Below are 223913 nucleotides of genomic sequence, written 5' to 3'. Positions count from 1 at the left end.
GCCACGAAGGCGCCCATCATGTACTGGGCCCCGTGGGTGAAGTTGATGATGTTGAGGAGCCCGAAGATGATCGCGAGCCCGAGGCTCAGGATCGCATAGAACGAGCCGTTGATGAGGCCGAGCAGCAGCTGGCCGAAAAGCGCCTGAGGCGGAATTCCCAGAAGTTCGAACATCTCTCGACCGGCCCGTACACGCGCGGCAGGGAGGCCGGGGCGGCACGGCCGCCCCGGCGCTTCAGGTCAGCCCTTGACCAGGGGGCATTCACCCTGATCGAGCGGCCGGAAGGCCTCGGCCGCGGGAATGGTGGCGACGAGCTTGTAATAGTCCCACGGTCCCTTCGATTCCTCGGGCTTCTTCACCTCGAAGAGATACATGTCGTGGATCTTGCGGCCGTCGGCCCGCACTTGGCCCTTGCCGAAGAGCGGATCGTCGGTCGGCATCTCCTTCATCTTCGCCATCACCTTGGCGCTGTCCTTGTCCTTCAGCGCCTCGACGGCCTTGAGATAGTGCAGCGTGCCTGCATACACACCAGCCTGGACCATGGTGGGCATCTTGCCTCCGCTCTTCTCGGCGAAGCGCTTGGCAAAGGCGCGCGTCTCGTCGTTGAGGTCCCAATAGAAGGACTCGGTCAGCACCAGGCCCTGCGCCGTCTGCAGGCCGAGAGCATTGACGTCGGTGATGAAGACCAGCAGCCCGGCCAGGTTCTGCCCCGCCTGGGTGATGCCGAACTCTGCCGCCTGCTTGATCGAATTGATCGTGTCGCCGCCAGCATTGGCAAGACCAATCACCTTGGCGCCGGACGACTGGGCCTGCAGCAGGAACGACGAGAAGTCGCTGCCCGGGAAGGGATGGCGCACGGTGCCGAGCACCTTGCCGCCCGACTTCTCGACGACGGCGATGGTGTCGCGCTCGAGCGCATGGCCGAAGGCATAGTCCGCCGTCAGGAAAAACCAGGTGTCGCCGCCGGCCTTGACCATGGCGCTACCGGTACCGTTGGCGAGCGCCCATGTGTCATAGGTCCAGTGCACCGTGTTGGGCGAGCATTGCTTGCCGGTAAGGTCGGACGCCGCCGCACCGGAGTTGATGAAGATCTTGTTCTTCTCGCGCGTGATCTGGTTGATGGCAAGCGCGACCGACGAGGTTGGCACGTCGAGGATCACGTCGACGCCATCCTGGTCGTACCACTGGCGCGCGATATTGGAGCCGATGTCGGGCTTGTTCTGGTGATCGGCCGAGACGATCTCGACGTTGATGCCTTTGTCCTTGGCCTTGAAATCCTCTACCGCCATGCGCGCGGCGATCACCGAGCCCTCTCCGGAAAGGTCGGCATAGGTGCCCGAGCGGTCGTTGAGCACGCCGAGCTTCACCGAAACCTGGGCCTCAGCCCCGCCGGCGAACAGGGCGACGAGCGCCGTGGCCAGCAACATGCGTCCGGTCTTCATGGACTTGTTCCTCCTCGTCTCTTCCCCACTGCGGCCAAGCCGCAGGCGCTAGACGCCCAGATAGGCGTGCAGCTTGTCGATATTGGCGTCGAGTTCCGCGTTGGGGATCATATCGACCACCCGCCCCTGCTCGACGACGTAGTGCCGGTCCGCCACACGGGAGGCGAACCGGAAGTTCTGCTCCACGAGGACGATGGTGAAGCCCTCGCTCTTGAGCCGCGCAATGGTGCGCCCGATGTCGTCGACGATGACGGGCGCAAGCCCCTCCGTCGGCTCGTCGAGCAAAAGGAGCCGCGCCCCCGTGCGCAGGATGCGGCCGATGGCGAGCATCTGCTGCTCCCCTCCCGAGAGCTTGGTGCCCTGGCTCGCGAGCCGCTCCCTCAGATTGGGGAACAATTCGAAGATCTGCTCCACGGAGAGGCCGCCGGGCCGCACCTGCGGCGGCAGGAGCAGGTTTTCCTCCACCGACAGCGAGGAGAAGATGCCGCGTTCCTCCGGGCAATAGCCGATGCCGAGCCGCGCGATGGTGCGCGACGGCATGCGCACGGTCTCAACCCCGTCGAAGACGACGGAGCCGGTGCGTTTCCTCATGATGCCGATGATCGACTTCAGCGTGGTCGTCTTGCCGGCGCCGTTGCGTCCGAGCAGCGTCACCACCTCGCCCGGCGCCACGTCGAAATCGATGCCGTGCAGCACGTGGCCCTCACCATACCAGGCGTTGAGGCCACGCACGGAAAGGAGCGGCGCCGTCGCCGCCTTCGTCGCGATGTCGCGTGCCGCCTCAGGCATGACCGGCTCCTATATAGGCCTCGATCACGGCGGGATTGCTGGAGACGGTGGCGTAGTTGCCCTCCGCCAGCACCTTGCCGCGGGCCAGCACCGTGATGTGGTCCGACAGCGAGGCGACGACCGACAGGTTGTGCTCCACCATCAGGATCGTGCGGTTGGCCGAGACGCGCCGGATCAGCGCGGCGATGCGCTCGACGTCCTCGTGCCCCATGCCCGCCATCGGCTCGTCGAGCAGGAGCATCTCGGGATCGAGCGCCAGCGTCGTCGCGATCTCCAGAGCGCGCTTGCGGCCGTAGGACAATTCGACCGCCGGCAGCGCCGCGAAATCGGTGAGCCCAACCGCGTCGAGCAAATTGAGCGCCTCGTCGTTCAGCGCGCGCAGAACGCGCTCTGAACGCCAGAAGTCGAACGAACCGCCGCGCTTGCGCTGCAGGGCGACGCGCACGTTCTCGAGCGCCGTCAGATGCGGAAAGACGGCGGAGATCTGGAAGGAGCGCACCAGGCCAAGCCGGGCGACGGTCGCCGGCCTGAGCGCGGTGATGTCGTTCCCCTTGAAGGTAATCGTCCCCTTCGTCGGAGTGAGGAATTTGGTCAGAAGATTGAAACAGGTCGTCTTGCCGGCCCCATTGGGACCGATGAGCGCATGGATCGTGCCCCGGCGGATGTCCAGACTGACCCCGTCGACCGCTACGAACCCCTTGAATTCAATCGTCAGATCCCTCGTCGATAGAATGATATCGGCGGTCACGATGCCGTTCTGTCCTCTGGGCTTTTTTATTTTGAGCCTTGTGCTTGGACTGTGCACCGCCTCGCGCTTCAAAATCAACCGGCTTTTGCGCCGAAAGGATGCGCATGATTGGGAATGGACCGCCGCAGACCCGCCGGGGCAGCCGGTTGGCGCCGAATCCGGCCGATTCCCTCCGTCACGCGAAGCGCTTCGCCCCGGCGACGCACAGGACGACGCCGGCGGTGACGGCCATCATCGCCGTATCGACACTCTCGCCGAGCAGCGCCGCGGCGATGGTGAGGCCGAAGAAGGGCTGCAGCAGCTGCAGCTGGCCGACGGCCGCGATGCCGCCCTGGGCAAGGCCGCGATACCAGAAGACGAAGCCGATGAGCATGCTGAACAACGACACATAGGCAAGACCCAGCCAGGCCTCCTGCGAGGTGCCGGCGAAGGAGGCGGGCATGGTGAGGAAGGCGAGCAGCACCATCACCGGCAGGGCAAGTACGAGCGCCCAGGAGATGACCTGCCAGCCACCGAGGCGGCGCGACAGCACCGCCCCCTCCGCATAGCCGAGGCCGCAGGCGACGATGGCGCCGAGCATCAGGAGGTCGCCGGTCAGCGAGGCGGAGAAGCCGCGGGAGGCGGCAAAGCCGGCGACGAGCGCGCTGCCGAGGCAGGAGAACAGCCAGAAGACGGGGCGCGGCCGCTCGCCGCCGCGCAGCGTGGCGAAGATCGCCGTCATGAGCGGCAGGAGCCCGACGAAGACGATGGAATGGGCGGCCGTGACGTGGCGGAGCGCCAGCGCCGTCAGGAGCGGAAAGCCGACGACCACGCCGAGGGCCACGACGACGAGCGGGCGCAGGTCCTCGCGCCGCGGCATCCTCTGCCGGAAGAGGACGAGGAGCGCGCCGCCGCACAGGCCGGCGATCACCGCCCGCGCCAGCGTGAGGAAGACGGGGTCGAATCCCGCCACAGCCACGCGCGTCGCCGGCAGCGACCCGCTGAAGATCAGCACGCCGAGGAAACCGTTGATCCAGCCGCTCACCGACCTGTCCATCGCATCCGCTCCCGATGCCGTGGTATCGCGCGGTGGTGCTGGCGGCGCCAGAGACAGCTCAGTACAATCTGCGATTACTGTTCTGGTTCATGGAGCAATACAGTTGCAATGAACGCCCCATTGCCCCGGGAGGCCGGCAGCCGCGTTGCGCAGGTCGCAGCCGCCATCCGCGCCCGCATCGCGGAGCGCTCGCTGGCGCCCGGCGCGCGACTGCCCTCCATCCGCAAGCTCGCCGCCGCGATGCAGGTGTCACCGTCGACGGTGGTCGAAGCCTACGAGCGTCTCGTCGCCGCCGGTGCCATCCGGGCGCGCCGCGGCTCCGGTTTCTACGTTTGCGGTCCGTCGGCACCGCTGACCCTGAGCGCACTCGCTCCCCGGCTGGAGCGCGCCATCGATCCGCTCTGGGTGTCGCGGCAGGCCCTCGAGACGGACCAGGGCGTGCTGAAGCCCGGCTGCGGCTGGCTCCCGTCCGACTGGATGCCGCAGGAGGCGCTGCGACGCGCGCTGCGCACGCTCGCCCGCTCGGGGGCGGATGCGGCCCTCGCCGACTATGGCACGCCGCTCGGCCTGCCCGCGCTCCGCCAGCTCATCGCCCGGCGCATGGCGGAGCGCGGCATCGCCGCTTCACCCGACCAGATCATCCTGACCGAATCGGGCACCCACGCGCTCGATCTTCTCTGCCGCTTCCTCCTCAGCCCCGGCGATACGGTGCTGGTCGACGATCCCTGCTACTTCAACTTCCTCGCACTCCTGCGTGCCCACAGGGCGAAGGTCGTCGGCGTGCCCATGACACCGGCAGGGCCGGACGTGGAACGCTTCGCCGCCATCCTCGCGGCCGAGCGGCCCCGGCTCTACGTCACCAATGCCGGCCTGCACAACCCGACGGGCGCCGTCGCCTCGCCGGCCGTCGCGCATCGCCTGCTGCGCCTCGCCGAGGCGCACGACCTCACCATCGTCGAGGACGACATCTTCGCGGATTTCGAGGAGGAGCCGGCCCCGCGGCTCGCCGCGCTCGACGGGCTCGAACGCGTCATCGAGGTCGGCAGCTTCGCCAAGACGCTCTCGGCCTCGGCGCGATGCGGCTTCATCGCGATGCGGCCGGACTGGATAGAGCCGCTGAGCGATCTGAAGACGGCCACGAGCTTCGGCGGCGCGCATCTTGCCAGCCACATCGCCTTCGCCATTCTCGCCGACGGGGGCTACCGCCGACATATGGAGAGCGTGCGGACGCGCCTTACCCGCGCACGCCAGCGCACGCTGGCGCGGCTCGGCGCGCTCGGCATCGCGCCGTGGGTGGAGCCGCGCGCCGGCATGTTCCTGTGGTGCCGCCTGCCCGAGGGGCGCGATGCCGCCGCAGTCGCGCGTCATGCGCTCGACCGGGGCGTGGTGCTGGCGCCCGGCGATGCCTTCAGCGCCTCGCGCAGCGCGGCGGCCTTCCTGCGCTTCAACGTTGCCCAGTCCACGGACCCGCGCATCTACACCGTTCTCGCCGAAGCGATGGCGACGTGAAGCGGGGGGTCGGCATCACGCTGCCCCACCCCGCTCTGCCGGTGCCCGCGATCAGACGCGGGCGAAGGTCGCCGTCGCCCGGCCCTTGAGAAAATGGCCCTGGCCCATGGTAGCGAAATCGAGGGCGAGGCCGGCGGCACCGTCGATCAGGTCCGTGATACTGCCGTGGCGCAGACCGTCGACGAGTTGAAGAGCGGGACCGACGAAGGGCACCAGGCCCGACAGGGATCTCAGCGCCGTCCCGAACTGGCCGGAGAAAAGCCCCTTCGCCGCGTCATAGACATTGCCGATGATCGGGATCGACCGCACCGCCTGCTCCAGGCTGCCCATGGCCAGGCCGTTGAGGACACCGAAGGGAATGCCGACGAGCGGCAGCTTGCCGAGGATGTTGCCGGCGAGGCCGAGAACGCCCTTGGCCAGGCCCTTGAACCATCCGAACAGACCGCCGGAGCTGGGCCTGAAGTCGCCGGCAACCGATATCCGGGCCTGCGCGCCGGACCGGGGCGTGAAATCCCCGTTGATGGAAAACTGCGCCGGTCGGCCCATGGCCTGCCCACCGCGCACGGAACCGGCACCCGGCTGGGCCGCAGCCCGAGTCGCGCTGGACCAGTTGCCCGTGAGGACAGCATCGCCTCCGGGGCTGCGCAGGCTGAGATTGACGGCTATACTCATAATGTATCTCCCAATGAAGCACCTCCCGCGCCACGATCACGGGACGAATATTGCCTTGCTCAGAAGAGCCCATATGAGTGGCGAGATCGACATCGAAGGATAGAAATTGTGTTTTCGCAGCAAGATCGCCGGAGATGCGTCACACATGGCCGATCTACGATCCACGCGCGCAAGGAATGACCGGTGCTCGATAACTGGACAACCGGCGTGGTTGATCTGTGGGCCGTCCGAATAGCCTGGAACGGGACCGTCCGCGCGGCAAAAAGGCCCGCTCAGGCCGGCCAGCTGCGCATCGCCAGGCGTCCGACCATCTGCAGCTCTGCACGCGAGACCCCGTCGCGGGCCTGAACCGTCAGGCCCTGCAGCACCGTTTCAAGGAAACGGGCGAGCGCCGCCGCATCAGTGTCGGCCGGCAGTTCGCCGGCCGCGATGCCCTTGCGGATCCGCGCCTCAAACTGATCGACGTGACTGGCCCGCATCTCGGCGAGGGCCGTGCGAACGGAGGTCGCAGCGGGAGAGCAGTGCGTCGCCGCCGTCGCGACCATGCAGCCGGCCGGCTGACCTTCGCGGGTCAATTCATGCGCTGCAGCCTCGAAAAGCCGCTCGAAGGCCGTGCGCACCGGGATATCCTCGGCGAGGATGCGCGCGGTATAGCTGCCGGGCCCCTCCAGGTAGCGGTCCAGCGCGGCCTCGTAGAGCTTCTCCTTGTTGCCGAAACAGGCGTAAAGGCTGGAGGGACTGAGACGCATCGCCTCGGCGAGGTCGTCCATCGAGGTCGCCTCGTAGCCCCGGTCCCAGAACAGGACCATGGCCGCATCCAGCGCCGCCTCACGGTCGAAGCAGCGCGGACGCCCGCGCGGGCGCTTCTCCGCTGTCACGTCATTTTCTGGAACCATCGTTCTATAAATTCTTGACGGACCCTGTTCGGCTGCCTAACTGTGTGTGCATTGTGGAGCAATCGCTCCATTAATAATATGCGGCACCGGCGCGGCAAGGCGCAAGTGGCCGCAGCATCGAAGAGGTCCCGCACCGCTGCAGCCGGCGCCCCTCGCGCCTTCCATCAAAGTCCCCTTTCATTCCGGAGCTGGATTCATGTCCACTGCCCCAACGGGAACCGCTTGCCTCGATTCAGTCCTTGCGCCAACCGTACGCCACTGGCTCGCCGCCGGCTCGGTTGGCACCGCCGCCTTCGCGCTCGTGACCGCCGAGTTCCTGCCCGTTGGCCTGTTGCCGGCCATGGCCGCCGATATCGGCATCAGCGAGGGCCAGGCCGGCCTCATGGTCACCATGGCGGGCGTGCTCGGCGCCCTTGCCGCTCCCACGGTAACGGTGGGCGCCGGACGGCTCGACCGACGCAACGTCCTCATGGTCCTCGTCGGCCTCCTCGTTGCCTCCAACCTGATCGTCGCGCTGTCCACCTCCTACCCCCTCGTTCTCCTCGGCCGGCTGCTGCTCGGCATCGGCGTCGGCGGCTTCTGGTGCATCGGCGTCGCCATCGGCCCGCGGGTCATGCCTGAGCCCACAGGCACGCGCGGCACCGCCATCATCTTCGCCGGGATTTCGCTCGGCACGGTCGCGGGCGTGCCGGCAGGGACCTTCATCGGTGATGTCCTGGGCTGGCGCGCGGCCTTCGCAGCCGCGGCGGGGATCGGGGTCGCGGTGCTCGTCGCGCAGGCGCTGCTGCTGCCGGCGCTGCCGCCCCAGCGCGCCATCCGCTGGCGCGACCTGCCGGCGCTGCTCCACGTGCCGAAGGCGCGCATCGGGCTTCTGGCCGCTTTCTTCATGTTCGGCGGCCAGTTCTTCGCCTATACCTACATCGCGCCTTATCTCGTCCAGATCACAGGGCTCGGCTCGGGCATGGTCACGGGCCTGCTGCTCGCCTATGGCACAGCCGGCTTCTTCGGCAATGTCGCGGGCAGCTGGGTGGCCGGGAAGGATGCGCGCACCGCCGTCGCCGCCACGGCCCTCGTCCTCGGCGCCTCGGCGCTGGCACTTGCCGCCTTCGGCGCGATCCCCATGGCCGCCATCGCCATCATCGTCGTCTGGGGGCTGGCCTTCGGCGCATTGCCCATCGCGACCCAGACCTTCATGTTCCGCGCCGCTTCCGAAGCATTGGAGACCGGCGCCGCCCTTCTCGTGTCGCTGATCCAGGTTGCGATCGCCCTCGGCGCCACCGTCGGCGGCCTGACCGTCGACAGCTTCGGCCTCGTCAGCGCCATGGTGGCCGGCGGTATCGTCATGATGCTCGGAGCGCCTGTGATCGCGATGCTCGGGCGCGAGCGCAGCGCCGCGGCCGCCGTGTCGCATTAAGAGCCCGACGCTGCACCGGTCCGGCCCCTGGTGCCGGACTTTGTGGCCTGTCACTTCCACCCCAGGTGCCGCTCGACCTGGTAGAGGAGATGCAGGACAACTGTGCCGACGAGGGTTGCGAAGATGGCGATGATCCAGAAGCCGAGGCCGACCGACAGGCCAATGGCGGCGGCGAGCCACACGCCCGCGCCGGTTGTCAGCCCATGCACCTCGCCCTTGGCGAAGACGATCAGCCCTGCGGCGAGGAAGGCGACGCCGGCCGTCACGGCCTCCACCACGCGCAGGGGGTCGGATCTCACCTGGTCGATGTCATAGATCGGCGCGCGAACGACCTCGCCAGCGAGCAGTCCGAAGACTGCGGCGGCAAGGCCGACAAGAAGATGCGTGCGCAGCCCCGCCGGCCGGCCACGCATCTCGCGCTCGATGCCGATGACGGTGACGCACAGAAGCGCCCCGCAAATGCGCGCGAGGATAACGTGATATGGCACCGCTGTGCGCGGCAGAATATCGGCCAGGATGTCAGCGAGCGCCTGCTCCAAGTCGCCCTCCGTTCCCGTTCGCTTGTCCCCGGCCGTCAGGACTTTGAGGCGTGCTCGGGCTTGCCCCTGCGGGAGGTGGACGCCATCTCGCGCAGCTCGCGCTCCGACATGGACTCGACCATGCTCTTCGCAGCGCCCTTGAGCTCGCTCTTCTTCTTCTCGCCGCGCTTGGCGGCGAGCGCCGCGCCCGCGGCCTTCTGCTGGGCTTTCGATTTCGCCGGCATGACGATCTCCTTTCGTGGCCGCTCACTGAGCCCCGCTGCTCCAACCCGCAGGGCATACCGCCGGTTCCGACCGGCGCAGGTGAGAAGCCGTGACAAAGGGCGGCTGAAGCCGCCCTTTGTCGGGCCGGTGCAGAGAAGCCGTCAGGCAGCCCGCTGGGCCCTGCTGTTCGCGTCCTTCTCGGCGAGCTTCGTGAGCATCTCGTCGGTCTGCGCTTCTTCCTTCAGCGTCTCGTCGAGGAGCTTCGCCGCATCGTTCATGCCGAGTTCCTGGGCCCAGCGCCGGAGCGTGCCGTAACGCGTGATCTCGTAATGCTCGGCGGCCTGGGCCGCGGCGATCAGGCCGGCGTCGAGAGCGGGCGTGTCCTTGTACTCGGAGAGCACCTCCTCTCCTTCCTCGATGATACCGTCGATCGCAGGGCAGGTCTTGCCACGTGCCGTCTTGCCGCAGATCTCGAACACCTGCTGCAGGCGCGCGACATGGCCCTCGGTTTCTTCGCGATGCTGCTGGAACGCCGCCTTGAGCTCCTCGGCGCTGGCCCCGCGCGCGAGCTTCGGCAAGGCCTTTAAGAGCTGCCGCTCGGCATAGTAGATGTCCCTGAGGCCTTCATAGAAAAGATCGTCCAGCGTCTTGTTCTTCATGGGTCTGCTCCTTCCATCGGCCGCCGAACGGCGGATGCGGGCCGAACCGCATCGCAGACGGTTTGTTCCGCGCCCGGTGAAAGGCCGCGGCGCGCGCCGGCACCTATGGCTCGGCCATTTCCGCGAGCAGGCCGGCAGCCCGCGCGGCATTCTCCACCGCGCGGCGAGCACCTTCCGGCGCACGGAAACCATCGACGGCGTCCCGGCAGGCGGCGCAGGCGCGCAGGTAGGCGTTGTCGCGCTCGCCCGGCCAGTCGCGCTCGAGGAACTCGAGGGCTTCCCAGGCACTGCAGGCCACGAAGATGCCGGTTTCACCAGCGCGCAGCTTGACGGGAACGCGAAACGGACGATGGCCCACGTCTCTTCTCCTTCTTCTCTAGGCCCAGGGGTCCGAACCGCATCGGTCGACGCGGCCCATCGAAACGCATACGCGTGAGGTTTGTTCCCGTCCGGCCAAGCCTGAAGGCCCGCGAACTGATGCAAGATGAATGCCAGTTTGCTGGAATCGCCCGGCGACCGCTCCGGTCGATGCGCACCGGCCTGATCGGCTTGGCCCGGCTGGGGTCTTGTGCACCGGGACGGGACTACCGTCGTGGCCGTGCCGGCCGGCATGCTGGCCCATCGTGCACCTGCAGGCAGGCGACACGCGCGATCAGCAGGCTTTGAACCGCGCGCGCGGGCGGCTACTAAGGCCAGGCCTCCACCATGCGGGAGCGGCTTTTGGCTCGCCTCACCGGAATTCTCGCACGCGTCGCCATCGGCGCAGCCGTCCTCCTGGTCTCCGTCTGGGCGGCGCTCGCCCTGTGGTACCGCCTGTCTCTGCCCGAGGAGGCGCGGCTCCTCGCCGCCGGCGCTTTCGGCCTCCTCGGCCTTGCGACGATCGTCGCCCTCGTGCGACGGCGCGCCGCCGCCGCGAGCCTCTTCGCGCTCGCCGTCGCCGGCGTCTTCGTCTGGTGGACGAGCATCGTGCCGCCCGCGGATGCGGACTGGTCGCCGGATGTCGCCCGCCAGGTCACGGGAACCGTCGACGGCTCGGTGCTGAGCCTGACGGGCGTGCGCAATTTCGACTGGCGCGGCGAAGACGACTTCACGCCCGCTTGGGAGACGCGGCGCTATGACCTCGACCAGTTGCGCACGCTCGACATGTTCATGTCCTACTGGGCCGGGCCGAGCATGGCGCACATGATCCTGAGCTTCGGCTTTGCCGACGGCCGGTACCTCGCCTGGTCGGTCGAGGTGCGTCGGCGCAGGGGCGGCGGCTTCTCGCCCATCGCCGATCTCTTCAAGAGCAACACCCTCGTGCTCGTCGCCGCCGAGGAGCGCGACGTCATCGGCGTGCGCACTAACATCCGCGGCGAGGACGTGCAGCGCTACCGCCTCGACATCCCGCAGGAGATGATCCGGGCGCTCCTGCTGCAATATGTTGCCGACGCCAATGCGCTCGCCACGCGACCGACCTTCTACAATTCCCTGACCAGCAACTGCACGACGACCGTGGTGCGCATGGCGCGCGCCCTGGGCGACGTGCTGCCGGCCGACTGGCGGCTCATCGTCAACGGTTACCTGCCCGAATATGCCTATGACATGGGTGCCCTCGACAGCAGCCGGCCGATGGCGGAACTGCGCGCGGAGGCGCGCATCAGCCCCAGGGCCCTCGCGGCGGGACTGACGTCCTCCTTCTCGCAGGACATCCGTCAGCCGTGAACGGCGCCGTCCGCCCCCCTCGCGGTCCGGGCGATCGATGCTATAGCTGCCGCACGAACGCTCGAGAGAGGCCGGAATGGCGCGCGAAATCACGATCTACGGCATCAAGAACTGCGACACGATGAAGAAGGCGCGCGCCTGGCTCGAGGCCCGGGACGTCGCCCACGCCTTCCACGACTACAGGAGTGCCGGCATCGATCGCGAGCGGCTCACGGACTGGGTCCGGCAGGCCGGCTGGGAGAAGCTCCTCAACCGCGCCGGCACCACATTCCGCAAGCTGCCCGGCGCCGACAAGGAAGGGCTGGACGAGGCGAAGGCCGTCGGCCTGATGCTGGCCAATCCGTCATTGATCAAGCGGCCGGTACTGGACATCGACGGCAGGATCGTAGTGGGCTTCAGCCCGGCCGGCTACGAATCCGCGCTCGCATAGGCCGGCCGGGCCGGGGCGCCCTCCGCCGGCGCCTCCACCGGTGGCCGCCAACCACATCCACGGCCGGCAGCGCGCCGGACTACCCGGCAGGGCGACCGATGGTCGCCCTGTTTGTCCGCACCGCCCAGTGGCGTCACTTGGCAGCAGTCGAGGTGTTGAGCTTGTCGAACAGCACGGTCATGCGCTTGCCGCCGAGCCCCGGCAGCTTGACTGCCTTGGCGGCATCAAGGTTCGGCACCTCGTCACCGACCTGGATCAGCCCGACCATGCCCATGCCGACATGCGGCAGACACTTGTAGCCATAGAGGCCCGGCTTGTCGAAGGTGACGACGACCTCCTGCGAGAGCTTGCCCTTGAACGGCTCCACGCCCTCCGGGATCATGCCTGGGATGGTCTCGGCGTTGTGGCTCTTGTCCGTCGGCACGAACTTCACGGTATCGCCCGGCGCGATCTTCAGGAAGGCCGGCTCGAACACCATGGCCTGATTGTCCGAACCCTTGTTGAGCATCTTCACCTCATGTTCGGCCGCCACGGCCGGCAGCGCCAGCATCAGGGCGCCGAAGGTCAGAAGCATGCGGGTCTTGCAGCGGTTCATCATATCGTCCTCAATCGTTTAGCCCGCCCCGGCGGGCGCGGCGGGGAGCCGCAGTCTCGCGATCTCCATTCACGACCGTCAGTCTAAGCACTTGATGCGGTGCACACTTTGCGCCGTATCAAACCGGAAGGTTCCGTCAGACCTGCCAGCCCTCGCGCTCGGGCAGCGGGCGCCCGGCCGCAAGCGCATCGGCGAAGGCGTGGTTGATGTCGCGGTGGATCGCCTCGTCCTCGCGCATGGCGACGAGCATGTCGGACAGGCGCGCGTCGTGCGGCAGGTTCCAGTAGCCCACGGCAAAGGCGGGGGCCGGCACGTTCTCCTCCTGCCCGGCTTCGAGGCGCCCGATCCGCCGTGAATAGTCGCGCACCGCCGCCTCGGCGAGATAGCCGGTCAGGCGATGGCCGGTGCGCGGCGAAACGAGGTGCAGCAGGAAGAAGGCGTTGTAGAAGAGCATCTGGGCCACGGCAATGAACAGTCGCTCGCCCGGTCCGGGCTGCTGCAGTGCGACGAAGGCCATGAGGTGGGCACGCTGGCTCTCCGCCTCGTCCATGAAGGCCCGCACCCAGCCGCGATCGTCGATCATGCGCCGCAGGCATTTGAGGTGAAGAAGCGTCGCCGCCACCATGGCCGGCACGGCGGCGACCGTCTCCAGCACGACCGCGCCGTCGCCGTAGCGGCGGCCGAAGAAGAGCGAGGCTGCCCCTTCCATGAGGCGGACGATGCCGGCCGCGATGCGATCGGCCACGCTCGCCGGCGTATGGTGGCGGGCAAAATCGCCCTTGTCGATCATCAGCATGCTCAGCCTGTCTCGTTCTGCGACCCGGTCGCGGCGGCGCGGCGGAAGGCCGCGCGGCACCTGCGCCACTGGCAGGATAGATGTCAAGCGCGGCGAATCTTTGCGGCGGATCAAAGCGCTGCCGGCGCGGTGGTGGCTGGATGCGCCCGGCCGCCGCCGGCGTCGGGGCGGCGCGAGGCGCTTAGGGACATGCACGGTACTGCGGAACAAGACATCCTGTGCCGGACCGACCTGTTCCGCGGCCTGTCCCCGGATTCGCTGCGGGCACTGCGCCGCAGCGCCACCCGCCGCCGGCTCGCGACGCAGGACCCCGTCTTCCACCAGGGCGATCGGGCGGAGACCTTCTATGTCGTCGCGGAGGGCCGCCTCCGGGTGACACAGACGACCGCCGACGGCCAGCAGGTCATCATCCGTTATGTCGGCCCGGCCGAGCTCGCCGGCCTAGCCGTCCTTGCCGGCGACGATCTTCATCCAAGCACGGCGACCGCCGTGGCGGACAGCGAGGTCATCGGCATCTCCCGCGCCGTCATCCGCGAGATCATGGCACGTCACCCGGAGGTGGCGATGAATGCCGTGTCCGTCATCGCGGCACGCTATCGCGAGATGCAACAGCGCCTGCGCGAGATGTCGACGCAGAATGTCGAGCGCCGCATCGCCCACACCATCCTGCGCCTAGCCCGGGAGGCCGGCCGGCGCACCGCACGTGGCATCGAGATCGCCTTCCCGCTCTCGCGCCAGGATCTCGCCGAGATGACGGGGACGACGCTGCACACCGTGAGCCGCACCCTGAGCGCCTGGGAAGGCCGCGGCCTCGTCGACAGCGGTCGCCGGCGCGTCGTCGTGCGCCGGCCCCATGAACTCGCCATGCTGGCGGATGCAGCGGGCTGAACCCGCTCACCACCGCTCCGACGCGAGGACCAGCGCACGGCTCGCGTCCTCCTTGTCGACAAGGCGGCGCAGGCGCGCCGCCACGCGCCGCCAGGCGCTCTGCTCGTCGAGCACCAGACGGATGCCGAGATTGGCCGGCGGACGGCCGACGGAGCAGCCCCCCGCCTTGGCGTCGCCGATGAAGTCCGACACATAGCCGCGATGGGCGCCGGCCACCGTCCGCACGCCGCAGTTGACGGTGGGCTTGCCGGCGAGCGCACCCTCCTCGTCGAGCCGGTAGCGGGCAAAGCAGGTGCTCGTCCAGTCCCAGACATTGCCGCCGATGTCGAGCACGCCGTGCTCGTTCGCGCCGAAGCTGCCGAAGGGTTGGGGCTCAGCCTCGGCCACGATCTCGCGGCGCGATTCCTCGTCGTAGCGGGCGAGCCAGCGATTGGCGACGTCGCCGCCCGGATCGTCGCTCACGGCATCGTCCACGAGGCGCGAACCGGCAGCATAGGACCATTCCTCGTCGCTCGGCAGGCGCCAGTTGCGGCCGGTCTTTTCCGACAGCCAGGCGGCATAATCGCTGGCGTCGTGCCAGGTGACGCCGACGACCGGCAGGTCGTCGCGCCCGACCGCCCCGCCGGGAGCCGGACGGCAGGCGCCGTCTGCAACGCAGCGCCCGTACTCGGCGGCGCTCACCTGCCGCTTCATGATCATCACGGGCTGCTCGACAGGCATCTCGATACGCGGGCCGTTGACCGGCCGCTTGCCGCGCATGAACTCCCCGGGCACGCGATAGTCGAAGCGCCCCGGCGCGATGTGCACGACGTCGGGCATGGCCAGTTCCGTTTCCGCCGCATCGGCCCGGACAGCGAGGCCGACGAGGGCAAGAGCGGTGCCGAGAAGAAGGGTGCGAAGAACGCAGCGCATGGCGGAATGATCCGGAAAGGGCGGGCCATCCCCAATGGAGGATGGCCCGCAGGGGTCAGTGAACCGCGGGAGCTGCCGCCCCATCGACGGCGCCGAGCTTATCGCCCGCGCCGATCGGCTCCGGCGGACGTACCTGCTTCATGAGGTCGTCGTCCCAGGTGCCGTCGACCTTGAAGTGCGCGGTCGCACCGAGTTCGAAGGCCTCGATGAGATTGTGGTTCACGTAGGCATAGACGCCGGGCTGCAGGAACTTGTAGAGCGCAGCCCCGGCCGAGCCGCCCCGAATGAACCATGTCTCGAGGTCCTTCTCGGGCGGGTTGGCGAACTTGCCGGTCTCCCAGACATAGTCGCCGTGGCCGCCGATGAGGTGGGGACGGGTGTCGCGATTGGCCTGCGAGTGCACGATGAGCACCTTCTCGCCTACCTTGGCCCTGAGCGCCTTCTCGCCAGTCAGGGCACCGACGGCGCCGTTGAAGACCACGTGCGTGGGGGTGAGCTTGCGCATCACCTCGATGGTGTCAGCATAGGAGTCGCCGACGGTCTCGTAGGTCTTGAACTTGCCGTTCTCGTCCCGCGGCACGTAGAAGTCGTTCTCGCCGACGTAATAGACCCGGTCGTAGGTCAGCGAATTGCCCTTCTCGTCCTTGAGACCATCGCGCGGCAGCACCATCACCGTGCCGCTCATGCCAGACACCACATGCCAGGGCACCATACCCTCGGGTGCGCAGTGGTAGACGAAGACGCCGGGGCGGGTTGCCTTCCAGCGCAGCACCACCTGCTCGCCGGGATGGATGAGGGTCAGCCCGCCGCCACCGAGCGCGCCGGTCGCGGAATGGAAGTCGATGTTGTGCGGCATGGTGTTGGTTTCGGGGTTGATCAGCGTCAGCTCGACGTAGTCACCCTCGTGCACCACCATCATCGGACCCGGCACCGAGCCGTTGAAGGTCATCGCCTGCAGCTTGGTGCCCTCGTTGTCGATGACGAGTTCCTTCTCCTCGACCTTCATCGTGAACTGGACGACCTTGGGCCCGTCCTTGGCCGCCTGCTCGTGCGGGTGGACGAAGGGCGGAGCGACCAGCTCCACCTTCTGGCGCGGCATGTTGGACAGGTCGTCCGCCATGGCCGGCACCGCGACGGCGATGGCCGACATCGCCACACATGCCAGGATATTGCGCCGGGTGAACATGGTTTTCTCCGTTGCGTGTTGCCTTGTTCGATGAGGCAAGCCTCGCATGCAGGCCCCGCCGGAATTTGCGTATTCGCAACTTCCCCGGGGCCCGCGATCCGGATGTTTGTGCTGGCACAAAGAGCCCGGCGGGGAGCTCAGACCGCCGCCGCTGGAGGCGGGTTCTCGCCCGTCCATTCCACCCCGCCGCCCGGCAGGCCGAGGAGCGAGACGGCCCGCCGCGCCGTTGCGTCGACGACGTCGGAAACCGTCTGCGGCTTCATGTAGAAGGCGGGCACCGGCGGGGCGACGACGGCGCCAGCCTCGCTCACCGCTGCCATGGCCCGGATATGGCCGATGTGCAGCGGGCTCTCGCGCACAAGGAGCACGAGCCGGCGCCGCTCCTTCAGGTGCACGTCGGCGGCGCGCACCAGGAGGTTGTCGAGGATGCACCCGGCGAGCGCGCCCAGGGTGCGGATGGAGCAGGGCGCCACCACCATGCCGGCGGTGCGGAACGAGCCGCTGGCGATCGACGCGCCGATGTCCTCGCACGGATGACGGATGGACAGGCGCTCGATGCGTCCGAGGGCGTGGGGTCCGACCTCGTGGGCGAGCGTGCGCTCGCCGGAGCGGGTAACGACGCTGTGCACCTCGATGCCGCCGAGCCCGGCCAGCAGTTCGACGGCGCGCAGGCCGAGCGCCGCGCCCGAAGCGCCCGAGATGCCGACGACGATGCGCGTGCGCCCGTTCATGCGCCTCCCTCCTCGATGCCGAGACGCCGCCAGAGCGCGTCGACACGCGCCGCGACCGTCGGGTCCTGCCGGATGACGCGGCCCCATTCGCGCGCCGTCTCCGGCCCGATCTTGCCGGTGGCGTCGATGCCGAGCTTGCCGCCGAGGCCCGGCTTCGGCGAGGCGAAGTCGAGATAGTCGATGGGCGTGTCCGCGAGCTGCACGAGATCGCGCGAGGGGTCGGAGCGGGTCGAGACCGCCCACATCACCGCCGCCCAGTCGCGCACGTCGATGTCCTCATCGACGACGATGAGCATCTTCGTATAGGTGAACTGCGGCAGCATGGACCACAACCCCAGCATGAGCCGGCGCGCCTGGCCGGGATAGCGCTTGGCGATCGCCGCGACCGCGATGCGGTAGGAGCAGGCCTCGGGCGGCAGCCACAGGTCGACGATCTCGGGGAACTGGCGGCGCACCAGCGGCAGGAAAATCTCGTTGAGCGCCTCGCCGATGCGCGAGGGCTCGTCCGGCGGCCGGCCGGTATAGGTGGACAGGTAGATCGGCGCGCGCCGCATGGTGACCGCGGTGACATTGAGCACCGGGAAGTCCTCGACCGAATTGTAATAGCCGGTGTGGTCGCCGTAGGGCCCCTCGGGCGCCGTCTCCTCGGCCGAGACGAAGCCCTCGATCACGATCTCGGCTTCAGCCGGCACCATCAACGGGATGCTGACGCAAGGCGTAAGCCGTGGCCGCTCGCCGGCGATAAGGCCTGCAAAGCCCACCTCCGACACCGTCTCGGGCAGCGGCAGGACGGCGGACAGGATAAAGGCGGGATCGGCTCCGATGACCACGGCGACGGGCATGTCGCGCCCGCGGGAGCGCCACTGGTGGTGGTGCTTGGCCCCGCCGCGGTGGGCCAGCCAGCGCATGATGGCCCGGTCGCGGCCGATGACCTGCATGCGGTAGACCCCGACATTGACCGTGTCCTCCCCGGCATCCTCCGGCGGACGCGTGATGACGAGCGGCCAGGTAATGAGCGGCGCCGGCTCCCCCGGCCAGTGGGTCTGCACCGGCAGGAGGCCGAGGTCGATCGCCTCGCCGGTCAGCACCCGCTCCTGGACGGGAGCGCTCGCGACACGCCGCGGGCGCATGGCCATCACGGCGCGGGCGAGCGGCAGCTTGCCCATAGCCTCGCCGAGGCCACGCGGCGGGCGCGGCTCGCGCAGCTCCGCCAGCATCTCGCCGAGGCCGGCAAGGCCATTTCCGGGCGAACCGTCGTTGCGCCGCCCGAAGCCGAGGGCAACGCGCTCGACGGTGCCGAAGAGATTGACGAGCACGGGGATGTCCGACACCGCGCCGTCGGCCCGCACCGGCCGCTCGAAGAAGAGGGCCGGCCCGCCGGCCTCGAGCACGCGGCGATGGATCTCGGTCATGTCGTGGCAGATGGAGACGGGCTCGGCGATACGTCTGAGCTCGCCGCGCCCATCGAGATGGGCGAGGAAGGCGCGCAGGTCGCGGAAGGGGGGCTGTCGGCGCAGCGTCAAGGGCTGTCCTTCGGGCAAGCGTTGCGGATCCGCGGACAGCACAGCCCCGGCGCCCCGCCGTCTTTGTCCTGGCGCAAGAAGGGGCGCGGCGCCCGGGTGTATAGGGCGGCTGGAGGAGACCGACATGCCATCGGAACAACCTGCCCGGCGTGCCGCCGGGCACGAGGAAGCCGCCGCCGACACGCCCGGCCGGGTGCCGCTCGTCGTGCAGCTCGCGCTGCGGCCCTTGCCGCTCCTGCCGCTGCAGCCCATCCTCGCGGCGACGCTCAGGGCGGTCCTTGCCAATCATCCCGGCATCTTCGAGCGGCTCGGCCCGCACGCGGGCAAGCGCTTCGGCCTCGCGCCGACGGACCTGCCGCTCGCCTTCCTGCTCGAGACCCTGCCGCGCCGCCCGCGCATCACGGCGGTGCGGGCGCTGCCGGCCCGCCTCGACGTCACCATCCGCGGCTCGATCGCGGCCCTCATCGGGCTGGTCGACGGTGGCTATGACGGGGATGCGCTCTTCTTTTCGCGCGACCTCGTCGTCGAAGGCGACATGGAAGCGGTCGTCGCCCTGCGCAACGCGGTCGACGATGCGCAGATCGATCTTGTGCGCGAGGGCTGCGGCAGCCTCGGCCCCCTCGCCGCGCCCGCCGAGCGGCTGCTGCGCAGCCTACTGCCGCGCCCCGTCACCGACCCCGGAGCCATGCCATGGAACTGATCTGCCCGGCGGGAACGCCGGCCGCCCTGCGCGCCGCCGTCGATGCCGGCGCGGACGCCGTCTATTGCGGCTTTCGCGACGAGACCAACGCCCGCAACTTCCCCGGCCTCAACTTCTCCCGCGCCGAGATGGCCGAGGGCATCGCCTATGCCCATGCGCGGGGCGCCAAGGTGCTCGTCGCCATCAACACCTTTCCCCGTGCCGGCCAGCTCGGCCTCTGGCAAGGCGCGGTCGACGACGCCGTGGCGGCGGGGGCCGATGCGCTGATCCTCGCCGATGTCGGTCTCATCGCCTATGCCGCCGCGCGCCACCCGGCGCAGCGCCTGCACGTCTCGGTGCAGGCCGCAGCGGCGAACCCCGATGCCATCGCCTTCTATGTCGAGGCCTTCGGCGTGAAGCGGGTGGTACTGCCGCGCGTGTTGAGCGTGCCCGAAATCGCCGCCATTACCCGTGCGACAGCCTGCGAGACAGAAGTCTTCGTCTTCGGCGGTCTTTGCGTGATGGCCGAGGGGCGCTGCTCGCTCTCCTCGCATGCCACGGGCCAGTCGCCCAACATGCACGGCGTCTGCTCGCCGGCGAGCCACGTGAGTTACCGGGACGACGGCAATACGCTCGTCTCGCGCCTCAGCGACTTCACCATCAACAAGTTCGCCAAGGGCGAGCCGGCCGCCTACCCCACCCTGTGCAAGGGCCGCTTCCGCACCGGGATCGGCGCGGGCTACATCTTCGAGGAGCCGGTGAGCCTCGACGCGGTGGAAATGCTGCCGGGCCTGAAGAAGGCCGGCGTCACGGCGCTCAAGATCGAAGGTCGCCAGCGCGGCCGCGCCTATATCGCGAGCGTTGTCGCCTCCTTCCGTGCCGCACTTGCCGCCCTCGAGGCTGGCCGGCCGATCACCGGAGCCGGCCTCACGACCATGACCGAGGGCCAGACGACGACCGTCGGCGCCTATCGCAAGACTTGGCGCTAGACCAGGCGGCGCTGGATCGGCGCCGCGCTTTCGCAGCGAGGACTTCATGGAACTGACGCTCGGGCCCGTGCTCTTCAACTGGCAGGCGGACGACTGGCGCGACTTCTATTTCCGCATCGCGGACGAGGCTCCGGTCGAGACCGTCGTCGTCGGCGAGGTGGTCTGCTCGAAGCGCATGCCTTTCTTTGCGCGCCACCTGCCGACCGTGGCCGAGCGGCTGACCGCGGCGGGCAAAGAGGTGATCTTCGGCTCCCTGGCGCTCGTCGCCCTCGAGCGCGAGCGGCGGCAGATGGAGGAATTGGCGAAGAGCGAGGACCTGACGGTCGAGGCCAACGACGTCTCCGTGCTGCGCCATCTCGCCGGCCGGCCCCACGCCATCGGGCCCTTCGTGAACATCTACAACGAGGCGACCGCCGCCTTCTTCGCGTCACGCGGGGCACGGCGCATGTGCCTGCCGCCCGAACTGCCGGCGGCCTCCGTCGCCGCCATCGCGGCCGGGGTGCCGGAGGTGATGGTGGAGGTCTTCGCCTTCGGGCGCGTGCCACTCGCCATCTCGGCGCGCTGCTATCACGCCCGCCTCCACAAGCTGACCAAGGACAACTGCCGCTTCGTCTGCGAGAAGGATCCGGACGGCCTCGCCGTGGAGACGCTCGACAACGAGCCCTTCCTCACCGTCAACGGCGTGCAGACGCTGTCGCAAACGGTGACGAATCTCGTCGGCGACATCGACCTGCTGCGCTCGGCCGGCGTCGGCGCGCTGCGCCTGTCGCCCCAGTGCTGCGACATGGTCGCCGTCGCCAGACTGTTCCGCGAGGTCATCGACGGCCGGCGCGAAGCGCGTGAGGCCGAGGCCGCGCTCGCCGAGGTCTATCCCGGCGCGGTCTTCGCCAATGGCTTCGTGCATGCTGAGCCGGGCGTGCGGCGCGTGGGGGCATAGGGCTGAGGGAGACGGACCAATGGCCGAGGCGAAGCGCCGCGACGAGACCGAGGTACTGCTGAGCCGACTCTCGGCCATCCTCACCCGGCTCGACATCGACTGCACATGCCGCGAGACGCTGAACGGTGCCATCGACCGCTTTGCCCGCCTCGAGGTGCGGCGCCTCGCCCGCCGACGGCTGGCCGAGGCGCGCGACTGCAAGGACCGCATCGGCGCCATCCTTCATCTCCTCTCGGAGCTCGACCAGATTACCGAGGGCGAGAGCGACCGCTCGGTCTTCGCCGAGATGGCGCTGCTCTTCGACGAGATTGCCGCCTCCGCCGCGGGAGGCGCCGCCGCATTGCGCCGCATCGAAGCGTAAGGCCTCAGCCGCCGAGGCGCGGACGCGTCAGCACGGGCCAGTAGACCAGCCCGAAGCCGAGGAAGGCGAGCGCCCATGAAAGCCCCGCCGTATGGATCAGCGGCGTATAGAAAGCCGGCAAATAAGCCGCGCCGATGCGGGCCAGAGTGGCGAGGACTACAAGGCAATATATGGCCTGCGTCGCAGCGGACGCGACAAGCGCCCGGCCGGTGTGGCCGAGGCTGGCGCGCGTCATGACCGCGAGCGTCATGGCGCCCACCGCCCCGCCCGTCCAGGCGTGGATGCCGGCCTCGGCGGGCACACCCGTCAGCGCCGCGATGCCGACGAGGAGGAAGCCGAGCGGCACGAACAGATAAGCGACGTGCAGGATGAGCACGAGCCGGTCGCGCGCCGTCCTTTCCCCCGCCCAGCGCGCCAGCCGCACGGCCTGCAGGAGACCGCCGAGGACCAGGAGCGTGCCCGGTACGGGCCCCTCCGGCACGGCCACCCACAGCGCGAGCGCTAGGACGCTCGCAATCATAGACACGACGTCGTAGCGGTTGAAGGCGACGGGCAGGCGGCCCGGATTTTCTCGCGCCAGCCAGTTGCGTGTGAAGCTCGGCACGATGCGCCCGCCGATGAGCATGATGAGCGCGATCGACACCGCCGTGCCCATGCGCGCACCATACTGCGCGATACCGAAGAGAGCCGCCTCCACATGGAAGACGACATTGCCGGCGAAGAGGAGGCCGACCGCGATGAGGACCTTCAGGTTGCGCCAGTTGCTGCCGGCGATGATCTCGCGCGCCGTAGCGAGCGCGACGAGGAGGAGGAAGCTGCAGTCGACGATCGCGGCCGGCCACGCGCCCCATAGCGCCGATCCGGTCACGGCGATGCGCCCGGCGATCCAGGCGGCCACAAGCACCGCGAGGGGCTTTCCCTGGATGGGCAAGCGCCCCGTCCAGTTCGGCACGGCCGTGAGCAGGAAGCCGGTGACGATGGCCGCGACATAGCCGAAGAGCATCTCGTGCACGTGCCAGTCGCGCGGGGAGAAGGCGGTCGCGAGCTCCAGCTGGCCGTGGAACATCGGCACCCAGGCGAGGATGGCGAGGCCGGCGTAGATCGCCCCGAGGAGGAAGAAGGGCCGGAAGCCGTAGGAAAGGAGAGCCGGGCCGGTGTAGCGGCGCAGGCGCGGGATGGCGTTCATCGCTCGCTCGTTCGTCAGGAGGAAGGGCGCGGGGGGCAGATCGGCGGCCGTGACGCTGCCGGGTGCTGCCGCGAGTTGCAGCGATGATATCCGCCAAGCCGCCCGGCCCGATTTGATCCATGACAAAGACTCTGCCTGTCCAGGGCGCTTTAGCCTGACGATGACGGAGCCGCGCCTCCTCCGCGGCGGCCCCGGAATGGAGCATGCTATGACGAGCGTCGACCCATCAGTGATTGCGGACGTGCCGCTCTTTGCCGGTCTCTCGCGGGCCGAGCATGAGGACATGCTGCGCGACGCGAAGGCAATCCGCGTCGCCAAGGGGCGCCCGGTCTTCGCCCAGGGCGAGGCGGCACATTCCTTTTTCGTCCTCGTCCACGGCCACCTGCGTGTCATGAAGCTGACACCGGACGGGCAGCAGGTCGTCGTACGCTTCGTGGTGCCGGGCGAGATCTTCGGCGTCGCATGCGCCATCGGCTGCAAGACCTATCCGGCAACCGCATCAGCCGTCATCGACAGCGTCGTGCTGGTCTGGCCCTCGGCCGTCTGGCCCGAACTGATCGCCCGCTGGCCGGCGCTGGCGAGCCGCGCCATGCACGCCATCGGCGGCCGCCTGCAGGAAGCACACACCCGTGTCGTCGAGATGTCGACCCGTCAGGTGGAGCAGCGCGTCGCCCATGCCCTGCTGCGCCTCGTGCAGCAAGCCGGCCGCAAGCTCGACAAGGGCGTGGAGATCGCCTTTCCCATCACCCGGCAGGACGTGGCCGAGATGACCGGCACGACCCTGCACACGGTGAGCCGCATCCTCAGCGCCTGGGAGGAGCGCGGCCTCGTCGAGGGCGGACGCCAGCGCATCGTGGTGCGCGAGCCGCACCAGCTCTTCATCCTCGCCGAAAGCAGCCCCGGCGCCTCCGCCTGAACGCTTAGGACGCGCAGCCGCAGCTCTCTCTGCACGGCTCGGCCGCGAGCGCACGCAGTGCGGCGAGGAAGACCGGCAGCTCGACGCCATGCTCGCGGCAGGCCTCCTCGACCGTGTGGAAGCAGCCGATCGGGCAGCCGACGCAATGCATGCGCTGTTCGAGAAAGGCCCGGATGGTCGCCGGCCAGCGGCGCATCACCTCGTCCACATAGTCGCTCGCCTCGATGGTCATGGCGTCGTTCCCGGATGCATGCCGCATCATTGCGTTACGAAGAGCATCACGGCGATGGCGACCGAGGCCGCCACAGCCGCGAGCGTCGCGCCGCCGCGCAGGGCGCCCATGCGATGGAGCGCGAGGGCGAAGATGACGATGAGGGGAGCGGCCACCGTCAGGCCGATCTGCGCCTCGCTCATGCGATGTTCACCCCGTTTGCTCGATGCGACGGCACCATCATGCCCCGGCGCGCACGGCCGGTTTTTGTCCCAGCGCAACGAGCCGGCGCGCAGCGAGCGTCTACCAACCATCCGGACGGAGGAACCGGAGCAATGACGCAGCTGGACGTCGAGGAGCATGCCGCGACAGCCTTGCCGGAAGCGGGCTGGGGGCCTCTTGCGGGCCTGCCTGGCCATCCCATGATGTGGGTTCTGATCGCGAGCGAACTCGCCGTCTTCGGCGCCCTCATCGTCGCCTTCGGCATCGCGGGCGCGCTCGAACCGGACCTGTTCGCCGCCGGCCGCGCTCGCCTCGATCCCCTCCTCGGCGGTATCAACACGCTCGTCCTCGTCACGAGCGGCTTCCTCGCCGCGATGGCCGTCGACGCAGCCGATGCGGGGCGCCGGCGTACCGCGCGCCTTCATGTCGCCGGCGCGATTATCCTCGGCGGTCTCTTCGTCATCGTGAAGCTAATCGAGTATCAGGCGAAATTGGCGGCCGGCATCGGCATCGAGACCGACCGCTTCTTCACGCTCTATTTCCTCGTCACCGGCTTCCATCTGCTGCACGTTTTGCTCGGCATGGTCATCCTCGCCGCGGTCGCGGTGACCGATGCGGACCTGCGCACCGGCACCGCCTTCTGGCACATGGTCGACCTCGTCTGGGTCGTCCTCTACCCTCTCGTCTATCTCGCCGGATGACAGTGATGCGCTCCTCGCCCGTCCGCATCTGGCTCGTCCTCGTCGTCCTGACGCTCGCAACGATCGCAGTAGGCCTGCCAGCCACCGCCGCGCCCTGGCTCGCGGGCCTCGTCGTACTCGGCCTCGCTCTCGCCAAGGGTCGGCTCATCGTGCTTGACTTCCTCGAACTGCAGCGCGCGCCACGGCTCTGGCGCGGCCTCGTCATGGCCTGGCTCTGGGGCGTGACGGGCCTTGCCGTCCTCGCCGGCCTCATCCCGCTTCTCCTTGCCGCCTGAGAAGCGGCTGAGGTGCTCGTCCTCCGGCGGACAAGCGCCGGCCGCGATCAGTTCCCTCGGGCCGAGAGTCGGATGACATTCCAGGACGCCGGCGCCAGTCGCACCCGCACGCGATCCCCCGTGATCTCGACGCCTTCGAGAGATGCGGGCTTGATCTCGTCCGGACGGTCCTTCGTGTTCGTCGCCTTGAGATCGCCGTGGTGCAGCTCGTGGGCCTCGCCCAGTGAGAGCGCGCCGAACCCGCGAACCTGTGTTTCGACTGTAAGCGTTTCCGTGAGATTCCGGTTGAGGGCGAAGAGAGTCACGGTGCCCTCGTCGAGGTTGTCGACGACAGCGAGCTTTAGATAGGGGACATCCGGCATCGGAAAGCTCAGCTCGGACGTGCCGCGCGGATCGTAGTAGACGGTGGTATAGACCGGCGATGACACGCGGGTCTGAAGCACGCGCCCGCGCCCGAACCTGCTCATGTCACGGAAGGGATAGAAGATCGACTGTCGCCACGCTGGCCCGCCCGTCTCGGTCATGATCGGGGCGATGGCATTGACGAGTTGCGCGAGGCAAGCGCTCTTCACGCGGTCGGCGTGGTTGAGCAGCGACAGGCAGGCGCCGCCGAAGGCGAGCGCATCCTGCATGTCATACACCTCCTCGAGGATCGGCGGGGCCACCGGCCAGCCGAGCTTGGTGCGCCCCTCGTTCTTGCGGCGGGTGCGGTACCAGACGTTCCACTCGTCGAAGCTCAGCATGATGCGCTTGGCGGAACGGCGTCGGGCGGCCACCGCATCGGCGATGGCGACCACCTCCTCGATGAAGCTGTCCATCAGGTCCGCACTCGCGAGGAAGGACGGCGTGTCGTCGGCGTAGTTGTTGAGATAGGTGTGGAGCGAGATGAATTCGACATGGTCGAAGCAATGCTCCAGCACCGTGTCCTCCCAGCTGCCGAAGGTTGGCATGTTGCGCGAGGAGGAGCCGCAGGCGGCAAGCTCGATCGTGGGGTCGATCCACTTCATCAGCTTGGCTGCCTCGGTGGCGATGCGGCCGTATTCCGTCGCCGTCTTCATCTCCATCTGCCAGGGGCCGTCCATCTCGTTGCCGAGACACCAGAACTTCACACCGTGCGGCTTCTCCCAGCCATGGGCACGCCTGAGGTCCGATAGTTCCGTTCCACCGGGGAAGTTGCAGTATTCGAGGAGTCGACGGGCATCGTCCGGGCCGCGGGTGCCGAGATTGACGGCGAGCATCGGCTCGACGTCCGCAGCCCGGCACCAGTCCATGAACTCGTTGGTGCCGAAGGTATTGGGCTCGGTCGACATCCAGGCGAGGTCGAGCCGGCGCGGCCGCTTCTCGACGGGCCCGACCCCGTCCTCCCAATTGTAGCCCGAGACGAAATTGCCGCCCGGATAGCGGATGATCGTCGGCGCGAGCTCCCGCACGAGGGCGAGCACGTCGCCGCGGAAGCCACGCTCGTCCGCCGTGGGGTGGCCTGGTTCGTAGATGCCGCCGTAGACGCAGCGCCCGAGGTGCTCGACGAAAGCACCGAACAGGCGGGGATCGGTGTCCCCGATGACGAAGTCGCGATCGACGATGACGTGAGCTTCTTTCATGATGGCTCCAGGGATCGGCAGGAGTGAATGTTCAGCGCAAGGAAGGCTGGATGGCCTCGGCGTCGAGCCCCGTTCCGCGCCATGCGCCGTCGACGGACAGGACGGCCTCGCGCAGCCGGATCGAATACGGATGTCGGGGGGCGGCGAGGACCTGTCGCGCATCGCCGGCTTCCACCACCTCGCCGGTCTGCATGATGATGAGGCGGTCGCTGATGTAATAGGCGGTGGCGAGGTCGTGGGTGATGTAGATGATCGACACCCCGAGATCGTCCCTCAGCATGCGGAAGAGGTTGATCACGGTCATGCGCAGCGAGGCGTCGATCATCGAAACCGGCTCGTCCGCCACGATCAGCGAGGGGCTGGACACGAGCGCACGGGCGATGGCGATGCGCTGCAGCTGCCCGCCCGACATCTCGTGCGGAAAGCGGCCGCTGACCTCCGCGAGCGACAGGCCCACCTTGTGCAGCGCGTCGTCCACACGCGTCTCGCGCGCCTCCTTCGTGCGGCAGCCGGAGAAGACCTCGGCGGCGGTGTAGAGATAGCGGTCGACGGGCTTCAGCGGGTTGAAGGCGTCGAACGGGTTCTGGAAGATTGCCTGGACGCGGCTCATGAAGGCCACCCGGTCGCGCCGGCTGCGGATGTGGGCAAGGTCGCGCCCCTCGAAGCGGATGCTCCCGCCGGTGGGCCGGGCCGTGTTCAGGATCATGCTGGCGAGCGTCGACTTGCCGCTGCCGGATTCGCCGATGATGGTGAAGACTTCGGGCCGGTCGGCATCCAGCGAGAAGCTGACGTTGCGCACCGCGCGCTTCATGCGGCGCGAGAACAGCCCGCGGCCGGCGAAGGTCTTGCTGACATTGTCGACATCGAGAAGGTTCGGCTTCACGGGCGTACCTCCTCCATCGCGGGTGCCACGGCATCGGGCGATGCCGTGACGACGTGGCAGGCCACCCGGCGGCCCGGGGCGACGGCAACCATGGGCGGCGCCTCCCGGCGGCAGATGTCGATCGCCAGTGGGCAGCGCGGGTGGAACCGGCAACCGCTCGGCGGCGCGGCGAGATTGGGCGGCGAGCCTTCCAGTCCCTTCTTCGGCGTGTCGTCGCCGATCTGCGGCAGGCTCGAAATGAGGTGACGGGTATAAGGATGCAGCGGCTGGCGGAAGAGATCGCGCGTGCGCCCCTCCTCCACTAGCCGGCCAGCATACATGATGCCGAGCCGATCCGTCAGGTTGGCGTGCACGGCCATGTCGTGTGTGACGAACAGGACCGAGGAGCCGAGCTCGCGCTGGATGCCCCGAAGCATTGCAAGGACGCCCTTCTGCACGATGACGTCGAGCGCCGTGGTCGGCTCGTCGGCGATGATGAACTCCGGCCCGCAGACCGTGGCCAGTGCGATCGCAACCCGCTGGCGCATGCCTCCCGACAGCTCGTGCGGATAGGCGTCGAGCACCGATCTTTCGAGATGCAGGCGCTCGAGGTGACGCCCGATGCGCTCGGCAAAGGCTGCCCCCTTCTCGGGCACGTGCGGCAAGGCGAAATCGGTGAAGGAGTGCCGGATCCGCCGTACCGGGTTCAGCACGCTCATCGAGCCCTGCATGATGTAGGATAGGCGCTTCCAGCGGATCTCGCCCAGTTCGCGCGGGGTGAGGCGATAGATGTCGCGCGTTCCGTCGGAAAAATTGAAGCACACCGACCCCGTCTCGACCGCCAGCGGCGGGCGGATGGCGCCGGCGATGGTCTTGATCAGCGTGCTCTTGCCGGAGCTTGACTCGCCAGCGAGCCCATAGATCTCATTGCGGCCGATGGCGAAGGTGACATCATCGACGGCCCGCACCTCGCGGTCGATGCCGAAGAGCTTGAGTCGGTAATAGGCCTTGAGGCGGTCGACCGACAGGAGCGGGATTGCCGCGTCGTCCTCGGCAGCGGCGGATGCGGCCGCAGGGTGCAGCAGGGTCATGCCTGGCCTCCCAGGCGGCTGAGGCGGCTGCGCGGATCGATGTATTCGTTCATCGAGATGGCCAGCAGGAACAGCCCGATGAAGAGCAGCACCACGAAGGCGATGGGAAAAGCCACCCACCACCAGATGCCGGACACGAGCGCCGTGTGCTGGTTGGCCCAGTAGATCATACCGCCGATGGTCGGGGTGTTGATGTCGGTGAAGCCGAGCACCGACAGCGTCACCTCGATGCCGATCGACCAGTTGATGTTGTTGAGCGTGGTCGAGAAGACGATCGGCAGCACGAACGGCAGATGCTCCTGCCAGACGATCCGGCCGGTGCCCATGCCCGAGAACACCGCCTGGCGCGTGAATTCGCGCGTGCGCAGGCTCATGGCGATAGAGCGGGTGAGGCGCGCGTCATATGCCCAGCCAAGCAGGGCGACGATCAGCGCGAGCAGGCCCCAGGTCATCTGGTCGCGCATGATGAAGTAGAAGAGGACAAGGATCGGGAAGAGCGGGATGACGACGAATGTGTCGTTGAGCGACATGAGCACCCGGTCGACCCAGCCGCCGCGATAGCCGGAGACGAGGCCGACGCATAGCGAGATGACGCGGCTGATGACGGCCACCACGATGCCGAACAGCAGCGTGTTGCGGATGGCGAAGGTCAACTGCCAGAAGACGTCTTGGCCGCGTGAGGTGGTGCCGAACGGATGTTGCCATGATGGCGGCAGGTCCGGCGGCACAACATAGACGTCGAGCGGCGGATAGGGCGAGAAGAAGGAACTCGCGGCGACCGCCACGACGATGAGGATGAGCAGCAGCCCGGTAGCGAATTCCTTGTTGTAGTAGAACAGGTCGCGCAGGACCTTCAGCGTGTTCATCAGGCTGCCTCCACGCGCGGATCGATCAGGGGATAGAGGAGGTCGATCAGGAGGACCATGGTTGACACGCCAAGGATCGAGATGGTCGTGATGCCGAGAACGAGGCTGTAGTCGCCGGCATGGACCGCGCTGATGAGGAGCGAGCCGATGCCGGGATAGCCGAAGACCTGCTCCGTGATGATCGCGCCGTTGAAGATGGCGCCGAGCTGGAGGGCAAGGCCGGTGACTTGGGGGCCGATGGCATTGCGCATCACGTAGTGCCGCAGGATCTTGCCGCGCCGGACGCCGGCAAGTTCCGCATAGGTGACGTAATCTTCCGTAACGATGTTGGAGACCAGCGAGCGCATGCCCATGAACCATCCGCCGATGCCGGCTGCCATGAGCGAGAGCACGGGCAGGATGGAATGAATGACGACGTCGAGCGCGAAGCCGACGACGTCGGTGCGGTCGGCCGCCATCGAGGCCCCGCCGCTGATCGGGAGGATCGGCCACAGATAGCCGAAGACGAGCAGCATCACGAAGGCCACGACGTAGTAGGGAACAGGGTGCAGCCCCGCGGTGACGACGCCGAAGGCCCTCAGGACGCGGTTCTCGCGATAGTAGCCGGCAAGACCGCCAAGCAGGTTGCCGAGGAACCAGGTGAGCAAGGTCGATACGAGCAGCAGCCCGACCGTCCAGGGCAGCGCCCGCAGGATGAGTTCCGAGACCGGCGTGGGAAAGGCCGAGAGGGATGGCCCGAAATCACCCACCAGCACCCGCTGCCAGAACGACAGATACTGCTGCCACGGCGAGCCCTCGAGCCCGTAGAGCTCGCTGAGCGAGCGGCGCATCATCTCGATGGCTTCAGGGCTCGTGCTGCCGTAAGCGGTCGCCGCCGAGATTGTCTGCTCGACCGGGTTGATCGGCGTGCTGTGGGTCACGACGTAGGCGATGTTGATGCCCACGAAGACCACGACGGCGAACTGCAGCAGACGTTTCGACAGATAGGTCAGGTAAGGCTTCATGGACCATCCCTCGGCGCTGTCCGGGACGGGCGCTGGCCCGTCCCGCTTGCCGTCACTTGCCGGTCGGCTTCAGCCTGACCATCATGGCGCGTGAGTTGCCCCAGTTGGGGACGGGATTGGCGTATGGGTCCTCCGCCGTCGGGTAGCCGGTCCAGTAGGTCTCGTCCATGGCCGTGAAGACGTTGTAGGCCATGAGCGGGATGATCGGCATCTCGCGCACCATGAGCTTCACGTACTCACGGCCAAGCTCGACGGTGCGGGGATCGTCGAAATCAATCCGGCGCACCGCCTCGATGATCCTGTCAAGTTCGGGACTCGCCCAGCGCTGCCAGTTGCGCGGCGACTGGGTCTTGCCGGCCGGCGCGACGAACTGGGAATGCCAGCTGTCCAGGAAAAACGACAAATCGGGGTGGCCTCCGTAGGTTTCGACACTCCAAGAGATCAGGATCTCGAAGTCGCCCGTGTTGCGGCGGTCGAGCATGGTGCCCTGCGCAACCTCGGTCTTGGCATCGATGCCGAACTGGCGCCATTGCTGGACGATCATGGTGCCGGCCCGCGTCAGGATGGGGCGCGTCTCACCCTCGACCATCACCTTGACGGAGAAGGGCTTGCCGTCGGGCATGTACCAGCTGTTGCCCCGCTTGGTGAAACCCGCCTTCTGTAGGAGTTCCGCTGCCGCCTGCGGATCGGCCTTCCACCAGCCGTAGCCGAAGGCCCTGTCGATCTCGGCCGGATCCGTGGGGATCTGGTCCCCCATGCTCGGCCGAAGCATATCGGCGATCTGCGCGCCGATGGTCGGATCATAGGGGCGGATCTTGCGCTTGCCGGTATCGAGCTCGAACGACGCCAGCCAGTCCCGCAGGGGAACGTGATAATCCTCGGGATGGGTGCCCGTCGGCGGGATGGCGATCGGCGACAGCGTCGCCGCACCCCGGTAGGCCGCCATGGAAACCGCCTTGATGTCGATGAGCATCGCCAGCGCCCAGCGCACGTCACGGTTCTGGAAGGCGGGATTCTGCATATTGAAGATCACTGACGGCAGCGTCGGATCGGGATGCGCGAAGGGGAAATTCTTGAACCAGGTCTTCAGGCTGTCCGACTGCTTGGTGAGCGTGAACATGCCTTCAGGCGCGATGTCGTGCACCACGTCGAGGTTGTGGTTGAGCTGGGCGATGACGCGCTTGTCCGGCGGGCCGGGATCGACATAGGCGGCATAGGTGGGGCCGGGCTCGCCGTAGCGGCCAAGCGTCGTGCGCTGCCAGTCATCGCGCTTCTGCCAGATGTACCATTTGCCGTTCGGGTCGAAGCTGTGCAGCTTGTAGGCGCCCAGCGAAACCGGCGGGTTGAAGTCGAACTTCAGCGGGTCGCCCGCCTTTTCGAAGACATGCTTGGGCATGATCCAGATGGCATTGAAGCGTACCGTGAACAGCGCATGGAAGCGCGAGTTCGGCTTCTTCAGCTTGAAATGCACGGTGTGCGCGTCGGGCGCCGAGACGCTCTCGACATTGAGCGAAAGCAGCGCGCTCCAGCGCATGCCGGGATTCTTGATCTGCGACTCGACGGTGTAGACGACATCGTCGGCGGTGAAGGCGACGCCGTCGCTCCAGTAGATGTCGGACTTCAGCTTCACCGTCATTTCGGTGAAGTCACTGTTGTAGATCGGCTTCTCGGAGGCGAGCGAGTTCTCCCACGGCCCATCGAGACCCCGCTCGGGATCAATGTACCAGAGGGTGTCGAGGGCGAGCTGGTGCAGGCCCGTGAACTGGCCGCCGGCGTTCAGCGTCCAGATGTTGAACCAGCCCGGATTCTTGATGGTACCTTCGGGGTTCTCGAGGATGATGGTCTGGGATCGCGGCACGCCGGGTACGGTAACCTGGGCGAACGCCGTTTCGGCCTGCAAGGTCAAGCCACTCGCGCCGAGGAGCAGCCCGGACGCGAGCGAAAGCATGCGCAGCATGTGCATGGGTGTTTCCTCCACTGCCGTATTTGGCTTTTTCTTTGAGTTAACACCGCAGGAATTGCATTGGTCAACGAGAACCTGATATATATCCGAACTTACGATTAAAATAGCGCCCATCCATCGGGGCGAGAGAACGGCACGATGAGCGATTTCAAGAGGAAGTTCCTGACCCTGTTCGCGTCGGAAAGCGGCGAGACGATCCGCGCGCTCGCTTCCCCGGCCAGGGTGCGCGCTCTCAAGCTCCTGCGCGAGCACGGCGCGCTCAATGTGAACGAGATCAGCGAGGCACTCGACCTGCCACAGTCCACCGTTGCGACCCATATCCAGGTGCTCGAGCGGGCTGGCCTCCTGGAGACGGAGACGAGGAAGGCCTCCAAGGGGCAGCAAAAGGTCTGCTCCGTTCGCTACGACGAGATCATCATCCGCCTCGACGACCAGGATGCGCTCGCCGGCAAGGATTACGTCGAGGTCGCGATGCCGATCGGGCTCTACACCGGCTGCCAGGTGACCGCGCCCTGCGGACTGTGCTCGACGGACAGCGTCCTCGGCGTGCTCGACGTGCCCGACTTCTTCCTCGACCCGCAGCGGATGAACGCCTCGCTCGTGTGGTTCAGCCGCGGCTATCTCGAATACAAGTTCCCGAACAACGGCAAGGTCCTGGGAGCGGAGATCGACCGCCTCGAATTCATCATGGAGCTGTCGTCGGAAGTGCCGGGCACCAGCCTTGACTGGCCGTCCGAAATCAGCCTCTGGGTCAACGACGTCAAGGTCGGCAGCTGGATCTCGCCGGGCGATTTCGGCGACAAGAGGGGCGTCTATACCCCCCAATGGTGGAAGCTCGAAGGCTCGCAGTACGGCAAGCTCGTCACCTGGCAAATCAACCGCAACGGCACGTCGGTCAACGACGTGCAGATCTCCTCCGTCTCACTCGACCAGCTCGGGCTGGACATGCACCATGGCATCCGCATGCGCATCGGCATCGATGACAACGCGCGCCACCCCGGCGGGCTGAACATCTTCGGGCGCGGCTTCGGCAATCATGACCAGGACATCATCATGCGCCTGCGCCTGAAGCCGCCGGCAGAAGCCGGGGCATAACCCCTCATCACACCGAAGCCTCTGGACGAGAACCCGCACCGGGCGGTCGGATCCACCTTGCAGGCGCCACGCCGCAGAGTTCGCCGTCGACATCACGCCCGCCGGCCAAGGCTCCAGGTGCTTGTGCCAGCACAAAGAGCCTGCCGTCCCGCAAGCTAGTTTCCAAACGATCGTGCGCGGTCCCCGCTACAAGCGACGCCGCGCGCCTGATCTCCCGATCTAGCGAGAGAGGACACGTGATGGCTGACAGCCTCACCAAATCGGCGGCGAGGAACGTCTTCTATGGCGGCTCGCTGTTCTTCTTTGTCATCTTCGTCGGCCTGACTGCCCACAGCCATTACTTCATGGTCAATACATCGACCGACAAGGCGGGGCTGACGGATGCCGTAGCGCGCGGCAAGCACGTGTGGGAGAAGCACTCCTGCATCAACTGCCACACCCTGCTCGGCGAGGGCGCCTATTTCGCCCCCGAGCTCGGGAACCTCTGGGACCGCTGGGGCGGCACGGAGGATCCCGAAACGGCGCGCGAGATGCTGAAGGCGTGGATGCAGTCGCAGCCCACGGGCATCGAGGGCCGGCGCCAGATGCCGCAGTTCAACCTGAGCGACCAGGAACTCAACGACCTTGCCGATTTCCTCGAATGGACGGGCCGGATCAAGACGCAGAACTGGCCGCCCAACAAGGCCGGCTGAGGAGTGCCGACAATGCGATACGAATCCCAGAAGGTGGCCCTCATCTATTTCTACGGCGCCCTCGTGCTCTTTCTCGCCCAGGTCAGCTTCGGCGTCGTCGCCGGAACGATCTACGTGCTGCCCAACACGCTCTCCGAGCTGCTGCCCTTCAACATCGTGCGCATGATTCACACCAACGCGCTCGTGGTGTGGCTGCTGATGGGCTTCATGGGCGCGACCTATTACCTCCTGCCGGAGGAGACGGAGACCGAACTCTACAGCACCGGCCTCGCCAAGCTGCAGTTCTGGCTCTTCTTCGTCGCCGCCGGTATCGCCGTCGTCGGCTATCTCTTCCGCATCCACGAGGGGCGCGAGTTCCTCGAGCAGCCCTTCGCCATCAAGGTCGGCATCGTCGTCGTCGCCCTCATCTTCCTCTTCAACGTCACCATGACGGCGCTGAAGGGCCGCAAGACGGTGGTGACGAACATCCTGCTCTTCGGCCTGTGGGGTATGGCGCTGTTCTTCCTGTTCGCCTTCTACAACCCGGCGAACCTCGCGCTCGACAAGATGTACTGGTGGTACGTCATCCACCTGTGGGTCGAGGGCGTGTGGGAGCTGATCATGGCCTCGGTGCTGGCCTTCCTCATGATCAAGCTCAACGGCATCGACCGCGAGGTGGTGGAGAAGTGGCTCTACGTCATCGTCGGCCTCGCCCTCTTCTCCGGCATCCTCGGCACCGGCCACCACTATTACTGGATCGGCGCGCCCGGCTACTGGCAGTGGATCGGCTCGCTGTTCTCGACGCTGGAGGTCGCGCCCTTCTTCACCATGGTCGCCTTCACCGTGACCATGACCTGGAAGGCCGGGCGCCGGCACCCCAACCGAGCCGCGCTGCTATGGTCCGTCGGCTGCTCGATCATGGCCTTCCTCGGCGCGGGCGTGTGGGGCTTCCTGCACACGCTCTCCTCGGTCAACTACTACACCCACGGCACCCAGGTGACGGCGGCGCACGGGCACCTCGCCTTCTACGGCGCCTATGTGATGCTCAACCTCGCCGTCATGGCCTATGCCTGGCCGCAGCTGACCGGCCGGACCCCCTACAACCAGTGGCTCTCCATGGCGAGCTGCTGGCTGATGAGCACGGCGATGATGGTGATGACCTTCGCCCTCACCTTCGCCGGCGTCATCCAGGTGCACCTGCAACGGGTGCTCGGCGAAGGCTACATGGACGTGCAGGACCAGCTGGCGCTGTTCTACTGGATCCGCCTCGGCTCCGGCGTGGTCGTCGTCGTCGCCGCGCTGATGTTCGTCTGGGCCGTGCTGGTGCCGGGCCGCGAGCGCACCGCACCTTCCGGCGGCACGCTGCAGCCCGCCGAATGACCGGACGGGGCGGCACGAGCCGCCCCTTCCCTTCGCTTTCCCGAACAAAGGGCCCTCCCATGCTCCGCGCACTGGACACCGCGCCCGTCCCGGCCGTTCCCTACTACGTGCCGGCGGGCAACGAATGCACGCTCTTCGCCCACGCCCACCGCAACCGCCTGCCGGTGCTGCTGAAGGGGCCGACCGGCTGCGGCAAGACACGTTTCGTCGCCCACATGGCGGCGGAGCTCGGCCTGCCGCTCTTCACCGTCTCCTGCCATGACGACCTCGCGGCGGCCGATCTCACCGGCCGCTATCTCCTCAAGGCAGGCGAGACGGTCTGGGTCGACGGCCCTCTGACCCGAGCCGTGCGCGAGGGCGGCATTTGCTACCTCGACGAGGTGGTGGAGGCGCGCAAGGACGTCACCGTGGTGCTGCATCCCCTCTCCGACGACCGGCGCATCCTGCCGCTGGAGCGCACGGGCGAGGAGCTCGCCGCGCCCGACGGCTTCATGCTCGTCGTCTCCTACAATCCCGGCTATCAGAACCTTCTGAAGGCACTGAAGCCGAGCACACGCCAGCGCTTCGTCGCCATCAGCTTCGACTTCCTGCCACCGGAGCGCGAAACGGCCGTCGTCGCGGCCGAGAGCGGCCTTGCGGAAGGCAAGGTACGGCCGCTCGTCAGCCTCGCCGGCCGGCTGCGCGCCCTCAAGGGCCAGGATCTCGAGGAAGGTATCTCGACGCGTCTCCTCGTCTATTGCGCGACGCTGATTGCCGCCGGCATGCCGGCCGAGGAGGCCGTGACCGCCACGATGATCGAGCCGCTGACCGACGAGCCCGACGTGCGCACCGCGCTCGCCGAAATCGCCCGCGCGACACTGGGCTGACCGCCATGCTGGACTTCCTCGAGCTCGAAGAGACCGTCGGCCGTGCCTGGCACCGCCTCGTCGGCGACGCGGCGAGCTACCGGCGCCACCCGGAGGCGGGCGTCGGCCTCGAGGAGGTGCGCGGCGCGCTCGCGGTCTTCTTCCGCGGCCTCGGCGGCGAGGCGGGCGTGCAGCTCGCCGCCAGCGCCGGCCGCACTTTCCATCACCGCCTGACGCTGCGCCAGCGCGTCGGCATGGCGGACGAACGGCTCGAGCAGCCGCGGCGCGATACGGGCTCGCTCGTCCTGCCCGCGCGCATCGACCTGCTGCCGGAAGCGCGCCTCAACCGCGCGCTCTATTTCTGGCTGGCGGCCTATGGCGTGCACATGTCGCTCGCGCCGATCACCGAGGCCGATCCCCTGCGCCGCGATCTCGCCGTCCTCCTGCGGGCGCGCGATACGGTCGGCCGCGTGCTTTCCGCCCAGCCCGGCCTCGTGACGACTTATCGCGACCTCTGCGAGGCGCTTCTCGCCGTGCGGCCCAGCCGCCCCCTGCCGGCGGTGGAGCGGGAGGTCGAGCGTCTCGTCCACGCCCTGTTGACCGGCGAGACGCCGGAGGCGCTCGACGAGGTGGCGCACAGCCTGGCCCAAGGCAGCGTCCATGCGCCGGCAAACTATCAGCCTTTCCTGCCCGTTCCGCTCTGGGTCGATGCCGCCGCGCGGCCGGCCGAGGCGACACCGAGCGCCGACGAGCCGGCCCGCAACGGCCTGCTCGCGCCGGTGGTCGACCTACGCAAGCGCCTTGCCCGGCGGCGCGAGGCGGATGCCGCGCAGCGGCGCGATCCCTTCGTGCTCAACCGCTTCGAGAAGATGCTCGCCATCGCCGAGATGGTGAACGTCTCGCGCCCGTCGGACGGCGACGAGGACGAGGAGGCCGAGAAGGCCGCCGACGATGTGGAGGAGCTGACGGTCTCGCGGCGCCAGCCGGGCCGGCCGGCCGCGCGCTTCAAGTTCGACCTCGACCTGCCGCCCGAGGCGGTGGACACGGCGGCCCTGGCTGGCCTCAACACCTATCCGGAATGGGACTACACGCGCCGCGCCTATCTTCCCGGCCATTGCCGGGTGCTGGCCGGCACCGCGCGCGAGGAGGGCGAGCGGTGGACACCGGACGAAGCCGCCCGCCGGCGCATCCGGCGCGTACGCCGCCAGTTCGAGGCACTCAGGCCCCGGCGCGAGACGCTGCGCGCCCAGCTCGACGGCGAGGACGTCGACATCGATGCGCTCGTGCGCTCGATCAGCGAGATCCGCGCCGGCGGCGAGGGCTCGGACCGGCTACACCTCATGAACCGGCCGCTCGGCCACGATCTCGCGGTGACGCTGCTCGTCGACGTGTCGCTGTCAACCGATGCCTGGGTCGATGGCCACCGCGTCCTCGACGTCGAGAAGGAGGCGCTGCTGACGCTCGCCCACGGCCTCGCCGCCTGCGGCGACAATGCCGAGATCCTCACCTTCACCTCGCGGCGACGCTCCTGGGTGCGGGTCGAGACCGTCAAGGGTTTCGACGAGCCCATGGGCTCGATCGTCGAGCGCCGCATCGCGGCCCTGAGGCCTGGTTATTACACGCGCATCGGCGCCGCGTTGCGGCACGCCAGCGCGCAGCTCGCCAAGCGCCCGAATCGCAAGCGCCTCCTCATCGTTCTGACCGACGGCAAGCCGAACGACGTCGACCACTATGAAGGCCGCTTCGGCCTCGAAGACACGCGCCGTGCCGTGCGCGAGGCGCGGCGGGGCGGCGTCGCCGTCTTCGGCGTAACCGTGGACCGCGAGGCGCAGTCGTATTTCCCGGCCATCTTCGGCCGGGGCGGCTATGCCATTGTCGGCCGGATCGCCCGCCTCCCGGCAGCCCTGCCGGCCATCTACCGTCAGTTGATGCGTTAGGCCTTGGCCGCCACCAACGGACATGAGCAGGAGAAAGGAGGACACGGGCAAGGAATCGCGACCGGTCCGTCCGACCGCCTCACCGGCCATGACATGGATCAAAGGCGTGGTCCGGCTGTTACGGCACGCTGCCGAGGCTGGAAATCATTCCCGCTGGGGACCGCCTTGACAGGCACATGCAGCAATGTTGTCATCATTACATTGTAAAAAAGAAAAAATGCCTCGGCCTTTCGCAAGGCCGTGCAGTTGTGCCGGAGGAGACAATCGTCATGCCTGATCGGCAGGAGCCGGCCACGACGGAAACAGTGCCAACCCCCTCGCGGCGGGAAGAATTCTCCGCCTTCATCATCCTTGCCATCCTGATCTGGCCGGTTCTGGCCGTCGGCATTGTCGGCGGCTACGGCTTCCTCGTATGGATGTGGCAGATCGTCTTCGGCCCGCCGGGCCCTCCGCATTGAGGAGGCCAATCGTGAGCGAGGCACCGAGGCTCGACAGACGCAGCTTCCTCAGGGGGCGGATCGCCCCCCGGCCCGAAGCCGTCCGGCCGCCCTGGTCGCGCGAGGCCACGATCACCGCCGCCTGCACGGCCTGCGGCGCCTGCGCCACGGCCTGCCCGCAACACATCATCACGCCGGACGCCGACGGCCGCCCCGCGATCGCCTTCTCCAGCGAATGCACCTTCTGCGGCGCTTGCGCCGAAGCCTGCCCAGAGCCGGTGTTCGACGTCGCCGCACCGGCCTTTCCCCACGCGGCGGCCATCGGAGCGCAATGTTTCGCGGCGCGCGGCATCATCTGCCAGAGCTGTGGCGACGCCTGCCCGGAAGCGGCGATCCGCTTCCGGCCGCGCCTCGGCGGCCCGGCCCTGCCGGAGATCGCGAGCGACCGCTGCACCGGCTGTGGCGCCTGCATCGCCGCCTGCCCGGCCGCGGCGATCACCACCCACGTTCCGGCGGAGGCGGCCCATGCCTGAGCCCGCCGTGCCCGATCCCGTTACGCGTGAGCCCGACACGACCCTTCATATCTCGAGCGCCGTGGTGCGCACCCTGCCGGACCGCTGCGCCGAGGTGGTGAAGTGCGTAGGCGCCCTTCCCGACACGGAGATCCATCACGTCGCGGACGGCAGGATCGTCGTGGTGATGGAAGGGCCGGACAGCGCCACCCTCGGCGGGCGCCTGGCGACGATCGCCACCTTCGACGGCGTCCTGTCCGCCAATCTCGTGTTCGAGCAGATCACAACCCTTGCAGACCTTGGAGAATCGCCATGACGCTCTCGCGGCGAGACATGTTGAAGGCGCAGGCCGCCAGCGTCGCGGCCATGGCAGCCGGCATCCACACGGCCGCCGCCCAGCCGGTCATGGGTGGCGTCGAGACGCTGGAGATCCAGTGGTCGAAAGCGCCCTGCCGCTTCTGCGGCACGGGCTGCGGCGTCATGGTGGGCGTCAAGGAAGGCAAGGTCATCGCCACCCACGGCGACGTCAAGGCCGAGGTCAACCGCGGCCTCAACTGCATCAAAGGCTACTTTCTTTCTAAGATCATGTACGGCGCCGACCGGCTGACCCAGCCGCTGCTGCGCAAGAAGGGCGGCGTCTACGCCAAGGACGGTGATTTCACGCCCGTGACCTGGGACGAGGCCTTCGACGTCATGGCCGCCAAGGCCAAGGACGTCCTGAAGGCCAAGGGGCCGGAAGCGGTCGGCATGTTCGGCTCCGGCCAGTGGACGATCTGGGAGGGCTATGCGGCGACCAAGCTGATGCGCGCCGGCTTCCGATCCAACAATCTCGACCCCAACGCCCGCCACTGCATGGCCTCAGCGGCCTATGCCTTCATGCGCACCTTCGGCATGGACGAGCCGATGGGCTGCTACGACGACATCGAAGCCACGGACGCCTTCGTGCTGTGGGGCTCGAACATGGCGGAGATGCACCCGATCCTGTGGACGCGCATCGCCGACCGGCGTCTTGGCCATCCGCATGTGAAGGTGGCCGTCCTCTCCACCTTCACCAACCGCAGCGCCGACCTCGCCGACATTCCCATCGTCTTCAAGCCGGGCACGGACCTCGCCATCCTCAACTACATCGCCAACCACATCATCACGACCGGGCGGGTGAACGAGGATTTCGTCGGCAAGCACACCACCTTCGTCAAGGCCGCCACCGACATCGGCTACGGCCTGCGCGACGACGACCCGCGCGAGGTCGAGGCGCGCAAGGCGAAGGACGTCACGGCGATGGAGCCGACCGACTTCGAGACCTTCAAGCGCTTCGTCGCCGACTACACGCTCGAGAAGGTGTCGGAGCTCTCCGGTGTCGAGCCCGGCTTCCTCCGCGAGCTCGCCGAGCTCTATGCCGACCCCGCCCGCAAGGTCGTCTCGCTGTGGACCATGGGCTTCAACCAGCACGTGCGCGGCGTGTGGGCGAACCAACTCGTCTATAATCTGCACCTGCTGACGGGCAAAATCTCCGAGCCGGGCAACAGCCCCTTCTCGCTGACCGGCCAGCCTTCAGCCTGCGGCACGGCCCGTGAGGTCGGCACCTTCGCGCACCGCCTGCCGGCCGACATGACGGTGGTCAACCCCGAGCACCGCAAGAAGGCCGAGGAGATCTGGCGCATCCCACACGGCATCATCCCGGAGAAACCCGGCTACCACGCCGTGCAGCAGGACAGGATGCTGCACGATGGCAAGCTCAACTTCTACTGGATTCAGGTCAACAACAACCTGCAGGCGGCGCCGAACAGCTCGAACGAGACCTATCCCGGCTATCGCAATCCCGAGAACTTCATCGTCGTCTCCGACGCCTATCCGACGGTGACGGCGCTTGCCGCCGACCTCATCCTGCCCGCGGCCATGTGGGTCGAGAAGGAAGGCGCTTACGGCAACGCCGAGCGGCGCACGCATTTCTGGCACCAGCTCGTCAATGCGCCCGGCGAGGCGCGCTCCGACCTCTGGCAGATGATGGAATTCTCCAGGCGCTTCACGACCGACGAGGTATGGCCGGCGGAGATCCTCGAGCAGAACCCCAATTACAAGGGCCTGACGCTGTTCGACGTGCTGTTCCGCAACGGCAACGTCGACCGGTTCCCTCTCGCCGAGCTCGATCCGAACTACGAGAACGTGGAGGCCAGGCACTTCGGCTTCTACGTGCAGAAGGGCTTGTTCGAGGAATATGCGGAGTTCGGGGGTGGTCACGGGCACGACCTCGCGCCCTTCGACACCTACCATAAGGAGCGCGGCCTGCGCTGGCCGGTGGTCGACGGCAAGGAAACCCTGTGGCGCTACCGCGAGGGCTACGACCCCTATGTCGAGAAGGGCAAGGGTGTCGCCTTCTACGGCAATCCGGACGGGCGCGCGAAGATCGTCGCCGCGCCCTACGAGCCGCCCGCCGAAGTGCCGGACACGGAGTTCGACCTGTGGCTCGTCACCGGCCGCGTCCTGGAGCACTGGCATTCCGGCTCCATGACCATGCGGGTGCCCGAGCTCTACAAGGCCTTCCCTGGCGCGCGCTGCTTCATGCATCCCGACGACGCGCGCCAGCGCGGCCTCAACCAGGGGGCCGAGATCCGGCTGATCTCGCGCCGCGGCGAAATCCGTACGCGCGTCGAGACGCGCGGGCGCAACCGCATGCCGCCCGGCGTGGTCTTCGTGCCCTGGTTCGACGCGAGCCAGCTTATCAACAAGGCGACGCTCGACGCCACCGATCCCATCTCCAAACAGACGGACTTCAAGAAATGTGCGGTCAAGGTCGTTCCCGTCTGAACCCGCCGGCCAGCGCCTTCCGCGCCGGGCTCGCCGCAGCCTGCCTCGTGCTCTTCGCGGGCGCCCTCTCGGCCGCGGGCGAGGCACCGCAGATCGTGCCGCGCCTGACCGGCGAGGCCGCGCCGATGAGCGAGGTGAAGGCCCCGCCGCTGGCGCGTCCGATCGTCGATGACGTCAAGCGCATGCGCAACTATCCCGAGCAACCGCCGGTGATCCCCCATTCCATTGAGGGTTACCAGCTGACGCTGAACACCAACCGCTGCCTGTCCTGCCACAAGCGGGAGTTCACCGAGGGCTCCGGCGCGCCCATGATCAGCATCACGCATTTCATGGACCGGGACGGGCAGGTGCTGTCCGACGTCACGCCGCGGCGCTACTTCTGCACCCAGTGCCACGTGCCGCAGACCGATGCGTCGCCGCTCGTGCCCAATCTTTTCCAGGACGCCAGCAAGCTCGGCGGACAACGATAAGGGGCTGCCATGCAGGGGCTGAGAAACCTCTTCGGACGGCTGTGGCAGGTCTGCTTGCGCTTCTGGCACGTCATCACGCGGCCGAGCGCCTATCTCAGTCTGGGCTTCCTGACGCTTGGCGGCTTCATCTGCGGCGTCATCTTCTGGGGCGGCTTCAACACCGCGCTCGAGATCACCAACACCGAGAAATTCTGCATCTCCTGCCACGAGATGCACGACAATGTCTATCAGGAGCTCACCCAGACGGTGCACTTCTCGAACCGCTCGGGCGTGCGTGCGAGCTGCCCCGACTGCCACGTGCCGCACAACTGGACGGACAAGATCGCCCGCAAGATGCAGGCTTCGAAGGAAGTGTGGGGCAAGATCTTCGGCACCATCAACACGCGCCAGAAGTTTCTCGACGCCCGGCTCGAGCTCGCCAAGCACGAATGGGCGCGCCTCAAGGCGAACGACTCGCTCGAATGCCGCAACTGCCACTCGTCCATCGCCATGGACTTCACGAAGCAGACGCGGCGCGCGGCGGAGATCCACAGCCGCTATCTCGTCACCGGCGAGCGCACCTGCATCGACTGCCACAAGGGCATCGCCCATCTCCTGCCGGACATGACGGGCATCGAACCGGGCTGGACGGTCGACCCCGAGCTCGAAGCCTCCGGCCGCCAGTCCTGGCACGGCGGCAGCGAAGGCCTCGACGCCGTCCGCGCCTATCTCGCCGGTATCGAGGCGCAATAGTCGCTTAGCCGAAGAACAAACGCTCCCTCTCCCGCGTGATGGCCGGGCTCGTCCCGGCCATCCACGCCTCCGACGTTGGACGTCGTTCCAAGGCATGGATGCCCGCGACGAGCGCGGGCATGACGGTGGGGCTTGTTGCGTCTCGCCGCAGCACGGGCGCTCCATGGCACTTCGTCGACGCCAGGAACAGGAACGCGCGGGCGACATTTCCGCCGCTGATCCGGCCCTCGCCACCGTCATGGCCGGGCTTGTCCCGGCCATCCACGCGTCCGACGTTGGACGTCTTTCCAAGGCGTGGATGCCCGCGACAGGCGCGGGCCTGACGGCGCGGCTACGCGAGGACGAGACTCGCGCAGGCTGCCGGCATTCAAAGCCGGAAAGCCGCCAGCCGCTCCGGCAGGCGGGCGATCTCCTCCGCCTCCACATTGGCGAAGGCGACGCGCACATGGGCGTCAGCGCTCTCACCGAAATAGCTGCCTGGCAGCGCGAGCACGCCGCGCTCGGCGGCGAGCCGCTCGGCCACGCTCCGCCCCTTGCGGCCGGGGAAGGGATGGCGCAGATAGGCGAAATAGGCGCCGATCGAGGTGACGCCCCACTCCGGCAGATCGGCGAGCGCAGCACGGAAGGCGGCAAGCCGGCGGTTGATGTCCTCGGCATTGGCGGCGCGCCACCCGGCAAGCGCCGGGATCGCCCAGGCGAGCGCCGCTTGGCCGGTGCGCGGGGCGCAGATCTGCAAGCAGTCGAGCACCTTGGTGATCTCGGCGATGACGGGCGTGCCGGCGATGAGGGCGCCGAGCCGGTGCCCGGGAATGCCGTAGGCCTTCGAGAAGCTGTAGAGCTGGATGACGTTGTCGCGCCACGTCTCCCCCGCCAGCAGATCATGCGGCCGGCCCGCCTCCGGCGGCAGGAAGTCGCGGTAGGTCTCGTCGATGACGAGCCACAGGTTGCGCCGCCGGCACAGCTCGGCAAAGCGCGCGATGACGTCAGGCGGATAGACGGCACCGGTCGGGTTGTTGGGCGTGACGAGGACGATGGCGCGCAGGCGCTCGTCGACGAGCGCTTCCGCAGCTTCCGGATCCGGGACGAAACCGGCCTCCTGATCACAGGGCAGCGGCCGCGCCTCGATGCCCAGCATTGCGAGCGTCATCTGGTGGTTGAAGTACCACGGCGTCGGCAGTAGCACCGCCTCCCCGGCCTGCGCGAGTGCAAGCATGACGACGAAGAAGGCCTGGTTGCAGCCGGCCGTGACGGCAATCTCCTCCGGCATCACCGGTCCGCCGTAGAGCCCGGACACATGCTGCGCATATGTTTCGCGCAGGGATCTGTCGCCCGTGATGGCGCCGTAGCGGGCGGCTTCCGCACTGGCGGCTGCCTCCGCCAGCTTCTTCAACATGTCGGCATGGGGCGGGCGCCCCGGCACGGCCTGCGACAGGTCGATGAACGGGCCGAAGGCGCCGTCATAGGCGGCGCGCCAGGCTTGCGCCTCGGGGACGGGCGGGCTCGCCGTGGCGGCGAGAAGGGGATTGACCGGCATCGGATGTGTCTCGGATGGGAAAGCGGCGCGCGTGACGCCGCGGGTTAGCCTGTCAGGAGGCGCGTTGCAACTCGCGCCGGCGGGTCCGCGCCCGTCGCGGCGTCCGCTCCGGCCGCGCCTCGTCCCGGACGCGCTCGGCAAAGAGCCAGTCGATGAAGGCGCGCACCATCGGCGTGTTGCGCAATTCGCTCCGGGTGACGATGAAGAAGGCGTCGGGCGCTGGCACGGCGAGGTCGAACGGCACGATCAGCCGCCCGTCCGCCAGGAGCCGGCTCACCGTCACCGTGTCGCCGAGCGCCACCCCCAAGCCGTTGATCGCCGCCTCGAGCGCGAGATGGGCGTTCGACATGAAATGCCGGCGGCCATAGGCCAGCGTCGGCGCCTTGGCCGCAGCGAGCCAGCTGTTCCATTCGCGCCCGTCGTCGCCGTGCAGGAGAACGTGGCTGGCGAGATCCGCCACCTCGCGCAGCGGCCGGCTGTTGGCGAGCGTTGGGCTGCAGACGGGAAAGAGCGAGATGTCCGTCCAGGGCTCGACGACGCGGTCCGGCCAATGGCCGTCGCCGTAGACGAGGGCGAGATCCACCCGGTCGGAATAGATCTCGCGCGGGTCGTTGGAAGCGATGAGCTTGAGGCGGACGCCGGGATGACGCTCCGTGAAGCTGCCGAGCCGCGGCACCAGCCAGAAAGACGCCACCGCCTGCACGCAGCTCACCACCAGCTCGCCCTCCGTCGTCGGCCGTGTGAGCAGGGCGACCGCCTCGGCGATGGAACCGAAGGCGCCGGCAACGACCGGGAGCAGCGCCGCCCCGTGCGGCGACAGCGCGAGCCGTCCGCCCCGCCGCTCGAACAGTTGCACCTTGAGTGCCATCTCGAGTGCCCTGATCTGATGGCTCACCGCCCCGTGCGTCACGTGCAGCTCGGCCGCCGCGCGCGAGACCGAGAGGTGACGCGCCGTCACCTCGAAGGCGCGCAGGGGATTGAGGGGCGGCAGGCGTTTGGACACGGCGCCATCGTCCGGGCTGTGAAAATTCCTCACAGATTAGCCTCTAATAATCTCGCTTGCCAGCAGCCGGGCGAGTCTGCAGCATCGTCATATCAAGAGGGTGCGTACGTGCGGAGCGCATTGGCATCAGCATATATTTCAACAGAACCCATCTTACAACAATCCATATACGTTGTCTGAAAATCATATAGGAAATTATCATAGCATAGTCATATCGTAGTTTCTCCACCGCGGGAGAAATTGAGCAACTATACAAGGATTGGACGCTTGCCATGACGATCAATGAGAAGAACCTCGCGCGGCTCAGGGAGAAATACGGTGCAGGGCATGGCGGCTCCGTCTTCGATCCGCGCTTTCGCAAGGTGGCCGAGCGGATCTTCAGCGCCAAGGGCACACGCGCCCTGCCCTATGGCGGCGTGCCGACCTTCCTGTCGGCGCCATACCGCCCGGTCGGCCCCGAGGAGACGACCTTCGGCGACCTTCAGGTGGCGCTCGTCGGCGTGCCCATGGACCTCGGCGTCACCAACCGCTCCGGCTCGCGCTTCGGCCCGCGGGCACTGCGCACCATCGAGCGCATCGGCCCCTACAACCATGTGCTCGACTGCATGCCCGTCGGCGAACTCACCGCCGCCGACGTCGGCGACGTGCCTTTCCGCAGCCGCTACGATCTCGAGGGCTGCCATGCCGACATCGAGTCCCATTTCCGCCGCTTCCTCGAACAGGGCGTGGCGACGCTCGCGGTGGGCGGCGACCATTCGATCACCCATCCCATTCTGCGCGCGGTCGGCCGCGAGGCACCGGTCGGCCTCATCCACATCGATGCCCATTGCGACACGGGCGGCGCCTTCGACGGCACCAAGTTCCACCACGGCGGCCCGTTCCGCAACGCCGTGCTCGACGGCGTGCTCGACCCGACGCGCACCATCCAGATCGGCATCCGCGGCGCGGCCGAATATCTGTGGGAATTCTCCACCGATTCCGGCATGACGGTGATCCACGCCGAGGAATTCGCCGCGATGGGTCCAGAGGCGGTCATCGCCCGGGCACGCGAGGTCGTCGGCGACGGCCCGACCTATCTCTCTTTCGACATCGACAGCCTCGATCCGGCCTTCGCGCCGGGCACCGGCACACCCGAGGTCGGCGGACTGTCGACGCGCGAGGCACAGCAACTCCTGCGCGGTCTCAAGGGGCTCAACATCGTCGCCGGCGATGTGGTGGAAGTGGCGCCGCAATACGATGCAACCGCCAATACGGCCCATGCCGGCGCACAGATGCTGTTCGAAATCCTCAGCCTGATGGTCTTCAGCCCGTCGGTCGGTGGAAGGAAGGATTGAAAACCGCGTGCCGCCGGCGCTAAACGGCGGCAAGATGCATCAAACGGCGACTCAACGCCGGGATATCGAGGGGATTGTCATGACGAGACCAAATAACGGCGTCAGTCGCCGCACGATCCTTGCCGGCGGGGCCGCGGGCCTTGCCGCGCTTGGCATGCCGACCATCCTGCGCGCCGCCGACAAGACGCTGAAGGTCGGCGTCTACGGGGGCTTCTTCAAGGATTCGTTCGACAAGCACATCTTCCCGGAGTTCACCAAGGCGACAGGCATCGCGGTCGAGAGCATCGCCGAGCCCACGGGCGAGGCCTGGCTGGTGCAGCTGTCGCAGGCCGCTCGGGCGGGCGTCGCTCCCGCCGATGTGTCGATGATGTCGCAGACCGCGCTGCTCAAGGGCGCAGCCGGCGAGCTGTGGGCGCCGCTTGATCTGGCCAAGATGAAGAACACGGCCAGTCTCGTCGAGCGCTTCGTCAACAAGTACCCGGACGGCCGCGTCGCCGGGATCGGCGCCGTCTCCTGGTACATCACGCTCGTCACCAATACGAAGGTCTTTCCCGAGGCGCCCACGTCCTGGGCGGCCCTGTGGGATCCGACCAACAAGGACAAGCTCGGCCTGCTCGCCCTCGTCTCCAACTCCTTCCTCCTCGAGGTGACGGCCGCCACATTCTTTGGGGGCACCCAGGCGCTCGACGATGAGGCCGGCCAGCTCAAGGCCTTCGAGAAGCTGGCCGAGGTCAAGCCCAACGTGAAGCTGTGGTATCGCGACGAGGCGCAGTTCGAGCAGGCGCTGAAATCGGGCGAGATCCCGATGGGCCAGTACTATCACGACGTCACCGGCCTTGCCGCTGCCGACGGGCACCCGGTGCGCTCCACCTTCCCGAAGGAGGGCGGCATCCTCGATTCCGGCTCCTGGGCGGTCTCGCGCGCCTCCAAGGCCCTCGACGAGGCGCATGTCTTCATCGACTACATGTGCCAGCCGCAAATCCAGGCGCTGATGTCGCGCAAAGTCGGCACCTCGCCCACGGTGCGCCGCGATCTCCTCGACCTGACCGATGCCGAATTCGCGGCCGTTTCCTCCGACATTCCGCCGATCGTGCCGCGCTACGACCTCTATCTGTCGCGGGCCGACTGGCTGAACCAGAAATGGACGGAGATGATCGTCGGCTGAGAGGGGGCAATCGGCGGTAGGCAGTCGCCAGGTCTTTGCGCTACCGACTGCCCATTGCCGACTGCCGCAAAGGGATTCCCATGACCGGCCTCGTGCTCGACAATATCACGAAGCGCTTCGGCTCCGTCGCGGCCGTCGACCGGGTGAACCTCTCCGTGCCCGACGGCAGCTTCGTCTGCCTGCTCGGCCCCTCGGGCTGCGGCAAGACCACGCTCCTGCGCATGATCGCGGGCCTCGAGGAGCCGAGCGAGGGGCGCATCCTCGTTGGCGGCGCGGACGTGACGCGGACGCCCGCCCACCAGCGCGATTTCGGCATGGTCTTCCAGTCGCTGGCGCTGTTTCCCCACCTCTCCGTCGGCGAGAACATCGCCTACCCCCTGCGCATCCGCAATGTGGCGAAAGCTGAGCAGGCGCGGCGCGTCGAGGAACTGCTTGCGCTCGTGCGCCTGCCCGGCTTCGGCGAACGGCCGGTATCGAAGCTCTCCGGCGGCCAGCGCCAGCGCGTCGCCATCGCCCGGGCACTGGCGCTTCAGCCGCGGCTCTTCCTGCTCGACGAGCCGCTGTCGGCGCTCGACGCCAAGCTGCGCGAAGCCATGCAGGTGGAGCTCAGACAGCTGCAGCAGCGCCTCGGCATCACCACCGTCGTCGTCACCCACGACCAGCGCGAGGCCATGACCATGGCCGACCTCGTCGTCGTGATGAACGAGGGACGCATCCGCCAGAGCGCGCCACCCGTCGACATCTACCGCCGCCCGGCGGACACCTTCGTCGCCGACTTCATCGGCATCACCAATCTCATCAAGGCGCGGCGCGGCGCAGGCGACACGGTGCTCGTGCCGGGCGGGACGCTTGTCGGCATCGCCCTGCCGACGGAGGAGGCGACGATCTCCGTGCGGCCGGAGGATGTGCGCCTCGTGCCGCCACACGAGGCAGCGATCACCGGCCGGGTCGATTTCGTGCGCGACCTCGGCGCCAGCATCGAGATCTATGTCGAGGCGGACGGCCAGAGGATCGTCGCCGTGGCGAGCCCGCGCGAGCGGCCGGACCTCCAGCCCGGCGCCCCGGTGGGCCTCGCGCTCCCCGCCGACGCCTGCGTGGTGCTCGGCGCATGACGGCGGCACGGCCCCAACGGCTGCAGGACTACGCGCCGCTCGTCTTTTCGGCGCTGATGCTCACCCTCTTCTTCGTGGTGCCCTTCGGCATCATGGTGGCGATCAGCTTCTTCCGCCGCGTGCAGGGCGCCTTCTACGAGCCGGACTTCGTCTTCGACAATTACGCGCGGTTCCTGTCCGCCTTCTTCGGCCAGGTGCTCGGCTTCTCGCTGGTGCTGGCGACCCTCGTTGCCCTGGTCGCCGTCACCATTGCCTTCCCCTTCACGTTCCTGCTCGCGCGGCTACCGCGGCGCTGGCAGGTGGTGTGGCTCGTGGCGCTGCTCTCCATCGTCTCGCTGTCCGAGGTCATCGTGGGCTTCGCCTGGTCGACGCTGTTCTCGCGCACGGCCGGCGTCACCAATATCCTCGTCGCGCTCGGCCTCATGAGCGAACCCATGTCTCTGTCGCCCAGCTTCGGGGCGCTGCTCACCGGCCTCAGCTACCACGCCTTTCCCTATACGGTGCTCGTGCTCTATCCGGCGCTCGCCCGGCTTGACCCAACGCTGATGGAGGCGGCGCGCACCCTGGGCGCCTCCCCTCCCCGCGCCTTCCTCACGGTCGTCGTTCCGGCCCTGCGCAACACCATCCTCGCCACCATGATCATGGTGTTCGTCTTCGCGCTCGGCTCCTATCTCCTGCCGCAGCTGCTCGGCCGGCCGAGCAACTGGACCCTCTCCGTGCTCATCACCGACCAGGCGATCTACCAGTCCAACCTGCCCTTCGCGGCGGCGATGGCCGTGTTCCTCGTCCTTGTAAGCCTCGCGCTCGTCGGGCTCTCGCTGCTCGTCGGACGCAAGGAGGCCGCCCAATGAGCCGCCTCTTCACGCGCCTGTTCATGGTGCTCGTCGCCCTGGTGCTGGCGGCGCCGATCGTCGTCGTCGCGGGCGTCTCCTTCAATGCGCAGAGGACGCTCACCTTTCCGCCGGTCGGCTTCTCGCTCGCCTGGTTCGGCGAGGTCTTCACCGATGCCGGCTGGCGCGGCGCGCTGCTCACCAGCCTCGCCATCGCGGCCGGCGCGGCGGCCCTCGCCGTCGCCATCGCCTTCCCGCTCGCCTGGTTCCTGTGGCGCTGGCATGCCCCCTGGGCGCGTGTGTTCCAGGCGCTGGGCACGGCGCCCTTCATCCTGCCGCCGGTGATCACCGCCCTCGGCTTCCTGAGCTTCTGGGCGACCGCCGGCTTCTACGGCGCACCCTGGACGGTAGTGATCAGCCACGCGATCTTCCTCGTCACGCTGCCGCTCGTCACCATCACCCTCGGCTTTTCTTCCGTCGACCGCAGCCTGACGGAAGCCGCCGCCACCATGGGCGCTGACGATCGCACCGTGCTGAGAACGGTCGTGCTGCCGCTCGTCACGCCCTATCTCGTCTCGGGCTATGCCTTCGCCTTCGTGCTCTCGCTCAACGAATACATCATCGCCTACATGGTCGCAGGCTTCACCGTGGAGACACTGCCGATCAAGATCTTCAACGCCCTGCGCTACGGCTACACGCCCACCATGGCAGCGGTAACGGTGTTCTTCGTCGCGGCAGCCGCGCTCATCTTCAGCCTCGTCGCCCGCTTCGGCGACCTGCCGCGCCTCCTCGGCGCCTGGTCGTCGAAGGAGAGTTGAGCCGATGCCCGCCTCTTCGTCACGCGTCTGAGTGGGGCTCTTCGTCGCCATCGTCGGCGGCGTGCTCATCCTCCTCCCCGCCCGGCATGGTCCAGCCATCGGCAAGGAGCTTCTCCTTGTCGAGCAGCCCGGCCTCCTCCAGCTGCTCGATGTCGGGCAGATCGCGCAGGCTGGTGAACCCGAAGCGGGCGAGGAAGGTCGGGGTCGTCACATAGGTGTAGGGCGCTCCCGGCTGGGGACTGCGCGGCCCGGCGGCGACCAGACCTGCGGCACGCAGACGCGCGACGAGGTCGCGCCCGACCTCCCGCCCGAAGAAGGTGGACAGCGCGCCGCGCGTGATCGGCTGAAAATAGGCGATGGCGGCGAGCGTCAGCATTTCCGACGACGACAGCACCTCCCCCCGCTCGCCTTGGCCGCGCACGGCACGCACCGCCGCGCCATAGGCCCGGCGCGTACGCATCTGCCAGCCGCCGGCGACAGCGACCACCTCATAGGGACGACCGGCAAGCTCGGCGCGGATATCGTCGATAACGAGATCGACATCGCAGCCACGGCCGACGATGCGGGCGAGCGCCTCACGCGGCACCGGCTCGGCCGCGGCGAAGAGCACCGCCTCGACGCGCCCCATCCATTCCCGCCAGCGCAGTTCGGCCGGCAGATCGGCAAGCTCCCGGTCGAGCGCATCCTCGTTTCTGGGGCGCGTCGCCACGGCTACAGCCCGTAGAGGCGGAAGCTCGGCCGCCCGGTGAGCTCCCGCACGGCCCCGAGGGCGACGAGCCGCTCGAACAGGCGCCTTCCTGCCCGGTCGCTCGTCCCTTGCCGGACGCTGGCCGCCGCCGTCGCATCCTCGCGCAGCAACAGCGCGACCGCCCCCGCCGCGGCCCTGGAGCGCAGCCGTGGCGCAGTTGCCACCAGCCTTTCGGCGCGCCTTGCAAGATCGCCATAGAGCTCGAGCGCCTCGAGCGCCCCGCGCTGATAGGCGAGGCAGCACACCCGCAGCCACGCTTCCGCACCATCGGGCCTTGACGCAAGGCGGAGGTCGGCGCGGCGGACCTGCGGCGCGATCAGCGGTACCGCGGAGAGCCAGCCGAGCTGCCGGGCAAGCACGACATCGGCCAGCCACAGGGCCACGCAGTCGAGCTCCGGCCTCGCCTGTATAACAATGGTAGCGGCGCGGGCGGCGGCCGCGACGGGGAAGCCGCGCCTGTTCGACCCCGTATCGGCCACAAGCGTGAGAACCCGCTCGAGCGCCTCGGGCTCGGCCGCCTGGCCCACCTCGCGCAGCGCGCCCGGCCATGCCTGAAAGCGCAAGGCTCCCGGCAAAGCAAGACGCCGCCAGAACCCGAGGATGCGGCCGCCCGGACCGGGGTCGTCACCGGCCCGGCGCAGATACCAGCTGTCGCGCAAGGTCGCCTCGTCCTCGCGTCGGCCGAGGAACCCAACATGGGCGACGGCCGCGCGCAGCGCGCAGCGCTGCCGCCACAGGACGCCGAGTTCGTGCTCCGCTGTCGCTACCGTATTGAGCAGCGCCAGGGCAGCGCCGGCCCGGAAGGCCGCCTCGGCCTCGCCCTCTCCGTCGGTACGGCCGCGCAGCCAGACAGGCGGCGGCGCCATCGGCCGGGGAACGAATCGTGCATTCTCCATGGGCGAAGGCTAACCCGGCGCGGCGCTTTTTCCTATCCCTGACCCGTGTAAGCGCCGCCCTTGTCGAACGCCACTCATGTCCGATAATGTTACCTTATCGGACGTAAGCAGGCGAGACCGGACCATGCCAACCGACAACACCTCGCTTGTTGAAAATGCCGCTCATCCGAACCCCGGAAGCGTGCAGGCCCGCGCGCAGGCGAGAGCCCCGGGCGCATCGCCCGGCCCGGAGTGCGCGCCCCCCCTCTCCTCCTCCACCAGGCGCGGCGAGCCGACCGGCAAGCCTCACACCGCCAACACGCGCCTTGCCTATGCCAAGGACTGGAAGCACTTTTCCACCTGGTGCCGCCGCAGCGGACGCGCGGCCCCGGCCCCGGATCCGCAAACCATCGCACTCTACATAGAGGCCTGTGCGATCGGCGACGCGAGCAGCCGCCCCCTTTCCCGTGCCACGATCGAGCGCCGCCTCTGCGCGATTGCCTGGAATGCGGCACAGCGTGGCCAGACCTTCGACCGCTCCTCCCCCGCGATCGCCAGGGCGCTTGCGAATCTCCGCAGACAGCCCGATCTGGCGCGTCGCCGCGAGGCCGCTGACGCAGCCGATATCCTCGCCATGCTGGGCACCTTGCCGCACGACCTGCGCGGCCTGCGCGACCGTGCCATCCTCCTTCTCGGTTTCGCAGCCGGACTGCGTCGCTCGCAGATCGTCGGGCTCGACATCGGCCGCGCTGCCGCCAGCAGCCGCGGCGCCGTCGAGATCGACGGGGAAGGACTGCGGCTGAGACTGCGCGAAGCCGACGGTTGGCTGGAGGCGACTGTCGGTCGCGGATCCGGCGAGAGCACCTGCCCGGTGGCCGCAGTAGAGCGGTGGATCAGATTCGCCCGCCTTGGCGACGGCCCCCTGTTCCGCCGCATCGGCCGCGACGGCCGCACGGTCGCGGACGCGCGGCTCGCAGACAAGCACGTGGCCCGTCTCGTCCGGCGAGCCGCCCTCGCCGCCGGCCTTGACGCCGATCGCACACGCGAGGGCAGCGCGCCAATCTTCGGCGCCGACGCTCTGCGCGCCGGCCGGACGTTCGCGACCGTTGCCGGCGCGCGCCGCACACGCCTCCCCGGCAGCGAGGGCGCCGACCGCCGAGGCCACTTCCTTGTCAATTTCACGAAAGCGCTCGGCCTCTAAGCCCTGCGACCCGTGCACCTACAGGCCAGCCAGCGAAGCCGGGACCAGTCTCCGATGTCCCTGCAGACGCTGTGGCCGCGCAGGACAGGTCCTTGACCACAACATGTCGTCGCAAAGGCAATAGCGGTCGCCTTCCCAGCCGCCAACTGGCGTCCTGTTGTCAGTTGACAACAGAACGCCATCTCCAGTCCGAGCCGCCACAAGCGGCAGATCATGACCGAACTACCGAACCCAACGGCGCCGGTAGGACTCATCAACCCTCCATCGGGCCGCCGATCGCCGCCCCTCGTCGCGCCGCTCCCAGGCTCGGGGTCGCATCGGCCTTCGGCAGCGCACCCACCGAGCCCGAGGCCCCGGAGCGCCCACCCCCGCCCGGCTGCCCAGCCAATGATAACGATCACCGCGGGCGGACGATCGGGCGCTGGCCTCGCGCCGCATTGCTGCCTGAACGCAGACGGCGCGACACTTGCGTGCAAGGAACAACCGCGCGGGCGGAAGCAACACCGCTCCGCCGTTGTCAGGTGACAACATCCCGTCGCCGCAGCATGCCCGCAATCCGCACCTCGACCTTACGCTGGGACTTTTACTTTACGCTGCTCGTCAACACAGAAATCTCGCCGACAGCATCGCCATCGTCGTCGAGATGACGAAAGGGGCCATTAAGATTTCGTTAACCCTAATCTTCTTGCCGCCCGGGGCAGAATCGTGTCTCCTGCGCCAGACGGCATATGAGCGTTAGACGCCATAATTCCGTCTGAGAGCGATAGGATATGCAGACGATCGTCGAAAACCAGACCAGAATCGAGTCGGCCTCGGCCAGGATAGCGCGCCACGCAGGCGTCCTTTCGGCCCAGTTGCGCAGCCTCGGCGCGACCCTCTTCCCGCCCATGGCTCAAAAGACGTTGCGGTCTTTCACATCGGGGGAAGTTGCACGCATCATCGGCGTTTCCGACGGCTATCTGCGTCAGCTCTCGCTGGATGGCCTCGGGCCGATGCCGACCATCCTCACCGGCGGGCGGCGATCCTACAGCCTGGCGCAGATCAACGAATTGAGGCGCTATCTTGCCGCCTCCCGACCCCGCGACGCGCTCAACTTCCTCCCGACGCGCCGGCCCGGCGACAAGCTGCAGATCATCGCCGTGGCCAATTTCAAGGGTGGATCAGCCAAGACGACCACATCGCTCTACCTCTCGCAATATCTGGCCCTGCGCGGCTTTCGCGTGCTCGCCATCGATCTCGACCCGCAGGCATCGCTGTCAGCGATGTTCGGCTATCAGCCGGAGTTCGACATCGCCGAAAACCAGACGCTTTATGGCGCCATCCGCTATGACGAGCACCGGCGGCCGATGCGGGAGATCATCCACGCGACCTATTTCGACGGCGTTTCCATTGTGCCGGGCAATCTCGAGCTCATGGAGTTCGAGCACCACACCCCGCGCGCGATGCGCGACCCGAGCGCCCGCGGCCAGAACCTCTTCTTCCGCCGCGTCGCGACCGCGATCAGCGAGGTCGAGGACGACTACGACATCGTCGTCATCGATTGCCCGCCGCAGCTCGGCTATCTCACGCTCGGCGCGCTCAATGCGGCGACGTCGATGGTCGTGACCGTCCATCCGCAGATGGTCGACGTCGCCTCGATGAACCAGTTCCTGCTCATGACCTCCGACCTCATGTCGGTCGTGGAGGAATATGGCGGCCGGCTCGATCACGACTTCATCCGCTATGTCGTCACCCGACACGATCCCAACGATGTGCCGGAGACGCAGATCGTCGCGCTCCTGCGCAGCCTTTTCGGCGAGGACGTGCTGAAGGCAACCGCCTGGAAGTCCACCGCCATTGCCAATGCCGGGCTCACCAAGCAGTCGCTTTACGAGCTGGAGCGCGGCTCCGTCGGTCGGGCGGCCTATGACCGGGCGCTCGAATCCGTCGATGCCGTCAATGCCGAAATCGTCCAGCTCATCAACGCAGTGTGGGGCCGATGACGAAACGATCCGATACCCTGAAGGCTCTTTTCGGCGCGCCGCAGGCACAGGCGTTGTCAGCTGACAACCATGCTGCGCCGTTGCCGCGCGTGGCCGCCGGCTCAATCCGCTCGATGAAGGAATCTTTTTCCGGCATCGAGCGCGAGAATGAAGTGCTGCGCGAAACGATCGCCGCCGGCGCCAGCGTGGTCGAGATCGATCCCGCGCTCATCGAGCCGTCGCCCTACAGCGATCGTTTCATCGACGACGGCGGGCCCGAGTTCGAGCAGCTCAAGGCCTCCATGCGGGTCAACGGGCAGGAAGTGCCGGTGCTGCTGCGCCGGCATCCCACGCAGGAAGGTCGTTACCAGACGGCCTTCGGTCATCGCCGCATCCGGGCTGCGCGTGAACTCGGCCTCAACGTGCGAGCGGTCGTCCGGGCGCTGTCGGATACCGACCTTGTCATCGCTCAGGGCATCGAGAACTCGGCCCGTCAGGACCTGTCGTTCATCGAACGCGCGGTCTTTGCGCTACGCCTCGAGAGAGCCGGGCACGAGCGCTCGGTGATCCAGGAGGCGCTCACGGTCGATCGGGCAGAGGTCTCCAAGCTGATTGCGGTCGCGAGCGAGATCCCCGAGGACATCGTGACCGCCATCGGCCGCGCGCCGAAGATCGGGCGGCCACGTTGGCAGGCCCTCGCCGCCCGGCTTTCCGAGCCCGGAGCGCTTGGCCGCACGCGCCGCCTCATCAAGAGCGCGACCTTCGGTCAGGCGGATTCGGACAGCCGCTTCTTGCAGGTCCTCGCCACCGCGGCGCAGACGGACGAGGGGAGGGCCAGTCGGCCGGCAAAACAAGCCGTCGTCACGGCCAATGGAGCCAAGATCGCGGACGCGGAGCACAAGGGCCGCGCGCTGAAGCTCACCTTCGCCCAGCCGCTCGACGAAGGCTTTGCCGCCTTCGTGCTCGATCAGATTCCGGCGCTGTTCGACCGTTACGCAGCGCAGGAAAAGGGACGGCGCTGAGGCCCGTCCTCCGTCACGAACCGTAGCAACACGAGGAGCAAGCACCGCAAAAGAAAAGGCCCCCGAAACGTCTCCGCTCCGGAAGCCCTTCCTCATGTGTGTAGCGACCGTGAGAATCGCACTTCCGCGAATCGCAGTCAAGAGTCGGCGTCGTTTCGGCGAGCAAAAATCTTTTGCCTGCGAGGAGCAGGAATGATGAGCGACGCCTATTTCACGACGCCCTTCGGGCGACGGTCGGTGACGTTTGGCCAATTGGCCAGGCAGACTGCTGCCCGAGCGGTGGCCCCCGAAGGTCAGGTCCAGAAATGGCAGGTCTTCCGCAACATCACGGAAGGCAAGGCGCGGCTCGGCGTGAGCGACCGCTCACTCGCCGTCCTCAACGCCCTCCTGTCTTTCCATCCCGAAACGCTGCTGTCCGCCGGCAACGAGCTCGTGGTCTTTCCCTCGAACCGCGAACTATCCTTGCGCGCCCACGGCATGGCGCCCGCAACGCTGAGACGGCACCTCGCCGCACTCGTCGAAGCCGGGCTCGTCATCCGCCGGGACAGTCCCAACGGCAAGCGTTATGCCCGCAAGGGCCCGGGAGGCGTCATTGAGACCGCCTACGGATTCGACCTGACGCCCCTCGTCAGCCGTGCCGGCGAGTTCGAACGCGTTGCCGACGAGGTCAGAGCCCACCGCAAAGCCATCATGCTGCTGCGCGAACGCATCACGCTTCTGCGCCGCGACATCCGCAAGCTCATCCAGTTTGCCGAGCAGGAGGCACTGCCAGGACCCTGGACCGATCTCACCGCCCAACTCGCCAGCCTGTCCGGCCATCTGCCTTCGACCACACCCAAGACCATTCTCGAAACGACCGTCGACGCGCTTCAACACCTTTGCACGGACGTGCATAAGACGTTGGAAAAAAACATCATTTTCCAAAAACTGAGCGCCGATGAATCCCAATCTGAGCGCCACCTACAGAATCAACCCTCAGAGAATCGAGATTCTGAAGATGAGCGCATTGCCGCAACGACGTCGGAAACGCCTCCATCTCTTCATCGACATGAAGGTCGTCAGGACGACGTGCGCCTCGACGACGTTCTTTCTGCCTGCCCGGCAATCACCGACTACAGCCGCACCCCGATCACCAGCTGGAACGAACTGCTGAAGGCCGCAGATCTCGTCCGCACCTTCCTCGGCGTCGGCCGAGAAGCGTGGCATGACACCTGTGGGTTGCTCGGGCCAAGAACCGCAGCAGCCGTGATTGCTGCCATCCTGGAGCGCCACCAACAGATCCGCAGTCCTCGTGCCTACCTGCATACGCTGACCGCTCGCGCCAGGAGCGGAACCTTCTCGGTCGGTCCAATGCTGCTGGCCCTGAGGCGCGCCAAGCTCGCCACGGAACCATCGACAACCGATGCTTTTGCGACGCGAGAAGAAGCTGCCGGAAAGGCCATCGGCCCTCTTCGTCCGCACCCCTCTGACACGCTCCCATCTCCCCGCTTGCACCCGCCCATCCGTCTCGGACAACTCGGCTACCCCGATCCGGAAAACGTTAAGCGCTATCGGAGACACGGCCCTCTCGTCCGAATCGGACCTCGAACATGAGATGTCCGAAAGATCTTCAGCCTTGCGGGCACGCCTCAACAAGAATGCCCCTTCGTTCCACCCCGATCCGTCACCGCGACGCATCCAGGCGACGGGCATCCACCGGAGCGCGAGCCTTGGCGTCGTTGTCGAAATAAACATAGACAACGCATCCTCCAGCCCGGTGCCTGGCGCGATCCGCGATGCCTTCCATTCCGCTACCCACTGACCCAGGCCCGGATCCACGTCGCCCATCGCTCGAGCGCGGCATCGTCCCGTCCGGCATCCGTCGGCTCTCCGTGCCCGCGGTCGACTATGACGACGGCACCTGGAACCCTCCTTCCGCGCCTCCATCGTCATCCTGGAGGAGGGGAGAGTAGAGGTCAGTAATGTCGACGGCACCGCCGCAGCCGCTCCGGACGTGGCCACCATGCCCGACTGAGCGCGCAGCCGCTTGACTCGGGCGGGCATTGGCGCCACGTTTCCAAAACGTTTTGGAACTGCCGATGCATGCACGCGCCCATAGGACCTGGACAAAGCGATTGCGCCTCAAGGAACTTGCGGCGCATCTCGACCTGTCGATCACGACGGTGTCGCGGGCGCTCGCTGGCTATTCGGACGTGAGCGAGGAGACGCGGCGGCGCGTGCGCGAGGCGGCGGACGCCTTCGGCTATGTACCGAATCAGATGGGCCGGATGCTCGTCTCCGGCCGCAGCAACTTCGTGGGCATGCTGCTGCCGATCCACCCGCACGAGCTTGTCGATCCCTATCTCGCCGACTTTCTCGCAGGACTCGCCGGCGGCCTCACGCAGCGCGGGCGGGACCTCTTCCTCGCGACCGTGCCCACGGGGCAGGACGACCTTGCCGTGCTGCAACGCGTCGTCGAGAGCCGGCGGGCCGATGCGGTCGTGCTCTATCGCCTGACCTGCGAGGATCCGCGCGTCGCCTTCCTCATCGAGCGCGGCGTGCCCTTCGTCGCGCACGGGCGCACGCTTGCCGGCACTGACGCCTATTCCTGGCTCGACACCGACGGCGAGGGCGCCTTCCACGACCTCGGCCGCAAGCTCGTCGCCCTCGGCCACCGCCACTTCGCCATGCTCGCGCCGACGAAGGACTTCACCTATGCCTTCCTGCGTCGGCGCGGCTTCGAGCGGGCGCTCGCCGAGGCGGGCCTGCCGCCGCCGGACGTGCTGACGGTGCCACTCGGAGACGCGGCTGCGATGGCACGGGCGGCGGCACAGCTCATCAACCGCGATCCGCGGCCCACCGCCATCATCGGCCTCAAGGACCAGCTCGCGCTCGCCGTTCTCGACGAGGCGCGGCGCGAAGGCATCGCCGTGCCGCAGGCGCTCACGGTGGTCGGCTTCGACGACACGCCGGTGGCAGCCTACGCCGACCCACCGCTGACGACCTTCAGCCAGAACATCGCCGAGGGCGCAGCGATGATCGCCGCCATGGTGATCGAGCGTCTCGAGAAGGGCGAGGCCGGCATTGCCGGACATCTCGTCGAGCCACGCTTCGTGCCGCGCGCGAGCCACGGACCCGCGCCGGCCGGAGCGACATGAACGCGGCCGGTGCCGCAGCGGTGGGAGTGTGAAGACCGACAACAAGGCGCTCCGCCAAACCGAAGGGGAGGACGTGACATGATGCGCAGGAAACAGGGAACGATGATCGCGCTCGCCGCGCTGACGCTGGCGTTCAGCGTTGCCGGGCGGGCCGAGGCGCAGGGGCTCCTGTTCTGGTCCACCCAGGCCAAGCCCGTCGAAGAGACGCAGAAGATGCGCACTGAGGTGCTCGGCGGCTTCGGTAAGCCGGTCGACTATTACGGCAACGATGCCGGTCCCTTCTTCACCCGCATCCAGGCGGAGCTCAAAGCCGGCAAGGGCACCATCGCGCTGCTCGGCGGCCTGCACGGCGAGCTCGCGTCGCTGTCGTCCGACCTCGTCGACCTGAAGGACGTGCTCTCGGCCACGGGGGACGCCAAGATCAACCCGACGCTCGTCTCGCTCGGCACCTATGGCACGGCCGAGCAGAAATACCTGCCCTGGATGCAGGCGAGCTACGTCATGGCCGCCAACAAGGAGGCGCTGCAATATCTGCCTGCGGGCGCCGATGTGCAGAAGCTCACCTATGACGAACTCATCGCTTGGGGCAAGGCGATGCGCGAGGCGACGGGATCGCCGAAGATCGGCCTGCCTGCCGGCCCCAAGGGCCTGCTGCACCGCTTCTTTCAGGGCTATCTCTATCCCTCCTACACCGGTTCGGTCGTGACGAAGTTCCGCTCGCCCGAAGCCGAGGCAATGTGGAACGCCTTCAAGATGCTGTGGGAGGAGATCAACCCCGCCTCGACCAACTACGGTTTCATGCAGGAACCGCTGCTCACCGGTGAGGTCTGGGTGGCCTGGGAGCACACGGCGCGCCTGCAGGACGCGCTCAACCAGAAGCCGGATCAATTCGTCACCTTCCCGGCGCCGGCCGGTCCCGCCGGGCGCGGCTTCATGCCGGTCGTCGCCGGCATCGCCATCCCCAAGACCTCGCCGAATGTCGAGGAGGCCAAGGCGCTCGCCGCCTACATGCTGAAGCCCGAGACGCAGATCGCGACGCTGCGGGCGACGAGCTTCTTCCCGGTCGTCGAGGTCACGCTGCCGGACGACATGCCCGCCGCGGTGAAGATGTCGGGTGCGACGGTGGCCGCCCAGTCGGCAGCACCGGATGCCAAGCCGAGCCTGCTGCCCGTCGGCATCGGCGGTCTCGACGGCAAGTTCAACAAGGTGTTCATCGACACGTTCCAGCGCGTCGTGCTGCGCGGCCAGGACGTGCGCCAGGTGCTCGACGAGCAGGCAGCGACGCTCAAGGAGATCATGACCGAAAGCAAGGCCCCGTGCTGGGCACCGGACAAGGCAAGCGAAGGGCCCTGCCCGGTGGAATGACCGGTACGGCTTGGCCTGCGCGGACACCAGTGGCGTTCCGCGTAGGCCGACACCGCGGAGGCGTGCGATGCAAAGACTGCTGAGCAGCCAGAAGGTGCTGCCCTACCTGCTCATATTGCCCGCGAGCCTATTTCTCGCGGCCTTCTTCTTCGTGCCCTTCGTGCAGGTCGTCCTCGAGGCCTTCACGAGCGACGATGGCTTCACCTTCACGCATTTCAGGACGATGGCCGACGACTGGAAGTTCATGCCCGCGCTCAGCAACACGCTGGGCCTCGCCCTCGTCGTCGTGCCGATCCAGATCACGCTCGCGCTCGTCATGGCGAGCCTCGTCACGCGCCTCAGGCGCGGGCGCGACGTGGTCCTCTATGTCTTCACCATCCCGCTCGGCATCTCGGACCTCGCGGCCGGGCTCATCTGGTTCGCGCTGCTCGAGCAGAATGGCTTCCTCAACAGCATCCTCTATGACCTCGGCATCATCCCGGGCCCGCAGAACCTGCTCGACTACCGCAACACGGCGGGGCTGTTCGTCGCGGTCGTCATCGCGGAGGTATGGCGCGCCACGGCCATCGTGCTCGTCATCCTCGTCGCCGGCCTCGGCCTCATCCCGAAGGAATACGACGAGGCGGCCGAGGTCTTCGGCGCGGGGCCGCTGAAGCGCTTCTTCCTCATCACCCTGCCGCTGCTCAGGCCCAGCCTGCAGACGGCGCTGATCCTGCGCACCATCCTCGCCTTCGAGGTCTTCGCCGTCGTCGCCGTCCTCGCTGGCAACAACCTGCCGGTGCTGATGGGCGAGACCTATTCTTGGCAGTTCGACCTGCAGGACCACAAGGTGGCCTCGGCCTATGCCATCGTCATCCTCGCCATCTCGCTCGCCTTCACGGTCTTCTTCCTGTGGGCGCTGCGCGACCGCACGCGGGAGGCCGCGGCATGACCAGCCTCGCAACCACCGAAGCCGAAGCCCCGACGCGGGCCGAGCCGCGCAGCAGCAGCCGGCTCGTCATGGCGAGCGCCGTCATCGTGCTCGTCGCCTGGGTGTTGGTGCCGATCTATCTTCTCGTCGTCAACGCGCTCGGCTCCGTCGCGGCGGTGACGGCCTGGCCGAAGTCGCTGGTGCCGGAGTTCGACCTCGCGAGCCTCGCCTTCTTCGCCAATTACGCCGGCGTGCCGCGGGCGCTGCTTAACTCCTTCCTCGTCGCCGGGCTGACGATGGTGCTGTCCATCGGCCTCGGCGCGCCGGCCGGCTATGCGCTGGCGCGCTTCCGCTTCCCCGGCGCGAACCTCTTCCGCCTCGCGGTGCTGATGACGCGCGCCTTCCCGTTGCCGCTCCTCGCCCTGCCGCTGACGGTGCTCTTCATCCGCGTCGGCCTCGACGACACCATCATCGGCCTTGCGCTCGTCCACACGACGCTCGCCATGCCCTTTGCCGTGCTCATCATGGCCTCGCTCTTCATGAGCATTCCCGAGGAGCTCGAGGAGGCGGCCTGGACGCTCGGCTGCTCGCGGCTCTCCGCCTTCCGCAAGGTGGTGCTGCCGCTGGCGCTGCCGGGCATCGCGGCGGCGGGCATCTTCGCCTTCGTCATCTCGTGGAACGAGGTCTTCGCCGCGGCCGTGCTCACCATCGAGAACAAGACGCTGACGGCCTTCCTGCTGCAGAGCCTCGATGTCTCGCCCCTGCCGCTCAAGTTCGCCGGCGGGGCCGTCCTCATCGTGCCGGCGCTCCTCTTCCTCTTCGCCGTGCGCAAGTATCTCTTCTCCCTCTGGGGCATCGCCAACCGCTAGGCGGTGAGCAAAGGGTAACCGAATGGCCGATATCGACATCAGGCAGGTCGCCAAGCGCTTCGGCAGCCACCAGGCCCTGCACGCCGTGGACCTCACAGTGGCGGACGGGGAGTTCGTCGTCCTTCTCGGCGCCTCCGGCTCGGGCAAGACGACGCTCCTGCGCATTATCGCCGGGCTCGAGACGGCGAGCGAGGGCACGGTGAGCATCGGCGGCCGGCGGGTGGACGGCCTGCCGCCGCGCCGGCGCGGCATCGCCATGGTGTTCCAGAACTACGCCGTCTTTCCGCACATGACGGTGTTCGACAACATCGGCTTCGGCCTCGCCATGCAGAAGATTCCGGCGGCTGAGATCGAGCGGAAGGTGCGTCGCGTTGCCGGGATGCTGCACATCGAGGAGCTGCTGAAGCGCTATTCCGGCCAGCTCTCCGGCGGTCAGCGCCAGCGCGTCGCCGTGGCCCGCGCGCTCGCCGTGGAGCCCGCGGTGCTCCTGATGGACGAGCCGCTGTCCAACCTCGACGCGCTCCTCAGGCTCGAGATGCGCGCCGAGCTCAAGGGCGTGCTCCAGGAGAGCCGCACCACGACCATCTACGTGACGCATGACCAGGTTGAGGCGATGAGCCTCGCCGACCGCATCGCCGTCATGCACGAAGGCCGCATCGTCCAGGCGGCGCCGGCGCCCGAGGTCTATCACCACCCCGCAACACGCTTCGTCGGCAGCTTTATCGGCAACCCGCCCATGAACTTCCTGCCCGCCAGCCGGGAAGGGCAGGGCGCGCGCGTCGCCGGCCATCTCTTCCGCCATGCGCCGGCGAGCGACGGGGCTCTTGCCTTCGGCATCCGGCCCGAGGATCTCGCGCCGGCGGGCGAGGGCTTTGCCGGCCGCGTCAAGGTTGTGGAGCCGCTCGGTCCGCACCAGCTCGTGACAATGGACCTCGCCGGCCATCTCTTCCGCGCCGTGCTCGACAACGATCTTGCCGTGCGTCCCGGTGAAACCCTGGTGCTCGCGCCGCGGCCCGGCCGGGCGCGCTGGTTCGACGCCGACAGCGGCGCAAGCCTGGCCGAGATCACACAGCCTGAACCCGTCACCGGAGCATGAGATGACGACCCATTCCCTTGAGGCCCTGCGGACGCGCGCCGCCGCGATCGTCGCCGACAATGATCGCGGCGCCTATACCGTACCGACAAAGGGGCTTTATCCCTTCCAGTGGAACTGGGATTCCTGCCTGACCGCCCTCGGCCAGCGCCATAGCGACGAGCGCCGCGCTTTCCTCGAGATCGAGACGCTCTTCGCCCACCAGTGGCCGGACGGCATGGTGCCGCACATCGTCTTCCACACGCCGGACGACAGCTATTTTCCCGGCCCCGACGTCTGGCGCACCGGCCGGCCGACGCCGACCTCCGGCATCACCCAGCCGCCGGTCGCCGGCCTCGTGCTGCGCCGCCTCGTCGAGACGGCCGCCGATCAGGCCTTCGCGGAGGAGAAGGCGCGGACCCTTCTGCCGAAGATCGCCGCTTGGCACCGCTGGTTCCACGCCATGCGCGATCCCGCCGGCTCGGGACTCGTCGCCATCCTGCATCCCTGGGAATCGGGCCGCGACAACAGCATCGACTGGGACGACGCCCTGGCACGCGTGCCGACCGAGGGCGTAGAGCCCTACGTTCGTCGCGACACCCAGCACGTCGATGCCGCCGAACGGCCGCACAAGGCTGAGTACGACCGCTACCTGTGGCTCGTGCAGCGCTTCCGCGACCTCGGCTGGGACAACCGCCTGCTGCACGACGCCTCCCCCTTCCAGGTCGTGGACCCGGCCATCAACGCCATCCTCGTCCGCTCCGACGAGGACGTTGCGCACCTCGCCGAACGCTTCGGAGACAAGGCGCTGGCGGAGGAGGCGCAGGCGCGGGCGGCGCGGGCGCGCGCGGCCTTCGATGGTCTCTGGAGCGCCGATCTCCGCCAGTACCTGCCGTTCGATCGCGTTGCCGGACAGCTGATCGCAAGCCCCTCGGTGGGCGGCCTCCTGCCCCTCCTCGCCGGGCTGGGGAATGCGGAGAAGCGCGCCGCGATGCGCGATCGCATCCGCACCTTGCGCACGCACGTGCGCTACGGCGTGCCGACGCATGATCCCACCGATCCACGCTTCGAGGCCAAGCGCTATTGGCGCGGGCCGTGCTGGCTGATCATCAACTATCTTCTCGCCGACGGGCTCGACCGCTGCGGCTTCGCCGCGGATGCGGCTGCCGTGCGGGCCGACAGCCTGGCGCTCGTCGAGAACGGCTTCGCCGAATATTACGACCCCCTGACCGGCGAGGGCCTCGGCGGCGGCAATTTCACCTGGACGGCGGCGATCCTCATCGAGACGCTGGCGACGAGCGCCGCTGCCTGAGGCGCGAGGGGGAACCATGCGCATCATCGGCTTCGGCGCCCATCCGGACGACGTCGAGATCTTCTTCTTCGGCCTCCTCGCCACCTACCAGGCGGCAGGCCATGACATCGGCTGGGTGATCGCGACGGATGGCGCCGCCGGAGGGGAGGGGGAGAAGGAGGCTCTGCGCCGCACCCGCCGGGCCGAGGCGCTGGCCGGCGCGGCCATCCTCGGCGTCACGCCGGTCTTCCTCGACGCGCCGGACGGCGCCCTGGCCGAAGACCGGGCGGTTGCCGGCCGCATCGCCGCCCTGATCGAGGAGATGGCGCCCGACCTTGTCGTGACCCATGCGCCGAACGACTATCACCCGGACCATCGGGCGCTCAGCCGCCTCGTGAGCGACGCTGCGCGCTTCCGCATGCCGGTGCTCTTCGCCGACACCCTGCTCGGGGTCGAGGCTGCGCCGACGATCTATGTCGACATCTCGGCCCATTTCGCCGCCAAATGCGCGGCCATCGCGGCGCATGCCTCGCAGCGGCCGCAGCGCTTCGTCGAGGCGGTGACGGGCTGGAACCGCTTTCGGGCGCTGCAGTGCGGCTATGACGGCGGCGCCTATGCGGAGGCCTTCTCCTTCTCGCCGCGCTTTCCCTTCAGCGACATTCGCGGCCTGCTGCCGCCGGCGCCGCCGCTGCGCCCGCTCGGCCGGCCGTTATCCCGCTAGCGCCCGCGCGCCTCGCCGATGAGCGCCTCGATCAGCCGCCGGCGCCGCGAGTTGCGCGGCCAGATCAGCCCGATGCGCCGGGTGATGGCGAGGCCCGACACCGGCAGCTTGGCGATGGCGAGCCCCTCGGGCCAGGGCGGCGGCCAGTCGGGCAGCAGCGCGACGCCGAGGCCGCGGTCGACCAGCACCGCGATGGCATCGAGCGCGTCGAGCTCGAATCGCTCGCGCGGCCGGATGCCGAGCCGGCGCAGCGCGACATCGACCAGCCGCCCGCCCCAGTGGTTGCGGTCGTAGCGGATGAAGGGCTCGCTCGCGAGAAGCCGCAGCGGGTCCTCTCTCGCCCGCTCGCCCGGCGCGACGAGGACGATGGGCTCCTCCCCCAGCAGGACGAAGGCGTGGGTCTTGGGCGGCGCGAAGGGCGGCTCGACGATGAGCGCCGCATCGAGCTCGCCGCCGATCACCCGATCGTAGAGCTCGATCGAGTTGCCCGGCTGCACATAGATCTCGACCTGCGGATGGTTGGCGGCGAGGCGTGCCAGCACGCCCGGCAGAAGGCCGGTGACAGCGGTGGCGATGGCGCCGATGCGCAGTTCGCCCGCCGGCGTGTCGGCGAGGGCGAGCGCCTTGAGCTCGCGTTCGTCGTTGAGGAGGCGGCGCGCCCGCTCGATGACGGCGGCACCGGCTTCCGTCGGCTGCATGGTGCGCCCGGCACGGGCAAGGAGGGAGGTGCCGAGCTCGGCCTCGAGCGCCCTGACGCGCTGGGCCACGGCGGCGGGCGTGATGGCGAGGCGCCGTGCCGCCTCGGCCATGGAGCCGTGGTCCGCCACGGCGATGAAACTCTCGAGGAAGCGCGTATCCATCGAACAGGAAATCTATCGTTTGAAGAAACAACAATAGAGATTTTATTTCGAAGGGCCAGCGGCGATGAGTGGGCAGGAAGGGTGCTATCCCGAAGCCGCCCGAGCGATTGTCACGGAGACGACCATGCCCCTCACCAATGAAGCCCGCGGCGTGTTCCCCATCGCGCCGACGCCCTTTTCCCCATCGGGCGAGATCGACTGGGCAAGCGTCGACCGGCTGTTCGACTTCTATCGCGAGATCGGCGCCGACGGCCTGACGGTGCTCGGCATCATGGGCGAGGCGCCCAAGCTGGAGGTCGAGGAATCGGTTGCGCTCGTCAGGCGCTGCCTCGCGCGCGTCGGCAACCTGCCCGTCATCGTCGGCGTCTCGGCACCGGGCTTCGCCGCCATGCGCGCCATGGCGCGCTCGGCCATGGATCTTGGTGCAGCCGGCGTGATGATTGCGCCGCCGTCGTCGCTGCGTACCGACGACCAGATCGTCACCTATTACGCCCAGGCGGTGGAGGCGATCGGCACCGACGTTCCCTTCGTCATCCAGGATTATCCGCTGACGCTCTCGGTCGTCATGACGCCCGGCGTCATCCGCCGCATCGTCATGGACAATCCCTCCTGCGTGATGCTGAAGCACGAGGACTGGCCTGGCCTCGAGAAGATTTCGGCGCTGCGCCGCTTCCAGCAGGACGGGTCCATGCGGCCGATTGCGATCCTGTGCGGCAACGGCGGCCTCTTCCTCGATTTCGAGGTGGAGCGCGGCGCCGACGGCGCCAACACCGGCTATGCCTTCCCCGAGATGCTGATCGACGTCGTCCGGTTGCAGGCGCGCGGCGAGCGCGATGCGGCCCATGACATCTTCGACGCGCATCTGCCGCTGCTGCGTTACGAGCAGCAGCCGGGCGTCGGCCTCGCCGTCCGCAAATATGTCATGATGCGCCGCGGCATCCTCGCCTCCGATGCGCAGCGCAAGCCGGCGGGCCGCTTGTCCGAGATGGCCGTGGCCGAGATCGACTATCTCCTCAAGCGCCTCGCCACCCGCGACCCGCGCGCCGCCGGGCTCGTCTGACGCTCCTTCAGGAGGTCGTCTGCTTCGCCTGATACCAGGGCCTCGGATGGCCCGTTGACCCTTCTCCCCGCATGCAAGTCGGACTTGCACATCAGAAGGCGGACCCCGGCCTTGCCCAGTTTCCGCTGCGGGAGAGGCGCGGCCGCATTCTTGCTGTGTAACCGCTCTTTTCCGGTCCATAGCCACTGCCTCATTGCCTGGCGCCGTTCCCGGCGCCGCCGCAGCGTCACGGGCCTTGCCCGGGCGGTGCTTGACAGGTCGCCGCTCTCGCCCAATAGTAACTACCTGATGAGTTACTTAAGAGCGTGATCACACGCCCGCGCGATTCTCGCGCTTCATCGGGAGGACGGCACCATGGCCCCAGCCGCGGGTTCTCGTGCGAGCGGACGCATGCTTGTGCAATGGCTCGATTCGGCCTGGGTGCGGCCGGTGGGTCTCATGGTCGTCGTCGTCGTTCTATGGGAACTGGCGGTCAGGCTCTTCGCCATCCCGCCCTATCTGGTGCCCAAGCCGTGGGACGTCATCCTCGTCCTCGTCCACGAGCGCGACATGCTGCTCGCCGAATCGATGCCGACGACGATTGCCACCATCGGCGGCTTTGCCCTTTCGGTCGCCGTCGGCATTCCGCTCGCCATGCTCATCGCCGGTTCGCGCACGGTGGAGGCCTATCTCTATCCGCTGCTCGTCTTCTCGCAGTCGATCCCGAAGGTGGCGGTGGCGCCGCTGCTCGTCGTCTGGTTCGGCTTCGGCATGGCGCCGAAAGTCATCTGCGCCTTCCTGCTCGGCGTCTTCCCCGTCGTCGTCGCCGGCGTGCAGGGCTTCAAGTCGGTCGAGCCCGACATGCGCGACCTCGCCCGCTCGGTGAAGGCCTCCTGGCTGCAGACCTTCATCATCGTCAGCCTGCCGCACGCGCTGCCGTCGATCTTCTCCGGCCTCAAGGTGTCGGTGACGCTCGCCGTGGTCGGAGCCGTGGTCGGCGAGTTCGTCGGTGCCAATTCCGGCATCGGCTTCGTGCTGCAGCGCTCCATCGGCAATTTCGAGCTGCCGACGATGTTCGCGGCGCTCACCATCCTCGCCCTCATCGGCGTCGTCCTGTTCTGGATCGTCGACCTCGTCGAGCGCCTGGCCGTGCCCTGGCACGCCAGCCAGCGCGCCGACGTCATCGCGACCGCCTGATCCTCATCCCGCGCCAAGACGGGAGCACCAAAGCAACGCTCCGACAGAGCTTATGGGGAGGACATCATGTTGAAGGCCCGGTTTGTGAAGATCTTGTCCCTGGCGGGTATCGCGGCGTTTCTCGCAGGCGCGCAGGCCGAGGCCGCCGACAAGGCGGTGCTGCTGCTCAACTGGTATGTCTACGGCGAGCACGCGCCCTTCTATCTCGGCAAGAAGAAAGGCTTCTTCGCGGAGGAGGGCATCGACCTCGACATCCAGGAGGGGAGGGGCTCGGCGCTGACCGTGCAGGCGGTGGCGGCCAAGACGGTGCCCTTCGGCTATGCCGACGTGCCGACCATGATCCGCGCCGCCGTGAAGGGCGCGCCCGTCGTCGCCACGGGCATCGCCCTGCAGAAGAGCCCCATGTCCGTCATGGGCTTCTCCGAGAAGAACATCCGCACGCCCGACGACATCAAGGGCAAGACCGTCGCCATGACGCCCGGCGATTCCATGTCGCAGATCTGGCCCCTGTTCCTCAAGCGCACGGGCCTCAAGGAGGGCGATTTCCAGGTCGTCTCCGGCGACGCCCAGACGAAGCTCAACGCCGTCATCAACGGGCGCGCCGACGTGCTCCTCGGCTATGCCATGGACCAGAGCATGAAGATCAAGGACGCCACCGGCAAGGACGTCTTCCCGGTGATGTTTGCCGACTACGGGATCAACATGGTCTCGTCCGGCATCTTCGTGCACAAGGACATGCTCGGCGAGAACCCCGATCTCGTGCGCCGCTTCATGGCGGCCGCGACGAAGTCGATCGAATATGCCGAGAAGCACCCGGCCGAGGCGGCCGAGGCCGTGCTCGAGGCCCTGCCCAAGGCGGGCAAGAAGGAGACCCTGCAGGAAGGCTTCGAGCTGACGATCCCGCTCTACCACACGGACGAGACCAAGGGGCAGCGGCCGTGGCGGGTGAGCGACAAGATCATGGCCGACACGGTCGAGCTCCTGGTGCAGTACGGCGGCGTCGAGGCGGCGTCGGCCGGGGATCCGAAGGCGTTCTACACGAACGACTTCCTGCCCGCGGCGAGCCAGTGAGGGGTGCCGCGATGCCTGCCGCTGCGCGCCGCTTCACCGTGATCAGCCGGGACGAGCCGGCCAGGACGCGCCGTCTCATCGAGATCCGTGGCCTGAGCAAGACCTACCGCACGCGGGCCGGGGACGTGCCGTCCTTGTCCCCGGTCGACCTCGACGTCGACGAGGGCGAGTTCATCGCCGTCGTCGGCCCCTCGGGCTGCGGCAAGTCCACGCTCCTGAAGCTTCTCGCCGGCCTCATCGCGCCGACCGAGGGCGAGGTGCGCATCGACGGCGAGGCCGTGCGCGAGCCGCCGGACAATGTCGGCATCGTCTTCCAGAGCCCGGTCCTGCTCGCCTGGCGCACGCTGCTGCGCAACGTCATGATGCCCGTCGAGGTGCGCGGCCTCGACCGCGCCACGCATCTCGCCCGGGCGCACCAACTGCTCGAGACGGCGGGCCTCAAGGGCTTCGAGGACAAGTATCCCTGGCAGCTCTCGGGCGGCATGCAGCAGCGCGCCGCCATCTGCCGGGCGCTGGTGCACGACCCGGCGCTGCTCCTGATGGACGAGCCCTTCGGGGCGCTCGACGCCATGACGCGCGAGCACATGAACCTCGAGTTGCAGCGCATCCACGGCGAGACCAACAAGACCATCATCTTCATCACCCACTCGATCCCGGAGGCGGTATTCCTCGCCGACCGGGTGGTGGTGATGTCGTCGCGTCCCGGCACGGTCGAGGCGATCTACAAGGTCGACCTGCCGCGGCCGCGTTCGCTGGAGATGATGGGCGAGCGGTCCTTCGCCGAGATCACCAAGGAAATCCGCGGGCACTTCTATGCCCGCGGCGCATTGGACTGACGCCATGGCCCCACGGCTTCGCCTCCTCGACATCGCCTGTTTCGAGCGGCTCATGCCGTTCACGCATGCCTTCCGCTTCGGCGCGGTGAGCGTGACGGCGGCGCCGCAGGCCTTCGTGCGCGTCACCGTCGAGGTCGAGGGCCACGGCATCGCGACGGGCGCCGCGGCCGAGATGATGATGCCGAAGTGGTTCGACAAGAACCCGGCGAAGAGCCCCGCCGACACCATCGACGACCTGCGCGCCGGGCTCACGCGGGCCGCGGCGGTCTATCGCGATGCCCGCGGCTTCGACACGGCCTTCGGGCATCATGCCCGCACGGTCGGCGAGACGGCGCAGGATGCGGCGCCGGCGCTGGTGCGCGGCTACGGCCCCGCCGTCATCGACAAGGCGATCCTCGATGCCCTGTTCAAGGCGCTCGGCGTCGACGCCGCGACGGGTCTCAGGCGCAACCTGCCGGGGCTCGATGCGCGGCTGACGCCGGACATCGAGGCCGGGCGGATCGACGGCTTCCTCGCCGGTCTCGCGCCGCGGGCGGAGGTTGCCCTGCGCTGGACGGTCGGCCTCGGCGACGACCTTGCGGAGCTGCCCGGCGAGATCGCGCGCTCGTCGCTCCGCTACCTCAAGCTCAAGCTCGGCGGCGACGTTGCGCAGGACCGGGCGCGCCTGGCCCAGATCGCTGGCATCATGGCGCGGGCGGGCACCATCACGGGCGTGACGCTCGACGCCAACGAGCAATACGACCTTCCCGGCCTCGCGGCGCTCGTCGAGGCGCTCACGTCCGATGCCGCCCTTGCTCCCCTGCGCGAGCGGCTGATGTATGTCGAGCAGCCGCTCGACCGTGCCACGACCCTCGCCCACGACCTCGGCGACGTCGCTGAGGGCATGGCCTTCATCATCGACGAGGCGGACGGCACCTACGATGCCTTTCCCGAGGCGGTGGCACGCGGCTACCGCGGCGTCTCGTCCAAGGCCTGCAAGGGCCTCTACAAGTCGCTCCTCAATGCCGTGCGGGCCCGGGCGCTGAACGAGGCCGCAGGGCGCCCCGGTCACTGCTTCCTGAGTGGTGAAGACCTCACCTGCCAGGCCGGCCTCGGCGTGCAGCAGGACACGGCGCTCGTCGCGCTCCTCGGCCTCGGCCACGTCGAGCGCAACGGTCATCACTATGTCGACGGCTTCGGGCCGGCGCCGGCGGAAGAGGCTGAGGCCTTCGCTACCGCCCATCCCGACCTCTACGAGGAGCGCGGCGGCCGCCTGCGGCTTGCGACCGGCAGCGGCGCGCTCGCCACCCGTTCCCTCTTCCGCGTTCCCGGCCTTGCCGGCGGCGCCGAACCCATCTGGGGCAGCCTCGCGCGCCTCACTTCCCAATCCATTCTCGAAGGGCAGACATCATGAGCCAGCGTACTCTCGGCATCGTCATGCACGGCATCACCGGCCGCATGGGGCTCAACCAGCATCTCATCCGCTCGGTCGCCGCCATCCGCGCGCAGGGCGGCGTGCCGCTGTCGGACGGCTCGCGCGTGCAGCTCGACCCCATCCTGGTCGGCCGCAATGCCGACAAGGTCGAGGCGCTCGCCAAGACCCACGGCATCTCCCGCTGGACGACGGACCTCGACGCCGCCATCGCCAATCCCGACGACACCATCTTCTTCGACGCGGCGACGACGCAGATGCGGCCGGAACTGCTGGAGAAGGCGATCGCCACCGGCAAGCACATCTATTGCGAGAAGCCGATCGCCACCGACTTCACCAAGGCGCTCCGGATCTGCGAGCTTGCCGACGCCAAGGGCGTCAGGCACGGGGTGGTGCAGGACAAGCTCTTCCTGCCCGGCTTGCAGAAGCTGAAGTTCCTGCGCGATTCCGGCTTCTTCGGCCGCATGCTGTCGGTGCGCGGCGAGTTCGGCTACTGGGTCTTCGAGGGCGACTGGGGCCAGGCACCGCAGCGCCCGTCCTGGAACTACCGTAGCGAGGACGGCGGCGGCATGATCCTGGACATGGTCTGCCACTGGCGCTACGTGCTCGACAATCTCTTCGGCGAAGTGAAGGCCGTCTCCTGCCTCGGCGCGACGCACATTCCGGCGCGTGTCGACGAGCGTGGCAAGTCCTACCCGGCGACCGCCGACGATTCCGCCTATGCCACCTTCGAGCTCGAGGGCGGCGTCATCGCCCACATCAACATGTCCTGGTGCGTACGGGTCTATCGTGACGACCTCGTCACCTTCCAGGTCGACGGCACGCATGGCTCGGCGGTGGCCGGACTCACCGACTGCGTCATGCAGGCCCGCCAGGGCACCCCGCGCCCGGTGTGGAACCCGGACCAGAAGCAGACGCACGACTTCTATGCCGACTGGCAGCCGGTGCCAGAGACCGCCGTCTACGACAACGGCTTCAAGACCCAGTGGGAGATGTTCATCCGCCACGTCGTCGAGGGCGCGCCCTACAAGTACACGCTGCACGAGGGCGCCAAGGGCGTGCAGCTCGTCGAATGCGCGCTCGAGAGCTGGCGCGAGCGCCGCTGGGTCGACGTACCGCCGCTGCCGCTGAAGGCGGCGCGGGCCCAGGCGGCCGAGTGAGGGCAGGGAAACAGGCCATGAACGTCGTCGACCAGAGCCTCACCATCCGTCTGCCGCGCGCCGACCGGTCGCTCGAGACCTTCCGGCCGCGTGCGCCACGCGACTTTCCCGAGCGCGCGGCCGGCCCCATGAACCGCGTCGCCTTCTCGGCGGCGCATGTCGTCGCTGATCCGCTGCGCGAGGCGGACCCGTGGCTCGACTGCGCCATCGACTGGGACCGCACCATCGCCTACCGGGAGCACCTGTGGGACCTCGGCCTCGGCGTCGCCGAGGCCATGGACACGGCCCAGCGCGGCATGGGCCTCGACTGGCCGACCTCGCTCGATCTCATCACGCGCTCGGTCGCGGCGGCGAAGGCGCGCGGCGGGGCGCTCGTCTTCTCCGGCGCCGGTACGGACCATCTCGACCTTGCCGCAGTGAAGAGCGTCGACGAGGTGATCGCGGCCTACGAGACGCAGTTCGAGGCCATCGAGAAGGTCGGCGGGCGCATCATCCTCATGTGCTCGCGGGCGCTCGCCCGCGTGGCGGCGGGGCCCGACGACTACGTGCGCGTCTACGACCGGCTGCTGACGGGGGCGCGCGAGCCCGTCATCATCCACTGGCTCGGCGACATGTTCGATCCCGCGCTCGCCGGCTACTGGGGCACGCGCGAGCTCGCGGTGGCCATGGACACGGCGGTCGCCATCATCAACGCCCATGCGGCCAAGGTGGACGGCGTCAAGATATCGCTGCTCGACAAGGACCGCGAGATCGCCATGCGCCGGCGCCTTGCGCCGGGCGTGCGCATGTATACCGGCGACGACTTCAACTATGCCGAATTGATCGCCGGCGACGACAAGGGCTATTCCGACGCATTGCTCGGCATCTTCGATGCCATCGCGCCGGCAGCCTCGGCCGCGCTCGTCAGCCTCGCCAGGGGGCACGAAGCGACCTTCCACGACATCCTGTCGCCGACGGTGCCGCTGTCGCGCCACATCTTCCGGGCGCCGACGCGCTTCTACAAGACGGGCGTCGTCTTCATGGCCTATCTCAACGGCTGGCAGGACCATTTCACCATGGTCGGCGGCCAGGAGAGTGCGCGCTCGACGTTGCATCTCGCCGAGCTCTTCCGGCTCGCCGATGCGGCCGGCCTGCTGCGCGATCCGGCCCTTGCGGTCAGGCGCATGCGCCACGTGCTCGCGACGCGCGGCGTGGAAGGATGAGGGCATGAACCATATCGCTTCCACCGTCGCGGATGCGGCGTTGCGCGACTTCTCGCGGGACCACCGCTTCCTGTCGATCAACACGGCGACCGTGCGCAAGCAAGGCGACCTTCTCGCCATCATCGACGCCTGCGCGCGGGCGGAGATCCGCGCCATCTCGCCGTGGCGCGACCAGGTGGCGGCTGTCGGGCTCGATCGGGCGGTCACTGCCGTCAAGGCAGCCGGACTCGAACTCTCCGGCTATTGCCGTGGCGGCATGTTCCCGAGCGATGCGGCGCATCTTGCGGAGATGCGCGACGACAACCGCCGCGCCGTCGACGAGGCGAAGGCCCTCGGCGCGCCCTGCCTTGTCCTCGTCGTCGGCGGCCTGCCGCAATATTCGCGGCCGGGGTCGGCCCCGTCGAAGGACCTCGGCGCGGCGCGCATCATGGTGGAGGACGGCATCGGCGAACTGCTGGACTATGCCCGCTCCATCGGCATGCCGCTCGCCATCGAGCCGCTGCACCCGATGTACGCCGCCGACCGCGCCTGCGTGAACACGCTCGGCCAGGCGCTCGACATCTGCGACCGGCTCGATCCGGCTCGCACCGGCTTTCTCGGTGTCGCCTGCGACGTCTATCACGTATGGTGGGACCCGGACCTCTTCGCCGGCATCGCGCGGGCGGGGCGCGAGCGCATGCTCGCCTATCATGTCTGCGACTGGCTGGTGCCGACGCGCGACCTCTTGCTCGACCGCGGCATGATGGGCGACGGCGTCATCGACCTCAAACCCATCCGCGCCGCAGTTGAAGCGGTGGGCTACGCGGGTTATGCGGAAGTCGAGATATTTTCCGAGGACTGGTGGGCAAGGCCGATGGACGAGGTGCTGGCGACCTGCATCGCCCGCCATCGGTCGGCAGTCTAGAAGGGGCGGGGCGTCTTTCGTCACGCCGGGGCAGTGGAGCGTAACGACGGCATGGCGAAGACGAAGGCCGCCGAGGCGACAGCGGCGCCCGAAGGCGCGGTAGCGAAGCGCGAGGTGCGCACGCGCGATCCCGAGCGGACGCGCGGCAACATCCTCGCCGCCGCGACGGTGGAGTTCTCCTCGCGGGGCTTCGCTGGTGCGAGCATCGACGCCATCGCCAAGCGCTCGGGCGCCAACCGGCGCATGATCTATCACTACTTTGGCTCGAAGCGCGGGCTGTGGCTCGCCGTGCTCGAGGCGGCCTACGAGCGCGTGCGCACGGCCGAACTGCGCCTGCATCTCGAGCAACTCGCGCCGGAGAAGGCGATGCGGGCGCTTGTCGCCTTCACCTTCGATTCCTTTGTCGGCGAGCGCACCTTCATCAACCTGCTCAACAGCGAGAACCTGCACCAGGCGCGCCATCTCAAGGGCTCGACGCGCATCAAGACGATGCACTCGCCGCTCATCGGCATGATCCAGGACATTCTCGACAAGGGCGTGGCGGCCGGCGTCTTCCGCAGCGGCATCGACCCGGCGCAGCTGTGGATCTCGATTGCCGGCGTGTCCTTCTTCTATTTCTCCAACATCTTCACCCTGTCGGTGATCCTCGACCGCGACCTGATGTCGAAGAAGCAGATCGCCGAGCGCCGGGCCCACGTCGTCGATCTTATCCTGGCAGGCATCCGGGCCTGACCGTCCCCCTGGGACAATTCCCGGCGCTGACATTGCAATGCCCGCCTCCCCGCCGATATGTCGTTGAGGCTTCGGCGAGGAGAACGGCCATGGATCACACGCTGACGGGCATTCACCACCTGACGGCGATCACGGCGCAGGCGAGCGAGAACCACCGCTTCTACACCGGCGTGCTCGGCATGCGCCTCGTCAAGAAGACGGTGAACCAGGACGATACCTCCGCCTACCACCTCTTCTACGGCGACGGCGCCGCCTCGCCCGGCTCGGACGTGACCTTCTTCGACTGGCCCGTGGGGCGCGAGCGGCGCGGCACCCATGCCATCGTCAACACCGGCCTCAGGGTCGCGGGCGAGGAGAGCCTCGCCTGGTGGCGCGAGCATCTTGCCGAGGCAGGCTGCACGGTCGGCGAGATCGGTGAGCGGGCGGGGCGCGCCGCACTTGTCTTCGAGGACCCGGAGGGCCAGCGCCTCCACCTCGTCGACGACGGCGGTTCTGGCGAGGGCCATCCGTGGCCGGACAGCCCCGTGCCGGCACATCATCAGATCCGCGGCCTCGGACCGATCACGCTTTCGGTGCCCGATCTCGCGCCGACGCAGTTCGTTCTCACCGAGGTGCTCGGCATGCGGCCGGAGCGCGTTCATCCCGTCGACGGCGGCACCACGCTGCATGTCTTCGCCATGGGCGAGGGCGGCCCGGCGGCCGAATTGCACGTCCTCGTCGAGCCCGGCCTCGGGCCGGCGATGCAGGGGGCGGGCGGTGTTCACCATGTCGCCTTCCGCACACCGGACAGGGAGGGCCTCACGGCCTGGGCGGCGCGGCTCGGCTCCGTCCGACTGCCCAACAGCGGCGAGGTGGAACGCTACTACTTCCGCTCGCTCTACTTCCGCGAGCCGAACGGCATCCTCTTCGAGATCGCGACCGACGGCCCCGGCTTCGCGGTCGACGAGCCGCTCGACAGCCTCGGCGAGAAGCTCGCGCTGCCGCCCTTCCTCGAGCCGCAGCGGGCGGCGATCGAGGCCAATCTGAAGCCGCTCTAACGCATTTTGCGCCGAATTTGCGCCGAAGTGGATGCCGGTTTGGCGCGAAGAAAATGTTCTGTTTAAAAGGATGGAAGCCTTTCCGGTTCAATTGCATAGGAAAGGTTTAGGGAAAGCGGTACGGCTTTTGCTCCCGTTGCCGGAAGGTCGAACCGGCAATGAGGAGCAGATGCACAACCTGACGATCGATCCCGACCGCCTGTGGCGGTCGATCATGGAGACGGCGGCCATCGGCGGCACGCCGAAAGGCGGCATCAACCGGCTGGCGCTGACGGACCGCGACAGGCAGGTACGGGACTGGCTGAAGAGCGCCTGCGAGGACCTCGGCTGCACGGTCACGGTCGACGAGGTCGGCAACATGTTCGCCGTGCGGCCGGGCAGGCTGGATGTGCCGCCGATCGCCGTCGGCAGCCACCTCGACACGCAGCCGACCGGCGGCAAGTTCGACGGCATCCTCGGCGTCCTCGCCGGGCTCGAATTGCTGCGTACGCTGGACGAGGCCGGCTACGAGACGAACGCGCCCCTCATGCTCGTCAACTGGACCAACGAGGAGGGCTCGCGCTTCTCGCCCGCCATGCTCGGCTCGGGCGTCCATGCCGGCGTCTTCGATCGCGCCTATGCCGACAGCCGCACTGACAGGCAGGGCGTGACCTTCGGCGAGGCACTGGATGAGATCGGCTATCGCGGGCCGGCCAAGGTGGGGTCCACGGCCTTCGGCGCCATGTTCGAACTGCACATCGAGCAGGGGCCGATCCTTGAGGCGGAGGAGAAGGCGATCGGCGTGGTCACCGGCGTGCAGGGTATGCGCTGGTACGAGATCGCGCTGACGGGACGGGAGGCGCATACGGGCTCGACGCCGATGTCCCTGCGGCGCGACGCGCTGGTCGGCGCGGCCCGCATCATCGGCGCGGTCGAGGCCATCGCGCGAACGCATCCGCCCGGCGTCGGCACTGTGGGCCTCGTGGAGGTCGGCCCCAATTCGCGCAACGTCATTCCCGGCCATGTCTTCCTGACCGTCGACTTCCGTCATCCCGACGATGCGGCGCTCGATGTCATGGAGGAGGCGCTCTTCGCGACGGTGGAGGAGGCGGGCCGCGCGAGCGGTCTGGAGCACGCCCTGCGGCAGGTGTGGAATTCGCCTGCCGTCGCCTTCGACCCGGCCCTCGTCGATGCCGTGCGCCGGGTCGCGGACGGGCTCGGGCTCTCCTGGCGGGAGATCGTCTCCGGCGCCGGCCACGACGCGGCCTATGTGGCGCGCATCGCACCGACGACGATGATCTTCGTGCCCTGCGCCGGCGGGCTCAGCCACAACGAGGCCGAGGCGACGTCCTATGAGGAATGCCGCGCGGGAGCGCAGGTGCTGCTCGCGGCCGTGCTCGACCACGACCGGCGCTGCTACGGCACCGCCTGAAGCATCGGCACCGCAGGACCGGCGCCGAGGTGGATCCCCGCGCGCCCGGCGGCGGCGCGGATGTGCGCCTCCATCGCGGCGCGGGCGCGCTCGCCGTTCCGCTCGACGAAGGCGGCGAGGATCGCGAAATGCTCGTCGGCCGTGTTGAACAGGCTGTTGCGCGCGACCATGGGCACGCGCTGGCTCTCGGTGGTCAGCGCGTGCGTGCGGCCGTGCACCTCCTGCAGGAGGCGGTTGCCGCAATGGGCGACGACGAGGTCGTGGAAGACGGTGTCCGCCTCCGCGGCGCCGACGACATCGCCCCGCCGGGCGGCATTGCCCATGGCCTGGGCAGAGGCGGCCAGTGTCTCGCGAGCCGGCTGGGGCATGCGGGGCGCCGCGAGCATGGCGGCGAGGCCCTCCACGGCAAGGCGCATCTCGAAGACCTCGGCGAGCGTGAAGCTTTCCCTGAAGCGCCACGACGGCGCCTTCGGCCCTTCCTCGCGCGGTGCGACGAAGACGCCGCGGCCGATCTCGATGCGCACGATGCCGAGCGTCTCGAGCACGGAGAGGGCCTCCCGCAGCGAGGGGCGGGATATGCCCAAATCCTGGGCAAGCGTGCGCTGGGCCGGCAACTGGTCGCCGGGGGCGAGACCGCGGGCCCGGATCATGGCCTCGATGGCCTCTGCCGTCTTCATCGGTACGGAGCGATGCTCGCGCCCGCGCGGCATGGCTGGTGTCACCTTCCTGCCTCCCGTCTCATCCTTCGCGGTGCTCCGTTGACCAATTTTCGCGCGCCGCTGCCTAGACTTGTTGCTTGAACCGGAAAGCGGCAGATCGCAGCCTTGACTGGTCAGACCGGTCAGTCCGGCTCGTCACCATGCTGGCCGGCACCGGGATTGGCAAGTCTGCAACATCACCTCCGGAACATCAGGCCCGGAACTTGGAGCGTAGGCCGACATGAACGGCATTGGCGAGACGGGGCAGGACGCCAATTCCTCGACGCCGGGCGTTTCTTGGCGCCCGCTGTCCGCGGCTGCCTTCGCGCCCTACGGCCGTGTCATCGAGGTCGGCGCGGCCGCCGTCGTGAACGAGGGCCATGCCCGGCGTCGCGACGCGCTCCTCGACCTTGAGAGCCGCGATCCGACGGCGCGGCTGTGCCTCGCCCATTTCGCTGTCTCGCCGCGGCCGCCGGGGGCCGGCATCGCCGGCCTCGAATGCCATCCCTTCTCGGCGCAGGCCTTCCTGCCGCTCGAGGATTGTGCGCCGCTCGTCGTCGTGGCCCTGGCGCGCGAGGACGGTACCGTCGCGGCGGGGACGCTCGCCGCTTTCGTCGGCCGGCACGGCCAGGCCATCGTCTACGGCCCCGGCGTCTGGCATGCGCCGCTCACCACGGCCGACCGGCCGGCCGGATTCCTGATGGCCGTGTGGGAGGGCGAGCGCGAGCGGCTGCGCCAGGTGCGGCTCGGCCGGCCTCTCCCGCTCCCTGGCCGCCCCGGGATCGTCGGCGCGGCCGCCATCGCATCCTTCATCCGATCCGCGACGAATGATCGGAGCGACAAGACGAGAGGACAGGAAGGAGTTTAGAGCATGGGTATCGGGCGACTGAGAACGGCCTTCGCCGCGGCGGTCCTGGCCGGAACGGCGCTGGCGGCCCCGGCGTTTGCCGCCGGCACGCTGCGCATCGGCATGACCGCCTCCGACATTCCGCTGACCACCGGCCAGACGGACAACGGCGGCGAGGGCATGCGCTTCATCGGCTATACGCTGTATGACGCGCTCATCAACTGGGACCTGACGAGCGCCGACAAGCCGTCAGGCCTCATCCCGGGCCTCGCCACCGAATGGAAGGTGGACGAGGCGGACAAGACCAGGTGGACCTTCAAGATCCGCGAGGGCGTCAAGTTCCACGACGGCAGCGCGTTCACCGCCGAGGCGGCGGTGTGGAACCTCGACAAGCTGCTCGATGACAAGAGCCCGCAATACGACCCACGCCAGGCGGCGCAGGGCAAGTCGCGCATTCCCGCCGTCGCCGCCTACAAGGCGCTCGACAAGTACACGCTCGAGATCGTCACCAAGGAGCCGGATGCGACGCTGCCCTATCAGCTCGCCTGGATCCTAATGTCCTCGCCCGCCAACTGGGAGGCGCTCGGCAAGAGCTGGGAAGCGGTCGCCAAGAAGCCGTCCGGCACGGGGCCCTGGATGCTGGCCGACGTCGTGCCGCGCGAGCGCGCCGATCTCGTGCCGTTCAAGGACCATTGGGACCAGAGCCGGGTGCCGAAGCTCGATAAGATGGTGCTCGTGCCCCTGCCGGAGCCGAATGCGCGCTCGGCCGCGCTCCTGTCCGGTCAGGTCGACTGGATCGAGGCCCCGGCACCCGACGTCATCCCGGCGCTGACGGGGGCCGGCCACCAGATCGTCTCCAACGCCCTGCCGCACAACTGGACGTGGCACCTGTCGCGCCTCGAGGGCTCGCCCTGGAACGACATCCGCATCCGCAAGGCGGCCAATCTCGCCATCGACCGCGAAGGCATGAAGGAGCTGCTCGGCGGCCTGATGCTCCCGGCCAAGGGGTTCTTCACGCCCGGCTCGCAATGGTTCGGCGAGCCGACCTTCGAGGTGAAGTACGATCCTGAGGCGGCGAAGGCCCTGCTTGCCGAAGCCGGCTACGGCCCTGACAAGCGCCTCAAGGTCAAGGCGCTGATCTCGCCCTCCGGCTCCGGCCAGATGCTGCCGCTGCCGATGAACGAGTTCATCCAGCAGAACCTCGCCGAGGTCGGCATCGATGTCGAGTTCGAGGTCGTCGAATGGAACACGATGATCAACATCTGGCGCGCCGGCGCCGGGCACGAGAGCGCCAAGGGCACGCAGTCGATCAACTTCAGCTATTTCATCCAGGATCCCTTCACCGGTCTCATCCGGCACCTCGCCTGCGATCTCAGGCCGCCGAACGGCACCAACTGGGGCCACTACTGCGACCCCGAGATGGACGCCCTCTTCAAGGAGATTCGCACCACCTTCGATGCTGCCGCACAGGACGAGGTGATGCGGCGCACGCATGAGAAATTCGTCGACGAGGCACTCTTCCTGATGGTCACGCACGACGTCGCGCCGCGCGCCATGAGCACGAAGGTCAAGGGCTTCGTCCAGGCGCAGAACTGGTACCAGAACTTCGGCTCCATCACGATGGACTGACCCCCCGCGCTCCCGGCCGGCGCCATGCCGGCCGGGTCCGCCGCGCCCCTTGCTTCCGGGCATCGAACGGATGCGGCGCATCTCACGAAGGGTGGACGACGCATGCTCGCATATCTTCTCCGGCGCCTCGTCTATGTCGTCCCGGTGGCGCTCGGCGTCAGCCTGATCTGCTTCATGCTCGTGCACATCGCCCCGGGCGATCCGCTCGTGGCGGTGATGCCGCTCGACGCGACGGCCGAGCAGGAGGCCGAGATGCGCGCCGCCTACGGCTTCGACAAGCCGTTGCCGGTGCAGTTCGGCCTGTGGGTCGCCAAGGCGGCGACGGGCGACCTCGGCCGCTCCATCTCCACCGGCCGGCCGGTGGCGGGGGAGGTGATGACCGCTGTCGGCAACACCCTCGTGCTCGCCGCGGCGGCGAGCCTCATCGGCTTTCCGCTCGGGCTCCTCTGCGGCTTCGTCGCCGGCTATTTCCGCGACACCGGTGTCGACCGGGCCGTCACGGCCCTCGCCATCACCGGGGTCTCGGTGCCGAACTACTGGCTCGGCATGGTGCTCGTCATCGTCTTTTCCGTCACGCTCGGCTGGCTGCCCGCCATGGGGGCGGGGCCCGGCGGCTCGCGCGACTGGGGCTGGGACGCGGAGCACCTGCGCTATCTCGTCCTGCCGGCTGTGACGCTCGCCGTCGTGCCCATGGGCATCGTTGCGCGCACCGTGCGCGCCCTCGTCGGTGACATCCTCTCGCAGGAATTCGTCCAGGCGCTCTATGCCAAGGGGCTGATGCACGGCGGCGTGCTGCGCCACGTGGTGCGCAACGCCGCCCCCACGGCGCTCGCCGTCATGGGCCTGCAGCTCGGCTATCTCCTCGGCGGCTCCATCCTCATCGAGACGGTGTTCAACTGGCCGGGCACGGGCTTCCTGCTCTCCAACGCCATCTTCCAGCGTGATCTGCCGCTGTTGCAGGGCACCATCCTCGTGCTGGCGCTCTCCTTCGTCGCCGTGAACCTCCTCGTCGATCTCGCCCAGACGGTGATCGACCCGCGCATCAAGAGGACATGACGATGGCCGTCATCACCGAGAGCATCGCCGCCCCGGTGGAGCGCACGCAGGGCTACTGGTCGGGCGTCGCCCGCCGCTTCCGGCGCGATCCGGTCGCCGTCGGCTGCGCCGTCCTGCTCCTCCTGCTGATCCTCGCGGCGATCTTTGCGCCCTATCTCGGCCTGGCCGACCCCTATGCCGGCAGCATGGCGCGGCGTCTGCGCAGGATCGGCACGCCCGGCTTCCCGCTCGGCACGGACGAGCTCGGCCGCGACATGCTGGCCCGCCTCGTCTACGGCGGCCGGCTCACGCTCTTCCTCGGCATAATGCCCGTCGTGGCGGCCTTCTGCATCGGCACGGTACTAGGCCTCGTCGCCGGCTATGTCGGCGGGCGCACCAACACCGTCATCATGCGCCTCGTCGACGTGTTCTTCGCCTTTCCCTCGGTGCTGCTCGCCATCGCCATATCCGGCGCGCTCGGGGCCGGCATCGTCAATAGCCTCGTCTCGCTCACCATCGTCTTCGTGCCGCCGATCACCCGCGTCGCCGAGAGCGTCACGGCGAGCGTGCGCTCGCTCGACTACGTCGATGCGGCGCGGGCGTCCGGGGCGGGCGCCTTCACCATCGTGCGCGTGCATGTCCTCGGCAACGTGCTCGGGCCGATCTTCGTCTATGCGACGAGCCTCACCAGCGTCTCGATGATCCTCGCCGCCGGGCTCTCCTTCCTCGGCCTCGGTGTCAAGCCGCCGGAGCCGGAATGGGGCCTGATGCTCAACACCCTGCGCACGGCCATCTACATCAACCCGTGGGTGGCGGCGTTGCCGGGGCTCATGATCTTCGTCACGTCGCTCTGCCTCAATCTCGTCAGCGACGGCCTCAGGAGTGCGATGAATGTCCGCGACTGACCTTGCCCCCGTTGCGCCGCTGCCCGACCGCGGCGGCCCGCAGCAGCCGCTCGTCATCGCGCGCGACCTCAGGCGGCATTTCCCCATCCGCTCCGGCTTCTTCGGCCGGCGCACCGGCACGGTGCACGCCGTCGACGGCGTTTCCTTCGAGGTGGTGAAGGGCGAGACGCTCGGCATCGTCGGCGAATCCGGCTGCGGCAAGTCGACCACGGCGCGCCTCCTCGTCGGCCTCATCGCGCTCGACGCGGGCGACATCATCTTCGACGGCGACCGCCTTGGCGACGAACTTTCGCTGCGCGAGCTGCGCCGCGGCGTGCAGATGGTGTTTCAGGACAGCTACGCCTCGCTCAACCCGCGCCTCACCATCGAGGATTCCATCGCCTTCGGCCCCAGGGTGCACGGCATGAGCGAAGGGCAGGCGCGGCGGCGGGCGCGCGAGTTGCTGGCGAGTGTCGGCCTCGAGCCGGCGCGTTTTGCCGGCCGTTATCCGCACGAGCTCTCCGGCGGTCAGCGCCAACGCGTCAACATTGCGCGGGCGCTCGCCATGGCGCCGCGCCTCGTCATCCTCGACGAGGCGGTGTCGGCCCTCGACAAGTCGGTGGAGGCGCAGGTGCTGAACCTCCTCGCCGACCTCAAGGAGGAGCGCGACCTCACCTATGTCTTCATCTCGCACGACCTCAACGTGGTGCGCTACATCTCCGACCGGGTGATGGTGATGTATCTCGGCGAGGTGGTGGAGATCGGCCCGGCGGAGGCGGTCTACGCCCGTAAAGCGCATCCCTACACGGCCGCGCTCTTTGCCGCGATGCCGTCGATGGACCCGGATGCGCGCACCGAGGAGCCGCCCCTGGCGGGCGACCCGCCAAACCCCATCGATCCGCCCACGGGCTGCCGCTTCCACACCCGCTGCCGCTTCGCCGAAGCGGTCTGCACGGCGGTGAAGCCGGCGCTGGCGTCCGTTCCCGGCGAGGCCCGGGGAGGGGAGGCGAGAGCGGAGGCCCACGTCGCCGCCTGCCACATGCTGGTGGCCGGCTCCGGCCATTCGGCCGTCGGAGCCGCCGCATGACGAAGCCTCTCGTCGACATCCGCGATCTCAATGTCACCTTCTCCGGCGAGCGCACGGTGCACGCCGTCAACGGCCTCGACCTCTCGCTCGCCCCCGGCGAGGTACTTGCCATCCTCGGCGAATCCGGCTCGGGCAAGAGCGTGATGCTCAAGACGCTGCTGCGCCTGCTGCCGCCGCACCGCACGGCCATCTCCGGCATGATTGCGGTCGACGGCGTGGACGTCCTGTCGCTCTCGGGGCGCCGGCTCGCCGATTACCGCGGCGGCACGGTCTCCATGGTCTTTCAGGAGCCGATGCTGGCGCTCGACCCCGTCTATTCCATCGGCGACCAGATCGCCGAGGCGGTGATGCGCCACGAGGGCCTCGGCCGCCGGGCGGCGATGGAGCGGGCGCTCGACATGCTGACGCGCGTGCGCATTCCCTCGCCCGAGCGGCGGCTGAAGGTCTTCCCGCACGAGATGTCCGGTGGCATGCGCCAGCGCGCCATGATCGCATTGGCGCTCGCCTGCCGGCCGAAGCTGCTGCTAGCCGACGAGCCGACGACGGCGCTCGACGCCACGGTGCAGATCCAGATCCTGCTCCTCCTGCGCGAGCTGCAACGCGAATTCGGCATGGGCGTCATCTTCGTCACCCACGACATCGGCGTCGCGGTCGAGGTCGCCGACCGGATTGCGGTCATGTATGCCGGCAATGTGGTGGAGACGGGCACGGTCGCCGAGGTCATCCGCGACGCCCGCCATCCCTATACGAAGGGCCTGCTTGCCGCGAATTTGCACGGCGCCGTCAAGGGTGCGCGGCTCGAGGCGATCCGCGGTGCGCCGCCGGCGCTCGAGAGGCCGCCCGAGGCCTGCTCCTTCGCGCCGCGGTGCGACTTCGCCGACGAGCGCTGCCGCACGGCCCCGCCGCCGGTGATCGTGCCGGGGCCGGGTCGCCGCGTCGCCTGCGTTCTCGCGGACAGGCTGGAGGCGGCTGAGTAGACCTTCAGGCGGCCGCGGCCGACAGGGTCAGCGCCCGGCGGATGGCGGCCGGCACCGGCTCGATGATCGGGACGGCGGAGCGGGGCGTCAGCAGCTTGGCGACGCGGGCGAGCGGCCCGCCGCCGATGATCACGGCCTCGGCGCCGTCCTCTTCGACGGAGGCATCGACGGCCGCGGCGAGCGCCGCTTCCAGCCGGGCCGGAGCCGCGGTCAGCTCGGTCGGGTCGCCTTCCGTGAGGCGCGTGCCGCGGAACTGGGCCGTGTAGCCGAGCGCGGCCGCGCGTGCGTTGATGGCCTCGACGAGGCCGGGCGTCGTCGTGACCACGGCGAACGGACGTCCGCCAGCGGCCGCCTCGGCCATGCCGGCTTCCCCGATGCCGATGACCGGGCAGGGCAGGGCGTCGCGCGCCGCATCGAGGCCCGGGTCGCCGAAGGCCGAGACGATCACGGCATCGACGCGCTGCCGGCCGGCCGCGATCTCGGCCGCGAGGTCCTTGGCCATCTGCGCGATGGCCTCGCCGCTCTTCGACAGGGCCGTCTGGTCGACGATCATGCGCGCGCCGAAGGGCGCCGTGCGCCCTGTTATCATGGCCGAACCCGCCGCCGCCTCGCGCGCGATGGCGACCATGGTGTCGGTCGTTGCCTCGTTCGAATTCGGATTGAAGAGGACGATGTGCACGTTAACTCCACGACCTCGTCGACGCTGCCGGCGGTGCTCCGTCATGGGACGGGAGGCACCCGAAAGTGGTCCATGGGCGGGCAGGTGCAAGCCGCGTGCCGCAACGTTTTCGCGGCCCGCAGCCGGCAGGTCGGACCGCCCGCGAGCGGTGCGCCATCTATGACCGAAGATGCCGCGAGCGCATATTCCCTCCCCGCATGGCTTGCATGCGGCAGCAGGGATGGCGCTGCAACGGCAGCGTTGTCAGCCCGAGCGGTGTGACAGTCCGTGGCCGCAGTCGCGGCTGGTGGGAAGCGCGATCGCTCCCGCCGATATGCCCGGCGGGCTCCACGGGGACAATCATGACGGACCCATTCAGCTTTGAAGAGCACCTTCGCAGCCATCAGATCGATAACGTCCTTGGTCATGACAGCTCGATTGGGGACCGTCATTGCTTGCCCGCAAATTGCGAGAGTAACGGATCCGGTGTCTGTACCGACCATTGCGAGGCGGATAAGTAGCAAGATGCAGGTGCCATGCGCCACCAGTGAAGGCTCCGCGGCGTGGCCGCGACAGATGGGGAGTGATCCGGGATGTTCGATTTGAGCGGCAAGTCGGCGCTGGTGACGGCGGCTGGACAGGGCATCGGTTTCGCGTCGGCCGTGGCCCTGGCCAGGGCCGGCGCCAGGGTCTTCGCGACGGATATCAACGAGGCGGCCTTTGCTGCGCTCAAGCAGGCGGATGCCCGCATCGAGCCCTTCCGCCTCGATGTGCTGAGCGACGCCGACGTTTCCGCCGCACGCGAGCGCACCGGTGCCGTCGACATTCTCTTCAACTGCGCCGGAATCGTCCATGCCGGGGCGATCCTCGACTGCCCGCCGGAGGATCTTGCCTTCGCGCTGCAGCTCAACGTCACGGCAGCCTACCGCACCATCCGCGCCTATCTGCCGGGCATGCTCGAGAAGGGCGGCGGCTCCATCATCAACATGGCTTCGGTTGCCTCGAGCGTGAAGGCGGTGCCCAACCGCTTCGCCTACAGCGCCTCGAAGGCGGCTGTGATCGGTCTCACCAAGTCGGTCGCCACCGACTATGTGGGGCGCGGCATCCGCTGTAACGCCATCTGCCCGGGCACGGTGCAATCCCCCTCGCTCGACGAGCGGCTGAGGGCTCAGGGCGATTACGAGGCCGCCAAGGCCGCCTTCATCGCCCGCCAGCCCATCGGCCGCATCGGCAAGCCGGAGGAGATCGCGGCCCTCGTCGTCTATCTTGCCAGCGACGAGGCCGCCTATACCACCGGCCAGGCCCACGTCATCGACGGCGGCTGGACGATGTGAAGCCGCAACCGGCCGGAGGGGGACGCCGACGGCGCGCCCGGCTGGACGAACGCTGACGGTTCGGGCATTTGCTCCCTTCGAACAATTGACGGATGCCCCGCGCCGCAGCCAAATCCGTGCTTGCGGCAGGGGCGCCGATGCGCCGGAGGGACGAGATGACATTCGACGTGGGCGCCCGCCTCAGACAGATCAGGCAAGCCGCCGGCCTGTCGCAGCGCGAGCTGGCGTCCCGCGCCGGCGTGACCCACGGGCTCATCTCGCTCATCGAGCAGAACAAGAACAGCCCGTCCGTCGCCTCGCTGCGCAAGATCCTCGAAGGCATTCCGATGACCATGGCCCAGTTCTTCGAGGAGGACCGGCCGGTCAGGAACAAGGTGTTTTTTGCCGCCGACGAGCTCGTCGACCTCACCTCGCGCCTGCACCAGGTCAACGGCACGCGCGCCCGAGGCAAGCTCACGCTGCGCCAGGTGGGCGACGCCCATGCCCACAACCTGCAGATCCTGCACGAGAGCTACGAGCCGGGCGCGGACACGGGGCTCACCATGCTCGCCCACGATTCGCACGAGGGCGGCGTGGTGCTGACGGGCGAGCTGGAGGTGACGGTGGGCGACGAGGTCTGCGTGCTCAAGGCCGGCGACGCCTATCTCTTCGACAGCCGCATCCCGCACCGCTTCCGCAATGTCGGCAAGGGGCGCTGCACGGTCGTCAGCGCCTGCTCGCCGCCCTATCTGTGAAATGAAAAGGGCGGCCCGCGAGCCGCCCCAACTTCTTAAGCGCTTCTTGCATTGTAGCCAAACATCGACTTGACCTCGAGGAAATCCTCGAGGCCGTAGCGGCCCCACTCGCGGCCGTTGCCGGATTGCTTGTAGCCACCGAAGGGGGCGGCGAGGTCGCCGGGCGAGCCGTTGATGTGCACCATGCCGGCACGGATGCGCCGCGCCACGGCGCGGGCGTGGTCGAGGTCGCCGGAGGTGACGTAGCTCGACAGGCCGTAGACCGTGTCGTTGGCGATGGCGATCGCCTCCTCCTCGTCCCGGTAGGGCAGGATGGAGAGCACCGGCCCGAAGATCTCCTCGCGCGCGATGGTCATGTCGTTGCGCACGTCGGCGAAGACGGTCGGGCGGATATAATAGCCGCGGTTGAGGTGCTCCGGCCGGCCGGGGCCGCCGGCGACGAGCCGGGCGCCCTCGGCGATGCCCTGCTCGATAAGGCGCTGGATCCTGTCGAACTGCACTTTGCTGACGACGGGGCCGATGGTCGTGCCCTCGGCGCGGGGATCGCCCACCACCGTCGCCGCGGCCACCTCGCGCGCGACGGCGATCGCCTCCTCCTGCCGGTCGGCGGGCACCAGCATGCGCGTCGGCGCGTTGCACGACTGGCCGCTGTTGGAGAAGCACTGGCGCGTGCCGTGGGTGACGGCGCGCACGATGTCCGCATCGGGCAGGATGATGTTGGGCGACTTGCCGCCGAGCTCCTGCGCCACGCGCTTGACCGTGTCGGCGGCCGCCCGCGCCACGGCGATGCCGGCCCGGGTCGAGCCGGTGAAGGAGACCATGTCGATGTCCGGATGGGTGGCGAGCGCCTGGCCCACCGTCGGCCCGTCGCCGTTGACCATGTTGTAGATGCCGGCCGGCACGCCGGCCTCGTGCATCACCTCGGTGAAGACGATGCCGGAGATCGGGGCGACCTCGCTCGGCTTGATCACCATGGTGCAGCCGGCGGCGAGCGCCGGCCCGACCTTGCAGGCAATCTGGTTGAGCGGCCAGTTCCACGGCGTGATGAAGCCGCACACGCCCACAGGCTCGCGGGTCACCACGGTCTCGTTGACGACCTCGTCGAATTCGTAGTCGCGCAGGACGCGCAGCACCTCCGAGAGATGGCCGAGGCCGGCGGCGGCCTGTGCCTGCCGGGCGAAGCTTATCGGTGCGCCCATCTCGTCACTGATGGCCTCGGCGATGTCATCGTAGCGCTTCTTGTAGACGGCGATCACCGATTCGAGCAGCTCGACGCGCTCCTTGCGGCTCGCATGGGCGAAGCGGCCGAAGGCGCGCTTGGCCGCGGCCACGGCCTTGTCCACATCGGCCGTCTCGCCGAGCGCGATGCGGGCATAGGCCTCTTCGGTCGCCGGATTGACGACCTCGAGCGTGCGCCCGCCGGAGGCCGGCACCCAGGCACCGTCGATGTAGAACTGGAGATGGTCCTTCATGGCTTCGCTTCTCTTGATTTATGCCCGCGACCGAGCGCCGCTGGACGCTCAAAATTCTATGCATGACAGTGGTAGGATGGTTGCTGGCTCGCCGCAAGCGGGGATCGTCAAGGCCGGCAGCAGAGTGCCTCTGCCGACCTAAGACGGGCCAAGGCGTCGCCAAACGGCAGCGCTGCAAGAGGAATGCAGCCGGGGGACATCGCCGGAAGCCCGTTTCGGATGTTGGCAGGCTCGGCGATTGGTCCGGCTCCCCGCCTATTGAGAGGGCTTGCCTTCCGCGGCCCGCTCAATATTTTGAGCGAAACGACAACCGGCAGCCGCGGCAGGACGAGAGGCCATGACGACGCAGACATTGAGCAAGCGCCAGAAAGAGGCCGTGCCGCAGGGCATCGCCACCAAGCAGATCTTCGCCGCGCGGGCCGAGAACGCCGAGCTCTGGGATGTGGACGGCAAGCGCTACATCGACTTTGCCGCCGGCATCGCCGTGCTCAACACCGGCCACCGCCATCCGCGCATCATCGCCGCGGTGAAGGAGCAGGCGGAGAGCTTCACGCATACCTGCTTCCACGTCGCGCCCTACGAGAGCTACATCCGCCTCGCCGAGCGTCTCAACGCCCTCACGCCGGGCGACCACCCGAAGAAGACGATGTTCGTCACCACCGGCGCCGAGGCGGTGGAGAATGCCGTCAAGATCGCCCGCGCCCATACCGGGCGCCCGGCGGTAATCGCCTTCGGCGGCGCCTTCCACGGCCGCACGCTGCTCGGCATGGCGCTCACCGGCAAGGTCGCGCCCTACAAGAAGGGCTTCGGGCCCTTCCCGGCCGACGTCTATCACGTGCCCTATCCGAAGACCTATCACGGCGTCGGCACCGCCGAGGCGCTCAGGGGGCTCAACCGGCTCTTCCAGAGCGACGTCGATCCGGCCCGAGTCGCCGCCATCATCGTCGAGCCCGTGCAGGGGGAGGGCGGCTTCTATCCGGCGCCGGCCGATTTCCTCGCGGCGCTGCGCGCGCTCTGCGACGAGCACGGCATCCTGCTCGTCGCCGACGAGATCCAGACCGGCCTCGCCCGCACCGGGCGCATGTTCGCGGTCGACCATGCGGGCGTGGTGCCGGACCTCGTCACCATGGCCAAGGGGCTCGGCGGCGGCTTCCCGCTCGCGGCGGTCACCGGCCGGGCCGAGGTGATGGACGCGGCCCATCCCGGCGGGCTCGGCGGCACCTACGGCGGCAGCCCCATCGGCATCGCCGCCGCCCATGCGGTGCTCGACGTGATCGAGGACGAGAAGCTGTGCGAGCGCGCCGAGACGATCGGTGCCATGATGCGCGAGCGCCTCACCGAGATGGCCCGGCGCAACAGCTTCAACGCCATCGGCGACGTGCGCGGCCTCGGCGCCATGGTGGCCTTCGAGCTGGTCAAGGACCGCACGAAGCGCGAGCCCGATGCGGCACTGGCCGGCCGGCTCGTAGCGAAGGCGCAGGAAAAGGGCCTCATCCTCCTCACCTGCGGGCCGGATGGCAATATCATCCGCCTTCTGGCGCCCCTGACCATTCCGCAGGAGCAGGTGAGCGAGGGACTCGATATCCTCGAAGAGGCGCTGGCCGAGGCCGTCAGCGCCTGAGCGTGGGACAACCCCTTTTCAAGAGGATGACATGAACGGCGCCGACCGGCTGTGCGAGACGCTGCTCGCCAATGACATCGACGTGTGTTTCGCCAATCCGGGCACGTCCGAGATGCATTTCGTGGCGGCGCTCGACCGCCGGCCGCAGATGCGCTGCGTCCTCGGCCTGTTCGAGGGCGTGGTGACCGGCGCGGCCGACGGCTATGCGCGCATGGCGGACAAGCCGGCGGCCACGCTCCTCCACCTCGGGCCTGGGCTCGCCAACGGCCTCGCCAACCTGCACAACGCCCGGCGCGCCCGCACGCCGATGATCAACGTCGTGGGCGACCACGCCACCTATTTCCTCAAGCACGACGCGCCGCTGGCGAGCGACATCGACAGCCTCGCCCGTCCCATGTCGCAGTGGTACGGCCGAATCGGCCGTGCCGAGGAGGTGGAGGCGAAGACGCTGGAAGCTTACGAGGCGGCCATGCGCCTGCCGGGCGTCGCGACGCTCGTGCTGCCGGCCGATGCCGCCTGGGGCGAGCTGCCGGCCGGGACTCCGCCGCGCCGGGCGTCGCTGCCGCCCTTCCGCTCCGTCACGCCGGAGGCCGTGCGTCAGGCCGCCGAGACGCTGCGCTCGGGTCGGCGCGTCGCGCTGCTCCTGACCGGCCGCGCGCTGCGGGCCGATGCGCTCGCCACGGCCGACAGGATCGCCGCCGCAACGGGCGCGCGCCTCCTGATGCAGACCTCCAACAGCCGCGTGGAACGCGGGGCGGGCCGCGTCGCCATCGACAACGTGCCCTATCCGGTCGACGCGGCGCTCGCCGCCCTTGCCGATATCGACGCCATGATCGTCGTCGGCGCGAAGGTCCCGGTCGCCTTCTTCGCCTATCCCGGCAAGCCGGGCCTTCTCGTGCGCGAGGATTGCGAGATCGTGGACCTCGCGCGCCCGGGCGACGACCTTGCCGAGGCGCTCGCCTGGCTCGCCGACGAGATCGGCGTCGCGGCCGAGGCAGCCGTGCGGGTGAGCCGGGGCTTCACCGACGAGATGGCGCTGCCGGGTGGCACGCTCACGGACGATGCGGTGGCGCTTGCCGTGGCGCGCATGCTGCCGGAAGGCGCCATCGTCTGCGACGAGAGCATCACGGCGGGCGCCCGCTTCTTCGGGCTCTCGCAGGATTCCGCCCCGCACGACTACCTGCGCATCACGGGTGGGTCGATCGGCATCGGCATTCCGCTCGCGGCTGGCGCCGCGGTGGCGTGCCCGGACCGCAAGGTGGTGGCGCTGCAGGCCGACGGCAGCGGCATGTTCACGGTGCAGGGGTTGTGGACCCAGGCGCGCGAGCGGCTCGATATCGTCACCGTCGTCTTCGCCAACCGCAGCTACGCCATCCTCGAGGGCGAGATGCGCAACGTCGGCGTCAACCACTTCGGCCGCAATGCCGAGCGCATGCTGACGCTCGACAATCCAGCGCTCGACTGGGTGTCGATGGCGCGCGGCATGGGCGTGGAGGCCGGGCGCGCCGAAACCGTCGAGGATTTTGTCCGCCTCTTCGACGGCGCGCTGCGCCAGCGTGGCCCCTTCCTCATTGAAGCAGTTGTATGAACCGGGGACGTGTCGTTCCCGGGTGTCGAATATAATTGACGCAGATGCTGTATGATGCATCTTAATTGGGCGCTTGCTCCATCGCTGGGCAGGGGTAGGCGCAATGCTGACGGGAGCGCCGGCGAGAACGGCCACAAGGCCACCGCCGCCCGTCAGGAGGAGACGATCGCAAGCGGGGAAACCGGCCGCGAGGGCCGGGCGTGCAAGGTGGCGCATTCGCCTTGCCGTGCCTTCATTCCCTTCTTCGTCTCGCACCGGATTGGCACAGGCCTTGCGACGCCCTGGCAAGGCCATGGCCGTGAGGCAGGGCAAGCAGCAAGGGGGAGTGGATGAAGAAGTCTAGCCGGTTGATCGCGGGGCTCGTCGGCCTTGCCGGTCTCACGCTCGCCGCGGCGGCGGGTGCGCAGGAGAAGCCGACGCCGGGCGGCACGCTCAACATGATCGCCCAGCCCGAGCCGCCGATGCTCATGGTTGGGCTCAACACCCAGGGGCCGACGCTCTACGTCGGCGGCCAGATCTACCAGGGCCTCCTGAGCTACGGGAAGGACCTCAAGGTCCTGCCGTCGCTCGCCAAGGCCTGGGAGGTGTCGGAGGACGGGCTCACCTACACCTTCACCATCCAGGAGGGGGTGAAGTGGCACGACGGCAGGCCGTTCTCGGCCGAGGACGTCGTCTTCACCGCCGACAAGTTCCTGCGCGAGGCGCATCCGCGCTGGCGCTACATCGCCAACACCTACATCGAGAGCATCACGTCGCCCTCGCCGGATACGGTGGTGTTCAAGCTCAAGCGGCCGTTCTCGGCCTTCCTCTACGCCTTCGAGCTCAGTTCCTTCCCGGTGGTGCCGAAACACATCTATGACGGCACGGACTATCGCACCAACCCGGCCAACCAGGCGCCCATCGGCACCGGTCCCTTCAAGTTCAAGGAGTGGAAGCGCGGCTCCTACATCCACCTCGTGAAGAACGAGGACTACTGGAAACCGGGCATGCCCCACCTTGACGAACTCTACTTCCGCATCGTGCCGGACGCGGCCTCGCGCGCCGTGGCCTTCGAGAAGGGCACCGTCGACGTGCTGCGCGGCGGCGACGTGGAAGGCTTCGAGGTGCGGCGCCTGTCGAAGCTCCAGGGCGTCACGACGACGACGGATGGCTGGGAGATGTATTCCCCGCTCGTCTTCATGCAGTGGAACATGCGCAAGGCCCCGTTCGACAACAAGCTGGTGCGCAAGGCCATCATGCATGCGATCGACCGGGACTTCATCGTCCGCAACGTCTGGTTCGGCCTCGGCAAGCCGGCGGTCAGCCCCTTCGCCTCGACGACGCGCTTCTTCTCCGACGACGTGTCGACCTATCCCTTCGACCTTGCCAAGGCGAAGGAACTCATCGCCCAGTCCGGCGTGAAGCCGCAGGAGCACACCATCCGCCTCATGCCGATCCCCTACGGCACGCAGTGGGACCGCATGGCCGAATATGTCAAGCAGCAGCTCGAGCAGCTCGGCTTCAAGGTGGACATCCGCGCGGTCGATGCCGGCGGCTGGTCGCAGGCCCTGTCAGAGTGGGACTTCGACATCACCTTCAACTTCACCTACCAGTACGGTGACCCGGCGCTCGGCGTCGCTCGCCATTACCTGTCGACCAACATCATTAAGGGCACGCCCTTCGCCAACAACGAGGGCTACCAGAACCCGGCCGTGGACGAGCTGTTCCTCAAGGCCGCGAGCGCGGTGGACGAGGCGGAGGCCAAGGCCGCCTATGCCGAGGTGCAGAAGATGATCACGGACGACGTGGCGCTCGGCTGGCTGTTCGAGCAGCGCAACGTCACCATCATGCGCGACAAGGTGAAGAACCTCGTGCGCACCGGCATCGGCGTCAACGAGTCGATGGACGACGTCTGGATCGCTAAGTGACGCGCCGGTCGATCTGACGCGGGTCGATCCCTCAAGCCCGGCGCCGCCCGCGCGACGCCGGGCGGGTGGGCGAGGGCATCCGTGCCCGCCCCCCTGCGCCCGCTGGCCGGGGGCCAAGCCAAACTCCGGAGTAAAGCGTGAAGACGCTCGAGTTCCTCATCCAGCGCCTCGCCAAGGCGGCCTTCGTCGTCCTCGGGGTGGTGATCCTCAACTTCCTGCTCATCCAGCTCGCGCCGGGCGACCCGGCGGCAGTGCTGGCGGGCGAGGCGGGTGCCGGCGACGAGCAGTTCATCGCCCAGCTCAGGGCCCAGTTCGGTCTCGACCAGCCGCTCTACGTGCAACTCCTCAGCTATCTCCAGAACGTCCTGTCCGGCGATCTCGGCTATTCCTACCGCAACCAGGTGCCGGTCGCCGATCTCATCATGGAGCGCCTGCCGGCGACCCTGCTCCTGACCGGCAGCGCCTTCCTCTTCTCGCTTGTCCTCGGCATTGTGCTCGGCGTGCTCGCCGCCTACAAGCGCGGCAGCCTCGGCGACAGCCTGATCATGACGGGCGCGCTCATCTTCTACGCGACGCCCCTCTTCTGGGTGGCGCTGATGGCCGTCCTCATCTTCTCCATCCATCTCGACTGGCTGCCGCCCTTCGACATGGAGAGCATCGGCGCCGGCTATACCGGCTGGGCGCGGGTCATGGACATTGCCCACCATCTGGTGCTGCCCACCGTGACGCTCGGCCTCTTCTTCACGGCCGTCTACACGCGCCTCACCCGCGCCTCCATGCTCGAGGTGATGAACCTCGACTTCGTCAAGACGGCCCGCGCCAAGGGCGTGCCCAAGGGGCGCATCATCCGCCGGCATGTGCTGCGCAACGCCATCCTGCCGGTCTTCACCTTTGCCAGCGTCCAGGCCGGCCAGCTCGTCGGCGGGGCGGTGCTGACCGAGACCGTCTTCGCCTGGCCAGGCATCGGCCGGCTGATGTTCGACGCGCTGATGCAGCGGGACTATCCGGTCCTGCTCGGCGTCTTCCTCGTCACGGCGGCCGTCGTCGTCCTCGTGAACCTCGTGGCGGATCTGCTCTATCGCTTCGTCGATCCGCGCATCGAAACTGCAGGGTAACGGCCATGAGCTTCCTTCGCCGCTATGCGCAGAACGTCGGCGCGCTGATCGGCCTCGCGATCCTCGTGGTCGTGGTCCTCGTCGCGCTCGCCGCGCCCGTCCTCTATCCCGTCAGCCCCTGGCAGGGCGTGAGCGAGCCGCTGCTCGGCCCCTTCGAGGATCCCGCATATCCGCTCGGCACGGATCTGCTCGGCCGCGACATCGCCGCCGGCATCGCCTATGGCGCGCGCGTCTCGCTCCTCATCGGCATCATCTCGACGGCGGTCGCGGTCGTCATCGGGGTGGCGCTCGGCGCGCTCGCCGGCTTCTACGGCGGGCGCGTGGACGACATGCTGATGCGCTTCACCGAGTTCTTCCAGACCATCCCGGCCTTCGCCATGGCGGTGGTGCTGGTGGCCATCTTCAGCCCCAACATCACCTCCATCACGCTTGCCATCGCCGTCGTCTCCTGGCCGCCGGTGGCGCGGCTGGTGCGCGGCGAGTTCCTGAGCCTGCGCTCGCGCGAGTTCGTGCAGGCGGCGGTGGTTGTCGGCCAGACGGGCCCGCGCATCATGGCGACGCAGATCCTGCCCAATGCCATCTCGCCCATCATCGTCACCGCCTCGCTGATGGTCGCGACCGCCATCCTAACGGAGAGCTCCCTGTCCTTCCTCGGCCTCGGCGACCGCAACATGATGAGCTGGGGCTTCATGATCGGCGCGGCGCGCACCATGCTGCGCGAGGCCTGGTGGCTCAGCGTCTTTCCCGGTGTCGCCATTCTCGTCACGGTGCTCGCCATCAACCTGATCGGCGAGGGGCTGAACGACGCCATGAACCCCCACCTGCGCGGTCGCAAGGGGTGAGGACGAGACGATGAAGCCGACCACACCTCTCCTCAAGGTCGACAACCTGTCGATCGAGCTGCCCGCCGGTTTCGACCGCAAATATGCCGTCGAGAACCTTTCGTACACGCTCGAAGCCGGCGAGATCCTCTGCGTCGTCGGTGAATCCGGTTCCGGCAAGTCGATGACGGCCAACGCCATCATGGGGCTGCTGCCGTCCTACCTGAAGCCGTCGTCGGGCCGCGTCCTCCTCCAGGGGCGCGATCTCCTGGTCATGAGCGAAGCCGAGCTTGCGCGCGAGCGCGGCCGCACCGTCTCCATGATCTTCCAGGAGCCGTTATCTGCGCTCAATCCGCTAATGACGGTGGGCGAGCAGATCGCCGAGGTCATGTTGGTGCACGGCGAGGGCGATGCCAGGAGCCGCGATGAGCGCGTGCTCGAACTGCTGGACTACGTCGGCCTGCCGGACCCGGCGAGCCTGCGCCATTCCTATCCCTTCCGCCTCTCGGGCGGGCAGCGCCAGCGCGTCATGATCGCCATGGCGCTCGCGCTCGAGCCGGCGATGCTCATCGCCGACGAGCCGACGACGGCGCTCGACGTGACGACCCAGGCGCAGATCCTCGAGCTCATCCGCCGCATCCAGCGCGCCAAGGGCATGGGTGTGCTCTTCATCACCCACGATTTCGGCGTCGTCGCCGACATCGCCGACAAGGTGGTGGTGATGGAGAAGGGGCTCATCGTGGAGCAGGGCACGGCGGACGACGTGCTCAACCGGCCCCAGCATCCCTATACGCGCCGCCTGATCGCGGCCGTGCCGCATCCCGACGAGAGCGCCACGCGCGCCGAGGCCGCCGGCGAGCCGCTCCTCGAGGTGCGCAACCTTCAGAAGACCTACCGCAGCGGCGGTGGTCTCTTCACACGCCCGCGCATCGTCAAGGCGGTGGACGATGTCAGCTTCACCCTGCGGCGTGGCGAGACGCTCGGCGTCGTCGGCGAATCCGGCTCCGGCAAATCGACGCTCGGGCGCTGCATCCTCAAGCTCACCGACGTGGACGGCGGCGAGATCCGCTACCGCGGCAAGGACCTCGTGCCGCTCTCGCAGGCGGCCTTCCGGCCCATGCGCCGGCACCTGCAGATGGTGTTCCAGGATCCCTTTGCCTCGCTCAATCCGCGCCACACCATCGGCCGCATCCTCACGGACGGGCCGGTCGCCAACGGTGTGCCGATGGACGAGGCGCAGAAGAAGGCGCGCGACCTGCTCGCCCTCGTCGGGCTCGACCCCTCGGCCTATGACCGCTACCCGCACGAGTTCTCGGGCGGCCAGCGCCAGCGCGTCGGCATCGCCCGTGCGCTCGCGCTCGATCCCGAGCTGCTGGTGGCGGATGAGAGCGTGTCGGCACTCGACGTCTCGGTGCAGGCGCAGGTGCTCGACCTGATGCAGGACCTGCAGAAGAAGCTCGACATCGCCGTCATCTTCATCACGCACGACCTCAGGGTCGCGGCCGAGGTCTGCGACAAGATCGCGGTGATGTATCGCGGCGCCATCGTCGAAGCCGGCCCCCCGGCCGAGGTCTTCAATGCGCCGCGCCACGCCTATACGCAGAAGCTCATCGCGGCCATCCCGGGTCGCCACTGGAACCCCCGCGCCGCCGTCGCCTGACGAGGGCGGGCGCCCCGCGCAGCCAAGGAGCCGAGCGCCATGCGCGCATTTTTCCACCCGGACCAGCACCTCCACGACCCAAAGCAGTTCATGCGCGTCGGCCGCATCGCCGATCCGACCGACCTGCCGAGCCGCACGGAAGCCCTCATGGCGGCGCTGACGCGCGTCGGCATCGCGCCGCAGCTGCCGGAGGACTACGGCACCGCGCCGGCGCTCGCCATTCACGCGCCGCACTATCTCGACTTCCTCGCCATGGCCTACGAGCGCTGGGTGAAACTGCCGAACGCCGGGCCGGAGGTGCTGCCCAACGTCTCGCCCTACTGGAACGGCAGCCCCGACCGGGACGGTCGGCCGCCGTGCCGCTCCAGCCACGTCGTGGCCGAGGCCGGCTACTATCTCGGCGACCTCGCCGTGCCGCTCGGCCCGCAGACGTGGCGCTCGGCCCTCTCATCGACCCATACCGCGACGGCCGCGGCCGATGCCGTCCTTGGCGGCGAGCGCCACGCCTATGCGCTGTGCCGCCCCTCGGGCCACCACTGCCGCACGGACCGGGCCTCGGGCTTCTGCTATCTCAACAACTCGGCCATCGCCGCGCAGCGGCTGCGCTCGCGTTTCGCCAAGGTGGCGGTGCTCGATGTCGATGCCCATCACGGCGACGGCACGCAGGAGGTCTTCTATCGCCGGGCCGACGTGCTGACGGTCTCCGTCCATGCCGACCCGCAGATCTACTATCCCTTCTACATCGGCTATGCGGACGAGCGCGGCTCGGGCGAGGGCGAAGGCTTCAACCTCAACCTGCCGCTCGCCGCCGGCAGTGGTGATGAGGCGTTCCACGCCGCCGTGGCCCGCGGGCTCGAAGCGGTCTCCGCCTTCGGCGCCGAGGCGCTCGTCGTCGCCCTCGGCTACGACAGCCACCGGGCGGATCCGCTCAGCGTGCTCTCGGTCACGACGGACGGCTTTGCCGGGGTCGGCCGGCTGATCGGCGCCGCCGGCCTGCCGACCGTCGTCGTGCAGGAGGGCGGCTACCAGGTCTCCGTCATCGGCGACTGCCTCGAGCGCTTCCTGACCGGGCTTGCGGGATAGGTCCCGTGATCGTCCGCGTCCGCCATAGCGTCGGCGCGCGCGTCAGGCCCCGGGCCTTCGACGCGATCGAGCACGTGCGTCTCGGCGAGGCGGTGTACCAGCGCATCGCCGAAGCGCTGGTCAAAGGCGAACTGCGCCCCGGCGTCCGGTTGAAGATCCGCGACATTGCCGAGGAGATGGGCACGAGCGTCACCCCGGTGCGCGACGCCATCCTGCGTCTCGTGCAGGACGGGGCGCTCGTCCAGCGCAGCCCGCGCGACATCCGCGTGCCCGTGCTGGAGCGGGACGAATATCTGGAGATCCGCCGCATCCGCCTCGAGCTCGAGGGCCTTGCGGCGGAGGATGCGGCGCGCAAGGCGACGCTCGACGACATCGGGCGCCTCGCCGCCATCCTCACCGACAACGAGCGCGCCTTCGCCGAGGGGCGCCTCGACAAGGCGGTCGCGCTCAACCAGGTGTTCCACTTCGCGCTCGCCGAGATCGCCGGCCTCGGCCAGCTGCGCGCCATCCTGCACCGGCTGTGGCTGAAGATGGGGCCGGTCATCTCGGCCGCCTACGAGCGCGGCGGACGGACCATGATCGATCATCACTATGCCGTGCTCGACGCCGTGCGCCGGGCCGACCCCGCCGGGGCGCGCGCCGCCATCCAGCAGGACATCGCCTGCGGCGGGGACGTCATCCTCGGCACCGACGTGCTTGCTTCCCCTTCCGACGACTGATTTGCGAGCTCCGCCATGGCCAGCATCCCCTCGTCCCTCCCGCGTGATACGCGCATCGATGCCGAGCGCCTCTGGTCGACCATCGAGCGTTCGGCCGAGATCGGCCTCGGCCGCGAGGGCGGCCTGTCGCGCCTTGCGCTGAGCGATGCCGACAAGGAGATGCGCGACGTCTTCGTCGGCTGGTGCCGGGAGGCCGGCCTTGTCGTGACGGTCGACAAGGTCGGCAACATCTTCGCCCGCCGCGCGGGGCGCGAGAACGACCTGCCGCCGGTCGTGATGGGCAGCCACCTCGACACCCAGGCCAACGGCGGCCGCTTCGACGGCATCGTCGGCGTGCTCGGCGCGCTCGAGGTCGTGCGTCGGCTCAACGACATCGGCCACGTCACCCGCCGGCCCATCGAGATCGTCGACTGGACCAACGAGGAGGGCGGGCGCTTCTCGCCGCCGATGACGGCCTCGGGCTGCTTTGCCGGCGCCTACAGCCTCGATTTCGTGCATGGCCGGCCGGGCGACGACGGCCCGACGTTCGGCGAGGAGCTGAAGCGCATCGGCTATCTCGGCGAGGCGCCGGTCGGCGGGCGTCCGCTCGACGCCTATTTCGAGCTGCACATCGAGCAGGGGCCGATCCTTGACGCCGAAAGGATCGAGGTCGGCGTCGTCACCCACGCCTATGCCTCGCACGGCTTCCTCGTCGCCTTCCGCGGCGAGACGGCCCATACCGGGCCGTGGCCCATGGAGAAGCGGCGCAATGCCCTCGTCGCCGCCGCGCGCCTGCTCGTCGCCGTCGACGACATCGGCTGGGACCATGCCGCGACCGGCGGCAAGGCGACGGCCGCGCGTCTCACCGCCTGGCCCAACAAGGCCGGCATCCTGTCGGACTGGGCCGAATGCGTCTGCGACGTGCGCCACGACGATCCGGCGACTGCCGCGGTAATGGCCGAGCGCGTCACGCGCGCGGTCGGCGAGGCGGCGGCGCGGGCCGGCTGCGCGGCCGAGATCCTCGACCGCTGGCAATGGGGCGGCCGCATTTTCGATGCCGACATGGTCGCAGGAGTGCGCGAGACGGCGCGCAGCCTCGGCTACAGCCATCGCGACCTGCCGAGCCAGGCGGGGCACGACGCCTATTTCCTGGCACGGGTCTGCCCGACGGCGATGATATTCACGCCCTGTCGTGGCGGCATCACCCACAACAACAACGAATTCGCGAGCCGCGACGAGCTGGCCCCCGGCGTCAACGTGCTGCTGCATGCCGCCGTGGCCCGGGCCGACCGCTGAAGCGGCCGCCGCACGGAAAGAGGATGATGACGAGCCCTCGCACCCGGCCGCCGGCCGGCAATCTCCTGGCCACCGGCGTGCCGCCGCTCGACGCAGCCGAGGCGGAGCGGCTGGCGCGCGCGCATTTCGGCCTCGCCGTCACCGCCCGGCCGCTCACCGGCGAGCGCGACAGCAATTTCCTGGTCACCGATGCGGACGGCCGGCGCTTCGTGCTCAAGCTCGGCAACCCGGCGGAGGAGCGCGCGGTCATCGATTTCCAGACCCGCGCGCTGCAGCATGCGCGCTCGCGCGATCCGCGCCTGCCCCTGCCGCAGCCGGTGCCGGCGCGCGACGGCGCCCTCATGGTGGACATCCCCGGGCCGTCCGGGGCGCGCGTCCTGCGCATCCTCTCCTATCTCGACGGCCTGCCGCTGCCCGAGGCACCGTGCAGCCCGGCCCAGCGACGGGCGATCGGCGCGCTCCTGGTCCGGCTCGACGCTGCACTCGCAGACTTCACGCATCCGGCGGCCGACCACGCCCTGTTGTGGGACCTGCAGCAGGCGGCGAAGGTGCGCGAGCTCTTCGCCCACCTGCCCGCGGGGCGCGACCATGGCCTGCCCCGGCGCTTCCTCGACGCCTTCGAGGCGCACGCCCTGCCGGCATTGCCGGGCCTGCGCCGGCAGGTGATCCACAACGACGCCAATCCGCACAACCTCCTCGTGACGCGGGACGCGCCGGAGGTCGTGACGGGCCTCATCGACTTCGGCGACATGGTGCGGGCGCCGCTGGTGCAGGAGCTCGCCGTCGCCGCCGCGTACCAATTGCTCGACGAGGGTCATCCGCTCGCCGGTGCCGCCGATGTGGTGGCGGGCTTTGCGCAAGGCATGGCCCTTGAGGCAGAAGAGTTAGCGGTGCTGTTCGATCTCATCGCCACGCGGCTCGTACTCATCGTCGCCATCGGCGGCTGGCGTGCGGCGCGCTATCCGGACAACGCCGCCTATATCCTGCGCAACAACGCCGCCGCCTGGGCCGGCCTTGAGCGCCTTGCCGCGCTCACACGCGACGAGGCCCGGGCCTTCCTGGCCGCCGCTGCGAGGGGAGACAGCCCATGACCATGATCAATGCCTATGACCCCGCCGGCGCCGGAGCGGTGCCGGAACGCGAGCGGCAGATGATCGCCCGCCGCCAGCGGCTGCTGGGGCCCGCCTACCGCCTGTTCTATGAGATCCCCGTGCATGTGGTGCGCGCGGAGGGGGCGCGGCTCTACGACCCGGACGGCAACGCTTATCTCGACGTCTACAACAATGTCGCCTGCGTCGGGCACAGCCACCCGCACGTGGTGGAGGCGATCGCCCGCCAGGCGGCGGTGCTCAACACGCACACGCGCTATCTCAACGACCTCGTGCTCGACTATGCCGAGCGCCTCCTCGCCTTGTTTCCGCCCGCGCTCGCGCATGTGATGTTCACCTGCACGGGCAGCGAAGCCAATGACCTTGCCCTGCGCATCGCCCGCGCCCACACCGGCGGCACGGGGTTCATCGTCACCCGCTTCGCCTATCACGGCGTCACCGGCACGCTCGCCGGCATGTCGCCGTCGCTCGGCGAAGGCGCGCCGCTCGGCGAGGCGGTGCGCACCGTGCCGGCACCCGACAGCTATCGCACGGAGGGCGACGCCGGTGCCCGCTTCGCCCAGGACGTCGAGGCGGCGATCGCCGACATGAAGCGGGCGGGCATCCGCCCCGCCGGCCTCATCGTCGACACCATCTTCTCGAGCGACGGCATCTTTCCCGATCCCGCCGGCTTCCTCGCGCCGGCGGTGGAGGCGATCCGCCGGGCCGGCGGCGTCTTCATCGCCGACGAGGTGCAGCCCGGCTTCGGCCGCACGGGCGCGCACATGTGGGGCTTTGCCCGCCACGGCATCACGCCGGACATGGTCAGCCTCGGCAAGCCCATGGGCAATGGCCACCCGATCGCCGGGCTCGTCGTGCGCCCGGAGGTGGTGGAGACCTTCGGCCGCACGGTGCGCTACTTCAACACCTTCGGCGGCAATCCCGTCTCCTGCGCAGCGGGCATGGCGGTGCTCGACGTCATCGAGAAGGAGGGCCTCCTCGACAACGCGCGGCGCGTCGGCGCCCATCTCAGGGCAGGGCTCGACAACCTCGCCCAGCGCCACGAGGTGATCGGCGACGTGCGCGGCGCGGGACTGTTCATCGGCGTCGAGCTCGTGCGCGACCGGGCCAGCCGCGCGCCGGCGGGCGATATCGCCGCGCGTCTCGTCAACGGCCTCAGGGAGCGGCGCGTCCTCATCAGCGCCGCCGGCCCCGCCGGCAACATCCTCAAGATCCGCCCGCCGCTCGTGTTCTCCGAGGCGGACGCGGACCTCTTCCTCGCCGCCACCGACGAGGTGCTCGGCGGCCTGGCGCCATGAGCACCGCGGGCGCCGCGTCCGGCGCATCCGCCCCGGTCGCGCTCGAAGGGCGGCATATCGGGGCGGTTCTGCTGCTCGCGCTGCTGTGGGGCTTCAACTGGCCGGCGGTGCGCATCGCGCTCGACGAGATCGCGCCGTGGACGCTGCGCACCATCGGCCTCTCGCTCGGCGGGGCGGTGCTGATGGGCGTCGCCTGGATGCGCGGCCTGCCGATCGCCGTGCCGGCGCGGGCGGCGCCGGTGCTCGTCCTGACCGGCCTTCTCTCCATCGCCGCCTTCAACATCCTGCTCGCCTTCGCGCAGCTCGCCGCGCCGACCTCGCGCGCAGCGATCCTGACCTTCACCATGCCGCTGTGGGCCGCGCTCTTCGCCCGGCTGCTCCTCGGCGAGCGCCTCGACGGGCGCAAGCGCGCGGGCCTTGTGCTCGGTGTCCTCGGCCTTGCGGCGCTCGGCGTGCCGCTCGTCCTCGCCGGCGCTTGGTCCTACGGCCTCCTGCTGGCGCTCGGTGCCGGCATGGCCTGGGCGCTCGGTACCGTCATCGGCAAGCGCCATCCCGTTCCCGCCTCCGCCCTCGTCATCGCCGGCTGGCAGCTCCTCATCGGCGCCGCCGCGGCGGCCGCCGGCATGCTCGCCTTCGAGGGGCTGCCGGCGCCCGTCCTGCCGGGGCCGAAGGTGCTCGCGGCGCTCGCCTACCACGTGCTGCTGGCGCAGGCGCTCGCCTATCTCGTCTGGTTCGCGGCGCTGGCGCGCGTGCCGGCCGGCACCATGAGCCTCGGCACCCTGCTCGTTCCCGTCGTCGGCGTCCTCGGCTCCATGCTCCTCATCGGCGAGCGGCCGGCCGTCACCGACTGGCTCGGCCTTGCCCTCCTCGTCGCCGCGGCGGCAGCGGTGCTGCCCCGTCCGCGCCTGTCCTGAAACGTGTCCCGTGAGGTGATCCGATGGCTTTCAAATGCACCGTTCCCGCCGTTCCCACCGTGCAGGTCGACGACGCCAACATCCGCATCACGCGCTGGGATTTCGCGCCGGGCGCCGTGACCGGCTGGCACAGCCACGGCTGGCCCTATTTCGTCGTGCTGCTGACGGACGGCATCCTGCGCATCCACGACGGCAAGCAGGTCCACGACAACCACCTCGTCGCAGGCCAGTCCTACATGCGCCAGGCGGGCGTCGAGCACGACGTGATGAACGGCTCCGACCATCCGCTGTCCTTCATCGAGATCGAGGTGAAGAACCCGGCGGCCTTCGCAGGCACGCCCGGCCAGGGCTGATGGCGCCTTACGTGGCCGCCGCGATCTCCGCGACGCTCGGCGGGGCGGCCTTGATCGTCTTGGTCACCACATAGGTGAAATAGCGCTCGATGCCGATTTCGGCCGTCAGCAGCCGGTCGATGAGGCGCTGGTAGCTGTCGATGTCGCGCGTCATGACGCGCATGATGTAGTCGACGCCGCCGCCCGTGGCGTCGCAGGCGACGATCTGCGGCTCGCGGGCGATCGCATCCTCGAAGCGGCGGAAGTCAGCCTGCGCGTGGCTGCGCAGCGTCACCTCGACGAGCACGGTCGTGAAGCGGCCGATGCGCTCCAGGTCGAGCCGCGCCTCGTAGCCGCGGATGAGGCCGATCTCCTCGAGCCGCTTCAGCCGCTCCCAGCAGGCGGTCGGCGACAGGTTGACCGCCTCGGCGAGCCTCAGCTTCGTGATGCGCCCGTCGCGCTGCAGCACGGAAAGGATGTTGAGGTCGATCCTGTCGAGTTTTGCCATCGCGTCCCGCAGCCGGATATTGTAATGATGTCGAAGCGGCATTGTAGCGGGTCAATCCATGGTGCGACACATCGAAATTGACGCCGGCGGCGAGGCGGGCCATGGAGACGCGGCATCCGGATCGGCCGGGGGATGGCATCCGCTGCTGCCGCGCCGGCCCGGCGCGACCAAGCACAAGCTGCTCACCGAGGCGATCATCGCCGATATTGAGGCGGGCCTCCTGCCGCCGCGGGCGCGCATGCCGACGCACCGGGAGCTCGCCCGCCGCATCGGCGTCTCCGTGCAGACGGTCAGCATCAGCTACAAGGAGGCGGAGCGGCTCGGCTACCTGAGCGGTGAGGTAGGGCGCGGCACCTTCGTGCGCAGCCGCATCACCGAGCAGGCCGACCGCTTCATGCTCGACCGCAGCCCGGGCGACAAGGCGGACCTGTCCATCATCCGCGCCGTCTATACGGAGGCGCACGAGCGCGCCTCGCGGGCCATGATGACCGCGCTCGCCGAGGCGGACAACAGCGCCTTCATGCGCCCGTGCCGACCGATCGCCGGGCTTGATGCGCATCGCGCCGCCGGCCAGCAATGGGTGGCGCGGCTTGGCGTCGGCACCGACCGCAACCGCATCCTCATCACCAACGGCGCGGCGCACGGCCTCTTCCTGGCCGTCGCCGCCGTGGTGCGGCGCGGCGACGTGGTGCTGACGGAGAGCCTGACCGACCACGGCATCATCGGCCTTGCCAACGTGCTCGGCTTCACCTTGCGCGGCCTGCCGACCGACGGGGAAGGCGTGCTGGTGGAGGCCTTCGAGGCCGCCTGCCGCAGCGGGGACGTCGCCGCGCTCGTCATGGTGCCCACCCTCGGCAATCCGACGAGCCACGTGGCCGGAGCCGAGCGGCGCCGGCAGATCGCCGAGGTGGCGCGCCGGCATGGCGTCTTCGTCATCGAGGACGAGGTCTACAAGCCGCTGGTCGCCGAGCCGTTGCCGGCCTATGCCGAACTCCTGCCGGACCTCGCCTTCTTCGTCACGAGCTTCACCAAGTCGGTGCTGACGGGGCTGCGCGTGGGCTATCTCGTGGTGCCGCCGCAATATGCCATCCGCGTTGCCAGCATCCTGCGCGTGACGAGCTGGAGCGCCACCAACCTTGCGGCGGAGATCGCGACGCGCTGGGTGGAGGATGGCACGGCGGACGAACTCGTGGTCCTGCAACGGGCCGAGGCCCGGGCGCGTCAGGCAATCGTCGCCGATGTACTCGGCGCCTATGTGGCCGGCAGCCATCCGCTCTCGCTCAGCGCCTGGCTCGCCGTGCCGCCGCACTGGAGCGAGGAGGGGCTCGTGCGCCAGCTGGCGCGCCGCGGCATCGCGGTGACGCCTTCCGATCCCTTTGTTGCCGGTGAGGAGCGGCCGGCAGGCGGCATCCGCATCTGCCTCGGCGGTCGGCTGTCGCACGCGGCCCTGCGCGAGACGCTGGAGGCGGTACGCGATACCTTTGCCCAATTGCCGCCGATTTACGACGTCGATGCCATCGCCTGACGAAAAATTGTAATGATTTAATGTTTTGATTGACATGATACATGCGCGGTCCGAGCATGCTCCCGAACCAGTGACGGGAGCTGCCTTCCCCCATGTCATCTGTCGGGTCCAGGTCAATCGACGCGCCACCCATCGACGCTCTGCCGGTCGGCCTCGCCGCTATCCGGCACGCGCGGGGCGCGCTTGCAGGGAAGGTGGTGGCGACGCCGCTGGCGCATTCGCCGAGCCTGACGCGGCGGCTGGGCGCGCCCGTCTTCCTCAAGCTCGACAGCCGGCAGGAAACCGGCAGCTTCAAGTTGCGCGGCGCCACCAACGCGCTCCTTGCGCTTGGTGATGATGCGCGTCGGCGCGGCGTCGCGACGGCCTCGACCGGCAACCACGGCCGCGCGCTCGCCCATGCGGCGAAGGCGCTCGGTATCCGCGTTGTCGTCTGCCTCTCGGCCCTCGTACCGGCCAACAAGGTTGAGGCCGTGCGGGCGCTCGGCGCCGAGGTGCGCATCGTCGGCCGCTCGCAGGACGACGCCCAGGTCGAGGTCGATCGCCTCGTGCGCGAGGAGGGGCTGACGGCCATCCCGCCCTTCGATCATCCGGACGTCATCGCGGGCCAGGGCACCCTCGGCCTCGAGGTGGTGGAGGAGCTGCCGGAGCTTGCCACACTGCTCGTGCCGCTCTCCGGCGGCGGGCTCGCGGCGGGCGTTGCGGCGGCGGTCAAGGGCGTGAAGCCGTCCGTGCGCGTGATCGGCATCTCCATGGCGCGCGGCGCGGCCATGCAGGCGAGCCTCGCGGCCGGCCGGCCTGTCGCCGTGGAGGAGGTGGAGACGCTGGCCGATTCCCTCGGCGGCGGTATCGGGCTTGCCAACCGCTACACCTTCGCCATGTGCCAGGCGCTGCTCGACGATGTCGTGCTCATCGACGAGGCGGAGATCGCCGCCGGCATCCGCCACGCCTTCCACGCGGAGGGCGAGGTGGTGGAGGGCGCGGGTGCGGTCGGGGTCGCCGCCATCCTCGCCGGCCGGATCGCGGCTGACGGCCCGGTCGTCGCGCTCGTCACGGGGCGCAACATCGATCCGGAGCGCCATCGCGCCATCGTCGCGCAAGGAGATGCCGCATGAGCCGCATGCTGATCCTCGGCGAGGCCGAGCTGCGCCGCATCGTCGCCCTCGACAGGAGCGCCGTCGACGCGGTGGAGGGGGCCTTCGCCGCGCTCGCGACGAAGGCGGTGGCGATGCCGCCGATCATGCGCATCGATATCCCCGAACACCGCGGGGAGGTGGACGTGAAGAGCGCCTACGTGCCCGGTCTCGGCAGCTTCGCCATCAAGGTGAGCCCCGGCTTCTTCGACAATCCGAAGATCGGCCTGCCGAGCCTCAACGGGCTCATGATGCTCTTCTCCGCCCATACCGGGCTCGTCGAGGCGCTGTTCCTCGACAACGGCTATCTGACCGACGTGCGCACCGCTGCAGCCGGCGCGGTGGCGGCCACACACCTCGCCCGGCCCGATGCGCGCGTCGCCGCCATCCTCGGCGCCGGCGTGCAGGCGCGCCTGCAGCTCGAGGCGCTGACGCTGGTAAGGCCGATCGCCGAGGCGCGCATCTGGGCGCGGGACGCGGAGAAGGCGCGCGAGACGGCGGCAGCCATGGCCGACAAGCTCGGCATCGCCGTGACGGCTATGGTGGATCCCGAGAGCGCCGTGACCGGCGCCGATGTGATCGTCACCACGACGCCGGCCGAGACGCCGATCCTCCAGGCGGCCTGGCTTTGCCCCGGCCAGCATGTCACGGCCATGGGTTCGGACGCCGAGCACAAGAACGAGATCGACCCGGTGGTCTTCGGCCGGGCCACCTATGTCGCCGACAGCCTGAAGCAGACGCGCCGGCTCGGCGAACTTCACCATGCCATCGCCGCCGGCGTCGTCACCGACGAGGCGATCTTTGCCGAGCTCGGCGCCGTCGTCGCGGGCCTCGTTCCGGGCCGGCGGAGCGAGGACGAGATCACTTTGTGCGACCTGACGGGCACGGGCGTGCAGGACACGGCTATCGCCATCCTCGCCCACCGCCGCGCGGTGGAGGCGGATGCCGGCATGGCCTTCGACACAACGACAGGGACGGGAGCGGACGCGTGAGCGCAGCCACACTCAACTTCTCGCGGGAGGAATATGCCGCGCGCCTCGCCAAGACGCGGGCGGCGATGGAGAAGGCGGGCATCGATCTCCTGATCGTCACCGACCCGTCCAACATGCACTGGCTGACGGGCTACGACGGCTGGTCCTTCTACGTGCACCAGTGCGTGCTCGTTGCCGGCGACGGCGAGCCGGTCTGGTACGGCCGCACGCAGGATGCCAATGGCGCCAGGCGCACGGCCTGGATCGGCAATGACAACATCCTCGCCTATCCGGACCACTACGTGCAGTCCACCGAGCGGCATCCGATGGATCTGCTGTCTGAGATCATCACCGATCGCGGCTGGGGCAATGCCGTCGTCGGCGTCGAGATGGACAATTACTATTTCAGCGCCGCTGCCTATGCCTCGCTGCAGAGGCACCTGCCGAACGCGCGCTTCAAGGATGCGACGGCGCTCGTCAACTGGCAGCGCGCAGTGAAGAGCCCGACCGAGCTTGACTACATGCGCAAGGCTGGCCGCATCGTCGAGAAGATGCACGCGCGCATCCTCGAGGTCGTGAAGCCCGGCCTGCGCAAGAGCGACCTCGTCGCCGAGATCTACGACGCCGGCATTCGCGGCGCAGACGGCTACGGCGGCGACTATCCCGCCATCGTGCCGCTCCTGCCCTCGGGCGCCGATGCCTCCGCTCCGCACCTGACCTGGGACGACGCGCCGATGCGCGCGGGCGAGGGCACCTTCTTCGAGATTGCCGGCTGCTACAGGCGCTATCACTGCCCCCTGTCGCGCACTGTCTTCCTCGGCAAGCCGACTGAGGCCTTCCTCGATGCGGAGAAGGCGACGCTCGAGGGCATGGAGGCGGGGCTTGCCGCGGCGAAACCCGGCAACACCTGCGAGGACATCGCCAATGCCTTCTTCGCGGTGCTCCGGCGCTACGGCATCGTCAAGGACAATCGCACAGGCTATCCGATCGGCCTCAGCTATCCGCCCGACTGGGGCGAGCGCACCATGAGCCTCAGGCCCGGCGACCGCACGGTGCTGGAACCGGGCATGACCTTCCACTTCATGACAGGGCTGTGGCTCGATGACATGGGCCTCGAGATCACCGAGAGCATCGTCATCACCGACGACGGCGTCGCGTGCCTGTCGAACGTGCCGCGCCAGCTCTTCGTCAGGGACTGAAGACCCGTGCTCATGAACCCTGCTTCGCGCCCCTCACCGGTCGTGCCGACCGTCGACCTTGCCGCTCCCGGCGTGCGGCACGGACACCTGCGCCTGCCCTACAGCCGCGACGACAGCGCCTGGGGCTCCGTGATGATTCCGATCACCGTCGTCGTGGGCGGCGAAGGGCCGACGGCGCTCCTCACCGGCGGCAATCACGGCGACGAATACGAGGGGCCGGCGGCGCTCTTCGACCTCGCGCAGCGCCTCACGCCGGAGGCGGTGAGCGGGCGTGTCATCATCGTGCCGGCCATGAACTACCCGGCCTTTGCGGCCGGTACGCGCACCTCGCCCATCGACCGCGGCAATCTCAACCGCTCCTTCCCCGGCCGGCCCGACGGCACGGTCACGGAGAAGATCGCCGACTACTTCACCCGCCATCTCGTGCCGCTCGCCGATATCGTGCTCGATTTCCACTCCGGCGGGCGCACGCTCGATTTTGTCCCCTATGCGGCCGCGCACGAACTGCCCGACAAGGCGCAGGAGGCGCGCTGCTTCGCGGCAGTGGCCGCCTTCGGCGCTCCCTATTCGATGCGCATGCGCGAGATCGACGCGGTCGGCATGTACGACACGACCGTCGAGGAGATGGGGAAGGTCTTCGTCACCACCGAGCTCGGCGGTGGCGGCACCGCGAGCGCGCGCACCATTGCCATCGCCCGGCGCGGCGTCGCCAACGTGCTGCGGCACGCCGGCATCCTCGCTGGACCGCCCGAGCCGGCCGCGAGCCGCTTCCTGGACATGCCGTCGGACGACTGCTTTGTCTTCGCCGAGGAGGCGGGCCTCGTCGCCTTCGCCAGGGACCTCGGCGAGGAGGTTTCGGAAGGGGAGGTGGTCGCGCTGATCCACCCCATCGCGCGCACCGGGCTCGCCCCCCTCGCGATGCGCGCGAAGCACGGCGGGATCCTCGCCGCGCGGCATTTCCCCGGCCTCGTCAAGCCGGGCGACTGCCTCTTCGTCACCGCAACGGTCGAGGAGGCGCCCTGACCCGTTCGCCGCCCTGGAGCCGCAAGGGCTTCAGGGCGGCCAAGCCATTTCCGCCGGCGGCAGCGCCGAAAGCCGAGCCAATCGGCATGCGGATGATTGAAGACCAGAGGAGAAGATCGATGAAACTGTCTCTTGCCACCGGTGCCGCCGCCGTTGCTCTCGTTCTCGGCCTTGGCACCGCGCAGGCCGCGAGCCTCGATGACATCAAGTCTCAGGGTTACATCCGCGCCGCCACTGCCAACGAGGTGCCCTACGGCTACATGACCCCCGACGGCGCCGCCGCCGGCATCGGGCCAGAAGTCGCCATCGCCGTGCTGAAGCGCATGGGCATCACCGAGATCAACTGGACGGTGACGCCCTTCGGCACCCTCATCCCCGGCCTCAAGGCCAACCGCTATGACTTCGTCGCGGCCGAGCAGAACATCTCGCCCGAGCGCTGCAAGCAGGTGGCCTTCACGGAGCCGAACTCGAGCTACGGCGAGGGCCTGCTCGTCAAGAAGGGCAACCCCAAGGGCCTGACGACCTACGCCGACATCGCCAAGGACCCGTCGCTGAAGGTGGCCGTCGTCTCCGGCGCCAACAACATCGACTTCCTGCGTGCCGTCGGCGTCAAGGACGAGCAGGTGGTGTTCATCACGGCCAATGCCGATGCGCTCGCCACCGTGCAGAGCCGCACCGATGCCTATGCGGCGACCGAGCTCACCGTCGCCAACCTCGCCAAGGGCCAGGGGGCGGTCGAGCAGGTGAAGCCCTTTACCGACCCGGTCGTCGACAACAAGCCGGTGCGCAACTACGGCGGCTTCGCCTTCCGTCCCGAGGACAAGGATCTTCACGACGCCTTCAACAGGGAGCTCGTCGCGTTCCGCAAGACGGACGAGTACAAGAAGATCCTCGCCTCCTACGGCCTCAGCGAGGAGAGCATCAAGGCGGCGTCCGAGAAGAACGTCGCCGACTTGTGCGCCGGCAAGTGAGCCTCGGCTAGAGCGCAGCGTCGCGTCCGGGCGGGCCGGACGCGACATTCCCGTCCACGATGTCCGACCGGGAGGGCCGTGATGGACTGGCTCACCTATCTGCCATCCCTGGCGCAGGGCGCCCTCGTGACCGCATGGATCACGCTGGCCTCCATCGCCATCGGGGCGGCGCTCGCCTTTGCCGCCGGCATCGCCCGCGTCGAGGGCGGGCGCGCCGTCTCGACGCTCGCGCTGTGCTACACCGAGGTGTTTCGCGGCACCTCCCTGCTCGTGCAGCTCTTCTGGCTCTATTACGCCCTGCCGCTGGTCGGCCTATCCTTCGATCCGGTGACGACGGGCATCGTCGGCCTGTCGCTCCACGTCGGCGCCTATGGCTCGGAGATTGTGCGCGGGGCGCTCAGCGCCGTGCCGGTGGCACAGCGCGAGGCAGCGCGTGCGCTCAATTTCGGGCGCGTGCACACGCTTGTGCGCATCTGCCTGCCGCAGGCCATCGTCGAGATGACGCCGGCCTTCGGCAATCTCGCCATCGAGACGCTGAAGCTCTCCTCGCTCGTTTCGCTCATCTCCATCGCGGACCTGACCTTCCGCGCTCAGTCCATCCGCAACATCACCCTCGACAGCGCCACCGTCTACACGCTGACGCTCGTCGGCTACTTCCTGATGTCGCTGGTGCTCATGCTCGCCATGCGGCTCATCGAGCGGATGGTGCGGCGCGGGGCGGCCTTTCCGAGGGCGGCGCACGCATGATGTACGGCTACGCCTGGGACCTCACGACGCCGCTCACCTACGCGGCGTCCATCCTGCCGATCCTGCTGATCGGCCTCACCGTCACGCTGCAGGCGGCGGCGGCCGGCTTCGCGCTCGCCCTCGTGCTCGGCCTCGTCTTCGCGCTCCTGCGCCGCAGCCGCATCAAAGCGGTGGCCCTGGCGACGGCCTTCGTCGTCGAGTTCCTGCGCGACACGCCGCTTCTGGTGCAGCTCTTCTTCCTCTACTACGTGCTGCCCGACTACGGCATCACGCTGCCGGCCTTCCTCACCGGCGTCATCGCGCTCGGCCTGCAATATTCCGCCTATACGTCCGAGGTCTATCGCGGCGGCATCGAGGCCATCCCGCGCGGGCAATGGGAGGCGGCGACGGCGCTCAACATGACGCGCTGGCAGACCTATCGCGACATCGTCATCCCGCAGATGGTGCCGCGCATCGTCCCCACCATGGGAAACTACCTCGTCGCCATGCTCAAGGAGACGCCCGTGCTCTCCGTCGTTACCGTGCTCGAGATGCTCGGCCTCGCCAACATGATCGGCGAGCGCACCTTCGAATATCTCGTGCCCCTGTCGATGGTCGGCATCATCTTCCTTCTGCTTACCCTCATCTGCTCGGCCGGCATCCATCGACTTGAGAAGGTGCTGCCGAAAGCCGGGATACCGCTGCGATGAACAAGGTCCTTGCACAACAGCCGGATGCGGCGAGCGCCGCCGCTACTCCCGTCATCGAGTTCCGGGGTGTCACCAAGCGCTTCGGCGCGCTCACCGTGCTCGACGACTTCAACTTCGCCGTCGCGCCGGGCGAGAAGGTGACGCTCATCGGCCCCTCGGGCTCGGGCAAGTCGACGGTGCTGCGCATTCTCATGACGCTGGAGCCGTTCCAGGAAGGGCAGCTGACGCTCGCCGGCATTCCCTATCACGAACCGCACGGCAAGGGCCCCTTCCGCGCCAGCGACCGGCACCTGCACCAGATCCGCAGCCACGTCGGCATGGTGTTCCAGAGCTTCAATCTCTTCCCGCACATGAGCGTGCTGCGCAACGTCACCGAGGCGCCGGTCGCCGTGCTCGGCCTGTCGCGTGCCGAGGCCGAGTGCCGTGCCATCGACCTGCTGCGCATGGTCGGCCTCGCCGACAAGAAGGACCATTATCCCGCTCAGCTCTCCGGCGGGCAGCAGCAGCGCGTCGCGATCGCCCGCGCGCTCGCCATGCGCCCGCGCGTGCTGCTGTTCGACGAGCCGACCTCGGCGCTCGACCCGCAGCTCGTCGGCGAGGTGCTCGGCGTCATCCGCAACCTCGCCAGCGAGCACGACCTCACCATGCTGCTCGTCACGCACGAGATGCGCTTCGCGCGCGAGGTGTCGGACCGGGTCTGCTTCTTCGACAAGGGCCGCATCGTCGAGGAGGGCGAGCCCGAGCGCATCTTCACGGCCCCGGCCGAGCCGCGCACGCGCGAGTTCCTGCAGTCGGTGCTCGGCTGAGGTGGCGAAAATTTTTCGCCCTCGGGCCGAAATACCGAAACTTCGTCGGCGGCGGGAGGCGAGAAAGGACCAAGTCTCGGCGTCGCCGCGGCTAGCCTCGCGGTGAAGGACTTCGCCGGAGGAGAACCCATGAACGCCCATGCCGCGACGGCTCATGCCGAGCAGCACCCCCAGCACCACCCGGGCTACGGCCGCCTGAAGGACCCGCGACTCATGCGCACGCTCGGCTATGTCGACGGGCGCTGGACGGCGGCGCCCGACGGTGCCGTCTTCGATGTGAACGATCCCGCCGACGGCACGCTCGTCGCCCGTGTTGCGGCGCTCGGGGCCGATGCCGCCGATGCGGCCGTTGCGGCGGCGCATCGCGCCTTCCCCGCCTGGCGAGCGCTGCTGCCGCAGGAGCGGGCGGCGCGGCTCGGAACCTGGTACGACCTCATCATGGCGGCGCGCGAGGACCTCGCCGTCATCATGGTGATGGAGCAGGGCAAGCCTCTCGCCGAGGCCCGCGGCGAGATCGACTATGCCGCCTCCTTCGTCGCCTGGTATGCGGAAGAGGCCGTGCGGGTGAATGTCGAGGGCGTTACCAGCCATCTGGCCCACGCGGAGATGATGGTGCGGCGCGAGCCGGTCGGCGTCGCCGCGTTGCTGACGCCGTGGAACTTCCCCTCCGCCATGCTGACGCGCAAGGCGGCCGCAGCGCTCGCCGCCGGCTGCACTGTGGCCGCCCATCCCTCCTCCTACACGCCCTTGTCGGCGCTGGCGCTCGCCGAGCTCGGCGAGCGGGCCGGCCTGCCCGGGGGCGTCTTCAACATCGTGACGGGCGATGCGGCCACCATCGCCGGGCGCTTCTGCGAGGACGAGCGGGTGCGCGCGGTGAGCTTCACCGGCTCGACCGAGATCGGCCGGCAGGTGGCGATGAAGGCCGCCGCCGGCATGAAGCGGCTGGTGCTGGAACTCGGCGGGCACGCCCCGCTCATTATCTTCGACGACGCCGACCTCGACCGTGCCGTTGCCATCGCGATCGACGCCAAATTCGCCACCTCGGGGCAGGACTGCCTCGCCGCCAACCGCATCTATGTCCAGCGCGGCCTCTACGCGGCCTTCTGCGAGCGCTTCGCCGCCCGGGTGAGGACGCTCAAGGTCGGTCCCGGCCTCGCGTCCGGGACCGATATCGGCCCCCTGATGCATGCGCGCGCGGTCGCCAAGGCCAAGGCACATGTGGACGATGCCGTGCGGCGCGGGGCGCGCTGCCTCGCGGGCGGGGAGGCGGAGGACGGCACGCTGTTCTTCCAGCCGACAGTGCTCGTCGATGTGCCGGACGAAGCGGCCATCATGCGCGAGGAGACATTCGCGCCGGTCGCCCCCGTCACGTCCTTCGACGACGAAGCGGAGGTGATCGTCCGGGCGAATGCCAGCGACTATGGCCTTGCCGCCTATGTGGTGACGCGGGACGGGGCGCGGGCCCTGCGTCTCGGCCGGGCGCTCGACTACGGCATGGTGGCCGTCAACCGCGTCAAGCTTACCGGCCCGCCCGTGCCCTTCGGCGGTGTCAAGCTCTCCGGTCTCGGCCGCGAGGGCTCGCGCCACGGCCTCGAAGCCTTCACGGATCTCAAATACCTCTGCCTCGACCTTTCTTGATCCCGGAGACGACCATGCTCGACAAGACCATCCTGCCCGACAACGAACTCACCGCCTGGGACCGGGACCACTTCTTCCACCCGTCGACCCACATGGGCCAGCACGCCCGTGGCGAGAGCCCTAACCGCATCATCGCCGGCGGCGAGGGCGTCCATATCGTCGACCGGCAGGGCCGGCGCAGCCTCGACGCCTTCGCCGGGCTCTACTGCGTCAATGTCGGCTACGGCCGGGAGAAGATCGCCGAGGCCATCGCCGAGCAGGCGGCGAAGCTGCCCTATTATCACGCCTATGTCGGCCACGGCTCCGAGCCGTCGATCCGCCTCGCCAAGATGATCATCGACCGCGCGCCGCAGGGCATGGGCCGCGTCTTCTTCGGCCTCTCGGGCTCGGATGCCAACGAGACCAATGTCAAGCTCGTCTGGTACTACAACAACGTGCTCGGCCGGTCTCAGAAGAAGAAGATCATCTCGCGCTGGCGCGGCTATCACGGCTCCGGCCTGATGACCGGCAGCCTCACGGGCCTTGCAGCCTTCCACAACCAGTTCGACCTGCCGCTGCCGCCGGTGCTGCACACCGAGGCGCCGTACTACTTCCGCCGCCCCGACCGGAGCATGAGCGAGGACCAGTTCTCGACCTGGTGCGCCGAGAGGCTCGAGGCGCTGATCCTCGCCGAGGGGCCGGAAACGGTGGCGGCCTTCATCGGCGAGCCGGTACTCGGCACGGGCGGCATCGTGCCGCCGCCGGCCGGCTACTGGGAGAAGATCCAGGCCGTGCTCGCCAAGTACGACATCCTGCTCATCGCCGACGAGGTGGTGACCGGCTTCGGGCGCCTCGGCTCGATGTTCGGCTCCGACCACTACGGCATCCGGCCGGACCTCATCACCATCGCGAAGGGGCTGACCTCGGCCTATGCGCCGCTCTCGGGCGTCATCGTGTCGGAGAAGGTGTGGCGCGTGCTCGAGGAGGGCTCGGACAAATTCGGTCCCATCGGCCACGGCTGGACCTATTCGGCCCACCCGCTCTGCGCCGCGGCAGGCGTCGCCAATCTCGAGCTCGTCGACGAGCTCGGCCTCGTCGCCAATGCGGCGGAGGTCGGCGCCTATTTCGTGAAGAACCTCAAGGAGGCGCTCGTCGACCATCCCCATGTCGGCGAGGTGCGCGGGGAGGGGCTGCTCGCCGCCGTCGAGCTCGTGAAGGACAAGCACGACCGCGCCTTCTTCGCGGCGGACGAGAAGGTCGGGCCGCGCGTCGCGGCAGCGCTTCTCGATCGCGGCGTCATCGGCCGCGCCATGCCGCAGGGCGACATCCTCGGCTTTGCGCCGCCGCTGTGCCTGACGCGCGCGGAGGCGGATGTGGTCGTCGCCGCGGCGAAGGCGGCGGTGGAGGCCGTGCTGCCGCGGTGAAACGACGGGGCGGGCCGCCGGCCAGCCCCCGCTCACGCCGCGCTGTCGATATCGGCGCGGCGGCCCACCTCCTGGCCGGCGGTCGCAGTCTCGACGAGATCCGCCTGGGTGCGCTCGCTGACGAGCACCTCGCTCACGCTTTCGGGGCGGACGATGCCGGCAAGTTCCCCGTCCTCGGTGACGACCGGCAGCGGATGGGGACTTTCGAGCAGCGTCGGGATGGCGCTCTCGATGGCCGTATCGGCGGTGACGGCGGGATGGGCCTCGGCCACGGCGGCGACGGCTTCTCCGGTGCCCTGCGTTACCGCCGCGCGCTCCAGCCCTTCCTTCGTCACCACGCCGGCAAAACGCCCGTCGTCGACCACGTAGGCGACGTCGGATTTGGTGCGGCGCATGGCGGCGAGCGCCTCGCCGATGCTCTCCTCGCTGAGGCGCAGGGCCGGCGGCTGCATCAGGCTGTCGACGGTCAGCGCGCGGGCGCGGTTCACGTCGCGCACGAAGGCCTCGACGTAAGGGTCTGCCGGGGAAAGCAGGATGTCGGTAGGCGTGCCCACCTGCACGAGCCGCCCGTCCTTCAGGATGGCGATGCGGTCGGCGAGGCGCAGCGCCTCGTCGAGATCGTGGGTGATGAAGACGATGGTCTTGCCCGTGGCGCGCTGCAGGGCGACGAGCTCGTCCTGCAATTCGCTGCGGATGAGCGGGTCGAGCGCGGAGAAGGCCTCGTCCATGAGGATGATGTCGGTATCGGCGGCGAGCGCGCGGGCGAGGCCGACGCGCTGTTGCATGCCGCCCGACAGCTCCCCGGGATAGCGGTCCTCGTAGCCCTTGAGGCCGACGCGCTCCAGCCACTCCTGCGCGCGCGCCTCGCGCTCGGCCCTGGGCAGGCCGCGGATCTCGAGGCCGTAGGCGGCATTCTCGAGCACCCGCCGGTGCGGCAGCAGGCCGAAGCGCTGGAAGACCATGGCGATGCGCCGGCGGCGCAGGGCGATGAGCTCCTTCTTCGACAGGGCCATGATGTCCGTGCCGTCGATGCGCACCGCCCCGGCGGTCGAATCGATCAGCCGGTTGATGTGGCGCACCAGCGTCGACTTGCCCGAGCCGGACAGGCCCATGACGACGAAGATCTCGCCCGCCTCGATGGAGAGCGTGATGTCGTCGAGGCCGAGGACGTGGTTCGTCTCGGCGAGCAGGGCCTTCTTGTCGGCCCCGGCGCGCACGCGCGCGAGGGCTCCTTCGGGATCGTTGCCGAAGATGGTGACGACATGGTCGAGTTCGATGAGCGGCATGGCGGCTCCTCTCAGGCCTCGGCACTGCGGTGGCGCTGCAGGCGCCGGCCGTAGGCCTGGGTGATGCGGTCGATCACGACGGCGAGGATGACGATGGTGATGCCGCCGACGAGGCCGGTGCCGGAATCGTTGCGCTGCAGGCCGAGCAGCACCGTCTCGCCGACGCCGCGCGCGCCGATCATCGAGGCGATGACGACCATGGACAGCGCCAGCATCGTGGTCTGGTTGATGCCCTGCATGATGGTGGGCAGGGACAGGGGAATCTGCACGCCGGTGAGGATCTGGGCGCGCGTCGCGCCGAAGGCGCGGCTCGCCTCCACCACCTCGCCGTCGACCTCGCGGATGCCGAGATCGGTGAGGCGGATGAGCGGCGGCAGGGCATAGATGACGGTGGCGAGGATCGCCGGCACCTTGCCAAGGCCGAAGAGCATCGCCGCCGGGATGAGATAGACGAAGCTCGGGATGGTCTGCATCAGGTCGAGCACGGGGATGAGCCCGCGGCGGAACATCCGCGAGGAGGCGGCGAGGACGCCGAGCGGCAGGCCGACGAGGATGCAGAAGCAGACCGACACGAGGATGATGGCGAGCGTCTGCATCGCCTGGTCCCACATCCCGAGCGCGCCTATGAACCACAGCCCGGCGGCGGCGCCGACGGCCATGAGCGGCTTGCGGCTCGCCGCCAGCGCCACCGCCGCGATGATCAGGATCATCGCCCAGGGCGGCAGGGCGCGCAGGCCGCGCTCGATGAAGAGCAGCGCCTGGAGGAGGACGTTGGAGAAGGCTTCGAAGGCGTCGCCGTAATCGACGACGAGGAAATCGACGAGGTCGTTCGTCGCGGCCGCGATCGGCCCGCGGATGTCGGGGAAGATGTTCATGCCAAAGGTGTCCGGTGGGGCGCCTCACCGCCGGGGGCGGCGAGGCGCTGGGGCAGTCAGAGCGCCTGCTTGACGCGCTCGGCGATGTCTGCCGGCACCCACTGCGTCCACAGATCCTCGCGGGTCTTCAGGAAGTTCTCGGCGGCCTTCTCGGCCGAGCCGTCGTTGTCCTGCATGTAGGCGAGGGCTTCGGAGACGAGCGCGCTCGTCGTCTCGTACTTTTCGAGGAAGGCGATCAGGTTCGGCGCCTTCTTGGCGAATTCGGCATTGGCGCCGATGAGCACCTTGGTGAGGGGATAGGCGGTCGCCTTCTCCACGTCCTCGGCGTTCTTCGTCTCCATCAGCGTGTTCCAGACGGCGTCGTCATAGGCCGGCTCCTCGAGCTGGACGACCTGATCGCCGATCTTGCCGAGCACCCAGGTGGGGCCCCAGTAGTAGAAGACGATAGGCCGCTTGCGCTTGATGTTGCTCTCGATGGCCGCGATCAGAGCTGCGCCCGTGCCGGGGCGGAAATTGACGTAAGTTTCGTTGAGGTCGTAGGCGGCGAGCTTCTTCGTGTTGATGACCTCGCAGGCCCAGCCGGAGATGCAGTTGTAGAAGCGGCCCTTCTCCGGCTCCTCCGGATCCTTGAACAGCTCCTTGAACTTCGGCAGGTCGGCGACCGACTTCAGGTCCTTGGCGGGGGCGTCCTCGCCCTCGACGAGGTAGCGCGGCACGAACCAGGCCTGGATGGCGTCGGGATAGTTGACGCCGATCTCCACCGCCTTGCCGTCCTTGACGCCGTCGCGCCACACCTCTGGCGCCGTGTTCGACCAGATCTCCATCACGACGTCGACGTCGCCGCGCACCGCACCCGTGTAGAGCGGGATGGTGGAGCCGGGGATCGAATCGGTCTTGCAGCCGTATCCCTTCTCCACGATGAAGCGGGCGACAGCATTGTGAAAGAAGTTCGAATCCCAATCGAGATCGCCGAAAACAACAGGCCTGTCGACCTCGCAGCTCTGGGCGGCAGCGGGCGCCGCGGCGCCGATGATGGCAGCCAGGGACATCGCGGCGGTAAGGCCGATCGTCTTCGTGATTTTCATTAGCTCTTCCTCTTGGTTCCGTGAATTTGATTCTTTATATTTCTTGTTCTTGCGCAAGAAAATCGATGTCAAATACAACAAGCATTGCGCAGACATGCGCCTGCGCAGTTGATGATTGCTGCATATGTATGATGCGGCGCACGTTAGGCGATATAGCCTCGCATTGCAACCCTTCATGGCCGCAATGGATGGCGGATATGATCGGAGAAAGCCTGACGTGTGCCGAAGGGCGCGATCAATACATATGATGATCTGCGCAATGCTCGTGGATCGGTGCTCCCGCCTTGCCGGCGTCAGACGACGAAGTCGTAACGGGCGAATTTTCCGTCGGCGGTCTCCTCGACACGCATCAGGAGGCGCTCGTCGAACAGGCGGTCACGGGCGTTGCGCGCCTCGCCGGGAAAGTAGAGCTGCGTCGTCAGCACGTCGCCGCCGCGGCGCTGCACCTTGACGTGGTAGTGGCGCGTGCGGCCGGTGTAGAGAGCGGGCACGATGGTGGAGAACCACCAGCGTCCGCCCTCGTCGGTGAACTGGTGCCCGCGCAGCCTGTAGCCGGCATTGTCGTATCGCCCCTCGTCGTCGGCGTGCCAGAGCTCGACGAGGGCCCCTGCCTGCGGCCGGCATTGTTCGTCGAGCACGAAGCCGGCGAGCGTGATCGGCTCACCGCCGGGCACGTCCTCGGCGAAACTGCGCCGCTCCGGCGTGCCCGGCTTGTAGAAGGGCCCCTCGGTTGCGGGCGGCGTCGGCTCCAGCCCGTCGCAGGCCGGCGTGCGTGTGAGCGGTGCGGGGACCGGCTGCGCGCCGGAAGCCGAGGCGAGCAGGGAGGCTGCGGGTGCCGAAAGGAAGGCGTGGAGGACGGAGCGGCGGGATGGCAGCATCGCTTGTTCTCCCCTCGATCGGGAGCCACGGATCTGAGCCCGGGTTCGCAGCGGGCTCCCTTCAAGAAATGGGAACGGCGGCCCATTGTTCCAGCGGTGCGGGTCCAGTTGCCTGCGGCCTTGCTCTTGCCGGCCGCTTCGGCTTGCATGGACGGCGGGGGCCGGGCATTCGCCGGGATGGACGGGGGCACATCATGATGGTCGACAGGGTTCTGGGCAGGCTTGCCGCGGGCCTCGTCCTCTTCGTCGGGCTCGCCGGCGCGGAGCGAGCGCAAGCCCAGAGCGCGCCGGCGGCGCCCGTCACCGTCTGGAGCGTGCCGGACATCGATCATCTGCCGGATGACGAGAACGGCCGGCTCGTGCGCTACGGCCGCTCGCTGGTGGCGGCGACCTATGCCCATGTCGGGCCGGAGGTGGCGGATGCTTCCCGGCGCTATGCCGGCAACAATCTCGCCTGCCGCAACTGCCATCTCGACGAGGGGCGCAAGAAATTCGGCCTGCTTCTCGTGGGTGCCTTCGTCGACTACCCGCGCTACAGCACCCGGCGCGGCGAGGACGTGTCGATCGAGGACCGGGTCAACAGCTGCATGACGCGATCCATGAACGGCCGGCCCCTGCCGGCGGACGGTCGCGAGATGCAGGCGCTCGTTGCCTATATCCGTGTGCTCTCGAATGGCCTGCCGAAGGATGCCGCCGTGGCCGGGCAGGGCCTGCGGGCGATGGCGGAGCTCGATCGACCGGCCGATCCGACGCGCGGCGCCGGTATTTATCGCGACAACTGCGCCCGGTGCCACGGCATCGGCGGCGAAGGGGTGCGGCGCGGTGTCAGGGGCGATGCGCTCGGCTATGCGACGCCGCCGCTCTGGGGCGAGGACAGCTTCAACGACGGGGCGGGCATGAACCGGCTCATCACCATCGCCAATTTCGTGCACGACAACATGCCGAACGGCACGAGCTGGGTGATGCCGCGGCTCCCCCCCGAGGACGCCTGGGACGTCGCCGCCTTCGTCGTCTCGCAGCCGCGGCCGCGCAAGGGGGACCTTGCCGCGGATTTCCCGGACAAGCTCGACAAGCCGGTGGATGCGCCCTACGGCCCCTATGCCGACGGCTTTTCGGAAAGCCAGCACCGCTACGGGCCGTTTGGGCCCATCCGCGCCGAAGTGGCACGGCTGAAAGCGGGGCAGAGCCGGTGAACATTTCCATTCCATAGAAATTTATGCTACTCATGTTTTCCATGGAAAGAAGCGGTTGAAAGAAGCGACCATGGCGCAGATCCTCGAGCGGCGAGCCGATGTGCCCGACCCGGGCACGGTGCTGACGAAGGCGCTGTTGCGGGCGGCCGACCGGCTCGACATCACCGCGCGGGCGCTCGCCGGCATCGTTGGCCTCAGCGAAGCCACCGTCTCGCGCATGAAGCGCGGTGACTACGTGCTCGAGACCGGCACCAAGGCCTTCGAGCTGTCGGTCCTGTTCGTGCGTCTCTTCCGCTCGCTCGATGCGATCGTCGGCGGGGACGAGACCGTCGCCCGCGCCTGGCTGCGCAATCCCAACACCCTTCTCGGTGCCCGGCCGCTCGACCGGATCGGCACCGTCGCCGGTCTCGTCGATGTCATCGCCTATCTGGACGCCCGCCGCGCTGTCGTGTGAGGCGCGTCCGCATGCGGGGCGTTGCTGGCGGCTCATCGAGGCGCAGCATCGCGTCGCGACGCTCAAGCTCGTCGACAACCTCGATGAGCAGAAGCTTCTCGAGGATCTCATCGAGGAGACGAAGCCGGCGCTGCCGCCCGAGTGCCGCCATCTCGACTATCTGCTGGCCACGCCGTTCCGCTACGGGGCGGAATATCCCAGGGGCTCGCGCTTCCGCCGCGCCGGCCGCACCGCCGGCGTCTACTACGCTGCCGAGACGCCGCGCACCGCCGTGGCCGAGATGGCCTTCTACCGCCTCCTCTTCTTCGCCGAATCGCCGATGACGCCCTGGCCGGCGAACACGACCGACTACACAGCCTTCTCCGCCGCCGTCGCCGTGGCGCGGGCGCTCGACCTCACGGCCCCGCCGCTCGTGCGCGACAGGGCGCTGTGGACCGACCTTCTCGCCTATGACGCCTGCCAGGGGCTCGCCGATGCGGCGCGGGAGGCGGGCATCGCCGTCATCCGCTATGAATCGGTGCGCGATCCCGAGCGCGGCGCCAATCTCGCGGTGCTGACCTGCGCCGCCTTCTCCGAGCCGCGCCCGCTCGAGCGGCAGACCTGGCGCATGCGCCTCGGGCCGAGCGGCGTGCAGGCCGTCTGCGACTTTCCCGCGAGCGGCCTCGAATTCGGCCGCGAGGCCTTCGCCGACGATCCGCGCCTTGCTGCCTTCAACTGGGAGCGGCCGACGGTTTCGCCCCGCCGCTGAGCTCCGCCCGCCGCGGCGGCAGCATCGCCGCAAGCGTGATGCCGGCGAGCGCGACGACGGCCACGAGGGCGGCGAGGCTCGGCCAGCCGAGGCTTCCGGCGAGGAGCCCCGCCGCGGCCGGGCCCACGAGCAGCCCGAGGTTGTTGCCCTGCATCAGCAGCCCCATGGTGGCGGCCGCGCGGTCGGGCCGCGGTGCGTAATGCGGCGCGGCATCGAAGAGGACGACGGGGATGAGGCCGGAGATAGCCGAGAACATGAGGCACGACACATAGGCGCCGGCACCCGGCATCGACGGGGTGAAGATGCCGAGGCCGCAGACGGCCATGGCCGCGAAGCCGATGACAAGCAGGCCCCGATGGCCCCAGCCCCGGGCGATGAGGCGGCCGCAGACAAGGTTGCCGCCGGCACTGGCGAGGATGGCGAGTGCGGTCAGCAGGCTCGCCGCCGCCGGCGCGACGGCCAGGCGCTCGCCGAGGATCGTCGGCAGGAAGCCGAAGGCGGCGAAAAAGGCCATACAGAAGGCCGCGAACAGCCCGGCGAGCAGCCATGGTCCGCGCCTGCCGAGGGTTTCGCGCGCATCCGCGCCCATGCCTTCCGACGGAAGGGGCAGGGAAAGGCTCTTCGTGCGCAGGGCGACGAGCAAGGCACAGCCCGCGAGCAGCGCGGCATTGCCGAGCCATAACCCGCGCCAGCCGAGGACGGGCAGCAGCGGTGCCGCGGCGAGGATGATCGTCATGCCCACCGGCATGAAGGTGCTCCACAGCGCGAAGACCCGGCCGGCGCGAGGCGCGGGCGTGATCGCCGCGAGAAGCGCCGGAGCCGCGACGACGACCGCGAGGAAGCCGAGGCCTTCGATGGCGCGGCTCGCGAGGAGGAGGGGCGCGCCGCCGGCGCCGGCCCCGATGGCGCTGCCGAGCGCCTGCAGGAGAAGGCCGCCGACGGCGAGCCGGCGCATGCCGGCGCGCCCTGCCGCGAGGCCGATCGCCATGCCCGCTACGGCGCCCACGATGGCGAAGGCCGAGAGGAGCCAGCCGGCGGCGGCAAGGGATAGGCCGAGATCCGCACGCACCGCCTCCAGCACCAGCGGCGCCTTGCCGACCTGGAAGGCGGACAAGATGCCGGCGCCGACGATGAGGCCCGTCGTGCCGCGCCCGCCGGTCATGCGTCCGCCTTTGCGCGGATGTCCCGCCGGGCGCGGCCGAAAGCGAGAAGGCCCGCGATCTCGGCGACGTGGCGGCCCTGGAAGCGGGCGCCGGCGAGCTCGTTCTCGCTCGGCCGCCGGTCGCCGCCGTTGCCGTCGTCGGCGAGCGTGGAGGCGCCGTAGGGCGAGCCGCCGGTGATCTCGTCCATGCGCAATTGGCCCTTGAACGTGTAGGGCAGGCCGACGACGACCATGCCGAGGTGCATCATGACCACATGCGCCGTCAGGATGGTCGTCTCCTGCCCGCCGTGCTGGCTGCCGGTGGAGGTGAAGACGGCGCCGACCTTGCCGACCAGCGCGTCCCGCGCCCAGAGCCCGCCGGCCTGGTCGAGGAAGTTCTTCATCTGCGCCGCCATGTTGCCGAAGCGGGTGGGCGTGCCGATGACGATGGCGTCGTAGTCGGCGAGCTCGGCCACCGCGGCGACGGGCGCCTCCTGCGTCAGGTCGTAGCCGGCCCGGCGCGCCACCTCGTCGGGCACCAGCTCCGGTACGCGCTTGACCGCGACCTCGGCTCCGGCCGCGCCGGCCCCTTCGGCAACCGCGGCGGCGAGGGCGGCAATATGGCCGTAGGACGAGTAGTAGAGGACGAGCACCCGCGGGCGCACCTCGTTGCCGTGCCTGCCGTCCGTTATGTCTTCGCGTGTTCGCATGTCGTGCATCCTCTTAGCGCGTGGCACAGAAGAGATGGACGCTTGCATCGATCGATATAAGTGAGAAAATTTTGCTCTGAACGATCGAAGATATAGATCATGCTGGATGCACTCACTCTCGATCAGCTCCGGGTTTTCGTCGCGGTTGCCGAGGCCGGCAGCTTCCGCGCGGCCGCCGCGCGCCTCGGGCGCGTGCAGTCGGCCGTCAGCCATGCGATGGCCAATCTCGAGGCGGAGCTCGGCCTCGCCCTGTTCGACCGCTCCGGCCGCCGTCCGGTGCTGACCCGGGAGGGCAGGGCGCTGCTCGAGGATGCGCGGGCGGCGCTGCTCAAGGTCGATTTCCTGCGCGCCCGGGCACGCGGCCTCTCGCAGGACCTCGAGATCGAGCTGCCGATCGTGGTCGACACGCTCTTTTCCCTGCCCGTCATCGCCGCCGCTCTGCGCGACCTCAGGGCGAGCCACCCGTCCGTGGCGGTACGCGTCTCCTTCCTGCCCCTCGGCGGCCCGCTCGTCGCCGTGCGCGAAGGCCGCTCGACGCTCGGCATCAACGTGGGCGGCGATTTTCCCGACCCGCGCATCGCGCGCCGCATCCTAACGCGGCTCGCCTTCGTCGCCGTCGCCGCCGCCTCCCATCCGCTCGGCCGGCGCGATCCGCAGGAGCCCCTCGGCACGGAGGACCTCGCCGACCATCTGCAGATCGTGCTCGAAGATTCCTCGCCCCTGTCGCAGGGGCGGGACTTCGGCGTCCTGTCGCCCAACACATGGCGCGTCGACAGCCAGGAGGTGAAGCACGCCCTCATCATCGGCGGCCTGGGCTGGGGCCGCCTGCCGTTGTGGCTCGTGGCGCACGATCTCGCCGAGGGCCGCCTGGTGCGGCTCAACGCGACGGCTTTCGGGCCGGGCGGGGAGGCCATCGTCACCGCCTATCTGGTGCACCGGACGGACGCGCCGCTCGGCCCGGCGGCGCGCGCCTTCGGTGCGGCGCTCGAGCGGCACGCCGTCGCCTGTCCTGCGCTCTTGAGCGGTGACAAGCCGGACGCGTCGTGAGAAGACGGTGTGAGCTCCCGACCCAGCCGCAAGGTGCGACCCCATGCGTATCGAACCCGTCTTCCTGTTCGATCTCGACGGAACGCTCGTCGACAGCGTCTACCAGCATGTCCTCGCCTGGAAGGAGGCGCTCGATGCCGAGGGCATCGACCTGTCCGTCTGGCGCATCCACCGCAAGATCGGCATGAGCGGCGGCCTCTTCACCAACCAGCTCCTGCGCGAGACGGGCTTGGACATCTCGGCCGAGCGCGTCGACCGCCTGCGCCAGGGTCACGCGGCGGCCTACAAACGCCTCGCCGGCCAGGTGCGGCCGCTGCCCGGCGCGCGCGAACTGCTCGCCTGGCTCACCGACAACGGCATTCCCTGGGCAATCGCCACCAGCGGCCGCATGGAGACGGCAGCGCTCAACATCGAGGCGCTCGGCGTCGACCCTGCCAAGGTGCCGGTCGTCACGCGCGACCAGGTGAAATATGCCAAGCCCGATCCCGACCTCTTCGTCGCCGCTGCCGGCCGGCTCGGCGCGCCCATCGAGACGGCGGTCGTCGTGGGTGATGCCATCTGGGACATGCTGGCGGCAACGCGCTGTCGCGCCCTCGGCGTCGGCCTCCTGAGCGGCGGCTACGGCCCGGACGAATTGCGCCAGGCCGGCGCCTTCCGCGTCTACGACGACCCGGCCGACCTGCTCAAGCACATCGACGAGGTGGGCGGCCGTCGCTAGCTCCCCCTCATGAGGCGAATCCGGTTATCGTCCGCGCCATGGCGCCCAAGACGACGACACCCCATGTGCTTTCCAAGGCCGCGGCCAGGCATATCTGGATCGCCGCGCAGCGGCTCGACACGCCCGAGCCCTTCGGTGCAGGACCGGAGGCGACGCAGGCTGCGGTCGAACATCTCGGCTATGTCCAGATCGATACCATCAACGTCATCGAGCGCTGCCATCACCACATCCTGTGGACGCGCATCCCGGCCTATCGCCGCGAGGATCTCGCCCGGGCGCAGAGCGTCGACAAGAGTGTCTTCGAATATTGGACGCACGCCCTGTCCTACGTGCCGACGCGGGACCTGCGCTTCTATCTCGGCGCGATGAAGCGCTACCGCCGGCAGCCGCGGCCGTGGTTCGCCTCGGTCAAGAAGGCGGATCTCGGCAAGGTGCTGACGCTCGTCAGGAGCGAGGGGCCGCTGACCATCCGCGACATCGAGGACGACGTCCTCGTCGAGAAGGACCACCCCTGGGCCAGCCGCAAACCGTCGAAGCGGGCGCTGCAGCTTGCATTCTACACGGGTGTGCTGACGGTCAGCGCCCGCAACGGCATGGTCAAGACCTACGAGCTGATGGAGCGGCATTTCGGCTGGGACGCACCGCCGAAGCCGGCTTCCGAGAAAGAGCGGGCGGCCTATCTGCTCGACCGCGCGCTGAGGGCGCAGGGGCTCGTGAGCCTCGATTCCATCTGCTATCTCGACGCCGGCAGCAAGCCCGCCGTGCGGCAGGCGATCGAGGCGCGGGTGCGCCGCAAGGAGCTCGTGCCCGTCGTCCTCGCGGGGGAGGAGAAGCTGCTCCACTGGGCCCGGCCGGAGGTGCTCGCGACGGCGGGCGGCGCGCCGTCCGATACGGTGCACATCCTTTCGCCCTTCGACCCGCTGATGATCCAGCGCAAGCGCACGCAGCTTTTCTTCGACTACGAGCACCGCTTCGAGGCCTATGTGCCGAAGGACAAGCGTCGTCTCGGCTATTTTGCGCTGCCTGTCCTCGTCGGCGACGAGATCGTCGCCGCCATCGACCTCAAGGCGGACCGGGAGAACGGCAAGCTGCTCATCCAGCAGTGGACTTGGTTCACCGATGGCAGGCGTGACGGCCTGAAAACGCGCATCGACGAGGAACTGCACCGCTTCGAGCGCTTCCAACTGGCGCGTTGACCGGACGGCCCGCTGGATCAGCGCATGTCCTGAAGGCGGTCGCGCTGAGCGCTTGTGGCTCGGCAGGCAGGGCCCTGCGCAGGCCGTGACAAGGCGGGCCCTTCGTGAGAAGAGGGGCATAACTGCCGCGCGATCTGCGATAACAGCCAGGGGCCATGGTCCGCATCCTCGCCGTCTGTCTCGCCGCCCTGTTCGTCCACCTTGCCCTTCCGGCGACGGCGGCCGGAGCGGGCACACGTACCGTGCGGGTCCTGACCTCCTTTCCCCCGCAGTTCCTCGAGCCTTACAGGCGGGCCTTCGAACAGCGCCATCCCGACAGCACGATCGAATTCGTGCAGCGCAAGACGACGGCGGCGGTGGCCGAACTCGTCGGCGGCCGGCAGAAGGCGGACGTCTTCTGGGCTTCGGCGCCCGATGCCTTCGAGATCCTGAAGGCGGCCGGCCGGCTGGCGCGCCTCAAGCCGCGCCCGACAGGCGCGCCGGAGCGTATCGCCGGCTATCCCGTGAACGATCCGGACGGCGCCTATCTCGGCTTCGCCCTGTCGGGCTACGGCTTCGTCTACAATCCCGACTACATGGCTGAGAAGGGGCTGCCGGTGCCGCGCGGCTGGTCCGATCTTGCGGCGCCAGCCTATGCCGGGCACGTCGGCATCAGCGCGCCCTCGCGCTCGGGCACCATGCACCTCATGGTCGAAGCCATCCTGCAGGTCTACGGCTGGGAGCGCGGCTGGGGCCTGTGGTCCGAGATCGGCGGCAATCTCGCCACCGTCACCGCCCGCAGCTTCGGCGTCTCGGCCGGTGTCGCGCGCGGACGCTTCGGCATCGGCCCCTCCATCGATTTCCTCGCCAACCAGGACGGCCTGCCGCGGGGTGCCATGGCCTTCGCACTGCCGGAGGAGACGCTGTTCGTCCCCGCAAGCATCGCGGTGCTCAGCGATGCGGACAACCGCGAGGGCGCCGAGCGGTTCGTGGATCTCGTGCTCTCACCCGATGGGCAGGCGATCCTGCTCGATCCGGCCATCGCCCGGCTGCCGATCTCACCTGCCGCCTATGCCGTCGGGGATGTCGCGACCGGCAGCCCCTTCAGGCGCGAGGGTTTGTTCGCGCACGGGCTGTTCGATCCGCGCCTGTCGGCCGCCCGCTATGAACTCGTCAATATCATCTTCGACGAGATGATCACCTTCCGTCGTGCCGAGCTCGCGCGTCTCTGGCGGTCGGTGCGGACGGTGGAGGCGGCGCTGGTCCGGCGCGGCGATGCGGAGGCGGCGCGCCTGGTCGGCGAGGCGCGCGAGGCCCTGACGCGCTCGCCCATCGGTGCGGACGAGGTCATGGACCTCGAGCGGTGGCGGAAGCTGGAGCGGGTGCGGCGCGGCGTTCCTGCTTCCGAGCCGCAGGCACGGCTCGAAGCGCGCATCAGGGCGGCCATCGACGACAACCTGCGCCGGGCCGGCCGAGCCGTGGGCGAGGCGGCCGCGCGGCTCGACGTGCAGGCAACGGGGCGCGGCGTCGCCGGTGCAGAGGTCTCCCGATGAACCGCAGAGCGAGGCTTGGTATCGGCGGGCGCCTCCTCCTCGCCTTCCTTGGCGTCGGTGGGCTGGCTGTCGGGGCCTGCATCGTCGGCTGGCTGTCCTATGCCCGCCTCAGCGAGGAGTTGAACGCGGTCGCGACCGATCATCTGCCGGCGCTCGCCTTTTCCGCCCGTCTCGCGGAGGCGGGCGCCAACGTCATCGCCAGCACGCCCGACCTTGCCGTCGCCGAGCGGCGCGAGGCCTATGATGCGATACGCAAGACGCTCGTCGAGCGGCTCGCAGTGCTGCGTTCGGTGCTCGACACGCGCAGCAGCGAGGATTCGCTGTCGCCGGAGCTCATCGTCGTGACCGAGGGCATCGAGGCCAATCTTCAGGCCATCGACCGGGTGGCGGAGCTGCGCTTTCCGCTCGGCGAGCGCGTCCGGGAAATGAGCGAGGAACTGCGCTGGCTGCAGGCGGACCTCATCGAGGAGGTCGAGCCGCTGATCGACGACGCTCGTTTCAACATGGAATCGGCCATCGGTCGTGTCGGGCCGGGCGATGCCGCGGAATCGGGCCGCCGCACGCTGCGCGAGGAGAGTCGCAAGAGCGAGGCCCTGCTTACCATCAACGCCCACGCCAATCTCATCGTCGGGCTCCTCGGGCGGCTCGCGACCGTGCCGACCGTGGAGGATCTCGACGCGACGAGCCATTTCATCGGCGAGATAGCCGACCAGCTCGACATCGAGACGAAAGCGCTTGCGAGCTGGACCGACACTGTCACGGTGAGCCAGATCGTGGCGCGCCTCCTGGCCGTTTCCGATAACCGGGCTGGTCTTGCCGCCCTGAAGCGGGCAGAACTCGCAGCCATTGCCGAGGCCCAGGCGCTGCTGGCAGAGAACCGGCGTCTTGTCACCCAGCTCGGCGCGCTCGTCTCGCAGGAGGTCAGCCGCACGGAGCAAATCGCGCGGCGGGCGGCGGAGCGCTCGGCCGCCGCCATCGTCGTCGGGCGCAACCTCCTCCTTGCCATCGCCATCGCCTCGCTCGCCATCGCCATCGTCGTAGGCTGGTTCTACGTGCGCCGCAGCCTCGTCGCGCGCCTCGAGGGGCTGACGCTCGCCGCGACGACGATCGCGAGCGGGCCCACCATGCCGGTCCTGCCGCCGCCGACCGACGACGAACTCGGCGACCTTGCGAAGGCGCTCGCGGTGTTCCGGCAGACGCGGGACGATCTCGTCCAGGCCGCCAAGCTCGCCGCCCTCGGCCAGATGGCGGCCGGCATCAGCCACGAACTCAACCAACCGCTCGCCGCGATCCGCTCCCACGCACACAACAGCGCCGTCCTCATCGCGCGCGGACGCATGGATGAGGCGCGGGCGAGCCTTGAGCGGATCCAGGGCCTGACGGCCCGGATGGCCGAGCTCATCCGCCATCTCAAGCGGTTCGCCCGCCGGCCGGCGCCGACGCTCGAACCGGTGGACCTGAAGGCCGTGGTCGATGGCGCGCTCAGCCTCTTCGCGCAGCGTCTCGACGAGGAGCGTGTCGCTGTACGGCTTAATTTCCCCGATGGCCCAGTGACGGTCGAGGCGGAGGAGATTCGCCTGGAGCAGGTCGTCGTCAACCTCGTCTCGAACGCGCTCGACGCGCTCGACGGCGGCGGAGAGCGGCACATCGCCATCGGCGCCGAAGCGAAAGGCGGACGGATCCTCTTGTCCGTCAGCGACAGCGGCTCGGGTATCGATGCGGAGGCGCGAGCAGCCGTCTTCGACCCGTTCTTCACCACCAAGCCGGTGGGGCAGGGGCTCGGCCTCGGCCTGTCGATGTCCTACAACATCGTCAAGGACTTCGGCGGCGCTCTCTCGCTGGCGCAGACGGGGCCGGCGGGCACGACCTTCGTGGTAGAGCTTGCTGCAGCGGGGCAGGCGTGAGCATGGCAGACGGAATGGCGGCAAGCGTTGTTCTGGTCGATGACGATCGCGAGGTGCGCGACGCCTACCGGCTGACGCTGGAGCTCGACGGGCTTGCCGTGACGGCCGTCGGCTCGGCGCGCGAGGCGCTCGACCTCCTGACCGCGGACCAGCCGGCCGTGATCCTCAGCGACGTGCGCATGCCGGGTCTCGACGGCTTCGGCCTTCTGGAGGCTGTGCGCGCGATCGATACGGAGATCCCGGTCGTGCTCGTGACCGGCCATGCCGACGTGCCGATGGCGATCAAGGCGGTGCGGGCCGGCGCCTGGGACTTCGTCGAGAAGCCCGCCGATCCGGTGCGGCTCGCCGAGACGCTGCGGCGCGCTCTCGCCCACCGCGCCCTCATCCTCGAAAACCGGACCCTGCGGAGGGGGGCGGCCGACCGGGACCCCTTCGCTGGCCGTCTCGTCGGCCGCTCGGCCGCCATCGAGCGGCTGCGCCGCACTCTGCGCACCCTTGCCGATGCAGAGACGGACGTGCTCCTCTTCGGCGAGACGGGCACGGGCAAGGAGGTGGCGGCGCGGGCCCTGCACGATTTCGGCCGGCGCGCCAAGGGCCGCTTCGTCGCCGTCAATTGCGGCGCGATCCCCGAGACGATGATCGAGAGCGAGTTGTTCGGCCACGAGCCGGGTGCCTTCACCGGCGCCCGCGAGCGGCGCATCGGCAAGATCGAGCATGCGAGCGGCGGCACGCTCTTTCTCGACGAGATCGAATCGATGCCCCTGCCGGCGCAGGTGCGGCTGCTGCGCGTCCTGCAGGAGCGCACCATCGAGCGGCTCGGCTCGAACCGGGAAATCCCGGTCGACCTGCGCGTCGTCGCCGCGACCAAGGCCGATCTCGCCGAGCTCGCGGGCCGCGGCGCCTTTCGCGAGGATCTGGTCTATCGCCTCAATGTCGTCACGCTGCGCCTGCCGCCGCTGCGCGAGCGGCGCGAGGACGTGCCCCTGCTCTTCGCCCATTTCCTCGATCTCGCCGCCCAGCGGCAGGGCCGGGCGGCGCCTCCGCCCGACCCGGCGCTCAGCGAGCGGCTCAGGCAGCAGGACTGGCCCGGCAACGTGCGCGAGCTGCGCAACGCGGCCGAGCGCTATCTCCTCGGGCTCGACGAGGACGAGCCGCAGCAGCCCGTGCGCGGCGGCGCGGGGCTCCAGAGCCTCGAGGAGCAGATGGAGGCGGCCGAGAGGCGCATCATCGAGGAGACGCTGGCGCAGTTCTCCGGACGCATCGGGGTCACGGCGGAAGCGCTCGGCATCACGCGCAAGACTCTCTACCTGAAGATGAAGAAATACGACCTCGGCCGCGGCACCGCGATCGACGCCTGATGTTACCGTCCTGACCCATCGGCCGTCGGCGCTGTTACCCGCCTGACCCGCCGGGGTCGGCTGTCGGCTGTGCGCAAGCCCTTGCTGAGGGCGGTTTCCGGCATCTGGCCCGCTTGTTGCTGGAAGGGGTGTGCTGCCTTCGGGCGGCCCAGCAGAACAGTCCATTCGGGAGGAAAAAGATGCCACGTCATTACGCCGCCGCTGCGGCGCTGATCGGCGCTGCCCTGTTCACGGGTGTCGCCTTTGCCCAGACCGGCAAGGTCACGGTCGTGACCTCCTTCTCCAAGGACGTGACGGACCCGTTCAAGCAGGCCTTCGAGAAGGCCCATCCGGGCGTCACGCTCGACGTGCAGAACCGCAACACCAATGCCGGCGTGAAATATCTCGAGGAGACGAAGGCCAACAACCAGGTCGACCTGTTCTGGGCCTCGGCGCCGGACGCCTTCGAGGTGCTGAAGGGCAAGGGCCTGCTCGAAGCCTACAAGCCCAAGGCCGAGGGCATCCCCGACAAGATCGGCTCCTATCCGATCAACGATCCCGATGGCTTCTATTCGGGTTTTGCCGCCTCCGGCTATGGCATCATGTGGAACGAGCGCTACGCCAAGGCCAATGAGCTGCCGGAGCCGAAGGATTGGCAGGACCTCGCCAAGCCGGTCTATTTCGACCATGTCGCCATGGCGGCGCCGTCGCGCTCGGGCACGACGCACCTGACCATCGAGACCATCCTGCAGGGCGAGGGCTGGGAGAAGGGCTGGCGCACGCTCAAGGAGGTGTCCGGCAACTTCCGGCAGATCACCGAGCGCTCCTTCGGCGTGCCGGAGGCCGTCAATTCCGGCCAGGTCGGCTTCGGCATCGTCATCGACTTCTTCGCCTTCTCCTCGCAGGCTTCCGGCTTTCCGGTGAAGTTCGTCTATCCGACGGTGACGACGATCGTGCCGGCCAATCTCGCGGTCGTCGCCAATGCGCCGAACAAGGCCGGCGCCCAGGCCTTCGTCGACTATCTCATCTCGCCCGCCGGGCAGGAGGTGCTGCTCGAGCCGAGCATCCGCCGCCTGCCGGTCAACCCGGCCGTCTATGACAAGGCCCCGGCCGACTATCCCAACCCCTTCAAGGATCCCTCCCTCGGGGCGCGGGTGAAGTTCGACGTCGAGGTGTCGGAGAAGCGCTCCAACGTCGTCGACGTGCTCTACGACCAGACCGTCACTTTCCAGCTCGATGCCCTGAAGGCGGCGACCAAGGCCATCCATGACGCCGAGGCGGCCCTCGCGAAGAAGGACAACGCCGAGGCCCGGGCCCTCGTCAGCGAGGCGCGCGACCTCGTCGCCGCCATGCCCATTACCGCGGAACAGGCCGCTTCACCCGAGATCACCGGCGCCTTCACCGGCGGCAAGGAGAAGGGCGCCCGCCAGGCCGAGCTCGAGCAGCAGTGGTCCGCCTTCGCCAAGGAGCGCTATGCGCAGGCGCAGGCCAAGGCCGAAGAGGCGCTCAAGCGCGCGCGCTGATCCCGCGCCACGACCGGGCGGCTCCCCGGCGGGGCCGCCCCCACGTTTTCATGTCCATTCGGGGGAGCGTCCATGGCTGACGCCACGACCGCCGGGCGTGCGCATGCGCCGTCCGGACCTTTCCGGCATTTCATGACGTCCGCGACGCCGGGGCAGCTCGCCCTCGCCCTCGCGATCACCGTCTTCCTCGCCCTCTTCCTCATCATCCCGGTGGGGACGGTGATCTACGTCGCCTTCACGGAGAAGGGCACGGGCACTTTCACGCTCGTCAATTTCGTCGACTTCGCGCGGACCGACCTCTTCATCCGCTCCTTCTGGAACTCGGTCTATGTCTCGGCGATGTCGGTGGTGCTCGCCTCGATCTTCGCCCTGCCGCTCGCCTATATCACCACGCGCTTCGACTTCCGCGGCGCGATGCTGATCCAGACGCTGGGCTTCCTGCCGCTGATCATGCCGCCCTTCGTCGGCGCGGTCGCCATGCTGCTGCTCTTCGGGCGCAACGGCACGGTCAACCTCCTGCTCAACGACTGGTTCGGCTTCCGCATCCCCTTCATGGAGGGGCTGAACGGGGTCATCTTCGTGCAGGCGGTGCACTATTTCCCGTTCATCCTCATCAATCTTTCGGCGGCGTTGCGCAACATCGACCGGGCGATGGAGGAGGCGGCGCAGAACCTCGGCTGCTCGGGCTTCCGCCTGTTCCGCCGCATCGTCTTCCCGCTCGCCATGCCCGGCTATATCGCCGGCGCCTCGCTCGTCTTCGTCAAGGTCTTCGACGACCTCGCAACGCCGCTCCTGCTCAACGTCAAGGACATGCTGGCGCCGCAGGCCTATCTGCGCGTCACGTCGATCGGCATCGCCGATCCGATGGGCTACGTCATCTCGGTGGTGCTCATCGTGATGTCGATCCTCGCCATGTGGGTGTCGGCGCGGGCGATGCGCGGCAAGGACTACGCCACCGTCCAGCGTGGCGGCGGCGGCCTCGCCAAGCGGCAGATGCGGCCGTGGGAGAGCGTCGCGGCCTATGCGGCCGTCTTGCTCATCCTCCTGCTCGTGCTCGCGCCCCACATCGGGCTCCTGCTGCTGTCCTTCGCCACGATCTGGTCCTTCAGCCCGCTGCCCGACGGCTTCACCCTCGCGCATTATGGCCGCGTGTTCGGCGAGAGCTTCGTCTACGTCAAGAACACGCTGATCTATGCCTCGCTCGCCGGACTCATCGACGTGGTGCTCGGCACGGCCATCGCCTATCTCGTGCTGCGCACGAAGCTCATCGGCCGGCAATGGCTCGACTGGGCGGCGACGGCGGCGCTCGCCATTCCCGGCGTCGTGCTCGGCATCGGCTATCTGCGCACCTTCTACGGCGTGCAGCTGCCGGACGGGACGCCGCTCGCGACGCTGTGGATCGTGATCGTGCTGGCGCTCGCCATCCGGCGCCTGCCCTATGCGCTGCGCGCCTGCTATGCCGCGCTCCAGCAGATCTCGGTTTCGCTCGAGGAGGCGGCCGAGAACCTTGGTGCCACGAAGGTGCGCACGGTGCGCCGCATCGTTCTGCCGCTGATGGCCGGCGGCATCCTTGCGGGCTTCGTGACGAGCTTCGCCACGGCGGCGGTCGAACTGTCGGCGACGCTGATGCTCGTGCAGTCGAACGCGGATGCGCCGCTCGCCTACGGGCTCTACGTCTTCATGCAATCGGCCGCCGGGCGCGGGCCGGGGGCGGCGCTCGGCGTCATCGCCGTGCTGCTCGTCGCCCTGTGCACCTTCGCCTCGCACCTCATCATCGAGAAGAGCCAGAACGCCAAGGGGGCGGGGCACTGATGCGCCCCGCCGCCCCCAAGGGAAAACGCCAATGAACCAGCCCCTTTCCGTCTCCACCCTCGGCGCCCAGGCCGTCGACGTGGATATCCGCAGCGTCGATCTCTCCTACGGCACCAACCATGTCCTCAAGGGCATCGACCTCCACATCCGGCCCGGCGAGTTCTTCGCCTTCCTCGGTCCGTCGGGCTGCGGGAAGACGACGCTGCTGCGCCTGATCGCCGGCTTCAACCGCGCCGACGGCGGCGAGGTGCTGGTCGGCGGGCGGGAGGTGTCGCACCTGCCGCCGTGGAAGCGCGACGTCGGCATGGTCTTCCAGTCCTATGCCCTGTGGCCGCACATGAGCGTGAAGCGCAACGTCGCCTTCGGCCTCGAGGAAAGGAAGGTGCCCAGGGCCGAGATCGAGCGGCGCGTCGCGGCCGCGCTGGAACTCGTCGGCCTTTCGCATCTCGCCGACCGTCGCCCTTCGCAGCTCTCCGGCGGCCAGCAGCAGCGCGTCGCCGTGGCCCGCACCATCGCCATTGAGCCCAAGGTGCTGCTGCTCGACGAGCCCCTCTCCAACCTCGATGCGAAGATGCGCGTGCAGGTGAGGCGCGAGCTGCGCGATCTGCAGCAGCGCCTCGGCCTGACGACGATCTTCGTCACGCACGACCAGGAGGAGGCGAACACGATCTGCGACCGTATCGCCGTCATGAACGACGGCGCCGTGCAGCAGGTCGGCTCGCCCATGGAGCTCTACGAGAAGCCGGCCAACCTGTTCGTCGCCAGCTTCCTCGGCACGGCCAACATCGTGCCCGGTCGCGTGATCGAGGAGGGCGGGGCGCGCCTCTTCGAGATCGACGCCGGCGTGCGCTTGCCGATCCCGGCTCATGTCACGGTGCCGGAGGGGGCCAAGCTCGTCTTCCGCCCTCAGCATGCCTCGCTCGGGGCCGACGGCGCCCGCGACGTGTCCCTGCCGGGCACGGTCCTGCACAGCGAATTCCTGGGCTCGACGGTGCGCTACGGGGTCAAGGTCGGCTCCGCCGAGGTCTCGATCGACGTACCTTTCCAGTCGGGCGAGGCCATCCACAAGCCGGGCGCCGCCGTCGAGGTGGGCCTGTCGCTGAATGCGGCTGTCTGGCTTGCATCCTGAAGGGATGTGCAGCGGTCCGCCGCGTGGCATATGCGTTGCGGCGATTTCTCGCGCGGCGGTGTCCTCCCGCCGCCGCGCGACGCCGCTCCACATTCGCGCTTCCCAATCCGAGAGCTTCCCATGACGCCCCCCAAGGCCATTCTCTTCGACCTCGACGGAACGCTCGTCGACAGTGCCCGCGACCTGACCGACGCGGTCAATGCCCTTCTCGCCGAGGAGGGGCTGCCGCAGGTGAGCCTCGCGGCGGTCAAGTCGATGATCGGCGACGGGGCGGCGAAGCTCGTGGAGCGCGCGCTCGCCGCGACGGGGGGCGACCTGTCCCGCCTGCCCGCCCATGTCGTGCGTTTCCTCGCCATCTACGAAACGGGCGCCGCCCGTCACACGGCGGCCTATCCCGGCGTGCCGGAGGTGCTCCATGAGCTCAAGCGGCGCGGGCTGAGGCTCGCCGTCGTCACCAACAAGCCCCATGCGGCGACCATGGACATCCTCGAGGCGCTCGGCCTCGCCGGCTTCTTCGGCGCGGTGATCGGCGGCGACAGCCTGCCCGAGCGCAAGCCGCACCCGGCGCCACTCGTGGCCGCGCTGGCGCGCCTCGACGTGCCGGCCGAAGCGGCGATCATGGTTGGCGACAATTATCACGACGTGGAGGCGGCGCGAGCCGCCGGCGTGCGCGCCTTCGCCGTCACCTACGGCTACAGCCACCGGCCCCACGCCGAGCTCGGGGCCGACCGCCTCCTCGACACCATGTCCGAGCTGCCGTCCCTCATCGACGAGGCGGTCGCCGCCTGAGCCTCAGGACCCATCCCATGCGACTGATCCTCATCCGCCACGGCGAGACGGAGTGGAACGCCGAGCGCCGTCTGCAGGGCCATGCCGATGCCCCCTTGTCGGAGCGCGGCATCGCCCAGGCGCGGCGGGCGGCCGCCTTCTTCGCTGCGGAGCCGGCGCCCGGCCTCGTCGTCTCCTCCGACCTCGGCCGCGCACGCCGCACGGCCGAGATCCTCGGCTTTCCCGACGCCGTGACGGATCCCCGCCTGCGCGAGATGGACCTCGGCGATTGGACGGGCCGCTTCATTGCGGAGATCGAGGCCGAGGACAGGCACGCCTATCGCGATTGGCGGCTCGGCACCCATACGCCGCCCCGGGGCGAGACGTGGCAGGCGTTCCGTGGGCGCGTCGGCGCGGCCATCGCGGACATCCTCGCCCGCGCGCCCGGAGACGCGGTCGTCGTGACGCACGAGGGCGTCGTGCGCGCCACCTGCGACGTCCTCGTCGGGCTCGCGCCCCAGAGCCTCGCGCCCCTCGTGCCGGGCGCCGTCACCGTCTTCGCGGTGAACCGCGCCGTCTCGCCGGCTGCCGCGCGCCTCCTGACGTTCAACTATGTTTCAGCGCCCGACGACCTGAAGATCCGCGGCCTCGACCACGCGCCGGTCTAGCTACCGCACGAAGCCCATGGGCTCGCCGGTGTCGGGGTGGCGCATCACGCCCATGGCGATGCCGTAGATGGTCTCGAGCTGCCGCGGCGTCATGATCGCGTCCGGCGTGCCGCGGGCGAGCAGGCGGCCGCCGCGCAGGGCGACGATCTCGTCGCAGAAGCGCGCCGCCATGTTGACGTCGTGCAGTACCACGATGACGGCGAGGCCGCGCTCGTGCGCGAGACGGCGCACCAGCGCCAGCACCTCGACCTGATGGGCGACGTCAAGGGCGGAGATCGGCTCGTCGAGCAGCAGGCATTCGGTATCCTGCGCCACCAGCATGGCGAGCCAGGCACGCTGGCGCTCGCCGCCGGACAGGGTGTCGACCAGCCGGTCGGCGAAGATCTCGACATCGGTGAGCGCCATCGCTTGGGCGACCTTCTCCCGGTCGATGGCGGAGAAGCGCCCGAGCGCGCCGTGCCAGGGATAGCGGCCGAGCGCTACGAGTTCCTTCACCAGCATGCCCGTGGCGGGCGGCGTCTGCTGCGGCAGGTAGCCGACCTTGCGGGCAAACGCCCGGTCGCCCCATTCCGGCAGCGGCCGGCCGGCGAAACGCACGGTGCCGGCCGACGGCTGCTGCTGGCGCGCCAGCAGCTTGACCAGCGTCGACTTGCCGGAGCCGTTGTGACCGATGAGGCCGACGACGCGCTTCGCCGGGAGGGTCAATGAGAGCGGTCCAAGCAGGGTGCGCTCGGGCAGCGCGAAGGCGACATCGTCGAGCGCGAAGAGCGGGCCGGTCATGTCGGATGCGGCTTCGGTCGGGCGAGTCGGGAGGTCGAGCATCGGGAGCCTCGTCAGGTGCCGACGGTGAGCATGAGGAGGTCGGCGGCTGCCGCCGGCTGCATAGCCGCACGCTGACCGGCGTTCTGGTCCCGGCAGTGCGCCCGAGCGCCGGAATACGCCCACGGAGGGGCGGCGCGCAATGGGCAATGCACGAAGCACGAGCCTTTCCATCCGATCCGGACCGCAGCGCCGGGAAATGGCCGGAGCCGGCGGGTCCCCCTCGTACGCGCCCCGCGTCCGCGAGGGCGGCAACGACGGCGTCCGTCGTGCGCTGCACATGCGTGCCGATGGCGTCGACCGCGCGGGTGGTGTCGCATTCGAGCGCCGAACCGAGCAGCGCGCGGTGCTCGCAGTGGATGTCCCGTGTCAGCAGCGTGCGCACGCGGAAAAAGGGGACGATAGCGCTTGGGATGCTCGAACATCATCCCTCTCAGGCGCAGCAGCCAGGCCGAGGGTCAGTCGAAGACGGGCGGCGGACGTGGGGGGCCGAGAACGTCGCCGAGCCACGGCATGTCCGGGTCACCACCGAGATCGTGCACTCCGGCGATGAGGCGTCCGACGGCGGGTGCCGACAGCGCCATGCCGCACAGCCCGCGCGTCTTGTCGAAAAAGGCCGCCTCGCCGACCGGATTGGCCGGCGAGCCGAGCGGATTCGTCACGCGGGTCGCGAACCAGCGTCCGTCCCGCGTCGCAATCCGCATGAAGGGCTCCTCGGTTTTGAGGACGGCGTCGTCGACGGTGAGCGCGAGCAGCGGCACCGGCTTCCTTGAAATATTCAACTAGCATTACTATTTGCGGACAAATAAATACTGCCGATCTTGCAACTTGTTATCGATAATAATTCACGGTAGATTTGTTGTGTTGCAGAAAAGTGTTTCAACTTGGCGTTGTTCCAGCCCAAACGCTAACCACTCCTGACCCTGAGCGGCTCTCATCCCCCCTAATTCGACGACCTGCTCAGGGTCGTTCCCTTTTGCCGAGGAATCGCTGAGGCGGATGCGCGGCTGCTTTGTTGATGAGCGAGTCGAACGGTTGGGAACATGCGGCGCGCTGGTGCCGTCGGCATCATCGCTGCGCCGTTCCTGCCGCTGCCATCTCCGGAACCCGCGGCGGGGCAGCATCGGAGGCAGCGGTTTGGTCACATGGCGCGCGGCCTCTCCCGTCCGGCCCGGGTCTCCAGCGCCGTCAGCGCCTTTTCGAGGAGCCGGCGCGTCTCGCCTGCCGAGCCTGCGTCGAGCGCCTTGATGTCGAGAAAGAGATCGAGGCCCTGGACCTGGCCATGGATGACGTCGGCTTCGGCCGCTCCGGAAAGTCCCCGCACGACATAAGGCACGACGGCGCGGCTCACGCCCTTGACCGCGATCGGCGCAAGCGCCTCGGCTTCGACGATGTCGCGCACCAGCGCATAGGTCTCGTAGCTGATGACAATCGAACCCGGCTGTGCGACGGCCTGCAGGCGCGCCGCGAGGTTCGCCTCCGCCCCGATGATCGTGTAGTCCATGCGGTTGTCACTGCCGAAATTGCCGACGTGACAAAAGCCGGTGTTGATGCCCATGCGCACCTCGAGCGGCTCGGCGAGGCCGCGCTTGCGCCATTCGGCGTTGAGCCGGCCGAGCGCCGCCTGCATGTCGAGCGCCATGCGCACGGCCGCGGCCGCGTCCTCCCGGACGCCGCGCGTATCGGGATCACCGAAGAAGAGCAGGATGGCGTCGCCGACGAACTTGTCGATGGTCGCCCCGTGGCGCAGCGCGATGACCGACATCTCGGTGAAATATTCGTTGAGGAGCGCGGTCAGGTCCTCCGGCTGCAGGCGCTCCGTCAGGGCCGTGAAGTCCTTGATGTCGGAGAAGAAAATGGTGAGCTTCTTGCGCTCGGCGGTTATGGCGACCTCCTTGGCGCCGCTGAAGATGCTGCGGTAGACCTGCGGCGAGAGATAGCGCGCGATCTTGGCCGAGACGGTGCCGAGGAAGGCGTTCGCCTGTGCGAGTTCGCCGTTCATGTGCCGGATGACGGCCGCCTGCCGGCTCTGCATGCGGATGAAGGCGAGGCCACACGCCGCCACCACGGCGAAATAGACGAGCAGGGACTGGAAAGAGAAGATGCTCGCCTCGATGGGCCGGCGCACGGTGACCTCCTGCACGCCGCGCACGTCGCCGACGCGCCAGTTCTGCTTCGGGCTGTCGGGATGGCTGTTGTGGCAGGCGACGCAGGCCGGGCCCATGACGATGGGCGTCGCGATGCGCACGGTGCGGTCGACGAGCGTGCCAGAGACGTCGACGACCGGCCTTGCCGCATCCTGCCGCAGTTGTTCCAGGGCCGTCTGCTCGAAGGCATCGATCGGATGGCCCGCCCGCTTGCGGAAGGGAAAATCCGAGAAGATGCGGATCTTGACCGCTCCATCGCGCGCGCTGATGCGCTTGCCGAGCTCGATGGACATGGCCGTCGGCATGGGGGCGTCCTCGCCATGGCTTTCGCCGTCGAGCCGCCCGAGCACGTCATTGGCGTAATAGGTGCGCATCTCGTCGATGAGCACGCCGATCTCGGTCGCCTCACCCTGCATCATCCGGGTGGACAGGCCCCTCAGGTCGAGCCACACCGCAAGGGGAAGTCCGACGACGAGAGGCAGGACGAGAACGGCGAGAGAGAATGTCGCCGTCCGGTGCCGGTGACGTTGTATGTGCGGAAGAGGAGCGCGCATGGCTGACCCACGAGCCGGTGGCCCGCCGCCGGGCGGGAGCCCGGCCGGTAGTGCCGATGGGGTCGAGAATGCACGAACCGCATTTCAGGCACATTGCGTCCGAAACGTTTTCGATTTCGTCATTTGCGATTCTGCCGCAATATTCGTTCGATTCTGGCTATTTCAGCTTTCGTTTGGGCTTCGCTTTCAACGCGGAGTTTCTGCCTCGAGGTCAACACCTTCGAAGACATGGCGCCCGAGCGGGTCGATGCCGAAGCCTTTCACTTCCTTGCGCGTGGCCATGAAGACGATGGAATGGGCGAGGGGAACCCAGGGCGCCTCGCGCTTGAAGACCTGCTGCGCCTGCCGGTAGAGCGCCTCGCGCTCGTTGCGGTTGCTCGTGGCCTTGGCGCGCGTGACGAGCGCGTCGTATGCGGGCAGGCACCACTTGGCGACGTTGTTGCCGCCGGGCCGGGCCGCCGCGCAGCCGAGCAGCACGTTGAGGAAATTGTCGGGGTCGCCGTTGTCGCCGGTCCAGCCGTATAGCGCGAGGGGCGGCTCGCCGGCCTGCAGCTTGGCGCGATACTGGTCCCATTCGGTGGTAACGAGACGGGCACGGATGCCGATGCGCGCGAGATCGGCCTGCACCAGCTCGGCGACGCGGCGGCCGTCGGGATTGTAGGGCCGGCTGACCGGCATGTACCAAAGCTCGGTGTCGAGCCCGTCCGGATAGCCCGCCTCGGCGACGAGGCGCCGGGCCTGCCCGGGGTCATAGGGGTAATCTTCGATCGCCTCGTTGTAGGACCACAGCAGGGGCGGGATCGGATTCTTGGCCACCGTGCCTGTGCCCCGGTGCACAGCCTCGATGATGGCGCGCTTGTCGATCGCCATGTTCACGGCGTGCCGCAGCTTGACCTTGTCGAAGGGCGGGCGCGCGGCATTCATCGCGAGATAGCCGATGTTGAGCCCTTCCTGCTGGAGGAGGCGCAGCGATGGATTGGCGGCGATGGTCTCCCGGTCGCTCGGGTTGGGGAAGGCCATGACGTGACATTCGCCCGCCTTGAGCTTGGCGAGCCGCACGGCCGGATTGGGCGTGATGGAGAAGACGAGGGTGTCGATCTTCTGCCGCCCGTTCCAGTGGTCGGCGAAGGCCCGGTAGCGGATGGCGATGTCCTTCTGGTAGCCGACGAGCGCGAACGGCCCGGTGCCGACGGGATCGGCATCGAGCCGCGCGGGCTCGCCCCGGCGCAGAAGGAGATCGCCGTATTCCGCCGACAGCATCACGTTGAAAGGCATGGCGAGATTGGCGAGGAACGGCGCTTCGGCGCGGGCGAGGCGGATGCGGACGGTGTGGTCGTCAACCTTCTCGATGGCGCGGATGAGGTCCGGCATGCCGAGGTCGCGGAAATAGTCGAAGGTGGCCCCCGGCGTGCCGTGGAAGGGATGATCCTCCTTCCATTGCCGCATCAGGGAAAAAAGGACGTCGTCGGCGTTGAAGTCGCGGGTCGGGGTGAAGACGGCGTTGGCATGGAACTTGACCCCCCGCCGCAGACGGAAGGTGTAGACCGTGCCGTCCGGCGAGATCTCCCAGGATTCGGCGAGCGCCGGCACGATCCGCGTCGTGCCGGGCACGAATTCGACGAGGTTGTTGAACATTGGCCGTCCCGCGTTCATGCCCGTCGTCGTGGTCACGATCTGCGGGTTGAGGGCCTCGGGGCTGCCTTCCGAGCAGAAGACCAGCGTCTTGGCGGCGGCGGGCGAGGCGGCGAGGGCGAGCCCGCAGGCGGCCGCCACCAGATGTTTCACCATGTTCTCCCCCTTTGTCAGAGCGCCGCGAGGGCTTCGGGCCGGGGTTCGCCGGCAAGCTGCTTCGGCATCTCGATGCGGAAGGCGGTGCCGGCGCCCGGACGACTCTCCACGTCGATGCGTCCCTGCAACTTGTTGGTGACGAGGTTGTAGACGATGTGGAGCCCGAGCCCGGTGCTGCCACGATGACGGGCGGTGGTGAAGAAGGGATCGAAGATGCGCCCCAGATGTTGCGGCGCGATGCCCTTGCCGTCGTCGCGCACGGTCAGTCGCAGCAGCTCGGGAGCGTCCTGCACGGTGACGGTGATGCGCCCGCTCTCGCCCTCCTCATAGGCATGCAGGGCGGCATTGATGATGAGATTGGTCAGCACCTGCGCGAGCGCCCCGGGATATGTGCCGACCTGCAGGTGGACGGGACAGTCCACGGTGACCATGTGCCGCGTCTTGCGCAGCAGCGGCCCGAGACTGCGAATCACGTCGTCGAGCCAGCCCTTCATCTCGAAGCGGCGCGGCTCGTCGCTCACCTGGTCGACCGCGACCTGCTTGAAGCTGTGCACGAGGTCGCTCGCCCGGCCGAGGTTGTCGAAGAGCAGGCGTGAGCCCTCCTTCATGCGATCGAGGAAATGGGCAAGGCGCGAGCGCGCCAGCTGGTTGCCGTCGAGCGCCCGCTCGAATTCCTGCGCCTCGTCACCCAGCAGCGTGGCGGTGGTCAGCGCGATGCCGAGCGGGGTGTTGATCTCGTGGGCCACGCCGGCGACGAGCTGGCCGAGAGAAGCGAGCTTCTCCGCCTGGATGAGGTCCGCCTGCGTCTGCTGCAGCTCGGCCAGCGTTTCGTCGGTCCGTTCCTTCGCGTGGCGCAGGTCGCGCTCGCGTCGGCTGATCTCGGTGACGAAGACATTGGCCGCCCGCGCCATGTCGCCGAGTTCGTCGCGCCGGTCGGATTCGGTGATGCGCCCGGCGAGCGGGTCGGCTGCGAGTGCCAGCATGCTGCTCTGCAGGCGGCGCAGTGGCATGGTGATCGACTTGGCGGCCGCGAAGGCGACCACCGAGCCGAACAGCAGGCCGATGGTGGCACCGATCACGAGCACGTGACCGATGAAGGCGCCAAGCCAGTCGGCATCGCCCGTGAAGAGTTCGTTGAGCGAGCGCGCCTTGGCCACCATGGCCGCCGCTGTCCGGTCCATGTCGGCGATCATCGCGTTCTGCTTGCGGATGCCCTCGATCGTGGTGCCGAGCCGCTCGCCCCACTCGGTGATGGCATCGATCATGTCGGTCTGGATGAGGGGTGAGATCGGCAGGGCGGCTGCGATGGCGGCGAGTTCGCCGCTGCGCGCCAGCTTGCGCTCGGCGACGTCGGCATCGCGGCGGGTGAGCGCCTCGTGCGTCTCCTGGCCGAGCTTTAGGGTGGAGACGGCGACGTTCTGGGTGGCCTGCTCGGTCTCGTTGGCCTCGACGGAATAGGTGAGGAGCTGGGCCACCTCTTCCTGCAGGGCACGCTGGGCCGTCACCTCGATCTTGAGCAGGCGGTCGCACCATGCGAGCAGGCGCTCGGCGACCGTGCCGGTCTCGGCGGGCCCCGCCGCAGCCGCGGCGCGCGTGAGGTCGTCCAGTTCGCGGGTGGCGCCGCTGCGCCCGGCACCCAGCGCCTCGGCGAGGCTGCCGGCGGCATGGCTGATCTGCGCCACAGCGAAGCCATGGTCATTGCCGTCGGGCTGTCGCAGCGCCGTCTGCAGGCCCCACAGGGTGGCGCGCAGCTGATAGGCCCGGTCGACGATGTCGCGCAGGCGCCGCAACTGCTGGTCCTTCTCGGTCAGCGTCGTGATGATGTCGGCATTCGAGGCGTGCTGCCGGGCACGAGCCTCGTCGGCCAGATTGACGAGCCTCGCGGCGCGCAGTGACATCTCGGCGATGAGACGGTCATTCACTGTCGTCACGGCGATATATTCGTCCATACGCGCGACATAGCGGGCGAGCGTGTCCTGCAGGCTCGCCACCTCGCGCCGCTGCGCCTGTGTGCGCGCGAGCGGGCCGAGCGCGGCGAGCTGAACTTGGGCGCGCGCCGCCCGCTCGCGGAAGCGCTCCGCATGCGGGTCGCGCTCGACCGGATTGGCGCTCACGTAATCATCACGGACGGTCATCGCGACGAGAAGGTCGCGATAGATGGCGCCGGCGAGGACGGCCCCGCTGCGGGCGCGTTCGGCTTCGTTCAGCAGCAGCCACGCGGCGACGGCAATGCCGGCGGCAATCGCGATGGGAATGCCGCCGACGAGCATGATCTTGTTCCTGATCCGCATGATCCCTCCGACCGACTGGAGGGCATCCTGCCCGCTCGCCGTTGCGGGGCTTTTGCGTTGCCGGTGCCGGGAGCCGCCATTTCTTTGCGGACGTGACATGATGTTTCGCGCCCGTGGCCGGGCGCGAAACGGGAGGCCTATCCGCCGTCGGGCTCGAAGGCGTAGCCGAGGCCGCGCACGGTGCGGATGAAGCGCGGGTTGGCCGGATCGGGTTCGATCTTGCGGCGGATGCGCGTGATGCGCACGTCGATGGCGCGGTCGAAGGCCTCGGCATCACGTGCATCGGCGACGTCGAGCAGAAATTCGCGCGAAAGCACGCGGCGCGGATGATCGGCGAAGGCCTTGAGCAGCAGGAATTCGGACTTGGTCAGCGGCTGCGACTGGCCCGCCTCGTCGCGCAGGCGGTGGGTGTCGACGTCGAGCCACTTGGTGCCGAAGCGGACGCTGCGGCCGGCTGCGGGCTGGGAGGCGCCGGCCCGTGTGCTGCGACGCAGGACCGAGCGGACGCGCGCAACGAGCTCGCGCAGCTCGCACGGCTTGGCGAGATAGTCGTCGGCGCCGAGCTCGAGCCCGACGATCCGGTCGATGGCGCTCGCGGTGGCGGTGAGCATGATGACCGGCACGTCGCCCGCCGCCTTGAGCTGGCGCACCACCGACAGCCCGTCCTCGCCCGGCATGTTGAGGTCGAGCACCACGAGGTCCGGCTGCTGCCTGGCCATGAAATGGCGCAGGCTGGTGGCGCCGTCGCACAGGGTCACGGCAAAGCCGTGCAGGCGCAGGTAGTCGCCCACCATCTCACGGGTGGCCGGCTCGTCGTCGACCACCGCGATGTGCGGCCCCGTGTTCGTCATGGCGCGTCGTCACCGTCGTCGAGGGGCAGAAGGAGACTGAAGGTCGTGCCGCGGCCCGGACCGTGGCTCTGCGCCGTCACCGTGCCGCCGTGCAGCTCGGCGATGCGGCGGGTGATGAACAGGCCGAGGCCCGTCGCGCTCTCTCCGCCCGTCGGCTGGGCCGAGAGGCGCTGGAAGCGGCCGAAGAGGCGCATCTCGTCCTCGGCCAAGAGGCCCGGTCCCTCGTCGCGCACATGGCAGGCGGCGCCGCCCGGCTCGCGCGCGAGCGACAGCGTGATGTTCGTGCCCCCGGGGCTGTACTTGACGGCATTGGACACGAGGTTGTCGAGCGCCTCGCGCAGGCGGTCGGCGTCGCCCGTGATCATGAGACGCTCCGGCACTTCCATGGTGAGGCGCTGGCCCTTGCGCTCGGCGAGGATGCGGTTGCTCGCGGCGACCTCGGCAACGAGCACGGCAAGGTCGACCGGGCCGCGGCGCAACGCGATGTCGAGGGCATCGCCCATGGCGTCGGCGATGAGCGCATCGATCATCCGGCTCATGTGGCGGGCGGAGTTGCGCACGTGTTCCACCTGCGCGCGCATGGTCTCGCGCGGCGGCGGCTCCTGGCGCACGAGATCGTCCAGCATTTCCATTCGACCGAGAATGATGCCGAGCGGGTTCTTCAGGTCGTGAGCGATGGTGCCGAGCATCTCGGATTTCAGACGGTTGGCCCGGGCGAGTTCGGCGCTGCGGGCGGCGAGGCGCTCATTGGCCTCACGCAGGCTGGCGGTACGCTCGGCCACACGCTGCTCGAGCAGGGCGTTTGCGTCGGCGAGCTCGCGGCGCGCTGCCCCGAGACGCTCCAGTTGGGCATAGCTGCGCAGCGCCGCGGTCAGCGTGGTGAAGAGCCGGTCGGCGGTGAGCTCTGTCTTCGCCTTGTAGTCGTTGATGTCGTGGTCGATGACGATGCGTCGCTCCGGCGCCTGGCCGGGCTGGCCGGTGCGCAGGACGATGCGGACGGTCTCGTTGGCGAGGTCGCGGCGGATGAAATCGACGAGGCTGAGGCCGGCGTCGTCACGCTCCATGACGACGTCGAGCAGGATCACCGCGATATCAGGCCGCTCGGCGACGAGCCGGCGACCTTCGGCGGCCGAACTCGCGCTGAGGATCTCGAGGCCGCGCCCGTCGAGCCGGTAGTCCCGCAAGGCGAAGAGCGTCGCCTCGTGCACGGCCCGGTCGTCGTCGATGACGGCGACCGTCCAGGGTCGCGTCCCGCTGGCCTCTTCGTTCTGAGGCATATCGTCGGTGAGGTAGAAAAGATCGCTCTTGTCCACCAGCACGCCTCGCTCCCGCCCTGCGGCAAGACTAGCACGATCATGCGCCTGCAACATCTGCGGCCCCTGCCGAAATGCAGGGCAGGCAGCTTGGCCGATGCCGCTCACACCCAGTTGCGGATGCGCGGCCCTGCCGGGCCGGCAAGATCGATCCTCTTTGTTTGCAGGCTGGTGCACCGTCGGGAGCGGCCGGCCGAAGGCAGGTCGTGTTGTGCGTTCCGCAAAAATTTGGCTGAAAGTTGCTATTTATGAACTTAGGACGCGCAAGTTGCGAGACGAAGAGGCGCGCCGGAACCTCAGACGACGGTGAGCCGCACGTCGACGTGGAGCGGGAATCGCCGAGGCGCCGGCTTCAGAGGCGAAGGGTTTCGGCGCCGCTCGTGGCCAGCACGGTGGTGGCTCCTGCTTCCTGCCGGATGCGGCGGATCTCCGCCGCGCCAAGGCAGCTGAAGCCTGTCGACAGGGCATCGGCTGTCGTCGCGTCCGGGGCGATGACGGAGAGGCTGTCATAGCGGCGGGGGGAGCGACCGGTGCGCGGATCGATGAGATGGTCGAACCGCCCGGCGGCATCGAAGCGCAGACCGTATCCGCCGGAGGTCGCGACGGCGCAGTCGTCGAGCGCGACGGTTTCGATGAGTTGGCCGGCGGCGTGGGGATCGGCGATGCCCGCGCGCCAGGCCGTCCCGTCGGGCCGCTGTCCGAAGGCTCGCGCCTCGCCCATATCGACGAGGCTCGATGCGATGCCGCCAGCGCGCAGCAGCGTCACCACGCGGTCGGTGATCCAGCCCTGGGCGATGCCATTCAGCGTCAGCGCCATGCCGGGGCGGGCGAAGGCGATGCGGTTGCGGTCCACCATGACATGTTGCAGGCCGACCCGATGCAGGGTCTCGGCCAGGCGATCCGCGGGCGGCCCGTCCGGGGCGGCCGTCTCCTGCGCAAAGTGGCGGATATAAAGCTCCCACAGCGGCTGCACGGTCGGATCGAAGGCGCCTGCGGTCAGCGTGTGGAAGCGCCGGCACGCCTCGATGAGCGCGACGAGTTCCGGCGGCGGCGCCTCCAGCACGCCGCGCCGGTTGAGCGCGGCGAGGGCCGAATCGTCACGATAGAGGCTGAAGAGCGCTTCGAGACGGCGCACCTCCGCGACGGCGTGGGCGGCGAGCCGCTCGGCCGCGCACCGGTTCCTGTGGTGGATCCTGAGCGTCGCGACGGCGCCGAGCGCCGTTCCGCGCCAGACCACCACCTCGCCGTCCGCCGGCTGCGCCAGGGCAGTGCCGATCGGCAGAAGCGCAAGGCCGGCGGCGGCGGCGCTGATGCCGATGAAGCGGCGGCGCGTCGGGACATTCGTCATGGCAGTCTCAATGCAAGACGTGGTTGGTAAGGGCTCCGGTCGCATCGGCCCCGCCGGAGCCGAGCACGTAATCCTCGGGTACCTCGGCGAAGGTGACGACGCGCCCGCCGTTGTCGGCGGCGAATGCGTCCGCGGCCGCTCGCTCGCCGAAGGGCACGACCTCCGCCGCCCCCATGCCGCCGCGCCGCGTGCTGTCGATGACGAAGAAGGCCTTGCGCGCCTCGACCCAGTTGCGCTCGCCCGGCGCCTCCCAGCTCGGTGCCTTGCCCATGTCGGAGACATAGATGGCGAGGATGTCCTTCGGCTCTTCCGGCAGCATCGTGAAGGCGAGGGCGTCGCGGGCCGAGGAGAACCAGACCGGGTGCAGCCGGCTGTCGAGGATGATCTGGCCCTTGGGCCCGGGATGCTCGAGCACGTTCATGCCGCAATAGGCGCCGAGCGCCTCGCGCGTCAGGGCATGGGGCGGCGGCGGGGCGGCGGCCTCCTCCTGCCGGCACCCGGCGACGGTGGCCATGGCGAGGACGAGGCCGACGGCCAGAAGGCGTTTCATAGTTCTCTCCGCGAGAAGGCAAGCGTGGCGAGCGCGAGCGGCGCGAGCGCCCAGGCGCCGAGGGCGCCGAGGAGCAGCGACGGGCTCATGGCGGCGGAGCCGGCAAGGCCCGCCATGCCGGCGAACTGGCTGACATTGGCGAAGCCGGTGAGATTGAAGAGCCGGTAGGCATCCGTCGGGTTGGCGAGCAGGAGGGCGTTGAGCACCGGCGCGGTGACGGTGCGGCCCTGGTCCATGACCATCAGCCCGAGAAGGCCCATATCGTAGATGAGCACGAAGACGAGCCACACGCCGACGGCGATGCCCGCGGCCGTGCCACGATCGCGGGAAGCGGCACTGATGAACTGGCCGATGGCGACGAAGGCCGCGCCGAGGAGGACCGAGGAGCCGATCATGGCAGCGAAGGCGAGCCAGCTCGTCGCGTCGATTTCCGCCCCGCTGGCAAGCAGCGCTGCCGCCGCCGCGCCGTAGCCGACGAAGGTGGCAAAGCCGAGCACGGCGACCTGGCCCGCGAACTTGCCGAGGATCACCTGCGAGCGGCCGACCGGATAGCTGAGGAGGAGCAGCATGGTGCCGCGCTCCACCTCGCCGACGACGGCGTCGTGCGCGATGAGCAGCGCGATGAGCGGCAGGAGGAAGATCGTCAGGCTCGACAGGCTGACGATGACGACATCGAGCGGCTGGGCGCCGGTCGCGCCGGAGGGTGCCGCCCCGAGGAAGGTGAGGGACAGGGCGAGGCCGGCGAGCAGCAGGGTCGTGGCCAGCACCCAGCGGTTGCGCAGCCCGTCCCGGATTTCCTTGCCGGCGATGATCAGGATCGTTCTCATGGCCGCGCCTCCCCGGAGCGCAGGAAATGGGCATAGAGCTCGTCGAGGCTCGGCGGCGTCACCTCGATGTCCTCGATCCGCGTCTCGTCGGCGAGGGCGCGGCGCACGACCTCGATCTTGCGCGCGTCGTCGACGGCGATCTCGACCGCATGGCCGTTGACGCGCTGCAGCGGACCGAAATCGGCGAAGCGCCCCGCGAGCCCGTCGAGCCCGCCGGCTGCCGTGAGGCGCACGCGCACCGGCAGGCGGGCGAGCCGGCGCAATTCGGCGAGGGAGCCGTCCGCCACCATGGCGCCCCGGTTCATGATGACGACGCGCTCCGTCTCGCCTTCAAGCTCGGAGAGGGCATGCGACGAGAGCAGGATCGTCGCGCCCCGGCAGCGCAGCTCCTGCAGGATCTCATAGAAGCTCTGGCGCAGCGCCGGATCGAGCCCGGTCGTCGGCTCGTCGAGCAGCAGCACGCGCGGCGCGCCGATGAGGGCCTGCGCGAGGCCGAGGCGCTGGCGCATGCCCTTGGAATAGGTGCCGACGCGGCGGCTGCCGGCGGCGCCGAGGCCGACGCGCTCGAGCAGGGCGAGCGCCTCGCTGACCGGCTCGCCCTTGAGGCGGGCGTAGAAGGCGAGCGTCTCGCGCCCGGTCAGCGCCGTGTTGAAGGACACGCTCTCGGGCAAAAAGCCGAGGCGCCGGCGGGCGGCGAAGGCGCCCGAGGCCGGGTCCTCGCCGAGCACGCGCACGCTGCCGGCGGTCGGCTGGATGAGGCCGAGCATCAGTTTCATCAGCGTCGTCTTGCCGGCGCCGTTGTGGCCGACGAGGGCGACGATCTCGCCTTCGTCGAGCGAGAATGAGACGTCACGCACCGCCTCGACGGTGCGGAAGCGCTTGCCGACGCCCGAGAGCGCGACGGTTGCGGTCATGACCGGTCTCCTTGCGGCAGGTGCGGCGGCGGCGCGGGCGGCGCCATCAGCGGCCGGCTGTCGACGACCCCGCCGGGGTAGAGGGCGGGAAACTGCGATTGCGCCCAGCGGATCACCTGCACCGCCGGGCTGTTGAGCAGCACCTTGGCCTGCGGCGCCGTCCACAGCACCCGATCGACGATGCCGTTGGGCCGGTAGGCGATGTCGGCGATGCCGTCGCCGTCGAGGTCGAAGGCGGGGTTGTCGCTCCAGTAGTTGCCGCGCCCGTCCTTCGACCAGTCGAGGAAGCGGGTGCCGACATATTTCACCTGCGTGCGGTTTCTGATGAAGGCGTTGCCCGTCATGGCATTGCCCTCGGACCCGGCGGTGAAGTGGATGCCGGTCTCGCAGCCCTCGAAGCGGTTGCCCTCGAAGCGGTTGTTGTTGGCGTTGTAGATGAAGACACATTTCTCCGGGCCGGTGCGTGCGGCGCCGTCGGCCTCGCGCGCCTCCGCCCCGCCGACCGGCAGGCCGTGCTCGCCGGCATCGGCCGAAAGACCCGCGTCGCGCCAGCGCGTCGCCGGCAGCATGCGCCCGCGCACGACATTGCCCGCGATCACCGAGCCGTTGGCGTAGTTGAAGAGGAGGCCGTGGTCGCGGTCTCCGTCGGAGAGATTGTCGCGCACGGTAAGCCGGTTGGAGAACATGATGGCGAAGCCGATGGCGTTGCCGCGCGAGATGTTGCCGGAGACCTCGCTGTTGTTGGTGTACATGTAGTGGACGCCGAAGCGCAGGTTGTGGAAGCGGTTGCCGCGGAAGACGTTGTCGCGGCTCGACATCACCATGATGCCGTCGCGGCCGAAGCTGATGTCGTTGCCGATGATCCTCGCCCCCGGCGCATTCCACACCGAGACGCCGTTGCCCGCCTCGCTCGAGCGGCCGCTCGTCTGGCCGACGATGACGTTGTCGCGCACGAGGGCCCCGGCGGCGCCGTGCACGTAGACGCCAAAGAGATTGTTCTCGATGCGGTTGTGCTCGACGAGTGCGCCTCCGGCCGCGGTGCGGGTGAGGAGAATGCCGGAATCGAGCGTCTCCAGGCTGCGCCCCGAGCCGCGCACGGTGAGCCTGCGCACCGTTACGCCCGGCACGGTCACGGTGATGACGCTGCCCTCGCCGCTGCCCGCGACGGTCGCCGCATCCTGCCCGTCGAGCGTCACCGCCCGGCCGATGGTGACGGGCCCGCGATGGACGCCCGGCTGAAGGCGCAGGATGTCGCCGGGCTCAGCCCGGTCGAGCGCCGCCTGCAGCGCCTCGCCACGGGAGACGACGATCTCCCCCGCCGCGGCGGCTGAGGACAGGCCGGCGGCAAGGGCCGCCGCCGGCAGGCTGCGCAGGATGGTCGCGAGCGCACACATCGCTCAAGGTCCTTCTGGAACGGGGCGTGATGGCCTTGCCCCCCTCTCCCCGACGGAACGCGGGATTCCGGGTTCCGCCGTTGTCTGGGCAGGTCGGGCAAGCCCGGCCAGCCCGCGGGGAGAGGGGGATGAGGCCCCCCGGCCTCGTCTTCGGCTCAGGCGTTGCGCGGCTCCACGAACATCCGGCCCTTCATCTCCATGTGCATGGCGTGGCAGAACCAGCTGCAGTAGTACCAGTACACACCGGGCCGGTCGGCCGTGAAGGTGACGGAGGCCGTGGCGTGCGGCCCGACTTCCATGTTGATGCCGTAGTTGACGATGCAGAAGCCGTGCGTCAGGTCCTCGATCTCGTCGAGGTTGGTGACGAAGACTGTGACCTCGTCGCCCTGCTGCACCTGGAAGGTCTCGAGGCTGAAGGTCGGCGCCACCGACGTCATGTAGACGCGCACCTTGTTGCCGTCGCGCACGATCTTGGTGTCTTCCATGAGGTTGACGCCATCGGCCGCGGCCTGCTTCACCGCATCGGCGAAGAGCGGGTCGTCCCGCTGCCACACGTGCACCGGATTGACCTTGGAGCGGTGCACGATGGTCGCGTCATGCGGCTCCGCGAAACTCGGGCCGTCGTGGACGATGACCATGCGATCGCCGGAGATGTCGATCAGCTGGTCGTTCTCCGGCTTCAGCGGGCCGACGTTGAGGTAGCGGTCCTTCGAGAACTTGTTCAGCGATATCAGCCATTTGCCATCCGCCTCCTTGGTCTGGCCCATGGAGGTGTGGTTGTGGCCGGGCTGGTAGTGGACGTCTAGCTTCTGGATGATGGGGTTGACCTTCTCACCCTTGTAGGCGCGCTTGGCGGCGTCGATGTTCCACTTGCAGACCTGGCTGTCGATGAACAGCGTCGTATAGGCGTTGCCCTTGCCGTCATAGGCCGTGTGCAGCGGTCCGAGGCCGAGCTCCGGCTCGGCGACGACCGTGTCGCGCGGCTTGATCTTGTCGTCGAACAGGTCGTCGAACCGGCGCACGTCGAAGACCGTGACGGTTGGCGAGAGCTTGCCATTGGCGACGACGTGGATGCCGTCGGGTGCCGTGTTGATGCCGTGCGGACTGTTGGAGACCGGGATGTAGCGCGTGTAGGGCGAGACCTTGCGGCCGTCGATGACCGGCACGCCGCCCATTTCCTTGAAGTCGCCCTTCTTCACCGCCTCTTCGATGCGCTTGAGGTTGAAGACGACGATCCAGTCCTGCTCGTTCGCCATCATCTCGGGCAGGGTCACGCCCTCTTCCGAGTTGTAGCAGGTGGCGAAGGCATACTTGCCCTGGTAGTCGGCATCGACGTTGTCGAGGTTGCCGTCGACCATCACCTGCCAGGCAACCTTCATCGTGTCGCCGTCGATGGCCGAGAAGATGGCATGGTACTGCTTGTGGTCGTCGAGCACGTCGCCGGTGTTGGGGATCGGCGCGCGGTCCTCGCCGTTGGCGAAGACATAGCCGGTGCGCGGGTACTTCTGCACGCGAAGGCCGTGCACCGTGTGCTGGTTGGGCAACTGGATGATCTTGTCGCACTTCATCACGTCGCAGCGGATGCGCGCGACGCGCGTGTTGGCCTTGTCGTTGACGAAGATGTAGCGCCCGTCGTAGCTGCCGTCCGTGAACGACATGTGGGGATGGTGCAGGTCGCCGTTGAGATAGGTCTTGAGGCCCTGCTTGGCGAGGAACTCCCGCGTCTCGGGCAGGAGGCCCTCGGTCAGCACCTTGAGGCTCTCGTTGGTCTGGCCCCAGCCGGTGGCGCTGCAGCGGTTGAACACCGGCACGCGCATCAGTTCGCGCATGGAGGGCAGGCCGACGATGCGCAGTTCGCCCGTCTGGCCGCTCGAGAAGAAGACGTAATATTCGTCAAGCTCGCCGGGATGCACCTCCGCCTTCTGGCCGGCGCGCGCGGCGGGCCGCGTCTGGGCCTCGGCGGGGTTCGCAAGCGGGCCTGCGAGCGTCGTCAGCGCAGCCGTGCCGCCGGCACCGGCGACACCCGCCACCGCCGCGACGGAGGCGGTCGATCCGAGTAGCTGTCGCCGGCTGACGCCGGCCTTCGTCTCTACCGACTTCGTGTCTTCCTGTGCCATCCGAGCCTCCTTTTCGCTCATGAGGGGGCACCCGCCGTCTCGGCGGGCCGGGCCGCATCAGCCACGGCCTTGCCGTTGCGCGTGATGATGGGCTTGTTGGGGGCTTCTCCCGCGGGGCGGGGAGCGTTCTGAGCCAGCCAGCGCTCGCGCTTGACGCGCACCTGGATCATGTGCGGGCAGCGCTGGTCGTCGTGGTAGAGTTCCTGGCAGTGCATGCAGTAGATGCACTCGTTGACGTTGATGTGCCCTTCGGGGTGGATCGCCTCGACCGGGCATTCCTTGGCGCAGCGGTGGCAGGGCGAGCCGCACTCCGGCCAGCGCTTCAGCCATTCGAACATGCGGATGCGGCCGGGAATGGCGAGCGCGGCGCCGAGCGGGCACAGGTAGCGGCAGAAGAAGCGCTCGATGAACAGGCCGATAGACAGGAGCGTCAGCGCATAGATGACGAAGGGCCATTCGCGCGCGAACTTGAGGATGATTGCGGTCTTGAACGGCTCGACCTCGGCCCATTGCTCGGCGAGCCCGACCGAGTGCAGCGACAGACCGAAGAGCACGAGGAAAATGATGTATTTCAGCGGCCACAGCCGCTCATGCAGGCCCCAGGGCAGCGTCAGCTGCGGCACCTTGAGGAAGCGCGCGAGGTTGTTGGTCAGTTCCTGCAGGGCGCCGAAGGGGCACAGCCAGCCGCAGAACGGGCCCCGCCCCCAGAAGAGCAGCGCCGCTGCCACCGACGACCACAGGATGAAGACGAGCGGCGCGGCGAGGAAATATTCCCAACTGAAGCCCGTGATCAGCGCATTGGTGAAGGTGATGACATTGACCACCGACAGCTGGGCATTCATCCACCAGCCGAGCCAGAAGAGCGTGAAGGCGAGATAGCCGCGCCGCACCCAGGTGAAGAGCCGCGGCCGCGACACGAGCCAGTCCTGGAAGAAGAAGATCAGCGTCAGGACCGCGATGGCGACGGCGGCGATCGAGATGTTGACGGTGTTGTCGCGCCAGATGCGCTCCCACAGCGGCATGGCGAGTACGTCGTCCATGCTGGCCGACGGGCGTGCTTCAGCCAGTGCCGGCGCCGGGGTGGGCGCGGCGGGCGTCTCGGCGACGAGATAGCGCTCGGGCAGCCGATAGGCGAGGTCATAGGTGAGGAAGGCCTTGTCGCGGGCCCCGACCGGGCGCTGCACGAGGAGTTGCAGGTCCCATTCCCGCGCCGGATCGAAGGGGAAGTGCTCGGGCACCACGAAGAGCGCGATCTCGGGCAGGTCCGGCGCTCCGTCGGCCGCAAGGTCGCCGAGCCGGGTGTGGTTGCGGTCGCGGAAGCGCGTCGTGCTGCCGTCCTGCACGAGCTCGATGCGGTCGAAGATACCGCCGCGGACGTAGCCGGAGCCCTTGAAGGAATAGGCGCCTTCGCCCGCGACGAGGAGGGCGTGCTGCCCGGGCGCGAGCCGCTTCGTCAGGCGCTCGTAGCCTTCATCGCCGAGGAGGCTGCGGCCGATCGTCGGCACCGAGACGGGCGCGGCATAGAGGTCGATGAAGAGGTCTTCGTTCTCCCCTTCCGCTTGGGCCGCCGCTTCCGCCTGGCCGGCCCTGGCGAAGGCCTCGTTCACCTCGCCGACGGACAGGTTAAGGCGCCGCACGGAGCCGTCGCCGACGAGGTCCTCCCAGCTACGGATCTCGCTCACGGACATGTCGATGGCGCGCGCCACCGGCGCTGCGACCGGCGCGGCATCGGTGCCTCCGCCGAGGCGGCCGCTGCGCACGAGGCTCACGGCCGAGCGCACGACGCTGTCGCCCATGACGAGGACCGTGACGGTGGCGCCGCTGACAATGTCGACCTGCGGCGGGCGCTCGGCGCCGTGCGCCACAGCGGCCATGTCCTTGCCGATGAGGCTGTTGACGGCGGCAACGATGCGTTCTTCCGGGATGCCGATGAGAACGATCGGCTCCTTGTGGTCGACGAGCCTGATCGACCGCACGACGCCGCTCGCCTCGATGCCCACGAGCATCTTGATGGGCTTGCCGGAATAGCCGACGGCATTGGCGAAGTCGGAATTGAGATAGACGAAGCCGAGCCGCTCCTCGCCGCGCATCACCGGCGCGATCGGCGGCTCCCCCTGGGGCGGGCCGAAGCGCTCCGCCTGTGGAAAAATGTCCTGCGGGGCGACCTTGCCGAGGTAGCGGTCAAGCTCGCCCGCTGCCGCCGGCTGCCCCGCCGCGGCGAGAAGGAGGCACGCCGCAACGAGAAGCGGCACGGCCAGGAAGGCGAAGGGGGTGCGGCGGTTCATCATGTCTCGTCAGGATCGTCGCCTGCCCCCGAGTTGGGCGCGGCGTGCATCCTGTTTGGGCGCATTCGGCCTCCGGCACTTTGAGGCGCATCAAATTGGCCGATCGGCATGCCGCGGGCCGTCGCCCGCGTCGTTAGGCGCGTCCGCGTGCGACATCGTCGTCCATGGCCGGAGCCGGGGGCGATGATCCTGGTGCTGCCGCAGCCCGACAGCGAACTTTATGAAGGTGGAAAACGCGATGAAGCGGTGGTGAGGGAGGGCGTCGCTGTTCCCGGCTCGCCCTTGTTCGGAAGCGTCCTCTTCCCGGCGCGCCGTATCAGGCGGCCCCGCCGCGCCGCAGGTTGGGCAGGAAGATGGTGAGGAGCCCGAGCAGCGGCAGGAAGGAGCACAGCCAGTAGACATAGGCGATGCCCTTGGCGTCGGCGACGACCCCGAGCAGCGCCGCCGCGATGCCGGCCGTGCCGAAGGCGAGACCGAAGAAGATACCCGCAACCATGCCGACGCGGCCGGGGACGAGTTCCTGCGCGAGGACGACGATGGCCGGGAAGGCGGAGGCCATCACGAGGCCGATGACGGCAGAAAGCACGATCGTCCACTCGAGGCTGGCGTAGGGCAGGGCGAGCGTGAACGGCACGGCGCCGAGGATGGACACCCAGATCACTGCCTTGGCACCGATGCGGTCGCCGATCGGGCCGCCGAGGATCGTGCCAGCCGCCGCCGATCCGAGGAAGACGAACAGCATCACCTGCGACAGCTGCACGGACACGCCGAACCGGTCGAGCACGTAAAAGGTGTAAAAGCTGGAGATGCTCGCCATGTACACGTTCTTCGAGAAGGTGAGGATGGCGAGCACCACGAGGGCGACGACGATCTTGTACCGGGCGATCGAGACCGTGCGCGTCGCCTTCGGGCGTTGCGTCACCCGCGCCTGGTAGCGCGCGTACCAGGCGCCGACCTGCCACAGGATGGCCATGCCGATGAAGGCGATGAGGGAGAACCAGGCGACGCTCGCCTGGCCGCGGGGCACGACGATGAAGGCGGCGAGCAGAGGCCCGAGCGCCGAGCCGAAATTGCCGCCGACCTGAAACAGCGACTGGGCGAGGCCGTAGCGTCCGCCGGAGGCGAGACGCGCGACGCGCGAGGCCTCGGGATGGAAGATCGCCGAGCCGATGCCGATGAGCGCCGCCCCGGCGACGAGGAGGAGGTAGTCGCTGGCGAAGGCGAGAACCATCAGGCCCACGAAGGTCGAGCCCATGCCGACGGGCAGCGAATAGGGCATGGGCCGCTTGTCCGCGTAGAGGCCGATCATCGGCTGCAGCAGCGACGCCGTACCCTGGAAGGTCATGGTCAGGAGCCCGATCTGCCAGAAGTCGAGCCCGTAGTCGCGCTTCAGCATCGGATAGATCGCCGCCAGCAGCGACTGCATGACATCGTTGATGAGATGGCACAGGCTCACCGCCGCGATCACGAGGAAGGCCGTGTTCTCGGCATGGGATCTGGCGGTGACGGGCGTGTCGGTCACGGGCTGGGCTCCGATGGCTTGCTGCTTCTTCCATAGGCCGCTTGCGGGCGTACTGCTTTCGTGTTTTGGTCCAAAAGTTTCGTGGCTGGGCCAAGTCTGAGGGTGGCGCATGAATGGGCGTAGCGTCATGCAGCCCCTGCATGTCGATCGGCAGCGCCGGGAGTGGATCGACAGCGCGCAGGCGGCGGTCATCGCCCTGCCGGCGGACTATCCGGACGGCCATCACGTCACGCGCCACCGCCACACGCGCGCGCAGCTGCTCTATGCCTTGTCCGGCGTCGCCATGGTCCACACGGACAGCGGCCGCTGGATGGTGCCGCCCGGCCATGCCATCTGGCTGCCGGCGGGGATCGATCACGCGGTTGACATGCTCGGCGACGTCGCGATGCGCTCCGTCTATGTCCGCCCCGCGGCCATTCCCGGCCTGCCGCAGGATTTGCGCGTGGTTGCCGTCACCAGCCTCATGCGCAGCCTCATCGTCGAGGCGATGGCGCTGGCGCGCGATGTGCCCGCGGCCGGCCGCGACGCGCTGCTGCTCGACCTCATCCTGCACGAGATTCCGCGCCTTCCCGAGCGGCCGCTGGCGCTGCCCTTTCCGGCCAATCCCCAGCTCGTCGCGCTGTGCCGCCGCTTCCTCGCCGAGCCGTCGGCGCATGTCACCATCGACGCCTGGGCGAAGGCCGCCGGCATGAGTCGGCGCAGCTTCACCCGCACCTTCCAGCGCGAGACCGGGCTCAGCCTCTCCCTGTGGCGCCAGCAGGCCTGCCTCTTCGCCGCGCTGCCGCGCCTTGCCGACGGCGAGCCGGTGACCCTTGTGGCGCTCGACCTCGGCTATGAAAGCATCGCGGCCTTCATCACGATGTTCCGACGCATGACGGGCGAGGCGCCACGGGCCTGGCTGAAGCGCGGGCAACGTGCGGTCGCAGCCGGTGAACGGGTTGCGATCACGCAAGCGTGACCCCACCTGTCGGGCCTGCACCCTCGCAAGGACCGATCCATGCCCACCATCCATGGCCACGACGCGGCTGTCGCGGAGGCCGAGCGGGACGCCGCGTCCGGCAAGCCGGAAAAAACCGTCGAAACGGCACGCGCCGACGCTATCCTGCCGCGCATGCAGCCCATCCTCTCCATCACGAATCTCTCGAAGACCTATGCATCCGGCTTCGAGGCCCTGAAGGGCATCGATCTCGAGATCCGGCGCGGCGAGATCTTCGCGCTGCTCGGGCCGAACGGCGCCGGCAAGACGACGCTGATCAGCATCGTCTGCGGGCTCGTGACGCCGAGCACGGGCACCGTGCGCGTCGACGGGCACGACATCATCGCCGACTACCGGGCCGCGCGCTCCATCATCGGCCTCGTGCCGCAGGAACTGACGACCGATTCCTTCGAGACCGTCTGGGCTACCGTGAGCTTCAGTCGCGGGCTCTTCGGCAAGCCGGCGAACCCGGCCTATATCGAGAAGGTACTGAAGGACCTCTCGCTGTGGGACAAGCGCAACGCCAAGATCATGACGCTGTCGGGCGGCATGAAGCGCCGGGTGCTCATCGCCAAGGCGCTGGCGCACGAGCCGCGACTCCTCTTCCTCGACGAGCCGACGGCCGGCGTCGACGTCGAGCTTCGGCGCGACATGTGGAACGTCGTGCGCACGCTGCGCGACACGGGCGTCACCGTCATCCTCACCACCCACTACATCGAGGAGGCGGAGGAGATGGCGGACCGCATCGGCGTCATCAACCGCGGCGAGCTGGTGCTCGTCGAGGAGAAGGATGAACTGATGCGCAAGCTGGGCCGCAAGGAGTTGACGCTGCATCTGCAGGTGCCGCTCGAGGCGCTACCCCCGGGGCTCGACGGCTATGCGCTCCAGCTGTCGGAAGACGGGACGGAACTGACCTACGTCTACGATACCCAGGGCGAGCGCACCGGCATCACCACGCTGCTGCAGGACCTGTCGGGCGCAGGAATCCGCTTCCGAGACCTGCAGACGCGGCAGAGCTCCCTTGAGGAAATCTTCGTCAGCCTCGTGAGGAACGCCCGATGAACCTTCACGCCATCAGCGCCATCTACCGCTTCGAGATGGCGCGCGCCGGGCGCACGCTGCTGCAGAGCATCGTCTCCCCCGTCATCTCGACCTCGCTCTACTTCGTGGTCTTCGGCGCGGCCATCGGCCCGCGCATGGCCGAGATCGACGGCGTGAGCTACGGCGCCTTCCTCGTGCCCGGGCTCATCATGCTGACGCTGCTGACGCACAGCATCTCCAACGCCTCCTTTGGCATCTATTTCCCGCGCTTCGTCGGCACCATCTACGAGGTGCTGTCGGCGCCGGTCTCGCCGATGGAGATCGTGGTCAGCTATGTCGGCGCGGCGGCGACGAAATCGATCATCCTCGGCCTCATCATCCTGGCGACGGCTGCCCTCTTCGTGCCGCTGCGCGTGGAGCATCCCTTCTGGATGCTCGCCTTCCTCGTGCTGACGGCGGTGACGTTCAGCCTCCTCGGCTTCGTCATCGGAATATGGGCCGACAATTTCGAGAAGCTGCAGCTCGTGCCGCTGCTCATCGTCACGCCGCTCACCTTCCTCGGCGGCAGCTTCTATTCCATCGACATGCTGCCGCCCTTCTGGCGCGCCGTGAGCCTGTTCAACCCGGTCGTCTATCTCGTCAGCGGCTTCCGCTGGAGCTTCTACGGCATCTCCGACGTCAACATCGCGGTGAGCGTCGCGATGACCCTCGCCTTCCTCGTGCTCTGCCTCGCCGTCGTCAGCTGGATCTTCCGGACCGGCTACCGCCTCAAGACCTGAAGCGCGCTCGCGGCCGCCGCTGCAGGCGGCCGCATCCTCCTCAGCGTTGCTCATGGCGCAACTCTTCGGCGCGAAAACAGTTCTATTCGCAACGCAATTTTGCCGGCATGGTGCCATCTTGCCGGCCTGATCGTGGGCGCGAGCGTTCGAGAATCGACGACGGCCGGCGCCACAGAGGGGGTCTTCTCATGGCTACCAGCCGCGGCGGGGCGATCGGTCCCGCGCTCGTTCTTCATCTGGCGGTTCTCGCTATCGTCGTCGTGTCCGAGATCATCGGCCTCATCCGCGTGCCGATCGGCATCGGGGCGGTGATCCTCCTGCCGATCCTCTACGCCTTCGCGCTGGGCATCATCTTCAATCCCAATGTGCTCAAGGCGACGGGCAGGGTGCTCAACCACGACGCGACGAAGCTCGCCGGCACCATGATCACCATCGCGATCATGCCGTTCATCGCCCGCTTCGGCACGACGGTCGGCCCGCAGATCGAGAAGATCATCGCCGCCGGGCCCGCGCTTATCCTGCAGGAGCTGGGCAACCTCGGCACGATCCTCATCGCCTTCCCGGTCGCGGTCTTCCTCCTGCGCATGGGCCGCGAGGCCATCGGCGCGAGCTATTCCATCGACCGCGAGCCGAACCTTGCCCTCATCGCCGACAAGTACGGGCTCAACAGCCCGGAAGGCGCCGGCGCCATGGGCGTCTATGCCACGGGCACCCTGATCGGCACCTTCGTCTTTGCCCTCATGCCGCCGCTCGTGCACGGGCTCGGCATCTTCGACGTGCGTGCGCTCGCCATGTCCTGCGGCGTCGGCTCCGGCTCGATGCTCGCGGCCTGCACCGGCGGTCTCGTCGCGGCCGTGCCGGACCAGAAGGATCTCATTCTCGCCCTCGCCGCAGCGAGCAACATCCTGACCTATGCCACGGGGCTCTATGCCGGCCTCTTCCTCGCCCTGCCGCTCACCGAGTGGCTCTACCGCACCTGTGCGCCGGCCGACCGCGCCAGCACGATGCACTGAGGAGCCTCAGCCATGAACAACGAGATCGCCATTTCCGATGCGCCGGCCGAGGGTCGTGCGATCGACCTCGCCAGCCATGCCGTTCAGCTCCTCGTCGTCTGCGCCGTCGCGCTCGTCGGCAACTGGGTGGCGACGAACGTCTCGCCGCTCGAGGCGCTGCCGGGCATGGCCTGCCTCTATGCCATGACGATCGTCGGCCTCGTCATCGCCAAGTACATGCCGTTCTACCTGCCGAGCGTCGCCTGGATCTCCCTCGTCGCCATCATCGCGACAATCCCCGGCGTGCCGGGAGCCGCCTTTGTCAACGAGGCGGTCGGCAAGCTGAATTTTCTCGCGATGGCGACGCCGGCGCTCGCCTATGCGGGCCTCGCGCTCACGAAGAACGAGTTCGCGATCGCCCGCAAGTCGGGCTGGAAGATCGTCATCGTCGCCATCTGCGTGATGTTCGGCACCTATATCGGCTCGGTCGTCATCGCCGACCTCGTGCTGCGCATCACCGGCTGAGAAGGTTCCCGAACCATGGCAGTGCAAAAGGTTGCGGTCGTCGGTCTCGGCCGCATGGGACAGGGCATGCTCGCGACCCTGGCGCGGGCGGGCGTGCCGGTGATCGGCTATGACGTCGCTGCCGGCGCCCGTGAGGCGGTGGCAACGGTCCCCGGCGCCGAGGTCACCGCCGACCTCCCCGCTATCTGGCGCGAGGCTGAGACGATCGTCCTGTCGCTGCCCTTCCCGGCCACCGTCGAGGCGGTGCTGACGGGGGAGGGCGGCCTCGCCGCCTCGCCCGCGAGCGGCCGGCTCGTCATCGACACTTCGACGAGCGATCCGGACCTGACGCGCGCCTTGCACGCCCGCCTCGCCTCGGCCGGGCACACGCTCGTCGATGCGCCCGTCAGCGGCGGCCCTGCCGGCGCCGCGGCCGGCACGCTCGCCATCATGGTGGGCGGGACGGCCGAGGCGGTGGCCCGCGCGAGGCCCGTGCTCGACATCCTCGGCCAGAAGGTCTCTGTCGTCGGCGGGCCGGGCGACGGCCACATCGCCAAGCTGGTCAACAACGTGCTCGTCGCCGGCCAGCTCATCCTCGCCGGCGAGGCGATGCGCGTCGGCGTCGCCGCGGGCGCCTCGCAGGAGGGGCTGATCACGGTCGTCAACGGCGCTTCCGGCCGCAGCGCCGTCACGGAGGTGAACTATCCGCGCTGGATCGCGAGCGGCAGCTTCGATTCCGGCTTCACCATGGGCCTCATGGCCAAGGACGTCGGCCTCGCGCTCGCGCTCGCCGAGCGCACGGGCCTCGCCATCCCCATGCTGCGCGAGGTGCGCGAGCGCTGGAATGCGCTGACAAGGGGCTGGGGACCGGCTGCCGACTTCAACCGCGCCGCTCTGGGAGATCCTGCATGACCGACCCTTCCGCGACCGCCCTTTCCGCAGCACCTGCCGACGCGCGCTCGCTCCTTTCGCCGTTCTGGGGGGAGGAGGCCCGGGTGGCGAGCCTCGTCGCCGGCCGCCTCGTCGACGGCGCCGGCGACACGGTGACGGTCGCCGACCCGGCGAGCGGGCGCACCCTCCTCACCTATGCCGATGCGGGCGAGGCGCTCGTCGCCACCGCCGCGGCGGCGGCCGATGAGGGGCGCAAGGCGTGGTGGGGGCTGACGGCTGCCGAGCGCGGCCGCATCCTCCATCGCGTCGGCGCACTGGTGCGCGAGCGGGTGGAGGATCTCGCCCGCATGGAGGCGGTCAATGTCGGCAAGCCGCTGGCCGATGCGCGCGCCGAGGCGATCAAGGTCGCCGAGATGTTCGAGTACTACGCCGGCTGGTGCGACAAGATCCACGGCGAGGTCATCCCCGTGCCGACCTCGCACGTCAACCAGACCATGAAAGTGCCCTACGGCGTCGTGCTGATCATCACGCCGTGGAATGCACCGCTCTTCGTCGCCGGCTGGAATGTGGCCCCTGCGCTCGCCACCGGCAATGCGGTGCTGCTCAAGCCTTCCGAGAATACGCCGCTCACCGCGCTCGCCCTCGGCCGGCTCATGATCGAGGCCGGCGTGCCCGAAGCAGCCGTCGGCGTGCTGACCGGCCTCGGCCACACGACGGGTGCGGCCGCCATCCGCCACCGCGCCGTGCGCAAGGTGGCCTTCATCGGCTCACCGGCCACGGGCCGGCGCATCGCGGCGCTATGCGCCGAAGGCGTCAAGCCCTGCGTGCTCGAGCTCGGCGGCAAGTCAGCCAATATCGTCTTCGCCGATGCCGACCTCGAAAAGGCCGTGGGCGGCGCCGCCGGCGCCATCTTCTCCGGCGCGGGCCAGAGCTGTGTCGCCGGTTCGCGGCTCCTTGTCGAGCGCAGGATCTACGGTGAGGTCGCCGAGAGGCTCGCCGCGCTCGCCGAGAAGATCGTGGTCGGCGCGCCGCTGGCGGCCGGCACGCAGGTTGGCCCCGTGCAGAACGCGCGTCAGCACGCGCGCATCGAGACGATGGTGGCCCAGGCCCGGCGCGACGGTGCCCGGCTTCTTGCGGGCGGCGCCCGGCCGGCGGGATGTGACGACGGCTTCTTCTATCGCCCGACGGTGCTCGCCGATGTCACCAACGACCTCGAGATCGCCCGCGAGGAGGTGTTCGGCCCGGTGGTCGGCGTCATTCCCTTCCACGGGGAGGCGGAGGCGCTCGCCATCGCCAACGACAGCGACTTCGGCCTCGCCGGTGCGGTCTGGACCCGCGACGTCGGGCGCGCCATGCGTATCGTCTCGCAGCTCGAGGCGGGCACGCTGTGGGTCAATTCCTACAAGACGATCAGCGTGATGACGCCGTTCGGCGGCTTCAAGGACAGCGGCTTCGGCCGCTCGAGCGGGCGCGAGGGACTTGACGAATACCTGCAGACCAAGAGCATCTGGATCGAGACAGCAGAGAAGCCCGGCTTCAGCTTTGGCTACGGTTGATGGAGATGGCGGCGCGCGCAGCCGGCGGGGCCTGACCCAGGCCCGCGGGCGGCTGGCGCGCGCCCTGCGCTCCATCGACGACCGCTCGTTGCAGTATTTCCGGGCCGCCTTCGATGCCGGTTCCATCCGCGGCGCAGCCGAGGCCATGGGCGTCGCGCCCTCCGTGGTGAGCCGTGCCGTGCGCGCCATCGAGCTCAACCTCGGCGTGCCGCTGCTGGAGCGCGGGCGGCGCGGCATCCGCGCCACCGTCGCGGGCGAACTCCTGGCGCAGCATGCGCAGGAACGCTGGCGGCTTGACGAGCGCCTCATCGAGGAATTGTCGGCCGTCGAGGGCGGGGAGCGCGGCATCGTGCGCTTCGCCATCGGAGAGGGCTTCATCGCCGCCACCTTCCGCACGCGCGCGGCGCGCTTCCTTGCCACCCATCCCAATGTGACGCTGCATGCGGAGACGGCGGGCACCGAACAGATGCTGGAGCGCCTCGGCGCGGGCGAGCTCGACCTTGCCCTCGCCTTCAGCCCGCGCCTCACGCCCGCGCTCGATTGCCTGGCCGAGGCGGCGACGCCGGTCTTCGCGGTGATGCATAAGGGCCATGCCTTCGCCGGCGCGGAGCGTCTGCCGCTGTCGGCCTTCGCCGATGTGCCGTGCGCGCTCCAGCTGACACGTTACGGCACGCGCCGTGCCATCGAGCAGGCGGAATGGCTCGGTGGCTTTCGCCTGCGCAAGCAGGTGGAGAGCAATTCCATCGCCCTACTGCTCGAATTCGCGCGCGAAGGCAGCGGCGTCACCTTCCTGCCGCGCTTCGCCATCCACGGCATCGATGGCGGGCTCGCCACCGTCGCCCTCGCCGACGGGCCGCTCGTGGGGGCCCGATCCATGCTGCTGAAAAAGCGGGGCCGCGCCCTCGGCGCCGCGGCACAGCTCTTCGCCGCCGACATCACGGCGATGATGGCTCGGCTCGGCCGCATGGACGAGGCGCACTGAGGAGTGCCCGGCGCTTCAGCGCACCGCCACCGTTCCGTTCGCGGCGCCACCGCTCGCGATGCCGCCGGGTGTCACCGCGCTGACGGAAACCTGCAGCACGTCGCCGGGATAAAGCTCCGTGTCCTCGTCCGCGAGGAAGCGCGCGCGGCCTCCATCGTCCTTGCGGACGATCATCACCTGGGGCTTCAACGCGGCGCTCGGGCCGGCGTCGGGCAGGTCCAGCGTCCGCTGCCGCACGAGCATCAGGCCGTTGATCCGCGAGCGCAGGCCTTCGGCCCTGCCGTTCGCTTCCTGCAGGTCGCGCAGCAGAACCATGCGTAGCTCCACATCGAGCCGGTCGAGCTGTGACTGCATCTCGACGCGCAGCCGCCGGACCTGCATCAGGCGCGAGGTCGTTTCGAGCCGCCGGGACGCCGACAGCATCACGGCTCGCCGCGCATCTGTTACCCGCTGGCTGATCAGTTCCCCGCGACCGTAGAGCTTCGTGGCGCGCTCCAGCTCCTCGGTATCGTCAGCGGCGCTCTTGTCCTCGACCTTCTGGCGTTCGGCCAGGACCTCGATCTCGTCGTCGCATTCCTTGAGGGAGCGCACGAGGGCATCCCGGCGGCGATGCTGATCGGCCTCGACGGCGGCGACGCGCTCGGATTCGAGGGTCAGGATCTGGGTGGCGCTCGCACGGGTGATGGGCCCGCCGACGAGGGTGGAGAAGTCGAAGGGTGCGTCCTGCCCCAGCAGCTTGCGCAACCCCCAGATCCGTGCCTCGATCCGCACGTATTCCGCCCACAGGGCGCCGAACTCGGCCTCGAAATTGGCCGTCTCGGCGAAGCGGTCGCCGGTGCCGAAACGCACGAGCGAATAGCTGCCGGCGGCCGTCACGGCCTGACGCACGGTCATAGACGGGCGATAGACGTATTCGCCCGGTTTCAGAACGTCGCCGTTGACGTAGATCGGTCGGTATTCGACGACGCTGGCCGTGACCTCGTCCGGGCCGATGATGATGTCGACTTGGCTGCCATCGGGCATCCGGCGCTGAAAGACCTTGGCGGCGAGCGCCGCCTGGACCTGGTCCTGCAGCTCCGCGGCGGTGAGCCCGGCGACCTTCATGGTGCCGATCAGCGGAAACGCGATATGGCCGTCGATGCGCACGGGCAGGCGGCGCTGCAATTCGGGTGCTGCCGTCACGACGATCTCGATCACGTCGCCAACGTCGACCCGGAAATCTGCCCTTGCCGGGACGAGGAGGACGAGCAAGGCGGCCACGAGGACGAAGGGAAAGGGAAGCCGGGCGGACAGCCGGCGAGGAAGCGGGACCAGCATGGCCTCGCCGGCAAGCCGCCGTGCGACACCGCTGCCGCCATCACCCGTATCGTGCCACATGCGGCAAGAAGAGCCTGTCAGATCCATGGTCGTGGCCCCGATGGTTGGTTTGGCGGTGCCCCTCCGAACCTGCCCGTGCGCGATCCGGTCGGGCCGGTCCCGCAGGGGCCCGCGTCACGTCAGCGCCCGGCAAGGGCTGCGTGCCGCTGTGGATGCCGCCGGGGCCTCGGCGAGCGAGCGCTCCTCTGCATCGTCCGCCACCGTCGACAGGTAGGATTGATGGCTGAGGGCCCAGATGGCCGCCTGGGTGCGGTTGCGGACCTTCATCTTTCTGAGCAGCACCTTGAGATGCGCCTTCACCGTGCCTTCGCTGACGGCAATCTTGCGCGCGATGAGCTTGTTCGAGTCGCCTTGGACGAGGCAGCGCAGGATGAAGTGCTGACGCGGCGAAAGGGCAGGCAGCCCATGCTCCGGGACGTGCGCGAAGGATGTTGCGGCCGTCTCCATGCCGAATGCCGCTAGCTTGACGTCGGCGCCCGGCCCCGGCTCCGGATCAGAGCGCTTGGGGGTGTCGTCGTCGCCGCCCGCCGCGTCGCTGCGATCGGGCGAACGCTCGGTGTCGTCGGCGAGATTGAGCGCCCACAGCACCGGCTGCACGACCGGCTCGCCCAGCATCACGAGCTCGAGCGCCTTGATGAAGACGTCGCAGGCTGACACATGGGCAAAGCACGCATTGGCGCCGGCCCTGAGCGCGGTGGCAATGTCGCTGCGGCGGAGGCTCTCGCCGAAGACCGCAATGCGCGCCGTCGGGCAGGCGTCCCTGAGCGATCGGATCTGCCTGATCTTGTGATCAAAGTCGGAATCGACATCGACGATAATCAAAGCCGAGCCCGAGACGGGAAGAGCCGATATATCGAGCCCGTCGAGTGCGGGGGCTGACATGATCTCCGTAAAACTGGCGCCACTCAGAACCCGCGCTAAACCTTCCCTTAGAAGTGTATTTGAGGATACAACAATAGTAATGGCAGGAATTTGTCTCATCCCCACATCCCCTGCCAGCGTGATCCCGGACATTAAAAATTTATCTTAAATGATGCATGTGTCAACGCGGGGCAGTTAATCTGTTTAAATTAGCTGCCGGAATTTGGCGTTGCCGCTCATGGGTTTCAGACCTTTCGCCAAGGATCGATTGGGGGCGGGCGGCGTCCTGCGGGGCCGCACCGTCAGGACCGCGGCGCGGCCAGGCGCAGGAGACCGGGCGCGAGCCCCAGCCGCCGCCAGATCCAGAGCGCCATGGCGGCATTCCAGGCGAGCAGGGTGCCCGCCGATCCGAGGGCCGCGCCGGCGACGCCGAAGAACTGCACCAGCACCAGGCTGACGACGATGTTCGCGCCGGCTGCGCCGACGAGCAGTGTCGCGGCGCTGCGCTCGTGCCCCGTCATGGTCATCACATAGAGTTGAGATCCGGCCCCGACGGCGAGCACCTGCGCGACGAGCAGGATGCGCAGCGGCACGACGCCCTCGCTATAAGCTGTGCCGAAGGACGACATCAGCGGTTCGGCGACAACGAAGATGACGGCCGCGATGGCCGCGGCCGCGGCGAGCGTCCACTGGGCGGTGCGCTGTACCAGCGCCTGCAGGGCGTGCCGGTCCCCGGCCGCGTGCAGGCTGGAGATTGCCGGCGCAAAAAGCGTGTTGACGGCCACCCGCGGCAGGGTCACGAGCAGCGCGACATTGAACGCCAGGCTGTAGATGCCGGCTTCCGTCGTATGGTCCATCCAGCCGAGCACGATGACGCCGGTGCGGTTGAGCAGCACCTCGGTCGCCCCGGCGATCATCAAGGGCAGGGCCGCGTTCCGCCAGGCGGCCGTATCGTACTCGGGCGGGACCTCCGGTCCGGGCAACGGATGATGGGTCCGCATGACGTAATGGGCGAGCAGCAGGCCGGTCACGGCACCGGCGAGGGCGGCGGTGAGGGCCCATTGCGCACTGATCTGGCGGCCGACAAGAAGGGTCGCAATCGTGACGAGCACGACGAGGCTGCCTTCACGGACGATGCGGTCCGGGGCGAGAGCGGCGACGACGGCGCCCGAGGCCCGAAGCACGGTGCATTGGACCCGCAGCAGCGCGACGAAAGGAACCGCGGCAAAGCCGATGAGAAACGGCACGGCCAGGTCGTCGTCCGGCTGCCAGGCCAGCATCAGGCAGGCGCTCGCAAGGGTGAGGGTCAACCCGACGACGGCGACGCTGCGCCGGGCGTAGCGCACGACGCCGCGCATCAGCGCCCAGGCTTCCTTCGCTCGGTAGACAGGCACGAAACGCAGCAGCGCGACATCGAAGCCGAGGGTCGAGACATAGATGAGGACCGTCGCCCAGGCCGTCACATAGGCGTAGATGCCATAGTCGTGTACGCCGATGAGGCGCGCGACGACGAGCTGCGAGAGATAGGTGATCGCATAGCCGGCGCTGTAGACGAAGAAGGCGACGAGGCCGCCACGCCGCACGCGCCCGGCAGCCGCGGCAGCCGAGAAGAGATGCGCCTCCGCGCCTTTGCCGTCGGCCGGTTCGCCCGCGGGGGCGTCTACTGCCGGCACGGTCTTCATCGGTTTCATCCGCCGGACCTCCTCAGCTCCTGGTGCTGCGCGGAACGGTATTGACGAACCACCTCCTGCTCGATCCGCTCGAGGCTGCTCTCGGTCGAGGGATCGTCCACCGAGCAGGCACACAGGACCGGATGTCCGCTGCGGACGAGCAGGTCGCGGAGCTGGTGCGCGACCGGAACGAAATCCGGCCTGTCGCGGCGCTCGAAGAAGCGCTCGATGAGCTGCAGGCGCGACAGCCGCTCGATCGTCCGCTTTTTCAGCAGCGTCGGGGATACGCTCACGAGCACCGAGAGCTGCGCGAGCGGGATGCTTTCGAGGAGCATGACGAGCGACGCGACGTCGGCGTGACCGGAAAGGATCGCCAGAGAGCAGAGCTCTTGGACGAGCCCTTGGTCGAAGATCGTGATCCGCCCCAGTCGCGCGGCGCCGTACCAGGCCTGCGCCATGCGGCAGATGTATTGGGCCTCGCGCAGCCGCGTGAGGATGCCGCGCGGGGGCAGGGTTTTGAGCATGCGGTTCGCGAGGGCGATCTGCTCGGCATTGGCGAGGGGGTGGCGAACGATCGACAGGGTTTCGGCGACGGACCTGCGCATGCGGCGGATGGGGGCGAGCTGGCGTGTGAGGCGGTCCGGCCCGCGCAGTGGAACGAGTTCCGTCGGCCTGCTGCTGTGCCAGAGGACCGTGTCGTAGCCCTGCGCGTTCAGCCGTGCGGCGAGCATGCGCGCCAGCGTCGTTTTGCCGGCGCCCGGAGGACCGAAAAATTCGACGATCATGGGGCCTGCCTTTCTAGAGGCGCTGCCAGATTTCTCTCTTTGCCCGCAGGATCACCTCCTCGAGTGGCCGGTCGGCATCAAGGCAGACGATGTCCGCGCCGCCGAAGGCGAGTCCGGACAAGGCGTCGAGTCTTTGACGGATCACTGTCGGATCCATGGCGGGCTCGCGCAGCGCCAGGGACTCGGGTGCCGCCAGGAGCTTGAGCACCAGGTGGGGTGGCAGCCGCCGGGCCCGTTCGTAGACCGCCCGTTCGTGCCGCCGCAGCCAGCCCGGCACCGCCGGCAGGCGCTCCAGCAGCGGGCCGTCATTGAAGCGCCGGCTCTCGCACTGCGGATAGCGGTCGGTCAGCACGAGAAGGCCGCGGTTGGCGCCCCGCCATGCCGCGGCGAGCTTGGCACGCTTGTCGGCCGCCACCGCCAGGGCCCAGACGGTGAGCAGAAGGCCGTAAGCAAAGGACGGAGCGGCGGCCGAGGGCTTGCCGTGCGAGGCGACACGCGGCTTGCTGCCGGCGGCGCGGGTCGCGAGCGGCAACAGCCATTTGAGCGGCCGCAGGACCAGCGACGGGCGACCGTCACCGGTGCCGAAATAGATCGGCAGGACGTCGAACTTCGGACTGAGCCATTGCGTGAGGGCCGAGAGCAGCGTGGATTTGCCGCTGCCGTCGACCCCGACGAGCGCCACCACGAGGCCGCCGGCGGCAGGGCGGCGGTTCCACGGGCGCGGCAACTGCACGACGTCGCGGTTGAACCGTCCGAGAAGCCAGGACATCGACCGGCCTGCGCTGCGCAGCGCGCTCTCCGTCCCGTTGTAGGCACGGGCGCCGTCGGCCAGATGGTGCCGGATCGCCCGGCCGAGGGGCGAGTGGCGGTCCGGCAGGGGGCCGTTCAGGGCATCGGAGAACGCCACCGCGAGATCGTCCGGCAGCAGCGCCGCGGCCAGCGCATACAGGTCTTCGCGCGACACCTTTCCGCGAAGGCCCTGCCGGGCGGTAGCGAACGCCGCGCGTTGCGCGCGCCCGCGGCGCAGCGAGACGGGGTCCCAACCGCCGCATTCGAGGCAGCAGCGCGTCAGAAGGAGCAACGCCTCCGAGGCCGGGTCGAGGTGCCTGACGGGCAGGTGCTCGTGGGAGACGGCCCGCGCCAGCACCGCCTCCTCCCACGGCAGGTGCCAGTGCCGCGTCAGCGGTCCGCCGCTCACCAGCCGGGTGTGCAGGTGGACATGAACGAGACGTCCGTGGCCTTCGTCGAAGCCCAGATAGGTGAAGACTCCGACCGGTTCCCGATCCCTGACGGAGGGGAAGAACTTGAAACCGGCGGACAGCAGGATCGCCTGGGCCCGGCCGTGGTCGGCGCGCGAGACGAGGAGATCGAGGTCGCCCTCGCCGCCGAGGGCACCGGCGAGCTTCTCCGTGCCCTTCCAGTAGCAATAGCAAATCTGTTGCTGGCCGAAGCGCGCGAGGAGGTCGAGGACGAGATCCGGCCGCGGCGCGTGCGGTGGCATCGGCCGCAGGGCCCGCAGGCGGCGCTCGGCTCGGTGCGGTTGGACCATCAGGCGCTCCTCTCGACAGGGCCGGCGTCCTCGGCCGTCCGTGCGGAGGGGCGATCGGCCGGTGGCCGGTCGGGACCGGGGCCGAATGCCGGTGGGTCACCACCGGTGTCGCCGAAGGAGAGCCGCGCCTGCTGCTTGAGCTTCACATGCGAGAGCACGGCAAAGGTCGCGCCGGGGCCGGGCTCGTCCATCGCGCGGAATCGGCGCAGGAAGCTCAGCGCATGTTCGGCGACGTCACGCTTCGTTGATGCCCAGCGCACAACGAAGAGCACCTGGTCGGCGATGGACGGCAGCAGCCGAGCCTCCGACGCGCCCAGCACCGGCGGTCCGCCCACGACGATGACGTCGTAGGACTTGCGCAGGTCCGTCAAGAGCCGCGGCAGCCCTTCCGGCTCGAAAAACAGCAGCGGATCGACGCCAAGACGCGACAGGCCGAGATAGTCCACTCCGAGCTCGGGCTGGGGAGCAATCATCTCCCGCATTTGCTCGCGCGAGGGCGAGCGCCGGTTGCCTGCGCGCGCCGGCTCGCGCGAGCGTTCCGCTGCCGGAAGGATATCGAGGTCGATCAGGAGGACCCGGCGGCCAAGGGTGCCGAAATAGGCCGACAGTGCCGCTGCAAGCGTCGACTTGCCCTCGCCGGCGAGGCTCGAGGTGACCAGGACGACCCGCGAGCCGCGGCCGGTGTGATGTGCCTGCAGGGCTGCCGCGATGTTCCGCACCGCTTCCGAATAGGGTGAACCGGGATGGTTGAGGATGTGGAGCCTCGGCGCACCGATGGCGCCGGCGCGCACCCGCGGGAAAAGGCCGATGCATGGAATCCCCAGGACCCGCTGAACTTCCCGGTCGCTGCGCAGGCTGCGGTCCGCTCGTTCCAGGATCAGTGCGAGCCAGCAGCCCGCCATGAGGGACAGGAAGGCGCTCGGCACCACGAACAGGAGCGGATTGTGCGAGCTCGGCCAAGTCGGCACGGCGGCACGCGATTGCACCCCGATGCCCGGCCGGATGCTCGCTTGCGCTTCCTTCATCTCCGTGCGGCGGCGCAGCAGGTTTTCGTGGAACTCGGCGGCCTCGCGGCTGAGGCGGGTCAGGTCGCGGATCTCGCGGTCCGCGTCGACAGCGCCGCCCGGCCCGGAAGGCGCTTCGACGCGGCGTCGGATCGCATCCTGCACCGCCTGCTGTGCAGCCTGCACCTCGCGCCGCGCGGCGTCGACCTGACGGTTGATGTCGTGCAGCTGCGCCACCGCATCCGCCTCCATCTGTTGTTGGAGGCTGTCGACATAGGCCTCGGCGATGCGGTTGGCATAGATGGCTGCGGTACGCGGGTCGGGCGAGGTGAAGGCCACCGTGATCAGCCGTGAGCGCCGCTCCTGGAGGACCGTTGTCCTGCGGTAGAGGTTCTCCAGGAAACGGTCGGCCTCGCTGCGTCCCGACAAGGACGGGATCCAGACGGTGAGACGCTGCAGCATCCGCTGGCCGATATCCTGTCCGGCTGCCTCGGAGCGGCCTCCGGCCGCGCTCTCCGGCGCACCGAACGACGGTGCAGCGGGCGCCTGAGCGTCGGGTTTCGCAAGTTGCAGCGGCTGCAGGCGGCTCGCGACACGCCGGAGGTGGTCCCGGGAAGCGATGAGGGCGAGGTGAGTGTCGATGATCTCATCGAGGATGCGCTCGGGTGCCTGGCCGCCGCCGGCGGGGCGCTCCACGGTCAACTGGGCCGTCGCGGTGTACTGGGGCGGCACAACGAGCGCGAGGATCGCAGCCAGCAGCGTCCCCGCGGCGGCGATGGCGACGATGAGCCAGCGCCTGCGCAGAAGCGCCTGAATGAGGTGAAGGAAGGGGGGAGCAGCCGTCGGATCCTGGAGCGGTCCATGCCCGCGATCGTCGGCGAAGTTCTTGGACCGGCCGGGTTCGGCGAGGCGCAGGATGCCTTCCGTGTTCAGTACGCGCATGGTTCCCGGTCTCCCGTTGGAAAGGCCGCACCCGTCCTTTGTCGGGCGTCCGCGGGGAACGGCCCGGCCGTCGCCGCGAGGCAGAAGACCAGAGCGAACCAGACGACCGGCTGGCGCAGGATGAAATGAAACAGGCTGTAAGCGGCGAGGCCGCACACGAGCGTCGTGACGGCATCGAGCCGGCCGCGCCAGGCGCCCACGAGGATGCCGCCGATCAGCCATCCAAGACCGAGAAGCGCCGGGAGCCCGCCCTGCACGAAGACGTCGAGCACGGTGTTGTGCGCCTCGAAATTCGGGGCGAGCCTGACCTCCGGCTGCGGAACGTCTTGCGGCCCGCCGCTCGTGCTGCGGCGCCCGATGGCAATCTCATCCGGGATCTTCAGGTGCGGGCCGGGACCGAGGCCGAGCGCCAGGGCCTCGAGCCCGCGGCGCATGGCTTCGCTCCAGATGGCGATGCGCAGATTCGCCGTTTCGCGCGTCTCCCGTTCGCCGCCGCCACGCATGGCATGCGCGGCGACAGCCTCTGCCTGCTGCGCGAGCGACGAGCCGAAGGGAGCGGCGAGCGCGACGGCAAAGGGCAGGGACAGGGCGAGTGCCCAGGCCGCGGCCGAGCACAGCGGCAGGGGGTTCACCTCGGCGAGCATCCACGTCCTCAGCTTCATGAGGACGTAAACGACGCCGGATACCGCGATGACGAGGAGGAAGGCATCGCTCTTCGTCAGGCGCCCCACGACGACGGCGACGACGATGCATAGGCCTGCAGCCAGCCGCGGCAGCGGCTGCCGCGCGGTGTCGGCGAGGTGGAGCGCGAGGAGCCCGATGATGGCGCTCGTCAGGGCAAGCTGGTTGGCGTTCTCGGTGAGGCCGCGCAGCCGGTCCCATTCCCAGGTTGCGAACTGCCCGCCGCCCGCATCGAACCAGCCGAGGACCGCCTGAAGCGCAAGGAGCCCCGTGCCGAGACCGACGAACAGCCAGATGCGCGGACGCAACCGGCCGCTTGCCTCGAGATGGATGACGCCGAAGCAGCTGATGAGGGCGGCGAGCCCATAGGCCGCGATGTCATGATAGAACCAGCGGGGGTCATGCATGTCGCCCATGGCATAGCCCGTCATAGCACCGAGACAGAGGGCGGCGGCGAAGGCCGACCAGAAGATCAGGAGGCGGCTCAGGGCGTGCGTCAGTGGTGGGCCGAGCCGGGCCATCTCGCGGGTCGCCGTGATAGCGAGCCACAGAAGGAGGAGCGCCTCCCCCGGGCCGATTGGAATGGCAGCCACGCGCAACTGTGAGGTCGTGGAGAGCAGAAGGCCAATGATGAGCATGAGATCCAGCAGCATGGCTCACCCCGACGACGATACGCTCGGGCCCGAGGCTGCGGCTCCGGACCTTGCAGCGAGCTTGGCGGGCGGCAGCGGCGCATAGGCCGGCCATAGCCGAGCTGCCCCGCCGAGCCGGCAGAGAATCTCTTCATAGAGGGCCGCGTAGCGCTCGACGGTGACGTCGAGATTGAGCTCCTTGCGGACATGGGCCGAGGCGCGCGCGGCGTAATTCCGCGCCGTGGTCCGGTCGCGCAGCAACTGAAGGATGGCCTGCGCGAGGCGGGCCGGCGAACGGGCAGGGACGACGAGCCCGCTTGTGCCGTGGTCTATCACATCTGTGCACCCCGGCATGTCCGTCGCTACGCAGGGCAGGCCCGCAACGCAGGCCTCCATCAGCGCGCGGGGCACGCCCTCGCGCAGCTCGGTCGGAAAGGCGAAGACATCGGCCATGCGCAGCAGCGACGGCACGTCCGCCCGTACTCCGAGCGCGCGCACATAGGGTCGATGCCGGTCGATCTCTGCCTTGCCGATGGCCAGCGGACCCTCGTTCTCGCGCGGGCCGATGAGGAGGAAACGCACGTCAGGCACCTGCCGATGCACGATGGCGGCCGCCGCGAGCAGCGTCGCGATGCCCTTCTGTCGCGTCAGACGCGCGACGGTCACGACAACAGGTACCTCGCCGAGCGCGAGTTCGGCGCGAAGCGCCGTGGGCGAGGGTCCGTCCGCCACCGCGCGGTCGAACCGCGCGATATCGATGCCCGAGCCCGGGATGACCCGATGGCCGGCCGTGCCGAGGAGACGGTGTCGGGCGAAGAACACCTCGTCGTCCCGGTTCTGGAAGACGAGTTCGGTCGTCAGGCGGGAGGCCTTGCGCTGCAGGAGGGTAAAGACCGGCCTGAGGCCGAGGGCAAGCGGCGACCGAGACGAATAGAGCCAGCCGAGCCCCGTGATCGTGCTGACGACCGGCACGCCGCCCGCCGCATGGGCGGCGAAGGGCACGAGGATGTCGGGCTTCGTATCGAAGCACTGGATGATCGTCGGCCGCAATTCGCCGATCAGCCGGGACAGTGCCGCGATCGCCGCCCGGTCGGTGCGCGGGGCGAGGAAGCGGCTCATGGCATAGGGATGATAGTCGATCGCCGCATTGGCGAATGCGCCCGCATCGCCCGTGCCGGCCGCCGACACGTTGAGGCCGCGCTCGCGCAGCGCGAGGAGGAAGGGAATGCGCAGGGCGTGGTCGTCACCGCCGATGCACAGGAGATGCGGACGCATGCCGTGCATCACGCCCTCCCGGACATGGGGGTCGCCTGCGCCCGTGCAGCCATTGGCCGGCACGCGGCCGGCGCCGTGGCGGGCTCTGCGATGGCTTCGCCGATGGGGCGCCAGGACAAGGCGCCTGCCAGGGCGTCCAGACGTCCGGCACAACGGGCGAGATTCACGCGCTGACGCATGGCATCGAGCGTGCGCATGCCGGCCACGTGCGGCTGCCCGGGGTCCATGTCCCAGGGGTGAATGTAGAACACATAAGGGATGCCAGTGCGCAGGATCCGTTCGACACCCACGCGCCACAGCCCGTAGGGCACCAGCCGGAAATAGCCACCGCCCCCCCAGGGCAAGGCGAAGCGGCCCATGGGAAGGCAGGAGATGCAGATTTCGTGGAGCCCGTCGATCACCTCGAAGGGGCCGGTGCCCGGGCTGATGCCCTCGAGGCGGCCGTAGCGGTCGTGCGCCGTGGTGGGGAAGAACGAGGAATCATAGGCGAAGCCCAGATCGCGCAGGATCGGCAGTGCCCAGTTCGTGATCGAGAAGCAGGGTGCGCGATAGCCGCGCACGGGCCGGCCGGTGATATCCTCGAGGACCATCTTCGATCGTCGCACATCGTCGCGGAATTGGTCGGGAGTCAGCGAATAGACGGGTTCGTGCCAGTAGCCATGCGACGCCACCTCGTGGCCGGCACCGGCGATGCGGCGAACGAGATGCGGATAGCGCTCGCCGACCCATCCGAGGATGAAAAATGTGCCGTGGATCGAGCGTCGTGCGAGGATGTCGAGCACGCGCGAGGTATTGTGCTCGACGCGGCTTTCATAGTCCGGCCAGCGGTCTTTCGAGACCAGCGATCCATAATTGTAGCTGTGAAACCAGTCCTCGACATCCACGGTCATGAAACAGGCGCGCGCCCCGTCCGGCATGTGACTTCTCCCCTTCACTCCTGAACTCGGGCGCTTTGTTCGTTCTTGCTGCTCCGGCGTTTGGATGGAGATTGACTGGCACCTCCCGGTTCTGTGCTTGCCGAGTTATGGGAAGAAACGCGGCAGGCATGGCGGGCGCTGATTTTTTCTTTCCAGCGCCAAGTGGAACCTTTTCAGAATACCACACGGGCATGGTTGGACGCCGGTTCTGTAGGGGTATATCCCTAAAGTGGCGGCCGGCATGCGACGCACGCGGACGTGTCATACCCGGAGCGATCTATGAGCGGGATGTATCGCGGAAGATCGCGAGGGGATGCGCGCGCCTGGCAGGAAGAGCCTGCGGTCCTGCCTTTCTGGCCAGCGACGCACCGCCCCCGCGCGTATAGATTCCCGTCGCTAAGGGCAGTGGCGCCGCGGGAGCGTGTGGCACGATGGCATCCATCGAGATCGTGGACTTGGTCGGAACGCGGCTGGAGCAGGCCTGGGATGCCTATGTCGCATCGGCGCCGAACGGCTCCTGCTATCATGCGCTCGTCTGGCGGGAGATCCTGAGCCGCAGCTTCGGCCACGATCCATACTATCTTGCCGCCCGCGCGGGCGGTGCCATCGTAGGCGTTCTGCCGCTCTTCGAGATGAAGAGCTGGCTGTTTGGGCATTATCTCGTTTCCCTGCCTTTCGTGAATTACGGCGGCATCCTCGCCGACCGGCCCGACGTCGAGGCGGCGCTCGCCGAGGCCGCGATGCACCTGGCCGTCCGCCGCGGTGCCGGCCACATCGAGCTCAGACAGTCCTTCGCCTCCGGCCTCGAGGCCGCGCGGGGCTGGCAGGTGCGCCATCACAAGGCGGCGCTTGTCGTGCCGATCGAGCCCGACCCCGAGCGGCACTGGGTGGCGCTGAGCTCGCGCCTTCGTGGAAAGGTGCGCAAGGCCGAGCGCGCGGGCGCGGTCTTCTCGCGCGCCGGCACGGACGGGCTTGACCGCTTCTATCGCGTCTTCGCCAAGAACATGCGCGATCTCGGGACGCCGGTACACCGGCCGCAGTTCTTCCGCACCATCCTCGAGCGTGTGCGCGGGGCGCAGATCCTGCTTGTCGAGCTCGACGGCCGGCCCGTGGCGGCGGCGCTCGCTATCCCTTCGCGGGATACGATCGAGCTGCCCTGGATTGCGTCGGACTACGACGTCTCATCCCGGTACGTGAACGAGTTCCTCTACTGGAAGGCCATCGAGATGGCGTGCGGCGCGGGGGTCCGCCATCTCGATCTCGGCCGCTCCACCATCGGCGCCGGCACCTACACCTTCAAGCTGCAGTGGCAGCCGGAAGTGGTGCCGCTGTTCTGGTCCTACTGGCTGCCCGCCGGCGGGACCCTGCCGGAGCTGGCGCCGACCAATCCCAGATTTGCGCTTGCCATCACCTGCTGGAAGAAGCTGCCGATCAGGGTCGCGAACGGCATCGGCCCGCACATCGTGCGCAACATCCCCTGAGAAGGTGGCACGGGTCGCGGCCGTCAGCGCACGGCGTCGGGCCATTCGATGCGCGCAACGTAGTCCGCCACCGGGCCGCCGGGCACGCCCCAGTTGCTCGACCAGATGACCTGCGAGCCGTCCGGCGATGGCGAGGCATGGATCTCGCTGTCATAGTCGGACCGGTCGTTGTAGGTGTGCACGATGCGCCGCAGTTCGCCGCTTCCGTCGGTGCGCAGTGCGACGATCTCTCGGTAGAAGGGCGCCCAGTCCGGCGCCTCCGCAACCTTGTCGTAGGTGCCCTCGTAGCTCAGGAAGACCCAGCCGGGGCGCCCGATGTTGCGCACCGAGGCGTGCGACGCATAGCCGGGCGGGGTGAGGTCGGTGACATGGCCGTCCTCCAAGCGCCGCTTGATCACGTGCCACTTGTCCGGGTCGGCCTTGCTGATGCCGATGTAGACGTCCCGGCCGTCCGCGTCGATCGCCATGTCGCCATGCCCGGGCCGGTGATGTTCCGGCCAGAGCTGGACCTGTCTCCCGTCGACGGTAAAGACATGCACCGTCTCCGTGCGCGTTGGCAGGGTCTGGAAGCACATGATGAACCGACCCGTGGCGGAGATGCCGCAATAGCCGTTGTCGCCGGGCAGGGCGGAGACGGCGATGTCCGGGAATTTCCGGCGCTCTTCGAGATCGTAGGCAAAGGCAACGAGCGCGCCGGACTTGTTGCGGGCGCCGAGGACGAGGCGGCGGCCGTCTGCCGAAATGTTGCCCTTGTAGGGGCCGAAGGAAAGGTCCCAATAGCCGTCCGGCCAGTAGACCACACGATGCTCGTCCTTTTGCGGCGACCAGAGGGTCACACGGTCGTCGTAGACGCAGACCATCTCTTGTGCCCGCGTCGGATGCCACTTGCAGTCCTCGTCCATGGGGCGGTGAAACAGCGGCTCGTACGTGCGACCGTCAAGGAAGCACATGCCCGAGCATCCGTTGGTGATCGCGAGCAGACTCTGGTCCGCGTTCCACGCCTGCGTGCTCGAATAGCGGTGCCGGCAAAGCGCAGCGTCGCAGGCCATGGTCCTGCCCATCCGGCCGCCGGGATCGGTGACGCGCGTGAAGGAGGTACCGAACACGGGGTCGCGAACGGTCTCGAGATAGCGCGGCCGGGGCATCGCCGGCGTCGAGACGACGACAGGACGGGAGGGAAAGGCGGCGCTCCCGGCAAGAGGCAGGACCTCGGTCGCCCGGCCGGCGAGGCCGACCGGCAACAGTACGAGAACGCACAGAAGGATGCCACGCACGTGGGCCGACGTACTGCCGGGATCGGGCCTGCCGTCTGGTTCGCGGGATTGGCGTCGCATCACCCTTCGCCCTGAGGATTGTGCGCGTCAGGGTGGAATTGGCAGCACCGGCCGGTCAATTGCCCGAAAGGAAGGCTCAGGGGGAGCATTCGGCAGGGTGGACCGCGAGCCGGTGTCCGCCCCTTTCGCCGGACGGGGCAGGGTTCGAGCCCGCCGACGCCCGCCCCGCCTTCGTCGCACGATCGATGCGCTCAGGTGGACGGACCTCTCGGCCCGCTTGCGGTGAGAGGACGCGGCCGTCGGCTGGATTTACTTCGGACATCTACCCTTTTGCGCCCTGTACACGTCGAAAACCTCGCTGTTTCATCGTCAGGTGCGGCCGATCTGCGTATTCCGGTGCCGCTGGCGAGGGAGGACAAGATGAAGGTCGTCATCCAGTGCGGAGGCCTTGGCACGAGGCTGCGTCCCTATACCATGGTGCTTCCGAAGCCTCTCATGCCGGTCAAGTCGAAGCCGGTCCTCGAACTCCTCCTGCAATGGCTGCGGCGCAACGACTTCACCGACGCCTACATCACCACCGGCTACCTCGGGCATCTCATCCGCAGTTTCTGCGGCGACGGCCACCAGTGGGGGATGAATATCAGCTATACCAGCGAGAAGGAGCCGCTCGGCACCATCGGCCCGCTGACCATGCTGCGCGAGGAGCTCGACGCCACTTTCCTCGTCATCAATGGCGACGTGCTGACGGACCTCAGCCTCGGCGCCTTCACCCAGGTTCACCGCGAGCAGGGGGCGCTCGTCACCGTGGCCGCATCGGTACGCAAGACCAAGCTCGACTTCGGCGTCATCGAACAGACCAACGGACGCATCGTCGGCTTCAAGGAGAAGCCTTCGCTCACCAACATGATGAGCATGGGCGTCTACTGCATGGAGCCGCGCGTGCTGGACTACATCCCGGCCGGCGTGCCCTTCGGCTTCGACGACCTCATTCATACGCTTCTTGCCCGCGGCCTACCAGCCCACACCTTCGCGCATGATGGCCTGTGGCTCGATATCGGGCGGATCGAGGACTTCCAGATCGCACAGGAACTCGCCTGGGACGACCAGTTGCCGGCCTTCGAGGTCGTGGCGGCCGCCTGAGCGGCTGCCACAGCCAGCGTCGACATGGCTCGGGGTTTTGGGGGCTGACGATGTTGCTCGTATCGGAACCCGTTCTTGGCACCGAGGAGACCTCAGCGCTGTCGGAGGTCATCGAGAGCGGCTGGATCACCATGGGGCCGCGGGTGCGCGCCTTCGAGGAAGCCTTCGCCGCGGCGCACGGCCTGTCCGACTGCATCGCTGTGAGCTCATGCACGGCGGCGCTGCATCTCATCCTCCTCGCCGCCGGGATCGGCCCCGGCGACGAGGTGCTGGTGCCCTCGCTCACCTTTGCCGCCACGGCCAACAGCGTGATGTACGTGGGGGCGAAACCGGTCTTCGTCGATATCGAATCCCTCGATGTGCCGCTCATCTCGCCCGCGCGCGCCGAACAGCTCTGCAGCGCCAGGACGAGGGCGGTGATCCTCGTCCATTATGCAGGAGCGCTGGCGGACAGGGCCGCCTGGCGTGCCCTGGCCAATCGGCACGGCCTGCTGCTCGTCGAGGATTCGGCCCATGCGGTCGGCGTCGAGGGACCCGGCACCATCGGCGACGCGGCAGCCTTCAGCTTCTACGGCAACAAGAACATGACGACCGGCGAGGGCGGCGTCGTCACGGCGCGTGATCCGGCACTGCTCGAGCGGGTGCGGCTGCTGCGCGGCCACGGCATGACGAGTGGCACCTTCGCGCGTCTCAACAGCCGCACGCCGCACTATGACGTGACGCTGCTCGGCTTCAACTACCGGATGGACGAATTGAGAGCCGCCGTCGGCCTCGTCCAGCTCGCTCACCTGCCGGCGTGGAACGCCAGCCGTCGTGCCTTCAGCAGGCTCTACCGTCGGCTGCTTGACCGCGTCTGCCCGGACGTGCGCGTGCCCTTCTCGGACGAGCGGGCGTCGTCGCACCACATCATGCCGGCCCTCCTGCCGGCCGCAGCCGATCGCGACCTCGTCATCGAGCGGCTGCGGGACGCGGGCATCCAGACGACCATCCACTATCGGCCGGTGCATCACCTCACCCTCTACCGAGAGCGGCCGGATATCGGGCCGCTGCCGGTGACCGAGGAATTCGCCAGCCGCGAACTGACGCTGCCCCTGCATCCCAAGATGACGGCCGCGGATGTCGAGCACGTGGTCAACGCGCTCGCCACCGCCCTTCGCACCTAGGGTGTAACGCTGCAACGGACTTGGCGAGGCGCACATGACGACCAACCGGAGGCGGGCCTATCATGCCGGGCTGGCACGCCTGTTCGACATCAGCTTCGCTACGATCGGCCTCGCGGTGCTGAGCCCGGTAATCGCGCTCGTCAGCATCGCCATCGTCGCCGAGACGGGCAGGCCGGTCCTGTTCGCGCAGACCCGGCTCGGCGTTGGCGGCCGCCATTTCCGGATGCTCAAGTTCCGCAAATTCCGTCCGGACACGCGCAACGCAGGCTTGCCGCTGACGATGAAGGGCGATGACCGCATGTCGCGCGTCGGGCGTTTCCTCGCCCTCAGCAAGCTCGACGAACTGCCCCAGCTCGTCAACATCCTGCGCGGTGACATGGCCGTCGTCGGCCCGCGCCCGGAGAGCCTCGAGCTCGCCGACTGCTTCACCGAAGCGACCCGCCCCGTTCTCGCCTACAAGCCCGGCATCTTCGGGCCGAGCCAGTGGGCCTTCCGCAACGAAAGCGCGCTCTTTCCGCCCGACGTCGATCCCATCGCGTTCTACCGGCAGACGCTGTTCCCGGCCAAGGCGCAGCTCGACCTCGCCTATTATCCCGGACGCACGCTCGCATCCGATGTCAAGTGGATCGCTCTGTGCTGCCTCGCCATCCTTGGCTTCGGCAGCGAGCCGGAGCGCGCCATCGCGGATGCCGGCGTGACGGAAACCCCACCGCTTCACCTGCGCTAGCAGCATGCCAGTCGAGAGGCACGCCATGGAACGCCCTCCCATCATTCCATCGCAGCCGCACATACCGGACTACAAGAAGGCGAGGGTGCTGGTGACGGGCGCCGACGGCTTCATCGGCTCGCACCTCACCGAGCGGCTCGTGGAGACGGGTGCCGATGTGACCGCGCTCGCGCTCTACAATTCCTTCGACTCCGTCGGCTGGCTCGACCATCTGCCGGCGGATGTCGTGACAAGGCTCAGGATCGTGCGCGGCGACGTGCGCGACGCCGCCTTCGTGCGCCGCCTCCTCGCGGAGCAGGAAGTCGTGTTCAACCTGGCGGCGCTGATCTCGATTCCCCATTCCTATTCCGCGGCCCAGTCCTATGTGGAGACCAACGTCCTCGGCCTCATCAACATCCTCGAGGCTGCGCGCGAGCACCGCGTGCGGCGCGTCGTGCAGACCTCCACGAGCGAGGTCTACGGCACGGCGATCACGGTGCCGATCGGCGAAAGCCATCCCCTGCAGGGGCAGTCGCCCTATTCGGCCTCCAAGATCGGCGCCGACATGATGGCCGAGGCCTACGCCCGGAGCTTCGACATGCCCGTGGCCATCCTGCGCCCCTTCAACACCTTCGGCCCGCGCCAGAGCGAGCGCGCGGTCATCCCGACAGTCCTGCGCCAGATCCTCGATCCCGACGCCGCGACCGTGCGTGTCGGCGATACCTCGACGAGCCGCGACTTCACCTACGTGGAGGATACGGTGGCGGCTTTCCTCGCCATCGGCTGTGCGCCGGACATCGAATTCGGGCGGCCGTACAACGCCGGCAGCGGCAAAGGCATCGCCATCGGTGAACTGGTCGATCTTCTCATGGCGCTGACGGACCGGCAAAAGCCCGTCGAGCAGGACACGAACCGGCTGCGCCCCGCCAATTCGGAGGTACGCGTCCTCCTGGCGGACAGCACGCGCTTCATGAAGGCAACCGGCTGGCGCCCGAAGGTGGAATTGCGCGAGGGGCTCGTGCGTACCATCGCCTTCTGGCGCGAGCGTTTTGCCCGCAATGCTGTCCGCAGGGACAGGTCACATGTCACGTAAGGCCGGGCAATCCTGCTTCAACCGGCCCGCTCCGAAAGCCTCATCAGGCCCGCAGGGACAGGAGGTGCCATTGCGGTACTATTTCCATCTGTCGACAGGGCGCGAGATCGTTCTGGACGACTGCGGTCTCGAGCGGTCGGACCTCGATGAGGTTCGCACCGAGGTCATGCAGGCCATCGAAGAGTTGCGCGACGAGAATCCGTTCGCGAACTGGGACGGGTGGCGGTTCGACATCACCGACGCCACCGGCAGCAGGCTCTTTTCGGTCTTCCTCACGAGCCCCCTGCACTGACATCATTGCTGCGGCTGGTGCGTATCGGCGGCGGCCGGCCCAGAAGACCAGCCGATAGCCGCCACCGCAATCTTAGCTCGAACGGACGGCGCTCGTCGTCGGCCCCGCGCTCGCCTTGCGCCTTGCGCCGGGCCGGGCGCCGCAGCGCAGGCGCGGGGCCCATCCCCGGTTTCGGACGCAGCGGTCAAGCGCGACAGCGCCAGGGTCGATGCACCACTCCTCACCCGCCCGGATCCTCGGTGCGGACGAGCCGTAGCGCGTTCGGCGATTACCGTTTCTCGGTGCCGATGGCGATGCGTTTCGCCTTGCTTGCGGCTTTCTCGCTCTTCGGCAGCGTCACCGTGAGCACGCCGTTCCGGAAGCTCGCGCTCACCTTGTCGTCCTCGATCTCGTAACCGAGCCGGATGCGGCGCTCGAAACGACCGTAGAAGCGCTCCGAGAACTGGCGATCCTTGTCCTCGGTTTCGGCCTTCTTTTCTCCGCGCAGCGTCAGGGTATCGTCATCGAGGAGCACCTCGACGTCCTGCTCCTCGAGGCCGGGCAACTCTGCCACGACACGGATCTCCTTGTCGTCGTCGCTGACCTCGATGCTCGGCCAGGCGGCGGAGAATCCGGCGAGGCGGCCGGGCCCGTCGCGGAAGGGCCTCTCGAAGCCCCGGAAGACGTCGTCGAACAGCCGGTTCACCTCGCGATGAAGGGCGAGGAAGGGGTCGCGCTCCCGATAGGCGACGGGGGCGGTTTCGTCGTTTCGACCCCAGGGGATGAGATCGCGAATGGTCATGAGTCTCCTCCATTGCTCGGGATGAAGCGGCTCCGAAGCGGAGCGCCGGCTTGGCGCGGCAGAAGCCGGAGGAGAGCGGTCGAGCGCGACCCGTTCTCCATGCCCTCGACAAGCGGCATGGAGCAGCGGGCGCTGCGGAGCGGACCCGCGGTCCGCCGGCCCCTGTCGCGGCAACCGGCATCATTGATCTAGGTGGAGACCGGCGGGCTTCAAGAGGCCCGCTCATGGCTTGGGAACGAAGCTGTGCCGCACCACGAGCCGGGCTTCGATGCGCTCGCTGATAAGGGGGCCTGTCGGGCGCCGCTGGCGCGCATCGAGCACGGCGACGGCCCGGCCGGCCATCAGCTCCGCGTCCTGGCGGAAGGTCGTCAGCCGATAGGCGAGCCAGTCGGCTTGGGGTATGTCGTCGAAGCCGATCACGGCGACATCGCCGGGCACGGTGAGGGCAAGATCCGTACGCGCCGCATCCGTGACGCCGAGCGCGACGAGGTCATTGACGCAGAAGATCGCTCGCGGCCGCGGCTGTCCGGCGAGCAGGGCGCGGCCGGCGGCAAGGCCCCCAGCATAGTCCGTGTCGGTCCCGCGTGCGACGGCGACCCTGGCGCCGAGGCGGGCGGCCTCGTCGCAGAACGCCTGTTCACGCTCGACGATGCTCGGTGTCGCCGATCGCGAGCCGGCGAGACCGAGCCGCGTGAAGCCGCGCGCCACGAAGAGGCGGGCCGCGAGGCGCGCGGCGGCGCTATTGTCCACCATCACGTGATCCGTTTCCGGCTCGGAGCGACCGATGACGACGAGGGGCTGCCCGTTGCGCCGGGCGAGATCGACGAAGGAGGCCGGCGGCGAGCCGGAGAGGATGATGGTCGCTTCGGCGCGATGGCCGAAGAGCGTCTGCTGGGCTGCGGCGAGTTCGTCCTTCGTCTCGCCCGTGTTGATGAGCAGCGGCACGCTGCCGCGCCGGATGAGCGCCTTGGCGAGCGCGGCGGAGAGATCGGCTCGGAACCCGACTTCTGGCTTGGTCGCGACGATGCCGACGAGGCGGCTGTGGTTGGCGAGAAGGCCGCGTGCAAGGTCGTTGACCTGATAGCCGAGCTCGGCGGCGGCCTTGATCACCTTCTTGCGCGTTTCCTCCGCGATGCTGGCGCCGGGCGTGAAGGCGCGCGAGACAGCCGAGCGCGACACGCCGGCGCGGTGCGCCACGTCCTGGGCGCTGACGAAGCGCGGCTTGCCGGTCGTTCGGATCCTGGCGGCGGTGTCGTCCACGGTCATGCGGCTTTTGCTTCAGTGGCCGACGCGCGACAGCACGTCCGCCTTGAGGAAACGTTCCACCACCAGCATGAAGGCGATGGAGGGCACGAGCAGCAGCAGCGCCGTGATCGAGGCGATCTGGTAGTTGCCGCCGGCGCCTGCCGTATAGAGCAGAAGCGGCAACAGGTTGACATCCGGCGCGCCGACGAAGAACGAGCCGGTGAATTCGTCGAGGGATTCGAGGAAGACGAAGATGGCGCTCGCCATCAGCCCCGGGGCGGCGAGCGGCAGGGTGACGTCGCGGAAGGCGCGCAGCGCGCTCGCGCCGATGGAGCGGGCGGCCTCCTCCAGCTCCCGGTCGACCGCCGAGAAGGCGGCGGTGGCGATCCACACCGCATAGACGAGCCCGTGCGTGACGTGGACGAGGACGACGCCGGGAATGGTGCCGTTGAGACCGAGTCCGTAGAACAGCCGCGCGATGTTGACGTAGACGGGCAGGTTCGGGAACGCCTGCGGGATGAGGAAGGCGATCAGGATGAGGCTGCGCAGCGGCAGCTTGAGCCGCGCCAGCGCATAGCCCGCCGGCACGGCGAGCGCGAGCGCCGCGATCACCGTCAGGGTTGCGACGAAGACGCTGTTCGCCAGGGATTCCATGGCATTGCCGCGCGGCGAGAAGACACGCTGCCAGTAGCTGAAGCCGTATTCCAGCGGCAGCGCGTGCGGGAAGTACCAGCGCTCCGCCACCGTCCACAAGACGAGATTGGTGAGCGGCCCGAAGATGATGAAGGCGAGAAGGCCGAGGACCAGCCCGCGCGGCAGCCACCAGAGGTCGATCCGCGGCAGCCGGCGGCCGGTAGCCGGTGTCGTCGTCGCGAGGCTCGTCATGCCCGGCTCCTCACGTTGTGCCTGAGGTAGATCCAGGCAATGCTCGCCGTGATGAGCAGCGAGATGAGGCCGAGCGCATTGGCGACGCCGTAGTCGCGATAGGCGTTGAGGCGGAAGGCGATGTCGGCGGTGATCATGGTCGGCGACTGGGCGTTGATCATGAGCGGCACCGACAATACCGACATCATGGTGACGAAGGACAGGACGAGCCCGACGATGAGCGTCGTCGCCACCTGCGGCACGACGATCTCGATGAGGATGCGCAGGCGCGAAGCACCGAGGTTGCGCGCCGCCTCGATGGTGCCGCGGTCGAGCGAGGCCATGGCGCCGGAGACCAGCAGGGCCACGAAGGGCGCCTGCTTCCAGACGAAGGCGATGACGATGCCGCGCCAGTCGAGGAAGCTCGTCGTCTCGAGCGGCGTCAGGATACCGAGGGAGACGAGCGTGTTGTTCATCATGCCGTTCTTGGCGAGAAAGGTTCGCAGCACCTGGCCGACAACGATGAAGGGGATGAACAGCGGCCAGCGGTAGAGCCAGCGCAGGACGGCGACGGCGTGCGGGTTCTCGCCGAGCGTGAGATAGCCGCCGATGGCGATGGCGACGAGGCCGATGATCGCCGTCGACAGGCTGACGATGACGACCGTGAACAGGATGTCCTGGCTGTAGAGGGCGAAGGCCTTGTCGAAATTGCCGAACCCGTAGCGGCCCTCGACCTCGAAGGCGCCGACGACCGAGGCGCCGAGCGGCACGATGAAGAGCAGCGTGATCGTGGCCAGCGCCGGCAGGACGAGGATGAGGCCGAGGAGGCGTTTCGACATGGGGTGATCCGGTTATGCCGGGAACATTGTAGTGGAACGGTGCCGCCCCTCCCCCCTTATGGGGGAGGGGGCAGGGAGGGGGGCAGCAGGCAGGAGGTCGTGCTCCTGCGTCGCGACGCCCACCCCCGGCCCTTCCCCCACAAGGGGAGAGGGGCGAATGGCGCCCGGCTGTTCCGCCGGGCGCCAATGGCCCGCTCAGTTCGAGACCTGCCGCTCGTAGGCCTCGAGGATCGCGTTGTTGTAGGGCGCGATCGGGAAAGGCTTGCCGTTCTTGGCGAGGTCCTCCGGAGTGATGTCCTTGAACAGCTTGTTCCAGGTCGCGTCGTCGAGCTCGGCCTGGACGTGCTGGGCGTCGATGCCGGGATACCAGTTGAAGCGCTTGACGATGCCCTCGGCCTGTACCTTCGGGCTCGTCGCCATGGCGACGAACTTCTCGGCAAGCTCCCGGTTCGGACTCTTCGCCGGCACCACGTAATGCATCGGCTGGCCGGGCATGCCGGGCTCGGGCAGGATGAGCTTGAGGTCCGGCGGCAGGCGCCCGTCCGCCTGCCAGGAATAGAACATGTCGACCCACACCGGGCCCATGGCGATTTCGCCGCGGCTCAGGAGGTCGAGCGTGCCGGCGTTGCCGGGGGTGAGGGTCGCGTGGCGCGTGAAGTCCTTGAGGCTGGCAAGCGCCTTGTCCCACTTCTTCGTCTCGGCTTCTTCGAAGGGGCCGTTCTGCAGCTTGCCGGCGTCGCCCTCGCCGAAGGCGTAGATCCAGCCCATGACGAAGCTGACACCGGAGGCGCCGCCCTTGATGCCGTTGTAGCCGAACTGCTTGGGGTTCGCCTTGGCCCATTCCGCGAGCTCGGCATAGCTCTTCGGCGGGTTGGCGAGAAGATTGGGGTTGTAGGCGAGCGCCGTTTGGCTGTTGAACATCGGCATGACATAACCGCTCACCCTGGTGCCGAGCGCCATGTCGGCATTGCCGCGGGTGACGAGCTTGCCGCTCGGGATCTTGTCGCGATAGGCCTCGAGATAGCCCGCCTCCACCATGGGGCCGGCGAACTTCTCGTGCACGACGGCGACGTCGACGTCCCATTTGGCGCTGCCGGCCTTGGCCTGGGCCTCGAAGCGCTCGAGGATCTTCTGCGAGCCGGCATCGCCGGGCCCGGTACCGACCACGCGCACCTTGGCGCCGGGATTTTCCTTTTCGAACAGCGGGCCGAGATATTCACTCACATATTCGACCATGTTCTGGTCGCCGGCGGTGACCACCGTCAGCTCGGCTGCCGCGGCCGGCGTGGCCGCCAAGCCGAGGGCGAGAGCCGCATTGAACAACGTTTTCATCGTTCGGTCTCCGTTATGGCGGGCGCGGGGCCCTGTGTCAGGCTCCGGCCAGTTCGCTGGCCTTGTCTGTCTTGTGTCCGGCAAACTCGGCCGCGGCCGGTTCGGCGCCGGGCGGGTTGAACAGGAAGAGCGCCTCAGGCGGCACGCACACCTTCACGGCCGCGTCCGGGGCGAAGGCCTGCGGCGCGTCGGCGAGAACGGTGTCGGGGCCGACGGCGACGGCGTGGCGCCAGTGGCCGCCGGGATAGCTCGCGCTCTCGATGCGGCCGGATAGAACCAGCGTGCCCTCCGGGACATGCGCGGCATCGCCTGCCGGCACGAGCTTGGCCGCCTCGGCGCGGAAGCGGGCGACGACAGGTCCGTCGGCGAGCGGCCGCCCCGAGAGTGGCACGGCACAGGGCTCGTTCGTCGGTCCGGCCGTGATGGCGAAGCGGTCGCCCGCGACGGTTCCGACAAGGCCGATGCTGTTCTCCGCACCCATGAAGGCGGCGACAAAGGACGAGACGGGCCGGTTGTAGACCTCCTCCGGCGTGCCGGCCTGAGCGATGCGGCCGCTGTCAAGGATGACGATGCGGTCGGCCATCACCATCGCCTCCTCGCGATCGTGCGTGACATGGATTGCGGTGATGCCGAGCCGGCGCTGCAGGGCGCGGATCTCGTGCCGCACGGAGAGGCGGATGCGGGCGTCGAGGTTCGACAGCGGCTCGTCGAGCAGCAGGATCTCGGGATCGATGGCGAGCGCCCGGCCGAGGGCAACGCGCTGGCGCTGGCCGCCCGAGAGCTCGGCCGGCTTGCGGCGCGCGAGGCCGGTGAGACCGAGCAGCGCCTCCATCTCCGCGACACGCCGGGCGATCGCCTCGGCCGGCTGGTGACGCAGCTTGAGGCCATAGCCGATGTTCTGTGCCACGGTCATGTGCGGCCACAGGGCATAGGACTGGAAGACGAGAGCCATGCCCCGCTTGTCCGGCGGCAGGCGCGTCACGTCGCGGCCCGCGACGGAGACGGTTCCCGCCGAGGGCATCACAAAGCCTGCGATGGTCCGGAGCAAGGTGGTCTTGCCGCAGCCCGAGGAGCCGAGCAGGGCGACGAATTCCCCCTTGGCGATGGCGAGGTCGATGCCGTCGAGCACCGTTGTCGCGCCATAGGCGACGCTCGCCTTCTTGACCTCGAGAAACGGCGCCAGTGTCATCGAGCCCCCCGTTGCACAGGTGTGCATCGCGGAACGGCGATGCCCTGCAAGCCAGGTCGGGACATAGGTCCCATTCATAACATCCCGATGACGGTTTGGGCAGACCGGTTGCGGCGTTGCCGCCCCCTTGAGCAGGACGCTTTCTTCCCCCGGGAGCGGTTCTTGTGGGATTGTGAATGAGCGGGTGGGCCGCCTCTCCGCTCGCCATGGCCGGCCTTATCCCGGCCATCCACGATTTCGAGGCCCGCGTCAGGCGCGGGTATGACGGCGCAACGGGTTTGAGACGGTTTCACACGCACGGTCAACGGTTTGAAGCGAGGTGGAAGGCGTCGCGAGGGTTAGCCGTGCCGTCGCGGCTTGATCGGACCGGCGTCCGGGGCGACACTTCACGAAAAAATCGAACAGACATATGGGGAGGAGCGCAGCCATGAGGCAGGAGCAGGCCGCCCATATCGACGAGGTCGTGCGGGTCGCCGTCGGCGAGCGGACAGCGCGCGATGCGGTGATTCAGGAGTCGTGGCGGCGGTGCGTGGACGAGCACAAGCTCGATCCCGTCGTGCTGCGCGATGCGCAGATCCTGCCCCAGGCGCAACTGCGCGAGCATCGCGACGCCATGGACGAGTTCCTGCACACCGCGCGCGTGGGGCTCGAGACGCTCTATCGGCAGGTCTGCGGCCTCGGTTATGTGCTGCTTCTCACCGATGCCAAGGGGGTCACAGTCGATTTCATCGGCGATCCCACCTTCAACGACCAGTTGCACCGGGCCGGGCTCTATCTGGGCGCCGACTGGGCCGAGACGCATATGGGTACCTGCGCCGTCGGCACCTGCATCGCCACCGGCGAAGCGCTGACGGTGCACCAAAGCGACCATTTCGACGCGACGCACATTCCACTCACCTGCACTGCCGCCCCAATCTTCGATTCAGGCGGCACGCTCGCAGGCGTTCTCGACATCTCGGCGCTGAAGTCGCCGGAGCCGAAACAAAGCCAATACCTCGCGCTCCAACTCGTCAAATCCTATGCTCACAAGATCGAGAACGCCAACCTCCTCAACAATTTCCGCAGCGAGTGGATCCTCAAGCTGGCGGCGAGCCAGGAATTCGCCGACGTCGATCCCGACTGCGTGCTGGCGATCGATGCGGGCGGGCGCATCATCGGCTTCAACGACCGCGCGCGCCGCCTCCTGCTGCGCGAAGCCGCCTTGCGCTCGATGCGCAATCCGAACCCGCTCGGGGCGATGATCAGCGACTATCTCGACTGCCGGATCGACGACCTGCCCCTCTTCGCCCATTCGCTGCCGACGCGCCAGCGGGCGGTCCGGCTGCTGGCGAGCGGCACGACCCTCTTCGCCCAGAGCCTGCCGCCGCCGGCTCGCGCGTCGCAGCAGCCTGCGCCGGCACGGAAGGCGGCCTTGGCTCGTCCGCTCGAGACGCTCCATGGCGGCGACCCGATGATGGAGGAAGTCGTCGCCAGGGCCGCCCGGCTCGTCAACACGCAGATGAGCATCCTCATCCATGGCGAAACGGGCACCGGCAAGGAGCATCTCGCCAAGGCCATCCACGCTGCGAGCGCGCGAGCGGGAAAGCCCTTCGTCGCCGTGAACTGCGCGGCGCTGCCCGAAACGCTCATCGAGAGCGAATTGTTCGGCCACGAGCCGGGCGCCTTCACGGGCGCTGCGGCCAAGGGCAAGAAGGGCCTCGTCATCGAGGCCGACGGCGGCACGCTCTTCCTCGACGAGATCGGCGACATGCCGCTCGCGCTGCAGACCCGCCTGCTGCGCGTGCTCGCCGAGCGCGAGGTGACGCCCGTCGGCCGCACCCGGCCGGTGCCGGTTAACATCCGCGTCATCGCCGCCACGCACCGCGATCTCGTCGAGCTGGTGCGGGCCGGCGAATTCCGCGAGGACCTCTACTTCCGCCTCAACAGCGCCGTGCTCGCCCTGCCGGCGCTGCGCCAGCGCGCCGATCTCGTCTGGCTCATCGGGCACCTCATGGCCACGCACGGCGACGGCGCGCTGCCGCGGCGGCTCTCGCCCGCCGCCATGAACGCCCTTAAGGCCCATTCCTGGCCCGGCAACATCCGCGAGCTGGTCAATTGCCTCGACTATGCCCGCGCCGTCGCGACGAGCGACGTCATCGACGTTGCCGATCTGCCGCCGACCATCTTTGAGGAGGCACTGCTTCATTCCCCGGTGCCATCGCCGGCCTGCGCCGCCGTCCCGGAGGAGACGGCGCGGGCGGAGCGCCTCGTCGAGGCCTTGCGCGCGCGGCAGTGGAACGTCTCGGCGGTGGCGCGGGAATGGGGTCTCGACCGCTCCACCATCCACCGTCGCATGCGCCGCTTCGGCATCGTGCCGCCGCATAAATTGAGCTGACGGGCGCCACACCTGTTGCAGGCGGGGCGCCACAGCTGGGGCGCCGGCGCCTCACCAGTCCCGCCTGAGAGAACAGCCGGATTGTTTGTTTGCAATGACTTGGCGCTGATCGCGCCGTTGGCATCGTCCTTGCCGCATCCTTCGCAAAAGACGACAAGCGAAGGGAGGACGGCTTGGGGCCCATCGTCGGCATCATTGCCAATCCGGTCTCGGCACGCGACATCCGCCGTGTCGTCGCCAATGCGGCGAGCCTGCAGATCGCCGATCGCGCCAACATCGTGCTGCGCGTGCTCGCCGCGCTCGCCGCCTGCGGCATCGAGCAGGTGGTGATGATGCCGGAGCACGGCGGCATCCGCGGCCACGTGATGCGCGGCATCGAGCGCTCGCGCAACCAGGGCGAGACCCGCTTTCCGCATGTCACGCATCTCGACATGCCGGTCACCGGCACGGCGGAGGACAGTGCGCGTGCCGCCCGCCTCATGCACCGCGCGGGCGTCGCAGCCATCGTCGTGCTCGGCGGAGACGGCACGCACCGGGCCGTGGTCAAGGAATGCGGGCGGGTGCCGATCGCCGGCATCTCGACGGGCACCAACAACGCCTTCCCGGAGCATCGCGAGCCGACGATCACCGGCCTCGCGGCCGGCCTAGCCGCCACCGGGCGCGTGCCGGCCAGAGTCGCCTTCGCGTCCAACAAGCGCCTCGACGTCGCGGTCGGCGAGCGGCCGGCGGAGATCGCGCTCGTCGACGTCGCCTTCGTCACCGACAGCTATATCGGCGCCAGGGCGCTGTGGCGCACCGAGACCTTCCGCGAGCTCTTCGTCACCTTCGCCGATCCGGAGGTGATCGGCATGGCGGCCATCGCCGGGCTGATCGAGCCGGTCGGGCGCGGGGAGGCGGGCGGCATGATGGTTTCGCTGGCGCCCGCCGCGACGGCGCGCACCGTCCTCAGCGCTCCCATCGCACCCGGCCTCGTGGTGCCCGTCGGCATCGACGACTGGCGGCGTATGCCGGCGGGCATCCCCTTCCACCCGCATCTGGCCGCCGGCTCCGTCGCTCTCGACGGCGAGCGCGAGATCTTCTTCGACGGGCGGGAGGCTGTCTCGGTGACGCTCACGGCCGATGCCTTCCGCACCGTGAACGTGCCCGCCGTCATGCAGTTCGCCGCGACGCACGGGCTCCTCAGGGCCGGGGCATCCCTGCTCGCCACGGCTCTCGCCTGAACCAACGACAACCCCAAGGGTCGACCAAAGGAGGAAATGCCGATGTCCACCAATCCCTTCCCGCTCGACAAGGCGGACCTGATGAAGGCCTACCGCACCATGCGGACCATCCGCGAATTCGAGGAGCGGCTGCATGTCGAGTTCGCCAAGGGCGACATTCCGGGCTTCGTCCACCTCTATGCGGGAGAGGAGGCCTGCGCCACCGGCATCATGATGCACCTGACCGACGTCGACCGCATCGCCTCCACGCACCGCGGCCACGGCCACTGCATCGCCAAGGGCGTCGATGTCCACGAGATGATGGCCGAGATCTACGGCAAGGCGACCGGCGCCTGCCGCGGCAAGGGCGGTTCCATGCACATCGCCGACCTCGCCAAGGGCATGATGGGGGCGAACGGCATCCTCGGCGCCGGCGCCCCGCTCGTCTGCGGCGCCGGCCTCGCGGCCAAGTTCCGCGGCGACGGCGGCGTCGGCATCACCTTCTTCGGCGATGGCGCCTCCAACCAGGGCATGGTGCTGGAGAGCATGAACCTTGCCGCCGTGTGGAACCTGCCGGTCATCTTCGTGGTCGAGAACAACGGCTATGCGGAATCGACCTCGGTCGATTACGCCACCGCCGTCGATTCCTATGTCGACCGCGCCTCCGGCTTCGGCCTGCCGGGCGTGACCGTGGACGGCACGGACTTCTTCGCCGTCTACGAGGCGGCCGGCGAGATGATCCGCCGCGCGCGCGAGGGCGGCGGGCCGGCGCTGCTCGAATGCAAGATGGTCCGCTTCTTCGGCCATTTCGAAGGCGACGCCCAGACCTACAAGGCCAAGGGCGAGAACGACTACAACCGCGAGCACCGCGACTGCCTGAAGATCTTCGCCGCGCGCGTGCGCGAGGCAGGCGTTGTCACGGCGGACGAATTCGCGGCGATCGACCGGGAGGTCGGGGTGCTCATCGAGGATGCGGTGGCTTCCGCCAAGGCCGCGCCGCTGCCGTCGGCACGCGACCTCACCACCGACGTCTACGTCGCCTACTGACGCTCGACAGCCAAGAACATCCGGAGGAAACCGTCATGGCCCGCAAGATCAGCATGAAACAGGCGATCAACGAGGCGCTCGACCTCGAGATGCGCCGCGATCCCGCCGTCATCGTCATGGGCGAGGATATCGTCGGCGGGGCCGGCAGCCCCGGCGAGGAGGATGCCTGGGGCGGCGTGCTCGGCGTCACCAAGGGGCTGCACGCCAAATATCCCGGCCGGCTGCTCGACACGCCCCTGTCGGAATCGGCCTATATCGGCGCCGCCATCGGCGCGGCCGCCTGCGGCATGCGCCCGGTGGCCGAGCTGATGTTCCTCGATTTCATGGGCGTGTGCTTCGACCAGATCCTCAACCAGGCGGCGAAGTTCAAGTACATGTTCGGCGGCAAGGCCAAGACCCCCGTCGTCATCCGGGCCATGGTGGGTGCCGGCTTCCGCGCCGCGGCCCAGCATTCGCAGATGCTGACGCCCGTCTTCACCCATGTGCCGGGGCTCAAGGTCGTCTGCCCGTCCAATGCCTATGACGCCAAGGGCCTGCTCATCCAGGCCATCCGCGACGACGATCCCGTCATCTTCTGCGAGCACAAGAACCTCTACGGCCATGAGGCCGACGTGCCGGAGGAGGCCTATGCCATCCCCTTCGGCGAGGCGGCGGTGGTGCGCGAGGGCAAGGACGTCACCATCGTCAGTTACGGGCTCACCGTGCACCGGGCGCTGGAGGCGGCCGAGCGGCTCGCCAAGGAGCGCATCGAGGCCGAGGTGATCGACCTGAGGACGCTCTCGCCCATCGACTGGGACACGGTCCTCGAGAGCGTCGAGACGACCGGCCGGCTCGTCGTCGTCGACGAGGCGAACCCGCGCTGCTCCATCGCGACGGATGTGTCCGCGCATGTGGTGCAGGAGGCCTTCGGGGCGCTGAAGGCCGCGCCGCAGATGGTGACGGCGCCGCACACGCCGGTGCCGTTCTCGCCCGTGCTCGAGGACCTCTACATCCCAACGGCGGATGCGATCACCGCCGCGGTGTCGAAGATCGCGCCGCGCGCCATGGCAGCTTGAGGGGAAGGACATGACGGATCAGCGCATCAAGCCGGTGGTGATGCCCAAGTGGGGCCTTGCCATGGAAGAGGGCAAGGTCACGGGCTGGCTGAAGCGGCCCGGCGACCGAATCGCCGTCGGCGACGAGATTGTCGAGGTCGAGACCGACAAGATCGCCGGCGTCGTCGAGGCGAGCGAGGCCGGCGTCCTGCGCCGCGCCATCGGCGAGGTCGACACGGTCTATCCGGTCAAGGCCCTCATCGGCGTCGTCGCCGATGCCGACGTGCCGGAGGCGGAGATCGACGCCTATGTGGCCGGCTATGTCACCCCTTCCGCCGACGAGGCGGGCGAGGAGGAAGCCGGCCCGACCTACGAATTCGTCGAGACGCCCGCCGGCCGGCTGCGCTATGCGCGGCGCGGGGAGGGCGCCGAGACGATCGTGCTCGTGCACGGCTTTGGCGGCGATCTCGACAACTGGCTGTTCAACATCGATGCGCTGGCGGACAAGGCGACGGTCTATGCGCTCGACCTGCCGGGCCATGGCCAGTCGGCCAAGGCGATGCCGGAGGGAGGCGTCGAGGGCCTCGCCCGCGCCCTCCTCGGCTTCATGGACGCGCTCTCGATCGAGTGCGCCCACCTCGTCGGCCATTCCATGGGCGGCGCCGTGTCGACGCTCGCGGCCAGCGCCGCGCCGGGGCGGGTGAGATCGCTGACCCTGATCGGCTCGGCCGGGCTCGGGGAGGAGATCAATGCCGACTACATCGCCGGCTTCGTCTCGGCCGCCTCCCGGCGGGAGCTGAAGCCGGTGGTGGAACAGCTCTTCGCCGATCCGTCCCTCGTCAGCCGCCAGCTCGTGGAGGACCTCCTCAGATACAAGCGCCTCGACGGCGTCTCGGCGGCGCTCGAGGCGCTGTCCGGCGCCTTCCTCGCCCACGGGCGGCAGAAGACGCTCGTCGCCTCCTCCCTTGCCGCACTCGACATCCCCGTCCTCGTCGTCTGGGGCGCGGAGGACCGCATCATCCCGGCCGCCCATGCCGAGGCGCTCAATGGCCGCGCCAAGGCCGAGGTCATCCCCGGCGCCGGGCACATGGTGCAGATGGAAAAGGCAAGCCGCGTCAACGAGCTGATCGGCGCCCATATCACCGCCTGAAGACCGCTGAGAACGCCGTAGACCTGCAACGGAGGCCGGCCCGTCGTGGCCGGCCGAGGAGAAAGCCATACCGTTCGGACTGAAGGACAGGAGCATCATCGTGACCGGCGCCGTGCTCGGCCGGGCGTCGACGGCGCAGGATCTTGTCGGCGTGGCCTGCTTCCTTGCGTCGCCGGCCTCGGACTTCATGACCGGCCAGTCACTGCTCGTCGACGGCGGCATGGTCTTCGTCTGAGCGAGAGGCTGGCCGGTTCGCGCCATGCGGCCTTAAGTCTAGGGTCACACGGCTTGTCCGCTCGGGCCGGCGCCACTATCGTCGGTGGCAAGGGGCGGCCATAACGCCCGCACGGTGGGAGGAAGCCACATGCGCGATGCGTCGGTGGCACGCCACGTTGACCGCATCGAATCAGCCATCGCAGGCAGCGAGGCGGCGCATTCGGCCCTCGTCGCGTCCTGGCAGCGCTCCTGTGCCCTGCACCGGCTGGATCCCGCCGACGCCCGTGGTCCGCAGACGCTCACGGGTCCGGAGCTGCAGCGGGCGCGCGAACGGCTGGATCTGCTGATCCGGTCGGCGCAGGACAGCCTCGACCGCCTTTACCAGGCGGTGGGAGGCGTCGGCTGCTGCGTGCTCCTCGCCGATGCCGACGGGGTGCCCGTCGACCGGCGCGGCGCCCCCGCCGACGACGAGACCTTTCATCGCTGGGGCCTGTGGACCGGGACGGTCTGGAGCGAGGCGAGCGAGGGGACGAACGGCATCGGCACCTGCCTCGTCGAGCAGCGTCTCCTCACCATCCACCGCGACCAGCACTTCCACGCCCGCAACAGCGGCCTCAGCTGTACCACCGCCCCGATCCACGACCATGAGGGCCGGCTCGCGGCGGCGCTCGACGTGTCGTCCTGCCGCGCCGACCTCACCGAGGGCTTCGTCAACCTCATCGCCGTCGCGGTGAGCGACGCGGTGCGGCGCATCGAGGCGGAGAATTTCCGGCGCGCCTTTCCCGACGCCCGTGTGCTCCTGGCGCCATCGCCGGAGCGTGGCGGGGGCGGACTGATCGCCGTCGACCGGCACGATCTCGTCATCGGCGCGACGCGCGCCGCCCGGCTTGCCTTCGGTCTCCGCGACGACGACCTCAGGGGCTCGCTGCCGGCCGCGGATCTCCTTGCCGGCGGGCCGGGAGGACGCGAGCAGCTGGCGGATGCCGAGCGCGGCGTCATCCAGCGCGCGCTGGCGCGCTCGCACGGCAATGTCTCGGCGGCGGCCGCCTCGCTCGGCATGAGCCGCGCCACCTTCTACCGGGCCCTGAAGCGGCTGCGCCTCGACGCCGCCCACTGATCCCGACCCGAAAATCTCCCGCCGAACTGTCTCAGTTCTGAAACACTCGCCGGCCGGCAGGCGTGCGGGAGCGGCTGACGGCCTTCGGCGCAGGGCGCAAGCTTCCTCACCGGCTCGCAGCAGCCTTCTCGCAGAGCCTTGGGAGGAAAGAGAATGAACAAGGTCGATGTCTCGCGCACCGCGCGCTCGCCGTTCGCCGCCCGCTACGGCAATTTCATCAACGGCACCTGGGTCGAACCGAAGGCCGGCCGCTATTTCCAGAACACCTCGCCGGTGAACGGGCAGCCGCTCTGCGACATCGCCCGCTCGGACGCGGCGGATATCGAGGCCGCGCTCGACGCCGCCCATGCCGCCAAGGGCGCCTGGGGGCGCACCAGCGCTGCCGAGCGCGCCGCCGTCCTCAATGCCATCGCGCAGCGCATGGAGGATAACCTCGACTTCCTCGCGCGGGCGGAGACCTGGGACAACGGCAAGCCGATCCGCGAGACGACGGCGGCGGACATTCCGCTCGCCATCGACCATTTCCGGTATTTCGCCGGCGTCGTCCGCGCCCAGGAGGGCTCGATCGGCGAGATCGACCATGACACGGTCGCCTATCACTTCCACGAGCCCCTCGGCGTCGTCGGCCAGATCATCCCGTGGAACTTCCCCATCCTGATGGCGGCGTGGAAGCTCGCGCCGGCGCTCGCGGCCGGCAATTGCGTGGTGCTGAAGCCGGCCGAGCAGACGCCGGCCTCCATCCTCGTCTGGGCCGAACTCGTCGGCGACCTCCTGCCGCCGGGCGTGCTCAACATCGTCAACGGCTTCGGCCTCGAGGCCGGCAAGCCGCTCGCCTCGAGCCCGCGCATCGCCAAGATCGCCTTCACCGGCGAGACGACGACCGGCCGGCTCATCATGCAATATGCCAGCCAGAACCTCATCCCCGTCACGCTCGAGCTCGGCGGCAAGTCGCCGAACATCTTCTTCAAGGACGTGCTCGCCGAGGACGACGACTTCCTCGACAAGGCGGTCGAGGGCTTCGTCATGTTCGCGCTCAACCAGGGCGAGGTCTGCACCTGCCCGAGCCGCGCGCTGGTGCACGAGGCGATCTACGACCGCTTCATGGAGCGGGCGCTCGCGCGCGTCGCGGCGATCGTGCAGGGCGACCCGCTCGACCCGGCGACGATGATCGGCGCGCAGGCCTCGGGCGAGCAGCTCGAGAAGATCCTGTCCTATATCGACATCGGCCGGCAGGAGGGCGCTGAGGTGCTGGCGGGCGGGGAGCGCAACGTGCTGCCCGGCGACCTCGCCGGCGGCTATTACGTCAAGCCCACGGTCTTCCGCGGCCACAACCGCATGCGCATCTTCCAGGAGGAGATCTTCGGCCCGGTCGTCTCCGTCACCACCTTCCGGGACGACGAGGAGGCGCTGTCGATCGCCAACGACACGCTCTACGGCCTCGGCGCCGGCATCTGGACGCGCGACATGAACCGTGCCTATCGCTTCGGCCGCAGCATCGAGGCCGGGCGCGTGTGGACCAACTGCTACCACGCCTATCCGGCCCACGCCGCCTTCGGTGGCTACAAGCAGTCCGGCATCGGGCGCGAGACGCACAAGATGATGCTCGATCATTACCAGCAGACCAAGAACATGCTGGTGAGCTACAGCCCGAAGAAGCTCGGCTTCTTCTGATACCGACAGGGAAGGGCGGGTCCGACCCGCCCTTCCGCAGCGATGCAGGGTGCTACCCATGGACATGGCGGAGGAAAAGGGCACGTCGCGCGTCACGGCGACGGCCGCGGCGCTTGCCTTCATCGCGGAACTCGTGGCCGAGCACGGTCCGGTCCTCTTCCACCAGTCCGGCGGCTGCTGCGACGGCTCCTCACCCATGTGCTACCGGCGGGACGAGTTCATGCTCGGGGACGGCGATGTCCTCCTCGGGCACATCGGCGGGGCGCCGTTCTATATCGGCGCGGCCCAGTACGAGGCCTGGAAGCACACCGCGCTCATCATCGACGTCGTGCCGGGGAGGGGCGGCATGTTCTCGCTCGACAACGGGCGCGAGCGCCGCTTCCTGGTCCGCTCGCGGGTCTGCGCCCTGCCGCAGGCCGTGCAGCGCTGAATCAGACCGCCCGAAGGCGCCACGCTCTACAACAACACCAGCCCCGAGCGGGTGGAGGAGGTCTTGGCGGCCGCCTTCCTGCGCTCGCCCGTCGATCTCTCGGTCAACGCCATCCTCGTCAACACCGGCGAGCGGCTCGTTCTCGTCGATGCCGGGACGGGCACCCTGCTGGGCCCGACGCCCGGGCGGCTGCCCTCGGCGCTGATGGCCTCCGACTATTCGCCCGAACGGGTCGACGACGTCGTCCTCACCCATGTCCATACGGACCATTCGGGTGGCCTCGTCGTCGATGAGGGCAGGTCTTCCCCAATGCCACCGTCCACGCCCACCGCCGCGACATCGACTACTGGCTGAGCGAGGCCAATCGCGTCGCGGCGCCGGCGAACAAGAAGGAGCTCTTCGAGGGCGCCGTCGCCTCGCTGGAGCCCTACCGCAAGGCGGGCCGTCTCGTCCCCTTCGACGACAACGCCGAGCGCCATCGGGTCGTTCCGGCATGGCCGGAAGGCCCCCACTGTTGCATTCGCGCCGTCGATGCGATAAGGCCGGATACGCTTTTGCAGGTTTCATCTGCTGGTTGGGGAGGACGCCATGTCTCACGACGCCCTCTTCCAATTGGGGATGGGCTCAGTCGGACTGGATGCCACCCAAACGGAAGAACCTTTTGGGGCGCGCGCCATGAGGGTGCACGCGACGGCGCTGTGCGCCACGGATCGGGGCATCTGTCCTGATGCGGCCCTCTGGGCCGCCATGTCGCGGGCTGCACGAACAGCGGACAGAAAGACACGTGAGCGGGGCAACAGCGCCAAAGCGCTTTTCCCGGCGACGGGTCTTGCGGCCTGCCGGGCATAGCCGCTCCCTCCAACATCGCTGCGCGCACCGGCCCGATGGCCTGCGGCCGCCGGATGTCCGTGCGGCGGAGGGCATTCAGCGGGGCGGCCGCGGAGCCGCAGCGCACCAACCATCAAACCGACGGGCAACACATCTTGAAGCTGCAGACGCCCTATTACCTCATCGACAAGGGCGCGCTCATGCGCAACCTGCGCGTGATCGAGCGCGTGCGCGAACATTCGGGGGCGAAGGCGCTGCTGGCGCTCAAGTGCTTCGCCACCTGGTCCGTCTTCGACCTCATGCGCGAGTACATGGACGGCACCACCTCCTCCTCGCTCTTCGAGGTCCGGCTCGGGCGCGAGACTTTCGGCGGCGAGACGCACGCCTACAGCGTGGCCTTCGCCGATCACGAGATCGACGCCGTCGTGGCGAATGCCGACAAGATCATCTTCAACTCGATCGGCCAGCTAGAGCGCTTCGCCGATCGCGCCGGCGCGCTGGCGCGCGGGCTGCGCCTCAACCCCGGCGTCAGTTCGTCGGACTTCGACCTCGCCGACCCCGCCCGCCCGTTCAGCCGGCTGGGGGAATGGGACCCCGAGAAGATCGCACCCGTCGTCGACGAGCTAGACGGCTTCATGATCCACAACAACTGCGAGAACGCGGATTTCGGCCTTTTCGACCGGATGCTCGGGCAGATCGAGAACAGGTTCGGGGCCTTTCTCTCCAAGGTCGATTGGGTCAGCCTCGGCGGCGGCATCCATTTCACGGGCGAGGGGTACCCGCTCGAATTGTTCTGCGAACGGTTGAAGGCCTTCTCGCAGCGCTTCGGCGTCCAGGTCTATCTGGAACCGGGCGAGGCGGCGGTGACGAGGAGCACCACGCTCGAGGTGACGGTGCTCGACACGCTCCACAACGGCAAGGACCTTGCCATCGTCGACAGCTCGACGGAGGCGCACATGCTCGACCTGCTGATCTATCGGCAGAGCGCCAAGGTCAGCCCCGACAAGGGCCCGCACCGCTATATGGTCTGCGGCAAGTCGTGCCTCGCCGGCGACATCTTCGGTGAGTTTTCCTTCGAGGCTCCGCTGAAGCCGGGCGACCGCATCTCCATCAACGATGCGGCCGGCTACACGATGGTCAAGAAGAACTGGTTCAACGGCGTCCACATGCCGTCCATCGTCGTGCGTGAACTCGACGGCAGCCTTCGTGTCGCGCGCGAATTTTCCTTCGAAGACTACAAGTCGAGCCTGTCCTGAGGCTCATGCGGAACGAAAGGAGATCCGAGCCCAAATGAAGAAGAACGTTCTGATCATCGGTGCCGGTGGCGTGGGCCAGGTCGTGGCCCACAAATGCGCGCAGCATAACGACGTCCTCGGCGATATCCATATCGCTTCGCGGACTTTCGCCAAGTGCGAGGCGATCATCCAGTCCGTCCACGAGAAGAAGAGCCTGAAGACGGCCGGCAAGCTCGTCGCCCATGCGCTCGACGCCCTTAACGTGGAGAAGACGGCAGAGCTCATCCGGGCCACGAACAGTCAGATCGTCATCAACGTGGGCTCGGCCTTCCTCAACATGTCGATCCTCACCGCGTGTATCCGCACCGGTGCGGCCTATATCGACACGGCGATCCACGAGGATCCGCTGAAGATCTGCGAGACCCCGCCGTGGTACGGCAACTACGAGTGGAAGCGGCGCGAGGAATGCGCCAAAGCCGGCGTGACGGCCGTGCTCGGCGCCGGCTTCGACCCGGGCGTCGTCAACGCCTATGCGGCGCTCGCGCGCGATGAGCATTTCGACCGCATCGACTCGATCGACATCATCGACGTGAATGCCGGCGACCACGGTCGCTACTTCGCCACCAACTTCGATCCCGAGATCAACTTCCGCGAGTTCACGGGGCAGGTGTGGTCGTGGCAGAAGGGTAAGTGGACGTCGAACAAGATGTTCGAGGTCCGCAAGGACTGGGACCTGCCGGTGGTCGGCACACGCACGACCTACATGACCGGCCACGACGAGATCCACTCGCTCTCGCAAAACCTCGGCGTGCCGGACATCCGCTTCTGGATGGGCTTCGGCGAGCGCTACATCACCGTCTTCACCGTGCTGAAGAACCTCGGCCTTCTTTCGGAGCAGCCGATCCGCACGGCCGAGGGGCAGGAGGTCGTTCCGCTCAAGGTGGTGAAGGCCGTGCTCCCGGATCCCTCGTCGCTGGCCCCGGACTACACGGGCAAGACCTGCATCGGCGACCTCGTCAAGGGCGTCAAGGACGGCAAGCCGCGCGAGGTCTTCATCTACAACGTCTCGGACCATGCGGAGGCCTACGGCGAGGTCGGCAGCCAGGCGATCTCCTACACGGCGGGCGTGCCCCCGGTCGCGGCCGCGCTCCTCATCGCCGAGGGGACCTGGGACGTCGGCCGCATGGCCAATGTGGAGGAACTGCCGCCGCAACCCTTCCTCGGCCTTCTCGGGCGGATGGGCCTGCCGAGCCGCATCAAGGACGAGGCCGGCGACCGGCCGCTGACCTTCGATGCCGACGGCGGCGGCGTGGCGGCCAAGGTGGCCGTGCGGAGGGCGGCAGCCGGCTGACACGCATGGGCTTTTCGTCGGGCGGCGAGGCCGTCATGTCCCCGTCGCCCCGCGAAGCCGCAGGTTCGGCTTGGGTTTGCCCCTGTGCTGAAAGCTTTTGTTGGCTTTTCGCGCGTACAGTTGCGCTGACCGACGGAGCCCCCTCACGCCGCGCGCCGAGCATGCAATCCGAGCAGATCCTCAACGTCCTTTACATCGTGGCGATCGTTGCGGAGGCGATGACGGCGGCCCTTGCCGCCGGCCGGCGTTCCATGGATTGGCTGGGCGTCGCGATGCTCGGAGCCATCACCGCGCTTGGCGGCGGATCGGTACGGGACGTGCTGCTCGGCCGCCATCCGCTCACCTGGATCGAGCATCCCTCCTATCTCCTCGTCACGGCTGGGGCGGCGCTCGCCACGGTCTTCATCGCCCGCTACATGCATCACCTGCGCCACCTCTTCCTCTTCCTCGATGCGGTCGGCCTCGTCGTCTTCACGGTGATCGGCTGCAACATCGCGCTCGCGCTCGGCATGCCCTACGTCATCGTCATTGCCTCGGGCATGATCTCGGGCTGTGTCGGCGGCGTGCTGCGCGACATCCTGTGCACCGAGGTGCCGCTTCTGTTTCGCGCCGAACTCTATGCGACGGTTTCGATCCTGGCAGGCGCCCTTTACATCGGGGGCCAATATGCCGGCCTGCCGCATGCCCTCGCCATGGGAATCGCGATGCTCACGGGCCTTGCGCTGCGTCTGCTTGCGCTGCGCTATGGCTGGAGCATGCCGAAATTCGTCTATACCGAGAAGCTGCACTGATGCCGACGGCGGTGATGGCGGTTCAGCGGATGCCGGCGCGCAGGAAGGACTGCACGAAGGCGCGCTGGAAGATGAGGAAGGCGACGAGGAGCGGCGCGGCCGTCATCAGCGTGGCGGCCGAGATGATCGACCAGTCGATGCCCTGGTCGGTGGAGGAGAACACCGCGAGCCCCACAGTCAGCGGGCGTGTCTCGACCGAATTGGTGACGATGAGCGGCCACAGGAAGTTGTTCCAGTGGTGGCTCACCGAGACGAGGCCATAGGCGACGAAGACGGGTCGCGCCAGCGGTACGTAGACTCGCCAGAGCACGCCGAGGGTGGAGCAGCCCTCGACGATCGCCGCTTCCTCCAGTTCCTTCGGTACGGTCATGAAGGTCTGGCGCAGGAGGAAGATGCCGAAGGCCGAGGCCATGTAGGGCAGCGCCACCGCGCCGATGGTGTCGACGAGGCCGAGGCCGAACATCGTGCGGTAATTCTCGACGATGAGGATGTCCGGCATCACCATGAGCTGCATCAGCACCAGCGCGAACAGCACCGACTTGCCGGGAAAGGTATAGCGCGCGAAGGCATAGGCCGCGAGCGTGCAGACGAGGAACTGCCCGGCGAGGATCATGGTGACGATCGCCGCCGTGTTGAGGAGATAGCGGCCGAAGGGCGCGGCCTCCCAGGCCGCGACGAAGTTCGCGAGCGTCAGTGGCGCCAGGAGATCGAAGCGCGTGGCATAGGCCGCAGGGTGGAAGGCGGTCCACACCGCATAGGCGAGCGGCAGGATCCAGAGGAGGCCGAGAAGCCAGGCGCCGACAGTCTCGATCGCGCCGGCAGAGCGGTCGGCGATGCTCATCGATAGTGGATCCGTCGCTCGAGGAAGAGGAACTGCACGGCGGCCAGCACGGCGAGGATGGCAAGAAGCACGGTCGTCAGCGTCGCCGCATAGGCCGAATCCCAGAAGCGGAAACCGATCTCGTAGATGTAGTAGAGCAGCAGCGCCGTGGCATTGTCTGGCCCGCCGCGGGTCATGACCACGATGTGGTCGACGAGGCGGAAGGCGCCGATGACCGCATTGACCAGCACGAACAGGGTCGTCGGCATCAGGAGCGGAAGCGTCACGCGCCGGAAGAAGGTGAAGCGGCTCGCCCCCTCGATGGCCGCGGCCTCGCGCAGGTCGTGCGGGATCGTCTGCAGGGCGGCGAGGTAGAAGATCATGAAGAAACCCGCCTCCTTCCACACCGCAACCGCGATCACGGCATTGAGGGCGGTGTCGCGCGAGCCGAGCCAGTTCGTCTGCGCCACGCCGAAGAGGCCGAGGACCTGGTCGAGCAGGCCGTAGCCGGGCGTGTAGAAGAAGAGCCAGATATTCGCGACCGCGATCATCGGCAGCACGGTGGGCGTGAAATAGGCCATCCTGAGCGCCGCCCGGCCGGGCAGGCGGGCATCGACGGCGAGCGCCATGACGAGCGCGAGGATGACCGAGAGCGGAATGGTGAGGGCCGCGTACCAGACGTTGTTCGCCATCGCCTGCCAGAAGACGGGATCGTCGAGAAGATGACGATAGTTGTCGAGGCCGATGAAGACCTCCGGCCGGTTGCCGCGCGGCGTCGTGTAGAGCGCGCCGATGAAGGTGCGCACCGCCGGCACGTGCGTGAAAGCCGCCAGCAGCACGACGGCGGGCAAGAGCAGCAGCGAGGCGTGGATCGAGGCGCGCAGACGACTCACGGGCGGGTCCGGAAAGGGCCCGCGCGGGTGAGGAAACCGCGCGGGCGAGGTCGGGTCACTGGAAGGGGCGCAGGACGCGGTCGGCCTCGGCCTGGGCGTCCTTCATGGCCTGGCCCGGCTCCTTGGCGCCGGTCAGCGCCGCTTGCAGGCCGTCGTTGAGGGCCTTGGTGACGCGCTGGTTGTCGTGGGTCGACAGTTCCGCCACCGCGACGTCGAGCTGGTCGCGGGCGACCGCCGCAGCCGGGAACTCGGCGACATATTTCTTCATCGCCTCGGTCTCCCAGGCGGCGGGCGTGACGGCGACATAGCCGGTGGCGATCGACCAGGCGGCCGCCTGCTCCGGCGCCGTCGCCCACTTGATGAAGGCGAGGGCGGCCTTGCGCTGCTCGGGCGAGGCGTTCTTGAAGACATAGAAGTTGCCGCCGCCGGTGGGCGAGCCACCGCGCACCTTGGCCGGCAGCATGGCGACGCCGAAGGGGAAGGGTGCGTTGTTGCGCACGTTGGTCAGGTTGCCGGTGGTCGTCCACATCATCGCGACCTTGCCCTCGAAGAAATCCTTCGGGGTGGTGCCCCACTCGACGATGCCTTGCGGATGCACCTTGTACTTCTTCGAAAGGTCGACCCAGAACTGCAGCGCCTCGACGACGCGCGGGTCGTCATAGGTCACCTTCGTGCCGGCCTCGTTGGCGAGGATGACGTCGTTCTGCGTCGTCAGGGCCTGGAACAGCCAGTAAGGGAAGCCCGACGACGGGATCTGCACGCCCCAGCGGGTCACGTTGCCGGAGGTGTCGCGCTTCGTCAGCTTCTCGGCGGCCGCGACCATCTCGTCCCAGGTCTTCGGCGCCACATCCGGATCGAGCCCGGCCTCCTTGAAGGCATCCTTGTTCCAGTACTGCACGATGGTGGAGCGCTGGAAGGGGATGCCCCAGGTCTTGCCGCCGGTACGGCTGTTGAGCATGAAGCCCGGGTAGAAGCCGTCGAGCCAGGCCTTGTCGGCGTCGGACACCAGCTCCTCGAAGGGGACGATCGCGTCCTCGTCGATCAGCGTGAACATGTCCGTCGAGAGGATGACGGCGAATTCCGGCGCATTGCCGCCCTTGAGCGCGGTGACGACCTTGGTGATCGTGTCCTGGTAGCTGCCGGAATAGATCGGGTTGACCTTGATGTCCGGATTCGCGGCCGAGAAATCGGCGACCATCTTGTCGATGATCTTGGTGATGGGGCCGCCAACCGCGACCGGATAGTACATGTTGACCGTGGTCTCGGCCGAGGCCGGCGCCACGGCGAGCGCGAGCGACGCGGCAAGCGCTGCCGCCCCGCAGCGGACCTGCGTGAAGAACTTCATGCCCCTTCTCCCCGTTCGGGTGCGTTGCAGCCGTTGCCGTTCGCCTCGACGCGCCGGCCGCTGCCCGCGTCGAAGAAATGGAGATCGCCCGCCGCGCAGCTGACGCCGACGACCTCGCCGATCCGATGGCGCGCATGCCCGTCGGTGCGGGCAATGAGCTTCGCCCCGGCGGCGTCGAGGGTCAGCAACGTATCGGCGCCGAGATATTCGATGGCCTCGATCGAAGCCGCGAGCCCGCGCCCGGGGGCGCCGACCCGCAGCCGCTCCGGCCGGACGCCGATGCTGCCGCCAGCGGCGGCAGGGACACCGGGCAGGAGGCCGGCACCGATGGCGGCGGGCAGCAGGTTCATCGGCGGCGTGCCGAGGAAGCGGGCGGCAAAGCCGCTCGCCGGGCAATCGTAGAGCTCGGCGGGCGTGCCCTGCTGCTCGATGCGCCCCTCGCGCATCAGCACGACCCGGTCGGACATCGTCATGGCCTCGACTTGATCGTGCGTGACATAGATCATCGTCATGCCGAGCCGCCGCTGCAGGCTGCGGATCTCGGCGCGCATCTCCTGGCGCAGCTGGGCGTCGAGGTTCGACAGCGGCTCGTCCATGAGGCAGACGGCGGCATCGGCGACGATGGCGCGGCCGAGGGCGACGCGCTGGCGCTGGCCGCCGGAGAGCGCGGCGGGCTTGCGGTCGAGAAGCTGCGTGAGGCCGAGCGTCTGCGCCGCCCGCTTCAACCGCTCGTCGCGCTCGGCGCGCGGCACGCGCCGCACCTTCAATCCGAACAGGATGTTCTCGGCTACCGAGAGATGCGGAAACAGCGCGTAGGACTGGAACACCATGGCGATGCCGCGCTCGGCGGGCGAGCGGCGCGTGACGTCGCGCCCGCCGATGGCGATGGCGCCCGCGCTCGGCTGCTCGAGCCCCGCGATGAGGCGCAGCGTCGTCGACTTGCCGCAGCCGGAGGGACCGAGCAGGACCGTGAATTCACCCGACGCGCAGGTAAAGCTGATGCCGTCGACCGCCGGCGAGCCGCTCCATACCTTCGTCAGATTGTCGACGACGATCTCTGCCATGTCCCGCAACGCTGTTTGCCCATCCTGACCAGTCATGAAACGTTATCGGGCAGTGATCGGCGTTTCGATTGTTTCTGTTATGACACAGGGTGTGAATTGAGCAACCAGCGCTCGGGTATCCGGCAAGCGGCGTAGCGAAGGCGGGTGACGCTTCGATGAAAGATCGGCGACAGTTCCGTGACGCTCCACCGGTCCTTGTGGATGTCCGGGCGGCCTGCATGTCGGCGGCGTTGGTTGCGTGTCCTACGACCGGAACGGCGCCATGAGCCGTTGCATCATGTCCATATGTCGGGTAGTCTCGACATATGGAAAATGAACAGGCTCTTCTCGCCTTTGCGGCCTTCGCCCAGCCCACCCGTTTCGAGGTGTTCCGCCTGCTCGTCGAGAGCGAGCCGGACGGGCTCGCGGCAGGCGAGATCGCACGGCGCCTCGCCGTGCCGCACAACACGATGTCCTCCCACCTCGGCATCCTCGCGCGGGCCGGTCTCGTCAGCGCCGCGCGCCGCAGCCGTTCCATCGTCTACCGGGCGGAACTCGACACGGTGCGCGCGCTGACGGCCTTCCTGCTCAAGGACTGCTGCGGCGGACGTCCCGAGATCTGCGCGCCGCTCGTCGCCGAGCTTGCGCCCTGCTGCCCTCCTGCCCGAGCGAACGTCCAAGCCACCCACGAGGCCTGATCATGGCTGACCCGATCTACAACGTGCTCTTTCTGTGCACCGGCAATTCCGCCCGCTCCATCCTGGCCGAGAGCATCCTCGCCAAGGACGGGGCAGGGCGGTTCCGCGCCTTCTCCGCCGGCAGCCGGCCCAAGGGCGTCATCCATCCGCTGGCGCTCAAGGTGCTCGAAGGTTACGGCTATCCCACCGCGGGGCTGCGCTCGAAGAGTTGGGAGGAATTTGCCGGGAGTGACGCGCCGGTGATGGACTTCGTCTTCACCGTCTGCGACAGCGCGGCTGGCGAGGCCTGCCCGCTGTGGCCGGGCCAGCCGATGACGGCCCATTGGGGAATCGAGGACCCCGCCGCCGTCGAGGGAACCGACATCCAACGGGAGGCTGCCTTCGTCGCCGCCTTCCGCTACATGAAGAACCGCATCTCCGTGTTCACGGCGCTGCCTGTGCGGAGCCTCGGCCATATCGCGCTAGGCTCCCGGCTCGCCGAGATCGGACAGCTCGAAGGGGCGACGAAGCCGCGCCCGAGCGCGGCATGAGGACCGTCATGGACGTCATCATCTATCACAATCCCGCCTGCGGCACCTCGCGCAACGCCTTGGCGATGATCCGCAATGCGGGCGTCGAGCCGCATGTGATCGAATATCTGAAGACGCCGCCGACGCGAGCCATGCTGCAGTGGCTGATTGCGCGCATGGGTATCCCGGCGCGCGCCCTGCTGCGCGAGAAGGGTACACCCTATGCCGAACTAGGCCTCGCAAACCCGGCGCTGAGCGACGATCAGCTCCTCGACGCCATGCTCGCCCATCCGATCCTCATCAACCGGCCCATCGTGGTGAGCCCGAAGGGCGTGCGCCTGTGCCGCCCGTCGGAGGAGGTGCTCGACCTCCTGCCGCCGCAGCGCGGCGAATTCGTCAAGGAAGACGGCGAGCGCGTCATCGACGAGCACGGCCGCCGCGTCGCGACGGCCTGAGGAATTCCCATGTCCACCTTCGAACGCTATCTGACCCTGTGGGTCTTCCTGTGCATCGTCGCGGGCGTCGCGCTCGGCTCGCTGGCGCCTTCCGTGTTCCACGCCATCGCCGGGCTCGAGGTGGCGCGCGTCAACCTGCCGGTCGCCGTTCTCATCTGGCTCATGATCGTGCCGATGCTGGTGAAGATCGACTTCGCCGCTCTGCGCGAGGTTGGCCGGCACTGGCGCGGCATCTCCGTGACGCTCTTCGTCAACTGGGCCGTCAAGCCGTTCTCGATGGCGCTGCTCGGCTGGCTTTTCATCGGTTACCTGTTCCGGCCCTATCTGCCTGCCGACCAGATCGACAGCTATATCGCCGGCCTTATCCTGCTCGCGGCGGCGCCGTGCACGGCCATGGTCTTCGTGTGGTCGAACTTGACGAAGGGCGAGCCGCACTTCACCCTGTCGCAGGTGGCGCTCAACGACGCCATCATGATCGTTGCCTTCGCACCGATCGTTGGCCTGCTGCTCGGCCTGTCCGCGATCACCGTGCCGTGGGACACGCTCATCCTGTCCGTGGCGCTCTACATCGTCGTGCCGGTCATCGCCGCGCAGGTCATCCGCGCCCGGCTTCTCAAGTCGGGCGGCGAGGCGGCGCTGGCGCGCTTCCTCGGCGTCCTGCAGCCGCTCTCGCTCGTCGCGCTGCTCGCGACGCTGGTGCTGCTCTTCGCCTTCCAGGGCGAGCAGATTCTGGCGCAGCCGCTCGTCATCGCGCTCCTTGCGGTGCCGATCCTGATCCAGGTCTATTTCAACTCCGGCCTCGCCTACCTCCTCAACCGCTTGAGCGGCGAGGCCCATTGCGTCGCCGGACCCTCGGCGCTCATCGGCGCGTCCAATTTCTTCGAGCTCGCGGTCGCCGCCGCCATCAGCCTGTTCGGCTTCAACTCCGGCGCGGCGCTCGCCACCGTCGTCGGCGTGCTCATCGAGGTGCCGGTGATGCTGTCCGTCGTCTGGATCGTGAACCGCTCGCAGGGATGGTACGAGGCGCGGGGCGCGCGGGTCTCCGAGGCACCGCGTTGAGCGGCGGGGCAACCGTGCATGTCTTCCCCGGCGCTTCCGTCCCCCGGTGATGCGCAGCCACGAGGGGAATCGCCCGCGCGACAATCTATAGATTGATCAGGACGGCGAAGTACTGGCACATTCCGCGCGCATCACGCGAATCCGTGCCCGCCTCGTGCTCCACCTGAAGTCCCTCGTGAACGAAGCCTCCATCCGCGGCCGGCCCGCGCAGCGCCCGCTCTTCCGCCACTTCGAGGACGATCCGCGCGCCGATGCCGCGCAGGATGCCTGTTTGCATGGGCCGGACGTCATCGTCGCGCCGGTCGTCCGCCGTGCCGGTTCGGCCTTCGCGAAGCTCTTCGCCTGTACGAGGACCCTCTGAGGCATGTCGCCGGGCGAACTCATCGGTTTTCTGGCGCTCGCGTTCGCCGCCGCCTATGCCCAGACGTTGACCGGCTTCGCCTTCGGCCTCATCACCATGGGCGGCGTCGGCCTCACCGGCCTCCTGTCCCTGCCCGATGCGGCGATGATCGTCAGCGTGCTGACGCTCGTCAACGCAACGCAGATGCTGCTGAAGGGCTGGCGCGATGTCGCCTGGCGCGAGTTCGCCTTCGTCATGGCCGCGAGCGTGCCGCTGCTCTTTGCCGGCTACTGGCTGCTCGAATGGCTCGCCGACGCCCGGGCCGACATGCTGCGCCTCGCGCTCGGTGCGGTCATCATCGCCTCCAGCCTGCAGCTGGCCATGCGGCCGGCGCCGCTCGCGCAGAAGTCCGGCGGCGCCTCCTTCCTCTTCTTCGGCGGTATCGCGGGCCTCATGGGCGGCATGTTCTCGACGGCCGGGCCGCCGCTCGTCTATCACTTCTACCGCCAGCCGCTGGCCCTCGCGACGATCCGCGAGACGCTCGTCGGCGTCTTCGCGCTCAATGCCGTGTTCCGCATCGGCCTCGTCGCCTTTTCCGGCAACCTGCCCGGGCCCTCGACGCTGACCGGCCTCTTCGCCATCCCGGCCGTGATGGCGGCGACCTTCGCCGCGCGCCGCTGGCCGCCGCCGATCGCTCCGCAGGTGATGCGGCGCATCGTCTTCGTCCTCCTCTTCCTGTCGGGGGTGTCGCTCGGCGTCCCCGCCGTCCTGCGCCTCCTGGGAGTGCATTGATGACCGTACACGACAAGACAGCCGGCCGCCGCGTGCTCGACCTCAGGGACCCGTCGCTGCTGACGGGCAAGGCCTATGTCGGTGGCGAGTGGATCGAAGCGCCGGACGGCCGGACCATTCCCGTCACCGATCCCGTCGACGGCGCGCTCATCATGGAGGTGCCGGACCTCGGGCCCGAGACCGCCCGCCGTGCCATCGATGCGGCTGAGGCGGCGCAGAAGGCATGGGCGAAGCGCCCGGTGAAGGAGCGCAGCCAGATCCTGCGACGCTGGTACGAGCTCATCCTCGCCAATGTCGACGACCTCGCGCTGATCCTGACGACGGAGCAGGGCAAGCCGCTCGCCGAGGCCAGGGGCGAGATCGTCTCCAATGCCGCCTATCTCGAATGGTTCGCCGAGGAGGCGAAACGTATTGACGGCGACGTCATTCCCGGCGCGCGTCCTGACCAGCGCATCGTCGTGCTCAAGCAGCCTGTCGGCGTCTGCGCGGCCATTACGCCCTGGAACTTCCCCAACGGCATGATCACCCGCAAGGTTGGCCCGGCGCTGGCGGCCGGCTGTACCATGGTGCTCAAGCCGGCGGCGCAGACGCCCTTGTCCGCCTTCGCGCTTGCCGTGCTCGCCGAACGGGCGGGCGTCCCGAAGGGGGCCTTCTCGGTCATCACCGGTGAGGCGCGGCCCATCGGCGAGGAGTTTTGCCGCAATCCGAAGGTCGCCAAGATCACCTTCACCGGCTCGACCGGTGTCGGCCGCTGGCTGATGCGCGAAGCCGGCGACGGCATCAAGCGCCTGTCGCTGGAGCTTGGCGGCAATGCGCCCTTCATCGTCTTCGACGATGCGGATCTCGATGCCGCCGTCGAAGGCGCGATCATCTCCAAATACCGTAACGCCGGTCAGACCTGCGTATGCGCCAACCGCATCTACGTGCAGGAGACTGTGGTCGAGGCCTTCACCGAGAAGCTCGTGGCCAAGGCCCGCGCGCTCAAGCTCGGCCGCGGCACCGAGGACGGCGTCGCCATGGGTCCGCTGATCGACGAACGCGCCGTCGCCAAGATGGAGGAGCACGTGGCGGACGCCCTCGCCAAAGGCGGCCGGCTCGTCCTCGGCGGCCAGCGTTCCGACCTTGGCGGCACCTTCTTCGAACCGACGGTGATGACCGGCATTACCCAGGAGATGAGGGTCGCGAAGGAGGAGACCTTCGCCCCGCTCGCGCCGATCATCGCCTTCCGCGATGAGGAGGAGGTGATTGCGATGGCAAACGATACCGAATTCGGCCTTGCCTCCTATTTCTACGCCAGGGACATGGCGCGCGTCTGGCGCGTGGCCGAGGCGCTGGAAAGCGGCATGGTCGGCGTCAACACTGGCCTCCTCGCCAACGAGATGGCGCCCTTCGGCGGCGTCAAGCAGTCCGGCATGGGGCGCGAGGGCTCCAAGTACGGCATCGAGGGCTTCCTGGAGCTGAAATACGTCTGTCTCGGCGGCCTGTGAGGCAGCGCGTCCACGCTTCTCCTCTGTCAGAAGGTCGTTGTCATGACGACATGGACAGCAGGACGATGGTGCCGGGCGAAGGTCAGCGGAAGCGCAGGTTCTGCCGGGTGAGTTCGCCCACCGAGGCGCAGCCCATCAGCTTCATGTCGCGTTCGATCTCGTTGCGCATCAGCTCGAGGGCGCGCTCGACGCCCACCTGTCCGGCGGCGGCGAGGGGGAAGAGGTAGTAGCGGCCGAGCCCGACCGCCTTGGCGCCCAGCGAGAGTGCCTTGAGCACATGGGTGCCGCGCTGCACGCCGCCGTCCATCATGACGTCGATGCGGTCGCCGACCGCATCGACGACCTCGGCGAGCTGGTCGAAGGCGGTGCGCGAGCCGTCGAGCTGGCGCCCGCCGTGGTTGGAGAGGACGATCCCGGTGCAGCCGATCTCGACGGCGCGCCGCGCATCCTCGACCGACATGACGCCCTTGAGGCAGAACGGCCCGCCCCATTCGCGCACCATCCCCGCGACGTCGTCCCACGACATGGAGGGGTCGAGCATCTCCGTGAAGTAGCGGCTGATCGACATTACGCCGCTACCCATGTCCACATGGCTCTCGAGCTGCGGGAGTCGGAAGGGCTCGTGGAGGAAATGATTGAGGGCCCAGGCCGGCTTGATGGCGAATTGGGCGATGCCGGAGGAATTGAGCCGGAAGGGGATGGCAAAGCCCGTGCGTTTGTCGCGCTCGCGGTTGCCGCCGGTGATGCTGTCCACGGTCAGCATCATCACCTCGATACCCGCCTCCTTGGCGCGGGTCATCATCTCGCGGTTGAGGCCACGGTCCTTGTGGAAGTAGAATTGGTAGACCTGCGGTCCGCCGCTGATGCGGCGCGCCTCCTCGAGGCTGACAGTGCCAAGCGAGGAGACGCCGAACATCGTGCCGAAGCGCGCGGCGGCGGCCGCCACCGCACGCTCGCCCTGATGGTGGAAGAGCCGCTGCAGCGCCGTCGGCGAGCAATAGACCGGCATCGCCAGCCGCTGCCCCATGACCGTCACTGACATGTCGACGTCACCCACGCCGCGCAGGACATTGGGCACGAGATCGCAACGGTCGAAGGCCTCCGTATTGCGGCGATAGGTGACTTCGTCGTCGGCGGCACCGTCGATGTAGTTGAAGATCGGCCCCGGCAGCCGCTGCCGCGCCATGCGGCGGAAATCATGGAAGTTGTGGCAGTCTCTGAGACGCATCTGTGCCCCTGTCGCTGGACAGTGACCGCCAGTAGCATATCGGTGGCGCGAGTCCATGCGCTGCCGCAACGATTGCTTCGGAAAGCTGGCGAGGGCGATGCGGCGGACGGGCTGGCCGGTGTCGCCGCGCCCGTTTCCGCGCGCAGATCATCGCGGCGGGCTGATACCGGCGATGGTTCAGGCGCTCGCCGGCGCCCGGCGGTCGAGGAGCCGGCGAAGGGTCGCGGCATCGGCAAGGAACGCCTCCGGCGCATCGTCCCGCACGAATTCCAGCATGGCGTAGCGCACTCCCTCGAAGCGGCTTTTCGGCAACGCCGCGAAGACGGCCGACCACCACGTCGCGCGGTCGGCGAGCGCATAGCGCCGGCGCGCGCCGTCCCATGCGAAGACATGGACATGGGAGACACGCGGGCCGATGCGGGCGATCTCCTCGCGGGCTTCGTCGAGTGGCAGGCCCGGGCGCGGCTGCCAGTAGAGATGGACATTATCGTGCGCGATCTCGTCCATCAGGCTTGCGGCGGAGCCCGTCTCGTCGGTGAGCGAATTCGGGTGGTACTCGAGCGAGACGGAGATGCCGGCCCCGCCCGCCAGCTCTCCCATGGCGTGGATGAGGTCGGCCGCCTCGCTGCGCTCCTTGGTGTCATAAGCGGCGGAGGGGCGCTCGCGCCGGCCCGGCCAGATCCGCACGTTGCTCGAGCCCAGTGCGTGACATGTGTCGAGGACGCGGCGGAAGTCTTCGAGGCCGTGGTCCGGCGGGTAGAGATAGGAGCCGTAGGAGGCGGGCAGGAGGCCCGCTTCCTCGGTGATGCGGCGCACGTGCCGCGCCATGGCGACATCGCCGGCGGGCACGTGCACGTCGCCGCCCCATTCGATGGCGGCGAGTCCCGCCTGCTGGGCGAGCGCCACGATCTCCCCCGGCGGCAGCTGCCGGAAGGTGACGGAGCAGAGGGCCGGCGCGAGCCCGATCATGCGAGCCGCTCGAGCAGGGCCGGATGGACCTCGTAGAGCAGCGGCTCGCCGGCGCGGAAACGGGCGATCTCGTCCACCGCCATCTCGCCGAGCCGGGTGCGCTCGGTGCCGACGGCGCCGGCGATATGCGGCGTCAGGAACACGTTCGGCAGGTCGTAGAGCGGCGACGTGGGCGGCAGCACCTCCGGCTCCGTCACGTCGATGATGGCGCTGATGCGGCCGGTGCGCAGCTCGGCGATCAGCGCCTCCTCGTCGACGATGATGCCGCGCGCCGTGTTGATGAGGGTCGCGCCGTCGCTCAGGCGTGCCAGCATCGGCCCCGAGATCATGTGCCGCGTCGCGGGCAGGGCCGGCGCGTGCAGCGAGACGACGTCGGAACGCGCCATCAGTTGCTCGAGGGGCACGGCTTCGACGCCGAGAAGCGCGGCTTCCGCCGCATCGACATGCGGGTCGTAGAGCAGCATGGTGAAGCCGAAGGGCTGCAACAGGGCGACGACCCGCCGGCCGATGCGCGAGGCGCCGACGATGCCGACCGTCTTGCGGTAATTGCCGATCGGCTGGCCCTTGAGCGCATCGATGCGCCCGCGGTGGCGATCCTCGCGGTAGAGCCGGTGGAAGCGGAAGACCTGCTTGGCCGCGAAGAGGATCGCCGCCAGCGTGAACTCGGCCACCGGCACCGCATTGGCCTCCGCCGCATGGGTGACGCGGATGCCGGCGGCATAGACCTCCTTGCCGATGAAATGCTTCACCGTCCCCGCCGCATGGGCGACGAGCCGGAGGTGCGGAGCGAGGCCGAGCACCGCCGCATCGATGGTCGGGCACCCCCAGCCCGTCACGAGGATCTCGGTGGCGGCCAGGACGGAACGGGCGCGCGCGTCGTCGAAGCGCTCCAGCGGCACGGGATCGACGATGCGCCCGAGTGTTGCGAGGCGTGCCAGGAGATCCGGCGGCAGCACATGGCCGGTGCGGGCCGGATCCATGGCGAAGGCGATGCCGGGCTTCATCGCGGCGCCTCCTCGATCATGATCGCGCTCACCCGCTCGCCCTTGGTGGCGAATAATCGCTCCACGGTCGGCAGGTCCGGCGCCGGGGGCGGGTTCGCCCACGCCGCCCGCACTGCCGCGAGGTCCGGGCTCGCGAGCGCCGCCGTGACGAGAAGGCTCTCGCCCGCGGGAACAGTGGCCCGCAGCTGCGGCACCGTGGTCTTGGCGACGATGAGGTTGGTGTTCGGCGCGACCTTGCTGGCGATGCCGCGCCGCGTCACCGTGGAGCCGAGGTCGGCGATGCCGCTGAAGTCCGTGGCGCTCGTGACGCAGGCTCGGCCGTCCGCCTCCTCGGTCCTGTCCGCGGCGCCGTCGGCCCGGGCGATGGCAAAGCCGCCTTCGGCGGTCAGGAGCGGCCGCGGCGTCACGATCCGGTGGAGGCGTATGTGCCACAGGCCCGCCGGCACGAGCCACGTATCGACCAGGACGTCGGGAAAGGGCCGCCAGCGCGCGAAGAGGCTGTCCCCGGCGATTTGCGCCTCCTCGTTGCCCTCGCGCATGCGGAAGTGCAGGCCGTCGTCGCTGAAGGCGAGCATGCCGTCGAGCGCGGCGAGGCCGAAGTTGCGCTCGTCGCTTTCGACACTGAAGCCGTAGCGGCTCGAATAGACGAACTTGGCGTATTTCTCGGAGCCGAAGCGCATGGCGAGGTTCTCCTGCCCGCAGGAGAGCGCCACCACATTGCCGGGGCTCTGCGTCATCACCATGCCCGGATGCCGGAGAGGGACCGGCTCCGACGCCGGCTCGGCCGGCTCTTCCCGGGCCTGCCAGAAGGGGTGGCTCTCGGGCAGCGCCAGCGGCAGGAAGGCCTTGAAGGCCCAATAGGGCGAGCCGGCGGAATTGTAGTTCTCCGACATGAGGAGATTGGGATAGCCGTAGCCGACGGAGAGCACCCCGTCGCGATGCGCGATGGGCTTGTCCGCCCACCAGCGCAGGTGCCTGAGGTAATGGCCCTTCACCACGCCCCAGGGCAGCGCCTCCTCGTCGGCGAAGGCGAGCGCCCCCCAGAAGCCGGCCATGGCGTAGCGATAGGTGAGGCTGCGGCCGAAGGCGAGGGCGCCGCCCGCATCATCGAACCAATGGCGGATGTCCTGCGCGAACAGCCGCGCCCGCTCGCGGAAACGCGCGGCGCGCGGATCGCCCGGCGCGGCGAGCGCCGCATAGATGAGGCCGTAGAAATGCATGGCGAAGGGAATGTAGTGGTCGATACGGCGCACATTGCCGTCGCGATACCAGCCGTCGCCGAGATACCAGCCGTCGATCTCGTCGAGATAGGCCTCCGTCAGGCTCTCGTCGAAGGCGACGCCGACGTGCTTCAGCCCCATGTCGACGAGGACGCGGAAGAAGCGCCAGTTGTTGTCGGCATAGTCGTGGCGGCGGGCCTCGAGGAGATAGTTCGCGACATTTTTGCGCGCGCGGGCGTCGAGCGGCTCCCAGAAGATGTCGGGGCAGAGGCGCAGCGCCAGCCCGATCACCGCGAGCTCGACGAGCCGCTGGTCGCGCGGGCCGGCCCGGCCGATGAAGCCGGGATGCTCAGGATCGAGCCCGTTCGCGAGGCCGTCGCGGTACATGGCCCAGTGGGCGAAGGGCTCGCCGCCTTTCGCGAGCGGCAGGAGCCCCCAGAGCGGCCGGGCGAAGCCCTCGAAATCGGCCGCGGCACGGTCGAAATGCGCCGCCGCGGCGTCGAGGCGCACGCGCGCGCCGCCGCCCGGGTCGAAATAGGGCAGCAGCGGCGCGAAGCTGTCGTCGAGCGCCTTGACGACATCGGCGCGGGTCCGCAGCGGGTTGCCGGCGAAGGGGTTGCTGCGCGAGGGATCGATGGGCATCGGGGGCTCGCCTTGTCTGGGCGGATCGCTGGTGGTGGGCGCTGATCTCATGGGCTCTGACGCGGCCCGGCCGGGCGGTCGCTTCCTTACGATCCGGGCGGGGCGACGCTGCCGCCGGCCTGCGGCCGGACCGCGAGCAGCACCTGCCGCGCCGGCTCGTGCGGGGAGGCGAGGCGCGCCTGCATCAGCGCCAGGGCCTCGCGGCCAAGCTTTTCGCGCGGCACGTCCATGGTGGCGAGCCGCGGGCTCGCCATGGCCGCGCAGGGCAGGCCGTCGAAGCCCATGAAGGAGATGTCGTCGGGCACCCGGCGGCCGGCGCGCTGGGCCGCCTCCATGGCTCCGACGGCGATGAGGTCGTTGAGGCACAGCACGGCCGTGACGTCCGTTCCCTCCGCGATGAGGGTCTTCATCGTGTTGATGCCCTCCTGCAGCCCGGTCTCGCCCTGCTTCAGCTCCACGACCGTGCCGCGCGCGCCGGGCGTCGCCGCGATGGCCGCCTCGAAGCCGCGGATGCGCTCGCGCAGGGTCGGCCGGACGCTGCGCGTCAGATAGGCGAGGCGCCGGTGGCCAGCCGCGAGCAGGATCTCGGTCGCCTGCCGCGCCCCGTAGAAGTTCGACGGCGAGACGCAATCGAACGTGAGGCCTGGATCGGCGCCATTGACGAGGACGACGGGGATCCCCGCTTCGCGCAGCCAGCGGCCGGTCGCCTCCGGCGCGTCGACGCCGACGAGGAAGAGCCCGCCCGCCCCCTCCTCGGCGAGGTGGCGTTCGAG

Annotated in this window: 211 protein-coding genes (2 of these 211 only partly in view); 129 read left to right on the top strand and 82 right to left on the bottom strand. The window is 68.5% G+C overall.

The annotated features are described in order from the left end of the window. From P2T65_RS05255 to P2T65_RS05235, 5 genes are all read right to left on the bottom strand, one after another. Positions 1-173, bottom strand: partial view of a branched-chain amino acid ABC transporter permease gene (locus P2T65_RS05255; RefSeq protein WP_055458656.1) — the start only. 715 nt of this gene lie to the left of the window's left edge; the window shows 173 of its 888 coding nt (coding positions 1-173); it begins with the start codon at positions 171-173; its stop codon lies beyond the left edge, outside the window. A gap of 66 nt (positions 174-239) precedes the next feature. Beyond that, positions 240-1442 (bottom strand): ABC transporter substrate-binding protein, encoded by a 1203-nt coding sequence (locus tag P2T65_RS05250; protein ID WP_055458657.1) that lies wholly within the window; start codon positions 1440-1442, stop codon positions 240-242. A 48-nt stretch (positions 1443-1490) separates the two neighbouring features. Continuing rightward, positions 1491-2231, bottom strand: a complete 741-nt coding sequence (locus tag P2T65_RS05245) for an ABC transporter ATP-binding protein (protein ID WP_055458658.1) — start codon at positions 2229-2231, stop codon at positions 1491-1493. Then, positions 2224-2979 carry an ABC transporter ATP-binding protein gene (locus tag P2T65_RS05240; protein ID WP_055458659.1) on the bottom strand — a complete coding sequence of 252 codons (756 nt, stop codon included), beginning with the start codon at positions 2977-2979 and terminating at the stop codon, positions 2224-2226. The genes P2T65_RS05245 and P2T65_RS05240 overlap by 8 nt, the downstream gene beginning before the upstream one ends. 175 nt (positions 2980-3154) lie before the next feature. After that, positions 3155-4015 carry a DMT family transporter gene (locus tag P2T65_RS05235; protein ID WP_276199345.1) on the bottom strand — a complete coding sequence of 287 codons (861 nt, stop codon included), beginning with the start codon at positions 4013-4015 and terminating at the stop codon, positions 3155-3157. Between the two features lie 108 nt (positions 4016-4123). Here P2T65_RS05235 and P2T65_RS05230 point away from each other — a divergent pair, with 108 nt between their 5' ends. Then, positions 4124-5524 carry a PLP-dependent aminotransferase family protein gene (locus P2T65_RS05230; protein WP_276199344.1) on the top strand — a complete coding sequence of 467 codons (1401 nt, stop codon included), beginning with the start codon at positions 4124-4126 and terminating at the stop codon, positions 5522-5524. A 51-nt stretch (positions 5525-5575) separates the two neighbouring features. Here the strand turns inward: P2T65_RS05230 and P2T65_RS05225 are convergent, their stop codons facing one another. Both P2T65_RS05225 and P2T65_RS05220 read right to left on the bottom strand, forming a co-directional pair. Continuing rightward, positions 5576-6196 carry a hypothetical protein gene (locus P2T65_RS05225; protein WP_145979833.1) on the bottom strand — a complete coding sequence of 207 codons (621 nt, stop codon included), beginning with the start codon at positions 6194-6196 and terminating at the stop codon, positions 5576-5578. A 272-nt stretch (positions 6197-6468) separates the two neighbouring features. Continuing rightward, positions 6469-7074 carry a TetR/AcrR family transcriptional regulator gene (locus P2T65_RS05220; RefSeq protein WP_083586086.1) on the bottom strand — a complete coding sequence of 202 codons (606 nt, stop codon included), beginning with the start codon at positions 7072-7074 and terminating at the stop codon, positions 6469-6471. A 214-nt stretch (positions 7075-7288) separates the two neighbouring features. On the opposite strand from P2T65_RS05220, the gene P2T65_RS05215 reads away from it, so the two are divergent. Further along, positions 7289-8506 (top strand): MFS transporter, encoded by a 1218-nt coding sequence (locus P2T65_RS05215; protein WP_276199343.1) that lies wholly within the window; start codon positions 7289-7291, stop codon positions 8504-8506. 50 nt (positions 8507-8556) lie between these two features. On the opposite strand, the gene P2T65_RS05210 is transcribed toward P2T65_RS05215, so the two are convergent. From P2T65_RS05210 to P2T65_RS05195, 4 genes are all read right to left on the bottom strand, one after another. Then, positions 8557-9045 carry an MgtC/SapB family protein gene (locus P2T65_RS05210; RefSeq protein WP_055458665.1) on the bottom strand — a complete coding sequence of 163 codons (489 nt, stop codon included), beginning with the start codon at positions 9043-9045 and terminating at the stop codon, positions 8557-8559. A 35-nt stretch (positions 9046-9080) separates the two neighbouring features. Beyond that, complete coding sequence (locus tag P2T65_RS05205) at positions 9081-9269, bottom strand: DUF3008 family protein (protein WP_055458666.1); 189 nt, start codon at positions 9267-9269, stop codon at positions 9081-9083. Between the two features lie 141 nt (positions 9270-9410). Then, positions 9411-9908, bottom strand: coding sequence for a ferritin-like domain-containing protein (locus P2T65_RS05200; RefSeq protein WP_063188850.1), 498 nt, complete (start codon positions 9906-9908; stop codon positions 9411-9413). Between the two features lie 103 nt (positions 9909-10011). Continuing rightward, positions 10012-10266 (bottom strand): DUF982 domain-containing protein, encoded by a 255-nt coding sequence (locus P2T65_RS05195; protein WP_055458668.1) that lies wholly within the window; start codon positions 10264-10266, stop codon positions 10012-10014. A gap of 362 nt (positions 10267-10628) precedes the next feature. On the opposite strand from P2T65_RS05195, the gene P2T65_RS05190 reads away from it, so the two are divergent. Continuing rightward, on the top strand, positions 10629-11612 hold the full coding sequence (locus P2T65_RS05190; RefSeq protein WP_063188852.1) for a DUF4105 domain-containing protein: 984 nt from the start codon (positions 10629-10631) through the stop codon (positions 11610-11612). Positions 11613-11688: 76 nt separating this feature from the next. Beyond that, the gene (locus P2T65_RS05185; protein ID WP_055458670.1) at positions 11689-12042 is read left to right on the top strand and encodes an ArsC family reductase; all 354 of its coding nucleotides are present in this window, start codon (positions 11689-11691) and stop codon (positions 12040-12042) included. Positions 12043-12175: 133 nt separating this feature from the next. Here the strand turns inward: P2T65_RS05185 and P2T65_RS05180 are convergent, their stop codons facing one another. Then, a complete protein-coding gene (locus P2T65_RS05180; RefSeq protein ID WP_055458960.1) occupies positions 12176-12637 on the bottom strand; it encodes a pseudoazurin in 462 nt (153 codons plus the stop codon). A 136-nt stretch (positions 12638-12773) separates the two neighbouring features. After that, positions 12774-13433: an alternative oxidase gene (locus P2T65_RS05175; protein WP_055458961.1), complete on the bottom strand. Its 660-nt coding sequence runs from the start codon at positions 13431-13433 to the stop codon at positions 12774-12776. A 189-nt stretch (positions 13434-13622) separates the two neighbouring features. On the opposite strand from P2T65_RS05175, the gene P2T65_RS05170 reads away from it, so the two are divergent. Then, positions 13623-14321, top strand: coding sequence for a Crp/Fnr family transcriptional regulator (locus P2T65_RS05170; protein ID WP_055458671.1), 699 nt, complete (start codon positions 13623-13625; stop codon positions 14319-14321). A 6-nt stretch (positions 14322-14327) separates the two neighbouring features. On the opposite strand, the gene P2T65_RS05165 is transcribed toward P2T65_RS05170, so the two are convergent. The 4 genes from P2T65_RS05165 to P2T65_RS05150 form a co-directional block, all read right to left on the bottom strand. Beyond that, positions 14328-15233: an SUMF1/EgtB/PvdO family nonheme iron enzyme gene (locus P2T65_RS05165; RefSeq protein ID WP_055458672.1), complete on the bottom strand. Its 906-nt coding sequence runs from the start codon at positions 15231-15233 to the stop codon at positions 14328-14330. A 55-nt stretch (positions 15234-15288) separates the two neighbouring features. Next, positions 15289-16419: a copper-containing nitrite reductase gene (gene nirK / locus P2T65_RS05160; RefSeq protein WP_276199342.1), complete on the bottom strand. Its 1131-nt coding sequence runs from the start codon at positions 16417-16419 to the stop codon at positions 15289-15291. Between the two features lie 137 nt (positions 16420-16556). Next, the gene (locus P2T65_RS05155) at positions 16557-17150 is read right to left on the bottom strand and encodes a UbiX family flavin prenyltransferase (protein WP_055458674.1); all 594 of its coding nucleotides are present in this window, start codon (positions 17148-17150) and stop codon (positions 16557-16559) included. Next, positions 17147-18673, bottom strand: a complete 1527-nt coding sequence (locus tag P2T65_RS05150; RefSeq protein WP_055458675.1) for a UbiD family decarboxylase — start codon at positions 18671-18673, stop codon at positions 17147-17149. Before P2T65_RS05150 ends, P2T65_RS05155 begins: the two co-directional genes overlap by 4 nt. 124 nt (positions 18674-18797) lie before the next feature. On the opposite strand from P2T65_RS05150, the gene P2T65_RS05145 reads away from it, so the two are divergent. From P2T65_RS05145 to P2T65_RS05130, 4 genes are read left to right on the top strand one after another with little or no spacing between them, the layout of a single operon-like run. Continuing rightward, positions 18798-19373: an SCP2 sterol-binding domain-containing protein gene (locus P2T65_RS05145; RefSeq protein ID WP_245280501.1), complete on the top strand. Its 576-nt coding sequence runs from the start codon at positions 18798-18800 to the stop codon at positions 19371-19373. Then, a complete protein-coding gene (locus tag P2T65_RS05140) occupies positions 19364-20341 on the top strand; it encodes a peptidase U32 family protein (RefSeq protein WP_276199341.1) in 978 nt (325 codons plus the stop codon). Before P2T65_RS05145 ends, P2T65_RS05140 begins: the two co-directional genes overlap by 10 nt. Positions 20342-20387: 46 nt before the next feature. After that, entirely contained in the window at positions 20388-21278 is an 891-nt protein-coding gene (locus P2T65_RS05135; protein WP_276199340.1) for a U32 family peptidase, read from the top strand. Positions 21279-21297: 19 nt separating this feature from the next. Further along, entirely contained in the window at positions 21298-21639 is a 342-nt protein-coding gene (locus tag P2T65_RS05130) for a hypothetical protein (RefSeq protein ID WP_055458678.1), read from the top strand. Positions 21640-21643: 4 nt separating this feature from the next. Here the strand turns inward: P2T65_RS05130 and P2T65_RS05125 are convergent, their stop codons facing one another. After that, positions 21644-22825, bottom strand: a complete 1182-nt coding sequence (locus P2T65_RS05125) for an NnrS family protein (protein ID WP_063188860.1) — start codon at positions 22823-22825, stop codon at positions 21644-21646. 208 nt (positions 22826-23033) lie between these two features. Between P2T65_RS05125 and P2T65_RS05120 the strand changes: the two genes are divergently transcribed. Next, positions 23034-23741 carry a Crp/Fnr family transcriptional regulator gene (locus P2T65_RS05120; RefSeq protein WP_055458680.1) on the top strand — a complete coding sequence of 236 codons (708 nt, stop codon included), beginning with the start codon at positions 23034-23036 and terminating at the stop codon, positions 23739-23741. A 4-nt stretch (positions 23742-23745) separates the two neighbouring features. Here P2T65_RS05120 and P2T65_RS05115 read toward each other — a convergent pair whose 3' ends face one another. Then, positions 23746-23973, bottom strand: a complete 228-nt coding sequence (locus tag P2T65_RS05115) for a DUF1858 domain-containing protein (RefSeq protein ID WP_276199339.1) — start codon at positions 23971-23973, stop codon at positions 23746-23748. Positions 23974-23999: 26 nt separating this feature from the next. After that, a complete protein-coding gene (locus P2T65_RS05110) occupies positions 24000-24155 on the bottom strand; it encodes a hypothetical protein (protein ID WP_096335257.1) in 156 nt (51 codons plus the stop codon). A gap of 132 nt (positions 24156-24287) precedes the next feature. Here P2T65_RS05110 and P2T65_RS05105 point away from each other — a divergent pair, with 132 nt between their 5' ends. Beyond that, positions 24288-24875 (top strand): cytochrome c oxidase subunit 3, encoded by a 588-nt coding sequence (locus P2T65_RS05105; RefSeq protein WP_055458681.1) that lies wholly within the window; start codon positions 24288-24290, stop codon positions 24873-24875. A gap of 5 nt (positions 24876-24880) precedes the next feature. Then, positions 24881-25150 (top strand): cytochrome C oxidase subunit IV family protein, encoded by a 270-nt coding sequence (locus P2T65_RS05100; protein ID WP_055458682.1) that lies wholly within the window; start codon positions 24881-24883, stop codon positions 25148-25150. Positions 25151-25197: 47 nt separating this feature from the next. Here the strand turns inward: P2T65_RS05100 and P2T65_RS05095 are convergent, their stop codons facing one another. From P2T65_RS05095 to P2T65_RS05070, 6 genes are read right to left on the bottom strand one after another with little or no spacing between them, the layout of a single operon-like run. Continuing rightward, the gene (locus P2T65_RS05095; RefSeq protein WP_055458683.1) at positions 25198-26751 is read right to left on the bottom strand and encodes an alpha-N-arabinofuranosidase; all 1554 of its coding nucleotides are present in this window, start codon (positions 26749-26751) and stop codon (positions 25198-25200) included. A gap of 31 nt (positions 26752-26782) precedes the next feature. Continuing rightward, positions 26783-27634, bottom strand: coding sequence for an ABC transporter ATP-binding protein (locus tag P2T65_RS05090; RefSeq protein ID WP_055458684.1), 852 nt, complete (start codon positions 27632-27634; stop codon positions 26783-26785). Continuing rightward, entirely contained in the window at positions 27631-28704 is a 1074-nt protein-coding gene (locus P2T65_RS05085; RefSeq protein ID WP_063188868.1) for an ABC transporter ATP-binding protein, read from the bottom strand. Before P2T65_RS05085 ends, P2T65_RS05090 begins: the two co-directional genes overlap by 4 nt. Next, positions 28701-29570: an ABC transporter permease gene (locus P2T65_RS05080; RefSeq protein WP_276199338.1), complete on the bottom strand. Its 870-nt coding sequence runs from the start codon at positions 29568-29570 to the stop codon at positions 28701-28703. Before P2T65_RS05080 ends, P2T65_RS05085 begins: the two co-directional genes overlap by 4 nt. Beyond that, positions 29570-30574 (bottom strand): ABC transporter permease, encoded by a 1005-nt coding sequence (locus P2T65_RS05075; protein ID WP_276199337.1) that lies wholly within the window; start codon positions 30572-30574, stop codon positions 29570-29572. The genes P2T65_RS05080 and P2T65_RS05075 overlap by 1 nt, the downstream gene beginning before the upstream one ends. 52 nt (positions 30575-30626) lie before the next feature. Next, complete coding sequence (locus P2T65_RS05070; protein WP_063189056.1) at positions 30627-32531, bottom strand: ABC transporter substrate-binding protein; 1905 nt, start codon at positions 32529-32531, stop codon at positions 30627-30629. 144 nt (positions 32532-32675) lie between these two features. On the opposite strand from P2T65_RS05070, the gene P2T65_RS05065 reads away from it, so the two are divergent. The 11 genes from P2T65_RS05065 (at position 32676) to P2T65_RS05015 (ending at position 43421) form a co-directional block, all read left to right on the top strand. Beyond that, positions 32676-33632: a metalloregulator ArsR/SmtB family transcription factor gene (locus P2T65_RS05065; RefSeq protein WP_055458688.1), complete on the top strand. Its 957-nt coding sequence runs from the start codon at positions 32676-32678 to the stop codon at positions 33630-33632. A gap of 239 nt (positions 33633-33871) precedes the next feature. Continuing rightward, positions 33872-34324 (top strand): cytochrome c, encoded by a 453-nt coding sequence (locus P2T65_RS05060; protein ID WP_055458689.1) that lies wholly within the window; start codon positions 33872-33874, stop codon positions 34322-34324. 12 nt (positions 34325-34336) lie between these two features. After that, positions 34337-35683, top strand: a complete 1347-nt coding sequence (locus P2T65_RS05055) for a cbb3-type cytochrome c oxidase subunit I (RefSeq protein WP_055458690.1) — start codon at positions 34337-34339, stop codon at positions 35681-35683. Between the two features lie 59 nt (positions 35684-35742). Then, on the top strand, positions 35743-36549 hold the full coding sequence (locus tag P2T65_RS05050; RefSeq protein WP_063188872.1) for a CbbQ/NirQ/NorQ/GpvN family protein: 807 nt from the start codon (positions 35743-35745) through the stop codon (positions 36547-36549). Between the two features lie 5 nt (positions 36550-36554). Then, on the top strand, positions 36555-38465 hold the full coding sequence (locus P2T65_RS05045; RefSeq protein WP_276199336.1) for a VWA domain-containing protein: 1911 nt from the start codon (positions 36555-36557) through the stop codon (positions 38463-38465). Positions 38466-38734: 269 nt separating this feature from the next. Beyond that, positions 38735-38923, top strand: a complete 189-nt coding sequence (gene napE / locus P2T65_RS05040; RefSeq protein WP_055458693.1) for a periplasmic nitrate reductase, NapE protein — start codon at positions 38735-38737, stop codon at positions 38921-38923. An 11-nt stretch (positions 38924-38934) separates the two neighbouring features. Beyond that, positions 38935-39435 carry a ferredoxin-type protein NapF gene (napF, locus tag P2T65_RS05035; protein ID WP_063188876.1) on the top strand — a complete coding sequence of 167 codons (501 nt, stop codon included), beginning with the start codon at positions 38935-38937 and terminating at the stop codon, positions 39433-39435. Next, positions 39428-39730 carry a chaperone NapD gene (locus P2T65_RS05030; RefSeq protein ID WP_055458695.1) on the top strand — a complete coding sequence of 101 codons (303 nt, stop codon included), beginning with the start codon at positions 39428-39430 and terminating at the stop codon, positions 39728-39730. The genes napF and P2T65_RS05030 overlap by 8 nt, the downstream gene beginning before the upstream one ends. Next, positions 39727-42219, top strand: coding sequence for a periplasmic nitrate reductase subunit alpha (gene napA / locus P2T65_RS05025; RefSeq protein WP_276199335.1), 2493 nt, complete (start codon positions 39727-39729; stop codon positions 42217-42219). Before P2T65_RS05030 ends, napA begins: the two co-directional genes overlap by 4 nt. Further along, a complete protein-coding gene (locus tag P2T65_RS05020; RefSeq protein ID WP_055458697.1) occupies positions 42192-42689 on the top strand; it encodes a nitrate reductase cytochrome c-type subunit in 498 nt (165 codons plus the stop codon). Before napA ends, P2T65_RS05020 begins: the two co-directional genes overlap by 28 nt. A gap of 9 nt (positions 42690-42698) precedes the next feature. Beyond that, positions 42699-43421 (top strand): cytochrome c3 family protein, encoded by a 723-nt coding sequence (locus tag P2T65_RS05015; protein ID WP_063188881.1) that lies wholly within the window; start codon positions 42699-42701, stop codon positions 43419-43421. Between the two features lie 367 nt (positions 43422-43788). On the opposite strand, the gene P2T65_RS05010 is transcribed toward P2T65_RS05015, so the two are convergent. Both P2T65_RS05010 and gcvA read right to left on the bottom strand, forming a co-directional pair. Next, positions 43789-44955, bottom strand: a complete 1167-nt coding sequence (locus P2T65_RS05010; protein ID WP_055458700.1) for an aminotransferase — start codon at positions 44953-44955, stop codon at positions 43789-43791. A 52-nt stretch (positions 44956-45007) separates the two neighbouring features. Next, on the bottom strand, positions 45008-45958 hold the full coding sequence (gene gcvA, locus P2T65_RS05005; RefSeq protein WP_055458701.1) for a transcriptional regulator GcvA: 951 nt from the start codon (positions 45956-45958) through the stop codon (positions 45008-45010). Positions 45959-46230: 272 nt separating this feature from the next. Here gcvA and speB point away from each other — a divergent pair, with 272 nt between their 5' ends. The 5 genes from speB (at position 46231) to P2T65_RS04980 (ending at position 51217) form a co-directional block, all read left to right on the top strand. Next, the gene (gene speB / locus P2T65_RS05000; RefSeq protein WP_055458702.1) at positions 46231-47292 is read left to right on the top strand and encodes an agmatinase; all 1062 of its coding nucleotides are present in this window, start codon (positions 46231-46233) and stop codon (positions 47290-47292) included. Between the two features lie 79 nt (positions 47293-47371). After that, positions 47372-48457, top strand: a complete 1086-nt coding sequence (locus P2T65_RS04995; RefSeq protein WP_276199334.1) for an ABC transporter substrate-binding protein — start codon at positions 47372-47374, stop codon at positions 48455-48457. Between the two features lie 80 nt (positions 48458-48537). Next, entirely contained in the window at positions 48538-49569 is a 1032-nt protein-coding gene (locus P2T65_RS04990) for an ABC transporter ATP-binding protein (protein WP_276199333.1), read from the top strand. After that, the gene (locus tag P2T65_RS04985; protein ID WP_276199332.1) at positions 49566-50420 is read left to right on the top strand and encodes an ABC transporter permease; all 855 of its coding nucleotides are present in this window, start codon (positions 49566-49568) and stop codon (positions 50418-50420) included. Before P2T65_RS04990 ends, P2T65_RS04985 begins: the two co-directional genes overlap by 4 nt. After that, positions 50417-51217, top strand: a complete 801-nt coding sequence (locus P2T65_RS04980) for an ABC transporter permease (protein WP_055458706.1) — start codon at positions 50417-50419, stop codon at positions 51215-51217. The genes P2T65_RS04985 and P2T65_RS04980 overlap by 4 nt, the downstream gene beginning before the upstream one ends. A 19-nt stretch (positions 51218-51236) precedes the next feature. Here the strand turns inward: P2T65_RS04980 and P2T65_RS04975 are convergent, their stop codons facing one another. Together P2T65_RS04975 and P2T65_RS04970 are read right to left on the bottom strand one after the other, a co-directional pair. Next, positions 51237-51926, bottom strand: coding sequence for an SMC-Scp complex subunit ScpB (locus P2T65_RS04975; RefSeq protein WP_055458707.1), 690 nt, complete (start codon positions 51924-51926; stop codon positions 51237-51239). A 2-nt stretch (positions 51927-51928) separates the two neighbouring features. Further along, positions 51929-52831 (bottom strand): DUF1403 family protein, encoded by a 903-nt coding sequence (locus tag P2T65_RS04970; RefSeq protein ID WP_276199331.1) that lies wholly within the window; start codon positions 52829-52831, stop codon positions 51929-51931. Positions 52832-52985: 154 nt separating this feature from the next. Between P2T65_RS04970 and P2T65_RS04965 the strand changes: the two genes are divergently transcribed. The 11 genes from P2T65_RS04965 to P2T65_RS04915 all read left to right on the top strand — a co-directional run bounded on the left by P2T65_RS04965 (position 52986) and on the right by P2T65_RS04915 (position 66389). Next, positions 52986-54041 (top strand): integrase, encoded by a 1056-nt coding sequence (locus tag P2T65_RS04965; protein ID WP_276199330.1) that lies wholly within the window; start codon positions 52986-52988, stop codon positions 54039-54041. A 770-nt stretch (positions 54042-54811) separates the two neighbouring features. Continuing rightward, positions 54812-56023 (top strand): plasmid partitioning protein RepA, encoded by a 1212-nt coding sequence (repA, locus tag P2T65_RS04960; protein ID WP_055458710.1) that lies wholly within the window; start codon positions 54812-54814, stop codon positions 56021-56023. Beyond that, positions 56020-57024 carry a plasmid partitioning protein RepB gene (gene repB, locus P2T65_RS04955; RefSeq protein ID WP_276199329.1) on the top strand — a complete coding sequence of 335 codons (1005 nt, stop codon included), beginning with the start codon at positions 56020-56022 and terminating at the stop codon, positions 57022-57024. Before repA ends, repB begins: the two co-directional genes overlap by 4 nt. A gap of 195 nt (positions 57025-57219) precedes the next feature. Then, on the top strand, positions 57220-58617 hold the full coding sequence (gene repC / locus P2T65_RS04950) for a plasmid replication protein RepC (RefSeq protein WP_082464770.1): 1398 nt from the start codon (positions 57220-57222) through the stop codon (positions 58615-58617). 521 nt (positions 58618-59138) lie between these two features. After that, on the top strand, positions 59139-60161 hold the full coding sequence (locus P2T65_RS04945; RefSeq protein ID WP_055458711.1) for a LacI family DNA-binding transcriptional regulator: 1023 nt from the start codon (positions 59139-59141) through the stop codon (positions 60159-60161). Positions 60162-60239: 78 nt separating this feature from the next. Further along, on the top strand, positions 60240-61526 hold the full coding sequence (locus tag P2T65_RS04940; protein WP_276199328.1) for an ABC transporter substrate-binding protein: 1287 nt from the start codon (positions 60240-60242) through the stop codon (positions 61524-61526). Positions 61527-61602: 76 nt separating this feature from the next. Further along, positions 61603-62457, top strand: coding sequence for a sugar ABC transporter permease (locus P2T65_RS04935; RefSeq protein ID WP_276199401.1), 855 nt, complete (start codon positions 61603-61605; stop codon positions 62455-62457). After that, positions 62454-63305: a carbohydrate ABC transporter permease gene (locus tag P2T65_RS04930; RefSeq protein ID WP_276199327.1), complete on the top strand. Its 852-nt coding sequence runs from the start codon at positions 62454-62456 to the stop codon at positions 63303-63305. The genes P2T65_RS04935 and P2T65_RS04930 overlap by 4 nt, the downstream gene beginning before the upstream one ends. A 22-nt stretch (positions 63306-63327) precedes the next feature. Beyond that, positions 63328-64401: an ABC transporter ATP-binding protein gene (locus P2T65_RS04925; protein WP_055458713.1), complete on the top strand. Its 1074-nt coding sequence runs from the start codon at positions 63328-63330 to the stop codon at positions 64399-64401. Position 64402: 1 nt separating this feature from the next. Then, on the top strand, positions 64403-65689 hold the full coding sequence (locus tag P2T65_RS04920) for a trehalase family glycosidase (RefSeq protein WP_055458714.1): 1287 nt from the start codon (positions 64403-64405) through the stop codon (positions 65687-65689). 16 nt (positions 65690-65705) lie between these two features. After that, positions 65706-66389 carry a PIG-L family deacetylase gene (locus P2T65_RS04915; protein WP_055458715.1) on the top strand — a complete coding sequence of 228 codons (684 nt, stop codon included), beginning with the start codon at positions 65706-65708 and terminating at the stop codon, positions 66387-66389. Here P2T65_RS04915 and P2T65_RS04910 read toward each other — a convergent pair. Continuing rightward, a complete protein-coding gene (locus P2T65_RS04910) occupies positions 66386-67249 on the bottom strand; it encodes a LysR family transcriptional regulator (protein WP_071924643.1) in 864 nt (287 codons plus the stop codon). The genes P2T65_RS04915 and P2T65_RS04910 overlap by 4 nt on opposite strands. Positions 67250-67373: 124 nt before the next feature. Here P2T65_RS04910 and P2T65_RS04905 point away from each other — a divergent pair, with 124 nt between their 5' ends. The 11 genes from P2T65_RS04905 (at position 67374) to P2T65_RS04855 (ending at position 79249) form a co-directional block, all read left to right on the top strand. Then, positions 67374-68309: a dihydrodipicolinate synthase family protein gene (locus P2T65_RS04905; protein WP_055458968.1), complete on the top strand. Its 936-nt coding sequence runs from the start codon at positions 67374-67376 to the stop codon at positions 68307-68309. 390 nt (positions 68310-68699) lie between these two features. After that, on the top strand, positions 68700-69485 hold the full coding sequence (locus tag P2T65_RS04900) for an ABC transporter permease (RefSeq protein WP_276199326.1): 786 nt from the start codon (positions 68700-68702) through the stop codon (positions 69483-69485). A gap of 66 nt (positions 69486-69551) precedes the next feature. Then, positions 69552-70556, top strand: a complete 1005-nt coding sequence (locus P2T65_RS04895; protein ID WP_276199325.1) for an ABC transporter substrate-binding protein — start codon at positions 69552-69554, stop codon at positions 70554-70556. An 11-nt stretch (positions 70557-70567) separates the two neighbouring features. Continuing rightward, positions 70568-71392, top strand: coding sequence for an ABC transporter ATP-binding protein (locus P2T65_RS04890; protein ID WP_276199324.1), 825 nt, complete (start codon positions 70568-70570; stop codon positions 71390-71392). A gap of 4 nt (positions 71393-71396) precedes the next feature. Beyond that, positions 71397-72785, top strand: coding sequence for an enolase (locus tag P2T65_RS04885; protein WP_276199323.1), 1389 nt, complete (start codon positions 71397-71399; stop codon positions 72783-72785). Then, positions 72782-73963: a Gfo/Idh/MocA family oxidoreductase gene (locus P2T65_RS04880; protein ID WP_276199322.1), complete on the top strand. Its 1182-nt coding sequence runs from the start codon at positions 72782-72784 to the stop codon at positions 73961-73963. The genes P2T65_RS04885 and P2T65_RS04880 overlap by 4 nt, the downstream gene beginning before the upstream one ends. A 17-nt stretch (positions 73964-73980) precedes the next feature. Further along, the gene (locus tag P2T65_RS04875; RefSeq protein WP_055458721.1) at positions 73981-75165 is read left to right on the top strand and encodes a dihydrodipicolinate synthase family protein; all 1185 of its coding nucleotides are present in this window, start codon (positions 73981-73983) and stop codon (positions 75163-75165) included. A gap of 40 nt (positions 75166-75205) precedes the next feature. Beyond that, positions 75206-76069 carry a sugar phosphate isomerase/epimerase family protein gene (locus P2T65_RS04870; protein ID WP_071924788.1) on the top strand — a complete coding sequence of 288 codons (864 nt, stop codon included), beginning with the start codon at positions 75206-75208 and terminating at the stop codon, positions 76067-76069. A gap of 51 nt (positions 76070-76120) precedes the next feature. Beyond that, the gene (locus tag P2T65_RS04865; RefSeq protein WP_082464753.1) at positions 76121-76801 is read left to right on the top strand and encodes a TetR/AcrR family transcriptional regulator; all 681 of its coding nucleotides are present in this window, start codon (positions 76121-76123) and stop codon (positions 76799-76801) included. 89 nt (positions 76802-76890) lie between these two features. Further along, on the top strand, positions 76891-77838 hold the full coding sequence (locus P2T65_RS04860; protein ID WP_276199321.1) for a ring-cleaving dioxygenase: 948 nt from the start codon (positions 76891-76893) through the stop codon (positions 77836-77838). 169 nt (positions 77839-78007) lie between these two features. Then, positions 78008-79249 (top strand): Zn-dependent hydrolase, encoded by a 1242-nt coding sequence (locus P2T65_RS04855; RefSeq protein ID WP_276199320.1) that lies wholly within the window; start codon positions 78008-78010, stop codon positions 79247-79249. On the opposite strand, the gene P2T65_RS04850 is transcribed toward P2T65_RS04855, so the two are convergent. Beyond that, entirely contained in the window at positions 79234-79971 is a 738-nt protein-coding gene (locus P2T65_RS04850) for an FCD domain-containing protein (RefSeq protein ID WP_276199319.1), read from the bottom strand. The genes P2T65_RS04855 and P2T65_RS04850 overlap by 16 nt on opposite strands. Positions 79972-80188: 217 nt before the next feature. On the opposite strand from P2T65_RS04850, the gene P2T65_RS04845 reads away from it, so the two are divergent. The 6 genes from P2T65_RS04845 to P2T65_RS04820 all read left to right on the top strand — a co-directional run bounded on the left by P2T65_RS04845 (position 80189) and on the right by P2T65_RS04820 (position 86406). Further along, positions 80189-80815, top strand: a complete 627-nt coding sequence (locus tag P2T65_RS04845; protein WP_276199318.1) for an ureidoglycolate lyase — start codon at positions 80189-80191, stop codon at positions 80813-80815. Between the two features lie 3 nt (positions 80816-80818). Then, positions 80819-82423, top strand: coding sequence for an ABC transporter substrate-binding protein (locus P2T65_RS04840; protein WP_055458726.1), 1605 nt, complete (start codon positions 80819-80821; stop codon positions 82421-82423). 102 nt (positions 82424-82525) lie between these two features. Then, on the top strand, positions 82526-83479 hold the full coding sequence (locus tag P2T65_RS04835; RefSeq protein ID WP_276199317.1) for an ABC transporter permease: 954 nt from the start codon (positions 82526-82528) through the stop codon (positions 83477-83479). Beyond that, positions 83476-84363, top strand: a complete 888-nt coding sequence (locus tag P2T65_RS04830; protein ID WP_276199316.1) for an ABC transporter permease — start codon at positions 83476-83478, stop codon at positions 84361-84363. The genes P2T65_RS04835 and P2T65_RS04830 overlap by 4 nt, the downstream gene beginning before the upstream one ends. Next, positions 84350-85429, top strand: a complete 1080-nt coding sequence (locus P2T65_RS04825) for an oligopeptide/dipeptide ABC transporter ATP-binding protein (RefSeq protein ID WP_071924634.1) — start codon at positions 84350-84352, stop codon at positions 85427-85429. The genes P2T65_RS04830 and P2T65_RS04825 overlap by 14 nt, the downstream gene beginning before the upstream one ends. Continuing rightward, entirely contained in the window at positions 85426-86406 is a 981-nt protein-coding gene (locus P2T65_RS04820; RefSeq protein WP_276199315.1) for an ABC transporter ATP-binding protein, read from the top strand. Before P2T65_RS04825 ends, P2T65_RS04820 begins: the two co-directional genes overlap by 4 nt. 4 nt (positions 86407-86410) lie before the next feature. Here the strand turns inward: P2T65_RS04820 and P2T65_RS04815 are convergent, their stop codons facing one another. Beyond that, the gene (locus P2T65_RS04815; protein ID WP_019403499.1) at positions 86411-87085 is read right to left on the bottom strand and encodes an aspartate/glutamate racemase family protein; all 675 of its coding nucleotides are present in this window, start codon (positions 87083-87085) and stop codon (positions 86411-86413) included. A 572-nt stretch (positions 87086-87657) separates the two neighbouring features. Between P2T65_RS04815 and P2T65_RS04810 the strand changes: the two genes are divergently transcribed. Beyond that, a complete protein-coding gene (locus P2T65_RS04810) occupies positions 87658-88398 on the top strand; it encodes an SDR family oxidoreductase (protein ID WP_055458731.1) in 741 nt (246 codons plus the stop codon). Between the two features lie 155 nt (positions 88399-88553). Continuing rightward, complete coding sequence (locus tag P2T65_RS04805; RefSeq protein WP_050996660.1) at positions 88554-89132, top strand: cupin domain-containing protein; 579 nt, start codon at positions 88554-88556, stop codon at positions 89130-89132. A 35-nt stretch (positions 89133-89167) separates the two neighbouring features. On the opposite strand, the gene P2T65_RS04800 is transcribed toward P2T65_RS04805, so the two are convergent. Then, on the bottom strand, positions 89168-90604 hold the full coding sequence (locus P2T65_RS04800) for an aldehyde dehydrogenase family protein (protein ID WP_276199314.1): 1437 nt from the start codon (positions 90602-90604) through the stop codon (positions 89168-89170). 337 nt (positions 90605-90941) lie between these two features. Here P2T65_RS04800 and gabT point away from each other — a divergent pair, with 337 nt between their 5' ends. The 13 genes from gabT (at position 90942) to P2T65_RS04735 (ending at position 106067) form a co-directional block, all read left to right on the top strand. Further along, entirely contained in the window at positions 90942-92225 is a 1284-nt protein-coding gene (gabT, locus tag P2T65_RS04795) for a 4-aminobutyrate--2-oxoglutarate transaminase (RefSeq protein WP_276199313.1), read from the top strand. Positions 92226-92256: 31 nt separating this feature from the next. Then, on the top strand, positions 92257-93813 hold the full coding sequence (locus tag P2T65_RS04790) for an acetolactate synthase large subunit (RefSeq protein WP_276199312.1): 1557 nt from the start codon (positions 92257-92259) through the stop codon (positions 93811-93813). 329 nt (positions 93814-94142) lie between these two features. Next, complete coding sequence (locus P2T65_RS04785) at positions 94143-95720, top strand: ABC transporter substrate-binding protein (RefSeq protein ID WP_276199311.1); 1578 nt, start codon at positions 94143-94145, stop codon at positions 95718-95720. A 137-nt stretch (positions 95721-95857) separates the two neighbouring features. After that, entirely contained in the window at positions 95858-96835 is a 978-nt protein-coding gene (locus tag P2T65_RS04780) for an ABC transporter permease (protein WP_071924628.1), read from the top strand. A 5-nt stretch (positions 96836-96840) separates the two neighbouring features. Next, positions 96841-97677 carry an ABC transporter permease gene (locus P2T65_RS04775; RefSeq protein WP_276199310.1) on the top strand — a complete coding sequence of 279 codons (837 nt, stop codon included), beginning with the start codon at positions 96841-96843 and terminating at the stop codon, positions 97675-97677. Positions 97678-97687: 10 nt separating this feature from the next. Next, a complete protein-coding gene (locus tag P2T65_RS04770) occupies positions 97688-99316 on the top strand; it encodes an ABC transporter ATP-binding protein (protein ID WP_276199309.1) in 1629 nt (542 codons plus the stop codon). Positions 99317-99355: 39 nt separating this feature from the next. After that, a complete protein-coding gene (locus P2T65_RS04765; RefSeq protein WP_276199308.1) occupies positions 99356-100399 on the top strand; it encodes a histone deacetylase family protein in 1044 nt (347 codons plus the stop codon). Positions 100400-100404: 5 nt separating this feature from the next. Beyond that, entirely contained in the window at positions 100405-101118 is a 714-nt protein-coding gene (locus tag P2T65_RS04760; protein ID WP_276199307.1) for a GntR family transcriptional regulator, read from the top strand. Positions 101119-101133: 15 nt separating this feature from the next. Next, entirely contained in the window at positions 101134-102393 is a 1260-nt protein-coding gene (locus tag P2T65_RS04755; protein WP_063188947.1) for a Zn-dependent hydrolase, read from the top strand. Between the two features lie 23 nt (positions 102394-102416). Next, a complete protein-coding gene (locus P2T65_RS04750; RefSeq protein WP_276199306.1) occupies positions 102417-103484 on the top strand; it encodes a phosphotransferase in 1068 nt (355 codons plus the stop codon). Continuing rightward, positions 103481-104800, top strand: a complete 1320-nt coding sequence (locus tag P2T65_RS04745) for an aminotransferase class III-fold pyridoxal phosphate-dependent enzyme (protein WP_276199305.1) — start codon at positions 103481-103483, stop codon at positions 104798-104800. Before P2T65_RS04750 ends, P2T65_RS04745 begins: the two co-directional genes overlap by 4 nt. Further along, entirely contained in the window at positions 104797-105714 is a 918-nt protein-coding gene (locus tag P2T65_RS04740) for an EamA family transporter (protein WP_276199304.1), read from the top strand. The genes P2T65_RS04745 and P2T65_RS04740 overlap by 4 nt, the downstream gene beginning before the upstream one ends. A gap of 23 nt (positions 105715-105737) precedes the next feature. After that, a complete protein-coding gene (locus P2T65_RS04735) occupies positions 105738-106067 on the top strand; it encodes a cupin domain-containing protein (protein WP_019403058.1) in 330 nt (109 codons plus the stop codon). A gap of 7 nt (positions 106068-106074) precedes the next feature. Here P2T65_RS04735 and P2T65_RS04730 read toward each other — a convergent pair whose 3' ends face one another. Next, positions 106075-106554: an Lrp/AsnC family transcriptional regulator gene (locus P2T65_RS04730; RefSeq protein ID WP_040404882.1), complete on the bottom strand. Its 480-nt coding sequence runs from the start codon at positions 106552-106554 to the stop codon at positions 106075-106077. 58 nt (positions 106555-106612) lie between these two features. Between P2T65_RS04730 and P2T65_RS04725 the strand changes: the two genes are divergently transcribed. From P2T65_RS04725 to P2T65_RS04675, 11 genes are all read left to right on the top strand, one after another. Beyond that, complete coding sequence (locus tag P2T65_RS04725; RefSeq protein ID WP_276199303.1) at positions 106613-108079, top strand: PLP-dependent aminotransferase family protein; 1467 nt, start codon at positions 106613-106615, stop codon at positions 108077-108079. A gap of 92 nt (positions 108080-108171) precedes the next feature. Beyond that, positions 108172-109191 (top strand): hydroxyectoine utilization dehydratase EutB, encoded by a 1020-nt coding sequence (gene eutB, locus P2T65_RS04720; RefSeq protein ID WP_071924624.1) that lies wholly within the window; start codon positions 108172-108174, stop codon positions 109189-109191. Next, complete coding sequence (eutC, locus tag P2T65_RS04715) at positions 109188-110201, top strand: ectoine utilization protein EutC (protein ID WP_276199302.1); 1014 nt, start codon at positions 109188-109190, stop codon at positions 110199-110201. Before eutB ends, eutC begins: the two co-directional genes overlap by 4 nt. After that, entirely contained in the window at positions 110198-111379 is a 1182-nt protein-coding gene (gene doeA / locus P2T65_RS04710) for an ectoine hydrolase DoeA (protein ID WP_055458748.1), read from the top strand. Before eutC ends, doeA begins: the two co-directional genes overlap by 4 nt. Before the next feature lie 12 nt (positions 111380-111391). Then, entirely contained in the window at positions 111392-112402 is a 1011-nt protein-coding gene (gene doeB / locus P2T65_RS04705) for a N(2)-acetyl-L-2,4-diaminobutanoate deacetylase DoeB (RefSeq protein WP_276199301.1), read from the top strand. Between the two features lie 119 nt (positions 112403-112521). Further along, entirely contained in the window at positions 112522-113373 is an 852-nt protein-coding gene (ehuB, locus tag P2T65_RS04700; RefSeq protein WP_063188963.1) for an ectoine/hydroxyectoine ABC transporter substrate-binding protein EhuB, read from the top strand. 81 nt (positions 113374-113454) lie between these two features. Further along, on the top strand, positions 113455-114120 hold the full coding sequence (gene ehuC / locus P2T65_RS04695) for an ectoine/hydroxyectoine ABC transporter permease subunit EhuC (protein WP_276199300.1): 666 nt from the start codon (positions 113455-113457) through the stop codon (positions 114118-114120). Further along, positions 114117-114809 carry an ectoine/hydroxyectoine ABC transporter permease subunit EhuD gene (gene ehuD, locus P2T65_RS04690; protein ID WP_276199299.1) on the top strand — a complete coding sequence of 231 codons (693 nt, stop codon included), beginning with the start codon at positions 114117-114119 and terminating at the stop codon, positions 114807-114809. The genes ehuC and ehuD overlap by 4 nt, the downstream gene beginning before the upstream one ends. Beyond that, a complete protein-coding gene (gene ehuA / locus P2T65_RS04685) occupies positions 114806-115615 on the top strand; it encodes an ectoine/hydroxyectoine ABC transporter ATP-binding protein EhuA (protein WP_055458753.1) in 810 nt (269 codons plus the stop codon). Before ehuD ends, ehuA begins: the two co-directional genes overlap by 4 nt. A 129-nt stretch (positions 115616-115744) precedes the next feature. Next, positions 115745-117253 carry an NAD-dependent succinate-semialdehyde dehydrogenase gene (locus tag P2T65_RS04680; RefSeq protein ID WP_276199298.1) on the top strand — a complete coding sequence of 503 codons (1509 nt, stop codon included), beginning with the start codon at positions 115745-115747 and terminating at the stop codon, positions 117251-117253. Between the two features lie 14 nt (positions 117254-117267). After that, positions 117268-118656, top strand: coding sequence for an aspartate aminotransferase family protein (locus P2T65_RS04675; protein ID WP_055458755.1), 1389 nt, complete (start codon positions 117268-117270; stop codon positions 118654-118656). Positions 118657-118688: 32 nt separating this feature from the next. Here the strand turns inward: P2T65_RS04675 and P2T65_RS04670 are convergent, their stop codons facing one another. From P2T65_RS04670 to P2T65_RS04655, 4 genes are all read right to left on the bottom strand, one after another. Further along, positions 118689-119942 carry a glycine betaine/L-proline ABC transporter ATP-binding protein gene (locus tag P2T65_RS04670; protein WP_055458756.1) on the bottom strand — a complete coding sequence of 418 codons (1254 nt, stop codon included), beginning with the start codon at positions 119940-119942 and terminating at the stop codon, positions 118689-118691. An 11-nt stretch (positions 119943-119953) separates the two neighbouring features. Next, entirely contained in the window at positions 119954-120817 is an 864-nt protein-coding gene (locus tag P2T65_RS04665; protein ID WP_096335263.1) for a proline/glycine betaine ABC transporter permease, read from the bottom strand. 56 nt (positions 120818-120873) lie between these two features. Beyond that, positions 120874-121902, bottom strand: a complete 1029-nt coding sequence (locus tag P2T65_RS04660) for an ABC transporter substrate-binding protein (RefSeq protein WP_055458757.1) — start codon at positions 121900-121902, stop codon at positions 120874-120876. Positions 121903-122195: 293 nt separating this feature from the next. Then, on the bottom strand, positions 122196-122780 hold the full coding sequence (locus P2T65_RS04655; protein WP_055458758.1) for an intradiol ring-cleavage dioxygenase: 585 nt from the start codon (positions 122778-122780) through the stop codon (positions 122196-122198). 194 nt (positions 122781-122974) lie between these two features. On the opposite strand from P2T65_RS04655, the gene P2T65_RS04650 reads away from it, so the two are divergent. From P2T65_RS04650 to P2T65_RS04640, 3 genes are all read left to right on the top strand, one after another. Beyond that, positions 122975-123973: a c-type cytochrome gene (locus tag P2T65_RS04650; protein WP_055458759.1), complete on the top strand. Its 999-nt coding sequence runs from the start codon at positions 122975-122977 to the stop codon at positions 123971-123973. Positions 123974-124043: 70 nt separating this feature from the next. Next, positions 124044-124427 carry an antitoxin Xre/MbcA/ParS toxin-binding domain-containing protein gene (locus P2T65_RS04645; RefSeq protein ID WP_063188976.1) on the top strand — a complete coding sequence of 128 codons (384 nt, stop codon included), beginning with the start codon at positions 124044-124046 and terminating at the stop codon, positions 124425-124427. Beyond that, entirely contained in the window at positions 124387-125175 is a 789-nt protein-coding gene (locus P2T65_RS04640) for an RES family NAD+ phosphorylase (RefSeq protein ID WP_063188978.1), read from the top strand. Before P2T65_RS04645 ends, P2T65_RS04640 begins: the two co-directional genes overlap by 41 nt. Here P2T65_RS04640 and P2T65_RS04635 read toward each other — a convergent pair. Beyond that, a complete protein-coding gene (locus tag P2T65_RS04635) occupies positions 125138-126337 on the bottom strand; it encodes an MFS transporter (RefSeq protein ID WP_276199297.1) in 1200 nt (399 codons plus the stop codon). The two genes, P2T65_RS04640 and P2T65_RS04635, sit on opposite strands and share 38 nt — an antisense overlap. After that, complete coding sequence (gene wrbA, locus P2T65_RS04630; protein ID WP_063189064.1) at positions 126334-127026, bottom strand: NAD(P)H:quinone oxidoreductase; 693 nt, start codon at positions 127024-127026, stop codon at positions 126334-126336. Before wrbA ends, P2T65_RS04635 begins: the two co-directional genes overlap by 4 nt. Before the next feature lie 99 nt (positions 127027-127125). Between wrbA and P2T65_RS04625 the strand changes: the two genes are divergently transcribed. The 11 genes from P2T65_RS04625 (at position 127126) to P2T65_RS04575 (ending at position 140660) form a co-directional block, all read left to right on the top strand. After that, on the top strand, positions 127126-128073 hold the full coding sequence (locus P2T65_RS04625; protein ID WP_063188982.1) for a LysR family transcriptional regulator: 948 nt from the start codon (positions 127126-127128) through the stop codon (positions 128071-128073). A 43-nt stretch (positions 128074-128116) separates the two neighbouring features. Beyond that, entirely contained in the window at positions 128117-128791 is a 675-nt protein-coding gene (locus P2T65_RS04620; protein ID WP_055458765.1) for an HAD family hydrolase, read from the top strand. Positions 128792-128829: 38 nt separating this feature from the next. Then, positions 128830-129987 (top strand): winged helix DNA-binding domain-containing protein, encoded by a 1158-nt coding sequence (locus P2T65_RS04615; RefSeq protein WP_276199296.1) that lies wholly within the window; start codon positions 128830-128832, stop codon positions 129985-129987. A gap of 155 nt (positions 129988-130142) precedes the next feature. Beyond that, on the top strand, positions 130143-131519 hold the full coding sequence (locus P2T65_RS04610; RefSeq protein WP_276199295.1) for an extracellular solute-binding protein: 1377 nt from the start codon (positions 130143-130145) through the stop codon (positions 131517-131519). Beyond that, entirely contained in the window at positions 131516-133423 is a 1908-nt protein-coding gene (locus P2T65_RS04605) for an ATP-binding protein (RefSeq protein ID WP_055458768.1), read from the top strand. The genes P2T65_RS04610 and P2T65_RS04605 overlap by 4 nt, the downstream gene beginning before the upstream one ends. A 14-nt stretch (positions 133424-133437) precedes the next feature. Continuing rightward, on the top strand, positions 133438-134781 hold the full coding sequence (locus P2T65_RS04600) for a sigma-54 dependent transcriptional regulator (RefSeq protein WP_186438082.1): 1344 nt from the start codon (positions 133438-133440) through the stop codon (positions 134779-134781). Between the two features lie 179 nt (positions 134782-134960). Then, positions 134961-136283 (top strand): extracellular solute-binding protein, encoded by a 1323-nt coding sequence (locus P2T65_RS04595; RefSeq protein WP_276199294.1) that lies wholly within the window; start codon positions 134961-134963, stop codon positions 136281-136283. A gap of 132 nt (positions 136284-136415) precedes the next feature. Next, a complete protein-coding gene (locus P2T65_RS04590; protein WP_276199400.1) occupies positions 136416-138095 on the top strand; it encodes an iron ABC transporter permease in 1680 nt (559 codons plus the stop codon). Positions 138096-138126: 31 nt separating this feature from the next. Further along, a complete protein-coding gene (locus P2T65_RS04585; protein ID WP_055458771.1) occupies positions 138127-139224 on the top strand; it encodes an ABC transporter ATP-binding protein in 1098 nt (365 codons plus the stop codon). A gap of 120 nt (positions 139225-139344) precedes the next feature. Next, complete coding sequence (gene gph / locus P2T65_RS04580; RefSeq protein WP_276199293.1) at positions 139345-140013, top strand: phosphoglycolate phosphatase; 669 nt, start codon at positions 139345-139347, stop codon at positions 140011-140013. Positions 140014-140030: 17 nt separating this feature from the next. After that, on the top strand, positions 140031-140660 hold the full coding sequence (locus tag P2T65_RS04575) for a histidine phosphatase family protein (RefSeq protein WP_276199292.1): 630 nt from the start codon (positions 140031-140033) through the stop codon (positions 140658-140660). Here the strand turns inward: P2T65_RS04575 and P2T65_RS04570 are convergent, their stop codons facing one another. From P2T65_RS04570 to P2T65_RS04500, 15 genes are all read right to left on the bottom strand, one after another. Beyond that, the gene (locus P2T65_RS04570; protein WP_055458774.1) at positions 140661-141482 is read right to left on the bottom strand and encodes an ATP-binding cassette domain-containing protein; all 822 of its coding nucleotides are present in this window, start codon (positions 141480-141482) and stop codon (positions 140661-140663) included. It abuts the gene before it with no gap. Positions 141483-141937: 455 nt separating this feature from the next. Beyond that, complete coding sequence (locus P2T65_RS04565) at positions 141938-142240, bottom strand: hypothetical protein (protein ID WP_055458775.1); 303 nt, start codon at positions 142238-142240, stop codon at positions 141938-141940. 380 nt (positions 142241-142620) lie between these two features. Then, positions 142621-144180, bottom strand: a complete 1560-nt coding sequence (locus P2T65_RS04560) for an adenylate/guanylate cyclase domain-containing protein (protein WP_071924610.1) — start codon at positions 144178-144180, stop codon at positions 142621-142623. Positions 144181-144366: 186 nt separating this feature from the next. Then, positions 144367-145968, bottom strand: coding sequence for an ABC transporter substrate-binding protein (locus tag P2T65_RS04555; protein ID WP_063188362.1), 1602 nt, complete (start codon positions 145966-145968; stop codon positions 144367-144369). A 14-nt stretch (positions 145969-145982) separates the two neighbouring features. Next, the gene (locus tag P2T65_RS04550) at positions 145983-148259 is read right to left on the bottom strand and encodes a HAMP domain-containing sensor histidine kinase (RefSeq protein ID WP_276199291.1); all 2277 of its coding nucleotides are present in this window, start codon (positions 148257-148259) and stop codon (positions 145983-145985) included. A 137-nt stretch (positions 148260-148396) separates the two neighbouring features. After that, positions 148397-149110 (bottom strand): response regulator, encoded by a 714-nt coding sequence (locus tag P2T65_RS04545; RefSeq protein WP_276199290.1) that lies wholly within the window; start codon positions 149108-149110, stop codon positions 148397-148399. Next, positions 149107-150387: a hybrid sensor histidine kinase/response regulator gene (locus P2T65_RS04540; RefSeq protein WP_276199399.1), complete on the bottom strand. Its 1281-nt coding sequence runs from the start codon at positions 150385-150387 to the stop codon at positions 149107-149109. Before P2T65_RS04540 ends, P2T65_RS04545 begins: the two co-directional genes overlap by 4 nt. Before the next feature lie 388 nt (positions 150388-150775). Further along, a complete protein-coding gene (locus P2T65_RS04535; protein WP_055458780.1) occupies positions 150776-151771 on the bottom strand; it encodes an FAD:protein FMN transferase in 996 nt (331 codons plus the stop codon). Between the two features lie 7 nt (positions 151772-151778). After that, positions 151779-152321 carry a nitrous oxide reductase accessory protein NosL gene (locus P2T65_RS04530; protein ID WP_055458781.1) on the bottom strand — a complete coding sequence of 181 codons (543 nt, stop codon included), beginning with the start codon at positions 152319-152321 and terminating at the stop codon, positions 151779-151781. Beyond that, positions 152318-153148: an ABC transporter permease subunit gene (locus P2T65_RS04525; protein WP_055458782.1), complete on the bottom strand. Its 831-nt coding sequence runs from the start codon at positions 153146-153148 to the stop codon at positions 152318-152320. Before P2T65_RS04525 ends, P2T65_RS04530 begins: the two co-directional genes overlap by 4 nt. Then, on the bottom strand, positions 153145-154062 hold the full coding sequence (locus tag P2T65_RS04520; protein WP_276199289.1) for an ABC transporter ATP-binding protein: 918 nt from the start codon (positions 154060-154062) through the stop codon (positions 153145-153147). The genes P2T65_RS04525 and P2T65_RS04520 overlap by 4 nt, the downstream gene beginning before the upstream one ends. Continuing rightward, positions 154059-155456, bottom strand: a complete 1398-nt coding sequence (locus tag P2T65_RS04515) for a nitrous oxide reductase family maturation protein NosD (protein ID WP_276199288.1) — start codon at positions 155454-155456, stop codon at positions 154059-154061. The genes P2T65_RS04520 and P2T65_RS04515 overlap by 4 nt, the downstream gene beginning before the upstream one ends. 155 nt (positions 155457-155611) lie before the next feature. Next, on the bottom strand, positions 155612-157573 hold the full coding sequence (gene nosZ / locus P2T65_RS04510) for a TAT-dependent nitrous-oxide reductase (RefSeq protein WP_276199287.1): 1962 nt from the start codon (positions 157571-157573) through the stop codon (positions 155612-155614). Between the two features lie 17 nt (positions 157574-157590). After that, positions 157591-159858, bottom strand: coding sequence for a NosR/NirI family protein (locus tag P2T65_RS04505; RefSeq protein WP_245316401.1), 2268 nt, complete (start codon positions 159856-159858; stop codon positions 157591-157593). 316 nt (positions 159859-160174) lie between these two features. After that, on the bottom strand, positions 160175-161380 hold the full coding sequence (locus P2T65_RS04500) for an MFS transporter (RefSeq protein ID WP_055458786.1): 1206 nt from the start codon (positions 161378-161380) through the stop codon (positions 160175-160177). A 109-nt stretch (positions 161381-161489) separates the two neighbouring features. Between P2T65_RS04500 and P2T65_RS04495 the strand changes: the two genes are divergently transcribed. The 8 genes from P2T65_RS04495 to P2T65_RS04460 all read left to right on the top strand — a co-directional run bounded on the left by P2T65_RS04495 (position 161490) and on the right by P2T65_RS04460 (position 169101). Beyond that, positions 161490-162338: a helix-turn-helix transcriptional regulator gene (locus tag P2T65_RS04495; RefSeq protein WP_276199286.1), complete on the top strand. Its 849-nt coding sequence runs from the start codon at positions 161490-161492 to the stop codon at positions 162336-162338. A 153-nt stretch (positions 162339-162491) separates the two neighbouring features. Then, entirely contained in the window at positions 162492-163418 is a 927-nt protein-coding gene (locus tag P2T65_RS04490; protein ID WP_055458978.1) for an ABC transporter ATP-binding protein, read from the top strand. Further along, positions 163415-164176: an ABC transporter permease gene (locus P2T65_RS04485; RefSeq protein ID WP_055458788.1), complete on the top strand. Its 762-nt coding sequence runs from the start codon at positions 163415-163417 to the stop codon at positions 164174-164176. The genes P2T65_RS04490 and P2T65_RS04485 overlap by 4 nt, the downstream gene beginning before the upstream one ends. 188 nt (positions 164177-164364) lie before the next feature. Continuing rightward, complete coding sequence (locus tag P2T65_RS04480) at positions 164365-165189, top strand: DUF3100 domain-containing protein (RefSeq protein WP_055458789.1); 825 nt, start codon at positions 164365-164367, stop codon at positions 165187-165189. 12 nt (positions 165190-165201) lie between these two features. Then, entirely contained in the window at positions 165202-165693 is a 492-nt protein-coding gene (locus P2T65_RS04475; protein ID WP_055458790.1) for a hypothetical protein, read from the top strand. A 15-nt stretch (positions 165694-165708) separates the two neighbouring features. Continuing rightward, complete coding sequence (locus P2T65_RS04470) at positions 165709-166584, top strand: NAD(P)-dependent oxidoreductase (RefSeq protein ID WP_055458791.1); 876 nt, start codon at positions 165709-165711, stop codon at positions 166582-166584. Next, a complete protein-coding gene (locus P2T65_RS04465; protein ID WP_276199285.1) occupies positions 166581-168119 on the top strand; it encodes an aldehyde dehydrogenase family protein in 1539 nt (512 codons plus the stop codon). The genes P2T65_RS04470 and P2T65_RS04465 overlap by 4 nt, the downstream gene beginning before the upstream one ends. Beyond that, entirely contained in the window at positions 168106-169101 is a 996-nt protein-coding gene (locus P2T65_RS04460; RefSeq protein WP_055458793.1) for a LysR substrate-binding domain-containing protein, read from the top strand. The genes P2T65_RS04465 and P2T65_RS04460 overlap by 14 nt, the downstream gene beginning before the upstream one ends. Before the next feature lie 15 nt (positions 169102-169116). Here P2T65_RS04460 and P2T65_RS04455 read toward each other — a convergent pair whose 3' ends face one another. The 9 genes from P2T65_RS04455 to P2T65_RS04415 form a co-directional block, all read right to left on the bottom strand. Next, complete coding sequence (locus P2T65_RS04455; RefSeq protein WP_276199284.1) at positions 169117-170505, bottom strand: polysaccharide biosynthesis/export family protein; 1389 nt, start codon at positions 170503-170505, stop codon at positions 169117-169119. A gap of 87 nt (positions 170506-170592) precedes the next feature. After that, on the bottom strand, positions 170593-171492 hold the full coding sequence (locus P2T65_RS04450; RefSeq protein ID WP_082464760.1) for a response regulator transcription factor: 900 nt from the start codon (positions 171490-171492) through the stop codon (positions 170593-170595). Between the two features lie 149 nt (positions 171493-171641). After that, entirely contained in the window at positions 171642-173030 is a 1389-nt protein-coding gene (locus P2T65_RS04445; RefSeq protein ID WP_276199283.1) for an oligosaccharide flippase family protein, read from the bottom strand. After that, positions 173027-173794 (bottom strand): AAA family ATPase, encoded by a 768-nt coding sequence (locus P2T65_RS04440; RefSeq protein ID WP_055458797.1) that lies wholly within the window; start codon positions 173792-173794, stop codon positions 173027-173029. The genes P2T65_RS04445 and P2T65_RS04440 overlap by 4 nt, the downstream gene beginning before the upstream one ends. 13 nt (positions 173795-173807) lie before the next feature. After that, the gene (locus P2T65_RS04435; protein ID WP_276199282.1) at positions 173808-175343 is read right to left on the bottom strand and encodes a hypothetical protein; all 1536 of its coding nucleotides are present in this window, start codon (positions 175341-175343) and stop codon (positions 173808-173810) included. Next, a complete protein-coding gene (locus tag P2T65_RS04430; RefSeq protein ID WP_276199281.1) occupies positions 175343-177289 on the bottom strand; it encodes a tyrosine-protein kinase domain-containing protein in 1947 nt (648 codons plus the stop codon). Before P2T65_RS04430 ends, P2T65_RS04435 begins: the two co-directional genes overlap by 1 nt. Next, positions 177277-178623 (bottom strand): O-antigen ligase family protein, encoded by a 1347-nt coding sequence (locus tag P2T65_RS04425; RefSeq protein WP_276199280.1) that lies wholly within the window; start codon positions 178621-178623, stop codon positions 177277-177279. Before P2T65_RS04425 ends, P2T65_RS04430 begins: the two co-directional genes overlap by 13 nt. Before the next feature lie 3 nt (positions 178624-178626). Next, positions 178627-179886: a glycosyltransferase gene (locus P2T65_RS04420; RefSeq protein ID WP_072249458.1), complete on the bottom strand. Its 1260-nt coding sequence runs from the start codon at positions 179884-179886 to the stop codon at positions 178627-178629. After that, a complete protein-coding gene (locus tag P2T65_RS04415; protein WP_276199279.1) occupies positions 179886-180794 on the bottom strand; it encodes an XrtA system polysaccharide deacetylase in 909 nt (302 codons plus the stop codon). Before P2T65_RS04415 ends, P2T65_RS04420 begins: the two co-directional genes overlap by 1 nt. A gap of 431 nt (positions 180795-181225) precedes the next feature. Between P2T65_RS04415 and P2T65_RS04410 the strand changes: the two genes are divergently transcribed. Next, positions 181226-182275 carry a FemAB family XrtA/PEP-CTERM system-associated protein gene (locus P2T65_RS04410; protein WP_055458802.1) on the top strand — a complete coding sequence of 350 codons (1050 nt, stop codon included), beginning with the start codon at positions 181226-181228 and terminating at the stop codon, positions 182273-182275. Positions 182276-182298: 23 nt separating this feature from the next. On the opposite strand, the gene P2T65_RS04405 is transcribed toward P2T65_RS04410, so the two are convergent. Continuing rightward, on the bottom strand, positions 182299-183609 hold the full coding sequence (locus P2T65_RS04405; protein ID WP_245280503.1) for a hypothetical protein: 1311 nt from the start codon (positions 183607-183609) through the stop codon (positions 182299-182301). Between the two features lie 360 nt (positions 183610-183969). On the opposite strand from P2T65_RS04405, the gene P2T65_RS04400 reads away from it, so the two are divergent. The 5 genes from P2T65_RS04400 to P2T65_RS04380 all read left to right on the top strand — a co-directional run bounded on the left by P2T65_RS04400 (position 183970) and on the right by P2T65_RS04380 (position 187943). Then, positions 183970-184689 (top strand): sugar phosphate nucleotidyltransferase, encoded by a 720-nt coding sequence (locus P2T65_RS04400; RefSeq protein ID WP_055458803.1) that lies wholly within the window; start codon positions 183970-183972, stop codon positions 184687-184689. Positions 184690-184739: 50 nt separating this feature from the next. Further along, positions 184740-185852 carry a DegT/DnrJ/EryC1/StrS aminotransferase family protein gene (locus tag P2T65_RS04395; RefSeq protein ID WP_063188412.1) on the top strand — a complete coding sequence of 371 codons (1113 nt, stop codon included), beginning with the start codon at positions 184740-184742 and terminating at the stop codon, positions 185850-185852. Positions 185853-185886: 34 nt separating this feature from the next. Then, positions 185887-186579 carry a sugar transferase gene (locus tag P2T65_RS04390; RefSeq protein ID WP_055458805.1) on the top strand — a complete coding sequence of 231 codons (693 nt, stop codon included), beginning with the start codon at positions 185887-185889 and terminating at the stop codon, positions 186577-186579. Between the two features lie 25 nt (positions 186580-186604). Beyond that, positions 186605-187651 (top strand): SDR family NAD(P)-dependent oxidoreductase, encoded by a 1047-nt coding sequence (locus P2T65_RS04385; RefSeq protein ID WP_055458806.1) that lies wholly within the window; start codon positions 186605-186607, stop codon positions 187649-187651. A gap of 70 nt (positions 187652-187721) precedes the next feature. Continuing rightward, a complete protein-coding gene (locus P2T65_RS04380; protein ID WP_055458807.1) occupies positions 187722-187943 on the top strand; it encodes a hypothetical protein in 222 nt (73 codons plus the stop codon). Between the two features lie 268 nt (positions 187944-188211). Here P2T65_RS04380 and P2T65_RS04375 read toward each other — a convergent pair whose 3' ends face one another. From P2T65_RS04375 to P2T65_RS04350, 6 genes are all read right to left on the bottom strand, one after another. Continuing rightward, positions 188212-188724, bottom strand: coding sequence for an Hsp20/alpha crystallin family protein (locus P2T65_RS04375; RefSeq protein ID WP_071924600.1), 513 nt, complete (start codon positions 188722-188724; stop codon positions 188212-188214). 222 nt (positions 188725-188946) lie between these two features. After that, positions 188947-189990 carry a LacI family DNA-binding transcriptional regulator gene (locus P2T65_RS04370; protein ID WP_071924599.1) on the bottom strand — a complete coding sequence of 348 codons (1044 nt, stop codon included), beginning with the start codon at positions 189988-189990 and terminating at the stop codon, positions 188947-188949. 12 nt (positions 189991-190002) lie between these two features. Beyond that, positions 190003-190854: an ABC transporter permease subunit gene (locus tag P2T65_RS04365; RefSeq protein ID WP_055458810.1), complete on the bottom strand. Its 852-nt coding sequence runs from the start codon at positions 190852-190854 to the stop codon at positions 190003-190005. Continuing rightward, entirely contained in the window at positions 190851-191672 is an 822-nt protein-coding gene (locus P2T65_RS04360; protein WP_071924598.1) for an ABC transporter permease subunit, read from the bottom strand. Before P2T65_RS04360 ends, P2T65_RS04365 begins: the two co-directional genes overlap by 4 nt. Before the next feature lie 195 nt (positions 191673-191867). Continuing rightward, a complete protein-coding gene (locus tag P2T65_RS04355; RefSeq protein ID WP_055458812.1) occupies positions 191868-193004 on the bottom strand; it encodes an extracellular solute-binding protein in 1137 nt (378 codons plus the stop codon). A gap of 37 nt (positions 193005-193041) precedes the next feature. Then, positions 193042-194193 (bottom strand): ABC transporter ATP-binding protein, encoded by a 1152-nt coding sequence (locus tag P2T65_RS04350; protein WP_071924597.1) that lies wholly within the window; start codon positions 194191-194193, stop codon positions 193042-193044. 427 nt (positions 194194-194620) lie between these two features. Between P2T65_RS04350 and P2T65_RS04345 the strand changes: the two genes are divergently transcribed. The 13 genes from P2T65_RS04345 (at position 194621) to P2T65_RS04285 (ending at position 208636) form a co-directional block, all read left to right on the top strand. Next, positions 194621-196567, top strand: a complete 1947-nt coding sequence (locus P2T65_RS04345; protein WP_276199278.1) for a sigma-54-dependent Fis family transcriptional regulator — start codon at positions 194621-194623, stop codon at positions 196565-196567. A 173-nt stretch (positions 196568-196740) separates the two neighbouring features. Next, positions 196741-197787, top strand: coding sequence for an NAD(+)/NADH kinase (locus P2T65_RS04340; RefSeq protein ID WP_055458815.1), 1047 nt, complete (start codon positions 196741-196743; stop codon positions 197785-197787). Positions 197788-197829: 42 nt separating this feature from the next. Beyond that, a complete protein-coding gene (locus P2T65_RS04335; protein WP_063188426.1) occupies positions 197830-198813 on the top strand; it encodes a thiamine pyrophosphate-dependent dehydrogenase E1 component subunit alpha in 984 nt (327 codons plus the stop codon). Positions 198814-198848: 35 nt separating this feature from the next. Continuing rightward, positions 198849-199868, top strand: a complete 1020-nt coding sequence (locus P2T65_RS04330; RefSeq protein WP_055458817.1) for an alpha-ketoacid dehydrogenase subunit beta — start codon at positions 198849-198851, stop codon at positions 199866-199868. 10 nt (positions 199869-199878) lie between these two features. Continuing rightward, positions 199879-200997 carry an acetoin dehydrogenase dihydrolipoyllysine-residue acetyltransferase subunit gene (locus tag P2T65_RS04325; protein ID WP_063188431.1) on the top strand — a complete coding sequence of 373 codons (1119 nt, stop codon included), beginning with the start codon at positions 199879-199881 and terminating at the stop codon, positions 200995-200997. A gap of 100 nt (positions 200998-201097) precedes the next feature. Next, positions 201098-201232 carry an SDR family oxidoreductase gene (locus tag P2T65_RS04320; protein ID WP_276199277.1) on the top strand — a complete coding sequence of 45 codons (135 nt, stop codon included), beginning with the start codon at positions 201098-201100 and terminating at the stop codon, positions 201230-201232. A 129-nt stretch (positions 201233-201361) separates the two neighbouring features. After that, positions 201362-202330, top strand: coding sequence for a helix-turn-helix domain-containing protein (locus P2T65_RS04315; RefSeq protein WP_276199276.1), 969 nt, complete (start codon positions 201362-201364; stop codon positions 202328-202330). Between the two features lie 153 nt (positions 202331-202483). Continuing rightward, a complete protein-coding gene (gene adh / locus P2T65_RS04310; protein WP_063188436.1) occupies positions 202484-204001 on the top strand; it encodes an aldehyde dehydrogenase in 1518 nt (505 codons plus the stop codon). A 58-nt stretch (positions 204002-204059) separates the two neighbouring features. Continuing rightward, positions 204060-204431 (top strand): DUF779 domain-containing protein, encoded by a 372-nt coding sequence (locus P2T65_RS04305; protein WP_055458821.1) that lies wholly within the window; start codon positions 204060-204062, stop codon positions 204429-204431. Positions 204432-204494: 63 nt separating this feature from the next. Beyond that, the gene (locus P2T65_RS04300) at positions 204495-204785 is read left to right on the top strand and encodes an MBL fold metallo-hydrolase (RefSeq protein ID WP_276199275.1); all 291 of its coding nucleotides are present in this window, start codon (positions 204495-204497) and stop codon (positions 204783-204785) included. Between the two features lie 629 nt (positions 204786-205414). Further along, positions 205415-206515 (top strand): carboxynorspermidine decarboxylase, encoded by a 1101-nt coding sequence (gene nspC / locus P2T65_RS04295; protein ID WP_276199274.1) that lies wholly within the window; start codon positions 205415-205417, stop codon positions 206513-206515. Between the two features lie 34 nt (positions 206516-206549). Beyond that, positions 206550-207845, top strand: coding sequence for a saccharopine dehydrogenase family protein (locus P2T65_RS04290; protein WP_276199273.1), 1296 nt, complete (start codon positions 206550-206552; stop codon positions 207843-207845). Between the two features lie 161 nt (positions 207846-208006). Further along, on the top strand, positions 208007-208636 hold the full coding sequence (locus tag P2T65_RS04285) for a trimeric intracellular cation channel family protein (RefSeq protein ID WP_055458824.1): 630 nt from the start codon (positions 208007-208009) through the stop codon (positions 208634-208636). A gap of 22 nt (positions 208637-208658) precedes the next feature. Here P2T65_RS04285 and P2T65_RS04280 read toward each other — a convergent pair whose 3' ends face one another. From P2T65_RS04280 to P2T65_RS04265, 4 genes are read right to left on the bottom strand one after another with little or no spacing between them, the layout of a single operon-like run. Beyond that, a complete protein-coding gene (locus P2T65_RS04280) occupies positions 208659-209477 on the bottom strand; it encodes a carbohydrate ABC transporter permease (protein ID WP_276199272.1) in 819 nt (272 codons plus the stop codon). Continuing rightward, positions 209474-210349 (bottom strand): sugar ABC transporter permease, encoded by an 876-nt coding sequence (locus P2T65_RS04275; protein ID WP_055458826.1) that lies wholly within the window; start codon positions 210347-210349, stop codon positions 209474-209476. The genes P2T65_RS04280 and P2T65_RS04275 overlap by 4 nt, the downstream gene beginning before the upstream one ends. Positions 210350-210404: 55 nt before the next feature. Continuing rightward, positions 210405-211694, bottom strand: a complete 1290-nt coding sequence (locus P2T65_RS04270; protein ID WP_071924588.1) for an ABC transporter substrate-binding protein — start codon at positions 211692-211694, stop codon at positions 210405-210407. After that, a complete protein-coding gene (locus P2T65_RS04265; protein ID WP_055458828.1) occupies positions 211691-212758 on the bottom strand; it encodes an ABC transporter ATP-binding protein in 1068 nt (355 codons plus the stop codon). The genes P2T65_RS04270 and P2T65_RS04265 overlap by 4 nt, the downstream gene beginning before the upstream one ends. 305 nt (positions 212759-213063) lie before the next feature. Between P2T65_RS04265 and P2T65_RS04260 the strand changes: the two genes are divergently transcribed. From P2T65_RS04260 to arsB, 4 genes are read left to right on the top strand one after another with little or no spacing between them, the layout of a single operon-like run. Next, positions 213064-213435, top strand: a complete 372-nt coding sequence (locus P2T65_RS04260) for a metalloregulator ArsR/SmtB family transcription factor (protein ID WP_055458829.1) — start codon at positions 213064-213066, stop codon at positions 213433-213435. Between the two features lie 2 nt (positions 213436-213437). After that, positions 213438-213965 (top strand): arsenate reductase ArsC, encoded by a 528-nt coding sequence (locus P2T65_RS04255; protein WP_055458830.1) that lies wholly within the window; start codon positions 213438-213440, stop codon positions 213963-213965. An 8-nt stretch (positions 213966-213973) separates the two neighbouring features. Then, positions 213974-214399, top strand: coding sequence for an arsenate reductase (glutaredoxin) (arsC, locus tag P2T65_RS04250; protein ID WP_055458831.1), 426 nt, complete (start codon positions 213974-213976; stop codon positions 214397-214399). A 9-nt stretch (positions 214400-214408) separates the two neighbouring features. Continuing rightward, a complete protein-coding gene (gene arsB, locus P2T65_RS04245; protein WP_055458832.1) occupies positions 214409-215458 on the top strand; it encodes an ACR3 family arsenite efflux transporter in 1050 nt (349 codons plus the stop codon). Positions 215459-215543: 85 nt separating this feature from the next. Here arsB and P2T65_RS21140 read toward each other — a convergent pair whose 3' ends face one another. Continuing rightward, on the bottom strand, positions 215544-215735 hold the full coding sequence (locus tag P2T65_RS21140) for a hypothetical protein (protein ID WP_346348314.1): 192 nt from the start codon (positions 215733-215735) through the stop codon (positions 215544-215546). An 87-nt stretch (positions 215736-215822) separates the two neighbouring features. On the opposite strand from P2T65_RS21140, the gene P2T65_RS04235 reads away from it, so the two are divergent. Continuing rightward, a complete protein-coding gene (locus P2T65_RS04235; protein WP_276199271.1) occupies positions 215823-216590 on the top strand; it encodes a sulfite exporter TauE/SafE family protein in 768 nt (255 codons plus the stop codon). Further along, a complete protein-coding gene (locus P2T65_RS04230; RefSeq protein ID WP_055458835.1) occupies positions 216590-218077 on the top strand; it encodes an NAD-dependent succinate-semialdehyde dehydrogenase in 1488 nt (495 codons plus the stop codon). Before P2T65_RS04235 ends, P2T65_RS04230 begins: the two co-directional genes overlap by 1 nt. Positions 218078-218159: 82 nt before the next feature. Here P2T65_RS04230 and P2T65_RS04225 read toward each other — a convergent pair whose 3' ends face one another. The 5 genes from P2T65_RS04225 to P2T65_RS04205 all read right to left on the bottom strand — a co-directional run. Then, entirely contained in the window at positions 218160-219305 is a 1146-nt protein-coding gene (locus P2T65_RS04225; RefSeq protein ID WP_276199270.1) for an alpha-hydroxy acid oxidase, read from the bottom strand. Between the two features lie 177 nt (positions 219306-219482). Then, positions 219483-220274, bottom strand: a complete 792-nt coding sequence (locus P2T65_RS04220; protein ID WP_276199269.1) for a sugar phosphate isomerase/epimerase — start codon at positions 220272-220274, stop codon at positions 219483-219485. Next, positions 220271-221278 carry a hydroxyacid dehydrogenase gene (locus P2T65_RS04215; RefSeq protein WP_276199268.1) on the bottom strand — a complete coding sequence of 336 codons (1008 nt, stop codon included), beginning with the start codon at positions 221276-221278 and terminating at the stop codon, positions 220271-220273. Before P2T65_RS04215 ends, P2T65_RS04220 begins: the two co-directional genes overlap by 4 nt. Beyond that, positions 221275-223140 carry a DUF2264 domain-containing protein gene (locus P2T65_RS04210; RefSeq protein WP_276199267.1) on the bottom strand — a complete coding sequence of 622 codons (1866 nt, stop codon included), beginning with the start codon at positions 223138-223140 and terminating at the stop codon, positions 221275-221277. Before P2T65_RS04210 ends, P2T65_RS04215 begins: the two co-directional genes overlap by 4 nt. 86 nt (positions 223141-223226) lie before the next feature. Beyond that, positions 223227-223913 carry the 3' portion of a LacI family DNA-binding transcriptional regulator gene (locus P2T65_RS04205; protein ID WP_276199266.1) on the bottom strand. It continues 351 nt past the right edge of the window, so only the last 687 of its 1038 coding nucleotides appear in the window; its start codon lies off the right edge, out of view — the gene reads right to left on this strand; the stop codon is at positions 223227-223229.

Origin of the sequence: Chelatococcus sp. XZ-Ab1, from assembly GCF_029309855.1 — a bacterium.
GTDB classification, from domain to species: Bacteria; Pseudomonadota; Alphaproteobacteria; order Rhizobiales; family Beijerinckiaceae; genus Chelatococcus_A; species Chelatococcus_A sambhunathii.
The sequence above is the reverse complement of the archived record's forward strand: the minus strand, read 5'-3'. Positions and strand labels throughout refer to the sequence as shown.

Excerpts from the sequence above, each read along its gene's own strand:
- P2T65_RS04480 (WP_055458789.1), top strand. The coding sequence starts at position 164,365 with ATGGCTACCAGCCGCGGCGGGGCGATCGGTCCCGCGCTCGTTCTTCAT.
- P2T65_RS04370 (WP_071924599.1), bottom strand. The coding sequence starts at position 189,990 with ATGACCGTGGACGACACCGCCGCCAGGATCCGAACGACCGGCAAGCCG.
- P2T65_RS04410 (WP_055458802.1), top strand. The coding sequence starts at position 181,226 with ATGGCATCCATCGAGATCGTGGACTTGGTCGGAACGCGGCTGGAGCAG.
- P2T65_RS04840 (WP_055458726.1), top strand. The coding sequence starts at position 80,819 with ATGGGTATCGGGCGACTGAGAACGGCCTTCGCCGCGGCGGTCCTGGCC.
- P2T65_RS05020 (WP_055458697.1), top strand. The coding sequence starts at position 42,192 with ATGTGCGGTCAAGGTCGTTCCCGTCTGAACCCGCCGGCCAGCGCCTTC.
- P2T65_RS04775 (WP_276199310.1), top strand. The coding sequence starts at position 96,841 with ATGAGCTTCCTTCGCCGCTATGCGCAGAACGTCGGCGCGCTGATCGGC.
- P2T65_RS04605 (WP_055458768.1), top strand. The coding sequence starts at position 131,516 with ATGAACCGCAGAGCGAGGCTTGGTATCGGCGGGCGCCTCCTCCTCGCC.
- P2T65_RS04495 (WP_276199286.1), top strand. The coding sequence starts at position 161,490 with ATGAATGGGCGTAGCGTCATGCAGCCCCTGCATGTCGATCGGCAGCGC.
- P2T65_RS05245 (WP_055458658.1), bottom strand. The coding sequence starts at position 2,231 with ATGCCTGAGGCGGCACGCGACATCGCGACGAAGGCGGCGACGGCGCCG.
- P2T65_RS04770 (WP_276199309.1), top strand. The coding sequence starts at position 97,688 with ATGAAGCCGACCACACCTCTCCTCAAGGTCGACAACCTGTCGATCGAG.
- P2T65_RS04655 (WP_055458758.1), bottom strand. The coding sequence starts at position 122,780 with ATGCTGCCATCCCGCCGCTCCGTCCTCCACGCCTTCCTTTCGGCACCC.
- P2T65_RS05060 (WP_055458689.1), top strand. The coding sequence starts at position 33,872 with ATGGCTGACAGCCTCACCAAATCGGCGGCGAGGAACGTCTTCTATGGC.
- P2T65_RS04210 (WP_276199267.1), bottom strand. The coding sequence starts at position 223,140 with ATGCCCATCGATCCCTCGCGCAGCAACCCCTTCGCCGGCAACCCGCTG.
- P2T65_RS04215 (WP_276199268.1), bottom strand. The coding sequence starts at position 221,278 with ATGAAGCCCGGCATCGCCTTCGCCATGGATCCGGCCCGCACCGGCCAT.
- P2T65_RS04765 (WP_276199308.1), top strand. The coding sequence starts at position 99,356 with ATGCGCGCATTTTTCCACCCGGACCAGCACCTCCACGACCCAAAGCAG.
- P2T65_RS04315 (WP_276199276.1), top strand. The coding sequence starts at position 201,362 with ATGCGCGATGCGTCGGTGGCACGCCACGTTGACCGCATCGAATCAGCC.
- P2T65_RS04530 (WP_055458781.1), bottom strand. The coding sequence starts at position 152,321 with ATGAAACGCCTTCTGGCCGTCGGCCTCGTCCTCGCCATGGCCACCGTC.
- P2T65_RS04225 (WP_276199270.1), bottom strand. The coding sequence starts at position 219,305 with ATGCGTCTCAGAGACTGCCACAACTTCCATGATTTCCGCCGCATGGCG.
- adh (WP_063188436.1), top strand. The coding sequence starts at position 202,484 with ATGAACAAGGTCGATGTCTCGCGCACCGCGCGCTCGCCGTTCGCCGCC.
- P2T65_RS04890 (WP_276199324.1), top strand. The coding sequence starts at position 70,568 with ATGCCTGCCGCTGCGCGCCGCTTCACCGTGATCAGCCGGGACGAGCCG.
- P2T65_RS04305 (WP_055458821.1), top strand. The coding sequence starts at position 204,060 with ATGGACATGGCGGAGGAAAAGGGCACGTCGCGCGTCACGGCGACGGCC.
- P2T65_RS04325 (WP_063188431.1), top strand. The coding sequence starts at position 199,879 with ATGACGGATCAGCGCATCAAGCCGGTGGTGATGCCCAAGTGGGGCCTT.
- P2T65_RS04800 (WP_276199314.1), bottom strand. The coding sequence starts at position 90,604 with ATGAAGGACCATCTCCAGTTCTACATCGACGGTGCCTGGGTGCCGGCC.
- P2T65_RS04635 (WP_276199297.1), bottom strand. The coding sequence starts at position 126,337 with ATGACCGGCGGGCGCGGCACGACGGGCCTCATCGTCGGCGCCGGCATC.
- P2T65_RS04640 (WP_063188978.1), top strand. The coding sequence starts at position 124,387 with ATGTCATCGCCTATCTGGACGCCCGCCGCGCTGTCGTGTGAGGCGCGT.
- repA (WP_055458710.1), top strand. The coding sequence starts at position 54,812 with ATGCAGACGATCGTCGAAAACCAGACCAGAATCGAGTCGGCCTCGGCC.
- P2T65_RS05115 (WP_276199339.1), bottom strand. The coding sequence starts at position 23,973 with ATGACCATCGAGGCGAGCGACTATGTGGACGAGGTGATGCGCCGCTGG.
- P2T65_RS05105 (WP_055458681.1), top strand. The coding sequence starts at position 24,288 with ATGACGCAGCTGGACGTCGAGGAGCATGCCGCGACAGCCTTGCCGGAA.
- P2T65_RS04255 (WP_055458830.1), top strand. The coding sequence starts at position 213,438 with ATGGCTGACCCGATCTACAACGTGCTCTTTCTGTGCACCGGCAATTCC.
- P2T65_RS04905 (WP_055458968.1), top strand. The coding sequence starts at position 67,374 with ATGCCCCTCACCAATGAAGCCCGCGGCGTGTTCCCCATCGCGCCGACG.
- P2T65_RS04750 (WP_276199306.1), top strand. The coding sequence starts at position 102,417 with ATGATGACGAGCCCTCGCACCCGGCCGCCGGCCGGCAATCTCCTGGCC.
- P2T65_RS04550 (WP_276199291.1), bottom strand. The coding sequence starts at position 148,259 with ATGCGGATCAGGAACAAGATCATGCTCGTCGGCGGCATTCCCATCGCG.
- P2T65_RS04995 (WP_276199334.1), top strand. The coding sequence starts at position 47,372 with ATGACGAGACCAAATAACGGCGTCAGTCGCCGCACGATCCTTGCCGGC.
- P2T65_RS04335 (WP_063188426.1), top strand. The coding sequence starts at position 197,830 with ATGTCCACCAATCCCTTCCCGCTCGACAAGGCGGACCTGATGAAGGCC.
- arsC (WP_055458831.1), top strand. The coding sequence starts at position 213,974 with ATGGACGTCATCATCTATCACAATCCCGCCTGCGGCACCTCGCGCAAC.
- arsB (WP_055458832.1), top strand. The coding sequence starts at position 214,409 with ATGTCCACCTTCGAACGCTATCTGACCCTGTGGGTCTTCCTGTGCATC.
- P2T65_RS05215 (WP_276199343.1), top strand. The coding sequence starts at position 7,289 with ATGTCCACTGCCCCAACGGGAACCGCTTGCCTCGATTCAGTCCTTGCG.
- P2T65_RS04235 (WP_276199271.1), top strand. The coding sequence starts at position 215,823 with ATGTCGCCGGGCGAACTCATCGGTTTTCTGGCGCTCGCGTTCGCCGCC.
- P2T65_RS04650 (WP_055458759.1), top strand. The coding sequence starts at position 122,975 with ATGATGGTCGACAGGGTTCTGGGCAGGCTTGCCGCGGGCCTCGTCCTC.
- P2T65_RS05170 (WP_055458671.1), top strand. The coding sequence starts at position 13,623 with ATGCACGGTACTGCGGAACAAGACATCCTGTGCCGGACCGACCTGTTC.
- P2T65_RS04825 (WP_071924634.1), top strand. The coding sequence starts at position 84,350 with ATGTCCGCGACTGACCTTGCCCCCGTTGCGCCGCTGCCCGACCGCGGC.
- P2T65_RS04625 (WP_063188982.1), top strand. The coding sequence starts at position 127,126 with ATGCTGGATGCACTCACTCTCGATCAGCTCCGGGTTTTCGTCGCGGTT.
- P2T65_RS04745 (WP_276199305.1), top strand. The coding sequence starts at position 103,481 with ATGACCATGATCAATGCCTATGACCCCGCCGGCGCCGGAGCGGTGCCG.
- P2T65_RS04505 (WP_245316401.1), bottom strand. The coding sequence starts at position 159,858 with ATGAACCGCCGCACCCCCTTCGCCTTCCTGGCCGTGCCGCTTCTCGTT.
- P2T65_RS04375 (WP_071924600.1), bottom strand. The coding sequence starts at position 188,724 with ATGACCATTCGCGATCTCATCCCCTGGGGTCGAAACGACGAAACCGCC.
- P2T65_RS05080 (WP_276199338.1), bottom strand. The coding sequence starts at position 29,570 with ATGAACACGCTGAAGGTCCTGCGCGACCTGTTCTACTACAACAAGGAA.
- P2T65_RS04555 (WP_063188362.1), bottom strand. The coding sequence starts at position 145,968 with ATGGTGAAACATCTGGTGGCGGCCGCCTGCGGGCTCGCCCTCGCCGCC.
- P2T65_RS05075 (WP_276199337.1), bottom strand. The coding sequence starts at position 30,574 with ATGAAGCCTTACCTGACCTATCTGTCGAAACGTCTGCTGCAGTTCGCC.
- P2T65_RS05135 (WP_276199340.1), top strand. The coding sequence starts at position 20,388 with ATGGAACTGACGCTCGGGCCCGTGCTCTTCAACTGGCAGGCGGACGAC.
- P2T65_RS04230 (WP_055458835.1), top strand. The coding sequence starts at position 216,590 with ATGACCGTACACGACAAGACAGCCGGCCGCCGCGTGCTCGACCTCAGG.
- P2T65_RS04450 (WP_082464760.1), bottom strand. The coding sequence starts at position 171,492 with ATGTCCGGGATCACGCTGGCAGGGGATGTGGGGATGAGACAAATTCCT.
- P2T65_RS04265 (WP_055458828.1), bottom strand. The coding sequence starts at position 212,758 with ATGGCAGAGATCGTCGTCGACAATCTGACGAAGGTATGGAGCGGCTCG.
- ehuC (WP_276199300.1), top strand. The coding sequence starts at position 113,455 with ATGGACTGGCTCACCTATCTGCCATCCCTGGCGCAGGGCGCCCTCGTG.
- P2T65_RS04535 (WP_055458780.1), bottom strand. The coding sequence starts at position 151,771 with ATGACGAATGTCCCGACGCGCCGCCGCTTCATCGGCATCAGCGCCGCC.
- P2T65_RS04360 (WP_071924598.1), bottom strand. The coding sequence starts at position 191,672 with ATGTCGAAACGCCTCCTCGGCCTCATCCTCGTCCTGCCGGCGCTGGCC.
- P2T65_RS04615 (WP_276199296.1), top strand. The coding sequence starts at position 128,830 with ATGGCGCCCAAGACGACGACACCCCATGTGCTTTCCAAGGCCGCGGCC.
- doeB (WP_276199301.1), top strand. The coding sequence starts at position 111,392 with ATGAACCCTGCTTCGCGCCCCTCACCGGTCGTGCCGACCGTCGACCTT.
- P2T65_RS04560 (WP_071924610.1), bottom strand. The coding sequence starts at position 144,180 with ATGCGCGCTCCTCTTCCGCACATACAACGTCACCGGCACCGGACGGCG.
- eutC (WP_276199302.1), top strand. The coding sequence starts at position 109,188 with ATGAGCCGCATGCTGATCCTCGGCGAGGCCGAGCTGCGCCGCATCGTC.
- P2T65_RS04755 (WP_063188947.1), top strand. The coding sequence starts at position 101,134 with ATGGCCAGCATCCCCTCGTCCCTCCCGCGTGATACGCGCATCGATGCC.
- P2T65_RS04540 (WP_276199399.1), bottom strand. The coding sequence starts at position 150,387 with ATGCCTCAGAACGAAGAGGCCAGCGGGACGCGACCCTGGACGGTCGCC.
- P2T65_RS04590 (WP_276199400.1), top strand. The coding sequence starts at position 136,416 with ATGACGTCCGCGACGCCGGGGCAGCTCGCCCTCGCCCTCGCGATCACC.
- P2T65_RS21140 (WP_346348314.1), bottom strand. The coding sequence starts at position 215,735 with ATGCAAACAGGCATCCTGCGCGGCATCGGCGCGCGGATCGTCCTCGAA.
- P2T65_RS04610 (WP_276199295.1), top strand. The coding sequence starts at position 130,143 with ATGGTCCGCATCCTCGCCGTCTGTCTCGCCGCCCTGTTCGTCCACCTT.
- P2T65_RS04220 (WP_276199269.1), bottom strand. The coding sequence starts at position 220,274 with ATGATCGGGCTCGCGCCGGCCCTCTGCTCCGTCACCTTCCGGCAGCTG.
- P2T65_RS04910 (WP_071924643.1), bottom strand. The coding sequence starts at position 67,249 with ATGGATACGCGCTTCCTCGAGAGTTTCATCGCCGTGGCGGACCACGGC.
- P2T65_RS04915 (WP_055458715.1), top strand. The coding sequence starts at position 65,706 with ATGCGCATCATCGGCTTCGGCGCCCATCCGGACGACGTCGAGATCTTC.
- P2T65_RS04925 (WP_055458713.1), top strand. The coding sequence starts at position 63,328 with ATGGCCGATATCGACATCAGGCAGGTCGCCAAGCGCTTCGGCAGCCAC.
- P2T65_RS04345 (WP_276199278.1), top strand. The coding sequence starts at position 194,621 with ATGAGGCAGGAGCAGGCCGCCCATATCGACGAGGTCGTGCGGGTCGCC.
- P2T65_RS05200 (WP_063188850.1), bottom strand. The coding sequence starts at position 9,908 with ATGAAGAACAAGACGCTGGACGATCTTTTCTATGAAGGCCTCAGGGAC.
- P2T65_RS05055 (WP_055458690.1), top strand. The coding sequence starts at position 34,337 with ATGCGATACGAATCCCAGAAGGTGGCCCTCATCTATTTCTACGGCGCC.
- P2T65_RS04465 (WP_276199285.1), top strand. The coding sequence starts at position 166,581 with ATGACCGACCCTTCCGCGACCGCCCTTTCCGCAGCACCTGCCGACGCG.
- P2T65_RS04810 (WP_055458731.1), top strand. The coding sequence starts at position 87,658 with ATGTTCGATTTGAGCGGCAAGTCGGCGCTGGTGACGGCGGCTGGACAG.
- P2T65_RS04470 (WP_055458791.1), top strand. The coding sequence starts at position 165,709 with ATGGCAGTGCAAAAGGTTGCGGTCGTCGGTCTCGGCCGCATGGGACAG.
- P2T65_RS04790 (WP_276199312.1), top strand. The coding sequence starts at position 92,257 with ATGAACGGCGCCGACCGGCTGTGCGAGACGCTGCTCGCCAATGACATC.
- P2T65_RS04280 (WP_276199272.1), bottom strand. The coding sequence starts at position 209,477 with ATGAGCATCGCCGACCGCTCTGCCGGCGCGATCGAGACTGTCGGCGCC.
- P2T65_RS04485 (WP_055458788.1), top strand. The coding sequence starts at position 163,415 with ATGAACCTTCACGCCATCAGCGCCATCTACCGCTTCGAGATGGCGCGC.
- nirK (WP_276199342.1), bottom strand. The coding sequence starts at position 16,419 with ATGTTCACCCGGCGCAATATCCTGGCATGTGTGGCGATGTCGGCCATC.
- P2T65_RS04415 (WP_276199279.1), bottom strand. The coding sequence starts at position 180,794 with ATGCCGGACGGGGCGCGCGCCTGTTTCATGACCGTGGATGTCGAGGAC.
- P2T65_RS05110 (WP_096335257.1), bottom strand. The coding sequence starts at position 24,155 with ATGAGCGAGGCGCAGATCGGCCTGACGGTGGCCGCTCCCCTCATCGTC.
- P2T65_RS04990 (WP_276199333.1), top strand. The coding sequence starts at position 48,538 with ATGACCGGCCTCGTGCTCGACAATATCACGAAGCGCTTCGGCTCCGTC.
- P2T65_RS04355 (WP_055458812.1), bottom strand. The coding sequence starts at position 193,004 with ATGAAAACGTTGTTCAATGCGGCTCTCGCCCTCGGCTTGGCGGCCACG.
- P2T65_RS04835 (WP_276199317.1), top strand. The coding sequence starts at position 82,526 with ATGCTCGCATATCTTCTCCGGCGCCTCGTCTATGTCGTCCCGGTGGCG.
- P2T65_RS04585 (WP_055458771.1), top strand. The coding sequence starts at position 138,127 with ATGAACCAGCCCCTTTCCGTCTCCACCCTCGGCGCCCAGGCCGTCGAC.
- P2T65_RS04670 (WP_055458756.1), bottom strand. The coding sequence starts at position 119,942 with ATGCCGCTCATCGAACTCGACCATGTCGTCACCATCTTCGGCAACGAT.
- P2T65_RS04285 (WP_055458824.1), top strand. The coding sequence starts at position 208,007 with ATGCAATCCGAGCAGATCCTCAACGTCCTTTACATCGTGGCGATCGTT.
- P2T65_RS04365 (WP_055458810.1), bottom strand. The coding sequence starts at position 190,854 with ATGACGAGCCTCGCGACGACGACACCGGCTACCGGCCGCCGGCTGCCG.
- P2T65_RS04435 (WP_276199282.1), bottom strand. The coding sequence starts at position 175,343 with ATGGTCCAACCGCACCGAGCCGAGCGCCGCCTGCGGGCCCTGCGGCCG.
- P2T65_RS04430 (WP_276199281.1), bottom strand. The coding sequence starts at position 177,289 with ATGCGCGTACTGAACACGGAAGGCATCCTGCGCCTCGCCGAACCCGGC.
- P2T65_RS04515 (WP_276199288.1), bottom strand. The coding sequence starts at position 155,456 with ATGTGTGCGCTCGCGACCATCCTGCGCAGCCTGCCGGCGGCGGCCCTT.
- P2T65_RS04675 (WP_055458755.1), top strand. The coding sequence starts at position 117,268 with ATGCTCGACAAGACCATCCTGCCCGACAACGAACTCACCGCCTGGGAC.
- P2T65_RS04725 (WP_276199303.1), top strand. The coding sequence starts at position 106,613 with ATGGTGCGACACATCGAAATTGACGCCGGCGGCGAGGCGGGCCATGGA.
- P2T65_RS04395 (WP_063188412.1), top strand. The coding sequence starts at position 184,740 with ATGTTGCTCGTATCGGAACCCGTTCTTGGCACCGAGGAGACCTCAGCG.
- P2T65_RS04855 (WP_276199320.1), top strand. The coding sequence starts at position 78,008 with ATGCACAACCTGACGATCGATCCCGACCGCCTGTGGCGGTCGATCATG.
- P2T65_RS04885 (WP_276199323.1), top strand. The coding sequence starts at position 71,397 with ATGGCCCCACGGCTTCGCCTCCTCGACATCGCCTGTTTCGAGCGGCTC.
- P2T65_RS04425 (WP_276199280.1), bottom strand. The coding sequence starts at position 178,623 with ATGCTGCTGGATCTCATGCTCATCATTGGCCTTCTGCTCTCCACGACC.
- P2T65_RS04290 (WP_276199273.1), top strand. The coding sequence starts at position 206,550 with ATGAAGAAGAACGTTCTGATCATCGGTGCCGGTGGCGTGGGCCAGGTC.
- repB (WP_276199329.1), top strand. The coding sequence starts at position 56,020 with ATGACGAAACGATCCGATACCCTGAAGGCTCTTTTCGGCGCGCCGCAG.
- P2T65_RS04270 (WP_071924588.1), bottom strand. The coding sequence starts at position 211,694 with ATGAAGTTCTTCACGCAGGTCCGCTGCGGGGCGGCAGCGCTTGCCGCG.
- P2T65_RS04490 (WP_055458978.1), top strand. The coding sequence starts at position 162,492 with ATGCAGCCCATCCTCTCCATCACGAATCTCTCGAAGACCTATGCATCC.
- P2T65_RS05235 (WP_276199345.1), bottom strand. The coding sequence starts at position 4,015 with ATGGACAGGTCGGTGAGCGGCTGGATCAACGGTTTCCTCGGCGTGCTG.
- P2T65_RS05205 (WP_055458666.1), bottom strand. The coding sequence starts at position 9,269 with ATGCCGGCGAAATCGAAAGCCCAGCAGAAGGCCGCGGGCGCGGCGCTC.
- P2T65_RS04785 (WP_276199311.1), top strand. The coding sequence starts at position 94,143 with ATGAAGAAGTCTAGCCGGTTGATCGCGGGGCTCGTCGGCCTTGCCGGT.
- P2T65_RS05015 (WP_063188881.1), top strand. The coding sequence starts at position 42,699 with ATGCAGGGGCTGAGAAACCTCTTCGGACGGCTGTGGCAGGTCTGCTTG.
- P2T65_RS04920 (WP_055458714.1), top strand. The coding sequence starts at position 64,403 with ATGACGACCCATTCCCTTGAGGCCCTGCGGACGCGCGCCGCCGCGATC.
- P2T65_RS04930 (WP_276199327.1), top strand. The coding sequence starts at position 62,454 with ATGACCAGCCTCGCAACCACCGAAGCCGAAGCCCCGACGCGGGCCGAG.
- P2T65_RS04865 (WP_082464753.1), top strand. The coding sequence starts at position 76,121 with ATGGCGAAGACGAAGGCCGCCGAGGCGACAGCGGCGCCCGAAGGCGCG.
- P2T65_RS04805 (WP_050996660.1), top strand. The coding sequence starts at position 88,554 with ATGACATTCGACGTGGGCGCCCGCCTCAGACAGATCAGGCAAGCCGCC.
- P2T65_RS05185 (WP_055458670.1), top strand. The coding sequence starts at position 11,689 with ATGGCGCGCGAAATCACGATCTACGGCATCAAGAACTGCGACACGATG.
- P2T65_RS04440 (WP_055458797.1), bottom strand. The coding sequence starts at position 173,794 with ATGATCGTCGAATTTTTCGGTCCTCCGGGCGCCGGCAAAACGACGCTG.
- P2T65_RS05095 (WP_055458683.1), bottom strand. The coding sequence starts at position 26,751 with ATGAAAGAAGCTCACGTCATCGTCGATCGCGACTTCGTCATCGGGGAC.
- P2T65_RS05085 (WP_063188868.1), bottom strand. The coding sequence starts at position 28,704 with ATGACCCTGCTGCACCCTGCGGCCGCATCCGCCGCTGCCGAGGACGAC.
- P2T65_RS04820 (WP_276199315.1), top strand. The coding sequence starts at position 85,426 with ATGACGAAGCCTCTCGTCGACATCCGCGATCTCAATGTCACCTTCTCC.
- P2T65_RS04645 (WP_063188976.1), top strand. The coding sequence starts at position 124,044 with ATGGCGCAGATCCTCGAGCGGCGAGCCGATGTGCCCGACCCGGGCACG.
- P2T65_RS04390 (WP_055458805.1), top strand. The coding sequence starts at position 185,887 with ATGACGACCAACCGGAGGCGGGCCTATCATGCCGGGCTGGCACGCCTG.
- P2T65_RS04520 (WP_276199289.1), bottom strand. The coding sequence starts at position 154,062 with ATGACCGCAACCGTCGCGCTCTCGGGCGTCGGCAAGCGCTTCCGCACC.
- gabT (WP_276199313.1), top strand. The coding sequence starts at position 90,942 with ATGACGACGCAGACATTGAGCAAGCGCCAGAAAGAGGCCGTGCCGCAG.
- speB (WP_055458702.1), top strand. The coding sequence starts at position 46,231 with ATGACGATCAATGAGAAGAACCTCGCGCGGCTCAGGGAGAAATACGGT.
- P2T65_RS04895 (WP_276199325.1), top strand. The coding sequence starts at position 69,552 with ATGTTGAAGGCCCGGTTTGTGAAGATCTTGTCCCTGGCGGGTATCGCG.
- P2T65_RS05230 (WP_276199344.1), top strand. The coding sequence starts at position 4,124 with ATGAACGCCCCATTGCCCCGGGAGGCCGGCAGCCGCGTTGCGCAGGTC.
- gph (WP_276199293.1), top strand. The coding sequence starts at position 139,345 with ATGACGCCCCCCAAGGCCATTCTCTTCGACCTCGACGGAACGCTCGTC.
- P2T65_RS04880 (WP_276199322.1), top strand. The coding sequence starts at position 72,782 with ATGAGCCAGCGTACTCTCGGCATCGTCATGCACGGCATCACCGGCCGC.
- P2T65_RS05250 (WP_055458657.1), bottom strand. The coding sequence starts at position 1,442 with ATGAAGACCGGACGCATGTTGCTGGCCACGGCGCTCGTCGCCCTGTTC.
- P2T65_RS05070 (WP_063189056.1), bottom strand. The coding sequence starts at position 32,531 with ATGCTGCGCATGCTTTCGCTCGCGTCCGGGCTGCTCCTCGGCGCGAGT.
- P2T65_RS04980 (WP_055458706.1), top strand. The coding sequence starts at position 50,417 with ATGAGCCGCCTCTTCACGCGCCTGTTCATGGTGCTCGTCGCCCTGGTG.
- P2T65_RS05120 (WP_055458680.1), top strand. The coding sequence starts at position 23,034 with ATGACGAGCGTCGACCCATCAGTGATTGCGGACGTGCCGCTCTTTGCC.
- P2T65_RS05030 (WP_055458695.1), top strand. The coding sequence starts at position 39,428 with ATGCCTGAGCCCGCCGTGCCCGATCCCGTTACGCGTGAGCCCGACACG.
- P2T65_RS05175 (WP_055458961.1), bottom strand. The coding sequence starts at position 13,433 with ATGCTGATGATCGACAAGGGCGATTTTGCCCGCCACCATACGCCGGCG.
- P2T65_RS04420 (WP_072249458.1), bottom strand. The coding sequence starts at position 179,886 with ATGCACGGCATGCGTCCGCATCTCCTGTGCATCGGCGGTGACGACCAC.
- P2T65_RS04680 (WP_276199298.1), top strand. The coding sequence starts at position 115,745 with ATGAACGCCCATGCCGCGACGGCTCATGCCGAGCAGCACCCCCAGCAC.
- P2T65_RS04985 (WP_276199332.1), top strand. The coding sequence starts at position 49,566 with ATGACGGCGGCACGGCCCCAACGGCTGCAGGACTACGCGCCGCTCGTC.
- P2T65_RS04875 (WP_055458721.1), top strand. The coding sequence starts at position 73,981 with ATGAACGTCGTCGACCAGAGCCTCACCATCCGTCTGCCGCGCGCCGAC.
- P2T65_RS04350 (WP_071924597.1), bottom strand. The coding sequence starts at position 194,193 with ATGACACTGGCGCCGTTTCTCGAGGTCAAGAAGGCGAGCGTCGCCTAT.
- P2T65_RS04600 (WP_186438082.1), top strand. The coding sequence starts at position 133,438 with ATGGCGGCAAGCGTTGTTCTGGTCGATGACGATCGCGAGGTGCGCGAC.
- P2T65_RS05165 (WP_055458672.1), bottom strand. The coding sequence starts at position 15,233 with ATGCGCTGCGTTCTTCGCACCCTTCTTCTCGGCACCGCTCTTGCCCTC.
- P2T65_RS04595 (WP_276199294.1), top strand. The coding sequence starts at position 134,961 with ATGCCACGTCATTACGCCGCCGCTGCGGCGCTGATCGGCGCTGCCCTG.
- napE (WP_055458693.1), top strand. The coding sequence starts at position 38,735 with ATGCCTGATCGGCAGGAGCCGGCCACGACGGAAACAGTGCCAACCCCC.
- P2T65_RS04940 (WP_276199328.1), top strand. The coding sequence starts at position 60,240 with ATGATGCGCAGGAAACAGGGAACGATGATCGCGCTCGCCGCGCTGACG.
- P2T65_RS05010 (WP_055458700.1), bottom strand. The coding sequence starts at position 44,955 with ATGCCGGTCAATCCCCTTCTCGCCGCCACGGCGAGCCCGCCCGTCCCC.
- eutB (WP_071924624.1), top strand. The coding sequence starts at position 108,172 with ATGTCATCTGTCGGGTCCAGGTCAATCGACGCGCCACCCATCGACGCT.
- P2T65_RS04900 (WP_276199326.1), top strand. The coding sequence starts at position 68,700 with ATGCTTGTGCAATGGCTCGATTCGGCCTGGGTGCGGCCGGTGGGTCTC.
- repC (WP_082464770.1), top strand. The coding sequence starts at position 57,220 with ATGAGCGACGCCTATTTCACGACGCCCTTCGGGCGACGGTCGGTGACG.
- P2T65_RS05100 (WP_055458682.1), top strand. The coding sequence starts at position 24,881 with ATGCGCTCCTCGCCCGTCCGCATCTGGCTCGTCCTCGTCGTCCTGACG.
- ehuD (WP_276199299.1), top strand. The coding sequence starts at position 114,117 with ATGATGTACGGCTACGCCTGGGACCTCACGACGCCGCTCACCTACGCG.
- P2T65_RS04740 (WP_276199304.1), top strand. The coding sequence starts at position 104,797 with ATGAGCACCGCGGGCGCCGCGTCCGGCGCATCCGCCCCGGTCGCGCTC.
- P2T65_RS05140 (WP_276199341.1), top strand. The coding sequence starts at position 19,364 with ATGGAACTGATCTGCCCGGCGGGAACGCCGGCCGCCCTGCGCGCCGCC.
- P2T65_RS04545 (WP_276199290.1), bottom strand. The coding sequence starts at position 149,110 with ATGACGAACACGGGGCCGCACATCGCGGTGGTCGACGACGAGCCGGCC.
- P2T65_RS04330 (WP_055458817.1), top strand. The coding sequence starts at position 198,849 with ATGGCCCGCAAGATCAGCATGAAACAGGCGATCAACGAGGCGCTCGAC.
- P2T65_RS05045 (WP_276199336.1), top strand. The coding sequence starts at position 36,555 with ATGCTGGACTTCCTCGAGCTCGAAGAGACCGTCGGCCGTGCCTGGCAC.
- nosZ (WP_276199287.1), bottom strand. The coding sequence starts at position 157,573 with ATGGCACAGGAAGACACGAAGTCGGTAGAGACGAAGGCCGGCGTCAGC.
- P2T65_RS04400 (WP_055458803.1), top strand. The coding sequence starts at position 183,970 with ATGAAGGTCGTCATCCAGTGCGGAGGCCTTGGCACGAGGCTGCGTCCC.
- ehuB (WP_063188963.1), top strand. The coding sequence starts at position 112,522 with ATGAAACTGTCTCTTGCCACCGGTGCCGCCGCCGTTGCTCTCGTTCTC.
- P2T65_RS04455 (WP_276199284.1), bottom strand. The coding sequence starts at position 170,505 with ATGGATCTGACAGGCTCTTCTTGCCGCATGTGGCACGATACGGGTGAT.
- P2T65_RS05050 (WP_063188872.1), top strand. The coding sequence starts at position 35,743 with ATGCTCCGCGCACTGGACACCGCGCCCGTCCCGGCCGTTCCCTACTAC.
- P2T65_RS04965 (WP_276199330.1), top strand. The coding sequence starts at position 52,986 with ATGCCAACCGACAACACCTCGCTTGTTGAAAATGCCGCTCATCCGAAC.
- P2T65_RS04260 (WP_055458829.1), top strand. The coding sequence starts at position 213,064 with ATGGAAAATGAACAGGCTCTTCTCGCCTTTGCGGCCTTCGCCCAGCCC.
- P2T65_RS04570 (WP_055458774.1), bottom strand. The coding sequence starts at position 141,482 with ATGCTCGACCTCCCGACTCGCCCGACCGAAGCCGCATCCGACATGACC.
- P2T65_RS04970 (WP_276199331.1), bottom strand. The coding sequence starts at position 52,831 with ATGGCGCCGCCGCCTGTCTGGCTGCGCGGCCGTACCGACGGAGAGGGC.
- P2T65_RS04620 (WP_055458765.1), top strand. The coding sequence starts at position 128,117 with ATGCGTATCGAACCCGTCTTCCTGTTCGATCTCGACGGAACGCTCGTC.
- P2T65_RS05225 (WP_145979833.1), bottom strand. The coding sequence starts at position 6,196 with ATGAGTATAGCCGTCAATCTCAGCCTGCGCAGCCCCGGAGGCGATGCT.
- P2T65_RS05125 (WP_063188860.1), bottom strand. The coding sequence starts at position 22,825 with ATGAACGCCATCCCGCGCCTGCGCCGCTACACCGGCCCGGCTCTCCTT.
- P2T65_RS04665 (WP_096335263.1), bottom strand. The coding sequence starts at position 120,817 with ATGAACATCTTCCCCGACATCCGCGGGCCGATCGCGGCCGCGACGAAC.
- P2T65_RS04445 (WP_276199283.1), bottom strand. The coding sequence starts at position 173,030 with ATGAAACCGATGAAGACCGTGCCGGCAGTAGACGCCCCCGCGGGCGAA.
- P2T65_RS04730 (WP_040404882.1), bottom strand. The coding sequence starts at position 106,554 with ATGGCAAAACTCGACAGGATCGACCTCAACATCCTTTCCGTGCTGCAG.
- P2T65_RS04525 (WP_055458782.1), bottom strand. The coding sequence starts at position 153,148 with ATGAGAACGATCCTGATCATCGCCGGCAAGGAAATCCGGGACGGGCTG.
- P2T65_RS04575 (WP_276199292.1), top strand. The coding sequence starts at position 140,031 with ATGCGACTGATCCTCATCCGCCACGGCGAGACGGAGTGGAACGCCGAG.
- P2T65_RS04475 (WP_055458790.1), top strand. The coding sequence starts at position 165,202 with ATGAACAACGAGATCGCCATTTCCGATGCGCCGGCCGAGGGTCGTGCG.
- P2T65_RS04735 (WP_019403058.1), top strand. The coding sequence starts at position 105,738 with ATGGCTTTCAAATGCACCGTTCCCGCCGTTCCCACCGTGCAGGTCGAC.
- ehuA (WP_055458753.1), top strand. The coding sequence starts at position 114,806 with ATGAACAAGGTCCTTGCACAACAGCCGGATGCGGCGAGCGCCGCCGCT.
- P2T65_RS05180 (WP_055458960.1), bottom strand. The coding sequence starts at position 12,637 with ATGAACCGCTGCAAGACCCGCATGCTTCTGACCTTCGGCGCCCTGATG.
- P2T65_RS05145 (WP_245280501.1), top strand. The coding sequence starts at position 18,798 with ATGCCATCGGAACAACCTGCCCGGCGTGCCGCCGGGCACGAGGAAGCC.
- P2T65_RS04385 (WP_055458806.1), top strand. The coding sequence starts at position 186,605 with ATGGAACGCCCTCCCATCATTCCATCGCAGCCGCACATACCGGACTAC.
- P2T65_RS04405 (WP_245280503.1), bottom strand. The coding sequence starts at position 183,609 with ATGCGACGCCAATCCCGCGAACCAGACGGCAGGCCCGATCCCGGCAGT.
- napA (WP_276199335.1), top strand. The coding sequence starts at position 39,727 with ATGACGCTCTCGCGGCGAGACATGTTGAAGGCGCAGGCCGCCAGCGTC.
- P2T65_RS04845 (WP_276199318.1), top strand. The coding sequence starts at position 80,189 with ATGAACGGCATTGGCGAGACGGGGCAGGACGCCAATTCCTCGACGCCG.
- wrbA (WP_063189064.1), bottom strand. The coding sequence starts at position 127,026 with ATGCGAACACGCGAAGACATAACGGACGGCAGGCACGGCAACGAGGTG.
- P2T65_RS04660 (WP_055458757.1), bottom strand. The coding sequence starts at position 121,902 with ATGAAAATCACGAAGACGATCGGCCTTACCGCCGCGATGTCCCTGGCT.
- P2T65_RS05155 (WP_055458674.1), bottom strand. The coding sequence starts at position 17,150 with ATGAACGGGCGCACGCGCATCGTCGTCGGCATCTCGGGCGCTTCGGGC.
- P2T65_RS04860 (WP_276199321.1), top strand. The coding sequence starts at position 76,891 with ATGGATCACACGCTGACGGGCATTCACCACCTGACGGCGATCACGGCG.
- P2T65_RS05065 (WP_055458688.1), top strand. The coding sequence starts at position 32,676 with ATGAGCGATTTCAAGAGGAAGTTCCTGACCCTGTTCGCGTCGGAAAGC.
- P2T65_RS05130 (WP_055458678.1), top strand. The coding sequence starts at position 21,298 with ATGGCCGAGGCGAAGCGCCGCGACGAGACCGAGGTACTGCTGAGCCGA.
- P2T65_RS04830 (WP_276199316.1), top strand. The coding sequence starts at position 83,476 with ATGACGATGGCCGTCATCACCGAGAGCATCGCCGCCCCGGTGGAGCGC.